This is a genomic window from Streptomyces sp. NPDC059534 (assembly GCF_042743475.1).
GTDB lineage: Bacteria > Actinomycetota > Actinomycetes > Streptomycetales > Streptomycetaceae > Streptomyces.
This window is the reverse complement of the sequence record NZ_JBHWAQ010000001.1, coordinates 201,685-406,376: the sequence shown is the minus strand read 5'-3', so window position 1 is coordinate 406,376 and position 204,692 is coordinate 201,685. Positions and strand designations below refer to the sequence as shown.

The window sequence follows — 204,692 nt, the reverse complement described above, 5'->3', positions numbered from 1 at the left end:
GGTGCGGGGCGCGGGCGGGGGGGGGGGGGGGGGGCGGGGGGGGGGGGGGGGCCCCGGGGGGGGCCCGCGCGCCCCCCCCCCCACGCCTCGGCCCGCCCGTCCGCCCGGGCAGCCCTGCGGCCCGCTCGCGCACACGCCCCTGCGGCTCGCTCTGCCTCCGCCTATCGGCCGCCCCGCCTCCCGCGGGGCAGCTCTTCGGCATCCGTCGAGTGAGCGCTCACTTTCAAGGCCCTGATTCCCACCGAATGTTCGGCAGAACGGCATCCAGCTCTTGTCCAACAAGATTGTGAGCGTTAACAATCAGGGTACTCCCCTGGCCGCTCATGACGAGAGAGACGCATCGTGACCCCTCACGCCCCTTCCGGCCCCGCGGCCCGACACCACCCCGAGGCATGCACCATCGGAGTCGACTTCGGCACCCTCTCCGGGCGCGCCGTCGTCGTCAGGGTCCGGGACGGCGCCGAACTCGGTTCGTCGGTCCACGAGTACCGCCACGCCGTCATCGAGGACCGCCTTCCCTCCACCGAGGCCCCCTTGCCCCCCGACTGGGCGCTTCAGCACCCCGAGGACTGGCGCGACGTCCTGCGCACCGCCGTCCCGGCGGCGCTCGCCGACGCCGGAGTCGACGCGGCCCACGTCATCGGCATCGCCACCGACTTCACCGCCTGCACGGTCCTGCCGACCACCCCGGACGGCACCCCGCTCGCCCTGACGCCCGGGTGGGCCGACCGCCCGCACGCCTGGCCCAAACTCTGGAAGCACCACGCCGCCCAGGAGCAGGCCGACCGCATCAACGCCCTCGCGCACGCCCGCGGTGAGAAGTGGATCGCACGGTACGGCGGCAAGATCTCCTCCGAGTGGCAGTACGCCAAGGCCCTGCAGGTCCTCGAAGAAGACCCCGCCGTCTACGCCGCCTGCGCCCGCTGGATCGAGGCGGCCGACTGGATCGTCTGGCAGCTGACCGGCACCGAGTCCCGCAACACCTGCACCGCCGGCTACAAGGGAATCCACCAGGACGGTGCCTACCCCTCGCCGGAGTTCCTCGCCGGGCTCCACCCCGACTTCGCCGACTTCCCGGCCACGCGCCTGGAGCACCCGCTGTCACCCCTGGGTTCACGTGCCGGCGGACTGAGTGGTCAGGCCGCGCGTTGGACGGGGCTCCCCGAAGGCATCGCCGTCGCGGCGGGCAACGTCGATGCCCACGTGGCCGCCCCCGCGGCGGGCGCCGTGGAGAACGGCCGGATGCTCGCCATCATGGGCACGTCCACCTGTCACGTACTCAACGGCGCCACCCTCGCCGAGGTCCCCGGCATCTGCGGGGTCGTCGACGGCGGCATCGTCGAAGGTGCCTACGGCTACGAGGCCGGTCAGAGCGCGGTCGGCGACATCTTCGCCTGGTGGCTCCGGCAGGGCGTACCGGAGCACTACCGCGCCGAGGCCGACGCGTCGGGCGAGGACCTGCACCAGCTCCTGACCCGCAAGGCCGCCGGCCAGGCGGTCGGCGCGCACGGCCTGGTCGCCCTGGACTGGATGAACGGCAACCGTTCCCCCCTGGTCGACCACCACCTCTCGGGAGTCGTCGCCGGTCTCACCCTCGACACCCGGCCCGAGGACGTCTACCGGGCCCTGCTCGAATCCACCGCCTACGGCACCCGGGTGATCGTCGAGACGTTCGAGGACGGCGGGATTCCCGTGGCGGAGTTCATCGTCACCGGCGGTCTGCGCAAGAACGCGCTGCTCATGCAGATCTACGCCGACGTGCTCCGCCGTCCCGTCTCCGTCGGCACCTCCGAGCAAGGGCCGGCGCTCGGCTCGGCCATCCACGCCGCCGTGGCGGCGGGCGTCTACCCCGACGTCCGCTCCGCCGCGTCCGTCATGGGCAGCGTCCGGCGCCACGCCTATGTGCCCGACGCGGCACGCGCGGACGCCTACGACGCGCTGTTCGGCGAGTACCGCGCCCTGCACGAGTACTTCGGCACCGGCGCGGACCTCCTCCTGCACCGCCTGCGGCGCATCCGCAACACCGCACGCCTCGCCACCACCGGCTGACCGGTCGCCTCGCCACCACCGGCTGACCGGTCGCCTCGCCACCCCCGACTGGTCGGGCGCCTCGCCACCACCGATCGGCCGGGGGTGCCTCCCCGCCCCCGGCCGCCATCGGCCCGACTTCTCCCACCCGCACCTCCGAGGAGCACACCCGACATGACGCTCACCCAGCCCGACCGCGAGATCTGGTTCCTCACCGGCAGCCAGGGCCTTTACGGCGACGAGACCCTGGCCCAGGTCGCCGACCAGTCCCGCACCATCTGCGACACCCTCGCCGGCCAGCCCCAGATGACCGTGCGCCTGGTGTGGAAGCCGGTCCTCACCGATGCGGCCGCCATCCGCGCGCTCATGTTGGAGGCCAACGCCGACGACCGCTGCGTCGGCCTGATCGCCTGGATGCACACCTTCTCCCCGGCCAAGATGTGGATCGCCGGCCTCGACGCCCTGCGCAAGCCCCTGCTCCACCTGCACACCCAGGCCAACCGTCAACTGCCCTGGTCCACCATCGACATGGACTTCATGAACCTGAACCAGGCCGCCCACGGCGACCGCGAGTTCGGCTTCGTCCAGACCCGCCTCGGCGTCCCGCGCAAGACCGTGGCCGGCCATGTCTCCAACCCCGAGGTCGTCGACCGCATCGCCGGCTGGGCCCGCGCCGCCGTCGGTCGCGCCGAACTGACCACCCTCAAACTCGCCCGGTTCGGCGACAACATGCGCGACGTCGCCGTCACCGAGGGCGACAAGGTCGAGGCGCAGCTGCGGTTCGGGGTCTCGGTCAACACGTACGGCGTCAACGACCTCGTCGCCGTGGTCGACGCCGCCCCCGAGGACGCCGTCTCCGCCCTCGTCAAGGAGTACGAGGACCTCTACGCCCTCGCGCCCGAGCTGCGGCCCGGCGGCGAGCGCCACGACTCCCTGCGCTACGCCGCCCGCGTCGAAGCCGGTCTCCGGACCTTCCTCACGGAAGGCGGGTTCCGCGCCTTCACCACCAACTTCGAGGACCTCGGCGGCCTGCGCCAGCTGCCCGGGCTCGCCGTGCAGCGCCTGATGGCGGACGGTTACGGCTTCGGCGGCGAAGGCGACTGGAAGACCTCCACCCTGCTGCGCACGCTGAAGGCGATGGACCACGGCCTGCCCGGCGGCACCTCCTTCATGGAGGACTACACCTACGACCTCACGCCGGGTCAGGAACTCATCCTCGGCGCCCACATGCTCGAGGTCTGCCCCTCGATCACGACGGCCACGCCCAGCTGCGAGATCCACCCGCTCGGCATCGGCGGGCGCGAGGACCCGGTCCGCCTCGTCTTCGACGCCGACCCCGGTCCGGCCGTCGTCGTCGGTCTCGCCGACATGGGCGACCGGTTCCGCCTGGTCGCGAACCACATCGACGTCGTCGCCCCGCCCGAGCCGCTGCCGAAGCTCCCCGTCGCCCGGGCCGTCTGGCGCCCGCGTCCGGACCTGCGTACCTCCACCGAGGCATGGCTGACGGCCGGAGCCCCGCACCACACCGTCCTGACCACCGCCCTCGGCGGCGAGGAGCTCGAAGACCTCGCCGAGATGCTGCGGACCGAGCTCGTCGTCATCGACGAGGACACCACCGTACGGCGGTTCACGCGCGAGCTGCGCTGGAACCAGGCGTACCACCGCCTGGCCCAGAGCCTGTGAGCGCTTCCGCCACCACCCCATCCACCCCCGTGAGGACGGAGCCCTCCGTGAGCACCGCCGTTTCCAAGGAACTGCGCCGGGAGGTGCTGGAGGCCAACCTCCGCATCCCCCGGGCCGGTCTGGCCACCCTCACCTGGGGCAACGTGAGCGGCGTGGACCGGGACGCCGGCGTCTTCGTCATCAAGCCCTCGGGTGTGGCCTACGACGCGCTGAGCGAGGAGGACCTGGTCGTCGTCTCCTTGGCCGACGGAAGCGTCGTGGAAGGCCACCTTCGGCCGTCCACCGACACGGAGACGCACCGGAGCCTCTATCTGGCCTTCCCCTCCATCGGAGGCGTGACCCACACGCACTCCACCCACGCCGTCGCCTTCGCCCAGGCCCGGCGTCCGATACCGGTGCTCGGCACGACCCACGCGGACACCTTCAACGGTCCCGTCCCGGTCACCGCGGCCCTCACCTCCGAGCAGTGCGCCACGCACTACGAGTACAACACCGGTCAGGTCATCGTGGACCTGCTCGACCGTGACGACACGCGGGCCCGGGAAGTCCCCGGAGCCCTGGTCGCCCACCACGGCCCGTTCACCTGGGGCGCCACCGCCACCGCGTCCCTGGAGCACGCCATCATCTGCGAGGCGGTGGCCGAGATGGCGCTCCATACCATCGCCCTGGGCACGGTCGAACCCCCGCAGCACGTACTGGACCGCCACTTCACCCGCAAGCACGGCCCCGGCGCCTACTACGGCAACCCTCCCTCCGCCTGACAGCACCGGGGGGAGCCAGGATGATCCTGGCTCCCCTCTTTGGCGTGGTGCGGTGGGTCAGACGCGGGTCCAGCGCTGGTTGGTGCCGTTCCAGCAGGAGTACAGCTGGATCAGCGTGCCGTTGACGGTGCCGTTGGCGGCGGCGTCGAGGCAGAGGCCGGACTGGACGCCGACGATGGTTCCGTCGGTGTTCAGGCGCCACTTCTGGTTGTCGCCGCCCCAGCAGCTGTAGATCTGCACCTTCGAGCCGTTGGCGGTGCCGGCGGCGTCGAGGCATTTGTTGCCGTAGACCTTCAGCTCACCGGAGGCGGTGAGGGTCCACTGCTGATTGGTGCCGCCGCTGCAGTCCCACAGCTGGACCTGGGTACCGTCGGCGGTGGCGGAGCTCGGCACGTCCACGCAGCGGCCGGAGGCGACGCCCTTGATCGGTCCGGAGCCAGGGGTGGGGGTCGGCGTGGGGTTGGGGTTCGAGGATCCGGCGTTGAGGGCGTTCAGGACGGAGGTGTAGGCAGGCTTCTTGCTGCCGTCGCCGTTGAACAGCAGCGGCGTGTGCTCGGCTCGCCAGGAGTCGGTGTCGCGCACACCCCAGACGGTGATGCCGAGGCAGCGCGGGACGGCCAGGCAGTCGTTGGTCACGTTGGCGTAGGTCGTGCCCGAGGCGCCCTGGATGTCGAGTTCGGTGATGGCGACGTCGACGCCGAGGGCGGCGAAACTCTGCAGGGTGGTACGGAAGTTGCTGTTGTACGGGCTGTCGCTGTTGAAGTGCGACTGGAAGCCGACGCAGTCGATCGGCACACCGCGCTGCTTGAAGTCCTTGACCATGGCGTACATGGCCTGGGTCTTGGCCCAGGTCCAGTTCTCCACGTTGTAGTCGTTGTAGCAGAGCTTGGCGGCCGGGTCGGCGGCGCGCGCGGTGCGGAAGGCGACCTCGATCCAGTCGTTGCCGCTGCGCTGGAGGTTGGAGTCGCGCCGGGCTCCAGAAGTGCCGTCGACGAATGCCTCGTTCACGACGTCCCACTGGGTGATCTTGCCCTTGTAGTGGGTCATCACGCCGGTGATGTGGTTGTTCATCGCCTGGCGGAGCGCGCTGCCGCTGAGGCTCTGCATCCAGCCGGGCTGCTGGGAGTGCCAGGCCAGGGTGTGGCCGCGGACCTGCTTGCCGTTCTGCACCGCCCAGTTGTAGACGCGGTCGCCGGCGGTGAAGTTGAACTGCCCCTGTTGGGGTTCGGTGGCGTCGATCTTCATCTCGTTCTCGGCGGTCACCGAGTTGAACTCGCGGGCCGCGATGGACGTGTACGTCGCGTCGCCGAGCCTGCCCGAGGCGATGGCGGTGCCGAAGTAGCGGCCGCTCTGCGCCGCCGCGGCGCCGAGCGTGCTCTCGGCGGCCTGCGAGGCCGGCGCCGCCAGCAGGGTGGCGGACCCGAGGACGCCGACGAGGAGCGCCGCGATCAGGCCGTCTCTTTTCCGGCTGACTGTGGGCGGGGTAATGGTGTGGGAATGCACGGCTGGACCTCCGATAAGGGAAATCGCGGGTGGGGGAGAGCGCGCGTCGGAAGGAATCCGCGGTGGCGATGTCCGCGTCCGGGGAATGGGACTGCGGAAAGCGGCGGTGACGCCTCGGTAATCAGTCTGGAAATACGGCATGGCCCTGTCAATGGTTTCGAAGATGTTTCGGAAGCATCAGCCGTTCGTCAGGACCGTCACGGCAATTCACCGGAGTGACGAAAAAGCGGTCCCTGCCGAAAGTGTTTCGACAGGGATCGCTTCTCGGTGAGCACGTGCTTGGTCAGTTCGGATAGGTGATGTCGAACCACGGGAAATGGGCCTGGTTCGTGGAGGGATGGCCGTGGGAAGTGGCGTACAGGCCGAGCTGGACGCTGGTGAACAGCGGCGTCAGGAAGGTGGCCTCGGCGGTCGCCAGGTCCTGCCAGGGGCCCTCGGGCGCCGCGTGGACGAAGGTGTGGCGGAAGCCCCGGATACGGACCCCGAGGCGAACGGGGCCGGGGGAGAGGGGGACCCGGACGAGGACGTCGGACCCCTGGCGAAGGACGAGCCCCTCCGCAGTGCGCAGAAGGAGGAGGTGGGCGTTGTCGTCGACGACCACGGCCAGGCCGGCCTCCTCGTCCGGTCCGGCCGGGGCGAAGCGCAGCTCGGTGGACACGTCGCAGTCGGGCTGTTCTTGGGGGCGGACCAGGAGGGAGGGGACCGTGAAGTCGCCGAGGCGTTCGGGACGGAGTCTGAGCCGGAGCCCGTCGCCGGTGGTCCAGAACGGCGCGCGGGGCGTGCGCAGGATGCTCCAGTCGGGGGCGAGGGTGGCGAAATCTTCGTGCACGGGCCGGGGATGACCGGTGTGGGCGACGGGGGAGAAGGCCGGCCAGCCGTCGTGCCAGGTGACCCGGCTGAGGAACGTCTCACGGCCGAGGGCGGAGCCCGGGCGGACGCCCAGGAGGACGGCCCGCCAGTCGCCGAACGGCGTCTGTACGAGGTCGGCGTGTCCGGTGCAGGTCACCGGGCCCTTCGGGGCCGGAGGCAGTACCGGGTTGTGAGGGGCGCTCTCGTAGGGGCCCGTCACCCTGTCGGCGCGGGCGGCCACCACGCTGTGGTCCACATCGGTGCCGCCCTCCGCGGTGAGCAGGAGGTAGGTACCGTCGATCCTGTAGAGGTGAGGGGCTTCCGCCCATCGGGCGGCCGGGTGGCTTCCCGACCACAGGACGTACTCGGGTCCCGTGAGCCGCCGTTCGAGGGGAAGGTATTCGCGCATCCAGATCTCGGTGAGGCCGGCGGACTCGTCCCGTACGCGGGAGGCGGTGAACCAGGCCCGGCCGTCGCCGTCCGGCCCGTCGTCGAAGAACAGCGACGGATCGAAGCCCTCGCCCTCCAGCCAGTACGGTTCCGACCACGGCCCGGCGGGGTCGGTCGCCGTGACGACGAAATGGCCGGGGCCGTCCATCAGGGTGCAGACGAGGTGGAAGAGCCCGTCATGGTGCCGGATCGTCGGCGCGAACAGGCCGCGTGAGGGCTCGCACCCGTCGAGGTCGAGCTGGGACGGCCGGTCGAGGGCGGAGCCGAGACGCCGCCAGCTCACGAGATCGCGGCTGTGGAACACGGGAAGCCCCGGGAACCACTCGAAGCTGGACGTCACCAGGTAGTAGTCCGAGCCCACGCGGCAGACGGACGGGTCGGGCCGGAACCCGGACAGCACGGGATCACCGAACGACGTGGTCACGGCACCGCGACGATCTCGACCGGAACGGACAGGACACGGTCGGCCGCCGGGTGCCGTACGGGGCCGTGGAGGACGAAGGACCCCTGGAGCGGAAGATCGCCGCTCGACCGTCCGACGGCCACACCGACCTCTCCGGGCTCGACTCTCCTGCGCAGATCGATTCCGGTGAAGGAGGTTCGGTCGGCGTGGACAGAGAAGGTGATCCGGGCGGCCTCACCCGGCCCCAGCTCGACCCTGCCGAATCCGGCGAGCCAGCGCCGCGGCCGGACGACGGACGCCTCGGGGTCCGAGAGGTACAGCTGGACCACCTCGGTCCCGGCCACCTCGCCGACGTTGCGCACGGTGACCGCGACCGACACGGCTCCGTCCGTCGGGGCGACGGGATCCACCGCGAGATCCGCGTAGGCGAAGCTGGTCCAGCTCAGCCCGTGTCCGAACGGGAACAGCGGAGTCGGGTCCACCGAGCTCCAGTCGGTGCGACCGCCCAACGTGGAGTGCAGATAGGTGCCGGGCTGTCCGCCGACCTGGCGGGGGAGGGAGACCGGCAGCCGCCCGGACGGCTCCGCGGCCCCGCTGATGATCCGTGCCAGCGCCGTCCCGCCCTCCTCGCCGGGGAAGAATGCCTGGACGACGGCCGCCGCGCGCTCGGCGAGCGCGCCGAGCGCGTAGGGCCGGCCGGAGACGAGGACCAGGACCGTCGGCACCCCGGAGTCGAGGACGGCGGAGGCGAGAGCGGCCTGGTCGCCGGGCAGGTCGAGGGTCTCGGCGTCGCAGCCCTCTCCCGAGGTGCCCCGGCCGAACATGCCGGCCCGGTCGCCGAGTACCAGCACGTTCACCTCCGGATCATCCGCGGTGACCGTGAACCCGGCGGCGGTGAGCGTCTCGCGGAGCGTCGGGATCTCCACCCCGGGGTCGCCCGGCAGCGCGACATGGTTGGGGAAGGAGTAGCAGCCGAGGAAGGAGTGGGGGTCGTCGACGTACGGCCCGGTGACAGCGACCCGGCACGGCCGCAGCGGCAGGATGCCGTCGTTGGCGAGCAGCACGGTGGACCGTTCGGCCAGAATCCTGGCCAGCGCCCGGTTCTCCGGCGGGTCGAGGTCGATCGGCTCGGGCTTGACGGGTTCCCATTCGGGGTCGAGGAGGCCGAGTTCGGCCTTCTGCAGAAGGACCCGCTCCGCGGCCCGGTCGACGAGCTCCTCGGGCACGTCCCCCGACCGTACGAGCGCGGTCAGCGGCTCGCCGTAGCAGCGGGCCGTGGGCAGCTCGACGTCGATTCCGGCGGTCAGCGCCAGCGCGCCGGCCGCGCCGCGCGATCCGGAGACGCCGTGCCGGGACTCCAGGAAGGAGACGGAGTAGTAGTCGGCGACGACGACACCGCCGAAGCCGAGCTCGTCCCTGAGCAGCCCGGTCAGCAGCCGCTCGTCGGCGGCGACCGGGACGCCGTCCACGTCGGTGTAGCTGTTCATCACAGACCGGGCGCCTCCCTCGCGCAGGGCCCGTACGAAGGGCTCGACCAGCACGTCGGCGAACTCGCGCGGCCCCACGGCGACGGGGGCCATGTTCCGGCCGCCGCGCGAGGCCGAGTACCCGGCGAAGTGCTTGAGCGTCGCCACGACGCCGGCGCCCTCCAGACCCTGTACGTAGGCGGTCCCGATCGCCCCGACGAGATAGGGGTCCTCGCCGATGCACTCCTCGGTCCTGCCCCACCGGTAGTCGCGGACGACGTCGAGCACCGGAGCGAGCCCCTGGTGGACGCCGACCCGCCGCATCCCCTCGCCGATGGCGGCGGCAATGTGCCGTACGAGCCCGGGGTCGAAGGACGCGCCCCAGGCGAGCGGCCCGGGGAAGACCGTGGCCCCGAGCGTCATGAACCCGGTCAGGCACTCCTCGTGAGCGAGGGCCGGGATGCCGAACCGGCCGGCTTCGATCACCTGCCGCTGGAGTGAGGCGAGCCGTTCCATTCCGGTTTCCGCGGTGATCGGCGCGGTTCCGTACACCCGGGTGAGCTGGCCGAGCCCATGTCCGATGATGTCGTCGAGGCCCGGAGCCGGCTCGCCGGAATCGTCCTCCATCGGCGCCACGGGCGCTCCGGGATCGGAGGGCAGGGCCCAGAAGCCGGCCAGTTGCCCCGTCTTCTCCTCCAGCGTCATCCGACTCAGCAGATCGGCCACTCGTACGGAAGCGGGCAGGAGGGGGTCACGCCAAGGCTCGGTCACGGGGTTCTCCTAAAGACGGGGCGGGGCGGTGGAGACGCGGACCTTGAGTTCGGTCGAGAGCTCCACCCGGGGACTGACCAGGGGTTGGTCCTCCAGAAGCTGGAACAGCGTGCGGGCGGCGACGCGGCCCATCTCCTCCAGCGGCTGGCGCACCGTCGTCAGCGGGGGTGACAACCAGTCGCACATCGGCAGGTCGTCGAAACCGACCACGCTGAGGTCCTGAGGGATGCTCAGTCCGGCCTGCCGGGCGGCCTCGTAGACACCCATCGCCTGCTGGTCGCTGCCCGCGAAGACGGCGGTCGGCGGCTCGGGCAGGGCGAGCAGCTCCTGAGCGCACCGGAATCCGCCCTCGTGCTGGAAGTCGCCGAACCGGATCAGGTCGCGGTCGACCTCGATCCCGGCCCGCTCCAGGGCTGCCCGGTAGCCGTCGATGCGGGCCTGGCTGCAGAGCATCTCCTTGCGCCCGCCGATCGCGGCGATCCGGCGGTGCCCCAACTCCAGCAGGTGTTCGGTGGCTGCGAGGCCGCCGCCCCAGTTGGTCGCGCCGATGCTCGGTACGCCGTTGTCCGGCAGGTCGATCGGGTCGATGACGACCAGCGCCACCCCGCCCCGCGCGACCTGGGCGCGCTGCGCCTGGGTGACCGAGGCGGTGACGAGGATGACGCCGTCGCTGTGGTGCTGGACCGGCAGCGCGGACCAGCTTGACGGCGTGGCCTCGCCCGGTGGGACGAGCGACACGACGGTGCCGACGCTCCGCTGGGCGCACTCGGCCTCGACGCCGCGCAGGATCTCCACCGCCCAGGCGCTGTCCAGACCGCCGATGATCAGGTCGACGAGGCCCGATCTGCGGGCCCTGTTCTGCCGGCCGGGCTGGAGGTAGTTGTGGGCCCGCAGCAGGCCCTCGATCCGTTCGCGGGTCGCGGGCGCGACGTCGGAACGGCCGTTGATCACCTTGGAGACGGTGGCCTGGGAGACCCCCGCCTCCGCGGCGATGACCGCCAGAGTCGCACGCTGCTCGCTCAACTGCTCTCCTCCTCGACGCCGTGGGACGACGATTGATATCGCAAACTTTCGAAGAGTTTCTGGGCGGCGTGACGGCTTGTCAAGCCCAGGTTGCCGGCAGATTTCCCAGATAAATCGGTGAGAAGTCTTGACCGTGCCGCCCGGCGTTCCTAGTTTGTGGCACCACGGAAATCGAGAGTATTTCGAAAAAGTTTCGAGCACGGAACCGGCAAGAACCCGGCAGCGGCTCGGCATCGAACCCGGCATCCCCCCTCACGGAGGTCCCATGGCCAGCACCGTCCCGAGCCGACGCAGCTTCCTGGCGCTCGCGGGCTTGACCACCCTCTCCGTCGCCCTGACCGCGGCCTGCGGGGCCGACGAGTCGGGCGGCAACCTGTCGGCCGACGGCAAGGTGACGTTCGAGTGGTGGAACATCGCCACGACGGAACCGGGCAAGTCCCTCTTCCCGCAGATCTCCACAGCGTTCACGACCGCCCACCCGAACATCGCGATCAACACGACCTCGTTGGAGAACGAGGCGTTCAAGTCCAAGCTGACCGCGACCACTTCCTCGGGCAAGCTGCCCGACGTCTACCAGACCTGGGGCGGCGGCGTGCTCCAGCAGCAGGTCGACGCGGGGCTCGTCGAGGACCTCACCGACCTCCTGGACTGGTCGTCCCAGCTCACCCCGGTCTCGCTCCAGGCATACCAGATCGGGGGGCGCACCTACGGAGTCCCGTACGACATCGGCATGGTCGGCTTCTGGTACAACAAGAAGCTCTTCGCCAAGGCCGGGATCACCACTCCGCCGGCCACCTGGGCAGAGTTCCTCGCCGACGTGAAGAAGCTCAAGGCCGCGGGCATCACCCCGATCGCCCTCGCCGGCAAGGAGAAGTGGCCGGGCCACTACTACTGGGCCTACCTTGCGATGCGCGTCGCCGGCCTCCCCGCCCTGCAGAAGGCCGCGACCTCCAAGGACTTCACCGATCCCGGCTTCGTCAAGGCGGGCGTCCACCTCAAGGAGCTCGTGGACCTCCAGCCGTTCCAGCCGGGCTTCCTCGGCGCCGGCTACGCCACCCCGGGCGGCCAGGCCGCGTCCGTGGGCAACGGCAAGGCCGCCATGGAGCTGATGGGACAGTGGGGACCGTCGGTGCAGAAGGACGCGGGCGCCGACCTCGGAGCGGACCTGGGCTTCTTCCCCTTCCCGACGGTCGACGGCGGTGTGGGGCAGGCGACCGAGGTGTTCGGTGGCGGCGGCGGCTTCGCGCTGCGCAAGGGCGCTCCGAAGGAGGCGCTGGACTTCCTGAAGTTCTGCGTCCTGGAGAACGAGTCCAAGCTGTTGGCCTCCAACGGCTACCTGCCGGTGGTCAAGGGTGCGGAGAGCCGGCTCACCGACGCCAACAGGAAGGTGGTGGCCGAGAGCCTGGTCAAGGCCACGGGCTTCCAGCTCTTCCTCGACCAGGCGTACCCGCCGGCGGTCGGTCAGGAGGTCAACGACAGCGTCGCCGACCTCATAGCGGGCAAGAAGACGCCCGAGCAGGTCACCGCGTCGATCACCGAGGCTGCGAAGAGTGCCTAGCTCCGTGTCCACCCTGACAAAGGAACGGACGGTGGAGTCCGTGGCGGCGCCCCCGCCGCCCCCGGCCCGTTCACGCCTGAGCCGGTGGGGTGCCTGGGCGTCGGTCGCCTGGTTCCTCGTCCCGGCCCTGCTCCTCTTCCTCGTCTTCGTCCTCACCCCGATCGTCGTCGCCGTCTGGACCGGCTTCTTCAAATGGGGCGGGATCGGACCCATGGCCGACTTCGTCGGCTTCGCGAACTACACCAAGCTCTTCGACGACCAGGTCTTCATCGGCGACCTGTGGCGCGGGCTGTACCTGATCCTCATGTCGGTCCTGGTGCAGCTGCCCTTCGCCCTGTTCACCGCGGTCCTGCTCAACCAGAAGCTCCGCGGCCGGGCCGTCTACCGGATGCTGTTCTTCGCGCCGTACATCCTCTCCGAGGTGGTCACGGCGGTCCTCTTCACGATGATCTTCCTGCCCGGCGCCGGCATGGCCGACCATCTCGCCGGCTTCCTGGGTCTTGAGGGGCTCCAGGGCAAGTGGCTCGCCGATCCCTCGACGGTCATGCCGACCCTGTTCGTCGTCATGATCTGGAAGTACTTCGGCTTCCACATGATGCTGTTCCTCGCCGGGCTGCAGAGCATCCCGTCCGAAATCCTGGAAGCCGCCTCCATCGACGGCGCCGGCGCCTGGCAGCGCTTCCGGTACATCACGCTGCCGCTGCTCGGCCCGACGATCCGGATCAGCGTCTTCCTGTCGATCATCGGGTCCATCCAGCTCTTCGACCTCGTCTGGGTCATGACCGCGGGTGGGCCCAACCACTCCTCGGAGACGATGGCGATCGCGATGTTCCAGTTCGGCTTCAAGCGGTACCAGGTCGGCTACGCCAGCGCGATCAGCGTGGTGCTGTTCATGATCAGCCTCGTCTTCTCGCTGTTCTACCAGCGATACGTGCTCCGCCGCGATCTGAGCGGGGCCGTCACTTCGGGAGGTGGCCGATGAACGCCCGTCGGACGGTACGCGGCCTTTCGCTGCACGCCGTGGTCTGGCTGATCGCCGCGTTCGTCGCCGTACCGCTGCTCTACGCGGTGATCTCCGGCTTCAAGAGCACCGCGGAACTGACGAACAACCCGTTCGGGCTTCCGCAGCAGTGGAAGATCGGCAACTACATCGGCATTCTCGGCGACGGCATGTTCTGGCGGCAGATCGCCAACAGCGCGGGCATCGCGATCGGTACGACGGTCTGCACGGTAGTGGCCTCCGCGATGGCGGCTTTCGTCCTGGCCAGATATGCCTTCCGTGGAAGGGAGTTGTTCTATACGCTCTTCACGATCGGGCTGATGTTCCCGTTCGCCGTGGCCGTTCTGCCGCTCTTCCTCATGCTGCGCACCTTCGGCCTGCTCGACAATCCGCTCGGAGTCATCCTCCCGCAGGCAGCTTTCGGGCTCCCCCTGACGATCGTGATCCTGCGCGGTTTCTTCCGGACCATCCCGGCGGAGATCGAGGAGGCCGCCACCATGGACGGCTGCTCGAAGTTCCGTTTCTTCTGGCAGATTCTGTTGCCGATGGCGCGTCCGGCGCTCGGTACGGTCTCGGTGCTCGCGGTCGTCGCGAGCTGGAACAACTTCTTCCTGCCGCTACTGGTGTTCAGCGATCCGAAATGGCAGACGATCCCGGTCGGCGTCCAGCAGTTCCAGGGTCAGTACTCGACCGACTTCGCGCTCGTCCTGGCCTACATCGTGCTCGCCATGGTCCCCGCCCTCGCCTTCTACGCCGTCGCCGAGCGCCAGCTGATCGGCGGCCTCACTGCCGGCGCGACCAAGGGCTGAGCCGTACCGCGCGTGCAAAGGACCGGCCCGTACCGCGCGACCACCCTCCCCGAGGAGACTCTGTGAAACGTCTGACCGCGCTGACAGTCATCGTATTGTTAGCGCTCACATCCCAGGTGGCCGCCGCCGACCCCGCGCCGCCCGCAGCCGCCCCCGCATTGTCGGCAGCGGGCCTCGCCCGCCCAGCCATCGACTTCCGGGCCGCACTCCAGCCCATCGACGGATTCGGCTTCTCCATGGCCTTCCAGCGGGCCGACCTGCTGCACGGCGCGCGTGGCCTCAGCCCTGAGAAGCGGCGCGAGGTGCTCGACCTGCTGCTCAGCAAGGACAAGGGCGCGGGCTTGTCGATCCTGCGCCTGGGCGTCGGATCGTCGACCGACCGGGTCTACGACCACATGCCGACGATCTTGCCCACCGATCCGGGCGGCCCGGACGCCACGCCGACGTACGTCTGGGACGGCTGGGACGGCGGCCAGGTCTGGCTCGCCAAGGAGGCCAAGGCGTACGGCGTCGAACGGTTCTACGCCGACGCCTGGAGCGCGCCGGCCTTCATGAAGACCAACGGCAACGAGAACAACGGCGGCGAGCTCCTGCCCGAGTGGCGCCATGCCTACGCGAACTACCTCGTCCAGTACGCGAAGTTCTACGAGCGCGAAGGCATCGACATCACCGACCTCGGGTTCACCAACGAACCCGACTGGACGGCGACGTACGCCTCGATGCGCTTCACCCCGCAGCAGGCCGTCGACTTCCTCAAGGTGCTCGGGCCGACCGTCCGCGCGTCCGGGCTGAAGACCGGGGTGGTCTGCTGCGACGCCGCCGGCTGGGATCGACAGGTCGCCTACACCGAGGCCATCGAGGCGGACCCGGCGGCCGACAAGGCCGTGCGGACCGTCACCGGCCACCGCTACAGCGGTGCGACCACGGTCACGCAGCCGACCGACAAGCACGTCTGGATGTCCGAATGGTCACCGGACGGCACCACCTGGAACGAGAACTGGGACGACGGCAGCGGCTACGACGGCCTCACTGTCGCCGCCGACATCCAGAACACCCTGACCGTCGGCAACGCCAACGCCTACGTCTACTGGACCGGCGCGTCCCTCGGCGCGACCCGGGGCCTCATCCAGCTCGCCAACCCTGGCGACGACTACCGGGTGTCCAAGCGGTACTGGGCCCTGGCCGCCTTCAGCCGGTTCATCCGCCCCGGCGCCGTCCGCGTGCCGGTCACGGACGCCGACCCTGCCCTGCGCGTCACGGCCTTCCGCAACCCGGACGGCAGCCGCGTGATCGAGATCCTCAACACCGCGACCACCGAGAAGTCCGCCGAGTTCACCCTTCGCGGCGGACACGACCGGCACCCCGACGGCTACGTCACCGACGAGACCCGCTCGATCGCCCCGGCAGACGTCGCCTCCACGCACGGCACGACCCTCACGGCCAGGCTCGCCCCGCGCGCGCTCACCACGATCGTTCTCGACTGACCCGTCGTTCTCGACCGACTCGCCCATCACCCGAGGAGCCACCCATGCCCCGGTCCATGTCCCGGCATCTGATCGCCCTCTCCGCGGCCGTCTGCCTCGCCGCCGGCCTCGCCGCCACCCCCGCGACCGCCGAGCCCCGCCCCAAGACGCTCGCCGAACTGGCGAAGAAGCACCATAAGTACTTCGGCTCGGCCACTGACAACCCCGAGTTCACCGATGCCGCCTACCTGAAGCTCCTCGGCAGCGAGTTCGGTCAGACCACCCCCGGCAACGCCATGAAGTGGTACGCCACCGAGCCCAAGCCCGGCGTCTTCGACTTCACCGCCGGCGACGAGGTCATGGCCTTCGCCAAGGACCACCACCAGAAGGTCCGCGGCCACACGCTCGTCTGGCACAGCCAGCTCCCCGCCTGGCTCACCGACCGCACCTGGACCGCCGACGAGCTGCGCGCCGTCCTCAAGAACCACATCCAGACGGTGGCACGGCACTACAAGGGCCAGGTCATCCACTGGGACGTCGTCAATGAGGCATTCAACGAGGACGGCACCTACCGCGAGTCGATCTTCTACAAGACGCTCGGCCCCGGCTACATCGCCGACGCCCTGCGCTGGGCGCACGAGGCCGACCCGCGCGCCAAGTTGTACCTCAACGACTACAACGTCGACGGCATCAACGCCAAGAGCGACGCCTACTACAAGCTGATCAAGCAGCTGAAGGCCGACGGCGTCCCGGTGGAGGGCTTCGGCCTCCAGGGCCACCTGGCGCTCCAGTACGGCTTCCCCGCCGGCGTCCAGGAGAACATCCAGCGCTTCGCCGACCTCGACGTCCAGGTCGCGATCACCGAGCTCGACATCCGGATGGAGCTCCCGGCGACACCGGAGAAGCTCGCCACCCAGGCCACCTGGTACGCCGACTACGTCAAGGCATGCCTGGCGGTGGAGAAGTGCGTCGGCGTCACCATCTGGGACTACACGGACAAGTACTCGTGGATCCCCGGTGTCTTCCCCGACGAGGGAGCGGCGCTGCCCTACGACGAGAACCTGGAGCCCAAGCCCGCCTACCACGCGATCAGGAAGGTGCTGGGCGGATGATCAGGACGGCGATCGTCGGTACGGGCGGGATCGCGGGCATCTGCCACGTACCCGCCCTCCGGGCGCAGGCGCACCGGGCCGAGATCGTGGCCGCCGTCGACGTGGATGCCGTGCGTGCCGAGGCATTCGCGGCCGAGCACGGCATCCACGCCGTCTACACCGACCTCGACACGATGCTCCGGGAGGAGCGGCCGGACCTCGTACACCTGTGCACACCGCCGCACCTGCACGCCGAACAGGCCGTGGCCTGCCTGGAGTCGGGGGCGTGGGTGTGGTGCGAGAAGCCGGTGGCCCTGTCGCTGGCCGAGCTCGACCGGATCAACGCAGCCGAGGGCACCGCCGCCGCGGGCGCGGTCTTCCAGCACAGATACGGCTCCGGCGCCCGCTACCTGCGCGACAGCATCGCCGCCGGGACCCTGGGCCGTCCGCTGGTCGCGCAGTGCGTCACGGCCTGGTATCGCGACGACGCCTACTACGACGTGCCGTGGCGCGGCACCTGGCGGAGCGAGGGCGGCGGCCCGACGCTCGGCCACGGCATCCACCAGATGGACCTGATGCTCGCGGTGCTCGGCCCCTGGGCCGAGGTACGCGCGATGGCCGGCCGCCTCGAACGCGAGGTCCAGACCGAGGACGTGTCCACGGCCCTGGTCCGGTTCGAGAACGGAGCCATCGCGACGGTCGTCAACAGCGTCCTCTCGCCGCGCGAGGAGAGCTACCTGCGGTTCGACCTCACCGACGCCACGGTCGAGCTGCGGCACCTGTACGGCTACTCCAACGCGGACTGGACGTTCACCGGCAGGACGCCCGCCACGAAGTGGGACCCGCCGGACGACCTGCCCAGCTCGCACACCGCCCAGCTCGCGGAGTTCCTGGACGGTTACGCGGCCGGGCTCCGGCCCGACCTCGGCAGGCCCACCATGGAACTCGTCACCGCCCTCTACAAGGCCGCGATCACCGGCCGGCCGGTCCTGCGCGGGGAGATCGACGCGGCCGACCCCTTCTACGCCTCGCTCCACGGAGGACGACCGGAGGTGTTCCGATGACGTTCGAACTCCTGGAACAAGAGGACGCGCTGACCGTCCGGGCGCGCGGCACCGATCTCTTCCAGTACGTGCACCGGCCGGTCATGGACCCCTTCGAGGCACCGAAGCCGTACCTGCATCCGTTGCGCACGCTCGCCGGCCAGGTGGTCACCGGATACCGCCCGCACGACCACCGCTGGCACAAGGGCGTCCAGTTCACGGGGTCATGGGTGTCGGGCCAGAACTTCTGGGGCGGCGGCACCTACCTGCGCGGGCAGGGCTATGTGGACCTGCCGAACCTCGGCACGATGCGCAGCCTCGCCGTATCCGCCGAGACGGATCACGACCGCGCCGTCATCACCGAGCACCTCGCCTGGCACACGATGGCCGGCGGGCACTGGATCGACGAACGTCGCACGCTGACCGCGTGCGACGTCGAGGCCGACTCCTGGACCCTCGAGGTCACCACCGCGCTGACCAACGTCCACGGCACCGACCTGGTGTTCGGCAGTCCCGGCACACAGGGCAGGGAACTCGCCGGGTACTCCGGCCTGTTCTGGCGCGGCCCGCGCGAGTTCGCCGGCGGCGACGTGATCGGCCCCGGCATGGGCGAGCAGGGCGAATGGCTCGCCTTCATCGGCACCCACGACGAGGTCGACCGCTCCTCCACACTGCTGTTCCAGGACGACCCGGACACCCCTTGCCAGTGGTTCGTCCGCAGCGAGCCCATCCCCGCCGTCAACCCGTCCCTGGCGTTCGACAAGGAATTGCCGCTGGCCCCGGGCGACACCCTGTCGCGCCGTTACCGGATCGTCGTGGCCGACGGCGCGTGGGACCTCGCCCGCCTGACCCGGCACGTCGAGGAACACCCGTGGTGACATCGCTTCCGGGCGGTGTGGGAATCTCCGGGCTGACCGTGTACGACTGGGAGGCCGCCGACGGACTGTGCGGCGGCACCCCTCACATGCACCTCGTCTGCTCCGAGGCGTACGTCGTCATCGGCGGCGAGGGCAGCGTCCAGACCCTTACCAGCTCAGGTTTCGCCGACACTCCGCTGCGCGCCGGCGACGTCGTCGGGTTCACCCCGGGAACGATCCACCGTCTCGTCAACGCGGGTGACCTGCGGCTCGTCGTCCTGATGCAGAACAGCGGCCTCCCCGAGGCCGGCGACGCCGTCTTCACCTTCCCCGCTCCCGTACTGGCCGACCCCGACGCCTACCAGGCGGCGGCGGCCCTGACCGGCGACCACGGAGCGGCGGCGCGCCGCCGCGACCTGGCACTGGAGGGATTCCTGACCCTGCGCCGCGAAGGAGGGATGCGGGAGTTCCACATCGCCGCCCACCGCCTGAAACGCCGGCTTCTGGGCGACTGGGAGCTCCACTGGCGTGACGGCGCCCTGGCGGCGGCAGAGGAGACCGGCCGCCAGCTGGAGCGGCTGAAGGCCGGAGACCTCTCCCACCTCGGCCAGGGCGCGGTGTCGCGGCTCGAACGCCCGCAGGACCCGCTCTTCGGCATGTGCGGCCGCCTCCACCCGTACACCGGTCCCGCTCACCCCCACCACCCTCCCCTGAAGGAGCAACACCGATGAGATATCGCCGTCCACCGCTCGTCCTGAGTCTCGTCCTCGCGGTCCTGTCGTCCCTGCTGCTCGGGGCCACGCTCGTCACCGCCCCGCCCGCCGCCGCGGCCACCGTCGACACCAACGCCTGGTACGTGCTGGTCAACCGCAACAGCGGCAAGGCCCTGGACGTCTACAACCTGGCGACCAGTGACGGCGCCCGTATCACCCAGTGGGCCAGGAACGACCAGAACCAGCAGCAGTGGCAGTTCGTCGCCTCCGGCGACGGCTACTACCGCGTCAAGTCCCGCCACTCCGGCAAGGTCCTGGACGTCCAGAACAGCTCCACCGCCAACGGCGCCGCGATCACCCAGTGGAGCGACGCGAACGGCACCAACCAGCAGTGGCGCCTGGCCGACAGCTCGGACGGTCACATCCGCCTCGTCGCCCGTCACAGTGGAAAGGCCCTCGAAGTCCAGGGCGCCTCCACCGCCGACGGCGCGAACATCGTCCAGTACGACGACTGGGGCGGCGCCAACCAGCAGTGGCAGTTCGTCAAGGTCGCCGGCGGCACCCCCGGCACCTGTGGCCTTCCGTCGACCTACCGCTGGTCGTCCACGGGCGCGCTCGCGCAGCCCAAGACGGGCTGGGCCGCGCTCAAGGACTTCACTGTCGCCCCGTACAACGGCAAGCACATCGTGTACGCGACCACGCACGGCGCCGCGGGCACGGGCCAGGGCTGGGGCTCGATGAACTTCACCCCGTTCACCGACTTCCCGCAGATGGCCTCGGCCGGGCAGAACGCGATGTCGAACTCCGTCGTCGCGCCCACGCTCTTCTACTTCGCGCCGAAGAACATCTGGGTGCTCGCCTACCAGTGGGGCAGGACGGCCTTCTCGTACCGGACGTCGACCGACCCGACCAACCCGAACGGCTGGTCGGCGGAGCAGGAGCTCTTCTCGGGGACCATCGCCAACTCCGGAACGGGACCGATCGACCAGACGCTGATCGGTGACGGGACGAACATGTACCTGTTCTTCGCCGGTGACAACGGCAAGATCTACCGGGCGAGCATGCCGATCGGGAACTTCCCCAGCAGCTTCGGCACGACCTCGACGATCATCATGAGCGACACGACGAACAACCTCTTCGAGGCCCCGCAGGTCTACAAGCTCCAGGGCGAGGAGCGCTACCTCATGATCGTCGAGGCGGTCGGTTCGCAGGGCCGGTACTTCCGCTCCTTCACGGCGACCAGCCTGAACGGCTCGTGGACGCCTCAGGCCGCGACCGAGAGCAACCCCTTCGCGGGCAAGGCCAACAGCGGCGCCACCTGGACCAACGACATCAGCCACGGCGAACTGATCCGCGCGACCGCCGACCAGACCTTCACGGTCGACCCCTGCAACCTGCGCTTCCTGTACCAGGGACGCGACCCGAACTCCGGCGGTGACTATGGCCAGTGGCCCTACCGACCGGGCCTGCTGACGCTGCAGCGCTGACGATGTGAACCGCCCCGGCTCCCATGAGGAGCCGGGGCGGTGCGCTTCGTCGTCCGCCGAGTCCGCCGAGTCCGCCGTGCGTCGGCACACGGGTGCGGGTCAGGCGAGACCGAGCAGGGAGCGGCCTGCCGGCACGCCGGCGATGACGAGTTCCCGCCGCTCGCCGAAGTTGGCCTGGACGAGGGCGCCGACGGTCCACGTGTCCGGTCCGTAGCCGACGGTGCGGGAGGAGGTCCCCGAACCGCCCTTGAAGCCGTAGCAGTTCGTGCCGGTGCCGCCGCCGACCGAGCCCTCCTCCAGCGGTCCGGAGGTGGCCGCCTCGATGGCGGCGACGGCGTGTTCGAGGTGGACGTGGTGGCCGTTGATGTCGTTGAGGTAGCCGTCTCGTCAACCTGAACGGTTCCGGCCGCTACGTGCGCATGTACGGCACGGCGAGAGGCACCGGCTTCGGTTACTCGCTGTGGTCCATGGAGGTCTACGACTTCTGATCGCACCACCGAGGTTCGCCACTCCCGTGCACACGGCGGACCCGGTCGGCGCAGTCGGGTGAGCGTCGCTCGCGCGGCCGCGCCCCAGGCGGGCAGCTGCCCACACTTCACCCGGCACCGGGATAGCCGCCGCCAGTGGAGTTCTCACCCGGGACCGCGGGACGGCGTCGGGCCGGGAAAAGCCGATGCCCGTCCGGGCGGCCGCCCTTGTGGGCGGCTGCCCGGACGGGCTCTGTGGCTAGCGGACGTCGTAGGCGCGGGTGATGGTCTGGGTGACCCCGTTGCCGTTGGCGTCGGTGAAGGCGGTCTTCGTCATGACCTGCTTGCCGGTGGCACCGGTGTGGTCGAGGACGGCCGTCCACTCGCCGCCCACCTGCTGGGTCGGCGCCTGGGTCCAGGTGGCGCCGCCGTCGTAGGAGTAGGACAGCGAGGCCGCGGTGATCGCGCCCGGGGTGTATCCGGCGTGGCCCTCGACCGAGAGGCCGATCCTGATGCCGCTCTGCGCGGGCAGGGTGTTCAGGCCGTCGACCGGCAGGTCGTACGCCGGAGAGAGGATGGGCAGACCGCGCGAGTAGACCTCCGGCTCCCGGTGGGAGCGGAAGCTCCACGTGGTGGTGGCCGAGGTGGAGCGCAGCCAGTTCCGGTCCCCGGTGAGGATCTTGTCCAGCTTCTGGGTGAGCTCGTACGCGGAGTCCTCGTCCGGCACCTCGAAGACGCCGTACGGGTCGACGCGGCTGCCGATCCGCTCACCGTTTCGCTTCAGCACCAGGTTGCCGAGGTCGCCGAACGATCCGCCGAAGGTCCAGTGGTCGCCGGAACCGTCGATCCAGAGCGCGTTCTGGAAGCCCATCAGGTCGCCCTGCCGCTCGGCGGCCAGAATCGGCTTGCCGTCCGCGTCGCGAGGGGCACCCGGCCGCATGGGGCCGCCGTACCACTCCTCGGCACCGCGCTGCCCGTCCCGGTAGGTGCGCTCCTGGTCGCCCATGAACGCGGCGAACGGGAAACTGGTCATCGCGCCGTGGTACCAGGCGTCGTTGCCGGTCGTGTAGTAGGCGGTGCGGATACCGGGCACCTTGACGTTCCTGAACGCGGCGACCGTGAGGAGGCCGCTGTCGCCGCCGGAGGGGCGGACGTGCAGTGCGTCGAGGTAGTCGGCCTCCTTGCCCAGGGCCTTCCAGGTCTCCCTCACCTGCGCCAGCCTGGCGTCCTTGGGCCGGTAGACCTGGTCGGAGTGCAGCGGACCTCGGGTCGGGTACGACAGGTTGTAGACGTACGGCGAGCCGTCCTCGGAACCGATCGCGCGCCAGGTGGAGCGGAACTCGAAGGTGCCGTCGCTCGCACGTCCGTCGACGTCCGCGTAGAGCTGGTGGATGCTGTTCGGGATCACGAGCGATCCGCCTGCCTGCCACGTGTCGTCCCACGTGCGGGCGTAGCTGAGCGTGGTGCTGTCCGGCGTCGAGGGACGCTCGGTCCGCAGGCTCAGCCGGTGGGCCTCGCGGGCGTCGAGGACGACCGTGGTGTCACCGGTGATCCGGAACTGCGGCCGCGCGAGGTAGCTGACCGACTCGGGGGCGTTGCTCGCGTCGTAGGACGCCACGAAGCTGCTCAGGGCGTAGTCGCCGGGGCGCAGGCTGAACGTCTGTTCGGTCGCACCCGCGTTGAAGCGTCGCTCGCCCTTGTCGATGTCGAGATTGACGAGTTCCAGGGAGGAAGGGCCGGTCGCGGGCTTGCCGTTGCGGTCGATGACCTTGATCCGGAGCGTGACCGTCTCGGGCTGGACGTGGAGGGTGAAGGGTACGGAGACGTGCGTACCGCCGCCGGTGGCCAGGATCCGGCCGGTGACCGCACCGTACTGGGAGTCCTTCAGGCGGGCGGTCGGGTCGATCCGCAGCGGCACCTGGACGGTGGCCCCCGCGGGGATCCTCACCCTGGTGTCCTCCAGCTTGGCGACGCCGGAGTGGACGTCGCTGCCGTCGTTGCCGTGCACCCCGCTGACCCTCAGGTCCAGGGTGAGGTCGCCGCCGCTGGTGTTGGTGAAGGGCACCTGCACGGTGGCGCGGTCGGAGGCGTCCTGCGGCCAGTTGTAGCTGCCGGCCTGGACGGCGGGCGCGGAGAGCACCTTCTGGTCGACCGCGCCCAGCACGTCGAGCACTCCGGCGCCGGTCTGGTCGGCGCCGGCGACGTTCCCGCCGGTGCGGGCCGAGGACACCAGAGCGGCCTTGAGCTGCTGCGCGGTCCAGTCCGGGTGGGCCTGGCGCAGGATGGCCGCGGCACCCGCGACATGCGGGGTGGCCATGGACGTGCCGGACATCGAACGGTAGGCGTAGACACCCCGGCCGCCCGCGCTTGCCGCCGAGATGCCGACGCCGGGCGCGGCCATCTCGGGCTTGAGGGCGTGCGTGACGGCCACAGGACCGCGGCTGGAGAACCACGCCGTGGTGTCGTCGCGGTCGACGGCGCCCACGGTCAGCACGCTCGGCACACAGCCGGGCGAGGAGACCGTCTCGGTGCCCGATCCGGCGTTGCCCGCCGCGACGACGAACAGCGTGCGGCTGCTCTGCGACAGCTGCTTCGTGGCCTGGGCCACCGGGTCCGTGCAGTCACGGATCGATGCGTTGCCCAAGCTCATGGAGACGACGTCGACCTGCTGGTCGACGGCCCACTGCATGCCCGCGATGACCCAGGAGTCCTGACCGTAACCCGCGTCGTTGAGGACCTTGCCGATGAGCAGGGAGGCGCCGGGGGCGACGCCCTTCATGCGGCCCTCGCTCGCCGCTCCCGACCCGCCGACCGTGGAGGCGGTGTGCGTGCCGTGGCCCACCAGGTCGTCGGTGCTCTTGGAGTCCGTGAAGTTCTTCGACGCGGTGACCCGGCCAGCCAGGTCGGGGTGTTCGCCGTCCACGCCCGTGTCGAGGACGGCGACCTTGGTGCCCTTGCCGTCGTAGCCGGCCGCCCACGCCTCGGGCGCGCGCACCTGGGCGGTGGACCGGTCCAGCGTGGCCTCGACCTTGCCGTCCAGCCACAGCTTCTTCAGCGTGGCGGCGGAACGCGAGCGGGGGTCGGTGACGTCCTGCCAGAAGGCGGCGGCGGTGTCCTTGTCGGCCTTGAGCGCGACACCGTCCACCGCCGGGAGCGGCAGACCGCGCTCGGCCCCGCGAGGGGCCGCCGGCGCGCCGTCGAGGACGTTCACACCGGGTCCGTACGTGGCGATGAGCGGCAGCGCGTCGGCGTGCGCGTCGTCGTATCCCTGGCGGATGAGCCCGGTGACGTTGAACAGCTGCTCGTCGACCTTGCCCTCGGCGATCGCCTGGGCGGCGTCCTCCGGGTAGACGTAGAGGTCCTTGCCCGTCTGGTAGGTCTGGACCGTCGGCTGCGTGCCGTCCTCGCGGGGCAGGACGGCCGCGGAACTGCGACCCGACGGGTCCGTCGTCACCATGACCCTGTCACCGGTGAGGAGCGTCACCGACACCTGCTTGCCACCCACCGGGGCGGCTCCGCTGCCGACGAGGGGCCTCTTGCCCGAGGCTCCGTCAGGCGGCGTGTCCGCCGCGACGGAGGGCGCGACCGCGGTGACGGACAGGACGGCGGCGGTTGCCGCGCCCAGGGCTGTACGCGTTATGGAGCGCATGAATCTCCCACTGGAAACCGTGAACATGTCGGGCTGCTGGTGCAGCCTGGCAGACCCGCGGATCATCGAGGAGTGCCGGGCGTGACGGGTTCCCCGCATGACGGTTTCCCGACACGCGATCGCATCCGGCAACGCTTCAAAGAGGCGCTCGGCCCGCTTCGGGCCCCGTGGAAGCGAACGCCGGGCGGGCCGAACCGGCCGGGACGCGGCCGGCTCGCGCACACGTGACACCCCGTCGGCCCACGCCGACGCCGCTGCCGAAGCCCACGCGGACTCCGTCTGTTGCTGTGGAGGTCAGAGCCAGCCCGCACGCGCGGCGTGCCACCCGAGTTGCAGACGCGAATCCGCACCGGCAAGGTCCATCAGACGCCGGGTGCGCCGCTCCACGGTACGGATCGAGAGACCGAGCTGCGACGCCACCCGACGGTCGGAGATCCCCGCCAGCAGCAAGGCGAGGACCTCCAGCTCCCCCTCGGTCGGCCGGTCGTCGGCCGCCGGCTCCGCGCGCACCCCCGTGGCGGTGTCGAGCAGCGGCCGGGCCTGGGCCCATTCCTTCTCGAAGAGCTGGACCAGAGCCGTCAGCAGGCCGCTGCCGTGCACCACGATGGCGCTCGGCTCGTCGCCGGGGTTCATGTCCAGCGGCACCATGGCGCGTTCCCGGTCCGACACCATCATCTTCAACGGCAAGGACTCGACCAGCCGGATCTCGAGGCCCGCCGCGATGCCCGCCCGCACGTCCCTCCCCACGCCGGGACCGTCGAGATAGTCCTTGGACGCCACGACCCGGAAGTCGACCCCGCGGTCCAGTGCCGAACTCTCCGCCATGTCGGCGTCCTCGCGGTCCACCGCACTGGGCTCCCCGACCAGGAACACGAGCAACTCACGCTGAGCGCCGCGCTGCAGCTGGTGGAACCGGTGCGCGACCTGCTCCACGCCGACGACCACCTCCACGACACTGCCCGCAGGGTGCGCGGCGGTACTGCGGTACTGCTCGGTCAGCATCGAGAACGCGGTCTCGGCCCGATGCAGTGCGTTGCGCTGCTCGACGAGGAGCGGCGCCAGGGCCACGGACGGTGGCGTGAGCCGGTAGCGGTCGCTCGGCCGGCCGGCGGCTCCGCGGCCGGCGGACTCGGGCCCTCCGCCCCCCGCCTCGGCGGCGACCGCCACCAGACCACGTGCTGTCAGGTCGATCAGGATGCGGCTGACCTCGGACTCCTCGAGGCCGGTCTGGCGCACGAGGTCGCCCGCCGAGCCTGTCGGGCGGGCCAGCAGAGCGGTATAGACGGCCTCTTCGGCCACACCCAGCCCCAGCGCCTGCAGCATCCAGGTCCCTTCTCGGGCGGCCCCCGCGTCCGTCCTTCGCGCAGCTCGTCCGTACCGAGCGGATTCGACTGCGCCGCACCCTATCCCACCGCCCCGACACCACCGCGTGCACAGCCGCCGGCCCCGCCCGCGCGCCACCGCGCGTCCGCGCCCGATCGAAGAAAGGTCGCCCGGCGGCGAATCCTTCGGGTGTCCTCCCATCTCTTATGCGTGTACCGGTCGGACGGGCCGGTGGAACCGAAGGAGACACTCATGATGGTCGCTGCGCTGGTCGTGGTCGGAGCCCTGCTCGTGGGGGCGTGCAGTTGGCACCTGATGCGGCGGTACCGGAGCCGAAGCTGACCGGCGGGGGCGTGGGCGGAACCTCGGGGGTACGAGAAGCAGATGAACCGACGTCATAGCTGGCCCGACGAGGGGCTGATCAGGGCGGCTCAGGACGGCGACGTCATGTCGCTGACCACCGTCGTCCTGGAGTCGCAGCCCCATGTGCGCAAGTTCGCCCTGTCGCTGTGCGCCTCGCCGCAGGATGCGGAGGACGCGGCGCAGGAGGCGCTGATCGTCCTCTACCGGAAGATCGGGAGCCTGCGCGCCACCGGCGCGCTCGCCTCCTGGATGTTCCGGATCGTCCGCAACGAATGCCTCCGGCAGGTCCGCCTGCTCGTCTCGCGGCGCGGCGAGGTGTCGGCTCAGGCGGAGGGGCCCTCGGAGCCGTCCGCCGAAGAGTCGGTCCTGCACCGGCTGGAGGTGGAACGGATCGCGGCGGCGGTCGGCGCGCTACCCCGCGACCAGCGGCAGGTCCTGATCATGCGGGACATCCAGGGCCTGCCCGGCAGGACCGTGGCCCATGCGCTCGGACTGAGCGACACCGCGATGAAGTCGCGGCTGCACCGGGCCCGCACATCGCTGCGCCGCTCGCTGGCGGCGACCGAGCCCGCTCCCGGACGGGCGGGCGACCGAGTAGGCGATCAAGCCGTCGACCACGCAGGGTGAGGAGACTCGCGACCGTGAACACCGTGAACAGTGTGAAGACCACGAAGCCCGTGGAGTCCGTGAAGTCCTTGAAGCCCGTGGACTTCGTGGAGCCGGTGGGGGTGGTTGTGCCCGTCGCGCCCGTCGTGCCGGTCGCGTCCGTCGAGTCCGTCCGGGGGGTACGCGCCCCGGGCGCCGCGCGGCCCGCGGAGCCCGGGAGGGACTTCGCCAGCAAGTCCGTTCCGCGCCACCTGGTGCGTGGTGTCATCGGGTTCGGGCTGGTCGTCGGCTCGATCGCCCTGGTGCCCGTCGTCGGTCCGGCCGCGTTGCTGGCGGCACCGTTGTCCCTGGTGGCCTTTCGGGGCTGTCCCACCTGCTGGATGGTGGGTCTGGCGCAGACCGTCTCCCGCGGGCGGCTGGAGCGTCAGTGCGTGGACGGCGTCTGCACCCTCACCGCGGCGCACCCGGCGGTGAAGGGGGCTGCGGCGGCGCCGGTCGACGGCGACGCGCCTGCTGCCTCCGGGTGACCGGGCGGGGGCCCGGCGCCCGGGTGTGAGCACGTGGGCGCCGGGCGCGGGGCTTTCTATCTCCAACCTGCGTTGTTCCTAGAATGGCGGGGTGGAAGACATCGATGTGATCGCGGTGCTGCAGGATCCCGTGCGGCGCCGTCTGTACGAGTACGTGGCCGCGCAGGGCCGCGAGGTCGGCCGCAACGAGGCCGCCGAGGCGGCCGGGGTCGCGCGCACGCTCGCGGCGCACCATCTGGACCGGCTGACCGAGGCCGGTCTGCTGGAGAGCGGCAGCCGCCGCCTGACCGGCCGGTCGGGGCCCGGGGCGGGCCGTCCCGCCAAGGTGTACACGCGGGCCCGGGTCGAGCGGTCCGTGTCGCTGCCGGCCCGCGACTACCGCACCGCCGCCGAACTGCTCGCCGAAGCCGCCGAGCAGGCCGGCCTCGATGCAGGGCTCTGCGCGGCCGCGCGCCGCCGGGGCGAGGCCCTGCGCGGCTCGGCGGAGCCGTGCGGCGGTCTGGAGGAGGCCGTGGAGATGCTGGCCGCCCGTGGGTACGAACCGCGTCTGGAGGTCGCCGAGGGTGCCGGCGGCGCCGAGGGTGGCAGTGCTGCCGGGGCCGTCGAACACGGCGACGCCGTCGAAGGTGTCGAGGGCGTCGAAGGGGCGGCCGCCGGTTCGGTCGCGCGCGTCGTCCGTATGCGCAACTGCCCCTTCCATGCCGTCGCCGAACGCTTCCCGCCGCTCGTCTGCGGCATGAATCTCGCGCTCCTGGAGGGGCTGCTCGGCACGGACGGCCCCGTCCGTGCCCGGATGGACGCCCGGCCGGGGGAGTGCTGCGTGGTGGTGGAGGATTCTAAAAACAACGAAGATTGACATAGAAAACGGGGTCGTGCTGGGATGAGGCCATGACCGCACCCGAGCACGCCTTCCACCTTGCCCAGCTCAACGTCGCCACGCTCCGGTATCCCCTCGACGACCCGCGCGTGGCGCCGTTCGTCGAGATGCTCGACCCGGTCAACGCCGCCGCCGACGGCGCGCCCGGCTTCGTCTGGCGCCTCGTGGAGGACGGCGAGGCCGACGCCACCGGCCTTCGCCCGGCCGGAGAGGACGTCATCGTCAACCTGTCGGTGTGGCAGACGCAGGAGGCCCTGTGGGACTTCGCCTACCGCAGCGGGCACCTGGAGGTGATGCGACGGCGCCGCGACTGGTTCGCCCGGCATGTCGAGGCACACCTGGTGCTCTGGTGGGTCCCGGCCGGCCACGTTCCGACCGTCGGTGAAGCCATGGAGCGCCTGACGGACCTGCGCGCGCACGGGCCGTCGCCGCGCGCGTTCACCTTCGCCTCCGCGTACACGGCAACGGAGGCAGCCGAGGCGGTCGAGACAGCTGAGGCCGCAGAGGCAGCTGAGGCCGCTGGGCCCCTCGGGGCCGTGCCGCCGGCGCGGGCCGAGGACTCGGCCGCGGTCTGACGTGGACCACGCCGCGGTCTGACGAGGACTCCGCCGCGGTCTGACATGGAATCCGCCACCGTCTCAAGCGGTACTTCCCCCGAAGCCCGGTGTCCGGAGCGCGCGTCCAGGACAACGGGCTTCGGCCGCTCCCGGTCAGATGGCCCGTACGGCGCCGAAGTCGGCCGGCACGGTCAGCGTGGCGCCTGTAACGGCGCGGACGTCGTCGACCGTGACGCCCGGGGCGAGTTCGGCGAGGACGAAGCCGTCCGGGGTGATGTCGACGACCGCGAGGTCGGTGATGACACGGTCCACGACGGAGCGGCCGGTGAGGGGGAGGTCGCAGACGTCCACGAGCTTGGGGGTGCCGTCCTTGGCGGTGTGGTCCATGAGGACGATGACCCGGTCGGCGCCGTGGACGAGGTCCATGGCGCCGCCCATGCCCTTCACCATCTTGCCGGGGATCATCCAGTTGGCGAGGTCGCCGGCGGCGGAGACCTGCATGGCGCCGAGGACGGCGGCGTCGATGTGCCCGCCGCGGATCATGCCGAAGGACAGGGCGGAATCGAAGAAGGAGGCGCCCGGCAGTGTGGTGACGGTCTCCTTGCCGGCGTTGATGAGGTCGGCGTCGAGTTCGTCCTCGGTCGGGTAGGGCCCTACGCCGAGGATGCCGTTCTCGGACTGCAGGACGACCTCGATGCCGGGCGGCAGGTGGTTGGGGATGAGGGTGGGGAGGCCGATGCCGAGGTTGACGTAACTGCCGTCGGTCAGTTCCCGGGCGGCCCGGGCGGCCATCTGGTCGCGGGTGAGCGCCATCTCAGGCACCTTCCTGTCGAACGGTCCGGCGCTCGATGCGCCGCTCGGCCGCGGGGTCGCCGGGGGACACCCGGACCACGCGCTGGACGAAGATGCCGGGCAGGTGGACCTCGCCGGGGTCGAGCTCGCCCGGCTCGACGAGGTGGTCCACCTCGGCGATGGTGATCCGGCCGGCCATCGCGGCCAGCGGGTTGAAGTTGCGGGCGGACGAGCGGAAGACGAGGTTTCCGTGCCGGTCGCCGATGGTCGCGCGGATCAGGGCGAAGTCGGTGGTGATGCCGTGTTCGAGCAGATGCGGGCGCCCGCCGAAGTCCCGTGTCTCCTTGGCCGGGGAGGCGACGGCGACCGAGCCGTCGGCCGCGTACTTCCAGGGCAGTCCGCCCTCGCCGACCTGGGTCCCGGTTCCGGCTGGGGTGTAGAAGGCGGGGATGCCGGTTCCGCCGGCCCGCAGCCGCTCGGCCAGGGTTCCCTGCGGCACGAGTTCGACCTCGAGCTCGCCGCTCAGGTACTGGCGGGCGAACTCCTTGTTCTCGCCCACGTACGAGCTCGTCATGCGCGAGATCCGGCCGGCGGCGAGCAGGAGGCCGAGGCCCCAGTCGTCGACGCCGCAGTTGTTGGAGACGATGCGGAGGTCGTTCACCTCGCGCTGCCACAGGGCGTCGATCAGGGTGCCCGGTATCCCGCACAGCCCGAAGCCGCCCACCGCGAGCGAGGCGCCGTCGGAGATGTCGGCCACCGCCTCCGCCGCGTTCGCGACTGTCTTGTCCAGACCCACTACGGTCCCTTTCCCTCGGGTACCCGGGCCGACCGTGCTGGTCAGAGCCGGTGCCGGTACAACCGACTGGCTGCGAGCGTAGGGAGACGCCGACGGGAGCGGCCATGTCTGTCATCCACATACCGACCGCGGTGGGGGTGGTGGTGATCGCCCCCACCGGGGCCGATGGTGGCGGAGGGGATTCAGGCTCGCGCCCTTGCGGCGCTGCCGGCACGCCCTATGGCAACAGGAACCATTCATGAGCCCGGCTTTGTATCGGTTACCCACATGGGACGGTCCCGGGGCGCTCCCTAGTGTTTCCGGCCATGACGAACACATTTCCCACCCCGGCTCCCCTGCCGCCGCCCACCGCGGCGGTCGACCTGAGCGGGCGTACGGCTCTGGTGACCGGCGGCGGCAGCGGCATCGGCCGGGCCTGCGTGCTGGCCCTGGCGCAGGCGGGGGCCGTCGTCCACGTGGTCGACCGCGACGCGGCGGCCGCCAAGGCCGTCGCGGAGATCGTCGGCGGGGAGGCGCACGTGGCCGACCTCGCGGACGCGGGAGTCGTCGACCTCCTCCCGGCCGAGATCGACATCCTGGTCAACAACGCCGGCCTGCAGCACGTGGCCCCGCTCACCGAGTTCCCGCCGGAGCGCTTCGAGCTGATCCAGAAGGTGATGGTCACCGCGCCGTTCCTGCTGATGCGCCGGGTCCTGCCGCACATGTACGACGGCGGCTGGGGGCGGATCGTCAACGTCTCCAGCGTCCACGGACTGCGGGCCAGTGCGTACAAGTCCGCCTACGTCGCCGCCAAGCACGCCCTGGAGGGGCTGAGCAAGGTCGCCGCGATCGAAGGCGCTCCGTACGGCGTGACCAGCAACTGTGTGAACCCCGGCTACGTCCGCACCCCGCTCGTCGAGGGCCAGGTGCGGGACCAGGCCGCGGCCCACGGCATCAGCGAGGGCGACGTCCTCACCAACGTCATGCTGGCCCGCTCGCCCGTCAAGCGCCTCCTGGAGTCCGAGGAGGTGGCCGCCGCCGTCCTGTGGCTCTGCGGCCCCCACTCCGGCTACCTCACCGGGGCGTCCCTGCCGCTCGACGGCGGCTGGACCGCGGGCTGACCCGCGACCCCTTCACGTACGACCCGTACCATCCCGTCCCGTCCCCCCTTGTGAAAACCCGGTGAACCCATGTCCGACACCACCACGCCGAGAAGCGGCATCGCCCGCATCGTCGGAGCGAGCCTGATCGGCACCACCGTCGAGTGGTACGACTTCTTCCTGTACGGCTCGGCCGCCGCCCTGGTGTTCAACACGCTGTTCTTCCCGACGGCCGACCCGCTCGTCGGCACGCTGATCGCCTTCATCACGTACGCCATCGGGTTCGCCGCCCGGCCGCTCGGCGGCATCGTCTTCGGTCACTTCGGCGACAAGATCGGCCGCAAGAAGCTGCTGGTGCTCAGCCTCCTCATGATGGGCGGCGCCACCTTCGCCATGGGTCTGCTGCCCACCTACGACAGCATCGGCATCGGCGCGCCGATCCTGCTGACGGTGCTGCGCCTGGTCCAGGGCTTCGCGCTCGGCGGTGAGTGGGGCGGCGCCGTCCTGATCGTCTCCGAGCACGGCGGGGACAAGCACCGCGGCTTCTGGGCCTCGTGGCCGCAGGCCGGCGCCCCGGGCGGCAACCTGCTCGCCACCGGCGTCCTCGCCCTGCTGGCCGCGGTGCAGTCGGAGTCGGCCTTCCAGTCCTGGGGCTGGCGCGTGCCGTTCCTGCTGTCGGGCGTCCTGGTCGCCATCGGCCTGTGGATCCGTGTCTCCGTCTCCGAGTCCCCGGTGTTCCTCGCCGCCCAGGCCAAGGCGGAGGCCGAGGCCGCGGCCTCCCCGGGCGTGAAGGAGAAGGCCCCCGTCGTCGAGGTGTTCCGGCACAGCTGGCGCGAGGTCCTGTCGGCCATCGGCACCCGGTTCGGCGAGAACATCTCGTACTACGTGCTCACCTCCTTCCTCCTCGTGTACGTCACCGTGCACCTCGGGCTCGCCAAGAGCACCGCGCTCAACGCGGTCCTCATCGGCTCCGCCGTCCACTTCGTCACGATCCCCCTGTGGGGCGCGCTGTCCGACCGCATCGGCCGCCGACCGGTCACTCTGATCGGCTCCGTCGGCATGGCCGTCTGGGCGTTCGTCTTCTTCGGCCTCGTCGACTCCGCGTCGTTCCCCGTGATCGCCCTGGCCGTCACCGCCGGTCTCCTCCTGCACGGCGCCATGTACGGGCCGCAGGCCGCCTTCATCTCCGAGATGTTCGACACCAAGGTCCGCTACTCCGGCGCCTCCATGGGCTCCCAGCTCGCCTCGATCGTCGCCGGGGCGCTCGCCCCGATCATCGCCATCGAACTCCTCAAGGAGTACGGCTCCTCCACCCCCGTCAGCCTCTACCTCTGCGCGGCCGCCGTCGTCACCACCCTCACCGTCGCCGTCACCCGCGAGACCCGAGGCCGCGACCTCGCCCGCTCCCGGGACGACGAGACGGCCCCCGCCCCGGCCGTCCCCGCGGGCGAACGGGTCTAGGGCCCGTCCGAAAGCGGCGGCGGGGGCGGGCGGGGGGCGAAGTGCTCCCCGGCCCGGCCCCGCCCGCCGCGCTCGTGAGCCGCCCGGTCCGCCGCCATCATGGGGTGAACGCGAGCAGCCGGGCCCTCCGCAGCACCCCACCCCCGCACACGGCCCGCGAGGAGGCCCCATGACCGCCGACCGTCCAGCCGAGGCCCGGACGCCGGAGCCCGGCGACGGCCGGATGCCGGCACCTGTCGACGACCGGACGAGGGAGCCCGGCGGGGCTTGGACGACTGGTCCTGGTGAGGCTCGGGCGACCGGTTCCGGCGGGGCTCGGGTGACCGGTTCCGGCGGGGCTCGGGTGACCGGTCCTGGTGACGCTCGGGTGACCGGTCCTGGTAGGGCGAGGGCTTCGGGGCGTGGTGGGGTCCCGGCGTCGGGGCGCGGCGAGGCCGGGGCGGCGACGGGCGGCGAGTCAGACACGCCGGAGCCGGACGAGTCCCGCCCCTCCCCGCCCGCCGAGGCGGCCGCCCGTCGGCTGCTGGACCTCCTCGCAGCCGGCGCGCCCGCCGAGCAGCTGGCCGCGGAGCCGGCCCGGTCGCGGGCCGGTGGGGCCGCGGCGGCGGACGCGGCATGGATCGAGGAGACGACCGAGGTCGCCCTGTCGGTGCGGCGGGTGCTCGACCAGTACCGCCGCCGCGAGGCCGAACTGGTGGCGCTGTTCGACACCGCGGGAGACCTGGCGGGCCTGCGGGACCTCGACGCCGTGCTCCGGGCGATCGTCCGGCGGGCCCGAACGCTCCTGGGTACCGACATCGCGTATCTGACGCTCAACGATCCGCTCGCCCACGACACGTTCATGCGCGTCACCGACGGATCCGTCTCCGCGGCCTTCCAGCAGCTCCGGCTGGCCATGGGGGAGGGCCTGGGCGGTCTGGTGGCCCAGACGGCCCGGCCGTACGCCAGTACCGACTACCGCACCGACCAGCGCTTCCACCACACCGGCACCATCGACGACGGCGTGGCGGAGGAAGGACTGCGCGGCATCCTCGGAGTCCCGCTGCGGGTGGGCCAGGAGATCATCGGGGTGCTGTTCGCGGCGGACCGGGCGCCGCGCGAGTTCACGCCCGAGGCGATCGCCCTGCTCGGCTCGCTCGCCGACCACGCCGCCGTCGCGATCGACAGCGCCCGCCTCCTGGAGGAGACGCGCAGCACCCTCACCCGGCTCGAAGCGGCCAACGCGACCGCCCGCGCCCACAGCCAGGCGCTGCACCGGGCCTCCGACGCCCACGACCGACTCACCAAACTGGTGCTGCGCGGCGCGGGCATCGACGACGTGGCGGCGGAGATCGCGGCGCTGCTGGGCGGCGGAGTGGCCGTCCACGACACCGACGGCAGCGAACTGGCCCGGTCCGGCACCGGACCGGTCACCGCCTCCGCCGAAAGCCTCGCGGCCTCGCACACCGACGGCCGCGCCGTGTACGCGGACGCCGTCTGGACCTGTGCCGTACTCGCCGGGAACGAGGCCCTGGGCAGCATCGTGCTGACCGGACGGGCCGACCTCCCCGAGGCCGACCGGAGCCTGTTCGAGCGTGCCGCCCTGGTGACCGCGATGCTGCTCATGATGCGCCGGTCCGTCGCCGAGACCGAGGACCGGGTGCGCGGCGAACTCCTCGACGACCTCCTCGTGGACCCCGTCGCGTCGGCACGCTGGGACGGCGGGAGTCTGACCCTGCGGGCCCGGCGGCTCGGGGTCGACCTGGCCCGGCCGCACGCCGTCGCCGTACTCGACTGCGAACCGGCCCTGCGCCTCCGGCTCGCCGCCGAGACCGCCCGCAGGGCCCGCGGGCTCGGCGGGCTCGCGGGGACCCGGCACGGGCACGTCGTCCTGCTGGCGCCGGGCGACGTGCCCGGGGCCCTCGCCCGTACCCTCGCGGCGGACCTCGCCCGCACCCTCGGCGCACCCGTCACCGTCGGCGCCGCAGGCCCCGGGCACGGACCGGAGCACCTGGCCGCCCTCCACGCCGAGGCCCTGCGGTGCCTGACGGCCCTCCACGCCCTCGACCGCACCGGCGAGGGCGCCGACATCGCCGAACTGGGATTCATCGGCGTCCTCCTGGGCGACCGTGCCGACGTCGGCACGTACGTCGAGCGGGTCCTCGGCCCCGTCCTGGCCTACGACGCCGAGCGCGGCACCGAACTCGTCCGCACCCTGCGCGCCTACTACGACCACGGCGCCGCCCTCTCCCGCGCCAAGGACGCCCTCCACGTCCACGTCAACACGGTCGTGCAGCGCCTCGACCGGGTCGCCCAACTCCTCGGCCCCGACTGGAACACCCCGTCCAGGGCCCTGGAGACGCACCTGGCGCTCCGCCTCCACCAGCTCGCCCGGGGCACGGACGGCGGCTGACCGGTCCGGCCCGACGCCGGCCGGGGTGCCCGGTCGGTCGGATCCCGGTCACTCGCCGGGCATTTCCCGGCCGGTACGTGGGCTACGCTGCGCCCGCCGAACACCGACCGGAGCGAGGGACGGCCCCGATGCGAGAGAGCGTGGAGCAGCGGCACCGCCGGATCCTGCGCGTGGTCCGGGACCGCGAGAGCGTGCGGATCGGCGAACTCGCCGCGGAGCTGGGGGTGTCCGTGGAGACCGCCCGGCGCGACGTCGCCGCGCTGGCCGACGTCGGGCGCGTACGGCGCCTCCACGGCAGCGTCACCTGGCCGACCGCGCCGCTCAACGCCCGCGACGCCCGGCTCGCCCGCCGGAGCGCGCCGCGGGCGCCGAGCGGCCTCGTCCTCGGCATGGTCGTTCCGGTGTCCGACTACTACTTCCGCGCCGTCATCCAGGGAGCCCGGCAGGCCGCGGCCGACGCCGGTGCCCGGTTGCTCGTGGCCATCACCGACTACTCCGCGGACCGCGACCTCCAGCACATCGCCACCCTGCTCGACGCCGGCGTCGACGGCCTGCTGCTCGCGCCCAGCTGGACCGTCGGCGGCCCGACCGAGGAAGAGGCCGCCCGCTTCGCCGAGCCCGCGGTCCCCGCCGTACTCGTCGAGCGGCGCATCCCCGTCGGCGTGCCCGGCGCCCATCTCGACCGGGTCGTCTCCGACCACGCGGGCGGCGCGGCCCTCGCCGTCCGCCACCTCGCCGAACTGGGGCACCGGCGGGTCGCCCTGCTGGCCCGGCACACCCACACACGCCCCGCGGTGCGCGCCGGCTACCTGTCCGCCGTCCGCGCCCTCGGCCTCCCCGACGACGACCTCTCGCCCCCGCCGACCGGCCCGTACGGGCACCCCGACGACGTCGGACGCGAGCGCCTGCTCGCCCTCGTCGCGTCCGGCGAGGTACGGGCCGGGCTCGTGCACACCGACATCGACGCCGTGAACCTCCTCCAGTGGCTCACGGCCCACGGGGTACGCGTACCCGAGGACTTCGCCCTCGTCTGCCACAACGACGAGATGGCCGCCCTCGCCGACGTACCCCTCACCTCCGTCAGCCCCGCCACCTTCGCGGTCGGCGAGGCCGCCGTCCGCCTGCTCGTCCGACGCCTGGAAGACCCCTACGCGGCCCACTCCGCCGTCGCCTGGCTTCCCCGCCTGGTGATCCGCGACTCCTGCGGCGCGGGGCACCCGACCGCCTGAGGGCTGCCGCGCCGCCCAGGCCGGACTCACGGCCTGATCCACCCCGACCGGCAAGCCCCCAGCCCCTGCCGGGCTACGGCTCGGCCCTGCCCCTTCAGTGACCGAAAACTGCCCGATTCACCCTGGTGTCTTGACGGGGGGAAAGCGCTTGCGGAGGCTGCCGTTCAGGCATCGCCACCCGACTCTCCCTCCGTAAAGGCTGGTTCCTCATGGCGTCTTTCCTTCGTCGGCGTACCTTCCTGCAGGCAACCGGAGGGACCGCGCTGACGCTCGGACTCGCAGGGGTCTCCGCGACCGCGGCCGCCGCGGAGACCGTGGACGCGCAGGAGTTCGCCGCCCTGCGGGCCACCTGGCGTGACCTCGTGCTCGGGACCGGGTTCAGCCCCACCGCCGAACCGTTCAGGACGCTTCTGGCCGACCTCGGTGCGAGCGCGCGGGGGCATCTCTCCGCGATGGCGCCCGCCGATGGCTCGCTCTGGCCGGATGCCGTGTGGCGGGACCCCGAGCCGGACACGGATGCCGAGTCGTACGGCTTCTCGGCGATGATGAACGAGAGTTACAACCGGCTCGGCACGCTCGCGCAGGCGTGGGCGCAGCCCGGTACCGGGCTGACGGGGGACCCGGCCGTGCTGGAGGCGGTGCTCACCGGCCTGGACCATGTGTACGCCCAGGTCTACAACGAGGGCACGAACCGGTACGGCAACTGGTGGAACTGGCAGATCGGGGGTGCGCAGGCGCTGATGGACACCTGCGTGGTGGTCCATGAGCATCTGACGGACGAGCAGATCGCCGCGTACTGCCGTGCGGTCGACCACTTCGTCCCCGACGCGGTCTTCGACTCGTACACCGGCACCTCCACCGGAGCCAACCGCGTCGACCTGTGCCGCAGTGTGATCCTGCGCTCCGTCGTCGGCGAGAACCCGGACCGGCTCGCCCGCGCGGTCGCCGCGCTCAACCCCGTCTTCCCGTACGTGACCGGGGGTGACGGGTTCTACGCCGACGGGTCCTTCATCCAGCACCGCAACGTGCCGTACATCGGCGGCTACGGCTCGGTCCTCCACGACGGCGTGGGACGCCTCATGGCGCTGCTGCGCGGTTCGCGGTGGCCGGTCGACTCGCCGGACGCGCAGCTGTTCCTGGACACCGTGGAGGGCGCGATCGCGCCGTTCGTCCACAACGGGCTGATCATGGACAACGTGTCCTCGCGGGGCATCAGCAGGGCCGGGACGTCCGATCACACCAGGGCGCACGCGCTGATGGCCACGATCGTGCTCATCGGCCAGGGCGCGAGCCCGGAGGAGAACGCCCGCTGGCGCGCGATGGTCAAGGGCTGGATGCGCCGAGACACCTACTTCCCGCCGCTGAAGAACCCGAAGCTGAGCCTGGTGCGGGCCGCGCTGCTCCAGTCCGTGCTCGACGACACCTCGGTCGCACCGGCGGCCGAACCGGTGCGGCACGGGTTGTTCCACCACATGGACCGGGTGACCCACCGCCGTCGCGGCTGGTGCGCGTCGGTGTCGATGGCCTCGCGGCGGATCGCCCACTACGAGTACGGAAACGGGGAGCACGCGCGCGGGTACCACACCGGCGCCGGCTGGCTCTCCTGGTGGGGCGACGACTACGGCCTCGACCAGTACGCGGACGCCTACTGGCCGACGGTCGACCCGTACCGCCTGCCCGGCATCACGGCCTCCCGCAAGCCGCTGGCGGACGGCGAGGGCGGCAACTGGGGCCAGCCCATGCCGGACGCGGCCTGGGTGGGCGGGACCACCGACGGCGAGTTCGGCACGACCGGGCAGCACCTCGTGGGCCTGTCCTCGACGATGAACGCCAGGAAGTCGTGGTTCTGGCTGGACGACTCGGTGGTCTGCCTGGGCGCCGGCATCACCTCCGCCGACGGCTACGCGGTGGAGACCACCGTGGACAACCGGGCCCTGGGGACGACGGGCGCTCCGGCGCTCACCGTCGACGGCCGGGTACAGCCGGACGGGCAGGGCTGGCGGGGGACCTTCGAGGAGGCCGGCTGGGCGCACATCGCGGGCCACGCCGGCTACGTCTTCCCCCGGCGGCTGAAGCTCAGCGCCGTACGCGAGGAACGCACCGGCGCCTGGCGGGACATCAACACCGGCGGCCCAACCACCCCGCTCACCCGCAGGTATCTCACCCTCTGCACCGACCACGGCATCGATCCGGCCGACGCCGGCTACGCGTACGTCCTGATGCCCGGTGCGAGCGCCAGGAGCACCGCACAGCGGGCCGCGGACAAGGGATGGCTCCGCATCCTGGCCAACACAGGCTCCCAGCAGGGCGTCCGTGTCGCGCGGCTCGGTCTGACCGCGGTCAACTTCTGGACCGCCGGCACGGCGGGCCCGCTGTCCTCGGACGGGCCCGCGTCCGTCCTCGTCCGCGAACACCGCGACGGCACGGCGACCGTCGTCGTCTCCGACCCGGCCCGGCAGGCGACCTCCCTGGAGATCACCTGGAACAAGCGGGTCGCGGCCGTCCTCTCCAAGCCCGCCACCGTCACGGCGACGACCGCGGGCGCCGCGCTGAAGCTGACGTTCGGCGATCTCACCGGGCTGGCCGGCGCTCCCCAGAAGATCCGGGTCAGGCTCGGCTGACCGGGAGGGACCCACGCGAGGCGGTACGCCGTCGACCGGGCCGGTCAGCCGATCGGCCTGGTCGGTCGGCAGCGTCGGTCGGTCAGCCGATCGGTCCGTCAGGCGATCGGGCCAGCCAGCCGGCCAGCCAGCCAGCCGGCCAGCCAGCCAGCCGGCCAGCCAGCCAGCCGGCCTGGCCGGTCAGTTGACGTAGGGGCTGCGGCGTTCGACGAGGACGGTGTCGCGCCAGCGTCCGTGGTGGCGGCCGATGCGCTCGCGGGTGCCGATGACGCGGAAGCCGGCGCGCGCGTGGACGGCGAGGCTGACGGTGTTCTCGGGGAAGATCCCGGACTGGACGGTCCAGATCCCGGCCGCGTCGGTGGATTCGAGGAGGGCCCGGAGCAGGGCGGCGGCGACACCCCGCCCGCGCGCGTCGGGACGTACGTACACCGAGTGCTCGACGACACCGGCGTACGCGGGTCGGCCGGACACCTGGGTGACGGCGACCCAGCCGAGGACCCGGCCGGTCTCGTCGACGGCGGCGAAGCGGTGGTCGTGCAGCCGGGCCGCGTCGAACTCCGCCCAGGTCGGGGTGGCGGTCTCGAAGGTGGCGTCGCCCTCGTCGATGCCGGCCCGGTAGATCGCGAGGACCTCGTCGGCGTGGTCGGCCGTGAGCGGGACCACGGCCGGGGCGGCGGTCACGCGACGGTCTCCGCGAACAGGTCCACGCGCGCCTCGTCGAGGACGAAGCCGTTGTCGAGGCGTACGCGGACCGTCACGCGGACCGCTTGCTCCTGGTAGGCGGTCCAGTCCGCCTCCAGGGAGCCGACCTGCTCTTCGAGCTGCTTCCTGCTCGCGGGGGGCATCTGGGGGCCGAAGTCGGCGAGGAGCGACGAGAGCCGGAGGTACTCGCGGACCTCGTGGCTCTGCTCCTTGACGTGCTCGTCGACCCGCTCGACCGTGCCCTCGGTGCCCGAGGCGAGGGACAGGAAGCCGGCGACGGCGTCGGCGGTCGGCGGGAAGTCCCCGTTCGGGGCGGGCGGACCCGCCGGGACGAGCGAACCGGTCAGCCTGAGGTCGGCCGCCAGGCTCACGCGCCGGCCTTCACGAAGCGCCATGGTGCTCAACTCTCTTCCGGTGTGTGGTGGGCGAGGACCTGCCCGAGCAGGCGGGTCAGGGTCCGGCGGTCCTCGGCGGACAGCGGGGTGAGCAGGTCGTCCTGCACCTGGTCGAGCACCCGGTCCATACGGCGCAGTTGCCGGCCGCCGGCCGGGGTCAGCGTCACCCTGTTGCGCCGCCCGTGGTCCGGGTCCGGCGAACGGTCGACACGGCCCTGCTCGACCAGCTCGTTGACCGCCGCGACGACATCGCTCCGGTCGATGCGGCACCGGCGGCCCAGCTGCGCCTGGCTCGCCGGCCCGTACTCGTGGAGCGCGGCCAGGATGCGGTAGTGGTACGCGCGGGCCCCCGAGGCGGTGAAGCCGTCGGACTCCAGCCGCCGGACATGCACGGCCAGTTGGCCGATCAGCCAGCTCGGCCTGGCCGTCAGCCGCTCGGGGGTCTCGTCCACGACGGCCACTCTACCAATGTTGGTGTGACCAACATTTGCTCGACGGGGCCGACACGCACGGGGTCGACACGCACGGGGGTTGGTCACGGCCCGGACAAGGAGCCGAGAGCGGAGGCGGTCGCCGCCCGGGTATGCCTCCGCGTCCGCGGACGACCGCGGTCAGGAGTCGAGCCGGCGCTCCCAGCGGATCTCGCCGTCGTGCCACCGGTCGGTGGGGGCGAGCCCCGCGGCGCGGGCCACGGCCGCCGAGGCGTGGTGGTCCGGGTGGATGTGGGCGACCAGCGTGTCCACCGGCCCCTCGGTGAGCCGGTCGGCGAGGGCCCGTACGGCCTCGCGGGCGATGCCCCGGCCCTGCCAGGGGACGCCGACGACCCAGGCGATCTCGGCGATCCGGTCGACGACCGTCGCCTGCACCGTGCCGACCAGGCGGTCCTCGTCCCGCAGCCGGATCACCCAGTTCAGCCACACCTCGGCCGGGCGCGGGGACCCGGCGGTCATCCGCCGGTAGCGGGAGCGGAGTCGCTCCAGGTCGTCGGGCTCCCCGCCGATGTACTCGTGCAGCCGGGGATCGGCGAGCACCACCGCCATCTCCTCGGCGTGCTCCACCCGCAGCGGCAGCAACTCCAGCCGGGCGGTCGGCGCGACGGCGGGCCCGGCGGTGCGCCAGTCGGTGCTGACCATGGATCGGACTCCCCGTACGGAAACGCGTGAGAAGCCTCACCGTACGCGAAGGCCACCCGCCGGCCGACGGCGGCCCCGGGTCCGGGGGAGCGGCCGGAACGGCGCCCCGGTCCGTCATGAACCGTCTGGCCGGCTTGCGGTCCGTCCGAACGGTCGGGCCGGAGTGAAACCGTCCTGGCGCTTGTACCGTCCTCTCACCTGGGAGTCGATCGAGAGCGCACGGGGAGTGGGCATTTCCATGGGGCAGAACACGTACAGGACGCACATAGCCGTGGTGGCCTCGGCGGTCGGGATCAGCCTGGCGGTGTGGGCCGCTGCCGCGCTGACGAACGGCGAGGCCGCCGCGAAGACGGACGGCGCGCCGGGGCAACGCCCGTCGGCCGAGCAGGTGGAGAAGCCCGCCAGGGTCCCCGCGCAGCGGGTGCCGGAGGGGATCGCCCACGCCGCGGAGGCGGGCGGCAGGGCCGTGAACATCACCATCGACGACGGGCCCGACCCGCGCTGGACTCCCCAGATGCTCGACATCCTGAAGCAGAACGGCGTCAAGGCCGTCTTCTGCATGATCGGGCCTCAGGCCAGGCAGCACCCCGACCTCGTCAAGCGGGTCGTCGCCGAGGGCCACCGGCTGTGCGACCACACCACCACCCACGACACCACGATGGACAAGAAGTCCGTCGCGTACCAGAAGCAGCAGATCCTGGACGCGAAGAAGATGATCGAGGACGCGGCCGGGGGAGCCAAGGTGGAGTACTACCGGGCGCCCGGCGGAGCGTTCACGCCGGACAGCCGCCGGATCGCCGCCGCGGCCGGGATGCGCCCGCTCGGCTGGAACGTCGACACGAAGGACTTCGAGCAGCCCGGTAGCGCCTCCATCGTCAACACCGTCAAGAACGAGCTGTCCAACGGGCCGACGATCCTCTTCCACGACGGGGGCGGTGACCGCGCCCAGACCGTCGAGGCCCTCCGGCAGGTGCTGCCGTGGCTCAAGGAGCAGGGACACCCCTTCAGCTTCCCGGTGCGCACGGCCCCCTGACGCTCCGGAGGGCGCCCCCCCCGAGGTGCCGTGGAGGGGTCGGTGTCATGGGGTGGCGCCGACCCCTCGCGTGTTACCCGCCGGTACGGAATGATGGCGGGCATCATCCGTACGGCCGGGGGCTGAGGTAGCTGTGACGTCTTTCGAGCAGGTGACCAGGGTGCACGCGTTCCGGGACGACGCCCTGGGGGAGCACGACGCCGTCGGTCTCGCCGCGGCGATCCGGCGCGGTGAGGTCGGCGCGGCCGAGGCCGCCCGGGACGCGGTGGAGCGGGTGCGGGCCGTCGAGGAGCGGCTCCACGCGGTGCAGACGCACGTCGCCGACCCGGCGCCCGCCGTCGGAGCGGACGGCCCCTTCGCCGGTGTCCCGACCTTCGTCAAGGACAACACCGACTACCGGGGACTGCCGACCGGCCACGGCAGCGCCGCCTTCACGCCCCGCGCCGCCCGGCGGCACGCGCCGTTCACCCGGCAGTTCCTCGCCAGCGGCGTCACGGTCCTCGGCAAGACCCGGCTGCCCGAGTTCGGTTTCAGCCCGACCACGGAGTACGAGGACGCCGAACCGGTGCGCAACCCGTGGAACAGCGGCCATTCCGCCGGAGGTTCCTCCGGCGGCAGCGCGGCCCTCGTCGCCGCCGGGGCGGTGCCGATCGCCCACGCCAACGACGGCGGTGGCTCGATCCGGATCCCGGCCGCCTGCTGCGGACTCGTCGGCCTCAAGCCGACCCGCGGCCGGGTCGTGGCGAACGCGCAGAGCCGTCAACTGCCCCTCGACATCGTCTCCGACGGTGTCGTCAGCCGTTCCGTGCGGGACACCGCCGCCTTCCTCGCCGCCGCGGAGACGTACCGGCGCAACCCCAAGCTGCCGCCGGTCGGCCTGGTCGAGGGACCGTCGGGGCGGCGGCTGCGCGTCGGATTCCTCCTCGACTCGCCGAACGGCGTCCGCGCGGACGACGCCACGCGGGCGGCCGTCACCGGCACCGCGGCGACGCTCGAACGGCTCGGCCACACCGTCGCGCCGGTCGAGCCGGTCATCGACCCCCGCTTCACCGACGACTTCCTCACCTACTGGGGACTCCTCTCGTTCCTCATCGGGACCACCGGTCGCACCCTCGGCCGGGACTTCGACCGCCGCCGCATGGACGGCCTCAGCCGGGGACTCCACGAGGCGTACGTGCGGAACTGGCGCCAGACCCCGGCCGTGCTGCGCCGCCTGAAGCGCACCAAGGAGGCGTACGCGGCGGCCTTCCGCGGCTTCGACCTCCTCCTCTCCCCGGTCCTGGCGCACACGGCACCGCCGATCGGCCACCTCAGCCCGGACGTGCCCTACCCCGAGCTCGTCGAACGCATCCTCCGGTACGTCGCGTTCACCCCGCTCGACAACATCGTCGGGACGCCCTCCCTCTCGGTGCCCGCCCCCGACACGACGCAGGCCGGGCTCCCCATCGGCGTCATGTTCTCCGGCCGCCCCGGCAGCGAACGCACCCTCCTGGACGTCGCCTTCACCCTGGAGGCGGACCGGCCCTTCCGACGCATCCAGGACGCCTGACGCCCACGACACACCCGCGACCCGGCCGGGCCCCGAAGGCGAGCAGCATCGTGCGTCGCCGCGGTGCGATCGCGAGCCCGCGGCCCCGCCGGCCCGCACCTCCGGCAGGTGAGAGGACCGTTAACTGCCCTGACGGGCGACCAAGGTTGGCCCGTCGGGGAAAAGTTGTCCCCTTCGCGGAATGGGTTCATCCTGAATGAGTGGGCCCTACTCGACGCCCGGTCCGCCAAGCCGCACATGACGGTCGCGCACATCTCCGGGACTGCGGTGGGCCTGCCTCATCGTCCGCCCCGGGGTCTCCTCCCCGGCGTGGGACGCCCCGGCGGCAAGGGCCAGGATCCCGCCCCTGTGGGGCAGGGAAAGACCTCATTCGCTCCGCCTGTTCCAACTGATCAGTGAGGCAGAAGGGTCCTCTCATGGCCTACACCATAGGCAGTATCGGCGGTGTGTTCCGCGACCAGATGTACGCAATCCTGGCCGGCGGCGATATGACGGTACCGCCGGCCAAGGACGCTTTCGTCACCTGGTGCATGCCCGGGCTTCCGTACCAGCCGGCGGACTTCGCCTTTGCTGCGCAGGGGATCGGGACCGGCGCGAACGCGAACGAAGACAAGATGCTGCTGCAGCAGGCGTTCAACTTTGCCTCGTTGGTCGACTTCATTCCCGACGTGAAGTCCGCCTACTCCAGCGAGCGGCAGGACGGAGTCTGGCGAAACGCCAGCGGTGCCCGGTTGAGTGAGATCTACGGGCAGATCCTGAGGTTCTCCAAAGTGGTGCATTACGACCTGACCGACGCGCAGAAGGCCAAGCTGGAGAAGTTCCGCGGATTGCTCCGGACAACCCGCACCGTGAAGAATCTCGTCACCGACGAGGAAAAGGAGGTCACCGAGGACAGTCAGCTGCTCAAGGCGTACAAGTCCTACATGCAGCTCTATTACGTCGCTGCACTGAACTACAACGCCAAGCGTATCGCCGCGCAGGCGGCGACAGGTGAACCCGGCAAGCTGGCCGTTGCCGAATGGAGCAACAACGCAGAGATCTATAGGCTCCTTGCGAGCTCGGCCATGGATGATTGGACGTCCGCCGGCTATCGCAATGAGGTCGACGAGATAAACGCATACATCAATCAGACGACAGAAAAGTCGATGCTGCTCTGGAAGCAGAACCTTGAGCGGTATTACAACGAGGCGATCGTCAATGCTCTCGGGCCGGGGCAGCGATTTCCCTACACAACGGTGGTGCCCGGCAATTTTGCGACATCGCCGGGTTGGACCAACTACAACATGTATCACCAGATGGTGGACTCGTCGACGACTTCATCGCAGACGAACTGGTCAGCAGGTGCCGGGCTCGGATGGGGCCTGTGGAGCGCCAGCGGCGGTGTGACGAGTGCGTCGTCCAACTACTCGCAGAACTTCCAGGTCAACGACTTCTTCATCTCGTTCTCCATGACCCAGGTCCAGATCGTACGGCCCTGGTTCTATCCAGAATTTCTGGAGAACCGCGGCTGGACACTGCGGAAGGGAGAGGGCTGGAACTTCGACGAGATGCCCTCCGACGGCGCCAGGCCCCCCAGTGGTCGGTTCATCGGGTATCCGCTGCAGGCGCTTTTCGTCAAGGACGTGACGATCCGTTCTTCCCAGTTCTCGCAGGCGTTCAGCGCCTACGCGAGTTCCGTAGGGGCCAATGCAAGTGTGGGCTGGGGGCCGTTCGTCCTCAAGGGCAGCTACAGCCACAGCGAATCGGGAAATCATTTCCATTCGGAAAGTGATGGTGCGGGCATCACGGTCCCGGGCATGCAGATCATCGGGTTCGTCAACCATCTGCTCGGCAAGACGCCGAATCTCCTGGATGGAATCGACGAGGACGACCTGGTGTGAGTTCAGTTGATGCGCCACATCGGCCGGCACCCTAAGGATTGCGATCATGGGAAATGGGTCCCTGGACGCTGCCACTGTGCTGGGTATCGCGTCCAAACTGCAGACGATGCTTGTCGATCCTGAGCACATCGTCAGCGTCCCGGTGACGCCGTACGCCTACCAAGCCAGGAATCTGCACTTCACCCCTCCACGCGACGCGGTTCAGGAGAACACGCTGGCCGAGTTCTCCGAGCTCATGAACCGGATCCCCACCACCCCGATATGGCAGCCCTCCGCAACCGTGCACCTTTGGGACGTCTACGGGGAGATGCTCGGCGCTGACCTGGCGAGCAGCAGCCTCACGACGGACGAGCAGCTGGACTACCAGAAAGCCTTGGACTACCTCTATGACACGGCGCCTGACGGCAGCGGCACCGCCTCGCAGGCACTCCGTGCGTACCAGTCGGCTCGCCAGACGTGGCTGCAGGCCAGCATCGACTACAAGCAAGCCCAGCAGACCGCGAAAATGTCGACGGACCCGGCCGTCAGGGAGCACTGGCAGCAGGTGGACGAGCCGCGGCTGCGCCAGTCCCGCGATGACGCGCTGACCGCATGGACGGGCACGGGTCACAAGATCCAGGTCGAAGACGGGCTGCGCACCGTCACCGAGTTGGGAGCGAAGATGCCCTCCGCCGTCTGGCGACGGCACCGAGAGACCTTCAACCCCAAACTTCCGGACCAGTTCTCCACGGCGCCGAACGGGAGCCGCTTCGCCCCGACCTTCTATGCACCCGGGGAAGTCCTGGACGTGGCCTGGCCACGCGTGGAGCTGTCCCGGGAGATGATGGTGGCCCTGGCCTCCCAGGCGTCACCGGCCCTGTCGGCAGCTCTGGGCGGCGCCATCGACGACGACATCCACTCCGTCGCCTTCGACTACTGCCCCGTCTCGATCGCCCGGCCGTGGTTCGACCCTGTGATGGACATGTTCGGTTCACGGGCCTGGAGGTTCTCCCCGGGCACGCAGCCACTCAGCGATGGTGCCGACCGGCCCCAAGGCCGGTGTCCTGCCTACGTGGAATCCGTTGCATTTGTGCGAAGCATCGAAACCACGCGCTTGAGCGGCGTGGAGATCTCCTCCGGAGAGGCATTCCTGGAAGGCGATCCCGAGCATGCCTATGCGTCCATCGACCTCGACACCGGTACCCGGGACGGCGGCGTGCCCGACATGTCATGGGACTTTCTGTCCGCCGGCCTCCCGCAGCTGAGATCACTGAACGATGCCTCGTTCTACCTGATGGACTCCACGGGGTTCGAAGCACTGGGGCCGGCACGCCTTTGCAGAGAGTCCGAGCCGCCCCACCACCCGTTCGGGGACGGCTACCTCCGAGCAGCCGAAGGCTACAGCCTTGCCGGCACCATCATGGCCTTCCGCACGACCGAGGGTAATGTCGCCAAGGTTCAGGTACTCGAGTCCGGCAGCTACGGAAAGATCAGATGGGCCACCTACAGCGTGAGCCGGGACTCCAGTGTTTCGGACGAAGAGGACATCTACATCGCCGCATTCACCTGCCGACGCATACCGAAGTGTCCGAACCCTGATCCCGCGCTCCAGTGGTGATCCCTGCTCCGGCGGAGAGTCGGTGCGTGCCTGAATGCGGGAGGATGTGCGACATGCCTGGCGAAGGCTCGCCCAAGGAAACGCACGACATGGTCGTGCTGGGAACGAATTCCCCTGTGTACCTCAGTCACATGGCGAAGTTCATGGCGCCGCTCGATTACCAGATAATTCTTCAGGCCATGCTCGTCGGCACGGAGTATGAGGCCAGCCGTCACAAATTCGGCACCTCGGCCCTGTTCACGCTGCGTCCCGAACCGCTCTCCCTCGCCGATCTGCAGGGTCAGGCGTCCGTGACCTCGGAAACCTTGCCCGCCCATCTGTACTTCGGGCGGGTCGGAAGAGACGGTGATGTGCTGGGCGACACTGCCGTGAATCTCCGGAAGACCTTGTACTTCCAGCACCTCGATCCCCTCGCAAGCCGCCTGCCAGAGTTGCGATACATCCTCTTCGGTGGACCTGCGGAACATTTCCTGGCGCACCAGATCGCCGAACCTCCCGACTTCGATCAGATCCTTGTCGTCCAGCCGATGGGTGACGAGGTGTCACCACCTGCCCCGCCTCCCGGAACTCTTCTCAGTTTCCCGGGACGCGAGAACCGACTCGACAGCAGGCTGGCCCCGGGAGAGCAAGTCAAGGGCAGCATCGTGGGCAAGGACGGATCCGCTCCACACGATGAGACCTATCTCCAAGTAGTGGCCGAGGTCTATCTCGAGACCGAGGATCTAGCCAAGGCCATGTAGGCGCGCGTGTGCAGCATGCCGCGTGGGCGGCATGCTGTGGATTCCGCCGGCCATGCACACCCGTTCACGCGGGCATGCACACCCGTTCACGCCTCCGCCTCGAAGTGCTCTTGGAGCCTTCGCTGTACGTCGTGGAGTACTCCACTGGGTACCTTGAGGCTCGACAGGCGGGACGCCGCCGGCCGCGCGTACTCCACGTCATTCGCCACCGCGGCGAACAGGTATCCGCTGAGAAGGTCCACGGTCGACGGGGTATCGGCACCGGTGGCGCCTTTGACCAGATAGCGGTCCAGGGGGCTGTCGTCGTCGGCGATCACGTTGGCGACCAGCGAGGGGTGCCATTCCTCGGCATTGGTCAACGACCAGTGCGTGTCGAACAGCACGGTGACGGGCTCGCCCGTGGGGACATCCACGGTGTAGCGGCCTTCTTCGTCCGTGTATGCCTTCCCGACGAGACTCCGGTCCTGGAATACGCTGACCTTGATCATCGCGATCGGCTTCTTATCGGTGACTGATCGCACGTGCCCGTACATGAGATGTCCTCACGACTGTGCCGTCTGCATCTGCTGTGCGATGCCGATGGGTGATCGCCCAGCGCTGGAGGCCGTGGCCCGGATGAGGGGTGTCGGCCTGATTTTCCGGCTGCCTCGGGGCTGGTCGCCGCGACGAGTTCCTTCCGCGGGAGCGCCTGCCGCCTGCCCGGGTGGCGACCTGCCGCAAGGGCTCCATTTCCAGTATCCCGTGGCTGGGACGGGCCGCAACGTGTTCCGGGGCCACGACCACGGCACGTACCGGTGCTTTCTCCGGGCCCAGGGCATCGAACCGGAAGTCTCCCTCGGCCTCGCCGCCTGCCTCGTCACCCACGGACACCTCCGGCGCCTTTGTCAGGAGCTCTGAGCAGCCGGATCCGGGGTCTTGTGGTCCGGTGCGCGGCCGAGGGCGCGGATGGCGGGTACGGCGAGCATCGCGGTGATGCAGATGATGCCCATGGCGGAGGAGAAGAGGAGGACGCGGTCGGCGCCGAAGGTGTCGGCCGCCGGGCCGGCGAGGACGCGGCCCAGGGGGATCACCATGATGGAGCCGGCGATGTCGTAGGCGGACACGCGGCTGAGGACGGCGAGCGGGATGTGGGACTGGACGCTGGTCGCCCACATGACGCCCCAGAAGGCGAAGCCGCAGCCGGCGACGACGCCGGTGAGCGCCGTGACGGTGAAGGACCAGCCGAGCGCGGGGGCCAGGGGGTTGAGGGTGAAGAAGAACATGGCGCAGGCGCCCGCGACGAGCGGGCGGCGGGGCCGGACCCGCATGCCGAGCAGTCCGCCGACGATCGTGCCGGCGCCGTCGGCCGAGGCGATCCAGCCGTATCCGTTCGCCCCGTGCTGCTCGGTGAGCAGCGCCGCGCCGAGGGGCAGCGACGGGCCGAAGACGAACAGGCCGTAGACGGCCCAGACGACGATGACGCCCCAGAGCCAGGAACGGGACCGGAACTCGTGCCAGCCCGTGGCGAGCCTCCGCAGCAGCGGGTCGTCGCTGTCGTCGCCGGCGTCCGCACCTCCGCTCAGGTCGCGCAGTGACATCAGGCCGAGCGCGCTGAGCGCGTAGGCCGCCGCGATGACCAGGAAGGAGCCGGCCGTGCTCCAGTAGGCCGCGAGGAGGCCCGCGAGGCCGGGGCCGAGGAGGGTGCAGATCGCCTCGGCGATCCGCAGCAGGGCGTTGGCCCGCTGGATGTCCTCGGCGACCTGGGGGACGAGGGCCGCCAGGCCCGGCTGGAACATGGCGGTCGCGGCGCCGCTGACCGCCATCAGCGCCATGACGTGCCAGAGCCGTACCTCGCCGCCGGTCAGCAGGGCGGCGAGCGTGAGCATGGCCGCCATCCGCACCGCGTCGGCGCCGACCATCATCACCCGGGGGGTGAACTTGTCGGCCAGGGCCCCGCCGAACAGGATGAGCAGCACGATCGGGGTCATCCACGCGGCCAGCGCGTATCCGACGCCGCCGGCCCCGTATCCCGCGGCGAGGACGCTCGTCGTGATCGAGACCATCAGCATGCCGTCGGCGAGGAGCGAGGTGCTGCGGGCGGTGAAGAAGAGCCGGAAGCGCGAGGAGCGCCAAGGGCTGGGCAGGGCGTCCGCCTTCGGCAGGACGGTCACGTCATCCATCGTCATGTCACATTCGCCGGTCGCGGCCGGACCCTTCCATGAGTATCTGTCGCCGCGGCCACGCGCCGGCGGGCTCGGTGTCCGCAGGCGGGTCCTGGACCAGCACGTACCGGCGGGGGGCCAGTACTCCGGGACGGCCGGGCAGGGTGTCCATCAGCGCCGCGTGGGCCAGCGCGGGGGTGAGCGGGGCGCCGCCGGAGGCGACGAACGCCGTGAGGACCGGTCCGTCGCGAGTCTCGGGCGGACCCTCCCCGGGCGGCGGGTCGAGCACGACGTGTACGGGCACGCCGCCGAGGGCCCCGCTCAGGGCGTCCGCCACAGCGGTCGGCGAGACCCAGGAACCGTCCACCAGGCTCCAGTCGGTGCCCCGTTCGACGGGCCGGACGCCGGTTGCCCCGGTCAGCCGGTCGAGCGGCACGTCCTGCTCGGCGGCCGCCTCCAGGAGGCGTACGAGACCGGTCAGGAAGCCCTCCGCCTCGTCGCGGGTGAACAGCGCGGGGTCCGCCCACAGCGAGAGGTGGAGGAGGGGGTCCGCCTGGTGGACGAAGGCGAGGAGGCGGGTCGGCAGCACCTGGTCCGGGCCCCAGCTCAGCTCCAGCTCCGGCCCGCCCTCGGCGGCCGGGGCCGCCGGAGGGGTCACGAGGCTCGCGGGGAGCGTGCTCACGTCGTTGAAGACGACGTCGCGGGCGAACCGGCTGCCGCGCTCGAAGGTGGTCCGCCCGATCATGTCCCACAGGGCGACCGCGTCGAACCGGCTGTGCCGGTACGCGTTGAGGGCCGCCCCCCACGCCTTGGCGAGGAGCGCGTCGAAGGACGCGACCCGCACGTCGAGGCAGAGCAACGCGTCCTGCGACACGGTGTTCACGGAGCGGGCGAGCCGGGGCAGGAACCGGTTGGAGGTCGGTACGGCGGTGACGCAGGCCGTCTGCGCGGTGCGGTGGGCGACGAGCGCGCACCAGGCGGTCAGCAGCACGGTGGCCGGCAGGCCGCCGGTGCGCTCCGCCACCCGGGCCAGGGCCCGGGCGCCGCGCCGCGACCGGAGCGTCAGGCAGGGCGTCCGTACCTCGGCGCCCTCGGCGCCCGGTTCCGCGAACATGGCCTGGGGTCCGGTGCGGATGATCCGCTCCCAGTGGTCGAGCGCGGCCCGGGACTTGCGGAGTCCGGCCGGCGTCGCCTCCTCGGCGGCCAGGTCGAGCGGTGTGAGGGCCGTGACGTCCGGGAGCCGTTCGCCCGCGAGCAGGGCGAGCCACTCCTCCCGGAGGACCGCGAGGGCGCTGACGTCGGTCACGGCGTGGCTCGCCGCGAGGGCGACGAAGACCGGAGCGCCGGCCGCGGCGACGAGGGACACCCGGAGGGGGAAGTCCCGGTCGAGCCGGAAGCGTGCGCCGCGGGCGGCGCGGGCCAACGACTCGGCGTAGTCGGCGGGTTCGCCGGGAAGGGCATCGTGATCGAGCACCGTGAGCGTGAACTCGCCTTCGCCCGCGACGACTTGCTCACGGGGGACGGTTCCGTCCGCGGTGTCGGGGAACGTGGTGCGCAGGGCCTCGTGCCTGACCACCAGGGCGCCCAGCGCGTCGATCGCGGACTCCGTGCGGGTCCCCGCCGGTACGGGCCACACGTCGTGGATGTTGATCTGCGCGGGCTCGTCGCGCAGGACGCACCGGATCATGTTGGCCTGCCCCATCGTGACGGGGCCGCGGCGTGCCTCTCCGCCCGCGTACGCGACGGTGACCGCGCGGGTGCTCGTCGGGCTCATGCGATGCCTTTCGCGGTCGTCGTGGCGCGGGTCAGGGGTTCCCAGGCGTCGATCAGGAGGGCGAACTCCTCCATGTCCGTGCGGGCCTCGTCGAGGAGGCGGCCGGAGCGGGCGGCGAGGACGTCCGCGGCGTCGGCGAAGCGGCCGCCCAACTTGCGGTAGGAGCGGTCGAGGACGTCGAGCCGTTCGGCGTTCTCCGCCGCGTCCAGCCGGGTGCTCTCCCGGACGAATCCGGCGACGGCTGCGGCGCGGACGTGGCCCCGGTCGTCGAGCAGCGCCGCGCCGGCCTCCTTCATGCGGGCGTACACGGCGTTGAAGTACGCGGTCGACAGCAGGAACTTCGCGAACCGCAGCTGGTAGGCGAGGAAGCCGCGGTCGGAACGCCGTTCACCGGTGTGGTAGTTGACGATATGTCGGTTGTGGAGCACGCCGGGCAGCCCGGCGTCGTGGACCAGGTGGATGAGGAAGTAGTCGCTGCCGATGGTGTCGGTGGCGGGCGGGAGCGGCACGCGGCCGTAGACCTCGCGGTCGAATCCGATGTTGCACATGTCCACGCGCATCGGGCTGACGCCGGTCAGCGTGGAGTTGTCGGCGGTGAACTCCGCGGTGCCGGCGCCGCGGAAGGACTCCTCGATCAGGTTCCGGCGCCAGATCTCCGGATAGTCGTCGGGGACCGAGAGACCGATGACGTCGCGGTAGACGGCGGGGTCGAGGCGGCGGATCTCCCCGACGTCCACGGACATCTCGCCGACGAAGGAGCCGCCGACCATGGCCACCGGCCGGTCCGCGCAGGCGGGGTCGAGCCTGCTCCGGGTCACCAGCCCCGCCACGTCGGCGGCCCGCCGCCCGAGGGAGGCGAGTTCGTGGTGGAGCGGGAAGACGGGTCTGCCGTCCAGCGACTGGTAGCGGCTGTCGGAGTCCCGCCGGTGCACCGACGCGCACCCCAGGGCCTCCGCGATCAGGAACGCGCGGTTGGTGCAGGCCCCGTAGGACACGCGGGACGGCAGCATCAGGTCGAGCATCCGTTCCGGTGCGGCGGCGCCGGACCGGGCGATCACGTCCTGGAGGAAGGCGCGTTGCGCGTCCTCGTCGAGGTGGTGGACGACCACGCCGGGTGCCGGGGGCAGCGCCCGTACCGCCTCGCGGTGTCCGGCGAGCACCGGCGCGTCCGAGGAGTCCAGGATCAGGAGCCGTACCTCGGCGCCGAAGTGCCGTGCGCCGTAGGCGGCTTCCTCGGCGACCGCCGCGATGGTGTCCGCGCAGGCGCGGTGGGTGGGGAGGGTCAGACAGACACGGCGCATGCCGGTTCCCCACTCTGCGGGGCGGACGCGGCGGGCGGGGTGGGTGCGGCGGCGGGGTCGGTGGCCGTGGACGGGGACGGGGCGGTGGCCGTCGACGGGACGGTGGCCGCGGATCGGGCGGTGGCCGCGGGCCGGGTGGTGGCCGCGGTGGCCCCGCCCGCGTGGTCGCCGCCCGTGTCGGCGGCCTCCGCGGCCGTCTCCTTCCACGACGTGAGACCGAGGAGCCGGCTGCCCAGGCCGGTCAGCTCGGCCGTGGGGTACCGCTTGGACTCGTGGAGGACCGGGTCGCCGACGAGGGTGCGGTTCCAGCGCGGGGTGCGCAGGTGGCGCCAGGATTCGACGCGGGACTTCCGCAGCCGCTCGTGCTCTTCGAGCGCCGGCATCATCGACAGGTACTGGACCGCCCGCACGCCGTCCCGGGAGACGTTGCGCGCCACGCCGTGGGCGAGCAGGCCGTTCCAGATCAGCAGGTCGCCGGGGTGCAGATCGGGCCGTACGACGGGGAACTCGGTCCGGTCCACGTCGGGCCGGAGGGGGTCGCGGTCGGCCGGGCGGCCGAGCTTCCACTCCTCGAACCGCCGGAACAGCTCCGGGTCGCACTGGAAGCCGCCCGTCTCGGGCGTGGTGTCGTTGAGCGCGATGATGCCCTGGACCCGCTGCGGGGGGACGCCCAGCGTGGTGTCGATGTCCCAGTGCAGCTCGATGTCGAAGCCGCGGTCGCGGGTCTCGATCAGGGCGCGGTCGCGGTTGCGGACGTTGGGCGGGTTGAGGTTGAGGCGGTCCAGGGTCACCCACAGCTCCTCGCAGTCCCAGACGTCGACGAAGGCGTCGTACACGCGCTGGGCCTGCCGGCTGTCCCAGAGGAGCTGGTGGTGGTACGCCTCCACGAAGCCGTACACGTGGAGCTGCCGGTCCAGGTCGGAGCGGAACGGCCGGTCCTCGTACCAGCTGTCCGGGCGGTCGGGGTCGAGGCCCTGGAAGTCCCAGGTGAAGTCGAGCAGCCGTCGCGCCGCGGCCGCGGGCACCGCCTCCCGGACGACGACGTAGCCGTACGTCTGCCAGTGGGCGAAGTCCTCCTCGGAGAGGACCCGCAGGGGGCGCGACTTCTTCAGCTCCCGCAGGGTGGTCTGCGCCAGGTAGGACTCGCCGTCGGCGCTGAAGTACGGGCGGTCCGAGGCCGCCCGGTGGAGGTACGGGCGGCGCGGGCGGCGGTCTGCGGCGGGTGTCGTCATGTGGTCCCTCCGAGGCGGGAGTCGGGGTCGGCGGAGCCATGCCGCTCAGCAGAATTGGCGTAGACCATTGGTTCTGTCAAGTGGGGTGTCGACATGCGGAGTCGTGTCGTTTTCGTGTGGAGAAGGCTCCTCGGTCGAGGGTCGCGGACCGGCCTCCGATGGGCCGACTTTGGTCTAGACAAGTCGCGCGCGGCTGGCCTAGTGTCCCGATGGGCGGCCCGTCACCTGATGGAATGTCAGCCGCCCTGGTCCTCGCGAGCCACGGGTCAACGTCGTCCCCGCGCACGGCCGTTCGCGCCGCCGCCGCAGGGCTCCCGGTGTGCGCGCCACCGTCCGTCCGGCCGCGGCTCGCTCCGGCTGTCCGGCTCCGGCCGTCCGGGACCCTTCCGAAGACCTCGACTGTTCGTCCACGCCCAGAGGGAGCGGTTCATGAGCACACCCGGCACCACGGCCTTGCCCGACGGCGGCCTGAGGAACCCCGGTGCGGGCCTGATCACGCTGGACCCGGTCCACACCGCCCTGCTGCACGGCCTGGACGGGCTGCTGACCGGTCTGGCCGCCCGGCTCTCCGCCCCCGAGGTGACGGGCCCGCCGCTGCTCTCCGTGGAGAGCCTCGCGCGACTGGACTTCTTCCGGAACTTCCCCCATCTCGGTGTCTCCGCCGGGCGGTTCACCCCCGAGGCGCTCGACGGCCTCGCGGCCGGCGAGGAGCCGGGCGGCCTGCCGCTCCGGCCGACCGGCTACCTGCTGCCGTCCGCCACCTGCTACGGACTGCTGCTCTCCCTGGAGGGCCGGGACGTCGGCGAGGTCGGACTGCGGCTCTCCGCCGCCGGCCGCTGCTTCCGCAACGAGACCCACTACGACGGGCTGCGCCGCCTGTGGGGCTTCCACATGCGCGAGGTCCTCTACCTCGGCACCAAGCAGGGAGCGGTCGAACACCTGGAAAGCGGCGCCGCGTTCGTCCAGGAGCTGGCCGGGCGCCTGGGCCTCGTCCTGACCCGGGCCACCGCCGACGACCCGTTCTACGACAAGGGCGGTTCCCGGGCCCGGCTGATGGCGCTCGACCCGGTCAAGCACGAGTTCAGCGCCCCCGACGGCACGGCCATCGCCTCCGTCAACCGGCACCGCAACTTCTTCGGCGAACGCCTGGACATCCGCGCGGGCTCCCACGGCCCCGCCTACAGCGCCTGCGTCGCCTTCGGGGTCGAACGCTGGGTCCACGCGATGATCCTCGCCCACGGCACCCCCGAGCGGGCCCTCGAACGGGTCCGCGACGCCGCCCGGACCTGACCCCGCACCCCTCCGCGCCACCCCCGCCCCGATACCGAGGAACAGGAGCGACCCCGCCCCATGGAACGCATCACCGACTGGCTCCACGAGAAGAACCCCGGCCTCGACGGCGCGATCGACGCCGACGAGGACCTCATCGAGGCCCGGCTCATCGACTCCATGGACTTCCTGGAGTTCATCGACCTCCTCGAGGACATGTCCGGCAGCTCCATCGACCTCCAGGACGTCACCATCGACGACTTCCGCACCCTGAACCGCGTCCGGGCACGCTTCCTGGACACCGCCGGACCGGCCGCCGCCCCGGTCACGGCGGCCGGCTGACCCCCGGCCGCCCGCCGGGAGGGGGCTCGGAGACGAGACACCGCCTACCGTGCACGAGCCCGTCAGACGTCGCGGCGGTGGACCGCCAGCAGGGCCACCGCCACCGCGCCCAGCGACCAGGCGGCGTACACCGTCCACGCCCCGCCCGCGGTCCACGGGTGGTCCACCGGGACCGGTGACGTGCCGATCCGTGTGAGCTTCTGCCACGCGCCCTGCGGAAGGGCGTGCAGGAGGGTCGCGCCCCAGCGGTCGCTCTCGTCCAGGAGGGCCGGCAGCAGGAGCAGCGCGCCCGTGACGGTGACGATCGTCGTCGCCGTGTGCCGCAGGAGAGCCCCGATGCCGAAGCCGGCGAGCGCGCACACCGGTGCGAGGAGCGCGGACGCGGCGACGGCGCGCAGCACGCCGTCGTCGCCGATCGCCATGCCGACACCGCGACCGTCGAGCACGGCCTGCGTGGCGGCGAACGAGACCCCCGCGACCAGGGCTCCGTACACCACCATCACCGCGGCGAGCACGCACGCCTTGGCCGCGACGACGGCCCCGCGGGCCGGTACGGCGGCGAACGTCGTACGGATCTGGCCCGATCCGTACTCGCCGACGAACATCAGCGCGCCGAGGGCGCCGGTGGCGAGCGTGAACACCATGGCCCCGCCGAGCGTGAACGCGTCCCGCATGGCCCAGATCGGCACGAACAGCTCCTTGATGCCGTCCGGGTAGCCCGGGTAGTTGCGGTAGTCGGCGACGGTCGCGTTGAGGTTGACGGCGAGGGCGGCGAACGCCCCGACCGCGAACGCCCACGGCGTGGACCGCAGCGACCACAGCTTCATCCACTCGGCGGCCAGGAGGTCACGGAAGCGGGTGTTCATCGGCGGTACTCCACACTGTCGGCGGTGAGCTCCATGAACGCCTCTTCGAGGGAAGGGGCGTGGGTCGTCAGTTCGGCGAGCGCGACACCGTGCCGGAACGCCAGGCCGCCGATCCGGCCCGCGTCCGCCCCGGTCACCGCGAGGGACGCGCCCGCCTGACGTACGGTCACGCCCTCGGCGGCCAGCGCGGCGGCGAGACCGGGGGCCGCGGCCGGGTCGGCCGTCCGGACCGTCACGCTCCGCCGGGTGCCGCGCGCGGCGAACTCCGCCAGGCTCTCGGCGGCGATCAGCGTCCCGCGGCCGATGACGACGAGGTCGTCGGCGGTGTGCTGCATCTCGCTCATCAGATGGCTGGAGACGAAGACCGTGCGCCCCTCGTCGGCGAGCCGCCGGAAGAGACCGCGCGCCCACAGCACACCCTCCGGGTCCAGGCCGTTGACCGGCTCGTCGAAGAGCAGCACCGGCGGGTCGCCGAGCAGCGCCGCGGCGATCCCGAGGCGCTGCTTCATGCCGAGCGAGTAGCCGCCGATCCGGCGGCGGGCGGCGTCGGCGAGGCCGACTTCCGCGAGGACCTCGCCGACCCGCCCGCGCGGGATGCCGTCGGTACGGGCGAGCGCGGCCAGATGGGCCTCGGCGGTACGGCCGCCGTGCACGTCGTGCGCGTCCAGCAGCGCCCCGACGTGCCGCAGCCCCCGGGGCAGGTCCCGGAACCGCCGCCCACCCACCGTCGCGCTGCCCGACGTCGGCTCGTCGAGGCCCAGGATCAGCCGCAGTGTCGTGGACTTCCCGGCCCCGTTGGGCCCGAGGAACCCCGTCACGCGACCGGGCCGCACGGTGAATCCGAGCCGGTCGACGGCGGGCCGTCGCCGGGCGTCGGGCGCGCGGCCGGGCGCGCGGCCGGGGCCGGGGCCCATGCCCGCGCCGGGGACATGACCGTCCTCCGGACCGCCTGCCGGCCCGCCCCCGGGACCCATTGCCGGTCCGGCCCCCGGACCGCCTGCCCTGTAGGCAGGACGACCCCCGCGGCGGGCCAGGCCGAGAGAGCGGACCCGGTCGAAGGGGCGGGCCCGGCCCGGACGGCCGTAGTACTTGGTGAGTTCGTGGACTTCGATCATGGGGCCACGGTGCCGGGACGGCGCCCGCCGGCACATCGGCTCCCCGGCCACAAGCGGGCCGGGGTGGTGGCCCGGGGGCGTACGCCCGGGGGCCGATGTCCGGCCGGACGGTCACGCCTACGATCGGGATCATGCCCGTCACCCCGACCGAACGCCCGCCCGGCGGGAGGGTCGCGGCGGTCCTCGCCTGGTGCGCGGCCGTCGCCGGCCCGTTCGCCCTCCTCCTCGCCCTGCGCACCGGGCCCTACCGCTCCACCGAACTCCGGCTCTTCCTCTCCGTCGTGGCCGTGGGACTGACCCTGCCCCTGGTGCGCCGCAGCCCGCTCGCGGCGCTCGGGCTGCTGCTCGCCGGAGTGTTCGCGGCGGCGACCACCCGCCCGGAGGCCGTGCTCCTGTACCTTCCGGTGCTCGCCGCCGACGCCGTCGTCGGCCGGATCGCCGCCCTGCGTCCGCTGCGGGTCCTGCTGCCCGCCGCGCTCGGCGCGCTCGCCGTGCAGATCGCGGCCGCCACCTATGTCACCTCCGGACAGGACGTCTTCGTCAGCACGACCGTGGCGCTCGCGCTCGCCCTGCTCACCACCGGGCTCCTCGGCAGGTCCGTACGCGAGCGGCGCGGCCACGCGGAGCAGCTGCGGGCCGCGACGGCGGCCGAGGCGGTCGCCGCCGAACGGCTCCGGATCGCCCGTGAGCTCCACGACGTGATCGCGCACAGCATCGGCGTCATCGCCATCCAGGCGGGCGTCGGCAGCCGGGTCATCGAGACCCAGCCCGCCGAGGCCCGCAAGGCGCTCGCCGGCATCGAGACCATCAGCCGGGAGACCCTCTCCGGTCTGCGCCGCACCCTGGGCGCGCTGCGGGCACCGGCGAAGGACTCCGCGGCGCAGGACCCGGTGTCCCGTGATCCCGCGCCGGGCCTGGGCGACCTGGACCGGCTCGCCGCGTCCACGGCCGACGCGGGCGTACGGGTGGAGGTACGGCACATCGGCGACCCGGACCGGCCGCTGCCGCCGGAGGTCGACCTGGCCGCGTACCGGATCGTGCAGGAGTCGCTCACCAACGTCGTCCGGCACGCCGCCGCGCCCGTCTGCCGGGTGACCGTGGAGCGGGGAGCGGACGCCCTGTTCGTCGAGATCGCCGACGACGGCCCGGTGAAGCCCTCGGGCCCCGCCTCGGACGGCACGGACACGACAGACCACACAGCCACCGCAGACCGTGCAGACCGCGCAGTCACCGAAGGCCGCGCAGTCACGGCAGACCGCGCAGACGCCACAGGCCGCACAGCCGCCACCGACCACAGGGACGGCACCGTCGGCGGTTACGGCATCGTCGGCATGCGGGAGCGGGCGGCGCTCCTCGGCGGCCGCTTCTCCGCCGGGCCGCGCCCCGGGGGCGGCTTTCACGTGACCGCGTCGCTGCCGCTGCCCGCCACCCGCTCGGAAGGACCCCGTACGTCATGAGCCCGCAGATCCGCGTCCTCCTCGTCGACGACCAGCCGCTGGTGAGGGCCGGTCTGCGCGTCCTGATGGCGGACAGCCCCGATCTCGTGGTCGTCGGCGAGGCGGGCACGGGCGCCGAGGCGGTCGGGCTGGCGGGGGAACTCCGGCCGGACGTCGTCGTGATGGACGTCCGGATGCCCGGCATGGACGGCATCGAGGCCACCCGGCGCGTCACGGCGGGCCCCGGCGCGCCCCGTGTCCTCGTCCTGACGACCTTCGACGACGACGAGTACGTGTACGGGGCGCTCCGCGCCGGGGCCGCCGGCTTCCTGGTCAAGGACATGGCCGTGGACGACATCCTCGCCGCGATCCGGGTGGTGGCCGCCGGGGACGCCCTGATCGCGCCGGGTGTCACCCGCCGTCTCATCGAGGAGTTCGCGGCGCGCCCGGAGCCCGGTCGGACGCCCCGCCCCGTACGCGATCCGGCGCCCCTCTCCCAGGTCACCGCGCGGGAGCGGGAGGTCCTCACCCTCGTCGGGCAGGGCCTGTCCAACGGAGAGATCGCGGAGCGCCTCCACATCAGCGCGGCCACCGCGAAGGCGCATGTGGCCCGGCTCTTCGCCAAGCTGGACGCCCGTGACCGGGTCCACCTGGTCATCCTCGCGTACGACGCCGGACTGGTGCCCTGACGCCGACGGTTCGTCCCCGGATCCGCCCGACTCTCCGTCCCCGGCGTCGTGTCGGGGGTCTTGCGTCGCGCTGCGGGGCTCTCTAGTCTCCGCCAATGGTTAGGAATATTTCCTATCTATTGGCCAGAGAGAGAAAGGGAGTTGTCATGCGGAGACGAAGCGCCTCGCTTCTCGGACTCGCGGGTCTGCTGGCGTTGCCCCTGACGGTCGTGAACCAGGCACAGGCCGCCGACGGTGTGGTGTCCACCGGAAAGTCCGTGACGGCCTCGTCCGTCGAGACGTCGGCGTTCGGGGCCGGGCTGGCCGTGGACGGCAACGGGGCCACCCGCTGGGCGAGCGTGGAAGGGGTCGACCCGCAGTGGATCAGGATCGACCTCGGGGCGAACCACACGATCTCGCGGGTGAAGCTCAACTGGGAGGACGCGTACGGCAGGACGTACCGCATCCAGACCTCGGCCGACGGCACGACGTGGACCGACGTCTACTCGACCAGCGCCGGTGACGGGGCGACCGACGACCTGACGGTCTCCGGCAGCGGACGGTACGTGCGGATGTACGGGACCGGGCGCGGGACCCCGTACGGCTACTCCCTCTGGGAGTTCGAGGTCTACGGCGCGTCGAGCGGCGGCGGGGGAGGCGGGGGCGGGACGGCGGTGCCCTTCGGCAGCCACCTCAAGCCCTACACCGCCGGCACGCTGAAGCCCTCGGGCTCGCAGGCCGCGCTCGACCAGAAGGTCGTCGACTACTACAACCGCTGGAAGTCCGCCTTCGTCCGGCAGAACTGCGGCAACGGCTGGTACCAGATCATCTCGCCGGACGCCGACCACCCGTACGTCGCCGAGGCCCAGGGCTACGGCATGGTCGTGACCGCGACCATGGCCGGCGCCGACCCGGACGCGAAGAAGATCTTCGACGGTCTGGTCAAGTGGAAGATCGACCACCCGTCCTCGGTCAACCCGAACCTGCTCGCCGCCGAACAGGACGTCGCCTGCAAGAGCGTCAACGGCGGGGACGGCGCCACCGACGGTGACATGGACGTGGCCTACGGCCTGCTCCTCGCCGACAAGCAGTGGGGCAGCGGCGGCACGTACAACTACAAGGACCTCGCGCTCAAGCACATCGCCGCGATCAAGAAGGACGAACTCAACCCGACGACGAAGCTCCTGAAGCTCGGGGACTGGAGCAGCTCCGGCGACCAGTACTACTACATCACCCGCACCTCGGACTGGATGGTCGATCACTTCCGCGCCTTCCGCGCGGCCTCGGGCGACACCACCTGGGACGCCGTGCGCACCGCGCACCAGACCCAGATCTCCCGCCTCCAGTCCACCTACGCCTCCGGCACCGGACTCCTGCCGGACTTCGTCGTCGACACCAACACCACGCCCCGGCCCGCCCCGGGCCAGGTCCTGGAGGACCCCAACGACGGCGCCTTCTGGTGGAACGCCTGCCGCACCCCGTGGCGCATCGCCGACGACGCGGTGACCAGCGGGGACGCCACGTCCCTCGCGGCCGCGCGGAAGCTCAACGGCTGGATCAAGTCGAAGACCGGCGGCGACCCCAACAAGATCGCCATCGGCTACAAGCTCAACGGCACCCAGATCTCCTCGGGCAGCGAGGCCGCCTTCTTCGCCCCGTTCGCGGTGGCGGCGACGACCGACCCCGGGAGCCAGGCGTGGCTCGACGCCCTCTGGAACAAGATGCTGGGCACGCCGATCGACACCAGCAGCTACTTCTCAGCCAGCATCCAGCTCCAGGTCATGATCACCGTCTCCGGCAACCACTGGGTCCCGTAGCCCCGAGGGGACGGACAGGCCCCTGAGGTAGCCGGACAGGGCGGCCTCGGTGTCCGGGAGCGGGAACCGGGCGCCGAGCTGCCCGTCCGGCCGGACGACGAAGCCGGTCGCGCCGTCGGGGAGATAGAGCCGTGCGAACTCCCCGGCGGCGTCCCGGTACAGGGGCGTCGGCGGGCCCTGACCCGCCGAGGGCGGCAGGGCGGGCAGGCCGTCCGGGGCCTCCCGGGCCAGCACCGCGAGCGGCGGCAGGTCACCGGCGGCCCTCGCCGCGTCGGCCGCCCGGGCCAGTGCGGCGGCATCGGCGCCGTACAGGAGCACCACGTGCCCGGGCCGGCCGCGCAGCACGTCGAGCAGGCGCAGCGGGTACACGGCGATCGGCGTCGTCAGGCCCGCGCAGTCCGGGGCCCGGTCGCCGGGCTGGGGCGCCTCGTCCGGACCGTACGAGGCGCCGGAGAGCGGACCGCCGCGGTACCCGACCAGCAGCTGGGCCTCGCGCAGCAGCCGCGTCCGCTGGTCGTCGGGACCGGTCTCCATGCCCTGGGTGGCGTGCCGGACGGTCCGCCCGACGACCTCCTCGCCGACCGGGCGGCGCTCGGCGTCGTAACTGGTCAGCAGGGCGGGCCCGGCCTCGCCCCGGAGCACCAGGGCGAGCTTCCAGGCCAGGTTGCAGGCGTCCTGCACGCCGGTGTTCATGCCCTGGGCGCCGACCGGCGGATGGATGTGGGCGGCGTCGCCCGCGACGAACACCCGCCCCTCGCCGTAGCGGTCGACGATGCGGTGGCTGATGCGGAAGACCGACGACCAGCGCAGCGCGGAGAGCCGCGTGGGCCGGGGCGCCAGGCGGTCGACGACGGCCTGGAGGTCGGCGAGTCCGGGCCCGCGGCCGCCGTCCAGCCCGTGGGCGACACCGTCCGCGGCGCGATCCGGCGACGCCGGGGCGGACGGTGCCTTCATCGACATCCGGTAGCGCCCGGCGCCCGGCAGCGGGATGCACACCAGCAGGTCGTCGGCGGACCCGTCGCCGTGCCCGTCGGCCGACGGGCGGCTGGAGCGCACGCCGTACGCGTGGGGCAGGTCCCAGTCCGCCTCGACGTCGCCGAGCATGTACGTCTCCGGGAACGCGGACCCCTCGTAGGAGAGGCCCAGCGTCTTGCGGACCACGCTGTGGGCGCCGTCGCAGCCGATCAGATAGCGGACCCGCAGCTCCTCCTCGGCGCCGGACGCGGTGCGCAGCCGGGCGGTGACCCCGTCCGGGTCCTGGGTGAACGACAGCAGCTCGGTGCCGCGTTCGACGGACGTGCCGAGACCGGCGACGTACTGCTCCAGGAGACGCTCGGTCTCGTACTGGGGCAGCGCGGCGAACCCGTACGGCACTTCGGGCGGCAGCGACAGCTCGATCCGCGCCTGCTCCCGGCCGTCCACGTAGATCAGCTGGCCGCGCAGCGGAATCGCGGCCTCCAGGACGTCGCGGATCAGTCCCATCCGGTCCCAGAGTTCCAGGGTGCGTGGCTGGATCCCGACGGCCTTGGCGTACGGCAGCCGCTCCGGCAGCCGGTCGACGATCCGGCAGCGCACCCCCCGGCGGCCCAGCTCCGCGGCCGCGCTGAGGCCGACCGGGCCCGCGCCCGCGATGAGCACCTCGGGGGCGGTAGGGCTGTCCTTGGGGGAGAGGGCCATGGGTGCCTCCCGGTGATGCCCGGCCTCCGGTCAGATCCCGTACGTACGTCCATGGTCGCCCGGCGGCGGCCGCTCGGCGAGCCGTGCCCCGTCCGCGCCGGTGCGCCGCGCCCGCCCGCACCGGTGCGCCGGGCCCCGCGGGCACGGAACCGGGCGGGGCCGTCCGGCGTCCGTCTCCGGCATGAGCGAGAACCCTTCACACGGGTCCCGGGGCGGGGACGGTCACAGGGACGAGGAGTACGGGGACGAGGGGCAGAGGAACGAGGAGCGGGGAGTCAGGGAGCACAGGGACGAGGGGCAGGGGGACGAGGAGCGCGACGACGGCCGGGCGGAGAGCGCCGTCGGCTGCCTGCTCGCGATCGCCGGGGTCGCGGTCGTGGGGACGTTCGCGCTGACCCGGGCCGCGTACACCATCGACGGCGGCTTCGAGGCGCACGCCCGGGACTGGGGGGTGATCCTCGTCGAACTGCCGCTGGTCCTCTTCGCCGGGCTGGTCGTCCCGCCGCTGACCTGGGTGGTGGCCGGCCGCCGGCTCCGGCCGTGGGCGGCGGCGCTCGTCTGCGTGGCGGTCGTCGGGCTGGGGCTCTGGGGGCTCGCGGCCTGCTGGCATCCGCCGCAGGGGCCGGATCCCGGTTACGGGCCCGGCATCTGACGGACTCTCGGCCGCTGTGCAGCCGCGAGGGGTACCGTGCCGGGGCACGGCAGCCGCCCGTGCCGGGCGCGGGCCCGGAGCGTCCCGCGGGAGAAGGAGCGAGGAACCCCCATGGAGCAGGACAAGCACACCCCGGAGACGGTCGTCTCCTACCCGGTCGGCCATGTCGTGGGCGGGCGCGACGAGGTGCGGGACGACGAGTGGGGCGACGTCGAGTCGGTCGTCCGGCTCGACGCGGAGGTCTACGGCCCCGAGGCGCTGGCCGGCCTCGACGCCTTCTCGCACCTGGAGGTCGTCTACCACTTCGACCGCGTGCGGCCCGATGCCGTCCAGACCGGCGCCCGTCACCCGCGCGGCAACACGGAGTGGCCGCTCGTCGGGATCTTCGCCCAGCGCGGCAAGAACCGGCCCAACCGCATCGGCGTCTCGCGCTGCCGCCTGCTCCGCACGGACGGTCTCGACCTCCACGTGCGGGGACTCGACGCGGTCGACGGCACCCCGGTGCTCGACATCAAGCCGTACATGGCCGAGTTCGGCCCCCAGGGCCCGACCGAGCAGCCCGCGTGGGCCGACGAGATCATGCGCCGCTACTACTGAGCCGGCGCGCCCGGACCGGGAACGGCGGTGGGCCACGGGGCCAGGGCCCGGTGGTGAACGGGTAGACGGAACTCGAACTAGGGTTTCCCCGTGCGTGTACTGCTGGTGGAAGACGACGAGCCGGTCGCGGAGTCCCTGCGACGCGGCCTGCTGCGCTACGGGTTCGAGGTGGAGTGGGTCACCACGGGGGCGGCGGGGCTCGCCGTCACCACCCCGTACGACCTCGTGCTGCTCGATCTCGGACTGCCCGACACCGACGGGCTCGACGTCTGCCGGGCGCTGCGGCGGCGCGGGGACGTGCCCATCATCGTGATCAGCGCGCGCAGCGACGAGACCGACCGGGTGGTCGGCCTGGAGATCGGCGCCGACGACTACGTCTCCAAGCCCTTCGGTGTGCGCGAGGTCATCGCCCGGATCCGGGCCGTGATGCGTCGGGTCCGGCCCGCGGAACAGCCCGCGGGACCGCAGCGGTACGGCGCCCGGCTGACCGTGGACCGCAAGGCGGCGCGGGTTCACCTGGACGGCGCCGAGGTCGCGCTCACGCCCAAGGAGTACGACCTGCTCGCCTTCCTCACCGAGGAACCCGGCGCGCTGATGTCCCGCGAGCAGATCATGGAAGCCGTCTGGGACGCCAACTGGTTCGGGCCGACCAAGACCCTCGACGTGCACGTGGCCGCGCTGCGCCGCAAGCTCGCTGGCGCGGTCGTCGTCGAGGCGGTCCGGGGCGTGGGGTTCCGTCTGGTCGTGGCGCCCGACGCGCCGGCCGGTGCCGAGTCGGCCGGTGGCGAGTCGGTCCGTGCCGAGTCGGCCGGTGACGGGCCGGCCCGTGACGGGACGCGCGAGGCCGGCCGCACGTGATCAAGCGGCTGATCGTCAGCTACGTGGCCCTGGTCGCGGTGGCGCTCGCCGCCTTCACCGTGCCGGTCGCCTTCACGCTCACCGCCCAGCTCCGCGGCGACACCGAGGAGTCCGTGCGCCGCGAGGCCACCACGATGGCGCTGCTCCTCGGCGACGGCGACGCGCCGGCCCGGCAGGCACTGGCCCGGATGGCGGGGGCGTACGCCGACGAGACGCCGGGCACGGTGGAGGTGGTGGCGGCCGACGGCAGGAGCGCGATGCCGCCCCTGCCCGTGTCCGCGGACCCGGACGACCCGGCGTTCGACGCCGCCCTGACGCACGGGCGGACCACCGTCGACTGGGGCTCGCGGCGCGTCTGGGGACCGGAACTGGCGGTGACCGTGCCGGTGTACGCGCGCGGCGCCGGTGTGGAGGAGCGGATCGTCGGCGCGGTGCGCGTCCGGTACGAGACCGCCGACCTGACCGACCGGCTGTGGCGGATCTGGGGGTTCCGGGCGATCCTCGCGGTCGGCGTGCTCGCCGTCGCGGCCGGACTCGGCGCGATCGTCGCCAGGCTGCTGACCAAACCGCTGCGCCAGCTCAACGAGATGGCGAGCAGGTTCGGCGACGGGGACCTCACGGCCAGGTCGCCCGTCACCGGCCCGCAGGAGACGCGCACCCTGGCCCGCACCCTGAACCAGGGCGCCGAACGGCTCGACACGCTCGTCGCCTCGCAGCGCATCTTCGTGGCCGACGCCTCGCACCAGCTGCGCACCCCGCTGACCGCGCTCCGGCTCTCCCTCGACAACATCGCGGACGGCGTGGAGGACGAGTTCGTCCGCGAGGACGTCGACCAGGCGACCGCCGAGGTCGTCCGGATGAGCCGCCTGGTCAACGGCCTGCTGGTGCTCGCCAGGGCCGAGGCGAAGGTGTCCGCGCCCGAGCCGCTGGCCCTGCGCGAACTGGTCGAGGAGCGGCTGAACGTGTGGCGCCCGGCCGCCGACGAACGCGGGGTGACCCTCGTCCTCACCGGGGACTCCGACGGCCCGCCGCGGGTGCTCGCCGGGCCGGGCAACCTCGACCAGGTCCTCGACAACGTGCTCTCCAACGCCCTGGAGGTCTCCCCGGACCGGGGGACGATCACCGTGCGCGTCGAGGCGGGCGGCCCGGAGGAGACGGTCCTGGAGATCCTCGACCAGGGCCCCGGCATGTCCGCCGCCGAGCAGGCCCGCGCCTTCGACCGGTTCTGGCGCGGCCAGGGACTGACCGGCCGTACGGGATCGGGCCTGGGCCTCGCCATCGTCAAGCAGCTGGTGACGGACGACGGCGGCCGGGTGGCGCTGCGGGACGCGCCCGGCGGCGGACTGTGCGTGCGGATCGGGCTGCGGACCGTCGCCGACGGGCCCCGGTGGATCAGCCCTCGGCCGGGAGCACCGAGGAGTGGTGGTTGACGATCAGCCAGGTGCCGTCCCGCTTCTCGTACTCGTACGTGTAGCGGGCGTCGACGGCCTTGGTGACACCGGTCTTCGGGTCGGTGAGGTGGAAGCGGTAGACACCGGCGTCGAGAGCGGAGTTGCCGTCCAGGACGTGGATCACCGAGCGGACCTTCTCGCCGCGCGGCTTCTTCTGCAGGAAGTGCTCGAAGTAGTCGGCTATCTCGGCGTGGTTCGTCCGGATGCGCGGGGACGCGGTCGGCAGCAGGACGGCGTCCTCGGCGTACAGGTCGGCGACCTTCTCCGGGTCGCCGGTCCGCAGCGCCGCGTTCCAGCGGTCGAAGAGGCCGGCGATCTCCCGCTCGGTGACCTTGCCCTGCCGGACGTCGCGCTCCCTCGCGCGGTCCTTCCCGTCGGCCTGGGCCACGCCCATCCCGGCGGCGAGGGTGCCGAGCGCGGTCACGGCGACCCCGGCGGCGACGACGGCACGGATACGGGGCCTACGGTTCATATGGAGCTCCTGCGGAGAGTGAACGTCCCCCGGACGCGGGTGCGTTCGGGTGATCCCACTCTCGTGGCCCATGTTCCAGCCCACGTACAGCGGACGGCCAGGGCCGGGACAAGGCTCGTACAAGACCGGTCCGGGCGGCCGGCCCCGACCGTGTCGGGTCCGCCGCCCGGGTGCCTGCCCGGCGCCGGATCAGGCGAGGACCACCGGCCGGCCCGTGAGTTCGACGCCCGCCGCGCGCAGTTCGTCGAGTGCGAGGCCGGTGGTGTCGGCGGCGACACCGGCCGTGTAGTCGAGGAGGACACGGACGTCGAAGCCCGCCCGGACCCCGTCGAGGGCGGTCGCCTTCACACAGTGGTCGGTCGCGATGCCGACGACGTCGACACCGGCGACGTCGCGCTCGCGCAGCCAGTCGCCCAGCGGCGTCCCGCTCTCGGTTGCCCCCTCGAACCCGCTCTTCGACGCGGAGTGCGCGCCCTTGAAGAAGACCTCGTGCACGTCGCCGGAGGTGACGACGGGCTCGAAGTCCGGGTGGAAGTCGGCGCCTTCGGTGCCGGCGACGCAGTGCACCGGGAAGGAGGTGTCGAAGTCGGGGTCGTCGGAGAAGTGGCCGCCCGGGTCGATGTGGTGGTCGCGGGTGGCGACGACGTGCGCGTACTGCCCGTCGGAGCTGCGGATCAGGCCGGCGATGGCGACGGCGCGGTCGGCGCCGCCTTTCACGGGGACGTCGCCGCCCTCGCAGAAGTCCTTCTGTACATCGACGACGATCAGGGCACGGCGCACGGAAGCGGCCTTTCCTCTGGGGGTGGAGGTCTCACCCCCATCGTCCCGGCCGCGCACTCCGGCGGACGCGGCACGCGCCCGCCGTTCACCCGATCGGGATCATGGCAGCGGGCAGCGGGCGGCGGCGCGTCCGCGACCGGCCTGTCCCCCGGGGTGTCAGGGCCGCACGATGCCGCGGACGACGCCGAGGTCCAGCAGGTCCTGGGGGCGCAGGCGGAGCTGGTCCGCCGTGGTGTCGGCCTCCTCGGGCGCCCGCTTCAGGATGGACGCCGCCAGCTCGGGGGCGATCACCGAGAAGTAGCTGTCCGGGGTGGCCCAGAGGTTGTCCGGCGCGGCGAGGGCGAGTGCCCCGCCCGAGCCTCCCTCGCCGATGAGCAGGGAGGTGAGGGGCGTGCGCGCCGACGCGACGGCGGCGAACAGGTCGGCGATCGCGGGGCCCGCGCCGGCGTGCTCGGCCGCCGGGTCGTTGGCCGCGCCCGGGGTGTCGACGAGGGTGAGGACCGGGATGCCCAGACGGTCGGCGAGGCGGACCAGTCGCGCGGCCGTACGGAATCCGGCCGGACGGGTCGCGGTGCCGCACTGCGCGGCATAGGCGACGGTGCGGCCGTCGGGAAGGCGCCCGAAGCCGCAGCGCATCCCGGGGTCGACACCGCCGCAGCGATCGCCGGAGATCTCCTCGCGGAGCGTGAAGTGGGCGTCGAGGTACGCGGGGGCCCGCGGCCGGTCGGGATGCCGGGCGTCCGCCACCGCCTCCCGGCCGCTCGCGGCGGGCGCGGCGCCGGGCACGCCGAGCGCGTGCGGCGGCTCGACCGGGCCCTCGGCGGGCCGGGTGAGCAGACCGAGCCAGCGTCCGAGGACGGCCCGGAGCTCTGCGGGCGGCACGATCGCGTCGACATGGCCGTGGGCGAGCTGGGCCTCGGCGGTGTACGCGGCCGGGTCGGCGTCCGGCGGGCGTACCCGGGAACCGGCGAAGCCCACCTGGGCCCCGGGCAGCGCGAGGACGACATCGGACCCGGCGCCCAGCGTCGCCCAGCCGCCGCCCGTCGTCGGGTCCCGCAGGACCGCGATCTGCGGCAGCCCGGCGGCCCGGGTCAGTGCCGACTCCCTTGCCAGGTACTGGAGTTGGAGCAGGGCGCGCATGCCCTCGTGCATCCGGCTGCCGCCGGTGGCCGGCAGCACGACCACGGGCAGCCGGCGCGCGCGGGCCAGTTCGTGGGCGGCGGCGGCGCGCGCCCCCGTCCGTTCGCCGAGGGAGCCGCCGAGGAACCGGAACTCGAAGGAGATCAGGACCACCCGCACCCCGCACACCGTGCCCGTGCCGCAGACCACCGACTCGCTCTCGCCGGTGCGTTCGGCGGCGCGGGCGTGGGCGGCGGCGTAGCCGGGCCAGTCGATCGGCCCGTCACCGGCCAGGGGCTCCTCCGCGTAAGGGAGTTCGGTGAAGTCGTCCGCCACGAGGGCGATCGCCTCGCGTGCCGTCCTCGGGTCGCTCATGGGGCCTCGCCGCTCGTCGCCGGAGTGTGCGTACGGGTGGGGTCGGGGCCGCGCGGAGGCACGGCCCGGTCGTGCGTTCCCACCGTACCGCCCGGTCCGACGCCACCAGGATCGCCCCGGCTCGACGCGTTCGACTGCGGACCGGCCGGCCCTCCCGGCCTGCTCGGGCCGCTCCCGGGCCCCGGACCGCGTCGTGCCCACCCGGCCCGTCCGGACCGGGTCCAGCCCGGACCGCCCGGCCCTCCCGGCCTGCTCGGGCCGGGACCGTGTCGAGCCCGCCCGGTCCGCCTCCGGTCCACCCGGACCGGAGGCGGGTCGCTCAGGCCGTCCCGGCCGGTGCCGGTGCCTCGGCGGTGGTCCCCGGCGTCGCCCGCCTCCGGCGCCGGAAGAGCCGGCGCTCGCGCGGGGGACGGTCCGGGAGCCAGCCGAAGGCGAGCGAGCTGCCGACGAGGCCCAGCATCATCCCCACGAGGAACCCGCCCAGGTTGGAGGTGACCCAGCTCCCGAGGGACGCCAGGACTCCGACGACCGAGTAGAACAGCCGCTGGCGGGGGTTGAGGACGACGAGCAGTCCGCAGATCGCCATGAGGACGGGCAGGACGTAGCCGACGAGGCTGTCGGCGCCCGCCGTGAGGATCACGGTGATGCTCGCGCGCTGGGTCAGCAGGATCTCCGCCCCGCCCAGGGCGAGCGTGAGACCGGCGCCGAAGGGGCGGCGGTACCGCCAGCGCCGGAAGGCCCGCCAGGGGTGCCGGGGACGGCCGGGCGCCACCCTCAGCAGCCCTTCGAGCTGAAGCTCATGTGCAGGTCGGGCAGGGTGAACCGGACGGCGGTGGTGGCGTAGTTGGTCTGCCGGAGGTCCTTGATGGTGACGGTGTCGGCCTGCTGGCCGAAGGACCCGAGGGGACCCTTGACCGGCGGCTTCTCGAAGGTGCTGGCGTCGCCGCCGATCTCGATCTCGTCGAAGTCGGCGAGCTTGCCGGTGATGTCGGTGGAGTCGGTGGTGAGCCCCGACGCCTTGACGGGGGTGCCCTTGCCGCCCGCCGTGATGTGCAGGTAGGTGCCGCCGAGCTCGACGCTCTGGCAGAGGTTGGTGAGCTTCGCCTCGCGGATCGCGGTGACGATGACCAGCACCTGTCCGCCGGTGTCACCGGCGTTGGGGCTGCCCTCGGCCATGTTGTCCAGGGCTCCGAACTGCCCGAAGCCGGTGCCCTCCATGGAGTCGGCGGTGACCGTGAACGGCATGCCGGAGATGGCGAACTGGGCGGCGAGCGCGCCCTGGGCGGTGAGGACGACGAGGCCGGCGGCGAGGGCCAGGGCGGGGCCGCCCATGAGGGCCGCGCGGCGGTAGCGGACCCGGCCGCGTCTGCCGGGACCGTCCTCGGTCGCGGCGGGGTCCGTGTGCTGGTCGGGGGTGCCTTCGGACAGGGCCATGCGGTGCTCCTGACATGAGTGAGGAAACAGACCTGCGCGGCGACGTCCTGGCGCGGACAGTTCCCCAACCCGCCTGGGTCTTCCTCGCGTGGTGCGGAGGCAGACGTGCCGCAGGGAACCGTTCGGACCGTAAGGCTTGCTGTTACTCGGGGTCAACTCCCGTGCATGAACGGCCTGTTGGGCGCTCGTCGATCGATCATTCGGAGGTGAAGGGAGCCACCACGACATGCACCAGGGTGTCGAGCAGAAGGGGAAGATCGGTGAACCGCCCCTCGTCGACGGCCCGGTGGAGCGCGGCGTGCACGGCACCCACCACGATGTCCACCAGCTCGCCGCGCGCCACCCACGCCGGCCCCGGCGGGGCGTCGGTGAAGAACCGGCGAAAACTGGCCAGAAGTTCGGCGCGGGCCTGCCGCCCCGCGGGCCCCAGGGACTCGATCTCGACCACCATCGTGGCGAACGCCGGGGTCTGGGTGAGCAGGGTCAGCAGCACCCGTAGTCCGGCGCGCACCGCGGCCGGCCAGTCCGCCGCCCCGCCCGCCTCGTCGTACGCCTGCTGCATGGCCCGCACCACCTGCTGCGTGCCGCCCCGGTAGGCGGCGAGGACGGCGTCCTCCTTGCCGGAGAACAGCTCGTAGAAGACGGGGCGGGTCACTCCGGCGGCCCGGCAGATGTCGCTGATGCGCGCGCCCGCGTAGCCGTTCGCCGCGACCGTCCTGGCCACCCCGTCGAGCAGCCGCTCCCGCTGCCGGGAGGCGACCTGTTCGGGCGTCAGCCGACGCGGTCCGGGGCGCAGCGAGCGCTCCGGTTCGCGCCCGGAGCGGGCACCCGGCAGGACGAGTTCCTCCTCGGTTCCGCGAGCACTCGTCATCGGCCACATCCTCCCGGGGTTGTTGACGTCACATACTCGACAGGATTACAACCCTCATGGGTTTTCCTCTCGGTGTGCCGAGCGTTCCCGGCCCACTGTTCCTCGAATGCAACCGAGTTCTCTCGGGTGCTGCCGGTGGAGCCGCTCCCCGTGGGACGGGACGCGTCACCACCGTGCACCGCACCGAGTATCACGCTCCCGCACCTTTCGCGACACCACCGCCGGACATCCGTGGCGCCGGATGCCCCGGCGGCCGCCGCGACCCGTTCCCGGGCAATCCCCGGCGCGCCCGGTACCACCCCACACACCGGACCGTGCCGCCCGGACAACCCCGCGTACCCACGCGCACCGCCGAGCACAGCCGAGTTCCGCACCCCCACCTCCGTACGGAAGGAAGCACCCTCATGCGCAAGCGCGCTCTCCTCGTGTCCCTCGGACTCGCCGTCACCGCCACGCTCGCCGCGACCGCCCAGGCCGGCGCCTCGGCCACCGCGGGCAACGTCCTCACCACCGGCGGCGCGGGCGGCACCGCCGTCGCCGTCGGCGACGTCCTCTCCGCCTCGCTCTCCGCCGGGACCAAGGCCCGGATCGCCACCACCGCCGGCGGCAGCACCGGCATCACCTGCAACACCTCGGCGTTCACCGCCTCGGTCACCGGCAACCCCGCCGCACCCGGCACCGCGACCGAGTCCGTCACGGCGCACACGCTCAGCAGCTGCACCACCAACATCATCGGGGCGACCGGCGTCCAGAGCATCACGGTCAACAACCTGCCGTTCGTCGCCGCCGTCGCCTCCGGCGGGGCGCTGACCGTCACCGCGGGCACCGCGGGACCGATCCAGACCACCCTGAAGATCAACACCATCCTCGGCCTGACGACCTGCGTCTACCGGGCCACCAGCCTCACCGCCACGCCCTCCAACACCGACAACTCGCTCACCTTCACCGACCAGCTGTTCAGCAAGACCAGCGGTCCGGGCACCTGTCCGGGCAGCGGCTACTTCTCCGCGAAGTACGGCCCCGTCCTGGACACCAGCCAGGCCGGCAGCCCCGCCGTCTTCGTGAACTGACCCCGGCGCACCCGGCCCCGTGCCCCCTTCCCCGTACGAGGAAGGGGGCACGGCTCAGGCCAGGATGCCGCTCCCGTGCGGGGCGTAGAGGTCCAGGAGACGGACCCGTGTCACATGGAGGCGGTGGGCCAGGATCGAACCCACCCAGAAAGTGACCGAGGCGCCGAACTCCCTGTCCGAGCGGCACATCGACCGCACGGCCGGAGCGTCGAACTCGTACGCCCTGACCGGCGTCATCGCCTCGGCGCCCGACTGGCAGAGATAGGGGGGAAAGAGCCAGGAGAGGCCGACCAGCTCGCCGTGGCGCAGGGTCTCGATCACGGGTGATCCGCGGCCCGGGACCTTCGCGTCGAGGGTCACGGCGCCCGTCTTCACGATCCAGAACCGGTCCGCGTGCTGTTGCTCCTCGAAGAGGCGGTGGCCGGAATCGAAGTACACGTCCTCGGCGAAGGCCATCAAGCGCTCCCGGTGCTCCGGCGGCAACGTGCTGACCTTGGGTGCGGCACTGCTCATGGCGGACCCTCCTCGCGCACTCGGCTCCCACCCCCCCAGTGTCCGCCAGGGCGTGGGTGACCGCCCACCGTCCGGGGGCTCACGCTCGCGTACCGCGGCTCACGCTGTGTGCACCCCCTCCGGCGTGCGCGGGCCCGGCCGAGGGCGGAGCATGAGACCTGAGAAGGAGCGGCAGCTCGGGGGGCGTGACCCAGGAGGGTGCCATGCCCGTCCCGGACGGTGGTGACGCGCTCGTCGTGCTGCGCGGAGTCGACAAACACTTCGGCTCCCTGCACGTCCTCCAGGCCATCGACCTCACGATCCACCGCGGCGAGGTCGTCGTCGTCATCGGGCCCTCCGGCTCGGGGAAGTCGACGCTCTGCCGGGCGATCAACCGGCTGGAGACCATCGACGCGGGCGAGATCGTCATCGACGGGCGACCGCTGCCCGCCGAGGGGAGGGAGCTCGCGGCCCTGCGGGCCGATGTCGGCATGGTGTTCCAGTGTCGTTCAACCTCTTCGCCCACAAGACCGTGCTCGACAACGTCACCCTGGGCCAGACCAAGGTCCGCAAGAAGGACCGGAAGACCGCCGAACGGCGGGCCCGCGAGCTGCTCGACCGGGTCGGGGTCGCCACCCAGGCGGAGAAGTACCCGGCGCAGCTCTCCGGGGGCCAGCAGCAGCGCGTGGCGATCGCCCGCGCCCTCGCCATGGATCCGAAGGTGATGCTCTTCGACGAGCCGACCTCGGCGCTCGACCCCGAGATGATCAACGAGGTCCTGGAGGTCATGCAGCAGCTGGCCCGGGACGGCATGACGATGGTGGTCGTCACCCACGAGATGGGTTTCGCCCGCTCCGCCGCCAACCGGGTCGTCTTCATGGCCGACGGGAAGATCGTCGAGGAGACGACCCCGGACGAGTTCTTCAGCAACCCGCGCAGCGACCGCGCCAAGGACTTCCTGTCCAAGATCCTCCACCACTGAGCCCGCGGAAGCCGCCCGACCAGCAGCCCCAGGGGTGATCCACATGAACGCGCTCAGGACCAGCAGGGCCACCGTCGCCGTCGCCGCGGCCGTCGTCCTCTCCTTCACCTCCGCCGGATTCGCGCACGGCGCCGCAGGGAACGTGCCACGCGACGACAGCGGCGACAAGATCACCGTCGGCATCAAGTACGACCAGCCCGGCATCGGCCTGAAGACCCCCGACGGCACCTACACCGGCTTCGACGTCGACGTGGCGACGTACATCGCCAAGCAGCTCGGCCACGACCCCTCCGACATCGTGTGGAAGGAGGCCAAGAGCGCCGACCGCGAGACCCTGCTCCAGCGCGGGGACGTGGACTTCATCGCGGCCTCGTACTCGATCAACGACAAGCGGGCCGAGAAGGTCGACTTCGCCGGCCCCTACCTCCTCGCCCACCAGGACGTCCTGATCCGGGCCGACGACGACTCGATCAAGCAGCCCTCCGACCTCAACAACAAGAAGCTCTGCTCGGTCACCGGCTCGACCTCCGCGCAGAACGTCAAGGACAAGATCGCCCCCGACGCCCAGCTCCAGGAGTACGGCGGCTACTCCGAGTGCCTGACCGGCCTGGAGAACGGTGTCATCGACGCCGTCACGACCGACGACTCGATCCTCGCCGGCTACGCCGCGCAGCCCGAGTTCAAGGGCAAGTTCAAGCTCGGCGGCTTCAAGATGAGCAACGAGAACTACGGCATCGGCGTCCAGAAGGGCAGCGACCTCAAGGGCCAGATCAACACGGCCCTGGAGAAGATGGTCGCCGACGGCTCCTGGGAGGCGGCGGTCAAGAAGAACTTCGGGCCCGCCGGCTACCAGAACGAACCGGCCCCGAAGATCGGCGTGATCGTCAAGTGAGCAGGCCGCCGTGTTCGACTTCCTCGAAGGCTACGACCTGCTGGGAGCCTTCTGGACGACGGTCCAGCTGACCGTCTACTCCGCGATCGGCTCCCTCGTCTGGGGGACGCTGCTGGCCGCCATGCGCGTCAGCCCCGTCCCCCTCATGCGGGGCTTCGGCACCGTCTACATCAACATCGTCCGCAACATCCCGCTCACCGTCATCATCGTCTTCACCTCGCTCGGCCTCTTCCAGACCCTGGGCGTCAGCCTCGGCGCCGACCGGTTCACCGTCATCAACTTCCGGCTCGCCGTCCTCGGCCTCACCGCCTACACCAGCGCCTTCGTCTGCGAGGCGCTCCGCTCCGGGATCAACACCGTCCCCCTCGGCCAGGTCGAGGCGGCCCGCGCCATCGGACTCGGCTTCCCGCAGGTGATGCGGATCATCGTGCTCCCGCAGGCGTTCCGCTCCGTCGTCGGCCCCCTCGCCAACGTGCTCATCGCCCTCACCAAGAACACCACCGTGGCCGCCGCCATCGGCGTCGCCGAGGCCGCCCTGCTGATGCGCGAGATGATCGAGAACGAAGCCCAGCTCATCCTCATCTCCGCGATCTTCGCCGCCGGCTTCCTCTGCCTGACCCTGCCCACCGGCCTCTTCCTCGGCTGGGTGGCCAAGAAGGTGGCGGTGAAGCGGTGAAGACCCGGCCCACCGTGCTCTACGACGTCCCCGGGCCGCGCGCCCGGCGGCGCAACCTCCTGTGGACCCTGCTGTTCCTGGTCGCGCTCGCCGCCGTCGTCTGGTGGGTGGTGGCGAGCCTCGCCGACAAGAACCAGCTCGCGTGGTCCAAGTGGGCGCCGTTCTTCACCGACGCCCGCGTCTGGGAGACCTACCTCCTGCCCGCCCTGAAGAACACCGTGATCGCCGCCGCGCTCGCCATGGTGATCGCACTGCCCATGGGCGCCCTCCTCGGAATCTCCCGCCTCTCCGACCACCGCTCCGTCCGCGGCGCGGCCGGCACCGTCGTCGAGTTCTTCCGGGCCATCCCCGTCCTGATCCTCATGCTCTTCGCCAACGCGGCGTACTCCGAGTTCACCGACATCAGCCCGGACGTCCGCCCCCTGTACGCGGTCGTCACCGGCCTCGTCCTCTACAACGCCTCCGTGCTCGCCGAGGTCGTCCGCGCCGGCATCCTCGCCCTCCCCGCCGGCCAGACCGACGCCGCCAAGGCCATCGGCATGCGCAAGGGCCAGACCATGGCGTACGTCCTCCTCCCGCAGTCCGTCACCGCCATGCTCCCCGCCCTCGTCAGCCAGCTCGTGGTCATCGTCAAGGACACCGCCCTCGGCGGCGCCATGCTCGGCTTCTCCGAACTCCTCGCCTCCGTGCGCCCGATGAGCGCCAACTACGGCGCCAACACCATCGCCTGCTTCACCGTCGTCGCCGTCATCTTCGTCGCCCTCAACTTCGCGCTCACCACCTTCGCCTCCTGGCTGGAAGGGCGCCTGCGCCGCGGCCGGAAGTCCACCGGAGCGGTCGTCGCGGCCGGGGCGGTCGAGGAACTGGCGACACCCGGCGAGCACCGGGACGCCCCCTGAGGGCGCCCCCGCCGATCAGGCCCGACCCGCGCCCCGTGCTCCGCCGCCCGGGTGAAGGCACCCATCCGGGCGGCCCGACGTGCCGAAGTACCCTCCATGAACGCCACCAGGACCGAGCGGGCTCCGGAGTACGCCCCCACCCGCACCGACCGACTCCTCGCCGCGCTCGGCGGCCTGATCTCCGCGTACGTCTCCCTGGCGGTCGCGGAGCTCGTCGCCACCTGGGTACGCCCCGAGGCGGGACCCGTCCCGGCCGTCGGCGGAGCGGTCGTCGACCGGACACCGGCCGGCCTCAAGGAGTGGGCGATCCGGGCCTTCGGCGAGAACGACAAAGCCGTCCTCCAGCTCGGCATCCTGCTCCTCCTGGGGCTCCTCGCCCTCGGGATCGGGCTGCTCGCCCTGAGCCACCGGCGGCTCGGCTCGGTGGCCGTCGGCGCCTTCGGCCTCCTCGGGGCCCTCGCCGCCGTCACCCGCCCCGACTCCGACTCCGCCGTCGACGCCGTCCCCTCGCTCGTCGGCGGGCTCGCCGGCGCGGTCCTGCTGTACGCGCTGACCGGCCGCCTGCTCACCCCGAGGCCCGGCACCGACCGGGCCGACCGGCGCGGCTTCCTGATCGTCGCCGCCTCCGCCGGACTCGCCGCGACCGGCGCCGCCGCGCTCGGCCGGGCCGCCGGCGCCCCGGGCGCGGAACGCGCGGCCGCCTCCCGCGCGGCCCTGCGCCTGCCCCGGCCGGCGTCGCCCGCACCGGCCGTGCCCGCCGGAGCCCAGCTCCGCGTCCCGGGCATCAGCCCCTTCGTCACCCCCAACCGCGACTTCTACCGCGTCGACACCGCGCTCGTCGTCCCCAAGGTCGACGCCGACCGCTGGCGGCTGCGCATCCACGGCAGCGGCGTCCGCGCGGAACGCACCTACAGCCTGCGGGAGCTGACGGCCCGCCGGACCGTGGAGCGGGACATCACCCTGGCCTGCGTCTCCAACGAGGTCGGCGGCCCCTACGTCGGCAACGCCCGCTGGCTCGGCGTCCCCCTCGCCGACCTGCTCCGCGAGGCCGGCGTCCGCCCGCCCTCCGAGGGCGGCCCCGCCGACCAGCTGGTCGCCCGCTCCGTCGACGGCATGACCATCGGCACCCCCGTCGAAGCGGTCATGGACGGCCGCGACGCCCTCCTCGCCTTCGGCATGAACGGCGAACCCCTCCCCTTCGCCCACGGCTTCCCCGTCCGCATGGTCGTCCCCGGCCTCTACGGCTACGTCTCCGCCTGCAAGTGGATCGAGTCCATCGAACTCACCACCTTCGACGCCTACGACGCCTACTGGGTCCCGCGCGGCTGGGCCGCCCAGGCCCCGATCAAGACCCAGTCCCGCATCGACACCCCCCGGCCCCTCGCCCGCCCCGCCGCCGGCACCGTCATGGTCGCCGGTGTCGCCTGGGCCCAGCACCGGGGCATCCGCCGCGTCGAGGTACGCGTCGACGACGGCCCCTGGCAGGACGCCCGGCTCGCCGCCGAGGACAGCGCCGACACCTGGCGCCAGTGGGTGTACCCCTGGACCGCCACCCCCGGCCGCTACACCCTCACCGTCCGCGCCACCGACGGCACCGGCACCACCCAGCCCGAGGAGCGCACCGACACCATGCCCGACGGGGCGCAGGGGTGGCCCTCGGTCGTCGTGACGGTCGAAGGTGGATAACGAACCGACGCCGCATCCCCGTTCGGCGGATTCATGAGGGACACTGCTCCCGTGCGTGGACATCTGCCGGACGAGAACCCCGGTTTCGTGGGGCGCCGCACGGAACTGGAGCGAATATCCGCCGCGTTGGCGGAACATCGCCTCGTCACCGTGACCGGCGTCGGGGGAGTCGGGAAGACCCGGCTCGCGCTGCGCGCGGCGCACCGCGCCGCCGACCGGTACCCCGACGGCGCGTGGTGGACCGATCTGACCCCGCTCGACGGCGACCGCCTCCTGATCGCCCTCGTCGCCGACTCCGTCGACCTCTCCGACCACACGCCGGGCATGGCCAGCACCGGGCTCTGCCGACGCCTGGCGGACGACCGGCTGCTGCTCGCCCTCGACTCCTGCGAGCACCTGGCCGAACCCTGCGCGCGGCTCGTCACCGAACTGCTCGCCGCCGCCCCCGGGCTCACCGTCCTCGCCACCAGCCGCCGCCCCCTCGGCGTCGAGGGAGAGCACGTCATCGCCCTCGACCCGCTGCCGCCGGCCGGGCAGGACGCCCTGGAACTGCTCCGCCGGGCCGCGGGCGAGGACTTCCCCGCCGCGGGACCGGCCGGCGAGATCTGCGTACGCCTCGAAGGCATCCCGCTCGCGCTGGAACTGGCCGCCGCGCAGATCCGCCTCCAGGGCGCCGACGCCGTCCGGGACCAGCTCGGCAGCCGCTTCGACGCCCCGCCGGGAACCCGCTTCGACCTGCTCGCCCACACGGAGCGGGTCTGGCCCAGCCGCCACCAGACCCTGCGCTCCGCCATCGGCTGGAGCCACGAACTGAGCGCGCCCCTGGAACGCCTCCTGTGGGCCCGGCTCTCCGTCTTCCGCGGCCCCTTCGACCTCGCGTCGGCGACCGGCGTGTGCGTCGGCGGGCCGCTGAACCGCGCGACCCTGCCGGAGGCCCTCGCCGGCCTCGTCCGGGCCTCCGTCGTCCGGCCCGCCGACGCCGCCGGCCGGCACCGGATGCTCGACACGATCCGCGAGTACGGCGCGACCTGGCTCGACCGCACCGGCGAGACGGGAAGGGTCGCCGACCGGCACGCCGCCCACTTCCGCGGCCTGGCCCGCCGGGCGGAGAGCGAGTGGCACGGCGCCCGCCAGCTGCGCTGGTACCGGACCGTCGACGCGCACCACACCGACCTGCGCACGGCCCTCGACCGGCTGCTGCGCACCGACCCCGACGGAGCCCTCGACCTCGTCGGCTCCGTCGCCTTCGCCTGGTCCTGCCGCGGCCGCCTCCGCGAGGCCCGCGACGGCCTCGAACAGGCCCTGCTGCTCAGCGACGCCCGCGGCCGCGTCCGGGCCCGCGCCCTGTGGGCCCTCGGCGTCACCCTCGTCCTCCAGGGGGAGTTCGGCCCCGCCCAGGACGTCAGCGAACGGTGCGCCCGCGAAGCGCGGCACGCGGAGTACTCCGGGCCCGCGGACCCGGAGTACGACGGGGCGCGGGACCCCGGCGGCGGCCGGGACCGGCCCGGTGAGCTCACCCTCGACGCCGCCGCCCTCGCCGGGCTCCTCGCCCTGACCACCGGCCGCCCCATGGCCGCGCACGTCGTCGTGGGCCACGTCCTCGACGCCGCGCGGGGCGGCCCCGCCGACTCCGCCGCCCGGCTCCGCTGCCACCTCGTGCGGGTGTTCGCCCTCACCGGCCTCGGCCGGCTCGGCGAGGCCCGCGAGCGGGCGCTCGACCTGCGCGCCCGGTGCCAGGAACTGGACGAGCACTGGACCCGCACCGCCCTGGAGTACCAGCTGGCCCTCACCGGCCTCCTGGAGGGCGACCCGGCCGCCGCCTCCGGGCACGCCCGCGCCATGCTCGAAGGGACCCGGAGCCTCGGCGCGATCCTCGGCGTCGCCCTCGGACTCGACGTCCTCGCCACCGCCCTCGCGGCGGCCGGCGACGGCGAACGCGCCGCCGACGTCTCCGGCACCGGCGAGGCGTACTGGCGCTCCACCGGCCAGCCCCGGCGCGGCCTGCCGGGGCTGCGGGCCCTGCACGAGAAGTACACGGACACCGTCCGCGCGTCGATCGGCGACCCCGTCTACGAGGAGATCTTCGGACGCGCCCTCACCGGCCTCCCGCAGGACGGCCTGGACCGGGCGCTGCGCGGCCCCCGGCAGGGATGACGGCCCCGCCCGCGCCGAGGTGCCGGGCCCCCGGGCGCGGCGCACCATGAGGGCATGGACGGATCCCTGAGTGGTCTGAGCGACATCAGCACACCAGGACGCGTGGCCGGCCCCGGCGAGGGCATCAGCGCGCAGGAGCTGGCCCTCGCCGCCCGCAACCACGGACTCCCGCTGGAGGCGCTGCGGTACGACGTCACCCCGCCCGGCCTCCACTACGTCCTCGTGCACTACGACATCCCCGCCACCGAGGCGGACGGCTGGCGGCTCACCGTCGGCGGCCGGGTCCTGCGGCCGCTGACCCTGGACCTGGACGCGCTCCGCGCCCGGCCCGCCGTCACCCGCCGGGTGACCCTGGAGTGCGCGGGGAACGGCCGGGCCCGGCTGAACCCCCGACCGGTCAGCCAGCCCTGGCTGGTCGAGGCCGTCGGGACCGCCGACTGGACCGGCGTCCCCCTCGCGGCCCTCCTCGCGGAGGCCGGGATCGCCGAGGACGCCGTCGAGGCGGTGTTCACGGGCGCCGACCACGGAGTGGAGCGGGGCGTCGAACAGGACTACCGGCGGAGCCTGCCCCTGACGACCGCCGCCGACCCCGCCCGGGACGTCCTCGTCGTGTACGCGATGAACGGCGCGCCCCTGCCCCCGCAGCACGGCAGCCCGCTCCGGCTCGTCGTCCCCGGCTGGTACGGCATGGCCCAGGTGAAGTGGCTGCACGACATCACGCTCACCGACACCCCGTACACCGGCTTCCAGCAGAGCGTGGCCTACCGCGTACGGCAGGCGGCCGAGGACCCGGGGGAGCCGGTCACCCTCATCGCGCCCCGGGCCCTGATGGTGCCGCCCGGATTCCCCGACTTCATGTCCCGGACGCGCGTCGTCCGCCCCGGACCCGTCCCGCTCACCGGCCGCGCCTGGTCGGGCCACGGCCCGGTCGCCCGCGTCGAGATCAGCGAGGACGGCGGGGCGGCCTGGACCGCGGCCGAGCTGGCCCCCGACCCCGCCCACCCCTGGGCCTGGACCGCCTGGCACGCCACCTGGACGGCGACACCGGGACTGCGCCATCTGACCGTGCGCGCCACCGACGCGGAGGGCAACGTCCAGCCCCTGACCGAACCCTGGAACCGCGGCGGCTTCGCCAACAACCTCGTCCAGCGGATCGAGGTCCTCTGCGCCCCCGAAGCGACCACGCCCCCGGACTCGGCGTAGCCATCCCGCCGCCGTGCCCGTCGTAGCCGGTGCCGCAGTCGCCACCGCCCCACGGCGCTTCCCCGGGCGCCCGCGACCGGGAGTCCGGCAGGTCAGCAGGTACGGGGCAGGGCGACGGGCCGCGGCCCGGGTGCGTAAAGTCGACTTCCGCAGATCCGACCCTGACGAGGAGACCTCCGTGACCGACCCGGCGTCCACCGCCCTCCAGCAGCAGATCGCCCGGGACCTCCAGGTGGCCGAGTTCTTCGACCCCCGGGCCGAGGCCGAGCGCCGGGTGGCCTTCCTCACCGAGCGGCTCACCTCCACCGGTCTGCGCTCCCTCGTGCTCGGCATCAGCGGCGGCGTCGACTCCACGACGGCCGGCCGGCTCTGCCAGCTCGCCGTGGAGCGGGCCCGGGCCGCCGGCCACGACGCCACCTTCTACGCGATGCGCCTGCCGTACGGCGTCCAGGCCGACGAGAAGGACGCGCAGACCGCCCTCGGCTTCATCCGCGCCGACCAGGTCCTCACCGTGGACGTCAAGGCGGCCAGCGACGCGGCCCTGGAGGCGTGCCTCGCCGGCGGCGTGACCTTCCGCGACGCCCACCACCAGGACTTCGTGCAGGGCAACATCAAGGCCCGCCAGCGGATGATCGCCCAGTACGCGGTCGCCGGCGCCCACGACGGGCTCGTCGTCGGCACCGACCACGCCGCCGAGGCCGTCTCCGGCTTCTTCACCAAGTTCGGCGACGGCGCCGCCGACGTCGTCCCGCTCACCGGCCTGACCAAGCGGCGGGTCCGCGCCGTCGCCGCGGAGCTCGGCGCCCCGGGCGAGCTGGTCTGGAAGACCCCCACGGCCGACCTGGAGACCCTCGACCCGGGCAAGCCCGACGAAGACGCGCTCGGCGTCACTTACGACGACATCGACGACTTCCTGGAGGGCAAGCCGGTCGCCGAGGCCGCCTTCGCCTCGATCGCCCGCCGCTACGAGCTCACCGAGCACAAGCGTCAGCTGCCGATCGCCCCCTAACGGCCCGCCGGACGTGCGCGGCGCCCTCCCGCCGTCTCGAATGGGAGGGTGACCGCGCCGCCCGACGACTGCCTCGCCCGCAACGAGTGGATCTGCGGGGAGTACCTCTCCACCCGGAGCGGGATCCTCGCCGACGCGGTCGTCCAGCACCTCCAGCTGACCGGGGCCTCCGTCGCCCTGGGCCTCCTGCTCGCCCTGCCCCTCGCCCTCGTGGCGCGCCGCCGGCGATGGGCGGCGGGACCCGTCCTGGGGGTCACCACCGTCCTGTACACGATCCCCGCGCTCGCGATGTTCTCGCTGCTCCTGCCCGTGTACGGGCTGTCCGCGGCACTCGTCGTCGCCGGACTCGTCCTGTACTCCCTCACCGTGCTCGTGCGGAACATCCTCGCCGGGCTCCGCGCCGTGCCCGAGGAGACCCGGCAGGCCGCGCGCGGCCTGGGATACGGCCCGGTCCGCCTGCTCCTCGCCGTCGAACTGCCCCTCGCCGCGCCCGCCGCGATGGCCGGACTGCGGATGGCCACCGTCTCCGCGGTCTCCCTCGTCACGATCGGCGCGATCGTCGGCCACGGCGGCCTGGGGAACCTCATCTACGCCGGAATGAACACCTACTTCAAGTCGCAGGTCCTCACCGCGTCCGCGCTGTGCGTCGTCATCGCCGTCGCCGCCGACCTGCTGCTCCTGGGCGCCCAGCGACTGCTCACCCCCTGGACCCGCGGGCAGGGCGCGTGACGACCCTCGCCGACGCCTGGTCCTGGCTGACCACCGCCTCCCACTGGTCCGGTGAGGACGGGGTGGCGCACCGGCTCGCCGAGCACCTCTTCCTCACCGCCGTCTGCCTCGTCCTCAGCTGCCTGATCGCCCTGCCCGTAGCCCTCGTCCTCGGCCACCGCGGCAAGGGCGGCGCGCTCGCCGTGAACCTGGCCAACGCCGGCCGGGCCGTCCCCACCTTCGCCGTCCTCGTCCTGCTCCTGCTGAGCCCGCTCGGCCCGTACGGCCCGTGGCCGACGGTGATCGCCCTCGTCCTGTTCGCCGTGCCGCCCGTGCTGACCAACGCGTACGTGGGGATGCGCGGCGTCGACGCCGATGTCGTACGGGCCGCCCGCGGCATGGGCATGACCGGCGGTCAGACGCTCTTCGGCGTCGAACTGCCCCTCGCGCTGCCGCTGATCCTCACCGGGGTGCGGATCGCCGCCGTCCAGCTCGTCGCCACGGCCACCGTGGCGGCGCTGGCCGGCGGCGGCGGGCTCGGCCGCGTCATCACCGCCGGGTTCAACCTCGCCTCGACCCCGCAGGTCGTCGCCGGAGCCTGCCTGGTCGCGGTGCTCGCGCTCGCCGTCGAGGGCGTCTTCGAGGGCGTGCGGCACCTCGCCCCCACCGGGGCGCGGGGGAGCGGCACATGAGGCCGCTCCGGCGGTCCGCCGTCGCGGCCTGTCTCCTGTCACTCGCCGCGGGCGGCTGCGCCGAGGGCCCCTCACTGGAGGACCGCGACGCGCTCACCGCCCCGCCCGGCGACAGCCGGGACCTGGTCGTCGGCTCGGCCGGGTTCACCGAGAGCGACCTGCTGGCCGAGATGTACGCCCTGCTGCTCCAGTCCGCCGGATACCGCACCAAGCTCCTGACGGTCACCAACCGGGAGCTGTACGAACCGGCCCTGGAGAGCGGCCGGATCGACGTCGTGCCGGAGTACGCGGCCACGTTCGCCGACTGGCTGAACGCCAAGGAGAACGGGCCGGACGCGCCGGCCGCCGGCTCCCCCGACCCGGTGGCCACCATGAGCGCCCTGCGGGCCCTCGCCGGACCGCGCGGGCTGACCGTCCTCGACCCGGGGCGCGCAGCCGACCAGAACGCCTTCGCCGTCACCGCCGCCTACGCCGCCGAACACCGCCTCAGTACCCTCAGCGACCTCGGCGCCGCCCGGCTCCCCGTCCGGCTCGCCGCCGGGGACGAATGCGTCCGGCGGCGGTACTGCGCACCCGGCCTGAAGGAGGTGTACGGCATCGACGTGACCGCCGTCGACCCCAAGGGCGTCGGGACCACGCAGTCGAAACAGGCGGTGCAGAGCGGACGGAACCAGCTGGTGCTGACCACGACCACCGACGCCACCCTCGACGACTTCGGGCTCGTCCTGCTCGCCGACGACAAGCAACTGCAGAACGCCGACCACGTGGTGCCCGTGGTCAACCGGGCCCGCGCCGGAGGCCCGGGCGTCACGGGGGCCCTCGACCGTCTCAACACCGTGCTCACCACGGCCGATCTGGCCCACCTCAACGAACAGGTGGACAGCTGGCGGCGGCTTCCGGAGGACGTGGCGCGGAACTACCTCGTCGGCAAGGCCCTCCTCCCGCGCTGACACCCGGCGCCCCCGACTGACACCCCGCGCCCCCGGACGCCGCCCGCGCCCCCGGACCCCGCCCGCGTCGCGGGGACGCCCCGCCCGCGCGACACCCCGCCGTGTGATCCACTGTCCTCGCGGGGGCGTACGAACAGGAGCAGGAACAGCGTGACCACCTACCGGCAGCCGGGACTCGTCCTCACCGACCACCGCTTCCCCGTCCCCCTCGACCACTCCCGCCCCGACGGCGAACGCATCGAGGTCTTCGGCCGCGAGGTCGTAGCGAGCGGGAAGGCCGGCCAGGACCGGGAGCGGCTGCCCTGGCTGCTCTATCTGGAGGGCGGACCCGGCTTCGGCGCCCGCCGCTTCATCGGTCCGCAGGCATGGCTCGGCCGGGCGGTCGAGGAGTTCCGGGTCCTCCTCCTCGACCAGCGCGGCACCGGCCGCTCCACCCCCGCCAACCGCCAGACCCTGCCCCTGCGCGGCACGCCGGCCGAGCAGGCCGCCTACCTCGCCCACTTCCGCGCGGACTCCATCGTCAAGGACTGCGAGAGCATCCGCCGCCGGCTCACCGGCGGAGCGCCCTGGACCGTCCTCGGCCAGAGCTTCGGCGGCTTCTGCGCCACCCACTACCTCTCCACCGCCCCCGAGGGCCTGGAGCGGGTCCTCGTCACCGGCGGTCTGCCCTCCCTGGACGCCACCGCCGACGAGGTCTACCGCGCCGCCTACCCCCGGGTCCGGCGCAAGAACGAGGCCCACTTCACCCGCTACCCGCAGGACGCCGAGCGGGCCCGCGCGATCATCGCCCACCTCCTCGACCGCGAGGTCGCCCTGCCCGGCGGCGGCCTCCTCACCGCCGAGGCGTTCCAGTCCCTCGGCATCCTTCTCGGCTCCGGCGACGGCACCCACCAGCTCCATCTGCTCCTGGAGGGCGCCTTCGTCCCCACCCCGGGCGGCCCCGAGCTCGCCGACGCCTTCCTGGAACAGGTGCAGGCACACCTCTCGTACGCGGGACACCCGCTCTACGCCGTGCTCCACGAGGCCATCTACGCCCAGGGCCGGGGACCCACCGACTGGGCCGCCGAGCGCGTCCGCGCCGAGTACCCTGAGTTCGACGCCCGCACCGCGCTCGCCACGGGCGCGCCGCCGCTCTTCACCGGCGAGACCGTCCACCCCTGGCACTTCACCACCGATCCCGCGCTGCGTCCGCTGCGCGAGACCGCCGAGCGGCTCGCCGCGCGCGACGACTGGGCGCCGCTCTACGAGGCCGAGCGCCTCGCCGCCAACGAGGTCCCGGTCGCGGCCGCCGTCTACCACGACGACATGTACGTGGACACCGCCCACTCCCTGGAGACGGCCCGGTCCGTGCGGGGCCTGCGGACCTGGGTGACCGACGAGTTCGAGCACGACGGAGTCCGGGCCGGCGGACCGCGCGTCCTCGACCGGCTTCTCGCGCTGGCCCGCGGCGAGGTCTGACCGACGGGGGCCGGGGCGGCCCCCGCGGCGGCCCCCGGCGCACGGCCGCGCGCCCGGTGCGCGGCCTTGCGCGGCCGTGCGCAAAAGTCCAAGCATCGGCAGCCGTTGCACATGGTGCGAGGGCACGGACTGCCGGTAGAACTCGGACCGGCCCCCGCGAGGGGACCCGTGAGGAGAGGACCCGGACCATGAGCACCCACGTCAGCGCGGAGATCGCCGGCCAGCCGGAGTGCTGGCGGCGCGCCGCCGAGACCGCCGACCGGCACGCCGCCCTGCTGCCGGGTCGCGGCGAGCGCGTCGCCGTCGTCGGCTGCGGTACCTCGTACTTCATCGCCCGCGCCTACGCCGCTCTGCGCGAGTCCCTGGGGGAGGGGGAGACCGACGCCTTCCCCGCCTCCGACCGGACCCCGCTGGGCCGCGGCTACGACCGGATCGTCGCGCTCACCCGCTCCGGCACCACCACGGAGGTCGTGCACCTGCTCGCGGCGGCCGCCGGCCGGATCCCGTCCCTCGTGCTCACCGGGGTGCCCGACAGCCCCGCCGGACGGCTCGCCGACCGGGTCGTCGACCTCGGCTTCGCCGACGAACGCTCCGTCGTCCAGACCCGGTTCGCCACCACCGCCCTCCAACTCCTGCGCGCGGGCCTCGGGGTGGACCTCGGACCGGCGATCGCGGACGCCGAACTCGTCCTGTACGAGCGGCTGCCCACCGCCTGGGAGCGGCGCGGCCAGTTCACCTTCCTCGGCACCGGCTGGACCGTCGGACTCGCCGACGAGGCCGCCCTCAAGCTGCGCGAGGTGGCCCGCGCCTGGACGGAGTCGTACGCGGCGATGGAGTACCGGCACGGCCCGATCAGCATCAGCGATCGGTCCAGCCTCGTCTGCTGCCTGGGTCCCGCCCCCTCCGGGCTGCGGGACGAAGTGGAGTCCACGGGCGCCCTGTTCGCCGCCGACGCCATCGACCCGGTCGCCGCGCTGGTCCGCGTCCAGCGGCTCGCCGTGGCCTTGGCGGACCGGCGCGGCCTCAACCCCGACCGCCCGCGGCACGTCTCGCGGTCGGTGATCCTCTCCGGGGCGATCCGCCCGACGGCCGCGGACGCGGCCCGTATCCTGCGCTCATGACCGAAACGGATGCCACGGACCTCGCCGAGATGCCCGGCGACTGGCAGCGCGCCCTCGCCGTCGTCGCCCACCCCGACGACCTGGAGTACGGCTGCGCGGCGGCCGTCGCCGGCTGGACGGACGCCGGGAAGGAGGTCGTGTACGTCCTCGCCACCCGCGGCGAGGCGGGCATCGACTCGCTCGCCCCGGACGTCTGCGGCCCGCTGCGCGAGCGGGAGCAGCGGGACAGCGCCGCCGTCGTCGGCGTGGACACGGTCGAGTTCCTCGACCACCACGACGGGGTGATCGAGTACGGGCTCGGGCTGCGCCGCGACATCGCGGCCGCGATCCGCCGCCACCGCCCGGAGCTGGTCGTCACCCTCAACCACCGCGACACCTGGGGCGGCGGCCCCGGTGCCCCCTGGAACACCCCCGACCACCTGGCCGTCGGCCGTGCCACGCTCGACGCGGCCGCCGACGCCGGGAACCGCTGGATCTTCCCCGACCTCGCCGACCAGGGCCTGGAGCCCTGGAACGGCGTGCGCTGGGTGGCGGTGGCGGCCTCCGCCACGCCGACGCACGCGGTCGACGCGGCCCCGGGCCTGGACCGCGCCATCCGCTCGCTGCTCTGCCACCGCGCCTACATCGAAGCGCTGACCGACCAGGATCCGGAGGAGTACGTCCGGTCGTTCCTCACCGGCGCGACCGGACGCGCCTCGGACCGCTTCGGCGGGCGCCCCGCGGTGGCCTTCGAACTGTTCGCACGCTGATCCGGGAGGGCCGTCAGCCCATCGGCGCGGGCTTCAGGACCGCGAAGGTCGCGCCGAAGGGGTCGGCCAGCCAGGCGATCCGGCCGACGTCGGGGACGTCGGCCGCGGGCATCACGACCGAGCCGCCGTTGCCCTGGGTCGAGCGGGCGACGGCGTCGGCGTCCTCGACCGCGAAGTACGGCACCCAGCGCGGCGTGTCCCCCTGGAGCTCCGCGGCGCCGCCGAAGGAGGCGTCCTGCTGGTCGCCCTCGGCGGTGGAGATCACCCGGTACGTCATGCCGGGGGCCTCCATCTCCGCCCACCGCCAGCCGAACAGGGTCCGGTAGAAGCCGAGCACGGACTCCGGTTCGGCGACGTGGAGTTCGGCCCAGACCAGGGTGTTGGTGGCCGAGGTCCGCTCCAGGCCCTTGACGGCGCTCGGCTGCCAGACGGCGAACTCGGCGCCGCCCGGGTCGGTGAGGCAGGCCATCCGGCCCGCCTCCATGACGTCGAAGGCAGGGGCGCGGACGGTGCCGCCGGCGGTCTCGGCGGCCTTCTGGGTGGCGTCGGCGTCCGGGGTCTGGAAGTACACCGTCCAGGCGCTGTGGGCGCCCTCCTCGGTGAGCGGCCCGAGGGCGCCGATCGTCAGCCCGTCCTGCTGGAAGAAGCCGTAGCCGCCGGCGTCCGGCCCCGCCGACCGGAACTCCCAGCCGAAGACGGCGCCGTAGAAGGCGGCGGCCGCCTCGGTGTCGGGGCTGCCGAGGTCGAGCCAGTTGGGGGATCCCTTGGTGAACTGCGTACCGAGCATGGGAGGTGTTCCGTCCTTCCGTCGTCCGTGACTGCCGGAGCCGGGCCGCAGGTCCATCCGGCTTCCGGCCACCATGGCCGATCCTCATCCCTGGGGCGGGTCGGCGCAGCCTCAGCCGCGCGGGTTCATCCGGTCGGCCGACCGGCCACCGCGGCCTCCAGGTCGCCGAGCAGCAGCTCGCCGTTGATCGCGGCGCCCGCCCGGTATCCCCGGCTCACCGCGTTGACCACCTGCTCCTGCGGGCCGGTGACGTTTCCCGCCGCCCACACGCCGGGCACGCTGGTCCGGCCGGTCTCGTCGACCGCGACGAACTCCCCGAACGGAGTCGCGCGCAGCTCCGCCCCCAGCTGCCTCAGCACCCCGTCCCGGGCCGCGAGGCGGGTCGCCCCGACGAAGACCACGGAGCGCGACACGAACCGCCCGTCGGCGAGCCGCACCCCGGTCAGCGCGTCGTCCTCGACGGCGAGCCCCGCCACCTCCCCGGTGACCACCCGCACGCCCGCCGCGTCCAGCAGGGCCGCGTCCCGGGCGGAGAGCTCGCCGGCGGTGTGCAGGAAGAGCGTCACGTCCTTCGACCAGTGCGAGACCATCAGCGCCTGGTGCGCGGGCATCACCGGGTGCGCGATGACACCGAAGGGCCGGTCGCGGACCTCCCAGCCGTGGCAGTACGGGCAGTGCAGGACGTCCCGGCCCCACCGCTCGGCCACCCCGTCGATCTCCGGCAGCTCGTCGACGAGCCCGGTCGTCACGACGAGCCGCCGCGCGCCGACCGCGGTGCCGTCCGCCAGGGAGACGGTGAACCCGTCCCGCCCGTCCGGCGCCGCGCCCGTCACCCGGCCGGCCCGCCACTCCACGCCGTAGGCGGCGATCTCCCGGCGTCCGGCCGCCAGATAGTCGGCCGGGCTCGTCCCGTCGCGGGACAGCACGCCCTGCATGTGGGCCGTCGGGGCGTTCCGGGGCTCGCCCGCGTCCACGACCAGGGTGCGCCGCCGTGAGCGGCCCAGGACCAGTGCGGCGCTGAGACCCGCCGCGCCGCCGCCGACCACCACGGCGTCGTACCGCTCGTCCGCGCCGCCCTCGTCCCTGCCCTCGCCGTCGCCCGCGTCCCTGCCGTTGCCCTGGTCCCGGTCCATGTCCGTGCTCCTCGTGTCGGTGCTCATGACGCGAGCGTCGCTCCGCGGCCGTGATTCCGGCAAGGAATCTTGCCGTTTCGGCAATCCGTTCCTGTCACACTGGACGCATGAGTGAAGACGACCGCATCGACGCCGTGCTGAACGAGGTGGGCCCCCGGCTCCGCCGGGTCCGCCGCGACCGGGGGGTGACCCTCGCCGAGCTGTCCGCCGCCACGGGCATCTCCGTGAGCACCCTGTCCCGGCTGGAGTCCGGGCAGCGCAGGCCCAGCCTGGAACTGCTGCTGCCGCTGGCCCGCGCCCATCAGGTCCCGCTCGACGAGCTGGTCGGCGCCCCGCCGGTGGGCGACCCCCGGGTCAAGGCGAAGCCGATCGTGCGCCACGGACGGACGATGTTCCCGCTGACCCGGCAGCCCGGCGGCCTCCAGGCGTACAAGGTGATCCAGGAGAAGCCGCACGAGACGCCGGAGCCGCGGGTGCACGAGGGGTACGAGTGGCTGTACGTGCTCTCCGGGAAGCTCCGGCTCGTCCTCGGCGACCACGACGTCGTCCTCGCCGCCGGCGAGGCGGCCGAGTTCGACACCCGCGTCCCGCACTGGTTCGGGCCCACGGCCGACGGGCCGGTGGAGTACCTCAGCCTCTTCGGGCCGCAGGGGGAGCGCATGCATGTGAGGGCGCGACCCAAGAAGTCCGGCTGAGTCGTTCCCCCCGCGTCAAGCGACCGCTTAGTATGCAACCGACCGCTCGGTACGGAGGAGGCTTCCGGATGCAGGCATGGCGTGTGTACGAGAACGGGGAACCGGGCGCGGTGATGCGCCGCGAGGAGGTGGAACCGCCCACGCCCGGAGCGGGCCAGGTGCTCCTCAAGGTCCGCGCCGCGAACGTCAACTTCCCCGACGCGCTGCTCTGCCGGGGTCACTACCAGGTGCGGCCCCCGCTGCCCTTCACCCCCGGCGTGGAGGTCTGCGCCGAGACGGAGGACGGCCGCCGGGTCGTCACCACCGCGGCCCTCCCGCACGGCGGCTTCGCCGAGTACGTCCTCGCCGACGCCGCCGGGCTCCTCCCGGCCCCCGAGGCACTCGACGACGCCGAGGCCGCCGCACTGCACATCGGCTACCAGACCGGCTGGTTCGGCCTGCACCGCCGTGCCGCCCTGCGGGAGGGCGAGACGCTCCTCGTCCACGCGGCGGCCGGAGGCGTCGGCAGCGCCGCCGTCCAGCTCGGCAAGGCCGCGGGCGCCACCGTCATCGGGGTCGTCGGCGGACCGGAGAAGGCGGCCGTCGCCCGCGCGCTCGGCTGCGACGTGGTCGTCGACCGGCGCTCCGAGGACGTCGTCGCCGCCGTCAAGGCGGCGACCGGCGGCCGCGGCGCCGACGTGATCTACGACCCGGTCGGCGGCGAGGCGTACCAGCAGTCCGCCAAGTGCGTGGCCTTCGAGGGGCGGATCGTGGTCGTCGGCTTCGCCAGCGGCACCGTCCCCGCCCCGGCCCTCAACCACGCCCTAGTGAAGAACTACTCGGTCCTCGGCCTCCACTGGGGCCTGTACGCGGCGAAGGACCCGGCCTCGATCGGCCGCTGCCACGAGACCCTCACGGCCTACGCGGCCAAGGGCCTGATCAAGCCGCTCATCGGCGAACGCGTCCCCTTCGCCGGCGCGGCCGACGCCGTGCAGCGGGTCGCCGACGGCACCACCACCGGCCGCCTGGTCGTCCTCCCGGAAGGGGACCGCGCATGACCGACGCCGAGGAACTCCGCTCCCTCACCCGGCGGTTGCTGGCGGACCATCCGCCCGCCGGTACCGCGCGCGCCGACTTCCTGCGCGCCCGCTTCGACGCCGGACTCGCCTGGGTGCACTACCCGGTGGGCCTCGGCGGGCTCGACGCGCCCCGCGCGCTGCAGTCGGTCGTCGACGCCGAACTCGCCGCCGCCGGCGCCCCGGACAACGACCCGCGCCGGATCGGCATCGGCCTCGGCATGGCCGCGCCCACCCTGCTCGCGCACGGCTCCGACGACGTCAAGCGCCGCTTCCTGCGGCCGCTGTGGGTCGGCGATGAGGTGTGGTGCCAGCTCTTCAGCGAGCCCGGCGCCGGCTCCGACCTCGCCGCGCTCGGCACCCGGGCCGTCCGGGACGGCGACAGCTGGGTGATCGACGGACAGAAGGTGTGGACGTCCAGCGCCCACGTCGCCCGCTGGGCCATCCTCATCGCCCGCACCGATCCGGACGCGCCCAAGCACCGGGGCATCACCTACTTCGTGTGCGACATGACAGACCCCGGCGTCGAGGTCAGGCCGCTGCGCCAGATCACCGGCGAGGCCGAGTTCAACGAGGTCTTCCTGACCGGCGTCCGCATCCCCGACACCCACCGGCTCGGCGCGGTCGGCGACGGCTGGCGGGTCGCGCAGACCACCCTCATGAACGAACGGGTCTCCATCGGCGGCGCCCGCATCCCGCGCGAGGGCGGCATGATCGGGAAGCTCGCCGCCACCTGGCGCGACCGTCCCGAACTGCGCACCCACGACCTGCACCGGCGGCTCCTCGACCTCTGGGTCGACGCCGAGGTGGCCCGGCTCACGGGCGAGCGGCTCCGCCAGCAGCTCGTGGCGGGCCAGCCCGGCCCGGAGGGCAGCGCGATGAAGCTCGGCTTCGCCCGGCTCAACCAGGCCATCAGCGGACTCGAAGTGGAACTCCTCGGCGACGAGGGCCTGTTGTACGGGGACTGGACCATGCGCCGCCCCGAACTCGTCGACTTCACCGGTCGTGACGCCGGCTACCGCTATCTGCGGTCCAAGGGCAACTCGATCGAGGGCGGCACGACCGAGGTCCTCCTCAACATCGTCGCCGAACGGGTCCTCGGCCTGCCCCCGGAGCCCCGCAACGACAAGGACGTCGCCTGGAAGGACCTCGCCCGATGACGCAGCCGCTGGATCTCCTGTACTCGGACACCGAGGACGACCTGCGGGCGGCCGTCCGCGCCCTGCTCACCGACCGGGCCGGTCACCGGACCGTCCTCGGTCTGGCCGAGACGGACGACCCCTACGTCCCCGGGCTCTGGAAGTCCCTCGCGTCCGACATCGGCGCCGCCGGACTCCTGGTCCCCGAGAAGCTCGGCGGCCAGGGCGCGAGCCACCGCGAGGCCGCCGTGGTCCTGGAGGAGCTGGGCCGTGCGGTGACCCCGGTGCCGTACCTCACGAGCGCGGTGGTGGCCACCGAGACCCTGCTGACGCTCGCCGGGGCCCGCACCGGCACGGGCGCCGACGAGGCCGCGGCCCTGGACGCCGAGCCGCTCGCCGGGGAGGGCGGCCCCGCGGCCGAACTCCTCGCCCGGGTCGCGAGCGGCCGTACGGTCGCGGTGCTCGCCGTGCCGCTCTCCACCGGGCCGGGCGCGGAACCGCCGCTCGCCTCCCCGGTGGCCGGGGTCGCCGACGCGGTCGCCGCCGACGTCCTGCTCGTCCCGCGCGCCGACGGCCTGTACGCCGTACCGGCCGGGGAGGCGACGATCGAGCCGCGGACGCCGCTCGACCTGACCCGCCCGCTGGCCGGGGTCACCACGCCGGAGGGGAGCGGCACCCGGCTCGCCGGACCCGGCGCGGCCCGGGCGGCGGTCCGGCGGGGGCTGCTCGCGGGCGCCGGGCTGCTGGCGTCCGAGCAGCTCGGCCTCGCCGAGTGGTGCCTGGAGGAGACCGTCCGCCACACGCGGGAGCGCCACCAGTTCAACCGTCCCGTCGGTTCCTTCCAGGCCCTCAAGCACCGCATGGCCCAGCTCTGGCTGGACCTCGTCGGCGCCCGGGCGGCGGCCCGCGCCGCGGCCGACGCCCTGGCCACCGGCAGCCCGGACGCCCCGCTGGTCGTGGCCGTCGCCCAGGTCTACTGCTCCAAGGTCGCGGTCCGCGCCGCCGAGGAGTGCGTCCAGCTGCACGGCGGGCTCGGGATGACCTGGGAGCACCCCGCGCACCTGGCGCTGAAGCGGGCCAAGTCCGACCAGATCGCGCTCGGTTCGGCGGGGCGTCACCAGGACGCGATCGCCGCGCTGGTGGACCTCCCGGCGCCCGCGTAACGGAGCCAGGGCCTCCGAGTAAGGGGCCCCCGTGTCCACACCCCTTTACATACTGTTTAATTGCGAGCTGTTCGCAATAACAGTTGATCTTCAAGAGGGGTGTGGACACGATGGCCGCCCGATCCGTTCGCCGAGCGACCGCCGCGACAGTGACGGGGGCGCTCGCCCTCGCCACCGCGGCCTGCTCGAACCCCGGCTCCACCGCCGGCGGCTCCGGCGGACCCAAGGACTCCGCGGTCGTCGGCATCGCGTACGAACCCGAGACCCTCAGCCCCCTCCTCGGCTACGGCAAGGACGGCAACTCCAAGATCTTCGACGGGCTGCTCGCCTTCGACGGCGACATGAGGCTGGAGCCCGCCCTCGCCCGCGCCCTGCCGAAGGTCAGCGCCGACGGACTCACCTACACGTACACGCTCCGCGACGGCGTCACCTTCAGCGACGGCGTCCCCTTCACGGCGAAGGACGTCGTCTTCACCTACCGCACCATCCTCGACCCGAAGACGAACAACGCCTCCCGCACCGAACTCGACGCCCTCCGCGGCGTCCGGGCCGTCGGCGACGACACCGTCGTCTTCACCCTCAAGTACCCCTACGCGCCCTTCGCCGAGCGCACCGTCCAGGCCATCGCCCCCCGGCACGCCGCCGCCGGAAAGGACGTCAACACCGGCGCCTTCACCACGAAGCCCATCGGCACCGGACCGTACGTCCTCACCGGCTGGTCCAAGGGCGAGAAGCTCACCTTCAAGGCCAACCCCACCTACTGGGACGGCGCACCCGCGGTCAAGCGGCTCACCATGGCGATCGTCAAGGACGACGACGTCCGCGCCACCCGGCTGCGCGCCGGCGACCTCGACGGCGCCGTCCTGCCCCCCAACCTCGCCGCCGGCTTCCACGGCGACCCGGCGAGGAAGACGTACACCGCGAAGACCTACGACTACCGCACGGTCACCCTCCCCACCCACCACCCGGTCACCGGCGACACCGCCGTCCGCCGCGCCCTCGACGTCGCCGTCGACCGCGGGGCCATGGTCGACAAGATCCTCGAAGGCGCCGGAAAGCCCGCCTACGGACCGGTGCCCACCGACAGCCCCTGGTTCGCGAAGGGCACCGAACGCCGCCACGACCTCGACGGCGCCCGGACGATCCTCGACGAGGCCGGCTGGACGCCCGGCCCCGACGGCGTCCGCGTCAGGAACGGCGTCCGCGCCGCCTTCCCGCTCTGGTACCTCTCCGGCGACAAGCTCCGCCAGGACCACGCCCTCGCCTACGCCTCCGACGCCAAGAAGGCCGGCATCGACATCACCACCCAGGCCGGCACCTGGGAGGTCATCGAGCCCCGGATGAAGACCGACGCCGTCCTCGCCGGCGGCGGCTCACCCGGCGACCCCGACTTCGACCAGTACCTGCTGCTGAAGTCCTCCCTCGCCGGCGACGGCTTCAACAACATGGCCCGGTACGACAACAAGAGCGTCGACCGCGCCCTGGAGGACGGCCGCCGGACGAACGACGTCACCCAGCGCCGTGCCGCGTACGACACCGTCCAGCGCGAACTGGTGAAGAACCCCGGCTACACCTTCCTCACCCACATCGACCACCTCTACGTCGTGAACGACGCCTGGGACGGCCTCGGCACCCAGACCGAGCCGCACGACCACGGCCTCGCCTCCGGCCCCTGGTGGAACGTCGAGGCGTGGAAGCCCAAGGGCGCGGGCAAGTGAGCCGCCGCCTCCCCTGGGGGGCCATGGCACGGATGACGGGACGGCGGGCCCTGGCCGCCGTCCCCGTCCTCCTCGCCGTCACCCTCGCGGTGTTCGCCGTCGCCGCGGCCTCCCCCTTCGACCCCGTCAAGGCGTACGCCGGCACCGCCGGACTCACCGCCTCGCAGGAGAACCTCGACCAGCTCCGCGCCAACCTCGGCGTCGACCGGCCCCTCCTCACCCGCTGGTGGGAGTGGCTCACCGCCGCCGTCACCGGCGACCTCGGCGACTCCTCGGTCATGCGCCGGCCCGTCGCCGACGTCATCGGCGAACGCCTCGGCTGGTCCGTCCTCCTCGCCGTCACCGCCTTCCTGATCGCCATCGCCCTCGGCACGCTCCTCGGCGTCCTCGCCGGCCGCCGCCGCGGCGGCCTCCTCGACCGGGCCGTCAGCTCCGCCGCGTACACCCTGGAAGCCGCCCCCGCCTTCTGGCTCGGCCTGCTCGCCATCTGGTTCTTCGCCCTGAAGCTCGGCGTCCTGCCCCCCGGCGGGCTCACCGACACCGCGAGCGACACCGTCACCGCCGACCAGGTCGCCCGCCACCTCGTGCTGCCCGCGCTCGTCCTCGGCGCCTCCCAGCTGCCCTGGTTCCTCCTCTACGTCCGCCAGGGCGTCGGCGACGCCCTCGACGAGGACCCCGTACGCGGCGCCCGCGCCCGCGGCCTGCGCGAACGCACCGTCCTCACCGGCCACGCCCTGCGCTCCGGAATGCTGCCCATGCTCACCCTCGTCGGCTCCCGCGTCCCCGAACTCATCACCGGCGCCCTGCTGGTGGAGACCGTCTTCAGCTGGCCCGGCATCGCCGCCGCCACCGTCACCGCGGCCACCTCCGTCGACTTCCCGCTGCTCGCCGCGCTCACCGTCCTCGCCACCGCCGCCGTCCTCCTCGGCAACCTCCTCTCCGACCTGCTGTACGGACTCGCCGACCCGAGGGTGGGCTTCGATGGCTGACCCGCGCACCCACCGCCTGCGGCTCTGGAGCTCCGGCCTCGTCGTCGGAACCGTCCTCCTCGCCGTCCTCGTCGTGCCCCCGCTCGTCCAGCTCGACGAACAGGCCGTCGACCTCTCCCGCAAGCTCCTCCCGCCCTCCTGGGAGCACCCCTTCGGCACCGACGACCTCGGGCGCGACCTCCTCCTGCGCTGCGTCTACGGCCTGCGGATCTCGCTCCTCGTCGGACTCGTCGCCGCCCTGGTCGCCACCGTCGTCGGCACCGCCGTCGGTGCGGCGGCCGGAGCGCTCGGCGGCTGGACCGACCGCTGCCTGATGCGGCTCGTCGACACCTTCTCCGCCGTGCCGCACCTGCTGCTCGGGATCTTCGTCGTCGCCCTCTTCCGGCCCGGCGTGTGGCCCGTCATCGCCTCCGTCGCCGTCACCCACTGGCTGTCCACCGCCCGGATCGTCCGCTCCGAGGTCCTCTCGCTGCGCACCCGCCCGTTCGTGGACGCCGCCGTCTCCGGCGGTGCCACCCGGTGGCGCGTCGCCGTCCGCCACCTGCTGCCCGCCGTGCTGCCGCAGGCCGGGCTCGCCGCCGTCCTGATGATCCCGCACGCCATGTGGCACGAGTCCGCGCTCTCCTTCCTCGGCCTCGGTCTGCCCAGTCACCAGGCCAGCCTCGGCAACCTCGTGCAGAACGCCCGCTCGTCGCTGCTCGCCGGGTACTGGTGGCCCACCCTCTACCCCGGCCTCCTCCTCATCGTGCCGACCCTCGCCCTCGCCGGACTCGCCGGCGCCTGGCGGGACCGGCTCAACCCGCGCCGCCGATCGGAGCTGATGCTGTGAACGCCGCGAACGGCAAGGTCCTGCGCGCCCTGGAGGCCGTCACCGCCGAGCGGGCCGAGGGCGCCCTCCTCAGTGTCCGCGGGCTCACCGTCCGGTTCCGGCTGCGCGGCGGACGGACCGTCGCGGCCGTGAGCGACGCCGACCTCGACCTCGCGGCGGGGGAGTGCCTGGCGCTCGTCGGCGAGAGCGGCTGCGGCAAGTCGGTCCTCGCGTCCGCCCTCCTCGGACTGCTGCCCGGCAACGCGGTGGCCTCGGGGACCGCCCTGCTCGCCGGCGGCACCCCGGAAGCGGCCGACCTGCTCGCCGCCGACGAGAAGACCCTCGCCCGCACCGTACGCGGCCGGCGCGTCGGCCTCGTGCCGCAGAGCCCCGCGGCCCACCTCACCCCCGTCCGCACCGTGCGGTCCCAGCTGGAGGAGACCGTACGGGCGCTCACCGCCGTCCCCCGCCGCGCCCGGCGGGAGGCGGCCGAGGCCGCCGCCGCGCGGGCCGCCTTCCCCCAGGGGCACCTCGACCGGTACCCGCACGAACTCTCCGGCGGCCTGGCCCAGCGCGCCGCCACCGCCCTGGCCCTCATCGGCGACGCCCGCCTGCTCCTCGCCGACGAACCGACCACCGGCCTCGACCGCGACCTCGTCGACCGCACCGCCGACGAACTGCGCCGCCACGTCGACGACGGCCGCGCCCTGCTCCTCATCACCCACGACCTCGCCGCCGCCGCGCGCGTCGCCGACCGCGTCGCCGTCATGTACGCCGGCCGGATCGTCGAAGTCGCCCCCGCCCACCGCTTCTTCGGCCCCACCGGACCCCGCCACCCGTACGCCCGCGGCCTCCTCGACGCCCTGCCCGAGCGCGCGTTCACCCCCATCCCCGGCATGCCGCCGGAACTCTCCGCCCTGCCCGAGGGCTGCGCCTTCGCCCCGCGCTGTGCCCGCGCGACCGCCCGCTGCGCCACCCGCCCCGACCTCCGGGCCGGGGTGGCCTGCCACCACCCGGAGCACGCCCGTGCTTGAACTCGACACCGTCACCGCCGGATACGACCGGGGCGCACCCGTCTTCCGCGGCGCCTCCCTCACCGTCGCCCCCGGCGAGTCCGTCGGCCTCCTGGGCCCCAGCGGCTGCGGCAAGTCCACCCTCGCCCGCGTCGCCGCCCTCCTCCACCGCCCCGACGCCGGCCGGCTCGTCCTCGACGGCACCGAGGTCCACCGGTGGCGCCACCGTGCCCCACGCGCCCTGCGGACCGCCGTCGGCGTCGTCTTCCAGCAGCCGCGCACCGCCGCCGACCCCCGCCTGCCCCTCGCGGACCTGATCGCCGAGCCGCTGCGCGCCACCGGCCGCCGCACCGAGGCCCCCGGGCGTCTCGCCGCGCTCGCCCCGGCCGTCGGCCTCACCCCCGACCTGCTCGCTCGCCGGCCGCACGAGGTCAGCGACGGCCAGCTCCAACGTGCCTGCCTCGCCCGCGCGTTGACCCTCCGCCCCCGCTGGCTGATCTGTGACGAGATGACCGCCATGCTCGACGCCTCCACCACGGCCGCCCTCGTCGCCGCCGTCGAGACCTACCGCGCGGAGACCGGCGCCGGCCTCCTCGCCGTGGGCCACGACCGCGCGCTGCTGCACCGCTGGTGCGACCGTACGGTGGAGTGGAAGGACTGCCTGCCCGCAGAGGAGAGCCCGTGAGCACACCGTGGACGCCCGCCGCCGGGGACGACCCCCTCGACGGACTGCGCGCCGCCCTCACCGGCGCCCTCTGCGGCTACGAACCCGACGGCGGCTACGAGGACCACTGCTGGATCCTCCACCCCGTCCACGACGGTCCGGTACGGCTCCGCTGGGACGAGGTGCTCGCCCGGACGGGCCGACGGCTGGCCGACTGGCCCGGCACCCTCTCGTACCTGGTCTTCGAGGACGTGGCGGGGACGGACGAACTCGACGGGCCCGACCCGGCGGAGCTGGACCGCGCCTGCCTGGCCCGGCTCGTCGACCACCTCACGAGGAACGGCCCGCAGGGGCCGGACACCCCGTGCGGGGCGGCCCAGGCCCCCGTGGCGACGCTGCCCGGCACCTCGCTCGACGCCCGGCGCGGCCGGCTCGGCGACGCGCTCGCCCACCACGACACCATGCCCGACCTCCGGTTTCCCGCCACCTGGTGGGCCGCCGACGGCAGCTGGCTCGTCCTCACCGACTGGGACCTCAGCGCCACCGAGGTCTTCGGGGACGCGGCGCTCATCGCGGGACTCCTCGCCGATCCGGAGCTGGACGCGGTGCGCCGGCCGACCATCGCCGAGACCCTCTGCGGCTGACCCCGGCCGAATCTCACCCGTATGGCCGCCCCGCCATTCGCCCGGACGGACCGCCCATTCCGCCACACTGTCCGCCGAACGCCGCAATTCCGGTGCGGCGACGGAGGGACGTGAAGGCGATGGCCGTTTCCATTTCTGTCGTGGTGCTGCTGCTGGTGCTGGCCGCCATCTTCCTGCGCAGCGGAGGGCTGAAGTTCACGCACGCGCTCGTCTGCGCCCTGCTCGGCTTCTTCCTGGCCGGCACCAGCATGGCGCCCACCATCCACAACGGCGTCGCCGCCACCGCCAACGTGGTCTCCAGCCTCAGGCCGTGATCATTGCATGATCGTGAACTGCCCATGAAACACAGGGCAGTTCCATGTACATCTCACACACTCGGGCCTAGCGTCGGCCGCCGGCGCGACACACGTCAGGAACCCGAGGAGCCGCATTGACCACGCATCCGCCCAGAAGACGAGCACGCGCGCTCGCGCTGATCGCCGCGCTGAGCGCGACCCTCCTCGCCGGCGCGGCCCCCGTCGCCCAGGCCGAGGAGATACCCCTCGCCCTCGGCCACCGCCTCGTCGACCACTACGACGGCGCCCCCGCGACCGCACGGCCCGTGCCCGGCAAGGCCCCCGCCCAGCACCCGTACCTCGCCCCCAACGGGCGCAGCGGCATGCACGCCGACGGAGCCGGCAGCGGCACCCATCCGTACTCCGGGCCCCTGGGCCGCGCCCCGGAGGTCGACAGCGAGAGGATCGCCCCCGTCGGCGGCGAATGCGCCACCGTCACCTTCGACGCGGGCGGCCGCCTCGTCACCGTGTGCGGCACCTTCAACGGCTTCCTCCTGAAGCTGCTCGACCCGCGCACCCTGGACACCCTCGCCGAGTACAGACTGCCCCAGCGGTCCTCCACGGTCGAGGCCATCACCCGCCTCGACTTCGAGAAGATCTTCAAGGACACCTCGGGCGGCGCCTACTTCTACCTCGACGACCGGGACCGGGTCGTCCTCGCCGACTCCCGCCAGCACGTCCTGCGCATCGCCCACCGCCAGAAGGCGGACGGCGCCTGGGAGTTCTCCGTCGAGAACGACTGGGACCTCACCTCCCTCGTCCCGCACGACTGCGTCTCCTGGACCAACCTCTTCCCCAGCGGCGTCTGCGACCCCGTCACCTCCGTCATGCCCGACTGGGACGGCCGCATCTGGTGGGTCACCCGGCTCGGCCGCGTCGGGACCGTCGACCCCGCGACGGGCGCCCTGCGCGCGGTCCGGCTCGACGGGGAGGAGATCCAGAACTCCTTCTCCGTCGCCGAGGACGGCGTCTCCATCGTCACCGACCACGCCCTGTACGGCTTCCGAGCCGACGCCGACGGCACCCCGCGCGTCCGGTGGCGCGAGACGTACGACCGGGGGACCGGAACCAAGCCGGGCTCGGTGAACCAGGGTTCGGGCACCACACCCGACCTCTTCGGCGCGCACGACGAGTACGTCGCCATCACCGACAACGCCGACGACCGCATGAACGTCCTCGTCTACCGGCGGGGCGCCGACGTGCCCGCCGCCGAGCGGCTCGTCTGCAAGGTGCCGGTGTTCCGCTCCGGGGCCTCGACGACCGACAACTCCCTGATCAGCTGGGGCAACAGCCTCGTCGTCGAGAACAACTACGGCTACGAGAATCCCAGCACGCTCGCCCTCGGCCGCAGCGTCGTCGGCGGCGCCGCCCGCATCGACGTCCGCGCCGACGGCAGCGGCTGCGACACCGTCTGGGAGAGCGACGTCCGCTCGCCCTCCACCGTCCCCAAGCTCTCCACCGCCAACGGGCTGCTGTACTTCTACGAGAAGGAGCCCAACGCCTTCGGCATCGACGCCTGGTACCTGACCGCCGTCGACTTCCGCACCGGACGGCGCGCCTTCAAGCGCTTCACCGGAACCGGCCTGGCCTACGACAACAACTGGGCGCCGATCACCATCGGTCCCGACGGCACCGCGTACGTCGGCGTGTTCAACGGCATCGTCGCCGTCCGCGACACCGCCTGACCCGCACGGAACCGCCCCGGACCCCGCGGGGACCGGGGCGGTCATCCGCACCGCTCAGACCATCTCGGGCATCTCGCCGACCGTGGTCTTCATGTCGATGACCGCGAACGCGGCGCCCTGCGGGTCCAGGATCGCCGCGAACCGGCCGAACGGACTGTCCATCGGGCCGAACACCTTCCGCCCGTTGAGCCGTTCGGCCGCCTCGACGGCCTTGTCGCAGTTGTCGACGGCGAAGTACAGCTGGATGTAGGAGGGGATCTCCGGCGGGAAGTCCTCCGCCGTCATCTTCATCCGGCCGAGCACGGGCTGCTCGCCGCCCAGGTCGAAGACCCGGTAGTCCATGTGCTCGTCCTGCATCTTCTTCGAGTTGTACCCGAAGACGGAGGTGAAGAAGGCGTCGGACTTCGCGGGCTCCCGGGTGAAGACCTCCGCCCAGGCGAACGAGCCGGTCTCACCCTCCAGCTCGAACCCCACGTGGTCGCCCGCCTGCCAGACGCCGAAGGTGACGCCCGCCGGGTCCTGGGCGATGCACATCGACCCGAACGTGCCGACCTGCATCGGCTCCATCAGGACCGTGCCGCCCGCCGCCCGGATCTTCTCCGCCGTGGCGGCGGCGTCCGGGGAGGCGAAGTACAGACACCAGGCCGACTGCGGCTCCCCGTCCTGTCCCGGCATCGGCGGGACGACGGCCGCGACCGCCTTGCCGTTCTTGTACGCCTGCGTGTAATTGCCGAATTCCGAGGAGGACTCGCCGAAGGTCCAGCCGAGGACGTCGCCGTAGAACGTCTTGGCGCCCTCGACGTCGGTGAACATCGCGTCGGTCCAGACCGGCGTGCCTTCAGGTCGTGCGGCCATGACGGTGACTCTCGCTTCCGATGGTGGACGTGCTTCCTGTGAGCCACGCTAACCAGGGCCGCCGCACCTCGCTCGGTGACGCGCGGACCGGCCGCGGCCGGACGACGGACGCGGGCCCGCGCGCCGGGGCCGCCGCCGGGCCCCGCGCGTCAGTGCGGCAGCCGGCCCATCGCGTACCGGTGGAACGGGCCGTCCGGCACCGGGAGGCCGGGCCGCCACATCCTCAGCACCTGCGCTGAGGGCAGGAACAGTGCCTCCGGCAGACGGTCGGGCGCCGTCCACTCCCAGCGCTCGATCCCTTCGGGCTCGGCCACCGCCGGGACGCCGCCGAAGCGGCGCACGACCGTGGCCACGGTCATCCGGGTCAGCTCCGCGGAGGTGACCGAGTCCAGGATCAGCCCGAGGACCTCCACATCGGCGGCGTCCGCCACCAGCGTCGTCTCCTCGGCCAGCTCCCGCACCGCGGCGGCCTCCACGGACTCGCCCGGCTCGACCTTGCCACCGGGCAGCTCCCACACCCCGGAGCGGTGCAGCCCGAGGAGGAACCGGCCGCTCCCGTCGAGCACGACGACCCCCGCGCCGAGCGATGCCTGGGCGGAGGGCGGCTGGACGTTGCGGCGGGCGGTGGACGCGTGGTCTTCGGTCGTCATGGCCCCCTGTGTACCAGGCGCCTCGGACACCCCGGAGCGCCCCGGGCCGCCCGGGAGCCTCAGGACGCGGCGGCCTCGGGAGCGGACGGGACCACCGCCACCGGGCAGTGGGCGTGGTGCAGCACGGCGTGGGCGACGGAGCCGATGAGCAGGGAGCCGATGTGGTGGCGGTGGTGGCGGCCGACGACCAGCAGACCGGCGTCCCGGGAGCCCTCGACCAGCCGGCCCGCGGCGTCGCCCGGCGCCACGACCGGGACGAGGTCGACCTTGGGCCAGCGCTCGGCGAAGGGGCGCAGGCGTTCCTCCTGCTCCTGACCGGCCTCCCGCAGGAGCTCCGTGCCGTCGTCCGCCGGCGGCAGGGGCGGCGGCACCTGGAGGGCCGGGGACGGGGCCGCGAGAAGGGCGCCGGGCTGCGGAGGGATCCGCAGGGCGGTGACGACCTCCAGGGGGACGCCCCGGTGGTGCGCCGCCTCGAAGGCGAAGGCCACGACGTCGTCCGGGGTCTCCTCCGGGTGGAGGCCGAGCAGGACCCGGCCCGCGGCCGCCCCGCCTTCCAGGGCCGTGGTGCGGGCCTCGTGGGGCACGACGACGAGCGGGCAGGGCGCGGTCATGGCGAGAGTACGGCTGGTCGAGCCGAGGAGGAGGCTCGCGAAGCCGCCGCGGCCCCGGGAGCCGGAGACCAGGAGCCGGCCGCCGCGCGCGGCCGCCGGCAGGGCGTCGGTCACGGACCCGTCCAGGGACGCGTACCGCACCGGGACGTTGTGCCCCCGCTCCTCGACGACCGTCCGCACGGCGTTCAGGACCGTGTCCGGGAGCTCCGCGTCCGTCCCCAGGGAGGCGATGCGGGCGGCGCCCAGCTGGAGGGCGTCGGACCGCACATGGGCCACGACCAGGGGAGCGCCCAGGCTCTCCGCGGCGCTCAGGGCCCACTCCAGGGCGCGGAGGCTGTGCTCGGACCCGTCCACACCGACGACGACCGGCGGCTCGGAGGCGGTGTTCGTGCTGCTCGTGTCACTCATGAGGGCATGCCTCCCTCAGCCGCACACACGCCACGCCGGTCCGGACCTCCTCGGTCCGGACCGGCGTGGCGTGGGCGGAGTGGGTCAGGCGCCCTGGCGGCGGGCCCGCTCCTCGTTGCGCTCCTTGATGCGGACGGTCTCCTTGCGGACCTCCGACTGGGTGGCGCGCTCCTTCTGCAGCCACTCGGGCTGCTCCTGCTTGAGCGCGTCGATCTGCTCGGTGGTGAGCGGCTCGGTGATCCCGCCGCGGGCGAGACCGGCGATGGAGATCCCGAGCTTGTTGGCGACGACCGGGCGGGGGTGCGGACCGTTCGTGCGCAGCTCCTGGAGCCAGGCCGGCGGGTCGGCCTGGAGCTCGCTCAGCTCGGCGCGCGAGACGACACCCTCCTGGAAGTCGGCGGGGGTGGCTTCGAGGTACACACCCAGCTTCTTCGCCGCGGTCGCGGGCTTCATCGTCTGGGTGTTCTGGTGCGACGTCATGGTGTCAAGGGTATCGAGCATGCGGGCGACCTCCGACCACGTCCGCTACCGGTAGCCTTGCGGGGTGACAGGCTCGGACGTTTCCCCCGCGGATCCCCACTCGGATTCCTCCTCCTTCCGGCTTGCGTACGTGCCGGGAGTGACCCCCTCGAAGTGGGTGAAGATCTGGCACGAGCGCCTGCCCGACGTGCCGCTGGCGCTGCTCGCCGCGACCCCGACCGAGGCGTTCGGCGCGCTCCGTGAGGGCGCCGCCGACGCGGGGCTCGTCCGGCTGCCCGTCGACGGGGACGACCTCAGCGCGATTCCCCTCTACACGGAGACGACGGTGGTCGTCGTCCCCAAGGACCACGCTTTCGCGGCGGCCGAGGAGATCGCGGTGGAGGACCTCGCCGACGAGCTCGTCCTGCACCCCCTGGACGACACCCTGGGCTGGGAGCGGCCCCCGGGCCGTCCGGCGAACGAGCGCCCGGCGACGACCGCCGACGCGATCGAGCTCGTCGCGGCGGGCGTCGGCGTGCTCGCCGTCCCGCAGTCGCTCGCCCGGCTCCACCACCGCAAGGACCTCACGTACCGGACGCTCCACGACGTCCCGCAGTCGCGGGTGGCGCTGTCGTGGCCGGCCGCCGACGAGGCGCCCGACCTGGTGGAGGAGTTCATCGGGATCGTGCGCGGCCGGACCGTGAACAGCACCCGCGGCCGGCGTGCCGAGGCGCTTAAGGGCCAGAAGGAGCCCAAGGATCGCAAGCCGGCCAGGTCCGGGAAGCCGGGCGGCGGCTCCCGTACCGGCGGCAAGCCCGCCGCGGCCCGCAAGGGCGGCAGCGGGGGCGCCGGCGGCTCGGGCCGCGGGCGGAGCGGGAAGCCGCGCCGCGGCGGCCGCGGCTGAGCCTCCCGTGTCCGCACGGCGGACGCGTTCCACCCGGCCGCGCCGCCCCTCGGCATACTGACCCCTCCTTGATCACCGAGATCGTCCCGATCATCCAGGAGGAGCTTTGGCCGCCAGTTTCAGGACCGTCGTCGAGGTGGCACCGGACCACCTCGACCAGGCCCGGTCCATCGACCGGGTGTTCCAGGAGGCGATCGCGCCGGCGACCGTCAACTTCGACTTCGAGGCGATCCGGGAGGCCGCGGCGGCCGTCCCGGACAGCACCGTCGTGAAGATGGTCCGGGGCTGGGGGCTCCAGGAGTACGCCCCCGTCCTGGTCATGGTCCTCTCCCTGAAGGAGGCCGTCCGCCAGGCGCTGCCGCCGGAATGCGCGGAGGCCGGCTTCTGGGCGACCGTCGAGCGCGAGCTCGTCGGGGCCTTCACCGGTCTCGCCGCCCAGGAGGGGCAGCCCGGCCTCTCCGTCTACGAGGAGTCCGGTGAGCGCACCCGGTTCTACCGGGATCTGTTCTTCGCCCTCCAGGACGAGGAGACCGGGGAGTACATGTACGCCCTGGCCTTCTGCGTGGACGTGACCGTCGAGCTGCCGAAGGCACGGGCCCTCGCGCTGGACCTGACGGACGTCGTCCCCTTCGCGGTGCGGCTCAACGCGATCGTGGTCCGCCAGGCCCTGGCCGTCTCCGTCTGACCCGTACCGGCTCCGCACCGGCCCGCCGTCCCGGGCCGGATCCCCCGCGGCCTGGAACGACCTGCCTCACCCCCTTCCACGTGCTCAGCCGCTCCGGCGCCACCGTCCGCCCCGCGCCGCCGCGACGAGCTCCGGCACCGTCGCGAGCTTGACCCTGGGGCGGCCCGCGTCCCGGCCCCTGGCCCGTTCGGCCCGGTCGATGGTCGCGAGGCCCCGCGCGTCGACGAGACCGCGGCTGCGGTTCCCGGCCAGGCGGCGGAAGTCCCGCGCGGTGCCCGACGGCGTGGGCAGCGCACCGGCGACCGCGTCCGCGAGCAGGGTCCCGACCGTCTCCCCGGCGCACGCCCGGTTGGCACCGATGCCACCGGACGGACCGCGCTTGATCCAGCCGACGACATAGCTCCCGGGCAGTCCTGCCACCCGCCCGCCCTCGTGCGGCACCGTGCCGGTGGCCGCGTCGAACGGCAGCCCCGCCAGCGGGACGCCGCGGTATCCGATGGCCCGCACGAGCAGTCCCGCCGCGATCTCGGTCCCGGCCGGCGACCCGGCGTCCGTCACCCTGACCGCCCGCACCGCGCCGCTGCCGAGGGCCTCGGCCGGGGCGGAGTGGAAGCGGAGCACGATCCGGCGCCGGTCGCCCGCGGGGGACCGCGCCCAGTCGACCGCCTCGCGGGCCACGTCGCGCAGCAGGGCCGCCTTCTCCCCGGGCGCGGCCGCGTCGACGGCCGCGCCGGTGCGCGGGTCCCGGTCGTCGACGACCAGGTCCACGCCGGGCAGGTGCTTCAGGGCGAGCAGTTCGGAGGCCGTGTACGCGGCGTCCCCGGGGCCCCGGCGGCCGAGCAGCACCACCTCGCGGACCGGGGTCCGCGAGAGGGCGGCGAGGGCGTGGTCGGCGATGTCGGTGCCGGCCAGGGCGGCGGGGTCCGTGACGAGGACGCGGGCGACGTCGAGGGCGACGTTGCCGTTGCCCACCACCACGACCCGCTCGGCGGTGAGCGGGACGGCGTCGGCGGGGGTCTCCGGGTGGGCGTTGTACCAGGACACGACGGAGGTCGCGGAGACGCTGCCGGGCAGGTCCTCGCCGGGGATGCCGAGCCGCCGGTCGGCGGGTGCGCCGACCGCGTAGATCACCGCGTCGTGGTGCGCGGCGAGCTCCTCGGCCGTGACGTCCTCGCCGACCGTGAGACCGAGCCGCATACGGACCCGGGGGTGGGCGTGGAAGCGGGCGAAGGTCTCGCCGGCCCCCTTGGTCGCGGGGTGGTCCGGTGCCACGCCGTACCGGACGAGACCGCCGGCCACCGGGAGCCGGTCGATCAGCGTCACCTCGGCGTTGGTGTGCAGGAGCAGGTCCTCGGCCGCGTACATGCCGGCCGGCCCGGTGCCGACGACCGCGATCCGCAGCGGCGCGAAGTCGGCGGGCAGCGAGCGGGCGAAGGACGGGGCGCCCCAGCTGTGGAAGGTGGGGGAGGCGACGGCCGGCGGGGGTGTGCGGCCCTCGTAGTACTCCGCGTTGAGGGCCTCGTACTCCCGCAGCCGCCCGGTGAGCAGGTCCGCCGGGAAGATCGCGTCGACCGGGCAGGCGTCGGCGCAGGCGCCGCAGTCGATGCAGGACTCGGGGTCGATGTACAGCATCTCGGTGCTCCCGAAGTCCGGTTCCCCGGGGGCGGGATGGATGCAGTTGACCGGGCAGACGGCGACGCAGGTCGCGTCGTTGCAGCAGGTCTGGGTGATCGCGTAGGTCATGTCGTCGGCTCTGCTCTGCTCGGCTCGGAGGGGTCAGACGAGGTGGGCGCGCTGGTAGAAGAAGAGCGCGGGCCGGGTCAGCATCCCGACGTCGGCCAGGAACTCCATCAGTCCGGAGCAACTGGCGCGCAGCTGTGCCTTGTAGTGCTCGTTGGCGGCCGCCTCGCGGCGGGCCCGCTCCGGGTCGAGTCCGGCCCGCACGTACACCTCGGGGTTCACCAGGCTGGTGATGATGTAGTACGCGGCGATGGCGACCACGAGGGACTGGAAGTGACGGCGGGCCCTGCCCGCGTGGGCGAGGTGGCGGCGCGTCTCGTCCCGGGCGAACTTCATGTGCCGGGATTCCTCGACGACATGGATGTTGTTGATGGTGCGGACGAAGGGGACGACCCGCTCGTCGCGCATCCAGTCGCGCTGCATGACGTCGAGGACCTCCTCGGCGACCAGGATGCCGGCGTAGGCGGCTTCGCCGAAGCCGACGGTCTTCATGAAGCGGCCGAGCTCCATGACGGCCCGCTTGGGGCGGTACGCGGGGGCGCCGAGCTTCTGGGAGCCCCGGGCGAACATGATCGAGTGCCGGCACTCGTCGGCGATCTCGGTGAGGGCCCATTGGAACCGGGGGTCGGTGTGGTCCATGAGGTAGATGTCGCGCAGCATCATCTGCTGGAGGATCATCTCGAACCAGATGCCGGTGCTGGCGACCGAGGCGGACTCCTGCCGGGTCAGCTCCTTGCGCTGCTCCTCGGTCATCTCGTTCCAGTAGGCGGTGCCGTAGAGGGAGTTCCACTCGGGGCTCTGGCCGTGGAAGTCCTTGTCGAGGGGCGTGTCCCAGTCCACCTCGACGGCGGGGTCGTAACTCAGCTTCGCGGCCGACCGGAGCAGCCGCTCGGCGACGTCCGATTCGGTGACGTGCTGGCTGTCCGGGCGAACGGTGCTGCCTGCCATGGTGCGGCTCCTTGGATCGCGCGATCGGCACGGAAGCTTGTTAGACGCGGTGTCTAGCAAGCTTGTTAGACGGAACGTATAGCAAGGGGGCCGTGCGGGCCTACCCCTCGGTAGGGACTTTCTTCCCACCGGGCTTCCGTGAGCCGCACCGGGCTTCCCTGGGCCGCTCCGGGCTTCCTCCTCCGGGCACGCGAACGGGGCCGGAGCCATGGCGGCTCCGGCCCCGTCCTGGGGTCGCGCGGTCCTAGAAGGTCAGGTTCCAGGCGTCGATCCGGCCCGTGTCCTGGCTCGCGTTGTCGTTCACACGGAGCTTCCAGACACCGTTCGCGACCTCCGCCGAAGCGTTGACCGTGTACGTCTGGGCGATGTTGTCGGTGCCGCTGCCCGTCCGGTTGTGCAGCGTGTAGACGGTGCCGTCCGGGGCCACCAGGTCGACCTTGAGGTCACCGATGTAGGTGTGCTTGATGTCCACGCCCACCTTCAGGGTCGCCGGGGCGTTGCCCGTCACCCCGCTGACCGTGATCGGGCTCTCGACGGTGGCGTTGTCGGCGACCGTGACGTCGGTCAGGTTCTCGAAGTACGCGCCGGGCGGCGGGGTGGAGCCCCCGACGGCCTTCAGCGCGTCCACCGCGCCCTCGCCGAAGAAGCCGTTCTTCGTCGCGGTACCCGTGCACCGGGCGTCCGAGGGGCAGGCCCGGTCGGTGGCCTGGACGCCGAGCTGGTCCCGGATCTGCGCCGGGGTGAACGTCGGGTTCGCGCTCGCGATCAGCGCGGCGACGCCGGTCACGTGCGGGGACGCCATCGAGGTGCCGCTCATGTTGCCGTACTTGCCGCCCGGCAGCGTCGAGTACACCTGGGTGGAGCCGTCACCGCCCGGCGCGGCGATGTCGATGACGCCGTTGCCGAAGTTCGAGTACGACGCCTTCGCGCCGCCGCTGGCCTGCGCGGCGACGGTCACGACGCCCGGCAGCTCCGTCGGGATGTCGATGCAGGCGTTGGTGATCGTGCGGGTGACCGGAGTCGAGTCGTTGGGGCTCTCGGAGTCGGTCGTCTTGTTCGCCAGGTCGTAATTGGAGTTGCCGGCGGCGGCCACCTGGAGCGAGCCCTTGCCCTCGGCGTACGCCTGCGCCCGGCGGACACCCTCGATGATGGCGGCCTGGTCGACGTTGTCCGGGCAGTTGAACTGCCACGGGTCCGTGTAGTAGCTGTTGTTGGTGACCTTGAAGCCGTGGTCACCGGCCCACACGAAGCCGCAGATCGTGTTCTCCGCGAAGAACAGGCTGCTGGTCGGCTCCGCGATGCGGACCGAGGAGATCTTCACGCCCGGCGCGACGCCGATGACGCCCTTGCCGTTCTTGGCGGCCGCGATCGTTCCCGCGACGTGCGTGCCGTGGCTGCCGACGTCACGCCAGGCACCGGCGCGGGTGTCCGCCTTGCCATAGGCACAGGAGGCCGAGTCGGCGGCGTTGAAGTTGGGCGAGATGTCCTGGTGCTGGTCGTCCACGCCGGTGTCCAGGACGCCGACCTTCACCGTCGCCGAACCGGTGGTGACCGCCCACGCCTGGTCGGCCTTGATCTGGGTCATGTCCCAGCGGTTCGACTCCGTGAGCGTCGTCGCGGACTGCGCCGGGTTGGCCGGGAGGGCCGGGTTGTACGCGTCGGCCGGAACGTCCGACGTACGGGTCGCGCCGACCTGCTGGACGCCGCCGACCGTGCGCATCGACGCGGCGAACGACGCGGACGTCGAGTGCGCCACGATCACGCCGATCGCGTCGTAGGTGGCGAAGACCGAGCCGCCGTTGCTCGTCACCGCAGCGCTCACCGCCGAGGTGCCACCGGGAGCGGTGATCACCAGGTACGCGCGGGTGCCCGCGGCCCAGGCCGCCGGCGCCGCCGCGACGGTGGTGGTCGTGGTGGTCTGCGTCGCCCCCGCCGAACGGGCCGCGACGGGCGCGGTGTCCGACGGTGCTGCCTGGGCGAATCCGGCGGGAGCGGCGAGCGCCACGGTCGTACCGAGCGCCGCGACGGCGATGGCCGAGGCCCTCAACCGGCTGGATATGTGGGAAAACAATGCGTCCTCCGATGACCCGGTGGCGCGGGTGGCGCCCGCCGGGCCCTGTGATGTGTGGGGTGGACGCAAGATCCCAGACTCGACCGGCGGAAGGAAGCATTCTGTCCGAAAAGCCAGTTCGTGTGACGCACTGTTGATCTGACCGTGCCGGGAAGGCGGCCCTATCCGCTCACTTGTCCCTTTCGTTCCCGGGGCGTGCGGAGGCGACCGCACCGCGCGACGGTACGGGGCGGGTGGGGCCCGCCCCGTACGGTGTGCGCTACTTCAGGTAGGGGCCGGATGCGCCGATCTTGCCCGGGCCGTTGAGGACGTACACGCGCAGGTTGCCCTTGCCGGGCGCGACGACCGTGAGGGTGCCGTTGGCGACCGTGCGCACGTCGCCGGTGACGGCGTCGGTGTAGGTGCCGTTCGGGACGCCGGAGAAGGTGGCGCCGCCGGAGACGGTGACCAGGGCGAAGCTGTCCGTGGCACCGCTGGTGTAGCGCCGCTTGTAGGCCATTCCGCCCGAGATGCCCTCGGTGGAGTACTGGCCCATCTGGAGCGCGGGGATGGCGCGGCGGATCTGGTTGAGCCGCTGCACGTGCTGCACCAGGGGCTGCTGGAGCGTGGTGGCGACGGCGCCGGAGGCCGACGAGACCTGGGAGAAGTCGGAGGCCGTGACGGAGCCGGCGAGGTGCTGGCCGTAGTAGGCGCGGCCGGTGGTGGCGAGTGGGCAGGTGGGCCCGCAGTCGATCTTCTGCCCCTTCTGGAACTCGATCTCGGAGCCGTAGTACAGCGTCGGGATGCCGCGGAACGTCCACATCAGGGACATGTTCTCCGCCCAGGCGTCGGTGCCGCCCGTGTAGCGCTCGCTCGACTTGTTCGGGCCGTAGTCGTGGCTGTCGACGTAGACGACGTTGTAGGTGGCGTCGTTGTAACTGTCGTCCGAGTCCTTGCCGTTGTAGAAGGCGTTGGACGCGTCACCGAAGTTCATGTGCATGCGCATGTCGATGACGTTCATGCCGGAGAACCGGCTGTGGTCGGGGGTGTGGTAGCTGTTCCCGTTCAGGAACGCGTTGGTGGAGGTGGGCTGGTTGCCGGTGCCCTGCTGCTGCTCGTAGTCGTACATCTCCAGGGCGGCCTTGGTGTCGTCGGCGTCGTACTCCTTGCGCTCCTTCCAGGTGTAGAACTGCGCGGAGTGGTTCACCGAGCCGCGGTTCCACTTGTCGTTGACGAAGGCTGCGACCTCGCCGAAGACGAAGAAGTTCGCGGCCGCCTCGGCTCCGTGACGCCGCGTCACCCGCTCCTGGATGGCCGGCAGGAAACGCCGGTTCCAGGTGGTGCGCGGGATGTGCACGGCCGTGTCGACGCGGAAGCCGTCGACGCCCATGTCGATGTACTTGTCGTACGCGCCGATCAGGTAGCTCTGGACGGTCGCGTTCTCGGTGTTGAAGTCGGCCAGGTCCTCGTGCAGCCAGCAGGAACGGGAGTCCTCGCCCTCCCAGTTGCCTATCCAGCACTGGTGGAACAGCGCCTTCGGGAACATGCCGGAGGTCGGGCTCGGCCACTGGCAGTTGTAGACCGTGTAGCCCTCGGCGCTCTTGCCGCCGGTCGGCTTGCCCCAGTTGAGGCAGGTGTTGCCGGTCGGCTCGGCCGTCGACCACAGGTCGCCGTTGTAGTACGACTTGCCGCTCTTCGCGTCGATCGTCAGCCCGTCGTACTCGAATCCGGGCTGCTTCTCGTCGTAGTACCAGCTCCACTGGCTGTCCCGCACGCCGTACACGGTGGGCGTGAACAGGCCCTTGGCGCCCCAGCGGGAGGAGTGGTTGTAGACGACGTCCTGGTAGATCTTCATGCCCTTGGCGTGGGCGGCGTCGATGAGGTCCTGGTAGGACGCGCCGGCCGACTCCAGGCGCGGGTCGACCTTGTAGAAGTCGTAGCCGTGGTAGCCGTGGTAGTCGTAGTCGGAGCGGTTGAGGACCACCGGGGTGACCCATATCGCCGAGAAGCCGAGCCCCTTGACGTAGTCCAGCTTCTGGATGAGGCCCTTGAAGTCGCCCCGGAACATGGGGTCGTCGTTGGCCGCGTTGCCCGACTTGACGTGCTGGCTGCCGCCGCGGTTGTTCGACGGGTCGCCGTCGTTGAAGCGCGCGGTCAGGACGAAGTAGATCGGGTCCTTGCGCGGGTCGGTGCCCAGCGGCTTCCCGGTGGCGGGGGTCGCCGGCTTGTCACCGGTGGTGGCGGTCGCGGCCGCCGAGGCGGCGGAGACGTTCCCGGCCGCGTCCACGGCCTTCACCGTGTAGCTGTAGGCGGTCCGTTCGGCCAGACCCGTGTCGGAGTACACCGTGGAGCCGACGTCGGTCACGACCGTGCCGCCGCTGCCGCCCGTCCGCGTGACCTGGTACTTCGTCACGCCCCGGTCGTCGGTGGACGGGTCCCAGGTGAGGAGGACCGAGATGCCGTCGGCGGCGGCCGTGACGCGCCCCGGGGCGGTCGGCGCCTGGGTGTCGGGCGTCGCGGCGGCGCACGGGTCGGTCGCGTTCGCCGTCACCACGTTGTTCCGTACGGTGCTGACGCCCGTTCCGATGGCGTAGTCCGCGCCGCCGTTGTTGTCCCAGGTGCCGTTGCCGTTGTTGAACGCGGCCTTGAAGGACGTCGCCGTCCCCAGGTCGATCTCCCGCTTCCACCAGCCGGTGCACGCGGCCTGCATGCCGACGCCGGGGACGGCCGTCCAGGAGCCGCCGGCGGGCTGGTAGTGGATGTTGGCGGTGGACCAGCCGAGCGCCTCGGTGGAGTAGTACACCGTGGCCTTGGCGGACGGGGTGGGCGTCGCGCCCGCGCAGGGGTCGGAGTGGGCGACGACCCCGTCCTTGACGGTGATGGCGCCGGTGCCCAGCGCGTAGTTCTTGCCGCCGTTGTTGTCCCAGGTGCCGGTGCCGTTGTTGAACGTGGCCTGCAGTCCGGTGGCCGCGCCGAGGGTGACGGTCTTCTTCACCCAGTCCGTACAGGCGGCCTCCATGGCCACGCCGGGGACGGAGGTCCAGGAGCCGCCGTCGGGGGCGTAATGCAGGTTGTAGGCAGCCCAGTTCTTCGTCTTGGTCCAGTAGAAGACCGTCGCGGTGTTCTCGGCGACGGCCGCGGCCGGGGCGGTGCGGGGTGACGGGTCGTCGGGGGGTGCGGCGAGCAGGCCGAACAGGCCGGCGGCCACGGCCAGGGCGGCCACCGGGCGGCCGGGCAGCCGCGTGGGGGTGCGGGTCATCTGATTCTCCAGGCAGGGGCGCGCTCCGTACGGGCCGGTTCGGGGGGTGGGGATCGGCACCGTTGGAAACGCTGTCGGAAAGTTTCAGAAACGTTTTGCGTCGGCGGGAAGTTACCGCTGCCGGGAACCGCAGGTAAAGACTTCTGTCGGAAGTGGCGTCTACGCTCGGGGCGGTTCGCACGCGCGATCGACGTCGAAGGGTTCCCGATGAAGCTGCCCGGCCCGCTGCACGTGCTCAACGAAGGGCTGGCGTTCCTGCTGGAACTCGCGGCCCTGGCCGTACTGGCGTGGTGGGGGTGGGAGGGCGCGGAGAACGTGGCGCTCCGGCTGCTGCTCGCGGTCGCCGCGCCCGCCGTCGCGGCCTTCGCCTGGGGGCTCTTCGCCGCCCCCAAGGCCCGGATCCGGTTGCCGCTGGCGGGAGTTCTGGCCGTGAAGGCCCTGGTCTTCGGCGGGGCGGCGCTCGCGCTGCACGCCCTCGACCGGCCCGCGTGGGCCGCCTCCTTCGCCGCCGTCGCGCTCGCCAACACCGCCCTCGCGGCGGTGGACCGGCAGGCCGCGATGAGGCGCGGGGTCTGAGCGGGGCGGGTCTGGGCGGGGTGCGTCGCGGTCGACTCCGCGATCGTGCGGGCCCGTCAACGCGCCGCCGGGGCCCGTCAGAAGCCGGAGGCGGTGGCCTGGCCTCCCGTGGCCTTGGGGCTGCCGGCGCGTTCGAGGCCGGCGCGCGGGGCCTCCACGAGATTGGCGACGCCGGTCGGCTTGGCGGCGGGCCCCGGTCCGTACAGGCTTCGGCCTTCTACGCGAGGGGCGTACTCGCTGCGGGCCAGTGCCGGCGGTCGGGAATCAACCTGCGCAGGATCCACAAGCCGACGCGCAGCTTCCGGTCGCCGGGGGAGCGGATTTCCGAGATGAGCGCTGCGGTGCTCCTGGCGATCGACCGCGACGCTTCCTCGGTCGAATCCGGGTCCAGGAGTCTGTCGCAGTTGAACCAGGCCAAGCTCCGCGAGACTCGGATCCCGTAATTGGTCAACAGTTCGTCACTACGGGTGAACAGTCTGTCCAAAGAGCTGAGCCCGCCGATGTACCGGGACGAAAGGTCGTCCTGGATCCCGTCGATACAGGACGCCAGCACGTCGTTCATGCGGTGGAAGTCCGCGATGTGGCTGCGGTCGTCCGTGGATGTCGCCATGCGCCGCAACGCCTCCGGCAAGTCGTATGACATGTGCGCCATCATGGAGAAGATGACGTCTTCCAGGAGGTAGGAGCGTCGGACACTCGAAGCAGCGAAGACATCTCGCCATGGTTGAGGGATGGAGTCCGGCAGATCGCCGGGCCGAACTTCGTCCGCGGAGCCGCCGGGTCGTCCTGCCAGCCATGCGTCGATGCTGTCCATCGCGCTGAAGTAGGCCGATGCGAGCGTCTCGCACAGCTCGGCGACCCACGGCGGGTCGTTGAACGCGGGGGTGCCTGTATCCAAGCCTGTGGCGAGCGTCGTCGTGAGGCGGTAGTAGGTGTAGGCGAACGCGGCCCGGCGATCGTGGGCGGTGTCGTACTGCCTGACCCGGTCGGCAATCAACTCGGCGACGTGGGTGACCTTTTCGGCGGGGAGCGTGAACTCGGCGGTCATCGGGAGTGTGTTCCTGCCGCCCGCTAAGCCGGCGCGCTGATGCGGCGGGTGTCCTCGGTCGCCGTGCCCCAGTCGCACACCAATTCCGCGAAGATGCTCTGGCGGTCGGCTGCGACCTGATAGTTCCCGGTCCAATGGGCTCCGAGCAACGGCATGCTGTAGGTCGCGGCCATCCCTTCCTCGCGAATTTCCGCAGTGTAGGTGAAGGTCCGCGTGAGCAGGCCCGGCACAGGGCCGAGCCTCTCGTTGCCGTGAATGGTGACTCCGGTTCCGTCGCTGTGCAGTACGTACTGCTCTTCCAAGAGGTACAGGGTCACACCGAACTTGGAGATCCTGACCACGTTGTCGGCCTGACCGAACTCGCCCTCGTTCGGCTTCGCCACGATGTCCGAGTCCTGCCGTGGCGCACCGGTGAGCCGCTCGATGATGTGCATGGAGGTCACCAGCAGCTTGTTCGTCAGCCCGATGCGGCTGCGCATGAGGCGACGCCAGGAGGTGACGCGGAAGGTGGCTTTCCCCTGCCAGACGCCGGTCCCGATGTCGAAGTAGTAGACGTGATTGGGCGCGTTCGTGCGGTGTCGAGGGATGCCCTCGGGCTCCATTGTCACGTTGTGTAGTATATCATCACTCCCTGTGAGTGGCGGTTCTGGACGGCTCAGCCACTCATGTCGACCTCAAGGAGAAACCCGCCGCCTCCAGGCCGCGCAGGTGAAAGCCGATGCGGCGGGAGACATCGGGTGGCCGGTGTCGGTCGACTCCACCATGGCTGACCAGCAAGATCCACCTCGCCTGCGACGGAGCCGGCCGCCCGCCGACCTTAGGTCGGAAGGTCTGCAAGCACCGCAACGTCGTGGAGTGGTGCTTCGACCGCTTGAAGCAGGGGCATGGCATCCCCCCGTACGACAAGACCGCCCAGTCGTGCCAAGCAGCCGTCACCCTCGCGTCGCTCCTGATGTGGGCCTGACACTTTGACGACAGCTCCGAGGGGTGTGCCCCGCACCCCGGTCGCCCGGGGTGCGGGGGCGCCTCAGACGAGGCTCGTCAGGAGCTCCGCGAAGACCTGTGGCCGGCTGAAGTAGCCGACGTGCGAGGCCGCGAGGGTGTGCACGTCGAAGGGGTGGTGCGGGGTCAACGCGTCCGCCGCGCGGATCATGTGGTCCTGGACCGCCAGGGGAAGGCTTCGGTCGGCGGAGAGCCGGACGTAGGTGTGCGGCACCCGCCCCCACGTGTCGGCCCGGACCAACGCGCCCGGCTCCATCGCAGAGTAGGTCTCGTCCGGGTCCAGGGAGTCGAGCAGCAGCCGGAACTGGTGGTCGGTCGAGTCGGCCATGATGGCGGCCTTCAACGCGGCGAACACGTCCGGATCGGCGTGGGCGGCCCGCCAGTTCAGCCGGACCACGCCCGGATCGCGCACGCCCGGCACGGCGATCCGGGCCACTGCGGCGTCCAGCAGGTTGTCGTCGACCACGTCCCACGCCTCGTCGAGCATGCCCGGATCGCTGAGGCAGAGCGCCGAGAGGTAGACCACCCGGTCGAGCAGCTCCGGTGCGGCGTTGGCGACGGCGCTGATCGTCAGACCGCCGAGGCTGTTGCCGACCAGGACGATCTGCCCCGACGTCGCGAGCCGCCGCAGGGTGTCCACCACGTGGCGCACGTTGTCCTTCAACGTGACACCGCGCAGCGCGGAGGGCGCGGCGGCGAGTGCCGTGACGTCCTGGGGTTGCCGGTAGTAGGCGGCAGGGGTATCGGCGAGGTCGCCGTGACCGGGCAGGTCGACGGCGAGCGAACGGTAGCCGAGCAAGGCCAGCTCGTTCTGCAACGGGCCCCAGGCCCGGGCGTTGCTGGAGCCGCCATGAACCAATACGAATGTGGGGCGCGAGTCTGCGCGCATGGTGAAGATCCTCGTCATCCAGAGGTGAACGGTGAACGGGGGACCCGGTGTCGGCGACGGCCGACACCACGGTCAGCGCGTCGACCGGGTGCGCAGAGCCTGCCAGTTGTGGATGACGGAACACATGTGGCCGACCGTAACAGTCGCCTCCGCGCCGCGCACGGCTGTTTCACGTCTCGACAGCCCTCCGGGCGCGGCGAGGTGGCCGGGGTGGTCGACCGCCGGCCTTCGACAAGCAGGTCTACAAGCACCGCGACGTGGCCTCGCTCCTGATGTGGGCGTGACGCTTTGACGACAGTTCCCAGGCGGCGCGGCTCCGGGCGGGGCGGTGTTCCGGTGGGGGCTACGGGCGCGGCCAGGGGCGCCCCTCCAGGCGCTCGATGTCCCGGTTGAAGCGCTCGAGGAAGGCGGCGAAGAGGGTCACGTCCTCGGGCGACCAGTGCTCCATGACCCGCTCCAGGCCGTCGATGTTCGAGGCCCGGTCCGCCTCCAGGCGGCGCTCGCCGTCCTCGGTGATGCGGAACTTGCGGGCGATGCCGCCCTCCGGGTCGGGGATGCGTTCGACGACCCCCGCGCGCAGCATGGCGGCGGTCTGGCGGTTGAGGGTGGAGGCGTCGAGGCCGAAGGCTTCGGTGAGCTGCCCGATGGACATCGGCCCGTGCATCTGGATGCGGCTCAGCAGTACGTACGCGCTGCGGTCGAGCTGCCCGCCGCCGGCGCGGGAGCGGGGCGCGTACAGGAGGGCGTGCCGGCCGAGCAGCATGGCCTCGAACTCGACCAGATGGGTGGGCTTGTCCACGGGCTTGTCCATGGGGCCCATTCTCTCTCGCGGCGAGCGAATGTGCAGCATGCATATCTTGTGTATTTGGCAAGTGATGTGCATGATGCATAAGACTGCGCATGGCGATCCATGACGCACCGTGCAAGACCGAGGGAGAACTCGTGGACGGCTCCAAGCCCGACGCCCGACCCGGAGGCGTCGTCGGCGTCCTCGCGCTCGCGGGCATCGTGGCCGCACTCATGCAGACCCTGGTGGTGCCGCTCATCGGCGACCTCCCCAAGCTGCTCGACACCAGCGCGTCCAACGCGTCCTGGGTGATCACCGCCACGCTGCTCGCGGGCGCCGTCGCCACGCCCGTCGCCGGGCGGCTCGGCGACACCCTGGGCAAGCGCCGGGTCCTGCTCGCCTCGGTCGTCCCGCTCGTCGCCGGCTCCGTGGTCTGCGCGCTGGCCTCCTCCGTCGTCCCGATGATCGTCGGACGCGGACTCCAGGGCCTCGGCATGGGTGTCGTCCCCCTCGGCATCAGCCTGCTGCGGGACATCCTGCCGCCCGAGAAGCTCGGCGGCTCGATCGCCCTGATGAGCGCCTCCATGGGCGTCGGCGGCGCCCTCGGCCTGCCCTTCTCCGCCGCCGTCGCCGAGAACGCCAGCTGGCGTGTCCTCTTCTGGGTCGCCGCCGGACTGAGCCTCCTCGTCGGCTTCCTCATCTGGCGCGTCGCCCCCACCGGCCGGCGCGCCGCGGCCCCGGGCCGCTTCGACGTGGCCGGCGCGCTCGGTCTCGGCGTCGGTCTCGTCGCCCTGCTGCTCGCCGTCTCCAAGGGCGCGACCTGGGGCTGGGGCAGCGGCACCACCCTCGGCCTGTTCGCCGTCGCGGTCGTCGTCCTGCTGGCCTGGGGTGCCTGGGAGCTGCGGATCCCCGACCCGCTGGTCGACCTGCGGGTCACCGCCCGTCCGGTCGTCCTGATGACCAACATGGCCTCGGTCCTGGTCGGCTTCGCCATGTACGCGCAGTCCCTCGTCGTGCCCCAGCTGTTCCAGCTGCCCGAGGCCACCGGCTACGGGCTCGGCCAGTCGATGATGGCGATGGGCCTGTGGATGGCCCCGGCGGGCCTGATGATGATGGTCCTGGCGCCGCTCGGCGCGAAGCTCTCGGCCGCCCGCGGGCCCAAGGTCACGCTCTCCGTGGGCGCCCTGGTCATCGCCGCCGGGTACGGCTCCTCGCTCGCGCTGATGGGCACCACCTGGGGCCTGCTCGTCGTGACGCTCATCTGCAACACGGGCGTCGGCCTGGCCTACGGCGCGATGCCCGCGCTCATCATGGGCGCCGTCCCGCAGGAGGAGACCGCGTCGGCCAACAGCTTCAACACGCTGATGCGCTCCATCGGCACCTCCGTCTCCGCCGCCGTCATCGGCGTCGTGCTCGCCCAGATGACCACCACCCTCGGCGGCCACGTGCTGCCCTCCGAGGACGGCTTCCGCATCGCCATGCTCATCGGCTGCGGAGTGGGCCTCGCGGCCGCCCTCGTCGCCGCCCTGATCCCGGCCGGAGCCGCGACCGCCGGCGCGGACGACCCGGCGGGAACGGAACCCGGCGCCACGCCGCGCGCCGCCACCGGGGTTCAGGCCGCGGCCTGAACCCCGGTACCGGGTGGCGCCGCCCCGCACGTGGGGACGGAGCGCGGCGGCGCCCCCGGGTCCGGCGACACGGCCCCCGGAGGCGCGCGCCGGACCCCCGAGGGCCCCGACGGCCGAGCAGAGGCGGCCGCCGGGGCCCTCGCCCGTCGGGCCCGTACCCAGGGCAGGCCGGGCGCCAAGGTCGGCCGGCAGTCAGGGTCGGCCGGCAGGCCGGCCTCAGGGTCGCCAAGGTCGCCAAGGTCGGCATGCGGGCAGGCCGGACGGTCTTCAGCCCCCCGCAGGTCCGCGTGCCCGCGCCCCTTCGCCTCCGCCCGACGCGAATCCCGCCCGCTTGTACGTACGCATGAGCAGCGCCGTCTCCGTCGACGTCACGCCCTCCAGGCGGGCGAAGACCCGGGTGGCGAACTCCTGGAAGTCGCGTGTGTCGCGGTGGCTCGAGTAGCCGAGGAGGCTGGTTCCGCCGCTGGTGACGACGAGGTGGCGGAGGGCGGGCTCGCGGGCGAGCAGGCGGATCGCCTGGGCGAGCTCGCGGTGCGGAACGCCGAGCCGGAACCGTGCCTCCACCGGGTAGCCGAGTACCGCGGGATCGGCGTGCAGCCGCAGATGCAGGACGTGCGAGTCCATCAGGCGGGCGAGACGCCGCCGGGCGGTGGTCTCGCCGACGCTCAGCTCGCGGGCGAGGCGGGTCGTCGACATCCGGGCGTCCCGCCGCAGGAGCTCGACGAGCCGCCGGTCCAGCTCGTCCACGACCGGCGGTTCCGGCAGGGTCGTGCCCTCGACGGCGTGCCGGCGCACGTCCGTGGGCTCGTCGTCGTAGGGCGCCCAGTCGCTGGCCGTGAGCAGCAGCCGGAGGACCACCGCGGAGTGGATGTCCACGACGCCGTCGAGCCGGCCGATCGCCGTGTCCACGAGCGTCAGCAGCGCGTCGTGGCCCGGCGCGTGGAGCTCGACGAACACGTCGAGCGCCCCGGTGGCGACCTCCACGGACCGTGTCTCCTCCAGGGCGGCCAGGGTCAGGGCCACCTCGTGGACGCGGCCCGGTGCACACCGGACGGCGACCTCGGCCGTCACGCCCTCGTACTGGTACTCCGGGACGAGCGCGGCGACGAACGCCACCCGCCCGTCGGCGGTCATCCGTTCCAGGCGGCGCGCGACGGTCCGCTCGTGTGCCCCGACCGCCGCCGCGACCTCCGCGAACGGGGCGCGCGGGTCCCGGTGCAGCACCTTGAGGATCGCGTGGTCCAGTGCGTCCAGGCCCGGGCCGGCGCCGTGCCGGAGCTCCCGCGGGGCAGTCATCCCGTTCTCCCTCTCGTACGCCGCGCCCCCGCACGCGCGCCCCTTGGCAGAGGCCGTGCCTGATGGCGCCTCGCGCGGTCGCGCTGTGCCGGAATCCGCCGCGGAATCCGCTCTCCTGCCGCAATCGGCCGTCTTCAGGGCCAACTCTTGCCCGAAGTGCCGCTCGCTCGCCACATTGTGGTGCATCTTCCGCCCCCGTACCCCCACCCGCAGGGCGGCCCCCTCCCCATCGAGCCCACGCGGCCCTCCCGAAGAGGTAGTACGTATGACGGACTCCGGTACCCGCACCGCCCCCGTACGAAGAGGCGCCGTACGCGCCACCCCCGCCGGAGCGGTCATCGCCTCGGTCGCGCTCGTCGAGCTGTCCAGCGGGATGACCCAGGGCTTCCTGTCGCCGCTGCTCAAGGGTCTGACGGAGACGCTGAAGGTCACGGCGGCGGACCTGAACTGGATCAGCATCGCGAACCTGCTCGCAAGCGTCGCGTTCACACCGGTGCTGGCCCGCATGGGCGACCTGTACGGCCACCGCCGCATCCTGCGCTGGAACCTGGCCGTCGTCATCGCCGGCTCGGTCCTGGTCGGCCTCAGCCGCTCCTTCCCGGTGCTCCTCGCCGGGCAGATCCTGCAAGGGGCCATCGCCGGCTTCTTCCCGCTCCTCGTCGGCATCCTCCGCAACCGCCCCGACGGCGGCGACGCCGAGAGCCGCCGCGGCATCAGCCACATGGTCGCCGCGCTGATCGGCGGCCTGACCCTGGGGCTGCTGTCCAGCGGCTTCATCGCCGCCTCCGTCGACAGCCCCACCGCCGCCCTCTGGGTACCCGCGATCGGCGCGACCGTCGCGCTCGCCGTCACCTGGCCCCTGCTCCCCGAGTCCGACGACCGCCCCGGCGGCTCGGTCGACTGGGCCGGCGCGCTGCTGCTCTCGACCGGGCTCGTCGCCCTGATGCTCGCCCTCGGGCTCGGCGGCACGCCGGGCTGGGAGTGGACCTCCGCCCGCACCCTCGCCACTCTGATCGGCGGCGCGCTCGTGACCGCGCTGTGGGTGCGCGTGGAGCTCCGTACCGCCGAGCCCATGATCGACGTCCGGATGTTCCGTCACCGCCCGGTGGTCGTCGTCTCCCTCGTCACCCTCACGTTCAGCTTCTGCATGTTCGGCCTCCAGGTCGCCCACTCCGTCTTCCTCGGCACCAGCCCCGCCGAGACCGGCTACGGCTTCGGCTACGGCCCGGTCGCCATCGGCCTCGGACTGCTCCCCAACCTCCTCGCCATGGCCGCCGGCGCGCTCGCGGCCCCCGCCGTCGCCGCCCGCCTCACCGACCGGCTCACCCTGGTCACCGGCTCTCTCCTGATGGCCGCCGGGTACGGCACCGCGCTCGCCACCCACGCCTCCGCGCCGCTCTTCCTCCTCGGCACGGCCCTGGCCGGGCTCGGGAACGGCTTCCTCCAGCACTCCACGCGCACGCTCGCCGTGGAGTCCGTGCCCCACGACCGCACCTCAGTCGGCTCCGGCATCAACGAGCTCCTCATCAGCGTCGGCGGCTCGCTCGGCGCCGCCGCGATCCTGACCGTCTTCGCCGGGCACACCCCGGCCGGCGGCACCCTGCCCGACCTCGGCGCCTACACGACCTCCTGGGTCCTGTGCCTGGTGATCTCCCTCGCCGGCGCCGCGGCCTCCCTCCTCCACCGCTCCCCGTCCGAGGGCCTCCGATGACGACGACCACCACGACCCTCGCCGCCGCCCGCGCCCACGGCCGCGCCACCCTGGCCCGCCACCAGGACACGGTCATCGGGCTCAGCCACGCCCTGCACGCCGACCCCGAGCTCGCCTACGAGGAGCACCGGGCCGCCCGCCGCATCACCGACCTCGTCGAGCGCGCCGGTTTCGACGTGACGCGCGAGGCGTACGGGCTGCCCACCGCGTTCCGCGCCACCGCCGGCAGCGGCGACCTGGTCGTCGCGATCTGCGCCGAGTACGACGCGCTCCCGGGGATCGGCCACGCCTGCGGCCACAACGTCAACGGTTCGGCGTCCGTGGCCGCGGCCCTCGCCCTCGCCCCGCTCGCCGACGACCTCGGCCTCACCGTCGCGCTGCTCGGCACCCCCGCCGAGGAGTCGGGCGGCGGAAAGGTCGACATGCTCCGCGCCGGAGCCTTCGACGACGTGGCCGCCGCCATGATGGTGCACGCCGCGCCGCAGGACGCCGTCGGTCTCACCACCCTCGCCATCAGCAGCCTCTCGGTCGCCTACACCGGGGTCCCCGCGCACGCCGCCGCGATGCCGCACCGGGGAGTCAACGCCGCCGACGCGATGATGATCGCCCAGGTCGCCGTCGCCGCCCACCGCCAGCAGATGGTCCCCGGCGCCGTCGTCTCCGGTGTCGTGACCTCGGCCGGGGACGCCGCCAACGTCATCCCGGACCGCGCCACCGCCACCTACGACGTCCGCGCCGGTACCAGCGAGGAGCTCGCCGAGCTCCGGGCCCGGGTACGGGCCTGCTTCGAGGCGGGCGCCCTGGCCACCGGCGCCGAACTCCTCCTGGAGACCGTCGGCAACGACTACGCCGACCTCCGGCAGGACCTCGCCATGGGCCGCAGCTACCGGGCCGCCGCCGAGGCCCTCGGCCGCACCGTCCTGGCCAGTGACCCGGGCCTGCGCGGCGGTTCCACCGACATGGGCAACGTCTCGCACCTCGTCCCGACGATCCACCCCTCCATCGGGTACGACTGCGGCGACACGATCATGCACCACCCCGACTTCACCCGGTACGGCACGACCTCCGCCGCCGACCGGGCCGTCCTCGACGGCGGACTCGCCATGGCGTGGACCGCGATCGACCTCGCCACCGACCCGGACCAGCGGGCCCGTCTCCTGGAGCGCCGCGCGGCCCGCACCCCCGGCGACTGACCGCCGGCGGCAGCCGTGGACCCCACCGTGCCGGACGGCTGCCGGCAGCCGTCCGGCACGGGTACGGGGAGGGGACCTGAGCCTTCCCTCCCCGTACGGGTCACTCCGGGCCGTCCTCCGCGGCCTCCAAGGCGAACAGGGCCCCGTCGGGATCCCGCACCACCACCCGGCGCCCGTCGGCGTCCTCGGGGCCGCGCACCCCGCCCCACAGACCGCCCGGCACGACCACGCCGCCGTGGGCCAGGACCGCGGCCGTGGCAGCCTCCGGATCGGGCACCCGGAAACGCACCAGCCACCGCGGACGCAGCTGAGGCCGGGGGGAGGCGGATTCGACCGGGCCGCTGTTCAGCCGGGCGACGGCGACGCCGTCCCGCCGCAGCACCACCTTGTCCTGCTCGTACGACACCTCCAGGCGGCCCGCGGCCCCCTCCGTCCAGCGGAGCACCTCGCCGTAGAACACCGCCGCCTCGAACGCGTCCCGGGTGTGCAGCTCCAGCCAGGCAGGTGCCGCGTGCTCGCCGACGCGCCAGCGCGTCTCGACACGGCCCTCCCACACCCCGAACGCCGCGCCCTCGCGGTCGGTGGCCAGCGCCGCGCGCCCGTCGGGCGGGTAGGCGACGGGACCCACGCCGACGGTGCCGCCGCGCTCCCGGATCCGCGCCACCGTCGCGTCGGCGTCCGCCACCGAGAAGAACGCCGTCCACGCCACCGGGACGGCCAGCTCGGCCGCCACCGGCGCGATCCCGGCCACCGGCACCCCGCCCCGCTCGCCCACGGCGTACTCGTGCCCCTGGCCTCCCCGCAGGAACTTCCAGCCCAGCACCGCCCCGTAGAAACGCTCAGCCGCTTCGAGATCACGCGCGCTCAGGCTCAGCCAGCACGGCGCGCCCACCGCTTCCCCGGTCGTCGTCGGCCCCGACACCGGCACCACCTCCTCGTCGTCCTGCATCCAGCCTGCGCCCCTTCCCGGTCCTTCCGCCCGGCATGCGCGCGCTCACCCGGATGCCGACGTCCCTCACCCGTCCGGGTGTGCGGACCGGGGGACGGGCGGAGCCGTCCGGGGGATTCCGTGCGCGGCACCCCACGGACGGCTCCGGCTCAGCGGGCGCCGCTCGGGACCGGGGCGGCCGCGCGGGCGGCGTAGGCGCGGACGTCCGCGTCGGCGTCGCCGGCCGCGCCGGCGAGCGCGGTACGGGCAGCCGGGTCGCCCCGGTGGGCGAGGAGGGCGAGGACGGCGGCCTTGCGGACGTCCGCGTTCGGGTCGGCGAGGGCGCCGGCGAGGCCGGGGACGGCGAGGGCGGCCGGGGCGGCCCGCAGGGCCGTCGCCGCGCCGGCCCGCACCTGCCAGGCGGGGTCCGCGAGCGCCGCCTCCGCCGCCGCGGCGAGCCCGGGCGGGCAGCCCGTGTCGGCCAGCGCGGCCAGCGCGGCGCCCCGCACCAGGGGATCGGCGTCGCCGAGGAGCGGGCCGAGGGGTTCCGGCGCCGGGTCCCGCACGGCCGCGAGGCCACGGGCCACCGCGACGCGGACCTCGCGCGCCGGGTCGCCCGCTGCCACCGCGAGCTCCGGGACGGCGTCCACCGCGACCAGGGCCCGGACGGCCCGCACCCGTACGTCGACGGCGTCGTCGTCGAGCGCGGCGGCGTACAGCGGGGCGTCGCCGAGCCGCAGCGCCCGCAGCACGTCCAGGGCGGCGGCCCGCACGGCCGCGTCGGGCACGCCGAGCGCCTCCCGCAGCCCGGCCCCGAGCACCGGCTCGGCGGGCAGGACCTCGACCAGCTCGCGCAGGGCGGCCGCGGCCGCCGCCCGGACCCGCGGCGAGCCGTCCCGCAGCCGTGCGGCCAGCGCCGGCCCCGTCCCGGCCGGCGCGGTCTCGCCGAGGGCGGTGACGGCGGCGGCCCGCACCGCCGGATCGGGGTCGGCCAGGTACGGCCCGAGCGCCTCCAGGTCGGGGGAGTCCTCGACGAGCGACAGGAGCCGGAGGAGCCGGGGGTGCGGGGCCTCGGCCGAGGGCACCTCGGTCGTGGGCGCGTCCGCCGCGGGCAGATGCGCGGCCGGCGTGTCCGGAGCGGGCAGACGCGCGGCCGGTGTGTCCGGAGCGGGGAGATCCGTGGCGGGCGTGTCAGGGCCGCCCGCCGCCGAGCGGGCCGCCGGGGCGGCGTCGCGGGGCCCGGCCGTGGCGACGGGCACGAGCGCCACCTCCCCGATGTGCCGCTCGGGGCCGCCGGGCGGCGCGAACTCCGGCACCGGCACGACGTACGGCTCGACCGGCCGGGCGGTGAACTCCATCGCCCCGGACGGGGACTTGCGCAGGTCGAGGTGGTGCAGCCAGTCGGTGTCGTCCCGCTCCGGATGGTCGAGCCGCTGGTGGTAGAGACCCCACCGCGACTCGGTCCTGGCCAGCGAGGCCCGCGCCGCCATCTCGGCGCAGTCGCGGATGAACGACACCTCCGCGCACCGCATGAGCTCGTGCGGGGTCCGCGCTCCCATTCCGGCGATCTCCTCCGACATCCGGGTGAACGCCTCGACGGCCAGGGAGAGCCGGGCGCCCGTCTTCGGCGGTGACACGTAGTCGTTGACGAACCTGCGCAGCTTGAACTCGACCTGCGGCTGCGGCGGACCGTCGGGCCGGCGCAGCGGCCGGTAGACGAGCTCGTGGGCCTCCGCGAGCTGCGCCCGGTCCAACTCCCCTTCGTACGCCCGGTACCGGGACGCGTCCTCGCCCGCGAGGTCGCCGAAGACGAACGCGCCGATCATGTAGTTGTGCGGTACGGAGGCCAGGTCGCCGGCCGCGTACAGCCTCGGCACCGTGGTGCGGGCGTGGGCGTCCACCCGTACCCCCGAGGCGGAGTGGCCGCCGCACAGGCCGATCTCGGAGATGTGCATCTCGATGTCGTGGGTGCGGTAGTCGTGTCCGCGGTTCTCGTGGAAGGTGCCGCGGGTGGGCCGCTCGGTGGTGTGGAGGATCGACTCGACCGCGCCGATGGTCTCCTCGGGGAGGTGGCTCAGCTTGAGGTAGACCGGGCCGCGGTCCGAGGCGAGTTCCTCGGCGAACTCGGCCATCATCTGCCCCGACCAGTAGTCCGACTCCACGAACCGCTCGCCGTGCCGGTTCACCTGGTAGCCGCCGAACGGGTTGGCCACGTAGGCGCAGGCCGGTCCGTTGTAGTCCTTGATCAGCGGGTTGATCTGGAAGCACTCGATCCCGGTGAGCGCCGCCCCGGCGTGGTACGCCATGGCGTATCCGTCGCCGGCGTTCGTCGGGTTCTCGTACGTGCCGTACAGATAGCCCGAGGCGGGCAGGCCGAGCCGCCCGCAGGCGCCGGTGGCCAGGACGACCGCGCCGGCCCGGACGACCACGAACTCCCCGGTGCGGGTGTGGAACCCGGCCACGCCGACGGCCCGGCCGTCCTCCGGGTGGGTGAGGACGCGGACCGGCATGACACGGTTCTCGATCCGGATCCGCTCCCGCATCTCCCGCCGCCGCAGCTGCCGGTAGAGGACCTTCTTGACGTCCTTGCCCTCCGGCATGGGCAGCACGTACGAGCCGGAGCGGTGCACCTGGCGGACCGCGTACTCGCCGTGTTCGTCCTTCTCGAACTTCACCCCGTACGACTCCAGGCGCTGGACCATCGCGAAGCCGCGGGTGGCCGTCTGCCGGACGGTCGACTGGTCCACGAGGCCGTCGTTGGCGCGGGTGATCTCGGCGACGTAGTCGTCGGGTTCGGCCCGGCCCGGCACGACCGCGTTGTTGACGCCGTCCATCCCCATGGCCAGGGCTCCGGAGTGCCGGACGTGCGCCTTCTCCAGGAGCAGGACGTTCGCCCCGCGCTCGGCGGCGGTCAGCGCGGCCATGGTGCCGGCGGTGCCGCCGCCGACGACGAGCACGTCACAGGACAGTTCGGTCGCGTCGGCGAGGTCGGGGACGGTCAGGGGGGTGTCCACGGGGTGCCTTTCGAAGCGGCGGTCGGAGGCCGATGGCCGGGGTGAGGGGGCGGAGAGCGGAGGGCGGGCAGAGGGGGGGAGAGTGGAGGCCGGAGGTCGGAGAGCGGTGGTCTCAGAGGGAGTCGAGGACGCGACGGCGCAGGGCCGTCGTCGCGGGATCGTCGCGGGCGTCCCGCGCCCGCGGGTGCGGCACGTCGAGCACCTCGCCGGTCGCGAAGAGGACGACCCGGTCGCCGAGATGGACGGCCTCGTCGACGTCGTGGGTGACGAAGACGACCGTGGCGCCGGTGCCCCGCAGGATCTCCACGAGGAGGTCCTGCATCCCGGCGCGGGTGTGCGCGTCGAGCGCGCCGAACGGTTCGTCCATCAGGACCGCCCGAGGGCGGCCGGCCAGGGCGCGGGCCAGCTGCACCCGCTGCCGCTGCCCGCCGGACAGCTGGTGCGGCAGCTTCGGGGCGTGCTCGGCGAGCCCGACCCGCTCCAGCCACTCCAGCGCCGAGCGGCGCCGCTCGGCCCGGGGGACCCGGCGGATCGCGAGCGGCAGCTCGACGTTGGCGCGGACCGACCGCCACGGCAGCAGCGCGTCGTGCTGGAAGACGAGCGCCCGGTCGGCGCCGGGCCGGCGGATCGCCTCCCCGTCCTGGGTGACCCGGCCCTCCAGCGGCGGCAGCAGCCCGGCGAGCGTGCGCAGCAGTGTGGTCTTCCCGCAGCCGGACGGGCCGACCACGGTCACGAGTTCACCGGGCGCGATCCGCAGTCCCGCGGGGCCCGCCACGGGCGCCGCGCCGGGACGGCCCAGCCGTACGTCGTGCAGGGCGAGTTCGGCACCCGCCGACGCGGACCGGGCCCGAGCGGCCGGACCGGCCGAGGCGGGCGTCGTGGGTGGCGCGGCGGGCCCGGACGGCGTCGCGGACGTGGCGGCTGAGGCGGACGGGCTCACGGTGCTCATCGGACCGGCTCCTTCTCGGGCGGGGCGACGGGGGTGACGGGGGAGAGGGGGCCGGCCGGGGCGAGCGGGGCGGAGGCGGCGGACGCCGTCACGGACCCGGCGGACACGGGAACGGAGGCGGCGGACGCGGACGCGGCCGCCGCGCGGGCGGGGCCCGCCGGAAGCCGGTCGGCCGGACGCGGCAGCCAGGAGGTGACCCGGCGGCCGAGCGTCTCCACGGCCGTGGAGGTCAGCCAGCCCAGCGCGCCGATCGTGGCCATGCCGACGAACACCCCGGGGTAGTCGACGACCGTGTAGTCCTGCCAGGTGCGGTACCCCACCCCGTACTCGCCGGAGATCATCTCCGCCGAGATCACACAGATCCACGAGACGCCGATGCCCACCGAGAGACCGCCGAAGATCCCCGGCAGAGCGCCCGGCAGCACCACCGAGAACAGCACCCGGGCCCGGCCGCCGCCCATCGTGAGCACGGCCTCCTCCCACCCGGGGCTCAGCGCCCGCACCGCGTGCCGGGTCGACACGAGGACGGGGAAGAGGGCGGCGGCGCAGGTGATGAAGACGATGCCCTGTTCGTTGGTGGGCAGCAGCAGGATCGCCACCGGCACCAGGGCGATGGCCGGCACCGGCCGCACCACCTCCACCAGCGGGCCCAGGATGTCGGCGGCCCACCGGGACCGGGCGACGGCCGTGCCGGCCGCCACCCCCAGGACCGCGGCGAGGAGGAAGCCGACCGCGATACGGCGCAGGCTGTGGCCCAGGTCCTGCCAGTACGTCTCCGTGCCGACCCGGTCGGCGAAGGCGGAGGCCACCTCGACGACCGTCGGGAACTGCTCGAACCGCAGCCACAGAGTGACGTCCAGCGAGGTCAGCAGCTGCCACAGGCCCAGCGCCGCGGCGAGGGAGGCCACCCGGACCAGCCGGCGGCCCAGGGCCCCGGCGGCGCGGGCACCGCCGGGGTTCCGGCCGCTCACGAGGCGAGCCTCACGGCGTCCGCGTATGCGACGATCCGGGCGCCGGCGTGCCCGGAGACGTACCGCTCCGCCGCCGCCCGGGTCACGAAGGCGCGCCACGCGCCGCCGTCCGCGACCCACACCGCCCGGTCCGCGAACCAGAGCGTCCCGGTCACCGCGTCCGGCACGTACGCGGCCCGTACGTCGGCCCCCTTGACGGCCTTCAGGAGCGCGCCGGGGCTGTCGAAGGACCGGGTCGTGCTCTGCCCCCGCAGCCACAGCTCGGAGGTGGCCGCCGCCGCCCGGGGGTACTCCGGTCCCGGTACGGCCCGTCGCAGCGGCGCCGTGTCGACGAAGGCGTCGACGTCGACGTCCTTCACCAGACCGGCCTCCTTCAGCACCGGCACGTCCTCCTTGAGCGCGGCGATCAGCTCCGGGCGGAGCGCCGGGTCGAAGGTGGCGATGCCCTGGGCGCCGTTGTAGAGGTAGACCACCTCGGCGGGCAGCCCCGTCTCCTTCGCCACCGACTCGGCGGCGGCCACCGGCCGGGCGCGCAGCTCGTCCGTGGCCCGCCGCTGCGCCCGCAGGAAGGCGTCGAGGACGTCGGGCCGCCGCTGCGCGAACTCCTCGCGGACGGTGACCCCGTGGAAGGTCGGAAGGTTCAGCTCGGCCCCGTCGTACAGCGCCGTCGCCCGGCCCTGGAAGGCGAGCAGACCCGGCCAGGCGACGAACTGGGACAGCGCGTCGACGCTGCCCCCGGCCAGGGCCGAAGCACCCACGCTCGGCTGCTGGTTGAGCTTGGCGATGTCCTTCGCCGGGTCGAGCCCGGCCCGCCGCAGGGCCCGGACCAGGGTGCCGTCGGCCGCCGAGCCGACACTGGTGGACACCTTGCGGCCCTTCAGGTCCGCGAGCGACCGCAGTGACGAACCGGGGGCGGTGACGACGGTGTTGAGGCCGCCCCGCAGGTTGTAGCCGGTGACCGCGACGAGCCGCGTGGGCTCCTTGAGCTGCTTGCCGCGCGCCGCGTTGATCAGCAGCGGGAAGTCGCCCATCGAACCGATGTCGATCTTCCCGGCGGTCATCTGCGCGGTGATCGGGGCGCCGGTCGCGTAGTCCTGCCAGACCACCCGGTAGGTGCGGCCGTCCTTCCTCCCGGTGGCCGCGAGCTCCTGCTCGAAGTAGCCGAGCGAGCGCAGCAGGGTGCCGGCGGTGACGGTGTTGATGGTCTTCGACTGGTAGCCGACGGTCACGGTCACCGTCGTCCCGCCGGACCCGTCGTCGGAGCCGGCCGCACCGCCGCAGGCGGTGGCCAGGGGCAGCAGCAGGGCGAGCGGGAGCAGCAGGGGAAGTCCGGTGCCGGCCGTGCGGGTTCGGGAGGGGGAGGCGCCGGACACGGAGGTCCCGGGCCTGGACGTGCTGGGCAGCGGGGTTCTGGACATGGGAGGTCGGCCTTTCGCCTTCACCGGAGCAGGTAGGGCATGTTGACGGTCACGGCGCCGGTGGGACAGCGGGCCGCGCAGGGGCCGCAGTACCAGCACTCGTCCACATGCATGTACGCCTTGCCGTCGTCCTCGCGGATCGCGAGCGAGTCGAGCGGACACATGTCGACGCAGAGCGTGCAGCCGTCGATGCACTTCGACTCGTCGATGGTCACGGGCACGTCGGCACGCTGGGGGACCAGAGGCATGGCTGTCTCCAGGAAGGGGTTCGGGGGAAGGTCGACGGGGTCAGACGGAGCGGTGCAGCAGGCCGCTCATGGTGATGCGGTCGCCGCGGAACCGGATGAACTCCAGGTCCACCGGGCGCCCGTCGGGCAGATGGGTCAGCCGCTCCAGCATCAGGACCGCGGCCCCGCGGGGGGCCTGGAGCACGGCGGCCGAGTGCGCGTCGGCGTTGACGGCCTCCAGCGTGATCTCGGCGTGCCCGAGCGGCCCGCCGGTCAGCTGCTCCAGGAGCCGGAACACGTCCGTGTTCTCCAGATCGCAGCCGAGGAGTTCGCCGCCGATGTCCATCGGCAGATACGACAGGTCGAGGGAGAGCGGCAGCCCGTTGAGCCGCCGCAGCCGCTCGACGCAGAGCACGTCGGTGTGCTCCGGCAGACCCAGCCGGTGGGCCACCGGGCCGGACGCGGCCACCGGCCCGACGGTACGGACCTCGTTGGTGACCCGCCCGTGTTCGTGCAGGGTCTCCGCGAGGCCCTGGAGGCGGTCCAGGCCGTGCGGGTACTTCTCGCAGACCACCACCGTGCCGACCCCGGCCCGCCGGTCGACCAGCTGCTCGCCGCGCAGCAGGTCCAGGGCCTGCCGCACGGTGTTGCGGCTGGCCCGGTAGTCGGCGGCGATGGCGTCCTCCAGCGGGAGGACCCCGTCCGGGAACCCGCCCGCCAGGATCTGGTGGCGCAGCAGGTCGGCGAGCTGCCGCGCCCGGTCGGCCCGCAGCCGCCGGCGGCGGGCGGCGGCGACGGGGCGGGCGGCGGAGGCGGGTTCGGCGGACATGGGACGGAACGTAGCGGCGGACCGGCCCGGGTGGTGTTGCGGCAGTATTGCGCCACCTGACACCCCGTACGTACGTCTCTGACCTGCGGCGACGACGGGCGGGCGGCGAGATCCGCCACCGTGGCGCCCAGCACGTGGACGTCCGTCCGCCCACCATGTGGGAGAACCTCAGACGGTCCGCGCGTGGACCTGGCTCCGGAGCGCGACGGACAGCTGATGGTGGAGGGCGCCGAGCACCGGCTCGTCCGGGGCGAACAACCCCGCGGCGAGCTTCCAGTAGCGGCCGATCACCGGACCGTCGTGCAGCGCGAGCAGGCCGACGAGCCGACGGCGGAACGCCGGGGCGTCCGGCACCCCGCACGCGTGCGCGTACGCCGAGACGAAACAGTCCAGCGCCCCGCCGTCCTGCGGCGCCCGCCCCGCCCGCAGCTCCGCGGCCGCCAGCGCGTACGCCTCCGCCAGACCCTCGTACAGCACGGCCGGCCGGTACTCCCCGTCCGGCAGCGGCGGCGCCGGACGGTGCTCCGCCGAGGCGAGACGCGGGTCGGTGACGAGCGCGTGCAGCCGGGCGAACGCCAGCACCTGTGCGGGGCTCGGATCCTCCGGAGGCCGCGGCACCACCGAGTCGACGACCAGGGACACCACCCGGCCCGGCAGCCGCGCCGGCAGGATGCGGCGCCAGAACCCGGCCAGGGCCGCCGTGTCCGGCGGCAGGGCCACCGCGCCGAGCAGCCGCAGCCGGTCGGCCCGCTCCCCGGCGGAGCAGTCCCGGACCAGGCCCAGCGAGACCGCGCGCCAGCGCAGCGCCGCCAGGCGGGAGCCCAGCTCCCGCAACTGCCCCGCGACCACCTCCTCCAGGACGTCGTCGCGGACCTCGGCCCCGGCCCCGTCGCCGGGCCCCACGCGCGCGTGCGCCCCGGACAGCAGCCGCTCGATCTCCGGCAGCGGCACGTCGAGGGCGCGCAGGGAGCGGATCAGCCGGAGCCGGTCGAGCGCCTCGGCCCCGTACCTGCGGTGCCCGCCGGAGCTGCGCCCCGCCTCGGGCAGCAGACCTCGGTCGGAGTAGAAGCGCACGGTCTTCACCGTGGCACCCGCGTGCCGGGCGAGCTCACCGATGCTCCACTGGCCGTCGGACAACACGAACGTGAACCTCCGTCAGGGGAATCCGGACCGACTGCGGACACCCCATTCTGCCGCCCGGTCCCGGCGGGGCGTCGGCCGGAGGCGCGGCGTGAACCTCTGCCCGGGGGAGTTCCGAGCGTGCTTGAACCTCCCCCTGGGGGAGTTCCTAGCGTGACGGGCGGGACATCCCCGAGGAGTCACGAGGAGACGATCATGACCGTGTTCGTGCTGGCGTCCGGCCCCTTCACCGCCGGCTGGGTGTGGGAGGAGACCGCCGCCCGGCTCCGGGCGGCCGGAGCGGAGCCGTACCCCGTGACCCTGACCGGCATGGGGGACCGGCGGGGCGAGGGCGGGACCGGGACCGGGACCGGCCTGGAGACCCACATCGAGGACCTGCTGGCGGTGATCGACGGCATCGACGCCCCCGACGTGGTGCTCGTCGGCCACGGGTACGCCCTGCACCCGGTGTTCGGCGCCGCCGACCGGCGCCCGGGACGGGTCGCCCGGATCGTCGCCGTGGACACCGGCCTCCCCGAGGACGGCCGGCCCGCCCTCGCGTCCGTACCCGACCCCGAGGTCAGGGAACGCCTGGCGCACGGGACGGACGGCGCCCCCTCCGGCGGCCACGACCCGGTGCCGCCGCCGTCGCCCGGGACCTGGGGGCGCTGGGGCAGCACCGAAGGGATCCCCGCCGACGCGCTGGAACGCCTGACGCGGCTCGCCGCACCCCAGCCGCCCGCCACCCTCACCGAGCCGCTCCGGCTGACCGGCGCGGCCGCGGCGCCGCCCGTCACCGGCGTGCTGTGCACGGCGAACGGGTCGAGCATCGCCCTGGTGGAGATGCTGGTGGAGTCGGGTCCGCCCCGGTACCGGGCGCTCGCCGACGCCCGGGTGCGCTTCCTCGAACTCGCCACCGGCCACTGGCCGATGCTCTCCGCCCCCGCCGAACTGGCCGAGGCACTGCTCGGCGCGGCGGCCGGCGAGGGCCACCGGGTGACCGCGCCCGACCACGCCCACGCACAGCCGTCGCACCTCGCGCCCTTCCTCATGGACCTCCCCGAGGCGCCGCGCGAGCGGCGCGGACGGATCGACCTCCACCTCCCGGCCGGAGCCGACCACGTCCCGGAAGGCGCCGGCCGACTCGTGCTCGGCGCCGACCACGACCAGGACGGCGCCGATCGCCTCCCCGCCGCCGACGGTCCGGGCGCGGCCCACCGCCCCCGGCCGGCCGTGGTCTTCGTCCACGGCGGTCCCGTCGCCCCCGACCAGCGCCCCACGCCGCGCGACACCCCGTTCTACCTGGGGTACGGCCGCTACGCGGCGAGCCGGGACGTCGTCGGCGTGACCCTGGACCACCGGCTGCACAGCCTCGCCGACTACCCGCTCGCCGCCGACGACCTCGCCGAGGCCGTCGCGCTCGTCCGCGCCGACCCCCGGGTCGACGGCGAACGGATCGCGCTCTGGTTCTTCTCCACCGGCGGTCTCCTCGCGGCGGACTGGCTTGCCGCGCCCCCGCCGTGGCTGCGCTGTGTGGCGGCGACCTACCCCGCCCTCGCGCCGCCCCCCGGCTGGGAGGGGGCGGGAGCCCGCTTCCGTCCCGTCGACGCCGTCGGCACGGCGGACGGGCCGCCGGTCGTCCTGACCCGGGCGGGGCTCGAACACCCCGCCTTCGAGGCGACGGTCCAGGAGTTCCTGGACGCCGCCGCCGGGAACGGAACGGACGTCGAGGTCGTCGACGTGCCCCACGGCCACCACGGCTTCGAACTGGTCGACCCCACCGACGAGTCCCGGGCTGCCGTGGCCCGCGCCATGACCGCCGTCCTCGGCCACCTCCGGGACTGAACCGGGGTCAGTCGTCCAACGCGTCGAACCGCAGCCCCGAGGAGGACTCGCCGCGCCCCGGGCGGGCGCGGCGCGAGGTCCAGAGCACGCCCCGCCCGTCGGGGGTCCGCGCGTACTGGTGGGCCCGGGTGAGGGTGACGCCCTCGCGCGGCACCTCCTCGGAGAACAGGTCGTACGCGTTGGGCAGGCCCGGCGAGAGCAGCCGGCCCAGCGGGAGCAGCGGTTCGCCGTCGGGCCCGGTCGTATGGCCGAGCCGCAGCACGTACGCGCCGGGGCGCGGCTCCCGGGGAAGGAGCGGGAACCAGTGCTCCGGGACCTCGCTCATCAGCCGGTAGACGGCGGTCCCGCCCGCCACCGCCGGAGCGGGGCGCGCCACCGGGGCCGTACGGGCGCGGTCCAGGGTGCCGCCCACCGGCGTCGGCACCCGGCGCTCCACGGCCCATGCCTGGTTGGCGCCCTCGTCACGGGCGAGCAGCACCTCCTCGACGGGCTCGCCCTCCAGGCCGCCGACGGTCACCGGCGGCACGAAGAGGCCGAGGTGCCGGCCGCCGTCCTCGGTGCTGAGGCGGTGCACCGACCAGTGGGCGTCCCCCGTCCCCGCACCGGGCACGGGCAGCAGCGTGGGACCGCCGAGCTCCGAACTGAACGTGTCGCCGACGACCACCGAGGTGAGCGTGGTGACGCTGCCGACGGGCACGTCGAGCGGCACCAGGTACCAGTCGTTGCCGTACACCGTGGCGAACTCGGCGACCAGCATGCGGGCCAGGTCCGACGGGGCCGCCTCGACGCCCCCGAGGTCCACCCGCGCGTCCTCGAACTCCCAGTACCGGCGGGCCGGCATCCCCGGGAAGCGCACCGGCGCCGGGAACGTGGTGGAGAGCAGGGACTCCCGGGCGGCCGGTGACTCGAGGCCGGTGTCCCCGCCGGCCGTGAAGTCCGTCCAGTCCAGCGCGCCGCCCTGGTAGGCGGGGGCGGTGAGCGTCGTCTCCGTACCGCCCTGGGACAGGCCGACCGAGAACCGGTGCTCCAGCCGCCGCGCGTCCCACGCGGGATCCCCCTCGGCCGCCGTGAGATGCCGCTCGTCGTACCAGTCGAGCCAGGACCGGAACACGGCGTACGCGGCCGGGGGCAGCCCCCAGCCCGGCTCCTCCGGCGTCGGCGCGGACGCGTGCAGGTGGAACGCGAGGGCGTGGCCGTCCGGCACCCGGCCCTGCAGCACCGACAGGAAGCGAACGGTGGCCGCGTCGACGCCGCCCTCCTCGCCCGTGAGGCCGAGCGGGAAGTCGTCCAGGAGCATCCCGACGGCCTCGGCGACGGCGTCGGCCGGGAGCCCGGCGGAGCGCAGCAGCCGCAGCAGGTGCTGGCCCGCCTCGGCACCCGACCGCAGATCGGCGGAGGTGGCGCGCGCCCCGCCGGGCTCGGCCTCCACCAGCGCCTCGAGCGGCGTGGTGCCGTCGTAGTCCGTGCCGGCGCCCGCCGGGCGGCCCGGCCGGTACCGGCTGATCCGGTCGGCATGGCCACGCACGCGCACCCATACGGGAGTTCCGGCGTCGTCGCCGAGGAACTCGCCCAGCTGCCACTGCCGGGCCAGCATCCAGGCCGGGTCGTGGACCTGGCCCTCCAGGGACGGCCGCAGGTCGCCGGTGCGGGCACGGGGTTCGAGCCGGGTCCAGGTGGTGATCGAGGTCATGGCGCCTACCTCCGCAGGCCACGGGTGAAGTCGGTGGCGACCGCGTCCTCGTACCGGGTGTTCATGGCGAGGAGCGCGGCCGGGGCGAGCTGGCCGATGTCGGCCACGGCGGTCGGACTGTCGGGGTGCAGGGCCTCGTAGTCCACGGCGCGCACCCGCGCCAGGTCGAGGGCCGCTTCGACGGTCGCGCCGAGCAGGTCCGGGGTCCAGGTGGGGGACGCGTCCGGCGGGACGGCGAGCAGCACCGTCTGCGGCGGCGCCGCGTCCGGCGCGTCGATGTGCACGGCGACACCGGTCGTCTGCCGCTCGCGCGGCACGACCTCCGTCCACTCGTCCACGATCAGGCCCCGCAGCCGCCCGGACAGCAGCTCCGTCGGGGCGTCACCGCCGGCCGGCGCGTGCAGCACCAGGGAGAGACGCGGGCCCGGCTCCTGCCCGGCCGCCGGGGGCAGCGCGGCCCAGCGCTCGGCGCGCGCCGGGTCCGCGGACGCGGTGTACGGGGTCTGGGCGACCACCGCCGTGAGCGCGTCACCGCACTCCAGCGCCTCCGCGTACCCGAGGGTCGTGACCAGCCGCTCGACCCCGCGCCGTACCCGGCCGAGCCGGGTCAGCCAGCCGGCCGGTGCGTGTGGGTCCCCGCCGAGCAGCGTGTCGGCGTGGGCCAGGGACGCGGTGAGCGGCCCGGGCGGCGGCGCGGCGAAACCGGGCAGCACCACGAGCTCGCTGCCGAGCAGCGCTCCGAGCACCTCCCGCGCCCACGCCCCCACCGGCAGCGTGCCCTGGGCGCGGGCCGTGTCGGCACCGGCCGACAGGCCGAGCCTGCGCGTCAGTTCGGGGACCACCGCCATGGCGAGCCCCGTCAGGAGCGCGGCGTGCGCGGCGAGTACCTCCGGCGTCGCACCGGGGCGCGGCGGCAGCGGCGGGGCCGCCGCCGGGACTCCCACGAGGTTGGCCGTGAGCAGGCCCCGGTGCAGCCGTTCGACCCGGCCGGCCGCGGCCGTGTCGGCCGGGGTGGACAGCTCGGCGACGGCTCGCCGTACGACGTCACGGACGGCGACGGCCCGCGGTTCCAGTGCCGGATCGTCCGGCCCGGCGTCGCTCCCCTCGGGAGCCGCTTCCGGCGGAGCGAGGTCCGTAGGCCGCAACGGCCTTGCCGTGCGCAGCAGTTCACGCGCGGCCCGGATGGTCTCCAGGAACAGCCCGAGCCCCTCGTCGCCGGCGGGGACCGCGGCCGGCCGGGGCGCGGCCGCCTCCCGCGCGGCGAGTACGCCGTCGGCGTGCAGCAACAGGTGCCGCTCCAGGTCCGAGCCGGGCAGCGCCTCCGGGTCCAGCCCCAGGGCCAGCCAGTCCAGCGGCGACAGCGGAATCCCGGTGAGCGGCACCGTGCGGCTGCTGCCGTCGGCGAGCCGGACGGTGTACGCGACGCTCTCGGGCGCCGGCAGCAGCGCGGTCAGCCACGCGGCAAGGGCCGGCTCGGCGAGCGCACGGGTCTGGGTGAGGACATCACTCGCCCAACCACCGTCGCCGGAACCGGAACCCGTGCCGGAGCCCGTGCCCGTGCCCGTGCCCGTGCCGGAGCCCGAGTCGGTCCCGGAGCCCGGACCACCGGGTCCGTCGTCCGGGAGGTCCCCGCTGCCGGGAGGCGCGCCGGGGCCGTCGTCGGAGCCGTCGTCGGCCGGCGGCGGGACGACGATGGGCGGGGTGTCGCCGGCTCCGCCGCCGCCGGAACCCGGGGCCGCGAGCGCGCGGGCCGCCGGCGAGGCGGTGGGCGAGGCGGCCGGCGAGACGGTCGGCAACGGCTCGGGCAGGAGGACGATCACCCGGTGGGTGATCGCGTCGCCGGCGCGCGGGGTGCGCAGGGACTCCAGCTCGGGCGGCGGGGCCTCGCCGTTGCCCATGGCGTCGACGGTGGCGCCGGCGCGCAGCGGGTTGCCCTGGGCGGCCTGGTGGACACCCTCGACGAGGAGGGCGTCGGCGACCGAGTCCACGGCGTCGGCGAGATCGGCCAGGACGGCTTCGAGAGCGGCGAGTTCCTCCGCCGCGGTGGACGGCACGCCGACGTCGCGGACCAGGTCGAGCCGGCCGGCCGCGCGGCGCCGGTGCAGCCGCAGGCCGTCGACGACGTCGTGGGCGGCGACGGTCTCGCTGACCGTGCCGTCGTGGTCGACGTGGGTGGCGGTCGTCGGGGCGAGCGCGCGGAAGCGGTCCGTCCAGGACGTGAGGGTCCGGATCGGATGGTCCTTGAGGGCCCGCTCGAAGCGGTAGCCGAGGAGGGCGCCCAGGGGTTGCCCCTGTCGGACGCCGTCGAGGAGCCAGGACGCCGTGCGGGCGCGCGCGGAGTGGAGGTCGATCGCGGTCGGCGCGTCGGGCAGGTCGCCATGGGCCCGCTGGGCGGCGCGGAGCACGGCGGCCGTGGTGGCCTGCGCGAGCGAGGGCGCGTGGATCGGGGACGCCGTGTCGGCGGCCTCGAACAGCTTCCACGGCGTGACGGTGCCGGGGGCCGCCAGCGGGTCCGTCACCTCGCCCTCCGGGCGCCGCTCCGGCGGCACGGTCCTCGGCTGCGCGGAGCGGGGCGTCACGTCGAGGAGCCAGCCGTAGCCGCCGAGATGGCAGCCGTACGGGTACGGGGAACCCGGCCGCCGCAGCCAGGCGAGCCGCCGCGTCGCGAGCGAGGTGATCCACGCGTCCAGGCGGTGCGAGGTCGTGTCGAGGTTCTGCGCCAGCAGCCGTTCCAGCTCCTCGGCCGGGAGCGGGGCGAGCGCCTTGAACGCGGCCAGCGTCTCGTGCAGGGGCTGGAGCTCGGACCGGTTACGGGCCTCCGGGCTCCACACGTACGCGTCCGCGGTGGCGGGCCCGGGGGTGCCGGGCGGCAGGTTCCGCCGGGCGCGCTTCCATACGGTCGCCGTCCTGACGGCCTCGTCGACGTCGACCAGCTCGGGTTCGTTCCGCTCGGCCCGGCCGGTGCCGAGCGCGTAGTCGACGGCCCGGGCGTACTCGGCGAGCAGCGCGTGCCGGGCGAGCCGGTAGAGGAGCGGTGTCGACAGGGCCTGGGCCGCCTGGTCCCCGCCGGCCGCGCCGAGGTCGTGCCACCAGCGCGCCCACGGCAGGCCGGCGCGCTCCGCGGCGCCCGGGACCCGCGCCCACGCGGGCGGGTTCAGCGGGTCGGCGAGGGCGGCCAGGTACGCGGCGGGGGTGCCGCCGGGCGTGCCCGCCGGGGCGTCGGTCCACGGGTGGTCGAGCGGCCACGCCCTGTCGGCGTACACGACACGCCCGGGGCCGAACTCCCAGCCGGGCAGCCCGAGGCGGGCGGTGAGGTCGCGCACGTGACCGGAGAGGCCCGTGCGCCACTCGTCGTTCAGGCTGAGCGGGCCGTACCGCCACAGCGCGGCCACGTAGTCGGCGCCGACGGCGCTGCGGGCGTGCAGCCTGCGGGCGGTCGGGGCCATGCCGAGGATCTCGGCGACGGTGCCCTGCGAGGCCGCGCCGCGCGTGATCCGCGGCACGGCGTTCGGGTCCGCGGCCGAGGGCGCCCAGATCCGGTCGCGCAGGGTCCGCAGGAAGCGGGGGACGGCCGGGTCGAGCCGCGTGGCGGCCGTTCCGGTGCCCTCCAGGTCCGTCCAGCGGTCCAGTGGCAGCACGGGGAGGATCCCGTACGGCTGGCTCCCGATCCGCAGGGCGGGCAGCGGCCCGCCGGGCCGCAGGTACCGGCGGGCGTGGTCGCGGGCCCCGAGCACCTGGCCCTCGGAGAAGCGGTCCTCGGCGAACTGGCGCAGGTAGTAGCCCCAGGTGGCCTCCCACAGGGCGGTGGCCATGTCCCGGGCGGCGGCCTGGTCGCGGCGGCGCGCGTCCCGGGCGCGGGCCAGCGGCGCGGGACCGCCGGTCGCGCCGACGAGCGGCAGCCCGAACGCCTTGGCGAGGACGGTCGCGTTGGCGTCGGCGTCGGTCGGCACGCTGTCGAGGTGCCGGACCCGGTACGCCTCGCGGTTGGCGGGGTCGCGGCGGCTGTAGCGGGAGGTGGCGGTCGCCGTGTTGTTGGACGGCGCGCCCGGCGGCACGTACCCGAGGCCGCGGGTGTAGTACTGCGCCTCGATGAGCGCGGTCAGTTCGGCCGTGGCGACCGTCGGCTTGTCCTCCAGGACGCCGTACGCGAAGAGCCGGGCGTAGCCCACGCCGCGCGGCAGCCGCACCGCCATGCCGATCGCCTCGGCCGCCGCGAAGTCCACCAGCCACCGGGTGGCGCCGTCGGCCGGCGGGGCCGCCGGGTCGAGCTCCTCCAGGTCGGCCGTCGGAGCGGGCCCCACCGGCAGCGGACCGCCCGTCGGGCCGCCGACCTTCGCCGTGACCCGCGTGACGGCGGGCGCGGCCGGGTCCTTGGGGTGGCCGACGACGTACCAGCGGCTCGGCAGGGCGCGCGCGACCGGCCGCCTCGTCCAGCTCGCCGGCCGCTGCTCGCCGGGCGCGGGGAACACGGGCCGGGCGTCCGCCCCGCCCGTGCCCGGCTGCTCCATCGGGTTGACCGGGGTCATGACGCGGGCGACCCACGCGGCCCGCTCGTGGCCGAACCGGTCGGCGAGCTCGCCCCAGGCGGCCGCCTCGGCCGGCCCGTCGCCGCGCGCGTCCCAGACGCCGAGCCAGTAGCGGCGCCCGTACAGCTCCTCGTCGGCCGTCAGCAGGGTCTCGTGGGTGTCGACGTGGATCTCGTCCGGGTAGATCCGGACGAGCAGCTCGGTGGCGGTGAACCGGGTCTCCAGCCGGACGGGCAGCAGCACCACGGGCAGCGCGGTGGGAAGGGTCCAGGCAGGGGGCGGTGGCGTGGTCATCGGCGTCCGTCCAGGTGGCGTGCGGAGGAGTGCGGCCGGGCCGCGGGGTACGAAGGGGGGCCGACCGCCCCGGCGGAGGGCGGTGGCCGTCGTGTCACGGCGTCGCCCCCTGCGGCGGGTACGCCACCGGGGCCTCGTACGCCTCCGGTGGGATCGCCGGCAGGGCCGACAGGTTGTCGGCGGGGTCGGCGTTGGGCGCGGTGCGCAGGTAGCGGCCCCCGTCGCCGTCGGGCGCGGCGACGACCGGGACCCGGTTGCCGGGGGTCCGCTCCACGTACAGGGCCCGGCGGCCGTCGAGCGCGGCCAGGGCCTCGGCGCGGGACATGCGCCACCAGCGGCCGTCCGGCAGGCGGCCGGCGATCTCGCGGACGAAGACGCGGTCGCTGCCGGGGACCCGCTTGCGGACGTGGGTGATCCGCAGGCCGGGGCCGTGCAGTGGCAGCAGGGCCGACGCGTGGTGGGCCACGCGGACCGGCCGCTGGAGCGTGATGTGCGCCAACGCCGCCGCGTTGCGGCCCCAGGAGAGCGTCGGCGCCCCGGGGCCGGGGTGCAGCGGGCGGGGGTCGGTGCCGAAGGCGGGCCGTGTGCCGACGTGCGTCAGCGCGGCCAGCTCCTCCGCGCCGCGGACGGTCCTCGCCCAGTCGACGTCACGCCAGGTGAACGGCCCCGGCCCGTACACGGCGTCCCTGGGCGGCTCGTCGAGACCGAAGGAGGGCGCCGTGGCGTGCTCCTCGAAGACGAAGAACCAGCCGGGATCGGTCTCCGAGCCCAGCGCGTCGGCGACGGTGAGCGGGAAGCCGACGAACAGCACGTCGGCTCCGATCTCCCCGGTGAACACCGGCTCCAGGCGCTGCTCGCCCAGGCGGCGCGGCCCGCCGGGCACCGCGGGCGGCAGTGCGCGCCGGGCGTGCAGCCCGAGGGAGGGGAAGCGCCGTACGACCTCGCCCCGCACGAGCAGCACGACGGCGTCGTCGCCGCCCGGGGGCTTGCGCACGGTCGCGCCGAGGGCGCTGTGGCGGCCCCAGTCGCGCATCGGCGGCACGTCCGGCTGTTCCCGCCCCGGTTCCACGGTGCCGCGCGCGTCCCAGAAGTGACGGAAGGCGGTGGCCCCGCGGTCCGTGGGGTACTCGCGCCACAGGAGTTCGCGGCCCAGTTCGTGGTTGGCGCCGGCCAGGAAGGACTCGATGAACCGTCCGTTGGCGCGCAGCAGGCTGACCGTGTCCGCCGGGACGTTCTGCACCCCCGGCAGCAGGTGGTCGGCGCCCAGCTCGGTGAGGAGCTCCGCCATCGGCTGGGCGAAGGACGGTGGGGCGAGCAGCGGCCCGAGCGGGTCGGGCAGCCCCGAACCCGCCAGGTCCGCGCCGTCGATGCGGGCCGCGACACGCGCGGTGACGGCCGTCTCCGGCTCCGTCGCCTCCCGTACCGCAGCGGCCAACTGCCGCAATGGGACCTCGGGTTCGACCTCGCGCAGGGCGCGGTCCTGCGCCGCGAGCAGGGCGTTCTGATGGATCTTCGCGGCGTCCCGGAAGTCGGAGGTGATCTTGCGGCGGCGGGCGGCGACGGTGCCGGGCAGGTCGGCGAGGGCCACTCCCGCGCCCTGGTTGACCCAGCCGTACCAGGCGCCCGCGTCGGCCGTGATCGGCGCGGACCAGGAGCGTGGCGCCCCGGTGCCGCCGTCGACGTCCCAGCCTATGCGGTAGGAGGCCGAGTTGGCGGTCGGACCGTCCTCCAGGACCAGGACGACGAGGTCCGGCTTCTCCGAGCCGCTGAAGTCGGCGACCGTGATCGCGGCGCCCGCCGCCTTCGGGACGGTGCCGGGCACCTGGACGACCGGTCCCCATGTCCCGATCCGTCCACGGGCGTTGATGTCCCAGCCCACCCGGTAGGACGTGGTGGCCCCGGCCGCGGTCTGCTCCGTCAGCATCACGATCAGCTCGGGGCGCAGGTCGTGGTCGAGGTCGGCGACGGCCACGCCGAGCCCGCTGACGGCGGGTGCGGCCTCGTCCGGCCGTCCCGGCCACGGCACTTCGACGGAGTCGGACCAGCCGCCGCGCGCCACGCCGTTCTCGGGCGAGATGTTCCAGCCGATCCGCAGGAACAGCCGCTTGTTGCCCTTGAGGCCGCCGAGGTAGACGACGATCATCTCCTGGTTGCCGTCCCCGTCGAGGTCGGCGAGGGTCGCGCTGCCCGCCTGCACGTACGCGGCCTCGGTCAGCCCGCCGGAGGCCGTGGCCGGCGTCGACATCGGGGTCGGCATGGCCACCGGCCCCTTCCACTCGGCCGGGTTGCCGTCGGCGTCCAGGTCCCGGGCGATCATGTAGCGGCCGAAGTTCCCGACGTGGCCGTTGTTGTCGAACTCCTCGATCCAGAAGACCAGCGCGTCGGGGCTGCCCGAGCCGTTGAGGTCGGCCGTGGCGATGCCGAAGCCCTGCGTGTGCTCGGCGGACATCCGCTCCCCGATACCGGGCTTCAGCTGCCAGCCGCCGCGCACCGACCCGTCGAAGTCCGTGGCCCGGCCGACGCGCAGGTACGGGGTGTTGATCCCGGGCGGCGCGTCGACGTGACCGACGAGCAGATGCGAGAGGAAGCCCAGCCGCGGACGCCAGCGGATGTGGGCGGGCGGCTGCGCCGCGGGGTTCCCCTTGCCGCCGAACTCGGGCCGCCCGAGCGGGTACCAGACGTTGTCCCCGGCGCGGTCGACCACGATCAGCTGCCCGTCGGCGACGACGTGGACCAGGGAGCCGTACGTGGCGCCCTGGACGCCCTGGTTCGGTCCGGACGGCACGCGCCCGCCGCCGGGCACGGCATCGGCCGGAGGGAACACGAACACCGTCGACTCGGAGTGGGAGAGCACGACCTTGCCGTCGTGGCCGAGGCCGAGGGTCCGGGACACCGGGGGCAGTCCGGTCACGGGCAGCCACAGGAGGTTGCCGAGGAGGTGGTGGCTCAGGTACAGGGAGCCGTTGGCCCCGACCCCGTAGTAGCGGCCGTCGTGGGCCCGCAGCGGAATGCCCCGGTCGGGAGTGAACCCGCCCTGGGGCACCGGCTGTATACCCGTGAGGTCCTGGTGGACCCAGTCGGTGCCGTTGTGGGTGAACCGGATGAGGTTGCCGACGCGGTTGACGAGCATGAGCTCCCAGAGACCCTGGTACGCCACCCCGGTGATCCAGAAACCGCCCGGCATGCCGAGCTTCCTCCAGCCCCACGACGCGTCACGTCCCTGGAGCTCCCACAGGTTGCCCCAGTCGTCCACGACGTACGCGGCCTGGTGGAGGTAGTTCGTCGAGCCGAGGCCGTCCGGGCGCTGAAGGCGGACGGCCGTGGCGAGCCGCCCCTCGCCGGCCACCAGCGGGCGGGTGTAGCCGGAGGAGCTCTCGTACGGGATGCCGTGGTGCAGCCACACCCACTGCTCGCCGTCCCAGCGCAGCTGGTACAGATTGCCGTTCGCGCCGATCACGAAGACGTGCAGGTCGCGCACGGCCGAGGGCGGCGAGGCGCAGGTGGTGCCGGGCGGGAAGCCGTGGTCGACCCAGCCGGGCACGTTCTGCTGGGTGACCCGGGACATGAGCCGGCCGTCGTCGGTGACGACGAACACCCGGTTCGGCAGTGCCGCGCCGACCCAGCGGACGGCGGGCACCGCGGGCGCCACGTCCTCCCTCGGCTCGGTCGGGTCCCGCTCCCACCAGCGGGTGGTGAGCCGGTCGGCCTTCAGCCCCTCGAAGGTCTCGTGGCCGGAGAGGTTGTCGACGCCGGTCAGCCCCGCGGGCGTCGGCAGCGGCGGCACCGCCGCCTCGGTGCGGCGGGCGAGGGAAGCGGCGAGACCGGCGGCTGCCGTGTCGCCGGCCGCCGGGGCCGCCCCGGACGCGGCGGCCCGGCGCGCGACCGGCCCGCCCGGCCGCAGCAGCCTCCGGAACGCCGGGTCCATCGCCGCGCGCGCCTCCTTGTTGCGGCCCAGCTCACCGGCGGCCGTGCCGTCGCCGTACGCGACGGCGTCCCGTACGGCCGAGGTCATCTGGAGCATCCGGGCGGCGAGCCGGTCGTCGCCCGCCGGCACGGTTCCGGAGGCCGCTCCGGGCAGCCGCCGGTGCAGGCTCTCGGCGACCGTTCGGGCCAGTTGGCCCTGCCGCAGCAGCTCGTTGGCACGGCGCAGCTCCGCGGCCTGGTCCCACGCGGCCGCCACCAGGTCCTCCTGGTTCCGGCGCACCACCTCGGCGCCCAGCGCGGCGGCCGCCCGGTGCCGCGGGTCGAGGTTCAGCTCGCGCAGCCAGGTGGGACCGGCCTGCGGCGAGGGCAGTCCGGCGGTGCCCGCCTGCGCGGAGCCGTAGACCGGCGGGACGAGCGCCGTGTTCAGTGGGCCCGGGTCCAGCGCGGCCTTGTACGCGGTCCGGAAGGCGGCGGCCGTCTCCGGGTGCCACGGGAGCGGATCGGTGCCCGCGGTCCGCAGCGCCCCCTCCAGGTCGAGGACCCGCCCCGGGTGACCGGCCGGCGGCGCGGGCAGACCCCCGCCGGCCGCCCCGACGTCCACCGGCCGGGTGCCGACGTCACCGGGCAGCGCGCGCGGGGTGAGGGCCCGGACGAGGGACTCGAAGTCGCCGTCGAGTCCGGTGGCGAACCCCCAGTGGTGGTACACCGGCAGCAGCCACTCCGTCACCTCGGGCTGTTCGCCCACGGCGGGCCAGGCGGGCCGCAAGGAGCCCTCCGGCACCGGAAGACCGAGCCCGGCGAGCCGTCCCGCGTCGAAGGCGGGCACCACGGCCGCGACATAGCGGGTGCGCGGGCGCAGCCTGCGCGGACACAGCAGCCGCGACAGCGTCCGGTCCGGCTCCTCGGCCAGGATCCGGTCGACCTCGGCCTCGCCCGCGCCCTCGTCGGTGGCGACCTGGGCGTGCGCCCAGGCCCACGACTCCGCGAGGTCGGGCAGCTCGGACCGGCGGCACCGCAGCCGGGGCAGCGCGCCGTCGGACGGCAGCACCTCGGCGTGGTCCGCCTCGACCACGACCAGGACGAGCCAGGGGCGGAGCCGCCCGACCTCGGTGGCACCCGCCGGGGTGAACAGCCACGGCAGGTCCGGCCGGTCGAACTCGACGGCGGGGAACAGGTGTGGCTCCGCGTCCGCCGCCTCCGCGGCCGGGAACACGCGCAGCACCTGCCCGGCGTCGATCCCCGTCACGTCCCCGGGCCCGAGCAGCCGGGCTGGTACGGCGACGGAGTCGCGCCCGGTCAGCCGCGGCCGCAGCGTGACGGTGGTCCGGGACTCCATGGGCCCGGACGTCGGGTCGGTGGCGCCACCGGCGGCGGCGAGGCCCTCACGGACCCAGGACAGGAAGGTCAGGCCGCTCAACGCGTCCCTCCGGTGGTGGTGTCGACGGACGGAGTACGGGGGGTGGCGCGGAAGGCGGTACGGCCTCCCGGGGCCGCGGGGCCGGAAGCGGGCAGGCCGGAGCCGCCCGGCGCGGGGAGCGCGGGGGTGTTCCGGGTCAACGCGCTCCCCCCGGCACCGTCGTGGGCGTGAGGCGCAGGCCCGCCGCGGCCAGGTCGCGGCGGTGCTCGGCGGCCTCCGTCCAGGTGGTGCCGCGCGCGGCGGCCGAGCGCCGCCGGCCCGTCTCCCCGGGCTCTTCGGAGACGGTCCAGCGGGTGTCCCGGACGCCGAGGTCGCGGGGGGCGGCGGCGAAGCGCTGCCGGCCCTTGCGGCGGGTCGCCGCGCGGGCGGCGGGCGCGGCCGCGATGCGCGTCCCGGCCGCCCCGAAGCCCGGCGCGGCGGTACTCCCGGCGGGGGAGGCGCTGCGGTGGACGCCGTCCTGGACGACTTCCTCGTAGCCCACCGGGGAGGCGAACACCCCGGCCCGCTCGCGTGCGCGGGCGAGCGCGCCCTCGGCGCCGGCACCCGCCGTGAGCAGGTCGAAGGAGGGCGCGGCGAGCTTCTCCTCGTCCGTCAGGTCGAGGAACTGCGCGGGCGCGAAGTACTCCCGGGTCGGCGTCAGGCGCACGGTCACCGGCGCCGTCGCCGGGTCGGCGTCGTCGACGGTCAGCTCGGGCTCCAGATCGAGCCTGCGCGGACCGTCCACGGGCGAGGTGCCGTAACGGGTCAGGGTGACGCCCAGCGGCGCCACCCGCTGGGTGAAGGACAGGCCGCCCAGCGGATGGACGACGAGCCGGCCCTCGGCGTCGGGGATCTCCCGGAGGGTGACGACCGTCCGGCCGGCCCCGGTGAGCTGCGCCGTCCAGTTGCGCGGGTCGGCGAGGGCCTCCTCCACCTTGGCCGCGACGTCCACGGCGGCGGGCAGCGCGGCGGGCGCCGGACGCCCGCCGAAGGTCCGGTCGAAGCTGATCTCGCCGCTGAAGAAGAGGAGTTCGAAGCGGGCCCGGCCGCGCACGTGCCAGGGCGCGGGACCGGAGAGCGCGATCTCGACCGCGACGCCCATCAGTGTCCGGCTGCCCCGCTTCAGCGACACGTGCCCGGCGATGTCCACCTCGAAGCCGAACGGCTCGAAACGCACCAGGGCGTCGAAGGCGAGCAGCCCCTCGACGCTGAAGCCGAGCGCCGCCGCGTACAGCTCCAGACGGGCGCCGAACTGCACCGTGTTGGAGGTGAGCGCGAAGTACGCCTCCAGCCGGACACGGGGGTTGTCACCCTGGAGCAGCGACAGGTTGAGCCGCCGCAGTTCGGGGAAGCCCTCGGGCCGCTGGAACCGGGGGTGGAAGCCGCCGGCGGACAGCGCGAACGACGGTCGGCCCTTCCAGCGGGCCCGCATCGCCATGTCGCCGGTCAGCGCGAACGCGGCGATCCGCGAGTCGTACAGCGTGGCGTCCACGGACGCCTCGCCGCGCTCGAAGTCGATGACGCCGAGCACGTCCATGTTGATCACGACGAGGGCGGTCTCCTCGGTCGGCAGCGCCATCCGCAGCCGTCCCAGGAGCACGAGTCGCACCGGCGTGGGCAGTTCGAGCAGCAGGGCCAGGTCGAGGGTGAGCAGCGTGGGTGTGCCCCAGCCGATCCGGGCCATCGGACCGACCACGTGCCGCCCGGGGGTGGGCGGGAACACGGCGCCGAGCGTGGCGACGATCTCGGGCGCGCGGGCCAGCGGGTCGCGCGGGAACAGCACCGAGTCCAGGGCCTTGCTGCGGACGCCCGCGCGCAGGGTGTCCACCGACACGGAGCGGTTGACGCCGATCAGACCGCCGACGCCGGACAGGGTGAACCCGAAGCCCAGCTGGATCGGCGTGAACTCCGCCGACACCAGGATGAGCAGCGAGAAGCCCTCCGTGCCGTCCGGCATCCGGGTGGTGAGCAGGCCGACGGCCTTGAGGGCGATGCTCTCCAGCTGGAGCGCGAGCACACCCGCGTACTCGCCCTTGTCCCGGTCGAAGAACAGGTAGCCGCCGCCGGTGACCGGCCCGGCGGAGACGTCCAGGGCCGCGCCCTTCGGAGGGGAGAACGCGGCGCCGAGACCGACCGGACCGAGGTTGCCGTCGGAGGTGGTGAGACCGGCCTCCAGACCGATGCGCTCCACCGTGGCCCGAACGGGCCCCAGGTCGAGCCGGGCGGTCGCGGAGACGCTCGCGCGCAGCTCGCCCTCGGTCGCGTCCGCCCCCAACGCCAGGTGGATCGCCTGGAGTTCGATCGGCCCCAGGCGGGCGTTGACCGGCAGGGTCGCGTCGAGTCCGGCGGACCCGGTGAAGCTCAGGCCCTTGCGGCGCGACCACTGGAGGCCGAGCGCGAACTCGGTCCGCAGCCCCTCGGCGGGGAGCACCTTCGCGAGGAACCCGTCGCCGTCGCCGCCCGCGACCACCACGGCCGCCTTGTCGGCGGCGATGCCGATCTCGAAGTCGTCCCGGCCCTCGGCACCCTCCGGCACGTCCTCGAGCGCGGCCTTGAGCCAGGCCCGGAACCGGCTCACCTCCAGGCGGGTGCCGGAGGCGCTGCCGAGGAGCAGCGCGGGCGCGTCCTGCTCGCCGGACTTGCTGATCTCCAGGCCGAGTTCGACACGGCCGGCGGTGTCGGTGGTGAAGGACACCCCACTGGGGCCGATGGCGACGGCGGGCCCCGCGCCGGACAGGTCGGCGGCGATCGCCCAGCCGTGGCCGAGCAGTTGACGCACGGTGGCCTGCCCGCGCGGGACGACGACCACCCCGAGGTCCCCCGAGACGGGGGAGGAGATCGCGAGGGTGGCGCCGATCTCGCCGCCGACCCCGGGCGCGACGGCGACCGGGACGCCGAAGGTGAGCATGCGGCGGCCCAGCGCGAGGGACGCCTCGTCGAGTCCGGTGCCGCCGGTCTCGCCCAGGCCGACGAGGACCCGGACGCCCAGCTCGTGCAGGAGCCCGCCGAGCCGGGGCAGCAGCTTCGCCGCCAGCGCGTCCGCCGTGGCCTCGTCGACCAGACCGCCCGGCAGGTAGTCGGCGCGCAGCGCCGCCACGGGGTCGGTGACCAGCTCGATCAGCCGCTCCGGACGCAGCCGGGCGCGCGCGACCGAGGTCCGGACCGGCTCTCCGGCCTCGTTGACGACCGGGGTCTGTTCCCCCGCCTCCTCGGGCAGCGCGAGCACCCCGAGCAGGACCAGGACGTGGTACAGGACCGCGTGGTGGCGCAGCAGCCAGTCGGTGACCAGGAAGTGGACGACGTCCTCGGCGAAGGCGGCCGCGTCGAACCCCGCGAGGGACGGCGGCACGTCCCGTACGAGCTCCACGGCGTCGCCGATCACGTCGAGCAGCCGTCCCAGGCCGTCGAGGTCCTCCGGCGGGTGCTCGACCAGGTCCTGGAGGCCGCCGACGGCGCTCGCGGCGGTCGTCAGCCAGGCGCCGACCTCGGCAGCGCCCTGCTCGCCGGCGGCGGCGGGGTTCCAGCCGGTCCTGGCCAGCAGCCGGGCGAGGTGCAGCGGGTTGGCGACGGCCTCGGTGACCGGCTGGATCAGCCGCAGGATCTCGGTGACGAGGGCGCTCTGACCGTCGACGGGCCCCGGGGGCGTGTCGGGGCCCTCGGGTTCGCCCTCGGTGGGCAGTTCGGTCATGTCGGCAGTCCTTGGGTGTCGAGCACGAAGTCACGGGCGGTGCGCAGGGTGCGCTGCTCGGCGGGCAGGTCGGCGAGCGGAAGGGCGAAGTGGCGCAGGTTGCTCCCGCCGAACCAGTCCGGCCATTCGTCGACGACCCGCAGGGTGTGACCGGGGTCCGAGTAGCCGGGATGGCTGTCGTGGTTCGCGGGGTGCGGCTGCCAGCCGGTGACCGAGGTGTCGGGGCAGGGGTTGCCGGCGAGGATCGCGGCGGCCAGGGCCACCTCGTGGTCCTGGGTCCAGGTGGCCGTGTTCGGGCCGAAGGTGAGCCCCGAGGCGGCCGCGGCCGTGGACACCACGTTCTGCAGCCGTACGGACGCGGTGGAGGCGGGGTTGCCGCGCAGCAGGTACGCCGGTCCATAGACGTGCCAGCGGTGGATCAGGGCGGCGGTCTTCTCGGAGCGGAAGACGTCCCCGATGGTGGTGCCCGCCTGCAGCGGCACGGGGTTGGGCGCGGTGGGGTGGTTCCAGGGTGTGGCGCGCAGGTCGCGCAGCCGCATCCGGGCCATGTCCCACATGGAGCGGCGGAAGCCGTCCACGGTGCGGCCGGCCATCACGAAGCGGTAGAACCAGTGCCACAGCCGGAAGTACTCGTGGTCGGCGTACTGGCCGTACTTCTGGGTGACGCCGGGCCCCGGCGCGGGGAAGCCTTCGAGGGGGGCGGTGCTGCCGTCCTGCCGGGTCATCACGCCCCGCGCGGCGTACTTGCGCTCGGCGGGGACCCAGGGCGACGGGGTGCCGCCCTGGCCGTTGCCGGTCCAGACCCGGTCCGGCTGCACGCCGAAGAACCCGAGGACCTTCTGGAAGGACGCCTCGTCCCGGCTGCGCAGATAGGCGAAGTAGGCCCACAGCTCGCCGTCCTTCACCCCCCAGAAGGGGCGGTCGGGCCGGCCGGGCTCGGTGAGGGGGTGCCAGACGCGGGTGCCGGCGGTCCAGTGGCACAGGCCCAGCGAGGCGAACGCGTGGTCGTAGCAGTTGACGGCGTCGAAGTATCCGAGCGCCTCCACCTCGGCGACGGCCCGGACCACCTTGAAGGTGGCCAGGGTGTCGGCGTCGAGGTCGCGCAGCCGGGTCCCGACGAGCGCCTCGGGGGTGATCTCGGCCTCGGGCGCCCAGGACTGCCGCCGTGACGGCTCGGCGACCGGGCCGGCCATCATGCGGAACGGGTCGGTCGCGACGGCCTTGGGGTCCGGATAGGGGGCGCGCTGTCCGATGGGTGTCCTGCGCTCGACCTCCCAGCCGTCGGCGGGGCGGCCGGCGGGCCGCGTCCAGTAGTCGGAGAAGTCCCTGGCGTACATCCGGGGCGAGGTCTTGGTGTTGTTGGCCGGCGCCTCCCAGCGCCAGAGGTTGTCGGCGAGCCGGGCCGGGAGGCCGCCGGAGGCGGGGATGACCGGGATGACGTCGGGGTCCGCCGAGGCGTCGAGCCGCCAGCCCTCGACGACCACCGGGCAGCGCCGGCCGTACGCCTTCCAGCGCGCGATGGCCTGACGGGTGGCGGTGTCGACGACGCCGCTGACCGGTCCGGTGAACCGCTCCGCCGCGGGGACGGCGACGCTCTCCAGGGCGGAGGCCCAGCGGTGGTCGCGCAGCGCCATGACGGCGTCACCCGCCGGATGGGCGGCGGCGCCGGTGCCGTCGGCGCCACGGGCGACCGTCCAGGTGGTGCCGGACACGGCGGACACGGTGACGTTCTCGTCGCCGACCCGGGCCTTGAAGGGCAGCGCCGGCAGGGTGCCGGTGGCGGGCGCGGTCAGGGTCAGCGTGGTGCCGTCGACGGTGAGGGGCTGGGCGAGGCGGACGACGGTCGTCGCGACCCGGGCGACCTGGCCCATCTTGGCGTAGGACTGCAGTTCCCGTACGGCCCAGCGCACATCGCGTCCGAAGACGCCGTCGCGGGTGGTGATCACGGCGAAGCCGAGTTCCAGGAGGTCGCGTTGGAGGTCGCTGACGTGCTTCACTCCGGCGGTGCCGCCGTTGGTGGAGGCGTCCGTGTCGCCCTCGCGCAGCGCCTTGCCGCCGTACAGGTCGGGCAGTGCCGTCGGCGGGGGACCGGTGGTCTGGCCGACGTCCAGCGGGACCGTGAGCCGGGTCAGCGGGGCGCCGTTGACGTTGCCCGGCAGGTGCCACCAGAGCGTCTGTGTCACCGACTTGGCGTCCTGGCCGTCCCAGGCGAACTGGATCTCGCCGATGTTGTTGCGGCCGACGATCTCCCGGCCGCTGCCGGTGACGGCCATGTAGTCCAGGTGGTTGTCGGCGGCCTGGACGTACTGGGCGAGGGCGGCGCGGCGGTCGCCGGTCGCCGGGAAGGAGACCGGCGCGGGCCCGCCGGGGCGTGGCGCGGTGCCGTCCGGGTCGTCGTGCCGGTAGTAGCTGAGCTCGTACTCCCACTCGGGCGCCGGGCTGTGCACGGTGGAGCCTTCGACGAGTTCGAGCATCGCCGGGCTCTCGTGGAGGTAGGCCAGGCCGGTGGGCAGGCCCAGGGCGTCGCGGGTGCGTACGGGCAGGAAGGCGCCGGCCGTGTTGGCCCAGCCGGCGCGGCGGGTGTGCGGCAGCTCGATGACGTCGAGGTTGAATCCGGCGTGGTGCAGCAGCATCGTGCCCGTCGCCTCGTTCTTGAGCGAGCTGGACGTCAACTGGGCGAGCACGGCCCGGACCTGGCCGGGCGTCGAGCCGAAGGGCGTCGACGCGCGGTAGGCCATGCGGGCGGCGAAGCCGTAGTGGACGTCGCCGCCGAGGGAGACGACCCGCCGCCGCCGGACGCCGTCGGCGCCGGGCGCCGCGTGGCCGAGGAGGCGGGCGACGAACTTCTCGAAGGCGCGCGGGTCGTGGCCCCACGCCTCGTAGTCCTGGTCGAGCTGGCCCGGATACCCCTGGAGCCGTCGCACGGCCGGCTGGGCGAACTCCTCGATGAGCGGGTCGCCGAGGACGGGGCACGGCGACAGCAGCACCGTCACCTTCTCCAGGCCCTGGTCCTCGGGGGCCTCCACCATCGCGGCGAAGGAGGCGTCGGAGTACAGCAGCGACGGCGGGTCGGTGTAGCCGCCGCGGAAGACCCGCTGGGTGCGGGTGTCCAGGGCCACCAGCTGATGGGCCGGCCAGGTGATCGCGTAGTGCCAGACGAGGGAGCCGTCCGCGCGGACGATCCGCCCGGCCGAGTCCGCCCCCGTGGGTGTTCCGGTCCGGCGGGCGATGACCGCGGCGGGGCCCGCGGCCGTGTGGTCGGGGGCGGCGAGCGCCGTGAGCAGCTCGCGGCCCGCCTCGCCGCGCGGCCCGTCGGCGAACTGCTCGGGCGTGTTCCCCCAGCCCTGGCAGACCGCGTACGAGGCCATCGCGTTGCCGAGGAGCTGGCGTCCGTGCACGAGGCCGCAGACCTCGTGCACCCACTTCTTCGAGATGTACCAGTCGTCCGTGACCTCGTGGTCGTCGAACATCATGTAGGTGGCGGTGTTGGCGAGCGCCCTGCGGACCATGCCCAGGGTGTTCCGGAAGCCGTCCACGTGGTCGCACTCGGCCACGTACTCCATCAGCCGCTCGTGTGCCTTCTTGTACTCCGGCTTGTCCCGCAGGCCGAAGAACTCGGTGTGGTCCGGGTCGCCCAGGGCGGCGGACTCCCTCGGGAACAGCTCGGCGAAGAACCGCACCGGTGACACCGCCGGCCACAGCGTCGGCGACCAGACCAGGAGGTACATGGCGAGGAACTCCGAGAACCGCAGCAGGTGACTGCGTGCCTTGGTGCTCGTCATCATGAAGTCGTCGAGGATCATGTCCTGCCGCCAGCCGGGCCGGAAGGACCACTTCTGGTGGGCGGGATGGACCGTCGGGAACGTCTCTTCCCGGCCGAGCAGCGTCCGGCCGTACACGGTGCACAGGTGGAGCAGCCCGTCGGCCACGTCGTCCGCGTAGATCTGGTCACCGGTCAGGATCAGCTGCTGGGGCCGCCGCCGCTCCGAGCCCGCGTCGGCCTTCAGGACCTCGTCGAGGATCGACAGGGCGTCCGTGCCGCCGGCGTGCGGCTTGCGGCAGGAGGCGTGGAAGAGCCGGAGGTCGCCGGGACGGTCCGGCGGTGTGACGAAGCTGGGCAGCGTGGGGGCGCCCGAAGTCCCCTGGTACAGCAGGGCCTTGCGGGCCTCCGCCTCGTCCGCGGCGATCACGCCGGGGGTGAAGAGGCCGGGCGCCCCGGCGGCCACCGGTGTCGCGGGCGAGGACAGGTCCTCGCCGAACCGCAGCGCGTACCGGTGGATCGTCCCGGACCTGAGTGTCCCCCCGGAGGGGGTCGCGGCGGTCACCGCGACGAGGTGCAGGTGCTGTCCGATCCGCGCGGTGACCCGGGTGCCGGTGAGGGCGGGCGTCGCGGGGAGCGCGCCCGAGGCCCCCTCGTACACGTCGAGCGTGACCTTGCGTGGAGACTTCAGCGCCAGCCACACGGTGACGGTGCTGCGGTCGACCCGCCGGACGATCGGTCCGGCGAGGACCAGTGGCAGTGCCGCGACGTCCAGCGCGGGAAGAGCGGACACACCGGTCCCCGCGCTTGTTCCAGATGCCCCCACATGTCCCCCTGTCGGTGCGATGGCGAGCGCGATCGTACCTTCACAGGAAATACATCCGACAGGCATATGACGGGAGTGTCGTGAAGAACTTTCTTTCGACAACAACCGTGCTCAGGTCTGTACTTGACTGACCGTCACTCGCTCTCCGCTCGTCGGCGCCGGCGGGGCACGGAGTCCAGGAGGAGCCGGGTGTACGGGTGTTCGGGAGCGCCCAGGACCCGGTCCACCGGACCCGACTCCACGACCGCGCCCGACTTGAGGACCAGCACCTCGTCCGCGACGTGGCGGACCACCGCGAGGTCGTGCGTGACGAAGAGGTAGCCGATGCCGGACTCCTCCCGGATCACGCGCAGGAGTTCGAGGATCTGGGCCTGGATCGACACGTCGAGCGCCGCGACCGCCTCGTCCAGGACCAGCACCCTCGGCTCGACCGCGAGGGCGCGCGCGATCGCCACCCGCTGGCGCTGGCCGCCCGACAGTCCGCGCGGCAGCGCCCCGGCCTCCCGCGTGCCCAGGCCGACCTGGTCGAGGAGTTGGGCGACCCGGGTCCGGCGCGCGGCCGCGTCGAGCGGGGTGTGCAGCCGCAGCACCTCGTCGAGGCAGCCGGAGACCGTCACCCGGGGGTCGAGCGAGAGGTACGGGTCCTGGAAGACCATCTGGATCTCCCGGGCGCGGGCCAGGCGTTCGGCCCGGCCACGGGGGCGCGTCGAACGGTCCCGGCCGTCGAGCCGGACCGTGCCGCCGTCCGGGCTCTCCAGGCCGACCAGCATCCGGACCGTCGTCGTCTTGCCGCTGCCGGACTCCCCGACGAGGGCGAGCGAGGAGCCGGGGGCCAGAGCGAACGACACGCCGTCCACCGCCGTGTGGCCGCCGTACCGCTTGCGCAGTCCTTCGACGACCAGCCCCTCCTTGGTCGAGACGGTCACGGCGTGATCCCTTCGTCGGCGCGGTGGCAGGCGGCGAACCCGTCGCCGTGCACCGCGAGTTCGGGCTTCTCCTGCGTGCAGCGCGGTACGGCGTGGGCGCAGCGCGGCGCGAAGGCGCACCCCGGCGGCGCCTCGGCGAGGGAGACGGGGCGGCCCGGGATGGGCCGGGGAGCCGGCGCGCCCGGCGCGATGCCGGGGGTGCAGGCGAGCAGGCCCGCCGTGTACGGGTGGCGCGGCCGGTCGAACAGCTCGTCGGTGCCGCGGTGTTCCACGATCCGGCCGGCGTACATCACGTACACGCGGTCGCAGACGGACGCGGCCAGTTCGAGGTCGTGGGTGACGAAGAGCATGCCGGTGCCGCGCTCCGCCCGCAGCCGGGCGAGGATCGAGATGATCTCGGCCTGGGTGGTGACGTCGAGGGCCGTGGTCGGCTCGTCGGCGACGAGCAGGTCCGGCTCGCTCGCCAGGGCCGCGGCGATGACGACCCGCTGGAGCATGCCGCCGGAGAACTGGTGCGGATGGCGGCGCAGGGCGCCGCGCGGGTCGCGGATGCCGACCGCGTGGAGGAGTTCCTCGGCGCGGGCGGTGGCCCGCGCGGCCGGGGTTCCGGCGGCCCGCAGGCCCTCGGTGAGGAAGTCGCCGACGCGGCGCAGCGGGTTGACGGAGGCGCGCGGGTCCTGGAAGACCATCGACACCCGGCGGGCCCGCAGCGTGGTGAGCTCGGCGCGGTTCATGGTGAGGACGTCCCGCCCGGAGACCCGGACCTCGCCGGTGGTCCGGGCGCCCGCGGGCAGCAGTCCGAGGACGCTGCGGCAGGCCACGGACTTGCCGGAGCCGGACTCGCCGACGAGGCCGACGGTCTCGCCGGGCCGTACCGTCAGGCTCACCCGGTCGAGGATCGGCCGGGCGGCCCGGTCGCCGGGCAGGCGGACGTCCAGCCCGTCGAGCTCCAGCACCGGTGCCGCATCCGTCTGTGCGCGCATGCCTCTCACCGTTCCCGCTTCGCGATCCGGTCGGCGAGTCCCTCGCCGACGATGCCGAACGCCACGACGGCGAGCACGATGCACACCGAGGGCGCGAGGGCCGGCAGCATCGCCCCCTGAAGGACGGCCGCCTGCCCCTCGTTGATCATGGAGCCCCAGTCGGCGGCCGGCGGCTGCACGCCGAAGCCGAGGAAGGACAGCGCCGCCAGGTCCATCAGCGCGTACCCGAAGTTCATCGCGGACTGGGCGAAGACCGTCGGCGCGATGTTGGGCAGCAGATGGCGCACGCACACGGTCCAGCCGGACCAGCCCTGCACCCGGTACGCCTCGATGTACGGCCGGGCCTTCTCCTGCCGTGCGATGCCGCGCACGAGACGTCCCACGTACGGGGTGTAGGCGACGGCCATGGCGATCACGGGCGCCGTCAGCCCCGAGCCGACGACCGACACGAGCAGGATGGCGAGCATCAGCCCGGGGATCGCGAAGACGAGGTCCATGGACCGGGACAGGAGCGTGTCCACCCAGCCGCCCCGCCAGGCCGCCACCACTCCGAGGAGGGTGCCGAGCAGGGTGGAGACGCCGACGACGAGCAGCGGCCCGAGCAGCCCGGTGCGGGCGCCGTGGAGCATCCGGGACAGGATGTCGCGCCCCGACTGGTCGGTGCCGAGCAGGTGGTCGCCCGTGGTGCCGACGAGGCTCGCCGACAGGTCGAGCGCCTCCGGGTCGTACGGGGCGATGACGGGCGCGAGCAGGGCGACCAGGACGAGCGCGACGAGCACGGCGACCGAGACCGCGAAGAGCGGACCCTGGCCGAACAGGCGCAGCGCGCGGAACCCCGGCCTGCGGTACGGCACCGCGGAGGTGGTGGTGGTCATGAGGAGCCTTCCCCGAGGGAGAGACGGGGGTCGATGAGCGGGGCGAGCAGGTCGACCAGGAGGTTGACCAGGACGAAGGCCGCCACGCTCAGGAGCGTGATCGCTTGGACGACGGCGAAGTCCTTGGACGTGACCGACTGCACGAGCAGCGAGCCGAGCCCGGGGACGTCGAACGCCGTCTCGACGATCGAGGTGCTGATCAGGAGTCCGGCGAGCATGGTGCCGCCGACGGTGACGACGGGGCCGAGCGCGTTGCGCAGCACGTGCCGGCGGACCACGGCCGGGCCGGCGACGCCCCGGGCCCGCGCCACCTCGACATGGTCGCGGCCGAGTTCGTCGAGCATCGCGGAGCGGGTCACCCGGGCGAGGAGCCCCGCGAAGGACAGTGCCAGGGCGAAGGCCGGCAGGGTCAGCTGGTAGAGCCGGCCCGACAGGTCCTCCGCCGCGCCGCCGCCGGGTCCGGGGAACCAGCCGAGCTGGACGGAGAACAGCGACACGAGCGCGATGGCCGTCACGAACGAGGGCGTGGCGGTGGCGACACCGGTGCCGATGAGGACCACCCGGTCGGGGAGTCCCGGGCGCAGCGCGCCGAGGATGCCGGCCGTCACTCCCAGCACGGCGACCAGGACGGCGGCGTAGCCGACGAGCAGGGCGGTGCCGGTGAGCCGGGAGCCGATGAGCGTCGACACGTCCTGGTGGTACTGCGCCGAGCGGCCGAAGTCGCCGCTCAGCACCCCGCCGAGCCATTTCGCGTACTGGGTGACGAGCGGGTCGTCGAGGTGGTGCTCGGCCCGCAGGGCCGCCACGGCCTCGGGGGTCGCGGGGCGGCCGTGCAGGAGGAACGACACCGGGTCGCCGGGGGCCAGGTGGATGGAGCCGAAGACCACGAGCGAGGTCACGAACAGCACCGCCACCAGGCCGAGGAGCCGTCCGACGAGGTAGCGCGTCATCGCTTCGTGGCCCCGATCGTCGCGGCCCACGGGTAGTAGAGCTGGGCGATGCCGGCCGGGGCGCCGGTGACCCGCTTGCCGAGGAAGACCGAGTGAGGGGCCTCGTACACGGGGATGATGGGCAGCTCGTCGAGGGCGATCCTCTGGAGCTTCGCGGTGAGCTCGGCGCGCTTGCCCGCGTCGGGCTCGGAGTTGGCCCGGTCGAAGGCGACGTCGAACTCGGCGTTCGACCAGTTGCCGTAGTTCCCGAAGTCGCCGGTGCGCAGGTACTGGTAGAACTCCAGCGGATCCGGCGTGTTGTCGTAGCCGATGGTGATGACCAGGTCGAGGCCGGTGCGGGCGTTCGGGTCGACGAAGAGGGAGCTGTACGCGTCGGGGGAGACCGGCTTCAGTTCGACTTCGAGGCCGATCTGGCGGCCGGCGGCCTGGACGGCGTTGGAGACGACGCTGATCTCGGGCGCGAGGCTGCTGGTGGCGATGGTGATCTTCCGGCCGGTCGCCCCGGCCTCCTGGACGAGCTTCTTCGCGGCCGCGATGTCGTACGCGGGCTCGGGCAGCGTGTCGTAGAGCGCGGCGGTCTTCTCGGGAGCCAGGGCCCAGGCGCCGCGCGCGGCGGGGGCCTTGGCCGGGACGCCGACGCCGCCGGCCGCGGCCTTGATGATGTTCTTCCGGTCGAGGGCCATCGACAGGGCCTTGCGGACCTTCAGGTCGCCGAGCGTGCCGTGGTAGTCGAGGACCGCGAGGTTCGTGGCGCCGGTGTTGGGGCCGAAGAGGAGCGTGCCCTTGCCGCCGGAGCGCAGCTGGTTGAAGGAGGACGACGGGACCATGTAGCCGCCGTCGGCCGTGCCGGAGAGGAAGGCGTTGGAGCGGGCGGCCGCGTCCTCGATGAAGGTGAACTTCACCTGCTCGGACTTCGGCGTGAGCTTCGTGTCCCAGTAGGCGGGGTGCTTCTTGAGGGTGATGTTGTCGCCTTGGGCCCAGGTGTCGAGGGCGTACGGACCGGTGCAGTTCAGCTTGCCCTTGGGCGTGCCGTAGTCCTTGCCGCCCTCGGCGAGCGAGGCGGCGCTCACGACGGTGCCGGGGGAGGCGGCCATCAGCTCGTGGAAGAGGACGTCGGGCTTGCCGAGGCGGACCGTCACCTCCAGCGGCCCGGTCTTCTCGATCGCGTCGACGTTCTTGAAGGAGGAGCCCCAGGGGGAGCCGGTCTTCGGGTCCATCTGGCGCTTGAGGGAGGCGACCACGTCGTCGGCGGTCATGGTGGTGCCGTCGTGGAACTTCACCCCGGGACGCAGCGTGTAGACCAGGGTGCGCGGGTCGGGCTGCGCCCACTTCACGGCGAGGCCGGGCTCGATCTTCAGGTCGGGCGTGACCCGCAGCAGCTGCTCGCAGACGTTGGCCAGCACCGTGTTCGGCGGGTAGTCGTACGCGAGGGCGTAGTCGAGCGTGTACGGCTCGGCGTACAGCGACCAGGTGAAGGAGTCCAGCGGACCCTGCGCGGGCGGCGACAGCGGGGTCACCTTGAAGGACGCGCCGCCGCCGGCGGCCGGCGGCTTGGTGGCGCCGGAGCAGGCGGCCGTGGTGGCCGCGAGCGCGGCGGTACAGGCGAGAAGCGCGATGGCTCTGGGCATGCGCATGGAGACCCACCCCTTTACGGGTGTAGTGACGGGCTCGGGGGGATGGAGCGAGTATTCGTGCGGGAACGTTCCCGCACAAGACCTTCGGGCGACTTTGCGGGAACGGTTTTGCAGAGGTCACGAGGGTGGCACCATCACCCCATGACCGAAGCTTCACGGCATGAAGGGCAGCCCTCGCCGCCCATCCCGCGTGTGCGTCTCGTCGACGTGGCCCGCGAGGCGGGCCTGTCCAAGACGACCGTCTCGGCGGCGCTGAACGGCACCGGGAGACTCTCCCCCGAGGTACGGGAGAAGGCTCGCGAGACCGCCCGCAGAATGGGCTACCGGCCCAACGCCACCGCGCGCCATCTGCGCGCGGGACGGGCCCGGCTGATCGGTTACATGGTGGGAGGACTCCCCGACGCGCTCTGGACCTATCTGGAGTCGCCCTACTTCGCCCGGCTGACCGGTGCCACCGCGGCGACCTCACTGCTCCGCGGGTACGCCGTGGTGCTGCTTCCGGCCGGCACCCTGCAGGGCGAGTGGTCCGACCTGCCGCTCGACGCGGTCGTCGTCGCCGACCCGGTCGCCGGGGACTCCGTCATCGAGGACCTCCTCGCGGCCGGAATCCCTGTCTTCAGCGACCGCTCCGTGGAGGGGCGGCCCGGGGCCTCCTGGGTGGACGTCGATGCCGAAGGGGCCGTGCGCGAAGCCCTGGACCACCTGCGGGAGCAGGGGGCCCGGCGGCCCGTGCTCGTGGTGCCGGACATCGCCACCCGCTTCCACGTGGAGGTCGAGGCGGCGCACCGGGCCTGGTGCGCCGCCCACGGCCTGCCGGAGCTGGCCGTGCGCGTCGCGGAGACCGGGAACGGGCCGGTGGTCCGGGCCATCGAGACCGCCCTCGGCACACCGGAGGGGGCCGAGCGGCCGGACGCCCTGCTCGTGGTCGCGGAGGCGAGTCCGCCGCTCGTTTTGGAGGCGGCACGCCGTCACGGCTACGAAGTCCCGGACGACCTGCTGGTCGTCCTGGTCAGCGAGGACGCCACGGCCCCCTACACCGATCCACCGGTGACCACCCTGAGCCTGCGGCCCGAGGCGGTCGCGGAGGCCGGGGTCGAGCACCTCGTCGCGGTCCTGGAGCACGGCCGCAGGGAGCCCGCCGGGACGCTCGTACCGACGCGTCTCGACGTCCGGGCCTCCTCCGTCCGGTCCGGGCGGGGCGGGTAGCGGCATCTCAGCGGGCGTACACGAGCTCGCCGCCCACGTACGTCCGCTCCACCCGGGCCTCGGCGATCTCCTCCGGCGGGCCGGTGAGGATGTCGCGGTCCAGGACCACGAGGTCGGCGAGGTGGCCGGGGCGCAGGCTGCCCGTGTCGTCGAGGCCGTTCACATGCGCGGTGCCCGCGGTGTAGGCGGCCAGCGCGGTGGTGAGGTCGAGGCGCTGCTCGGCGTAGAAGACCCGGTCGTCGGCGGACTCCGGGTAGCGGCGGTTGACGGCGACGTGGATGCCCTCGATCGGGTCCGGGCTGCTGACCGGCCAGTCGCTGCCCGCGGCGAGGGTGGCGCCGGCGCGCACCAGATCGCCGAACGGGTACTGCCAGGCGGCGCGTTCGGGGCCCAGGAACGGGATGGTCAGCTCGTCCATCTGCGGCTCGTGGGCGGCCCAGAGCGGCTGGATGTTGGCGATCGCGCCGAGCGTGGCGAAGCGGGGCAGGTCCTCCGGGTGGACGACCTGGAGGTGGGCGAGGTGGTGGCGGTTGCCGCGGTGTCCGTTGGCGGTGACCGCGGCCTCCAGGGCGTCCAGGGCCTCGCGGACGCCGCGGTCGCCCAGGGCGTGGAAGTGGACCTGGAAGTCGAGGGCGTCGAGCTCGGTCACGTACCCGCGCAGCGCCACGGGGTCCACGAAGCTCAGTCCGCTGTTGCCGGTGGCGCAGCCGCAGCCGTCCAGGTACGGGGAGATCATCGCGGCGGTGAAGTTCTCCGCGATGCCGTCCTGCATGATCTTGATCGAACCGGCCCGGAACCGGCCCGCGTTCAACTTCTCGCGCCGGGCGACCAGTTCGGGGATCTGCTCGGCGCCCCGCTCGCGGTCCCACCACAGCGCGCCGGTCACCCGGGCGGTCAGCGTGCCGTCGTGGGCGGCGGCCATGTACGCCTCGGACGGGTCCGCCATGCCGCCGAACGAGCCGAGCAGCGCGTCCTGCCAGGCCGTGATGCCGAGCGAGTGCAGCAGCTTCTGGGCCCGCAGCAGGCCGGCGAGCCGGTCCTCGGGCGTGGTCTGTGGCACCAGCCGGGCGACCAGGCCGATCGCGCCTTCCTGGAGCGTGCCGCTGGGAGTGCCGTCCGCCTCCCGCTCGATCCGGCCGTCGGCCGGGTCGGGGGTGTCGGCGGTGAGGCCGGCGAGTTCCAGCGCCCGCGAGTTGGCCCAGGCGCCGTGGTGGTCCCGGTTCGACAGCAGGACCGGCCGGTCCGGGACGACGGAGTCGAGCAGCCGGCGGGTGGGCAGTCCGCCGTCGAAGCTCTCCATCGACCAGCCGCCGCCGGTGATCCAGGCGTGCTCCGGGTGGGCGTCCGCGTACTGGCGGATCCGCTCCAGGTACTCCGCGACGCCGACCGTGCCGGTCAGATCGCACTCGGCCAGCTCCTTGCCGCCGGAGACGGCGTGGATGTGGGCGTCCTGGAAGCCCGGCAGCAGCAGCTTGCCCGTCAGGTCGACGACCTCCGTTCCGGGGCCGACGAGATCGCGCACCTCGTCGTGGCCGACGGCCGCGATCCGGTCGCCGACGACGGCGAGCGAGGTGGCCCGGGTGCGGGCCGGGTCCGCCGTGAAGACGGGACCGCGGGTGAAGACCAGATCGGCCGTGGCCATAGGAGCTCCAGAACATGCGATGACGTGTGGTGGGGTCATGGAAGCGGCCGGGTCGTTTACACGTCAATGGTGTTGACGTAAGGTTCCGGCCATGTCCGAACGCGTCGTACCCGAAGACAGTCGGCAGCGTCGCCGCCCCACCAAGCAGGGCGCCGTCCTCTCTGAAGGGCTCATCGTCGAGACCGCGTTGCGCCTGATCGCGCAGCACGGCGCGGACGCCCTCTCGGTACGGCGGCTGGGCGCCGCGCTCGGCGCCGACCCCACCGCGCTCTACCGCTACTTCCGCAACACCGACGCCCTGCTGCTCGCCGTCGCCGACGAGATGATCGGCCGCGCGCAGGAGGGCTGGACGCCGACCGGGGACTGGCGGACCGACCTCCGGGCGATGGGGCTGCGCATCCACGCCTGCTACCAGTCCAACCCGCGCGCGGCGGCCCTCGCGGCGCACCGCACCACCGGGCGCCCCCACGAGAAGCGGGCCGTCGAGCGGATCCTCGGCATCCTCCGGTCCGCCGGCTTCCCCGACGCCCTCGCCGTGCGGATCTACCACGCCTTCGTCGACCAGGCCCTCGCCTTCGCCGCCCAGGACGCCGCCGCGCTCGCGCTCCCGGCGGCGGCCCAGGAGAAGGAGGCGGAGGTCTGGAACGCGGTCTACGGCAAGCTCTCGGCGGACACCCATCCCCACATCGCCGCGACCTTCCCCCTCCTCGCCGCGGACATGCGCGAGAGCGGCTACCCCTTCGCGCTGGAACTCATGCTCGGCGCGGTGGCCGCTCTCCGGCCGGAGCGGCGGAATTCCTGACCGAGCCGGTTCGAGGCCCTGAACCTGGGCTTCGATGGTGCAGAGGCATCCTGACCGTCCCTTCTATGGGAAGAGTCACCTGACGGTTAAGAGTTCCCGTCGCCCGCCTTTGTGATCTTGGTTCCCATGTGGCTGTTTTCTTCCTCGATAACTTCACCGGTGCGCCACAGCTGTGGCGCGTCTGTGACGTGAGAGACCGAGGAATGATGACGATTCACATACCCGCGCCACAGCGGCGCCCACGGCTCCGGTCGGGGGGAGGTGTCCGTTTCCTGGCGGGCGGCCTGGCCCTGGCCCTGGCCGTCACCGCGGTGGACGGCGCCGGCGCCGTGGCGGCGCAGCCACCGCACCGGGCGCCGGCCGCCGAGCCCGCGAAGCAGGCGGCGACGCAGGCCGTCGACGTTCCTTCGGCCCGTGTGGCGGCCCGGCTGTCGGGCAAGCGGGTGGAGGCGCTGTCGGAGCGTACGGAAACCTCCACGACCTGGGTGAACAAGGACGGCTCGCTCACCACCGAACTGTCCGCCGGACCGGTCCGCTTCAAGGACCGGACGACCGGTGACTGGCGCGACGTCGATGTGGACCTGGCCGCCCGGGCGGACGGTTCGGTCGAGGCCAAGGCGCACCCGCAGGGCCTGAGGCTCGCCGGCCGGACCGGCGCGCGGGCGGCCTCCCCGCGTGCGGCGCGGGCCACCGCGGCCACGGACCTGGTCACGCTCGGCGAGGGCGACGAACAGATCACCCTCCAGTGGCGGGGCGGGCTGCCCGCGCCGGAACTGGACGGCACCCGCGCGACCTACGCGAACGCGGTGCCCGGCGCCGACGTGGTGGTGGAGGCGACCCGTACCGGCTTCGAGCAGTTCGTCGAGGTCAAGCGGCGGCCGGCCGAAGGCTTCTCCTACACCCTGCCCCTGAGGACCAAGGGCCTGAAGGTGCGCCGGCAGCCGGACGGCAGCGTGCTGTTCACCGACAAGAGGTCCAGGAAGTCGGCGGTCATGCCGGCGCCGGTGATGTGGGACGCGACGGTCGACCCGGTCTCCGGCGAGCACACGCGCCAGGTCCCGGTCGCCATGAAGGTCGTCGCTGCCAAGGGCGGCGTGGACCTCGTCATCACTCCGGACGCCCGGTTCCTGGCCGATCCGGCCACGAAGTACCCGGTGACGGTCGACCCCTCGACCTCGGCGCTGTCGAACGTCTTCGACACCTACGTACAGCAGGGCACGTCGGTCGACTGGTCCACGGATGTCGAACTCGACCTCGGCAACCCGGGTACGAAGAACGCCGACGGCACCTTCCGGACCGCGCGTTCCTTCCTCTCCTGGAACACCGCGCCGATCTCCGACGCGCTGGTGACGGACGCGAAGCTGTCCCTGTGGAACTTCCACTCCGGCAACTACACCGGCTCGTCCTGCCCGAACCAGCCGTGGAAGGTGTGGTCCGCCGGAGCCGCCTCGACCTCGTCGCGGTGGACGGCCCAGCCCTCCTGGTTCGCCGAGAAGGCCACCTCCTCCGAGACCCGCGGCAACGCCTCCTGCACCGCGCAGCCGGACGGCTGGATCAACGCCGACGTCACGACGCTGGTCCAGGAGTGGGCGTCGGCCAAGGCGGCCAAGTCCCACATGGGTCTGCGTGCCGCCGACGAGAGCGTCACGGCGCAGTGGAAGCGGGTCAACTCCGCCAACGCGGCCGCCAACCCGCCGAAGCTGGTCGTGACCTACAACTACCGGCCGCGCACCGGCACGAAGCAGGAGGCGGGCCCGCCGTTCTTCTCCTACGGCGGCGCGTACACGGTCGACACCACGACCCCGACGCTGCGGGACACCTTCGTCGACCCCAACGGCGACAAGATCCAGGGCGCCTACCAGATCTTCGACTCCGCCACCGACACACAGGTCGGCGCCGTACTGCGGTCGGCGTTCGTGCCGACCGGGCAGCCCGCCCCGGTGGTCGTGCCGGCCGGTGTGCTGACGAACGGCGGGACGTACAAGTTCCGCAGCAGCCCGTACGACGGCACGCACTACAACCTCGGCTGGTCGGAGTGGAAGACCTTCACGGTCGACACCACCCCGCCGGTCGCCCCGACGGGCATCACCTCGTCGGACTACCCGTCGAGCGCCTGGGTCAAGGGCGCGGGTCAGGCCGGCGCCTTCACCGTCACCCCGACCGGCACCGACCACCACTGGCTCGAATGGTCGCTCGACGGCGTCACCTGGACCAAGGCCGACACCGGCGGCTCCACCGCCGCGGCGGCGCTCTCCGTCACCCCGCCGAAGGACGGCACCCACACCCTCCAGGTGCGGCAGGTCGACAAGGCCGACAACAGGTCCGAGGCCATCGGCTACACCTTCCACGCCGGCCCCGGCGGCTTCGTCCAGCCCGCCGACGGTGAGCGCACCGCGCGGCGCCTGCCCCTGGTGGCCGAGGCCGACGGCGGCAAGTTCGACGCGGTGTCCTTCTCCTGGCGGCGCTCCGAGGCGGACCCCTGGGCGCAGATCCCCGCCGGCCAGGTCACCTCGGGCGGCACCGCCCTGACCGCTTGGCCCGTGCCCATGACGGGCGGCAGGAACAGCGCCCTGGTGTGGAACGCCACCGACACCGTCGACCCGGACGGCACCGTCCAGATCAAGGCGGACTTCACCGGCCCGAACGCCGCGACGGGCAGCACGCTGCCGCTGACCGTGGTCGTCGACCGCAACGCCTCCGGCGCCGCCACCCAGGAGATCGGCCCGGGTTCGGTGAACCTGCTGACCGGTGACTACACGCTCTCCGACACCGACACGTCCGCGTTCGGGATGTCCGTCTCGCGCACCGCCTCCTCGCGTACGCCGGACAAGGGCGCCAAGCAGGAGGGCCAGGCGTCGATCTTCGGCAAGGAGTGGGTCGCCGGTACCGCGGCCCAGCTGACGGAGTCGGACTACTCCCACCTCCGCAGGATCTCCGACACCGCCGTCGCCGTCGTCGGCATCGAGGGCGAGGAGACCCACTTCACCGCCAACGCGGCCAAGACCGCGTGGATCGCGGAGCCGGGCGCGGAGAGCCTGACCCTCACCGGCGACGTCACCGGTACGTTCACGCTGACGGACTCCGAGGGCGCGGTGACCCGGTTCACCAAGCCCGACGCCGACGCCGCGACCTGGCAGGTCTCCAGCACCCTGTTCGACGGGCTCACCCACTCCACCACCACGGTCGTCTCCGAGACCGTGACCGTGGACGGCAGGAAGCTCGCCCGCCCGAGCCGGGTGATCGCCCCGACCTCGGCCTCGTCCGCCGCCACCTGCGCGGCGACGCCGGCCACCCCGGGCTGCAGGGCGCTGGAGTTCGTCTACGCCACCGGCACCACCGCCACTTCCGCCGCCTTCGGCGACATCACCGGCCAGGTGAAGGAGGTCCGCCTGTGGTCCACCGACCCGGGGGCCGCCGCGTCGACCGCCAAGACGGTGCAGACGTACCTCTATGACGAGGCGCGCCGACTGCGCCAGGCGTGGAACCCGCTGATCAGCCCCGCGCTGAAGACCGAGTACGCCTACGACGGCGCCGGCCGCGTCACCCGGCTGACCACGCCCGGCCGGCTCCCGTGGACGTTCGTCTACGGCACCGCGGGTACCGCGGCCACCGCCGGTGACGGCATGCTCCTCAAGGCGTCCCGCCCGGGCCTGAAGCAGGGCACGGCCGACGTCGAGGAGGGCACCGCGACGACCTCCGTCGTCTACGACGTGCCGCTGACCGGCACCGCCGCCCCGTACAAGCTGGGGGCGGCGGAGGTGAAGGCATGGGGCCAGCTCGACGCTCCGACGGACGCGACGGCGGTCTTCCCGGCCGACGCCGTCCCCGCGTCGAACTCCGGCAGCGCGCTGGCCGCGACCGACTACCAGCGGTCCACCGTCAGTTATCTCGGCGTGTCGGGTCGCACCGTCGACACGGCCGCCCCGGGCGGCCACATCAACGCCACCGAGTACGACCGCTTCGGCAACACCGTCCGCGAGCTGTCGGCCGCCAACCGGGCCATCGCCCTCGGCCTGACCGGCGACGACCGGGCGGCCCAGGCCGACCTCGGCATCGCGCAGCTCACCACCGCGGAGCGCGCCGACCTGCTGGCCGCCAAGTCCGTGTACAACGACACCGGCGCCCGCAGGCTGGAGGCGTTCGGCCCGCTGCGCCGGATCGACCTCACCGCCGATCTGAAGTCCGGCACCACCACCCTGGTCCCGGCGGGCACCTCGGTGACGGCACGGGAACGGCGCGTCAACGAGTACGACGCCGGGCGCCCGACCGACGGCACCGCCAAGGTCAGGGACCGGATCACCAAGGTCACGCTCGGCGCCCAGGTACGGGAGCACCCCACCGTCCTCGGGGAGGCCCGAGCCACCCAGACGGTCTACGACTGGGTCAGGGGACTGCCCGTCCGGACCGTCAAGGACCCGGACGGCCTCGCGATCACGAGGACCACCGAGTACGACGCCCAGGGCCGCCCCACCAAGGAGCTGCTGCCCGGGGCCACCGGCACGGACGCCGGCACGCGCGTCACCGCGTACTGGTCCGCCACGGGCACCGGAGCCTGCCAGGGCCGCCCGGAGTGGGCCGACCTGGTCTGCTCCACGGGCCCGGCCGGTGACACCACCGGCGGCGGCACGAACCCGGCGCAACTGCCGTCGACCACCACCGAGTACGACTGGTGGGGCAACACCGCCCAGCTCACGGAGACCGCCAACGGCGTCACCCGCACCACCACGACCACGTACGACGCGGCCGGCCGGCCCACGAGGACGGCCGTCACCGGCGGCATCGGCCAGGCGGTTCCCGAGTCGGCCACCGAGTACGACGCGAGCACCGGCCAGGCCCTGCGGACCGTCTCGCCGACGGGCGGCACGATCACCAAGGCGATCGACCGGCTCGGCCGCCTGATCTCCTACACGGACGCCGACGGCGGTGTCACCACGACCGAGTACGACCTGCTGGACCGGCCGGTCAAGGTCGCCGACAACGCGCCGTCGACCGTCACGTACACCTACGACACCGGCGTCGAGCCCCGCGGCCTCGCCACGAGGACCACCGACTCGGTCGCCGGCGTCTTCCAGACCGGCTACGACGCCGACGGCACCGTCAGCGGCGAACGGCTCCCCGGCGGATACACCCTCAACGTACGCAAGGACACCACCGGTGCCCCGGTGAACCGGACGTACACCCGGGACAGCGACGGAACCATCGTCGCCTCCGACACGGTCACCCGGTCCGTGCACCGCCAGGTCAGCACGCACGCCGGCTCCTCCGGCCAGACCTACCGCTACGACGCCGCCGGGCGGCTCACCACCGTCGAGGACACCGCGGACACCGTCTGCACGCGCCGCGCCTACACCTTCGACGCACGCAGCAACCGCACCTCCCTCACCACCACCGCGGCCGCCCCCGGCCTGAACTGCACCACCACAGGAGGCAGCACCACCGGCAGCACCTACGACAGCGGCGACCGGCTCGTCGACAGCGGTTACGCCTACGACGCCTTCGGGCGCGCCACCGCCCTGCCCGGCAGCACCGTCGGCTACTACGCCAACGACCTCGCCCACCAGCAGACTTCGGGCGGCAAGCGGCAGACCTGGCAGCTCGACGCGGCGCTGCGCTTCCGCTCCTGGAAGGTCGAGACGGGCGGCGACAGCGCCTGGACGCAGACCGCCTCCAGGCTCAACCACTACGCCGGCGACGGCGACAACCCCAGCTGGATCGTCGAGGACGCCGCCGGCGCCCTGACCCGCAACGTCACCTCCGCGTCCGGAGACCTGGCGGCCACCACCGGCAGGACCGGCGACACGGTCCTCCAGCTCACCACGATCCACGGCGACATCGCCCTCCAGCTTCCGCTGGACACCACCAAGGCGCCCGTCGCCCTCGACTCCGACGAGTACGGCAACACCCGTGCCGGCCGGCCGGCGACCCGCTACGCCTGGCTGGGCGCCAAGCTGCGCTCCGACGAGACGCCCGGCGGCCTCACCCTGATGGGCGCCCGGCTCTACGACCCCACCGTCGGCCGCTTCCACTCGATCGACCCGGTCTACGGGGGCAACTCCAACGCGTACGAGTACTGCGACGCGGATCCGGTCAACTGCCTGGACCTGGACGGCCGCGACGGCGGTCTGCAGGAGGACGCCGGCCTGGAGGGTCCGGAGACCCTGAGCAAGAAGGAGAAGGACGCATACTTCAAGAAGAACGCCGGCAAGAAGTACGACGCCGGAGACTTCAAGAGGGCGATGCAGAAGATCAAGAAGAACCAGAAGTACAACGGTTCGCGGAACAAGCAGAAGCGGCAGAGCCACTACAAGGCCAACCGCATGGTCGGCCTCGCCTTCCTCGCGTCCCTCGGGTGGGCCAAGCGCTTCAGCTTCCGCTGGGGCTGGCGCATCGCGCTCGTCGCCCACCCGTTCTAGTCATGCCCTGGAGGAGCGATGGCTCGTAGGAGCCGCAACCACAAGCTGAGCATCAGAGCCGCGAAGAAGGAGATGTGGACCACGCATCACTTCAGTCTCGGCATTCCGGCCGGCAGCGGCCAGGGCGTCGCGGACCTGCTGCGCACCGCCGCGGACCACATCGAGAAGCTCGGCGACAGCTGGGACGTGTCGGCGATCGAGGTGGGCCGGCTGGACACCGAGGACCCGATCGCGACCTGCCACATCACCGTGTTCGCGGACCCGGTGAAGCGGAGCGGCGCATGAGCACCGACGAGACGAGGCTGCTGCGCGTCGTGGTCCACGGAGACGAGGACGACGACAGCCCCGTCTCCGTCCTGCGCGCGGCCGCCGACCGGCTCTCCGAACGGCCGGATCGCCGCGTCGTCGACATGACGGTCGAGTACGACCTCACGAACCTCCGGTGGAAGGGATACCTGTACTTCACCGAGGAGTGAGCAAGGGGGAGGGCCGGGCGGCGATCGACTGCCCGGCCCTCCCTTTCAGGTACCCGCGGTCCTGGGGAACGGGACCGTGTCCCCTGCTCGGACGGCGAACGTCAGTGGTTGTAGATGAAGTCGTTCGCGAAGGCCCAGCGCTGGTTGTCGCCGCTGTTGCAGCTCCATAGCTGGGCTCCGGTGCCCCACGTACCGGCCTGCCAGCCGTTGATCTCCAGGCAGCCGGTGTAGGCGCTCTTGAGTTCGGCCGTGGCCTTGCCGTTGACGTTGCGCCAGTGGTCGAACCACCAGAGCTGGTTGCGGCCGCCGTTGCACGGCCACTGGCCGACCGCCGTGCCGTCGGAGGTGGTCGGCGGGAGACCCGGCAGCTCCAGGCAGAGGCCGGAGGAACGGTTGACGATCTGGAAGAAGCCGCCGCCCTTGCTGTTGAACACCCAGGTCTGGTTGTCGCCGCCGTTGCAGCCCCACACCGTGGCCTGCGCGCCCCACGTGCCGGTCCACCCGGGCATCTCCAGGCACGAGCCGCCGGCCACGTTGGTGACCGTCGTGTAGTCGGCCGCCGGGGCCGCGCCGGCCGGCGCGCTCGTCACGGCCAGACTGCCCGCCAGCAGTCCGATGGCGCACATCGTGCGCACGATGAATCGCTTCACTGAAGTCCCCCTGGAATCAGAGCACATACGAACGCGTGATCTCGGTGGTGCCATCGCAGCGTATGCGAACACGTGTGCGGAATGGGGGAGTCCAGGGGCCGTGTTCCGGAAGGTTCCGCCGGACGCGGACTCCGTGTGCCCGCACCTGCGGGAACACCCTCCCGGCGTGGCCGGCCGGGCGCCCGTCGTCAGCCGGTCGCCACCCGCGAGAAGCGCCCCACGGCCGCGAGGTCGGCACTGATCAGCGCGGCCGTCTCCCGGAGCGGCGGCAGGATCGCGGCCAGGCTCGCCTCCGGTGTCGCCCGGCTCGCGTGCAGGGCCACGTTGACGGCGGCGACCGTCCGGCCCGCGCCGTCGGTGACGGCCACCGCGAGGGAGCGCAGCCCCTCCTCCAGCTCCTGTTCCACCCACCCGTAGCCCCGCGCCGCGGTCGCGGCGACGGCCTCGTCGAGCCCCTCGGGGCTCGTCACCGTGCGCGGGGTCAGCGCCTCGGGCGTGATCCGGCCGAGGCGTTCGGCGCGCGCCGCGGCGGGCAGGGCTCCGAGCAGGACACGGCCCATGGAGGTCGCGTACGCCGGGAGCCGGGTGCCCACGGTGATGTCGATGTGCATGATGCGGGTACTGGCGACCCGGGCGACGTACCGGATGTCGTCCCCGTCGAGCACCGCGACGGACGCGGACTCGTGGACGCGCGGCACGAGGGCGACGAGATGCGGGGTCGCGATCTCCGGCAGGCTGAGGCCGGAGAGCCGCGCGTAGCCGAGCTCCAGGACGCGGGGGAGGACCAGGAAGCCGTCGGGCGTCTCCCGCACGTACCCGAGATGCCGCAGGGTGATCAGCGACCGGCGGGCGGTCGCGCGGGGGAGCCCGGTGAGCCGGGCGAGTGCGGAGAGGCGGACGGGACCGCGTACGGAGCCGAAGGCGCGCAGGACGTCGAGACCCCGGGCGAGCGACTGCAGGAAGCCCGACCCGAGTTCCTCCTTGAGCGCGCCGCCGGAGCCGGGCGCCGGCCCCGCGGCCGGCGGAGCGGCGGGCGGCGCGGCCAGGGCCGCCTCCATCGCGGCGACGGCCAGGCGGAGTGGCGGCAGCGCCTGTTCGGTCAGGGAGCCGGCGCTGTGCCGGCTGGTGTGGCTGACGACGCCGACCGCGCAGACGACCGCGCCGTCGGGTCCCCGGACGGGCAGGGCGACGGAGAGCAGCCCCGGTTCGATGAGCTGGTCGTCCACGGCCACCCCGCTCTCGCGGGCCTCCCGCACCCGGTGGAGGAACCCGGCCTCGACCGCGGCGGGGTCGTGGTCGGCCGGACGGGGCGGCACGGACGGGAAGCCGGTGTCCAGCGGGTCCTCCGCGTGCCGGACCCGCCACCGCTCGTGGTCGTCCTCGTTCCATTCGGCGGCGAACAGGGCGCCGTGCGCGCACCGTTCGGCCGGCAGCAGGTCCCCGGCCCGGAAGGAGATCGCCATCGCGCGGCGGCGGGTGGCCTGGGCGAGGAAGCGGACCCCGTCGCCGTCCGGGACGGCCACGGACACCGACTCGTCCAGGGCGTCCGCGAGGGCGACGGCGTGCGGTCCGAGGAGGTCGGGCACTCCGCAGGAGGCGAGATAGGCGTTGCCGAGCGAGGCGGCCCCCGGGGCGAGGAGCAGGTCGCGGCCCTCGGCCCTGAGAACGCCGAGGCGGACGAGCGTCGTGGCGACCCGGTCGACCGTGGAGCGGGCGAGCCCCGTCGTCCGGGCGAGGTCGCCGGGACGGTGGCGGACGTCCGGCCCGGCGGCCATCACGCGGAGCACGGACAGCCCGCGCTCCAGCGGTCCGACCAGTTCGTCGGGTGCGCCCGTGGCCTCGGTGGGCTGCGGCATCGTCCGGACTCCTCGGGGCGGTGGCGGGCTGATCGGGGCGCGGGGAGGGCGCGGGGAAACCGTACCCGTGCCGTCGCCGCGGCCGCCGGGGCCGTTGGCCCGGGGGCGTCCGGCCCGATCGGCACGTCGCGCTCCAGGGCCGCGGGGCCGTGACCCGCCACCGGCCGAGGCTTATGTCAACATCATTGACCTTGTTCCCCGCGGCGGAGTCTCATGGGCGGCACTTCGGAGACTCCCCGCGCCCGGGTTTCTCCGCGACCCGAAGGAACCCGCATGGATCACCTCGCCTCGCTCCGCGACGTCGCGCACACCCCGTTCTGGCTCGACGACCCGGACCGGCCGCAGCCCGCCCCCGCCCTCGTCGGCGGCACCACCTGCGACCTGCTCGTGGTGGGCGGTGGTTACACCGGCCTCTGGACGGCCCTGCGCGCCAAGGAGCGCGACCCCTCCGCCGACGTCGTGCTCGTCGAGGCGGACGAGGTCGGCGGCGCCGCCTCCGGCCGCAACGGCGGCTTCTGCGAGTCCAGCCTCACCCACGGTCTGGCGAACGGCCTCCAGCGCTGGCCCGAGGAGATCGGCCTCCTGGAGCGCCTCGGCCGCGAGAACCTCCAGGGCATCGAGGACGCCGTCGAGCGCTACGGCATCGACTGCGACTGGGAGCGCACCGGCTCCCTCGCCGTCGCCACCGAGCCCTACCAGCTCGACGGCCTCGCGGAGGAGGCCGAGGCCGCCGCCCGGTACGGCGGCACGTCCCTCCTCCTCGACGCCGAGGCCGTCCGCGCCGAGATCGACTCGCCGACCTTCCTCGGCGGCGTGTGGAACCGCGACGACGTCGCCATGGTCAACCCGGCCCGCCTCGCCTGGGGCCTCAAGCGAGCCTGTCTGGACCTCGGCGTCCGCGTCCACGAACACACCCCCGCCACCTCGCTCGACGAGCACGGCGCCGTGATCGCCGTCGGCACCCCCTACGGCCGGATCACCGCCCGGCGCGTCGTCCTCGCCACCAACGCCTACCCCTCCCTGCTCCGGCGCCACCGCCCGTACACCGTCCCCGTGTACGACTACGCGCTGATGACCGAGCCGCTCACCGAGGCCCGGCTCGCCTCCGTCGGCTGGTCCCGCCGGCAGGGCTTCGCGGACTGCTCCAACCAGTTCCACTACGTCCGGCTCTCCGCCGACAACCGCATCCTGTGGGGCGGCTACGACGCCGTCCACCACGGCGGCCCGGTCCGCGCCGAACACGACCGCAGGCCCGAGTCGTACGCGACGCTCGCCCGGCACTTCTTCACCACGTTCCCGCAGCTCGAAGGAGTCCGGTTCAGTCACGCCTGGGGTGGGGCCATCGACACCAGCACCCGCTTCTGCGTCTTCTTCGACACCAGCCACCACGGCAAGGTCGCCTACGCCGCCGGCTTCACCGGCCTCGGCGTCGGCGCCACCCGCTTCGCCGCCGACGTCATGCTCGACCTCCTCGCCGGCGAGTACACCGAACGCACCGCCCTGGAACTCGTCCGCCGCAAGCCCCTCCCCTTCCCGCCCGAGCCCGTCCGCTCGATCGGCATCGGCATCACCCAGTGGTCCCTGGCCCGCGCCGACCTGAACGAAGGCCGCCGCAACCTCTGGCTGCGCACCCTCGACCGCTTCGGCCTCGGCTTCGACAGCTGACCGGGGCCGCGGCGTGCCGACGCCCTCCGTACCCGATCCGCCCCCCCCGGGACGGTGTGACAGTTCGTCAGGCCGCCCGTGGCGCGAGGCGCTGCGCCGGGCCCTCGTGAACCGGCCACCTCGCCCCGAGGCCGTGCCGGCCGGATCCGCCCGGCAGACCCCCCTGATCGGCGGGCGGCACCGGCGGCGGGGTGCGCCTGCCCGCTCCGCACCGGGCGTTAGCGGAACGTCAGCGGGACGTGAGCGGCGCCCGGCAGAGTGGGGCGGGTCGCCAGGCCGGGGAAGGGACGACCATCCTCCCGACGCACCCGGCGACACGTTCCGGAGGGACGGACCGGAAGGAACGGGATCGGCGCCGCCGCCATGGCGGCCGCTGTTCCGGCAGGCGCCGTCGTGGGGGCGGCACCGGCCGGAACATGCGCATTCCTCCGAGGGGACGGCGTCCGAAAACCGGCCCTGACCGGCCAGGACCCAGGGCGGGCCGTGGGGGCCCGCCCCCGGGGACCGGCCGGTCAGGGCCGCCGCGACGTCCTGGCGACAGGGCACGGAACGACTCACCCTTCTCCAGGAGGCATCATGCGACGGCGTACGTTCCTCAGGGGCTCGCTGCTCGGCGCGGCGGCCGCGGCGGTCCCGCTCGACACCCTGCTCGCCACCGGCGCGGCGGCCGCCGAACCCGCACCCGTCACCTCGCTGAGCGCGCTGCAGAGCGCGATCGACCGGGCCGTCCCCGGCGACCGGATCGTCGTCGCCGACGGCACGTACACCGTCCCCTCGGGCGGAGCCATCGACGTCTCGGGCCGCAGCGGCATCACGATCGTCTCGCAGAGCCGGGGCGGCGCCGTGCTGCGCGGCGAGCGCAGCTTCGTCCTCGACGGCGCCAGCGCCGTCACCGTCAGCGGCTTCTCGCTCCGGCAGAGCGGCACCCTCACGATCCCGGCCGGCAGCACCGGCATCCGGCTGACCCGCAACGACATCCAGTTCGCCGACGTGGACGGCCTCGACTGGGTGCTGGTGGAGGGCGACGACGCCAAGATCGACCGGAACCGCTTCCACGACCGGACCACCCAGGGCATCTTCCTCGTCGTCGACGGCCCCGGCACGACCGAGATCGCCCAGCGGCTCCATGTCTACAAGAACCACTTCGCCCGCCACGGCTACACCGGCGCCAACGGCGGCGAGGCGATCCGGCTCGGCGTCAGCAGCCGTGCCCTCTCCAGCGCTCAGGCGATCGTGGAGTACAACCTGTTCGAGCACTGCGACGGCGACCCCGAGGCCGTCTCGGTGAAGTCCTCCGACAACACCATCCGGTACAACACGCTCCGGGACAGCCAGGGCGGCATCGTGCTCCGCCACGGCAACCGCACCACCGTCGAGGGCAACCACCTCCTCGGCGGCAAGGAAGGCATCCGCCTCTACGGCAACGACCACCTCGTGGTGAACAACCACCTCGCCGGCCTGACGGGCCGCGCCCTCGTCGTCGGCAGCGGCACCACCCGCGACCACACCGCCGGAGAGACCACCGAACAGCGCCGCGGCAACGACGCCTGCGACCGCGCCGTCATCGTGCACAACACCCTCCGGGGCAACAAGAGCACGCTCTCCGGTGAGACCCGCGCGTACGAGCCGCGCGACGTGGTCGTCGCCGACAACCTCCTCGTCGGGGACAGCGGCAGCCTGGTCGCCATGGGGGCGACCACCGGCTTCACCTGGCAGGGCAACATCCTCTGGGGCGCCGCCGCCGACGGCACGATCCCCGCCGACGGTCGCACCCGCGTCGACCCCCGCCTCCGGCAGGACTCCGACGGCGTCTTCCGCCTCGCCGCGGACAGCCCCGCCATCGGCGCCGCCACCCTGGCCACCGTCTCCGTCCCCGAGGACATCGACGGCCACGCCCGCGGCACCGTCCGCGACATCGGCGCGGACGAGTACGCGACCACCGCGCCGCTCCGCCGCCCCCTCACCCCGACGGACGTCGGCCCGAACGCCTCCTGACCCGCCCAAGGGACGCCCCGGCCGGCGCAACGCGGGCCGGGGCATCCGGCGGACCGTCCCCCCGTCTCTGGTCTGGACCTATCGGGTGGTGGGCGTCAAGCTCTCGGTATGGACTTGGAGTTGAGGCACCTCAAGACGATCCGGGCCATCGCGGACGCGGGGAGCCTCACGCGCGCCGCCACCACCCTGGGCCTCGCGCAGCCCGCGCTCAGCGCCCAGCTCAAGCGGATCGAACGGGCCCTGGGCGGCGCGCTGTTCGTACGGAGCAGGGACGGGGTACGCGCCACGGCCCTCGGGGACCTGGTCGTGGAGCGCGCCCGGGTGGTGCTGCCCGCCGTCTGCGAACTCCAGGAGGAGGCCGTGCGGTTCGCGCGGGAGGGCACGGAGGGCTACCGGCTCGGCGGCACCCACGGCCCGCTGCTCGGCGGCCTGGTCGACCGCATCGCCCGCACCGACCCGGGAGCGCAGGTCACGACCCACACCTCGTGGTCCGAGCGCGAGATCGCCCGCGGGGTGGCCGCCGGACGGCTCGACTTCGCCCTGGTCGGCGTCTGCGGCGAGAGCGGCCCGCCCGAAGCGGGCCGGCTGGCCTGGACGGAGGTCGCCCGCGACCCGGTCTACGTCATGCTGTCCGCCGGCCACCCGCTGGCCCCCCGCACCGAGATCCACCTCGCCGAACTCGCGGCGGAGGCATGGACCGACGTGCCGGGCGACGGCTGCTTCGGCGACTGCTTCGCGACCGCGTGCGTGCGCGCGGGCTTCACCCCGGCCTGCGTGTACGAGACGGACACCGCCTCCTGCGTCCACCTGGTGCAGGTCGGCCGGGCCGTCGGCCTCTGCCGGGCGACCTTCCCCGCGACGCCCGGCATCGTGACCCGCCCCCTCGCCGGCGCCCCGCTGCTCTGGCGGCACCTCCTCGGCTGGCACCCCGAGGCCCGCGCCGCCGCCCGCGCCCCCGCCGTCCTCGGCCACGTCCGCGCCGCCCACACCGAGGCCCTGTCCCGGAGCGCGGGCCGGACCCCGGCGCCGGCACCGCCGTAGAGGAGCCGGCGGGACGCCGGAGAGCGGCCGGGGCGGGGCGCGGTGCGGACCGCGGCCGGCCATAACGCGAGGGCAGGGGCCGACTGACCGCTGCCGTCCGCCCGTCGGCGCTCCTAGGTTCTCAGCAGATCCCCCACCGAGAACCGAGGAGACACCCATGCTCCGACGACACGCCCGCGCGGCGTGTACCGCGCTGGCCGCCGCCGGGATGGTGCTGGCCGGCCTCCAGGCCGGTACGGCGACCGCCGCCCCGCAGGCGCACGACCCGGCCGGGACCCCGGCCGTCGGCACCGCCGCCCAGGCCCTCGACGTGGCCGCCGCCCCACCCGAACTCCTCCGGGCCATGGGCCGCGACCTGGGCCTCACCCGCGCGCAGGCCCTGAACAGGCTCGCCAACGAGGCGGAGGCCGGCGCCACCGCCGCGCGGCTCCGCCAGGACCTGGGCGGGGCGTTCGCCGGAGCCTGGGTGGACGGCGCCGAGGCCGGCACCCTCACCGTGGCCACCACCCGGGCCGCCGACACGGCAGCGATACGGGCCACGGGCGCCACCGCCCGCCTCGTGCCGCACAGCCTGACCGCCCTGGAACGCGCCAAGGAGACCCTGGACCGGGCCGCCACCGCCGAAGCGCCCGTCCGCTACGTCGACCTGCGCGCCAACGTCCTGGTCGTCGAGGAGGCCAGGGCGGGAGCCGGGGCGCGGCTCGTCCGGGACACCGGGGTGCCGCGCGAGCTGGTGCGGGTCGTCCGCACCACCGAGGCGCCGCGCCCGCTGTACGACATCCGGGGCGGGGACGCGTACTACATGGGCGGCGGCGGACGCTGCTCGGTGGGCTTCGCCGTCACCCGCGGCACCACCCAGGGCTTCGCCACCGCCGGTCACTGCGGCCGTGCCGGCACGACCACCAGCGGCTACAACCAGGTCGCGATGGGCAGCTTCCAGGGCTCGATCTTCCCCGGCAACGACATGGCCTGGGTCGCGGCCACCTCCGGCTGGACGGCCACCCCGTACGTCAAGGGCTCCGGCGGGAACGTCCAGGTGACCGGCTCGGTGCTCCAGCCCGTCGGCTCCTCCGTGTGCCGCTCCGGCTCCACCACCGGCTGGCACTGCGGGACCGTGCAGCAGCACAACACCAGCGTCACCTACGCCGAGGGCACCATCACCGGCGTGACCCGGACGACCGTCTGCGCCGAACCCGGCGACTCCGGCGGCTCGTACATCTCCGGCAGCCAGGCCCAGGGCGTCACCTCGGGCGGGTCCGGCACCTGCTCCAGCGGCGGCACCACCTTCTTCCAGCCGCTGAACCCGCTGCTGCAGACCTACGGCCTGACGCTGAGGACCACGGGGAGCGACCCGGGCCCCGGCCCCGGCCCCGGTGAGCCCCAGCCGGGCGGCACCTGGGCGGCGGGCAAGGTCTACGCGGCCGGAGACGTCGTCACCTACGGCGGCGGGAGCTACCGCTGCCTCCAGGGCCACCAGGCCCAGGCCGGCTGGGAGCCGCCGAACGTCCCGGCGCTGTGGCAGCGCGTGTGACGCCGCACCGTCCCTGACCGGGGGTGCCGCCGGCCCGAGGGGGGTCGGCGGCACCCCCTTCCGCCTCAGCCGCGGCCCGCGCGCCCTCAGGACTCCGCGAGGCCGCCCCGCGCGATCACCTCCGCGTACCAGCGGGCGCTGTCCTTGAGGGTCCGGCGCTGGGTGGCGAAGTCCACGTGCACGATGCCGAACCGCTTGCTGTAGCCGTACGCCCACTCGAAGTTGTCCAGCAGCGACCAGAGGAAGTAGCCCCGCACGTCGGCGCCGTCCGCGAGCGCGCGGTGCACGGCGGCCAGATGCGCGTGGAGGTAGGCCACCCGCTCGGGGTCCTTCACCTGGCCCGAGGGATCGGCGTAGTCGTCGTACGCCGCGCCGTTCTCCGTGATCACCAGCGGTACGCCGGGCAGCTCGTCCCGCAGCCGGACGAGGAGTTCGTGCAGCCCGTCCGCGTCCACCGGCCAGTCCATCGCGGTGCGCGGACCGGGGGCCGGCTCGAACCGGACGTGCCGCTCGGCGCCGCCCCACGGGGCGGGCGACGCGGACGCGCCGGCCGCGACGACGGAGGGGGAGTAGTAGTTGATGCCGAGCGAGTCGATCGGCGCGGCCGCCGTCTCCAGGTCGCCGTCCCGCACGAAGGACCAGTCGGTGACCGACGCGGTGTCGCGGACCAGGTCCTCCGGGAGCCGGCCGTGGAAGACCGGGTCGAGGAAGATCCGGTTGCCGACGGCGTCGATGCGGCGTGCGGCGTCCACGTCCTCGGGAGCCTGCGAAAGGGCCCGTACGGCATGGAGGTTGAGGGTCAGCGACACCTCCGCGGACCCGGGCAGCGCGCCGCGCAGGGTGCGTGCCGCCAGCCCGTGGGCCAGGTTGAGGTGGTGGGCGGCGCGCAGCGCGGCGACGTCGCTGGTGCGGCCCGGGGCGTGCTCGCCGCTGCCGTAGCCGAGGAAGGCGGCGCACCACGGCTCGTTGAGGGTCGTCCAGGTCGCCACCCGGTCGCCGAGGGCCTCCGCCATCAGGCCGGCGTACTCGGCGAAGCGGTACGAGGTCTCCCGGTGCGGCCAGCCGCCCGCGTCCTCCAGCTCCTGCGGCAGGTCCCAGTGGTAGAGCGTCGCCACGGGGCGGATACCGGCCTCCAGGAGGGAGTCGGCGAGCCGCCGGTAGAAGTCGAGTCCCTTGCGCACGGCCGGTCCGCGGCCGGTCGGCTGGACGCGGGGCCAGGCGATCGAGAAGCGGTAGTCGGTCACCCCCAGCCGCCGCATCAGGGCGATGTCCTCGTCGACCCGGTGGTAGTGGTCGGCGGCGATGTCGCCGGTGTCGCCGTTGCGGACCTTGCCCGGGGTGCGGCTGAAGGTGTCCCAGATGGAGGGCGTGCGGCCGTCCTCGGCCGCCGCGCCCTCGATCTGGTAGGCCGCGGTGGCGGTGCCCCAGCGGAATCCCTCGGGGAAGCGGAGCGCGGTCGCGGTGTCGGTGTGGGTGTCGAGTGCGGTCATGGGACGGGAACTCCCTGGAGTGAGACGTCTTGGGGGAGGAGGAAGGGGAAGGGCGCCGGTCAGCCCTTGACCGCGCCCTGCATGATGCCGCCGACGATCTGGCGGCCGAGCAGGCCGAAGACCAGCAGCACCGGCAGGGTGCCGAGCAGGGTGCCGGCCATGATCACGGACTGGTCGTGGACGTAGCCGCCGCCGAGCTGGCGCAGGGCGACCTGGACGGTGGGCTCGGAGGAGCTCAGGGCGACGATCGGCCAGAAGAAGTCGTTCCATGCCGCCATGAAGGTCAGCAGGCCGAGCACCGCCATGCCGGGGCGGGCGATCGGCACGACGATCGACCAGAAGATCCTGGCGGTGGACGCGCCGTCGACCCGCGCGGCCTCGATCAGCTCGTCCGGCAGCGACTGCACGAGGAACTGCCGCATGAAGAACACCCCGAACGCGGACACCAGACCCGGCAGGATCACCGCCTGGAGCTGGTTCACCCACCCCAGATCGGCGATCAGCATGAAGAGCGGGATGACGCCCAGCTGCGGCGGGATCATCATCGTGCCCACGGTGACCGCGAGCAGCGCGCCCCGCCCCCGGAAGCGGAGCTTGGCGAAGGCGAAACCGGCGAGGGTGCAGCACAGCACGGTGCCGAGGGTGATCGAACCGGAGACGAGGAGCGAGTTCAGCAGCGCCTTGCCGATGTCCGCCTCCTCGAGGACCGCCTCGAAGTTCCGCATCAGGTTCGGGCCCGGCAGCAGGGCCGGCGGGATCCGGGCCAGGTCGGCGTTGGAGCGGCTCGCGGCGACGATCGTCCAGTAGAACGGGAAGGCGGACACCAGCACGGCGACGATCAGGATCGCGTACGCGACCGGACCGGCGTGCAGGGTGCGCCCGGCCCGCGAGGCGCCGCGGCGCGGCCGGCCGGCGCGCCCCGGGACCCGGCGGGCGGGCGGCGCGGCGGCGGGGGCCGGCGGTGCCGGGGTCGTCGAGGGGGCGATCGGCGCGGTCATCGGCCGGCCTCCTTGCGGGAACGGTGGCGCGCGATCAGGGCGTTGGCCCCGACGAGCACCACGATGAGCAGGAACATCACCCAGGCGATGGCGGCGGCGCGGCCGAGGTGGAAGAAGCCCCAGCCCTGCTCGTACATGTAGAGCCCGAGCGTCTGGTACTGGTGCGAGATGCCGCCCGACATCTGGCCTTCGAGCAGCAGCGGCTCCCCGAACAGCTGGGTCGCGCCGATCGTGGAGACGATGACGGTGAAGACGATCGTGGGCCGCAGTCCGGGCAGGGTGACGTGGAAGAACTGCCGCCACCGCGAGGCCCCGTCCATCGCGGCGGCCTCGTACAGCTCGTGCGGGATGGACTGCATGCCGGCCAGGTAGATCAGCGCGTTGTAGCCGGTCCAGCGCCAGACGACGATGCTCGACACCGCGATCTGCGAGGCCACCGTGTCGTTCTGCCAGTCGACAGGGCTGATGCCGACCGCCCCGAGGACGTAGTTGATCAGGCCGAAGTCGCTGCCGAAGAGCTGGGCGAAGACGAGCGTGGCGGCGGCGACCGAGGTCGCGTACGGCAGCAGGATCGCCGTGCGCAGGAAGGTGCGGCCGCGCAGCCGGTAGTTCAGGAGGTGGGCGAGACCGAGCGCCATGACCAGCTGCGGCACGGTGGAGAGCACGCCGATGGTGAAGGTGTTGCGCAGGGCGAGCCAGAAGTAGTCGTCGCCGAGGAGGGCGGTGTAGTTGCCGAGGCCGCGCCACTGCATGTCACCGGGGGTCTGGAGCTCCACCCGGTACAGCGAGACGAACGCCGTGTAGAGCAGGGGGAAGAGCCCGAAGGCGGCGAACAGGGTGAAGAACGGGGCCAGGTAGGCGTACGGCGAGAACGTCTGCCAGGCCCGCCGGGCGGCGCCGCGCCGCCGGGGCGCGGTGATCGGCCCGGGCGGGGCCGGTGCCTGGGGTGCGGTGAGGGTCACGGTGCGGCCCTTCGGGGAGGGTTCGGGGCGGTCGAGGTGGGGGTGGGGGCCGGCCAGCGGTGCGGGTCGGCCGGCCGTCCGGGTCAGCCGATGGTGTTCTCGACGCCCTTCTTCGCGTTCGACCACGCCTTCTCCGGCGAGGTGCCCTTGCGCTCGACCTCGCTCAGGGCGTTGGTGATCTGCTGGGCGATGTTCTGGTCGTGCACGCCGAGGACCTGGACGGGAGCCGCCTTCGCCGCCTCGCCGAAGATCTTGCCGGTCGGGGCGTCGGAGAAGAACGGGTCCTTCGCGCCGGCGACCTTCTCGATCGCGCCGGTGGCGGAGGGGAAGTTGCCCTGCTTCTCGAAGAGGCGGGTCTGCTGTTCGGGCGCGGTGAGCCACTTGATCAGCTCGTACGCCTCCTTCTTGTGCGCGGCGGCCTTCGGCACGGCCAGGTAGGAGCCGCCCCAGTTGCCCGCGCCGCCGGGGAGCGGAGCGACGTCCCACTTGCCCTTGCCGGCCTCACCGGCCTGGCCCTTGATGTAGCCGAGCATCCAGGCGGGGCAGGGGATGGTGGCGAAAGAGCCGGCGGTGAACGCCTGGTTCCACTGCGGGGACCACTGGTCGAGTTTGGCGCTCAGGCCGCCCTGGGCCGCCTGGACGGAGTGGTCCCAGGCGGTGCGGAGGGCGGGGTTGTCCTCCCAGATCAGCTTGCCGGAGGCGTCGTAGTACCGCTCCTTCTCCTGGCCGATCATGATCGAGTAGAGGCTGCCGACGCTGTCGAGCCAGGCGCTCCGGCCGGGTGCCTTCGCCTTGTACTGCTTGCCGAGGTCGAGGTAGCCGTCCCAGGTGGCCCACTTCTTGGCGAGTTCGTCGCGGTCGGTGGGCAGTCCGGCCTGCTTGAAGAGGTCCGTCCGGTAGCACATCGCCTCGGGGCCGACGTCGGTGCCGAGGCCGAGGACCTCGCCGCCCTTGCCGGTGGCGGCGGCCCACTTGGCCGGGGCGAACTGGTCCTTGAGCGAGTCCGCGCCGTAGGTGCGGAGGTCCGCGAAGCGGTCGGCCTGCTGCTGGGTGACGGAGGCGATCCGGCCCACCTCGATGCCCTGGACGTCGGCGAGCCCGCCGCCGCCGGCGAGCCGGGTCTGGAGGGACTTCCAGTAGTCGGCCTCGTCCTCGGTGTCGGTCTGCTTGACGGTGACGCCGGGGTGGAGCTTCTCGTACTCGGCGTACAGCCCGGCCTCCTTGTATCCGAAGGAGCCGAACAGGTCCACGGTGATCGTGACCTTGCCGCCCGCTCCGTCCGAGGACGTGTCGTCCGTCGAACCTCCGCAGGCGGTGAGCAGTGCCCCGGTGAGCGCGACCGCCCCCAGGCGGACGGCGGTTCTCTTGGCGGCTCGGGCGATGGGCATGGGAAGCCTCCCTTGGCTTCGGAACGAGCGAGAGCGTCTGAGAGCGCTCTCAAGCCTGCGGAGGGAGCGTGCCTGTGGAGCGGCTCATCCGTCAAGGCTCGAAGGCGTAACGGACGAGAAGAGCCGTCAACTCCGGTCTGTGTTCAATCTCTTGACACACTCGTTTCAAGGGTTTTACGTTTCCGGCCATCTGAGAGCGCTCTCAGCAACGCACCGCGACCCCGCGACGACATGAGGTGCCGTACATGCCAGCCCCCCGCACACGGCCGGCCGCAGCGCTGGTCCTGGTCTCCGCCCTCGCAGCCCTGGGACTCGGCCCCGCCGCCGCCCCGGCCGCCGCCGCCACCATCCCCACCGGCGCCGGCAGCTACTCCGACACCCGGCCCGCCGGAACCTCCGGCCCCACCACCAACACCGGCGCACCGGTCACCCCCAAGGTCACCCCGGCGGCCCAGGGCAAGCCGGTCCCCACCAACGACTGGTGGTCCTCCCTGGCCTTCCAGCGCTACGGCGACAACCCGTACTCCACCCCCATGTACGGCCACCCGCTCACCTACCAGGCCGTCGCCGGCGGCCTGGAGATCGGCTACCCCACCAGCCCCGCCGTCGTCGGCGACGGGCGCCAGTACGAGTTCGCGCACAAACGCGACCTCACCCTCGGCCTCACCGGCCTCAACTCGCCCGACACCAAGGCCGACGCCTGGTCCGACTGGACCGTCACCCCCTACTGGTCCGACGGCTCCCGCACCCTGCGCACCACCATCGGCCACGGCATGCCCTTCGTGTACGCCAAGGGCACCGGCGGCGACGCGCGGATCACCACCGCCGAGGCGCCCGCCGTCTTCGCCGACCAGGGCAACGTCCTCGGCATCACCGTCGCGGGCCACCACTACGCCCTCTTCGCGCCCAGCGGCACCGACTGGAACGTCTCCGGCACGACCGTCACCGCCGGGCTCGGCGGCAAGGACTACTTCTCCGTCGCCGTCCTGCCCTCCACCGACGCCCTGGCGACCTACCGGAAGTACGCCTACAGCTTCGTCACCGGATCCACGGTGAACTGGAGCTACGACGCGGGCACCGTCCGCGCCACCTACAGCCTCACCACCGAGGCCAAGGAGGGCACCGAACGCGGCACCCTCCAGGCCCTCTACCGCCACCAGTGGCTCCACACCACCGACCCGCTCACCCCGTACACCTACGTCTCGCCCCGCGGCACCATGAAGGTCCGCGAGGCCGCCTCCTTCACCACCTCCCAGCGCGCCGCCGCCACCCTGCCCGCCCTCCCCGGCGGCACCGGCGCGGACACCGCCCGGCTGCGCGGCTACCTGAACGAGGTCGCGAACTCCTCCGACCCCTTCTCCGGAGCCGTCGACACCTACTGGACCGGCAAGGCCCTCGGCAAGCTCGCCCAGCTCGTCCCGCTCGCCGACCAGATCGGCGAGGGCGCGATCCGCGACAAGCTCCTCGGCCTGATGAAGGGCCGCCTCCAGGACTGGTTCACGGCCGGCGGCGCCAACGAGTTCTCGTACGACACGGCCTGGAAGACCCTCACCGGCTACCCCGCCTCCTACGGCAGCGACACCGAACTCAACGACCACCACTTCCACTACGGCTACTACGTGTACGCCGCCGCGATCGTCGCCCAGTACGACCCCGCCTGGGCCGCCGACTCCGCCTGGGGCGCCATGGTCAAGACCCTGGTCCGCGACACCGCCAACCCCAGCCGCACCGACGGCGCCTTCCCCTTCCTGCGCGGCTTCGACGTCTACGCCGGACACAGCTGGGCCAGCGGCCACCAGGGCTTCGCCGCGGGCAACAACCAGGAGTCCTCCTCGGAGTCCACCAACCTCAGCGCCGCGCTCGTCCTCTGGGGCTCGGCCACCGGCGACACCGGCCTGCGCGACCTCGGCACCTACCTGCTCACCACCGAGGGCGAAGCCATCGCCCAGTACTGGTTCGACGCCGACCAGCAGGTCTTCCCCGCCGCCTTCCAGCACGACACGGTCGGCATGGTGTGGGGCAGCGGCGCCGCCTACTCCACCTGGTGGACCGCCAACCCCGAGGAGATCCACGGCATCAACGTCCTCCCCGTGACCGGCGGCTCCCTCCACCTCGGCGCCCACAAGGACGCCGTCCGGCGCAACATCGCCGAGATGGAACGCGAGAACGGCGGCCCCGCCGTCGAATGGCGCGACATCCTCTGGGAGTTCCAGTCCTTCGCCGACCCCGCCGCCGCCAAGGCCAAGTGGGACGCCGGGAACGCCGGGTACACCCCCGAGGCGGGCGAGTCCAAGGCCCACACCTACCACTGGCTCACGGCCCTCGACACCCTCGGCGCGCCCGACGCCTCCGTCACCGGCTCCCTCCCCACCTCCGCCGTCTTCCTGAAGGGCACCACCCGCACCTACGTCGCCCACAACCACGGCGCCACCGCCCGCACGGTCACCTTCTCCGACGGCAGGACCCTCACCGTGCCGGCCCGCTCCACCGCCATGGGCACCGGCACGGGCGGCACCGACCCCGACCCCGACCCCGACCCGGAACCCTCCACCGGCGACACCTTCCAGCTCCGCACCGGCGGAACCCTCACCACGGCGACCGGCGCCACCGCCGGCAGCGACACCCTCGCCTCGGCCGGCGGCGCCAACCACGACGGCACCCCGAACCGCCCCCTCGTCTACGAGGTCAAGGGCGTCAACGGCACCCTCAAGACCGGCGGCGCCACCGCCTTCCGCCTCCAGGTGGACGCCGGCACGGCCGTCGGTCTCGGCCAGCAGGCCCGGATCAGCTACGACCTCACCGGCGACGGCACCTTCGACAGGACGGAGACGTACCACTACTTCGCCACCGACCCGGTGACCGGCTGGGAGGAGTACGCCCAGTCCCGCGGCCTCGCGTCCGCCACCGGCACGCTCGGCGACCTGCGCGGCGGCACGGTCCGCCTGGAGGTCTGGAGCGCCATCGGCAACGCCGACGCACGGCTCCAGACGGGGACCGACCGCTCCGTGCTCGTCATCCCCTACGACTGACCCGCACCTCCCGCGAGACGGCGGCGGCCCCGGGGGACACCCCCCGGGGCCGCCGCCTCGCGTGCCGTCCCGCGCCCGTCAGGCGGAGTCGCGGCGGACCAGCGACGTCGGGGTGACGACGGACCCCGGGATCTCCGGACCGGTCCCGTCGAGCAGCCGCATCAGCAGCTTCACCATCAGCCGGCCCATGCCCTCGATGTCCTGGTGCACCGTGGTGAGGGCTGGCTCGGTCCGGTGGACCACCGACTCCATGTCGTCGAAGCCGACCACCGCCACGTCCTGCGGCACCCGCACGCCCCGCTCCCGCAGGGTCCGCAGCGCCCCCGACGCCATCAGGTCGTTCGCGACGAACACCCCGTCCACGTCCGGCCGCCGGTCGAGCAGCTCCGCCATCGCGCGGGCCCCGCTCTCCTCGGTGAAGTCACCCCGGCAGAGCAGTTCCGGATCGGCGTCGATGAGGACGTCGCGGTAACCGTGGATCCGGTCGAGCGCGGACGTCTGGTCGGGCGGCCCCGAGATGTGGGCGACGGTCCGGCGGCCGAGGCCCACCAGGTGCCGCACCGCCTCGCGGGCGCCACCGCGGTTGTCGCAGTCGACGAACGGGACGGTGGGCGCGATGCCCGGGGCCGGCCGCCCGCCGAACACCACCGGGATCCGGGCCCGGTCGATCACCGCCGGCAGCGCGTCGTCGCTGTGCAGGGAGAACGCCAGGGCGCCGTCGACGTGCCCGCCGCCGAGGTAGCGCGCGATCCGGTCGTGATCCCCCGGCCCCTCCACCCACAGCAGCACCAACTGCGCGTCGTGCGCCGTCAGCTCGCGGCTGATGCCCCGTACCTGCTGCTCGAAGAACGGGTCCGAGAAGATCCGGAACTCGGGCTCCGCGATGATCACCGCCACCGCGCCGTTGCGCCGGGTCACCAGCGTGCGCGCCGCGTGGTTGGGCACGTAGCCGAGCTCCTCGACCGCCCGGCGCACCTTCTCGACCAGCGGAGTGCGCACGCCCGCGCCCCCGTTGACGACCCGCGAGGCCGTGGCGCGGGACACGCCGGCGCGCGCGGCGACGGCTTCCAGCGTGGGGCGGGACCCCGTGGTCTGGTCGGGCACGGCGGGCGCTCCTCGGCTGCGGCGGCGGATGGGCGGCGGTCCGCGGCCCGGGACGTCGTCCCGGGGACCTCGGTCCCGCGCCCACCAGGATATCCGCCGCCCGCCGCGACTGAGAGCGCTCCCAGGAGGCGGGCCCCACGCGGCACCGCCCCGCACGCGGAAAGAGCGTGCGGGGCGGTGCCGCGAAAGGGCCGGGCGGAGTCAGCCGGCGAGGGGCGCCGCGACCCGGGCCGGGGTCTCCTCGGCTGCCCGAGGGGCGAGGGCCTTCTGCGCCAGGACGCCGAAGACCACCGCGAACACCGCCCACATCACGAGTTGGACGGCCAGCGACGCGACCCTGAACTCCCAGAGCAGCGCGGCCGGGAAGCCCGGCTTGACCGCGTCGTCGTTCGCCGGCAGCACCGCGAACGCGACGGCCGTCACGGCGATGAATCCGGCACCTGCGGCCAGCGTCGCGTTCCAGTTGCCGAGGCGCGGCGCGAGCCGCCGCCCGGCGATGACCGCGGCGAGCCCGAGGAGCACGCTGAGCAGGATCATCAGGAAGAACAGCGTCGTGCGCTTCCCGATCGTGTCCGGATTGCCGACGGCCGGAGGGGTCGCCGGATACTTCAGGAACGGCACCAGATAGACGGTCGTGAACGCGGCCGCCGAGACGAGGGCCGCCGTCGCCCGCGGGCTGAACCGGCCGACCCGGCCCAGCGCGAAGGAGAACGCCAGCGCGGCGATGCCGCCCAGGGCCACCCCGTACACCAGGACACCGGTGGCCAGACCGAAGGTCGACTGGACGGAGCGGCTGAAGCCCTCCTCTTCCTCGGCGGCGTCCTCGGTGGCCGCCGTGCCGCCGTGACCGGCGTGCGCCCCGGACAGGGCCGGGGCCTCGTGGGCGGCCTGGGCCTCCTCGACGGCGATGGCGCCGTCCACGGGAGGCTCACCCACCACATAGGCCACGGTGAAGGCGAGGAGACCGGCTATCAGGCCCGCGAGCATGCCGCGGACCAGCAGGGTTCTGACAGTGGAGGCGTGCATGTCCGTCGCCCCTCAGTGGCAGGGGAAGCCGAGCAGGTGACGTCCGTCGTGCACCCACTCGTGCACGTCGGAGCCCGCGAACAGCGAGGTGGCACCCTGCTCCGCGCCGACGAAGTACAGGGCGATCAGGGCGAGAAGGCCCACGAAGAAGGCCCAGGGAAGGACGGCCCGGACGGGCAGCGGAGCCGGTACGGCCACGGAAGGGGCGGAAACGGCAGCGGAGACGACAGCCTCGGCCATGATGAAACCTCCTGCGGGAACTCGCGTCCCAAACGGTGGTGCAGGACGACGGTCCACGGGTCTGACTCCCCGCGACGCCACCCTCAGGGGGCGCGCGGCATACAGTGGCGCGACCGTGCCGGGTTCTCACCGGACTTCCGTCTCGCCGTCGTCACGCTGTTCAGATGTCGCCTGACCGTACCGCGTGCCGGTGCCGCCGCCAAGAGCGTGAGTCCTGGATCACTCTGCGTACGCACCTGGAGAGAAGGAACATGATGACCCTTCGGCTGACGCTGATCTCCCCGGCGACGAGCGAGGCCCTGCGCGAGGTCCGCTTCGACGACGACGGCCCGCTCGACCCGGCGGGCATCGCCCGCGCGGAGTCCCTCGCCGCCGCCGTCATCGCGTCCTCGCCCGCCTGGACCTCGCCTTCGGCGCGCTGCCGGGGCACGGCACGGGCGCTCGGTCTCCGGGCCGAGCCCCTGGACGAACTCGCCGCGTGCGACATGGGGCGGTGGCGCGGACGGACCCTCGCCGCGGTCGCCGCCGACGAGGAGGAGGCGGTCGCCGCGTGGCTGTCCGATCCGGCCGCGGCGCCCCACGGCGGCGAGTCCCTGCGCGACCTGCGCGGGCGGGTCGGCGCCTGGCTCGACACCCTCGGGTCCGCCTCCGGCCCCCGCACGGCGGTCGTCGAGCCGGACGTCGTCCGTGCCGCCGCCCTCCACGCCCTCGGGGCACCGGACGGAACCTCCTGGCGCCTCGACGTCCGCCCGCTGACCGCCCTGCACCTCACCGGCCGCGCCGGCCGGTGGAACGTGCGCATGGGCGAGCCGCTCGGGCCGGCGTAGAGGGTCTGCGGTCGATCGGGTCGGGCCGGCGACGCCCGGCACCGCTCGGCCGTGGATCACACGGGGCGGTGCCACTCCCGGATCAGGAGGTAGCCGAGGTAGGTGCCGCCGACGGCCATCGTGTACAGCCCGACGGGCAGGTCGTCGAAGAGGGGCAACTGCTGCGCGGTCAGGTCGGCGAGGACGAGCAGCAGGGCGCCGAGGAGGCTGGACATGACCAGGTGGGGGCCGCCGCTGCGGGTGACGCGCTTGGCGATCTGGGGCGCCGTCAGGGAGATGAAGGCGATGGGCCCGGCGACGCTGACCGCACCGGCGGAGAGCACGATCGACAGGGCGACCGCCGCGGTGGTGGTACGGGCCGGGCGGGTGCCCAGACCGGTGGCCGTGTCGTCGCCCATCTCGCCGATGCTCAGCGGCCGGGCGAGCAGGGCCGCGAAGGGCGCGGCGGCGAGGAGCACGATCCAGATGACCGTCGCGTCGTCCCAGGAGCGGGCGGAGAGACTGCCGTTGATGTAGGAGGTGAGCGCGCTGGCCTTGTCCCGCTCGACGGCGTAGACCACGTACTGGGTCAGGGCCGTCGCCATCGCGGCGACGCCGATGCCGGCCACCACCAGCCGCCCGGGGCTGCGGAAGCCGGTCCCGGTGGCGAAGTAGACGAGGGCCATGGCGATCAGCGCGCCGAGCAGGGCGCCGACGGCGACCGGCATGGCGTCGGGCAGGAAGAGCGCGGCGGCCGCCGCGCCCGCCCCGGCGCCGGCCCCGAGTCCGATCACGTCCGGACTGCCCAGCGGATTGCGGGTGACGGACTGGAACAGGGCCCCGGACAGACCGAAGGCCGCGCCGGTGGCGATGGCCACCACGAGGCGCGGACCGCGGAGCCGGTTGAGGACGAACGCGTTCTTGCCGGTGGCCTCGCCCATGACGGCCGACGGGAGGTCGGCGAGGTCGATGCCGAGCCGGCCCATCGACAGCGTCGCGGCGGCGGCGCCGACCAGCAGCAGCAGGGTGACCCCGGCGGCGATCAGCGAGGAGCGGCGCACGGGTACGGCGAGCCAGGGGCCGATCCGTACGACGCTGCGGCGCGCGGGCCGGGCCGGACGGCGCGCCGGCGGCACGGTCCCGGAGTCGGCTCCGGCGCCGGTGGTGGTCGGGGTGGCGGTCGGGTCGGCGGTCTTCATGCCGCTCCCCTCATACGGCGGACGGCGAAGAGCAGGGCGGGGGCTCCCACGAACGCGGTGACGACGCCGACCATCAGCTCCTGCGGGCGCAGGAGGACCCGTCCGACGACGTCCGCGAAGAGCAGGAGAGTGGGCCCGGCGAGCGAGGTGAAGAGGATCTGCAGCCGGAAGTCGGCACCTACCAGCACCCGGACCAGGTGCGGGACGGCGAGTCCGACGAAGGCGATGGGGCCGACGGCCGCCGTGGCGGCGCCGGCCAGCAGGGTCGCGGCGAGCAGCCCGGCGCCCTTGACGCGCGCGGGGCTGATGCCGAGGGAGGCGGCCTTGTCGTCGCCCATCGCCATGGCGTTGAGCCCGGGCGCCAGCACCAGCGCGAGGACGAAGCCCGCCGCGGCGAACGGCAGGACCGCCCACACCGCGTCGAACCCGCGGCCGCCGAGCGCCCCGACCACCCAGTAGCGGTAGGTGTCGAAGACCTGCGGCCTGGAGAGCGCGACGGCCTGGATGAACGCGGAGAGGACGGCGGTGAGCACCGCGCCCGCCAGCACGAGGCGGACCGGTCCGCCGCCACCGCCGGCGGTGCCGATGAGGTGGACGACGACGCCGGTCGCGAGCGCGCCGGCCAGCGCCCACCAGATGGTCTCCCGCTGCCCGGAGGCGCCGAGGAAGGCGGTGGCGGCGACGATGCTGGCGGACGCGCCCGCGTTGATGCCGAGCAGTCCGGGCTCGGCCAGCGGATTGCGCGTGATGCCCTGCATCAGGGTGCCGGCGACGGCGAGGCAGAGACCCGCGAGCACACCGAGGACGGTGCGCGGGTAGCGGCTCTCGATGACGGTACGGGTGTACTCGTCGCCGCCGCCGGTGAGGACCCGCAGGACATCGCCGGCGGAGGTGGGCTTGCTGCCGAACATGACGCTGGCGAGCAGCGCGAGGGCGAGCAGCACCAGACAGAGGACGGCGGCCATGACATGCCGGGCAGGGCCCCGCCGTACGACGGCGGGGCCCTGGCCGATCCGGGAGAGAGTGGTCACGCTGGGACCGCTGTTACTTCCCGGCCTTGGCGACGGCCTTGTCGATCATCGGCAGGTAGCGCTCGATGCTGTACGGCACCGTCAGCGGGTTGATCATCGAGGAGGCGGTGACGAAGGGGGTGTCGTGGCTGTAGATCAGCGCATCCTTCTTCACGGCGGGGATGGCCGCGTACAGCGGCTGGGCCTCGACGGCCTCGCGGGACTTCTCGTCCATGTAGAAGGTGAAGGCGATGTCGCTCTTCGCCAGCTTGTTGGCGTTCTCCAGGCCGATCAGGGCGGAGTCGGTGCCCTCGGTCTCCGGGAAGGTGTTCACGATCGGGTCGACCTTGAGGCCCAGCTTGGAGACCATGGCGACGCGCTGCTCCTCGGGCTTGAAGATGCCGAGGGTGCCGGGGCCGGTGTTGTAGATGTACGAGAACGTGACGTTCTTGTAGTTGGGGCGCGAGGCGGCCGCGTCGGAGAGCTGCTTGTCGATCTTCGACTCCAGCTCCTTGGCCTTCTCCGGCTGACCGAGCGCCTTGGCGATGATCTCGATCTGCTGGTCCCAGTTCGTGCTCCACGCCTTCTCGGGGTAGGCGACGGTGGGCGCGATGTCCTTGAGGATGTCGTACTGCTTCTGCGTCAGGCCGGACCACGGGGCGAGGATGACGTCGGGCTCGAGCTCGGTGATGGCCTCGATGTCGAGTTCCTCGCCGCCCTTGAACTGCTTGGGCAGCGTGGCGCCGGACTTCGTCACGGCCTCGTGGATCCAGGGGAGGTAGCCGGACTTGTCGCTGCCCCAGGGGTACTCCTCGATGCCCACCGGGACGTTGCCGAGGGCGATGGCCGTCTCGGCCGAGCCCTGCCCGAGGGTCACCACGCGCTTGGGCTTCTCCTTGATGACCGCGTCACCGAGGGCGCTCTTGATGGTGACGGGGAAGGCGCCCGCCGGAGCCTTGGCCGCCGTGCCCGCCGCGTCGTCTTTCTTCTCGTCCGAACCGCACCCGGTCACCATGAGGCCGAGCGAGACCGCGGCGGCACCCGCCGCGAGGACGCGACGGCGAAGAGGGGTGAACACAGAAGGCATGGTGGATCCTTGTCTCCGGGCAGAGGTGTGCTGAGGCGCGCCGCCGCAGGCCCCCGGGCAGGGAACATGCCGGGCAGCGACCATCGCGAGGCGTTGTTAGGTGAGCCTAACCTATCTCTTGTGGGTGTGGATCACCAGGGGCCCGCCCGGCCGCCCGGCCGGTGCCCCGCGCCGTTTCCCCGGCTGCCCGTCAGGCCGGCGCGTCCCCCCAGGCCGTCGACAGTCCGTCCAGCCACGCGGGCGGCAGTTCGGCGGCGTCCCACTCCTCGTGCAGTGCCGAGGGCGCGGCGGCGAGCCGTTCCAGGACGGCGACGCAGGTGGGGGAGTGGACCAGGGAGTAGCGGCCGTGGATCGCGATCGGACTGCCGGGCCCGTACTCCGCGAACAGCCGCTCCAGACGGGCGCGGTGCGTGGCCGCGAACTCGGCCAGCCGACCCGCGTACCGCGAGCGCTGACGGGAGCTCATGGTGGCGAGCACGGCCACCAGCACCTGGTCGGTGACCTCGGGGTCGAGCTCGGAGACCTCCGTGAACTCCAGGTGGAGCGCGGTCACCGCGACCTTGGTGCGCGTGACCTCCGTCCGCCCCACCGGCGGACGCTCGTCCGGGGAGTCGGCCGTCGGATCGGAGGCGACGGCGCGGCGCAGGGCGCGCTCGGCGATGTCGCCGAGCGCGTCGGTGACGGTCCGGGTGCCGTCGAGCCACCCGGACGCGTACGGCTCGCCCTTCTCCTCCGGTGCGCTCCACGCGGTCCCGTCGACCTCCTCGTACGCGAGGGCCACGGCGCCGGCCTCGACGAAGCCGATGAGCTCCTCCGCGTCACCGGACCACACTCCCGCCCGGGCGAGCAGCTGGAGGAGCGTCCGCTTCGCGTTGAGCACGCTGACCGCGTCCAGCTGCTGCCGTCCTTCTTCGGCGGTGGTCATGGGGTCCTCCTCGGCATAGGGACAGCGCGGTGCGGAGTACGCGGAACGCTCTGTTCGAGCCTACGCAACGCCCGCCCCCCGGCGCCCCCACCGGGGCCGATGCCGTGGCGGAACTCCGGCACCGGGCCCCCGGGGGTGTGTCAGCCGACGAACTCCCCGTCGCGGGCGACCACGACGCCGCCGTGCACGACCATGTCCCGGCGGGGCATGTCGACGACGACCTGGGGCAGGCACTCGCCCCGCACGAGGACGAAGTCTGCCGGGGCGCCGGGCGCGAAGTCGGCGTGCGCGAGGCGCATCACGTCCGCGCCGCCGTGGGCCGCGACGCCGTAACAGTCCGTCAGCTCGTCGTCGAGCCGGACGTCCGTCACCCAGCCGAGCAGGTGCGCGCGGTGCATCATGTCCGCGTTGCCGAACGGGCTCCACGAGTCGCGCACGCCGTCGGACCCGAGTCCGACCCGTACCCCGTGCTCGCGCAGGCGGGCGATCGGCAGGACGAGGGAGTCGGAGGGCGCGACCGTGGTGAGGGCGATGTCCTGGTCGCCCAAGTCGGCGGCGACGGAGCCGAGTTCGCTGTCACTGAGCCCCGGCAGGCAGAAGACGTGGCTGACGGTGACCCGGCCGGCGAGGGAGAGGGCGCGGGTGCGGTCGATGATGCCGCGCATGGCGCGGAGGCCCTTCTCGCCCCGGTCGTGCAGGTGGATGTCGACGCCGACGCCGTGCCGGTCCGCGATGCCGAAGACGGTGTCGAGCTGCTCGTCGAGGGCCTGGTCGAAGCCGATCGGGTCGATGCCGCCGATCATGTCGACGAGGCCCGCGCGCGCCGCCCTCTCCAGCAGCGCCGCCGTGCCAGGGGTGCGGATGACGCCGTGCTGCGGGAAGGCCACGATCTGGACGTCCAGTGCGTGCCGCAGCCGCTCGCGCGCCTCGGCCAGCCCCTCGACGCCCGCGAGGCCGTAGGCGGGTGCCACGTCGGCCTGGGCGCGCATCGCCCGGGTGCCGCGGGCGACCGCGTGGGACATCAGTCCGTAGGCGCGCTCCGCGACCGGCCGGCGCTGGCTGCGGAAGAGCTCCACGTCCTGGGCGACGTAGTCGGCGATGGCGCCCGCCGGCCGTCGTGACACCCAGGAGCCGCCCCAGGTCGTCTTGTCGGGGTGGATGTGGGCGTCGACCAGGGACGGCAGCGCGATGCGGCCGCCGCCGTCCACGACCTTCGCGCCGTGCGGCGCCGGACCGGCCGAGATCCGGCCGTCGACGACCACCAGGTCCGTGGCGCGCGCCGCGCCGAGCACCCGCACGTCGCGGAAGACCACGGCCCTGGCGCGGCGGCCCGCGCCGGCGGCCGCCGGGGACTCGGCGTGGCCTCCGGCGGATTCGGCGGCGTACGTGCCACCGGCCGTGGCGCCCATCGTCGCGCCCGTGCCCGCCAGGGCGGCGGCCCCGGCCAGCATCGTGCGGCGGGAGAGCGCGCCGGTGGGGGAGGAGGACGACTGCATGGGAACTCCTTGGAAGGGGCGGACGGACCAGGCCGACGGTCCCCGTTTTGTATACCAAGGCTGAAGCGATGAACAAGAGGGTGAGGTGCGACCCGGGAAATCACGGTCGATTGGGGAGGCTGCTCCCGGCGGGGGATGCCTTTCGCGGGCTCTTGGTATACAAATAGCGTCAGGCGTCGCCGAAGAGGGAGCGCAGGGCGACGGCCCTGCTGTCCCGTACGTGCAGCAGCGTGCTCGCCGCCGCGGCCTCCGGGTCGCCGGCGGCGATCTGCCGGTACATCTCGGCGTGCTGGGCCCGCATGTGCGCCGGCTCCTCACGCAGACCGAACAACAGCCGCAGCTGCCAGCTCAGCTGCTCCATCGTGCGGCCGAGCAGCGGGTTGCCCGACAGGGCGACGACACCCTCGTGGAACGCGGTGTGGGCGGCCACCTCGCGCGTCCCCTCGTCCGCCGCGGCCGCCGACTCGGCCTGGCGGAGAGTGGAGCGCAGCGCGGCGAGCCCCTCGGCCGCGCCCGCCGACACGGCCCGCGCCGCGAGCCGCGACGCCTGGACCGCCAGCGGCTCCCACACCTCGTACAGGTGCTCCACGTCGGCCCGTTCGAGGCGCCGCACCCGGACCCCGCTGTGCGGGAGCAGTTCCAGGAGCCCTTCGGAGACGAGGGCGCGCAGCGCCTCGCGCACCGGTACGCGGGACATGCCCAGCTCCTCGGCGACCTCGCGCTCGACGAGCCGGGCACCCTGGGCGTACCGCCGGTCGACGATCCGCTGGAGGACGGCCTCGCGCGCCCGGGCACCGAGCGGTACCGGCGCGGGCGCGTGCGGGGCGGCCGGGTCCGCGGCCGCCGGATCCGGGGCGGGTGCCTTCGAGGCGGACTTCCCCGCGACGGGCTTCCCCGCTACGGGCTTCCCGGCGGCGGTCCGCGGTGGTCCGCCGTCCTCGGCCGCCGTGCCGGTCCTGCGTCTGTCCGCCACCGTTCCCGTCCTCTTCCGTCCGTCGTCGGGCGTGCCCGGGCCGAGGATACGTCGGGCCCCGCCACGTGTGTCCCCGGGCCGGCTCCGCCCCACCTGTGGTACTGCATTGAGGTGACATCACGTCATTTGCCCCTGATGCCATGAAAGGTGCCCTTCGTGTCGCAGGAAGAGCGGAAAACCGACGGCCACCCCGGCCGTGCCCGGACGGACCGGGTCGTGTTCGGCGTCACCGCCGTCCTCACGGTCGCCTTCGTCGTCTGGGGGGCCACGGCCACGGACAGCCTGGAGTCCGCCTCCAGCAGGCTCCTCGACGGCCTGATCCGCAACGGCGGCTGGGCGTTCATGCTGGTCGCGTCCGGGTTCGTGGTGTTCGCCCTGTGGCTGGCCATCAGCCGGTACGGCCGGGTCACCCTCGGCCAGGAGGGCGAGGCACCGGAGTTCAGGACCGTGTCATGGATCGCCATGATGTTCAGCGCCGGCATGGGCATCGGCCTGATGTTCTACGGGGTGAGCGAGCCCCTCGCCCACTACGGCAGCCCGCCGCCCGGCACCCGTCCCGCCGACTCGGCCGAGCGGATGGAGACCGCGATGGCCACCACGCTGTTCCACTGGACGCTCCACCCGTGGGCGATCTACGCCGTGGTCGGCCTCGCCATCGCCTACTCCACGTTCCGGTGCCGCCGCCGGCAGACCATCAGCGCCGTCTTCGTCCCGCTGATCGGCGAGCGCCGGGCGTACGGAGGACCCGGCCGGGTCATCGACATCCTGGCCATCTTCGCGACCCTCTTCGGCTCCGCCGCCTCGCTCGGCCTCGGCGCGCTCCAGATCGGCAGCGGCTTCGAGGAGCTCGGCTGGATGGAGAAGACCGGCACCGGGCTGCTCGTCGCCATCATCGCCGTCCTCACCGTGGCCTTCGTGTGCTCCGCGATCTCCGGCGTGGAGAAGGGCATCCAGTGGCTCTCCAACATCAACATGGTGCTCGCGGGCGTGCTCGCGCTCTTCGTCTTCGTGGCCGGCCCGACCATCATCGTGCTCGACCTGCTGCCCACCTCCCTCGCCGCCTACTTCGGCGACCTGCCGCAGCTCGCCGGCCGTACCGAGGCGACCAGTGGCGCGGACATCCACGACTGGCTGGGCAGCTGGACCGTCTTCTACTGGGCGTGGTGGATCTCCTGGACGCCGTTCGTCGGCATGTTCATCGCCCGCATCAGCCGGGGCCGGACCATCCGCCAGTTCGTCGGCGGGGTCATCCTGGTCCCCAGCACGGTCAGCCTCGTGTGGTTCGCCGTCTTCGGCGGTACGGCGATGAAGCTCCGAGAGCAGGGCGCGCTCGCGGGGGAGGCCACCCCCGAGGGGCAGCTCTTCGGTGTGCTCCAGGAGTTCCCGGCCGCCGGCGCCATGAGCCTGCTCGTGATGGTCCTCGTCGGGATCTTCTTCGTGTCCGGCGCGGACGCCGCCTCCATCGTCATGGGAACGCTCTCCCAGCGCGGTGCCTTCGAACCCACCCGGCTCGTGGTCGTCTTCTGGGGCGTCGTCACCGGCGCGGTCGCCGCCGTCATGCTCCTCGTCGGCAACGGCCAGGGCGACGCGCTGGCGGGTCTGCAGAACCTGACCATCCTGGTCGCGGCGCCGTTCGTGCTCGTGATGATCGGCATGTGCGTGGCACTCATGCGGGACCTGCGCGAGGACCCCCTGATCGTCCGCGGAGAAGTGGGGCGCGAGGCCGTCGAGGTCGCGGTGATCGCGGGCCACGAGAAGTACGATGGCGACTTCGAGCTGACGATCGGCCCGGGCTCGCCGGACACGGACCGCTCCTGACGGCGCCGGCCTCGGCCCCGTGGGTGTACGCCGGGCCCCATTCCCCGTGGGTGTACGCCGGTCTCAGTCCCCGTGGGTGTAGCGGGAACGCACCCACAGGGGCAGGGCGAACCAGCAGACCAGGTACCAGGCCAGGACGCCGGTGACGAGCCACGGCACGTACGAGTCGTTCGTGGCCACCCGCAGCACCAGCAGGAGGGCCGACGTCAGCGTCGCGAGGAGCAGCAGGAGCCCGGTGAAGACCAGCCGGGAGGCCCAGACGACCGCCTGGGGTTTGAGCCGCCGCCCGGCCACGATCCGGTGGAAGGCGACGGGGCCGATGAGCGCGCCCGTCGCCACGGAGCCGAGGACCACCGTGACGACGTAGATGGTCCGGTCCGTCGTCCCCAGCCCCTGGAAATGCGGAGTGAAGACCACGGTGAGGAGGAAGCCGAGGAGGATCTGGACACCGGTCTGCGCCACCCGGATCTCCTGCATGATCTCCTGCCAGCGCCGGTCCGCCCGCTCCGTCTCCGTCTCGTCGCGTCCGTCCGCCCGCCGCGCACCGCGCCCCGGGTCCTCCGCCATGGACATCTCCTTCCCCGGGCCGGGGATCAGGCGCGGCCTGCGGCCTTCTGGCTCCGGCGGGACAGCGAGTCGACGACCACGGCGGCCAGCAGCACGGAACCCGTGATCATGAACTGGACCGCGTTGCTGACACCCATGATGTTCATGCCGGACTGGATCGACCCGATCACCAGCGCGCCCAGCAGCGCGGACCAGACCGAGCCGCGCCCGCCGAACAGACTCGTGCCGCCGATGACGGCGGCGGCGATGACGTTCATCAGCAGGTTGCCGCCGCCGGAGGTCTGGCTCGCCGACTGGATCTGGCCGGCGAGGAAGAGGCCGCCCACCGCCGCCATGGTCCCGGCGATCGAGAAGACGGTGATCCGGACGAACGGGACGCTGATGCCGGCCCGTCGGGCGCCCTCGATGTTTCCGCCCACCGCGAAGATCCGCCGGCCGTACGTGGTGCGCCGGAGCACGAAGTCCAGGAGCACCAGCAGGATCAGGAAGATCAGGAGCGCCAGTGGCAGCCCCTGGTACTGGTTGAGGATGTACGCGGTGGCGAACGCGAGGGCGGCGATCACGGCCGTCCGCAGCGCGATCTCGGCCACCGGCCGGGACGGCACCCGGGCGGAGCGGCGCCGCCGGGCGTCCAGGAGCGAGGCGGCCAGGAACAGCCCCACTCCGGCGGCCGCCGCCGCATAGGCGGCGGCGGGGCTGTGGTAGATCGTCGAGTAGAGCCGGGAGACGATGCTCTCGCTGGGGATGTTGACCGTGCCGCTGGTGCCGAGGACCTGGAGCATCAGGCCGTTCCAGGCGAGGTTGCCCGCCAGCGTGACGACGAAGGCAGGGACGCCGACCTTCGCGAAGAAGAACCCCTGGATGAGGCCGACGGCCGCGCCGCCCGCCAGGGCGATCAGCAGCGCCAGCCACTCGTTCATGCCGTTCAGCACGTTGAGCACGGCGAAGATCGCGGCGCACAGACCGCTGACCGAGCCGACGGAGAGGTCGATCTCGCCGAGCAGCAGCACGAACACGATGCCGACGGCGATCATGCCGGTGCCGACGATCTGCTGACTGAGGTCGGAGAGGTTCTGGGCCGACAGGAACGTGCTGTTCAGGCTGCCGAACACGGTCCAGATGATGATCACGGCCAGGACCACGGGCAGCGAGCCCAGCTCACCGCTGCGCAGCTTGCGCCGGAACTCCCCGAGGTACCCCTTGATCCCCTCCTCGCGGACCAGGAGCCGGCTGTCGACGGCCGGCATGGCTCCGTTGGCCGCTTCCTGGGTGGCGCCGTCCGGGTCCGGTGCGCGGTGGTCGCGGCTCATCGCTCCTCCTCGCGCTTACGGGCCTGGCGGCGGGTCACGGCGCTGTCGGAGGCCCCGGTGATGGCGGAGATGATCTCCTCGGTGGTCGTGGAGCGTTTGTCGAAGAAGCCGTTGTTCCGGCCGAGGCGCATGACGGCGATCCGGTCCGCGACCGCCATCACGTCCACCATGTTGTGGCTGATCAGGATCGTTCCGAGACCGCGGTCGCGGAGCCGTTCCACCAGGTCGAGGACCTCGGCCGTCTGCTCCACGCCCAGGGCCGCGGTCGGCTCGTCGAGGATGACGACCTTCGGGTCGCCGATCAGCGAGCGGGCGATCGCCACCGTCTGCCGCTGCCCGCCGGAGAGCGAGGCGACGGGGATGCGGACGCTGGGGATGCGGATGGACAGCGTGTTCAGGAGCTCGTGCGCCCGCTGGTCCATGCGGACCTCGTCGAGGACGCCGAAGCGGCGCAGCTCGCGGCCGAGGAACAGGTTGGCCACCACGTCGAGGTTGTCGCACAGGGCCAGGTCCTGGTAGACGGTGGCGATGCCGAGGTTCTGGGCGTCGTGGGGCCGGTTGATGGAGACCGGGCGGCCCTCCCAGGCGATGACGCCCTCGTCGGGCGGGTTCACCCCGGCGATCGCCTTGACGGCGGTGGACTTGCCGGCGCCGTTGTCGCCGACGAGCGCCACGACCTCGCCGGGGTGCACCTCCAGATCGAACCCTTTCAGCGCCTGGACCGCGCCGAACCGCTTGGAGATCCCCTGCAGTGTGAGCACGGGTGACTCCGGCAAAGGAACCGCCTCCTCCGCTCGCCTGTCGGACCGGCGCCCGGGCGCTCGTCCCTACTGCAGACCGGCCGCCTTGCAGGCCGCCGCATAGGTCGGGGTGCAGATCTCGTCGACCGTGTACAGGCCGTCCTTGACGACGGTGTCCTTGATGTTGGTCTTGTCGACCACGACGGGGGTCAGCAGGTTCGCCGGGACCTTGTT

General features: G+C 73.1%; 159 protein-coding genes and 3 pseudogenes (1 of these 162 running past the window's edge). 81 read left to right on the top strand and 81 right to left on the bottom strand.

Annotation, left to right across the window (positions count from 1 at the left end):
- The first annotated feature begins 342 nt into the window (after positions 1–342).
- The 3 genes from araB (at position 343) to araD (ending at position 4,472) form a co-directional block, all read left to right on the top strand.
- Positions 343–2,049 (top strand): ribulokinase, encoded by a 1,707-nt coding sequence (gene araB / locus ACFVZH_RS01620; RefSeq protein ID WP_384891456.1) that lies wholly within the window; start codon positions 343–345, stop codon positions 2,047–2,049.
- Between the two features lie 153 nt (positions 2,050–2,202).
- Positions 2,203–3,711 (top strand): L-arabinose isomerase, encoded by a 1,509-nt coding sequence (gene araA / locus ACFVZH_RS01615; RefSeq protein ID WP_384891453.1) that lies wholly within the window; start codon positions 2,203–2,205, stop codon positions 3,709–3,711.
- Between the two features lie 47 nt (positions 3,712–3,758).
- Entirely contained in the window at positions 3,759–4,472 is a 714-nt protein-coding gene (gene araD / locus ACFVZH_RS01610; protein WP_384891450.1) for an L-ribulose-5-phosphate 4-epimerase AraD, read from the top strand.
- Positions 4,473–4,529: 57 nt separating this feature from the next.
- Here araD and ACFVZH_RS01605 read toward each other — a convergent pair whose 3' ends face one another.
- The 4 genes from ACFVZH_RS01605 to ACFVZH_RS01590 form a co-directional block, all read right to left on the bottom strand.
- Complete coding sequence (locus tag ACFVZH_RS01605) at positions 4,530–5,975, bottom strand: endo-1,4-beta-xylanase (RefSeq protein ID WP_384891447.1); 1,446 nt, start codon at positions 5,973–5,975, stop codon at positions 4,530–4,532.
- 283 nt (positions 5,976–6,258) lie between these two features.
- Positions 6,259–7,698 (bottom strand): family 43 glycosylhydrolase, encoded by a 1,440-nt coding sequence (locus ACFVZH_RS01600; protein ID WP_384891444.1) that lies wholly within the window; start codon positions 7,696–7,698, stop codon positions 6,259–6,261.
- Entirely contained in the window at positions 7,695–9,914 is a 2,220-nt protein-coding gene (locus ACFVZH_RS01595) for a glycoside hydrolase family 3 N-terminal domain-containing protein (protein ID WP_384891441.1), read from the bottom strand. The genes ACFVZH_RS01600 and ACFVZH_RS01595 overlap by 4 nt, the downstream gene beginning before the upstream one ends.
- A 9-nt stretch (positions 9,915–9,923) precedes the next feature.
- The gene (locus ACFVZH_RS01590) at positions 9,924–10,937 is read right to left on the bottom strand and encodes a LacI family DNA-binding transcriptional regulator (RefSeq protein WP_384891439.1); all 1,014 of its coding nucleotides are present in this window, start codon (positions 10,935–10,937) and stop codon (positions 9,924–9,926) included.
- Positions 10,938–11,202: 265 nt separating this feature from the next.
- On the opposite strand from ACFVZH_RS01590, the gene ACFVZH_RS01585 reads away from it, so the two are divergent.
- The 9 genes from ACFVZH_RS01585 (at position 11,203) to ACFVZH_RS01545 (ending at position 20,958) form a co-directional block, all read left to right on the top strand.
- Positions 11,203–12,495, top strand: a complete 1,293-nt coding sequence (locus tag ACFVZH_RS01585; RefSeq protein ID WP_384891436.1) for an extracellular solute-binding protein — start codon at positions 11,203–11,205, stop codon at positions 12,493–12,495.
- 4 nt (positions 12,496–12,499) lie between these two features.
- Positions 12,500–13,477 carry a carbohydrate ABC transporter permease gene (locus ACFVZH_RS01580; RefSeq protein ID WP_384891433.1) on the top strand — a complete coding sequence of 326 codons (978 nt, stop codon included), beginning with the start codon at positions 12,500–12,502 and terminating at the stop codon, positions 13,475–13,477.
- Complete coding sequence (locus ACFVZH_RS01575) at positions 13,474–14,304, top strand: carbohydrate ABC transporter permease (protein WP_384891430.1); 831 nt, start codon at positions 13,474–13,476, stop codon at positions 14,302–14,304. Before ACFVZH_RS01580 ends, ACFVZH_RS01575 begins: the two co-directional genes overlap by 4 nt.
- 95 nt (positions 14,305–14,399) lie before the next feature.
- Positions 14,400–15,788, top strand: a complete 1,389-nt coding sequence (locus tag ACFVZH_RS01570; RefSeq protein ID WP_384891427.1) for a glycoside hydrolase — start codon at positions 14,400–14,402, stop codon at positions 15,786–15,788.
- 44 nt (positions 15,789–15,832) lie between these two features.
- A complete protein-coding gene (locus ACFVZH_RS01565) occupies positions 15,833–16,879 on the top strand; it encodes an endo-1,4-beta-xylanase (RefSeq protein WP_384891424.1) in 1,047 nt (348 codons plus the stop codon).
- Positions 16,876–17,922, top strand: coding sequence for a Gfo/Idh/MocA family protein (locus ACFVZH_RS01560; RefSeq protein ID WP_384891421.1), 1,047 nt, complete (start codon positions 16,876–16,878; stop codon positions 17,920–17,922). Before ACFVZH_RS01565 ends, ACFVZH_RS01560 begins: the two co-directional genes overlap by 4 nt.
- Complete coding sequence (locus ACFVZH_RS01555; protein WP_384891419.1) at positions 17,919–18,779, top strand: PmoA family protein; 861 nt, start codon at positions 17,919–17,921, stop codon at positions 18,777–18,779. Before ACFVZH_RS01560 ends, ACFVZH_RS01555 begins: the two co-directional genes overlap by 4 nt.
- A complete protein-coding gene (locus ACFVZH_RS01550) occupies positions 18,773–19,489 on the top strand; it encodes a cupin domain-containing protein (RefSeq protein ID WP_384891417.1) in 717 nt (238 codons plus the stop codon). Before ACFVZH_RS01555 ends, ACFVZH_RS01550 begins: the two co-directional genes overlap by 7 nt.
- Positions 19,486–20,958 carry a non-reducing end alpha-L-arabinofuranosidase family hydrolase gene (locus tag ACFVZH_RS01545; protein WP_384891414.1) on the top strand — a complete coding sequence of 491 codons (1,473 nt, stop codon included), beginning with the start codon at positions 19,486–19,488 and terminating at the stop codon, positions 20,956–20,958. Before ACFVZH_RS01550 ends, ACFVZH_RS01545 begins: the two co-directional genes overlap by 4 nt.
- Before the next feature lie 99 nt (positions 20,959–21,057).
- Here ACFVZH_RS01545 and ACFVZH_RS01540 read toward each other — a convergent pair.
- The 3 genes and pseudogenes from ACFVZH_RS01540 to ACFVZH_RS01530 all read right to left on the bottom strand — a co-directional run.
- A pseudogene (locus ACFVZH_RS01540) lies at positions 21,058–21,330 on the bottom strand (P1 family peptidase); the annotation flags it as partial.
- Between the two features lie 354 nt (positions 21,331–21,684).
- The gene (locus ACFVZH_RS01535; protein ID WP_384891411.1) at positions 21,685–25,074 is read right to left on the bottom strand and encodes a S8 family serine peptidase; all 3,390 of its coding nucleotides are present in this window, start codon (positions 25,072–25,074) and stop codon (positions 21,685–21,687) included.
- Between the two features lie 294 nt (positions 25,075–25,368).
- Positions 25,369–26,397 carry a helix-turn-helix domain-containing protein gene (locus ACFVZH_RS01530; RefSeq protein WP_384891408.1) on the bottom strand — a complete coding sequence of 343 codons (1,029 nt, stop codon included), beginning with the start codon at positions 26,395–26,397 and terminating at the stop codon, positions 25,369–25,371.
- Between the two features lie 384 nt (positions 26,398–26,781).
- On the opposite strand from ACFVZH_RS01530, the gene ACFVZH_RS01525 reads away from it, so the two are divergent.
- From ACFVZH_RS01525 to ACFVZH_RS01510, 4 genes are all read left to right on the top strand, one after another.
- Positions 26,782–27,387, top strand: a complete 606-nt coding sequence (locus tag ACFVZH_RS01525) for an RNA polymerase sigma factor (protein ID WP_384891405.1) — start codon at positions 26,782–26,784, stop codon at positions 27,385–27,387.
- Between the two features lie 14 nt (positions 27,388–27,401).
- The gene (locus ACFVZH_RS01520; protein WP_384891402.1) at positions 27,402–27,893 is read left to right on the top strand and encodes a hypothetical protein; all 492 of its coding nucleotides are present in this window, start codon (positions 27,402–27,404) and stop codon (positions 27,891–27,893) included.
- Positions 27,894–27,984: 91 nt separating this feature from the next.
- Complete coding sequence (locus ACFVZH_RS01515; protein ID WP_384891399.1) at positions 27,985–28,749, top strand: helix-turn-helix transcriptional regulator; 765 nt, start codon at positions 27,985–27,987, stop codon at positions 28,747–28,749.
- Positions 28,750–28,781: 32 nt separating this feature from the next.
- Positions 28,782–29,345 carry a DUF3291 domain-containing protein gene (locus ACFVZH_RS01510; RefSeq protein ID WP_384891396.1) on the top strand — a complete coding sequence of 188 codons (564 nt, stop codon included), beginning with the start codon at positions 28,782–28,784 and terminating at the stop codon, positions 29,343–29,345.
- Positions 29,346–29,480: 135 nt separating this feature from the next.
- Here ACFVZH_RS01510 and ACFVZH_RS01505 read toward each other — a convergent pair whose 3' ends face one another.
- Positions 29,481–30,140, bottom strand: a complete 660-nt coding sequence (locus tag ACFVZH_RS01505; RefSeq protein WP_384891393.1) for a CoA transferase subunit B — start codon at positions 30,138–30,140, stop codon at positions 29,481–29,483.
- 1 nt (position 30,141) lies between these two features.
- Entirely contained in the window at positions 30,142–30,915 is a 774-nt protein-coding gene (locus tag ACFVZH_RS01500) for a CoA transferase subunit A (protein WP_384891390.1), read from the bottom strand.
- A 305-nt stretch (positions 30,916–31,220) separates the two neighbouring features.
- Between ACFVZH_RS01500 and ACFVZH_RS01495 the strand changes: the two genes are divergently transcribed.
- The 5 genes from ACFVZH_RS01495 to ACFVZH_RS01475 all read left to right on the top strand — a co-directional run bounded on the left by ACFVZH_RS01495 (position 31,221) and on the right by ACFVZH_RS01475 (position 39,697).
- Complete coding sequence (locus tag ACFVZH_RS01495) at positions 31,221–32,015, top strand: 3-hydroxybutyrate dehydrogenase (protein ID WP_384891387.1); 795 nt, start codon at positions 31,221–31,223, stop codon at positions 32,013–32,015.
- Between the two features lie 69 nt (positions 32,016–32,084).
- On the top strand, positions 32,085–33,455 hold the full coding sequence (locus tag ACFVZH_RS01490) for an MFS transporter (protein WP_384891384.1): 1,371 nt from the start codon (positions 32,085–32,087) through the stop codon (positions 33,453–33,455).
- Positions 33,456–33,975: 520 nt separating this feature from the next.
- On the top strand, positions 33,976–35,847 hold the full coding sequence (locus ACFVZH_RS01485) for a helix-turn-helix domain-containing protein (RefSeq protein ID WP_384891724.1): 1,872 nt from the start codon (positions 33,976–33,978) through the stop codon (positions 35,845–35,847).
- Between the two features lie 128 nt (positions 35,848–35,975).
- Positions 35,976–37,076 carry a substrate-binding domain-containing protein gene (locus tag ACFVZH_RS01480; protein WP_384891382.1) on the top strand — a complete coding sequence of 367 codons (1,101 nt, stop codon included), beginning with the start codon at positions 35,976–35,978 and terminating at the stop codon, positions 37,074–37,076.
- Between the two features lie 209 nt (positions 37,077–37,285).
- Positions 37,286–39,697, top strand: coding sequence for a polysaccharide lyase 8 family protein (locus tag ACFVZH_RS01475; RefSeq protein WP_384891379.1), 2,412 nt, complete (start codon positions 37,286–37,288; stop codon positions 39,695–39,697).
- A 180-nt stretch (positions 39,698–39,877) separates the two neighbouring features.
- On the opposite strand, the gene ACFVZH_RS01470 is transcribed toward ACFVZH_RS01475, so the two are convergent.
- The 4 genes from ACFVZH_RS01470 to ACFVZH_RS01455 form a co-directional block, all read right to left on the bottom strand.
- Complete coding sequence (locus ACFVZH_RS01470) at positions 39,878–40,378, bottom strand: GNAT family N-acetyltransferase (RefSeq protein ID WP_384891376.1); 501 nt, start codon at positions 40,376–40,378, stop codon at positions 39,878–39,880.
- Positions 40,375–40,794 (bottom strand): hypothetical protein, encoded by a 420-nt coding sequence (locus tag ACFVZH_RS01465; protein WP_384891373.1) that lies wholly within the window; start codon positions 40,792–40,794, stop codon positions 40,375–40,377. Before ACFVZH_RS01465 ends, ACFVZH_RS01470 begins: the two co-directional genes overlap by 4 nt.
- Before the next feature lie 5 nt (positions 40,795–40,799).
- On the bottom strand, positions 40,800–41,246 hold the full coding sequence (locus tag ACFVZH_RS01460) for a MarR family winged helix-turn-helix transcriptional regulator (protein ID WP_384891370.1): 447 nt from the start codon (positions 41,244–41,246) through the stop codon (positions 40,800–40,802).
- A gap of 159 nt (positions 41,247–41,405) precedes the next feature.
- Entirely contained in the window at positions 41,406–41,927 is a 522-nt protein-coding gene (locus tag ACFVZH_RS01455; RefSeq protein ID WP_384891367.1) for a GNAT family N-acetyltransferase, read from the bottom strand.
- Positions 41,928–42,165: 238 nt separating this feature from the next.
- Between ACFVZH_RS01455 and ACFVZH_RS01450 the strand changes: the two genes are divergently transcribed.
- From ACFVZH_RS01450 to ACFVZH_RS01430, 5 genes are all read left to right on the top strand, one after another.
- Entirely contained in the window at positions 42,166–42,960 is a 795-nt protein-coding gene (locus tag ACFVZH_RS01450; RefSeq protein ID WP_384891364.1) for a polysaccharide deacetylase family protein, read from the top strand.
- A 133-nt stretch (positions 42,961–43,093) separates the two neighbouring features.
- Positions 43,094–44,509 carry an amidase gene (locus tag ACFVZH_RS01445; RefSeq protein ID WP_384891361.1) on the top strand — a complete coding sequence of 472 codons (1,416 nt, stop codon included), beginning with the start codon at positions 43,094–43,096 and terminating at the stop codon, positions 44,507–44,509.
- A 416-nt stretch (positions 44,510–44,925) separates the two neighbouring features.
- Positions 44,926–46,389 carry a hypothetical protein gene (locus tag ACFVZH_RS01440; RefSeq protein WP_384891358.1) on the top strand — a complete coding sequence of 488 codons (1,464 nt, stop codon included), beginning with the start codon at positions 44,926–44,928 and terminating at the stop codon, positions 46,387–46,389.
- 76 nt (positions 46,390–46,465) lie between these two features.
- On the top strand, positions 46,466–47,986 hold the full coding sequence (locus tag ACFVZH_RS01435; RefSeq protein WP_384891355.1) for a hypothetical protein: 1,521 nt from the start codon (positions 46,466–46,468) through the stop codon (positions 47,984–47,986).
- A gap of 53 nt (positions 47,987–48,039) precedes the next feature.
- Entirely contained in the window at positions 48,040–48,726 is a 687-nt protein-coding gene (locus ACFVZH_RS01430; RefSeq protein ID WP_384891352.1) for a hypothetical protein, read from the top strand.
- 86 nt (positions 48,727–48,812) lie between these two features.
- On the opposite strand, the gene ACFVZH_RS01425 is transcribed toward ACFVZH_RS01430, so the two are convergent.
- From ACFVZH_RS01425 to ACFVZH_RS01405, 5 genes and pseudogenes are all read right to left on the bottom strand, one after another.
- Positions 48,813–49,259, bottom strand: a complete 447-nt coding sequence (locus tag ACFVZH_RS01425) for a carboxypeptidase regulatory-like domain-containing protein (protein ID WP_384891349.1) — start codon at positions 49,257–49,259, stop codon at positions 48,813–48,815.
- 351 nt (positions 49,260–49,610) lie between these two features.
- Positions 49,611–50,891 carry an MFS transporter gene (locus ACFVZH_RS01420; RefSeq protein ID WP_384891346.1) on the bottom strand — a complete coding sequence of 427 codons (1,281 nt, stop codon included), beginning with the start codon at positions 50,889–50,891 and terminating at the stop codon, positions 49,611–49,613.
- Between the two features lies 1 nt (position 50,892).
- The gene (locus ACFVZH_RS01415; RefSeq protein ID WP_384891343.1) at positions 50,893–52,641 is read right to left on the bottom strand and encodes a condensation domain-containing protein; all 1,749 of its coding nucleotides are present in this window, start codon (positions 52,639–52,641) and stop codon (positions 50,893–50,895) included.
- A complete protein-coding gene (locus ACFVZH_RS01410; protein ID WP_384891340.1) occupies positions 52,638–53,942 on the bottom strand; it encodes a DUF6271 family protein in 1,305 nt (434 codons plus the stop codon). The genes ACFVZH_RS01415 and ACFVZH_RS01410 overlap by 4 nt, the downstream gene beginning before the upstream one ends.
- A gap of 140 nt (positions 53,943–54,082) precedes the next feature.
- Positions 54,083–55,174, bottom strand: a pseudogene (locus ACFVZH_RS01405) (phytanoyl-CoA dioxygenase family protein); the annotation flags it as partial.
- Between the two features lie 429 nt (positions 55,175–55,603).
- Between ACFVZH_RS01405 and ACFVZH_RS01400 the strand changes: the two are divergent.
- Together ACFVZH_RS01400 and ACFVZH_RS01395 are read left to right on the top strand one after the other, a co-directional pair.
- Positions 55,604–56,464, top strand: a complete 861-nt coding sequence (locus ACFVZH_RS01400; RefSeq protein WP_384891338.1) for a hypothetical protein — start codon at positions 55,604–55,606, stop codon at positions 56,462–56,464.
- Between the two features lie 60 nt (positions 56,465–56,524).
- Complete coding sequence (locus ACFVZH_RS01395) at positions 56,525–56,785, top strand: acyl carrier protein (protein WP_384891335.1); 261 nt, start codon at positions 56,525–56,527, stop codon at positions 56,783–56,785.
- A gap of 62 nt (positions 56,786–56,847) precedes the next feature.
- On the opposite strand, the gene ACFVZH_RS01390 is transcribed toward ACFVZH_RS01395, so the two are convergent.
- Together ACFVZH_RS01390 and ACFVZH_RS01385 are read right to left on the bottom strand one after the other, a co-directional pair.
- A complete protein-coding gene (locus tag ACFVZH_RS01390) occupies positions 56,848–57,651 on the bottom strand; it encodes an ABC transporter permease (protein WP_384891332.1) in 804 nt (267 codons plus the stop codon).
- A complete protein-coding gene (locus ACFVZH_RS01385) occupies positions 57,648–58,565 on the bottom strand; it encodes an ATP-binding cassette domain-containing protein (RefSeq protein ID WP_384891721.1) in 918 nt (305 codons plus the stop codon). Before ACFVZH_RS01385 ends, ACFVZH_RS01390 begins: the two co-directional genes overlap by 4 nt.
- A 332-nt stretch (positions 58,566–58,897) precedes the next feature.
- On the opposite strand from ACFVZH_RS01385, the gene ACFVZH_RS01380 reads away from it, so the two are divergent.
- The 3 genes from ACFVZH_RS01380 (at position 58,898) to ACFVZH_RS01370 (ending at position 62,687) form a co-directional block, all read left to right on the top strand.
- Positions 58,898–60,223 carry a sensor histidine kinase gene (locus tag ACFVZH_RS01380; protein WP_384891329.1) on the top strand — a complete coding sequence of 442 codons (1,326 nt, stop codon included), beginning with the start codon at positions 58,898–58,900 and terminating at the stop codon, positions 60,221–60,223.
- On the top strand, positions 60,220–60,891 hold the full coding sequence (locus tag ACFVZH_RS01375; RefSeq protein ID WP_384891326.1) for a response regulator: 672 nt from the start codon (positions 60,220–60,222) through the stop codon (positions 60,889–60,891). The genes ACFVZH_RS01380 and ACFVZH_RS01375 overlap by 4 nt, the downstream gene beginning before the upstream one ends.
- 146 nt (positions 60,892–61,037) lie before the next feature.
- Positions 61,038–62,687 carry a glycosyl hydrolase family 8 gene (locus ACFVZH_RS01370; RefSeq protein ID WP_384891323.1) on the top strand — a complete coding sequence of 550 codons (1,650 nt, stop codon included), beginning with the start codon at positions 61,038–61,040 and terminating at the stop codon, positions 62,685–62,687.
- On the opposite strand, the gene ACFVZH_RS01365 is transcribed toward ACFVZH_RS01370, so the two are convergent.
- Complete coding sequence (locus tag ACFVZH_RS01365) at positions 62,628–64,364, bottom strand: FAD-dependent monooxygenase (RefSeq protein WP_384891321.1); 1,737 nt, start codon at positions 64,362–64,364, stop codon at positions 62,628–62,630. The genes ACFVZH_RS01370 and ACFVZH_RS01365 overlap by 60 nt on opposite strands.
- Before the next feature lie 181 nt (positions 64,365–64,545).
- On the opposite strand from ACFVZH_RS01365, the gene ACFVZH_RS01360 reads away from it, so the two are divergent.
- The 4 genes from ACFVZH_RS01360 (at position 64,546) to ACFVZH_RS01345 (ending at position 67,901) form a co-directional block, all read left to right on the top strand.
- Entirely contained in the window at positions 64,546–65,016 is a 471-nt protein-coding gene (locus tag ACFVZH_RS01360) for a hypothetical protein (protein ID WP_384891318.1), read from the top strand.
- A gap of 111 nt (positions 65,017–65,127) precedes the next feature.
- Positions 65,128–65,613, top strand: coding sequence for an SAM-dependent methyltransferase (locus ACFVZH_RS01355; protein ID WP_384891315.1), 486 nt, complete (start codon positions 65,128–65,130; stop codon positions 65,611–65,613).
- Between the two features lie 90 nt (positions 65,614–65,703).
- The gene (locus ACFVZH_RS01350; RefSeq protein WP_384891312.1) at positions 65,704–66,471 is read left to right on the top strand and encodes a response regulator transcription factor; all 768 of its coding nucleotides are present in this window, start codon (positions 65,704–65,706) and stop codon (positions 66,469–66,471) included.
- A complete protein-coding gene (locus ACFVZH_RS01345; RefSeq protein WP_384891310.1) occupies positions 66,468–67,901 on the top strand; it encodes a sensor histidine kinase in 1,434 nt (477 codons plus the stop codon). The genes ACFVZH_RS01350 and ACFVZH_RS01345 overlap by 4 nt, the downstream gene beginning before the upstream one ends.
- Here ACFVZH_RS01345 and ACFVZH_RS01340 read toward each other — a convergent pair.
- The 6 genes from ACFVZH_RS01340 to ACFVZH_RS01315 all read right to left on the bottom strand — a co-directional run bounded on the left by ACFVZH_RS01340 (position 67,864) and on the right by ACFVZH_RS01315 (position 72,973).
- On the bottom strand, positions 67,864–68,394 hold the full coding sequence (locus ACFVZH_RS01340) for an SgcJ/EcaC family oxidoreductase (RefSeq protein ID WP_384891307.1): 531 nt from the start codon (positions 68,392–68,394) through the stop codon (positions 67,864–67,866). The two genes, ACFVZH_RS01345 and ACFVZH_RS01340, sit on opposite strands and share 38 nt — an antisense overlap.
- 189 nt (positions 68,395–68,583) lie before the next feature.
- Positions 68,584–69,174 carry an isochorismatase family protein gene (locus tag ACFVZH_RS01335; RefSeq protein ID WP_384891304.1) on the bottom strand — a complete coding sequence of 197 codons (591 nt, stop codon included), beginning with the start codon at positions 69,172–69,174 and terminating at the stop codon, positions 68,584–68,586.
- A 156-nt stretch (positions 69,175–69,330) separates the two neighbouring features.
- On the bottom strand, positions 69,331–70,668 hold the full coding sequence (locus ACFVZH_RS01330) for a carboxyl transferase domain-containing protein (protein ID WP_384891301.1): 1,338 nt from the start codon (positions 70,666–70,668) through the stop codon (positions 69,331–69,333).
- 319 nt (positions 70,669–70,987) lie between these two features.
- On the bottom strand, positions 70,988–71,440 hold the full coding sequence (locus tag ACFVZH_RS01325; protein ID WP_384891298.1) for a DUF6114 domain-containing protein: 453 nt from the start codon (positions 71,438–71,440) through the stop codon (positions 70,988–70,990).
- A 2-nt stretch (positions 71,441–71,442) separates the two neighbouring features.
- Positions 71,443–72,102 (bottom strand): DUF6230 family protein, encoded by a 660-nt coding sequence (locus tag ACFVZH_RS01320; RefSeq protein ID WP_384891296.1) that lies wholly within the window; start codon positions 72,100–72,102, stop codon positions 71,443–71,445.
- Positions 72,103–72,298: 196 nt separating this feature from the next.
- The gene (locus ACFVZH_RS01315; protein WP_384891293.1) at positions 72,299–72,973 is read right to left on the bottom strand and encodes a TetR/AcrR family transcriptional regulator; all 675 of its coding nucleotides are present in this window, start codon (positions 72,971–72,973) and stop codon (positions 72,299–72,301) included.
- Positions 72,974–73,377: 404 nt separating this feature from the next.
- Between ACFVZH_RS01315 and ACFVZH_RS01310 the strand changes: the two genes are divergently transcribed.
- The gene (locus tag ACFVZH_RS01310) at positions 73,378–74,043 is read left to right on the top strand and encodes a Tat pathway signal sequence domain protein (protein WP_384891290.1); all 666 of its coding nucleotides are present in this window, start codon (positions 73,378–73,380) and stop codon (positions 74,041–74,043) included.
- Between the two features lie 54 nt (positions 74,044–74,097).
- Here ACFVZH_RS01310 and ACFVZH_RS01305 read toward each other — a convergent pair whose 3' ends face one another.
- Positions 74,098–74,556: a cyclic nucleotide-binding domain-containing protein gene (locus tag ACFVZH_RS01305; RefSeq protein ID WP_384891287.1), complete on the bottom strand. Its 459-nt coding sequence runs from the start codon at positions 74,554–74,556 to the stop codon at positions 74,098–74,100.
- Positions 74,557–74,759: 203 nt separating this feature from the next.
- On the opposite strand from ACFVZH_RS01305, the pseudogene ACFVZH_RS01300 reads away from it, so the two are divergent.
- From ACFVZH_RS01300 to ACFVZH_RS01235, 14 genes and pseudogenes are all read left to right on the top strand, one after another.
- A pseudogene (locus tag ACFVZH_RS01300) lies at positions 74,760–75,517 on the top strand (amino acid ABC transporter ATP-binding protein).
- A 43-nt stretch (positions 75,518–75,560) separates the two neighbouring features.
- Complete coding sequence (locus tag ACFVZH_RS01295) at positions 75,561–76,409, top strand: glutamate ABC transporter substrate-binding protein (RefSeq protein ID WP_384891284.1); 849 nt, start codon at positions 75,561–75,563, stop codon at positions 76,407–76,409.
- A gap of 10 nt (positions 76,410–76,419) precedes the next feature.
- The gene (locus tag ACFVZH_RS01290) at positions 76,420–77,085 is read left to right on the top strand and encodes an amino acid ABC transporter permease (protein ID WP_384891281.1); all 666 of its coding nucleotides are present in this window, start codon (positions 76,420–76,422) and stop codon (positions 77,083–77,085) included.
- Positions 77,082–77,984, top strand: coding sequence for an amino acid ABC transporter permease (locus ACFVZH_RS01285; protein ID WP_384891279.1), 903 nt, complete (start codon positions 77,082–77,084; stop codon positions 77,982–77,984). The genes ACFVZH_RS01290 and ACFVZH_RS01285 overlap by 4 nt, the downstream gene beginning before the upstream one ends.
- A 96-nt stretch (positions 77,985–78,080) precedes the next feature.
- A complete protein-coding gene (locus ACFVZH_RS01280) occupies positions 78,081–79,670 on the top strand; it encodes a molybdopterin-dependent oxidoreductase (RefSeq protein WP_384891276.1) in 1,590 nt (529 codons plus the stop codon).
- A 33-nt stretch (positions 79,671–79,703) separates the two neighbouring features.
- The gene (locus tag ACFVZH_RS01275) at positions 79,704–81,824 is read left to right on the top strand and encodes an ATP-binding protein (protein ID WP_384891274.1); all 2,121 of its coding nucleotides are present in this window, start codon (positions 79,704–79,706) and stop codon (positions 81,822–81,824) included.
- A 54-nt stretch (positions 81,825–81,878) separates the two neighbouring features.
- Positions 81,879–83,027 carry a sulfite oxidase gene (locus ACFVZH_RS01270; protein ID WP_384891272.1) on the top strand — a complete coding sequence of 383 codons (1,149 nt, stop codon included), beginning with the start codon at positions 81,879–81,881 and terminating at the stop codon, positions 83,025–83,027.
- Positions 83,028–83,205: 178 nt separating this feature from the next.
- A complete protein-coding gene (gene nadE / locus ACFVZH_RS01265; RefSeq protein WP_384891269.1) occupies positions 83,206–84,036 on the top strand; it encodes an ammonia-dependent NAD(+) synthetase in 831 nt (276 codons plus the stop codon).
- Positions 84,037–84,084: 48 nt separating this feature from the next.
- Positions 84,085–84,765 carry an ABC transporter permease gene (locus tag ACFVZH_RS01260; protein ID WP_384891266.1) on the top strand — a complete coding sequence of 227 codons (681 nt, stop codon included), beginning with the start codon at positions 84,085–84,087 and terminating at the stop codon, positions 84,763–84,765.
- Positions 84,762–85,436, top strand: a complete 675-nt coding sequence (locus tag ACFVZH_RS01255) for an ABC transporter permease (protein ID WP_384891263.1) — start codon at positions 84,762–84,764, stop codon at positions 85,434–85,436. Before ACFVZH_RS01260 ends, ACFVZH_RS01255 begins: the two co-directional genes overlap by 4 nt.
- Complete coding sequence (locus ACFVZH_RS01250; protein ID WP_384891260.1) at positions 85,433–86,386, top strand: ABC transporter substrate-binding protein; 954 nt, start codon at positions 85,433–85,435, stop codon at positions 86,384–86,386. The genes ACFVZH_RS01255 and ACFVZH_RS01250 overlap by 4 nt, the downstream gene beginning before the upstream one ends.
- Before the next feature lie 150 nt (positions 86,387–86,536).
- On the top strand, positions 86,537–87,844 hold the full coding sequence (locus ACFVZH_RS01245; RefSeq protein WP_384891258.1) for an alpha/beta fold hydrolase: 1,308 nt from the start codon (positions 86,537–86,539) through the stop codon (positions 87,842–87,844).
- Between the two features lie 188 nt (positions 87,845–88,032).
- A complete protein-coding gene (locus tag ACFVZH_RS01240) occupies positions 88,033–88,965 on the top strand; it encodes an SIS domain-containing protein (protein WP_384891255.1) in 933 nt (310 codons plus the stop codon).
- On the top strand, positions 88,962–89,714 hold the full coding sequence (locus tag ACFVZH_RS01235) for a PIG-L deacetylase family protein (RefSeq protein WP_384891252.1): 753 nt from the start codon (positions 88,962–88,964) through the stop codon (positions 89,712–89,714). Before ACFVZH_RS01240 ends, ACFVZH_RS01235 begins: the two co-directional genes overlap by 4 nt.
- A gap of 13 nt (positions 89,715–89,727) precedes the next feature.
- On the opposite strand, the gene ACFVZH_RS01230 is transcribed toward ACFVZH_RS01235, so the two are convergent.
- Together ACFVZH_RS01230 and ACFVZH_RS01225 are read right to left on the bottom strand one after the other, a co-directional pair.
- The gene (locus tag ACFVZH_RS01230; protein WP_384891250.1) at positions 89,728–90,501 is read right to left on the bottom strand and encodes a VOC family protein; all 774 of its coding nucleotides are present in this window, start codon (positions 90,499–90,501) and stop codon (positions 89,728–89,730) included.
- 125 nt (positions 90,502–90,626) lie between these two features.
- The gene (locus tag ACFVZH_RS01225; protein WP_384891247.1) at positions 90,627–91,661 is read right to left on the bottom strand and encodes an NAD(P)/FAD-dependent oxidoreductase; all 1,035 of its coding nucleotides are present in this window, start codon (positions 91,659–91,661) and stop codon (positions 90,627–90,629) included.
- A gap of 80 nt (positions 91,662–91,741) precedes the next feature.
- On the opposite strand from ACFVZH_RS01225, the gene ACFVZH_RS01220 reads away from it, so the two are divergent.
- The 12 genes from ACFVZH_RS01220 (at position 91,742) to ACFVZH_RS01165 (ending at position 103,542) form a co-directional block, all read left to right on the top strand.
- On the top strand, positions 91,742–92,329 hold the full coding sequence (locus tag ACFVZH_RS01220) for a helix-turn-helix domain-containing protein (protein ID WP_384891244.1): 588 nt from the start codon (positions 91,742–91,744) through the stop codon (positions 92,327–92,329).
- Between the two features lie 68 nt (positions 92,330–92,397).
- Positions 92,398–93,366 carry an NADPH:quinone oxidoreductase family protein gene (locus tag ACFVZH_RS01215; RefSeq protein WP_384891241.1) on the top strand — a complete coding sequence of 323 codons (969 nt, stop codon included), beginning with the start codon at positions 92,398–92,400 and terminating at the stop codon, positions 93,364–93,366.
- Complete coding sequence (locus ACFVZH_RS01210; protein WP_384891238.1) at positions 93,363–94,544, top strand: acyl-CoA dehydrogenase family protein; 1,182 nt, start codon at positions 93,363–93,365, stop codon at positions 94,542–94,544. The genes ACFVZH_RS01215 and ACFVZH_RS01210 overlap by 4 nt, the downstream gene beginning before the upstream one ends.
- Positions 94,541–95,686 carry an acyl-CoA dehydrogenase family protein gene (locus tag ACFVZH_RS01205; RefSeq protein ID WP_384891235.1) on the top strand — a complete coding sequence of 382 codons (1,146 nt, stop codon included), beginning with the start codon at positions 94,541–94,543 and terminating at the stop codon, positions 95,684–95,686. The genes ACFVZH_RS01210 and ACFVZH_RS01205 overlap by 4 nt, the downstream gene beginning before the upstream one ends.
- Before the next feature lie 110 nt (positions 95,687–95,796).
- Positions 95,797–97,404 (top strand): ABC transporter substrate-binding protein, encoded by a 1,608-nt coding sequence (locus tag ACFVZH_RS01200; protein WP_384891232.1) that lies wholly within the window; start codon positions 95,797–95,799, stop codon positions 97,402–97,404.
- Positions 97,401–98,393, top strand: a complete 993-nt coding sequence (locus tag ACFVZH_RS01195; protein WP_384891229.1) for an ABC transporter permease — start codon at positions 97,401–97,403, stop codon at positions 98,391–98,393. The genes ACFVZH_RS01200 and ACFVZH_RS01195 overlap by 4 nt, the downstream gene beginning before the upstream one ends.
- Positions 98,386–99,222 carry an ABC transporter permease gene (locus tag ACFVZH_RS01190; protein WP_384891227.1) on the top strand — a complete coding sequence of 279 codons (837 nt, stop codon included), beginning with the start codon at positions 98,386–98,388 and terminating at the stop codon, positions 99,220–99,222. Before ACFVZH_RS01195 ends, ACFVZH_RS01190 begins: the two co-directional genes overlap by 8 nt.
- A gap of 29 nt (positions 99,223–99,251) precedes the next feature.
- Positions 99,252–100,235 carry an ABC transporter ATP-binding protein gene (locus ACFVZH_RS01185; RefSeq protein WP_384891718.1) on the top strand — a complete coding sequence of 328 codons (984 nt, stop codon included), beginning with the start codon at positions 99,252–99,254 and terminating at the stop codon, positions 100,233–100,235.
- Positions 100,228–100,899 (top strand): ABC transporter ATP-binding protein, encoded by a 672-nt coding sequence (locus ACFVZH_RS01180; protein WP_384891224.1) that lies wholly within the window; start codon positions 100,228–100,230, stop codon positions 100,897–100,899. The genes ACFVZH_RS01185 and ACFVZH_RS01180 overlap by 8 nt, the downstream gene beginning before the upstream one ends.
- Entirely contained in the window at positions 100,896–101,522 is a 627-nt protein-coding gene (locus ACFVZH_RS01175; RefSeq protein WP_384891222.1) for a hypothetical protein, read from the top strand. The genes ACFVZH_RS01180 and ACFVZH_RS01175 overlap by 4 nt, the downstream gene beginning before the upstream one ends.
- Before the next feature lie 119 nt (positions 101,523–101,641).
- On the top strand, positions 101,642–101,836 hold the full coding sequence (locus ACFVZH_RS01170) for a hypothetical protein (RefSeq protein ID WP_384891219.1): 195 nt from the start codon (positions 101,642–101,644) through the stop codon (positions 101,834–101,836).
- Between the two features lie 116 nt (positions 101,837–101,952).
- The gene (locus ACFVZH_RS01165) at positions 101,953–103,542 is read left to right on the top strand and encodes a hypothetical protein (RefSeq protein WP_384891216.1); all 1,590 of its coding nucleotides are present in this window, start codon (positions 101,953–101,955) and stop codon (positions 103,540–103,542) included.
- A 54-nt stretch (positions 103,543–103,596) separates the two neighbouring features.
- Here ACFVZH_RS01165 and ACFVZH_RS01160 read toward each other — a convergent pair whose 3' ends face one another.
- The 4 genes from ACFVZH_RS01160 to ACFVZH_RS01145 all read right to left on the bottom strand — a co-directional run bounded on the left by ACFVZH_RS01160 (position 103,597) and on the right by ACFVZH_RS01145 (position 106,546).
- Positions 103,597–104,397, bottom strand: a complete 801-nt coding sequence (locus ACFVZH_RS01160) for a VOC family protein (RefSeq protein ID WP_384891213.1) — start codon at positions 104,395–104,397, stop codon at positions 103,597–103,599.
- Positions 104,398–104,546: 149 nt separating this feature from the next.
- Positions 104,547–105,047: an NUDIX hydrolase gene (locus ACFVZH_RS01155; protein ID WP_384891211.1), complete on the bottom strand. Its 501-nt coding sequence runs from the start codon at positions 105,045–105,047 to the stop codon at positions 104,547–104,549.
- A 59-nt stretch (positions 105,048–105,106) separates the two neighbouring features.
- Complete coding sequence (locus ACFVZH_RS01150; RefSeq protein ID WP_384891208.1) at positions 105,107–106,066, bottom strand: universal stress protein; 960 nt, start codon at positions 106,064–106,066, stop codon at positions 105,107–105,109.
- Between the two features lie 84 nt (positions 106,067–106,150).
- Positions 106,151–106,546: a DUF5997 family protein gene (locus tag ACFVZH_RS01145; RefSeq protein ID WP_384891205.1), complete on the bottom strand. Its 396-nt coding sequence runs from the start codon at positions 106,544–106,546 to the stop codon at positions 106,151–106,153.
- 64 nt (positions 106,547–106,610) lie between these two features.
- Here ACFVZH_RS01145 and ACFVZH_RS01140 point away from each other — a divergent pair, with 64 nt between their 5' ends.
- Together ACFVZH_RS01140 and ACFVZH_RS01135 are read left to right on the top strand one after the other, a co-directional pair.
- Entirely contained in the window at positions 106,611–107,429 is an 819-nt protein-coding gene (locus ACFVZH_RS01140; protein ID WP_384891202.1) for a LysR family substrate-binding domain-containing protein, read from the top strand.
- Between the two features lie 106 nt (positions 107,430–107,535).
- Entirely contained in the window at positions 107,536–108,114 is a 579-nt protein-coding gene (locus ACFVZH_RS01135) for a Type-2Aa cytolytic delta-endotoxin (RefSeq protein ID WP_384891200.1), read from the top strand.
- Between the two features lie 84 nt (positions 108,115–108,198).
- Here the strand turns inward: ACFVZH_RS01135 and ACFVZH_RS01130 are convergent, their stop codons facing one another.
- From ACFVZH_RS01130 to ACFVZH_RS01115, 4 genes are all read right to left on the bottom strand, one after another.
- Positions 108,199–109,857 carry an FAD-dependent oxidoreductase gene (locus ACFVZH_RS01130; RefSeq protein WP_384891197.1) on the bottom strand — a complete coding sequence of 553 codons (1,659 nt, stop codon included), beginning with the start codon at positions 109,855–109,857 and terminating at the stop codon, positions 108,199–108,201.
- A 33-nt stretch (positions 109,858–109,890) separates the two neighbouring features.
- Positions 109,891–110,802 carry a diiron oxygenase gene (locus tag ACFVZH_RS01125; RefSeq protein WP_384891194.1) on the bottom strand — a complete coding sequence of 304 codons (912 nt, stop codon included), beginning with the start codon at positions 110,800–110,802 and terminating at the stop codon, positions 109,891–109,893.
- 244 nt (positions 110,803–111,046) lie between these two features.
- On the bottom strand, positions 111,047–112,834 hold the full coding sequence (locus ACFVZH_RS01120) for a S8 family serine peptidase (RefSeq protein WP_384891715.1): 1,788 nt from the start codon (positions 112,832–112,834) through the stop codon (positions 111,047–111,049).
- A 298-nt stretch (positions 112,835–113,132) separates the two neighbouring features.
- The gene (locus tag ACFVZH_RS01115) at positions 113,133–116,111 is read right to left on the bottom strand and encodes a carbohydrate binding domain-containing protein (RefSeq protein WP_384891191.1); all 2,979 of its coding nucleotides are present in this window, start codon (positions 116,109–116,111) and stop codon (positions 113,133–113,135) included.
- A 207-nt stretch (positions 116,112–116,318) separates the two neighbouring features.
- Here ACFVZH_RS01115 and ACFVZH_RS01110 point away from each other — a divergent pair, with 207 nt between their 5' ends.
- The gene (locus ACFVZH_RS01110) at positions 116,319–116,687 is read left to right on the top strand and encodes a YrdB family protein (RefSeq protein ID WP_384891188.1); all 369 of its coding nucleotides are present in this window, start codon (positions 116,319–116,321) and stop codon (positions 116,685–116,687) included.
- A gap of 217 nt (positions 116,688–116,904) precedes the next feature.
- On the opposite strand, the gene ACFVZH_RS01105 is transcribed toward ACFVZH_RS01110, so the two are convergent.
- The 4 genes from ACFVZH_RS01105 to ACFVZH_RS01090 all read right to left on the bottom strand — a co-directional run bounded on the left by ACFVZH_RS01105 (position 116,905) and on the right by ACFVZH_RS01090 (position 120,437).
- Complete coding sequence (locus ACFVZH_RS01105) at positions 116,905–117,735, bottom strand: DUF5995 family protein (RefSeq protein WP_384891186.1); 831 nt, start codon at positions 117,733–117,735, stop codon at positions 116,905–116,907.
- Positions 117,736–117,758: 23 nt separating this feature from the next.
- Entirely contained in the window at positions 117,759–118,343 is a 585-nt protein-coding gene (locus ACFVZH_RS01100; protein ID WP_384891183.1) for a hypothetical protein, read from the bottom strand.
- 419 nt (positions 118,344–118,762) lie between these two features.
- The gene (locus ACFVZH_RS01095; RefSeq protein ID WP_384891180.1) at positions 118,763–119,626 is read right to left on the bottom strand and encodes an alpha/beta hydrolase; all 864 of its coding nucleotides are present in this window, start codon (positions 119,624–119,626) and stop codon (positions 118,763–118,765) included.
- A 343-nt stretch (positions 119,627–119,969) separates the two neighbouring features.
- Positions 119,970–120,437 (bottom strand): MarR family winged helix-turn-helix transcriptional regulator, encoded by a 468-nt coding sequence (locus tag ACFVZH_RS01090; RefSeq protein WP_384891177.1) that lies wholly within the window; start codon positions 120,435–120,437, stop codon positions 119,970–119,972.
- A gap of 89 nt (positions 120,438–120,526) precedes the next feature.
- Between ACFVZH_RS01090 and ACFVZH_RS01085 the strand changes: the two genes are divergently transcribed.
- Entirely contained in the window at positions 120,527–122,041 is a 1,515-nt protein-coding gene (locus tag ACFVZH_RS01085; RefSeq protein ID WP_384891174.1) for an MFS transporter, read from the top strand.
- A gap of 267 nt (positions 122,042–122,308) precedes the next feature.
- Here ACFVZH_RS01085 and ACFVZH_RS01080 read toward each other — a convergent pair whose 3' ends face one another.
- Complete coding sequence (locus tag ACFVZH_RS01080) at positions 122,309–123,337, bottom strand: Lrp/AsnC family transcriptional regulator (RefSeq protein ID WP_384891172.1); 1,029 nt, start codon at positions 123,335–123,337, stop codon at positions 122,309–122,311.
- Between the two features lie 265 nt (positions 123,338–123,602).
- Here ACFVZH_RS01080 and ACFVZH_RS01075 point away from each other — a divergent pair, with 265 nt between their 5' ends.
- Both ACFVZH_RS01075 and ACFVZH_RS01070 read left to right on the top strand, forming a co-directional pair.
- A complete protein-coding gene (locus ACFVZH_RS01075) occupies positions 123,603–125,048 on the top strand; it encodes an MFS transporter (RefSeq protein ID WP_384891168.1) in 1,446 nt (481 codons plus the stop codon).
- Positions 125,045–126,241, top strand: coding sequence for an amidohydrolase (locus tag ACFVZH_RS01070; protein WP_384891166.1), 1,197 nt, complete (start codon positions 125,045–125,047; stop codon positions 126,239–126,241). Before ACFVZH_RS01075 ends, ACFVZH_RS01070 begins: the two co-directional genes overlap by 4 nt.
- Positions 126,242–126,341: 100 nt before the next feature.
- Here ACFVZH_RS01070 and ACFVZH_RS01065 read toward each other — a convergent pair whose 3' ends face one another.
- The 8 genes from ACFVZH_RS01065 to ACFVZH_RS01030 form a co-directional block, all read right to left on the bottom strand.
- Positions 126,342–127,190 carry a VOC family protein gene (locus ACFVZH_RS01065; protein WP_384891163.1) on the bottom strand — a complete coding sequence of 283 codons (849 nt, stop codon included), beginning with the start codon at positions 127,188–127,190 and terminating at the stop codon, positions 126,342–126,344.
- 149 nt (positions 127,191–127,339) lie between these two features.
- Positions 127,340–130,183: a fumarate reductase/succinate dehydrogenase flavoprotein subunit gene (locus ACFVZH_RS01060; RefSeq protein WP_384891160.1), complete on the bottom strand. Its 2,844-nt coding sequence runs from the start codon at positions 130,181–130,183 to the stop codon at positions 127,340–127,342.
- Positions 130,184–130,295: 112 nt separating this feature from the next.
- Positions 130,296–131,132, bottom strand: a complete 837-nt coding sequence (locus ACFVZH_RS01055; protein WP_384891156.1) for an ABC transporter ATP-binding protein — start codon at positions 131,130–131,132, stop codon at positions 130,296–130,298.
- Positions 131,129–132,103, bottom strand: a complete 975-nt coding sequence (locus tag ACFVZH_RS01050; protein WP_384891153.1) for an ABC transporter permease — start codon at positions 132,101–132,103, stop codon at positions 131,129–131,131. Before ACFVZH_RS01050 ends, ACFVZH_RS01055 begins: the two co-directional genes overlap by 4 nt.
- Entirely contained in the window at positions 132,100–133,521 is a 1,422-nt protein-coding gene (locus ACFVZH_RS01045; RefSeq protein ID WP_384891149.1) for an ABC transporter substrate-binding protein, read from the bottom strand. Before ACFVZH_RS01045 ends, ACFVZH_RS01050 begins: the two co-directional genes overlap by 4 nt.
- Positions 133,522–133,541: 20 nt before the next feature.
- Positions 133,542–133,769: a ferredoxin family protein gene (locus ACFVZH_RS01040; RefSeq protein WP_017236562.1), complete on the bottom strand. Its 228-nt coding sequence runs from the start codon at positions 133,767–133,769 to the stop codon at positions 133,542–133,544.
- A 40-nt stretch (positions 133,770–133,809) separates the two neighbouring features.
- Positions 133,810–134,577 carry a GntR family transcriptional regulator gene (locus ACFVZH_RS01035; protein ID WP_384891146.1) on the bottom strand — a complete coding sequence of 256 codons (768 nt, stop codon included), beginning with the start codon at positions 134,575–134,577 and terminating at the stop codon, positions 133,810–133,812.
- A 168-nt stretch (positions 134,578–134,745) separates the two neighbouring features.
- Positions 134,746–135,717 carry a MerR family transcriptional regulator gene (locus tag ACFVZH_RS01030; protein WP_384891143.1) on the bottom strand — a complete coding sequence of 324 codons (972 nt, stop codon included), beginning with the start codon at positions 135,715–135,717 and terminating at the stop codon, positions 134,746–134,748.
- Positions 135,718–135,912: 195 nt separating this feature from the next.
- Here ACFVZH_RS01030 and ACFVZH_RS01025 point away from each other — a divergent pair, with 195 nt between their 5' ends.
- Complete coding sequence (locus tag ACFVZH_RS01025; protein WP_384891140.1) at positions 135,913–137,541, top strand: alpha/beta hydrolase; 1,629 nt, start codon at positions 135,913–135,915, stop codon at positions 137,539–137,541.
- A 7-nt stretch (positions 137,542–137,548) separates the two neighbouring features.
- Here the strand turns inward: ACFVZH_RS01025 and ACFVZH_RS01020 are convergent, their stop codons facing one another.
- The 10 genes from ACFVZH_RS01020 to ACFVZH_RS00975 all read right to left on the bottom strand — a co-directional run bounded on the left by ACFVZH_RS01020 (position 137,549) and on the right by ACFVZH_RS00975 (position 163,013).
- Positions 137,549–139,231 carry a hypothetical protein gene (locus ACFVZH_RS01020; RefSeq protein WP_384891137.1) on the bottom strand — a complete coding sequence of 561 codons (1,683 nt, stop codon included), beginning with the start codon at positions 139,229–139,231 and terminating at the stop codon, positions 137,549–137,551.
- Positions 139,232–139,236: 5 nt separating this feature from the next.
- On the bottom strand, positions 139,237–144,051 hold the full coding sequence (locus tag ACFVZH_RS01015; protein WP_384891134.1) for a hypothetical protein: 4,815 nt from the start codon (positions 144,049–144,051) through the stop codon (positions 139,237–139,239).
- 94 nt (positions 144,052–144,145) lie between these two features.
- On the bottom strand, positions 144,146–149,392 hold the full coding sequence (locus ACFVZH_RS01010) for a hypothetical protein (protein ID WP_384891131.1): 5,247 nt from the start codon (positions 149,390–149,392) through the stop codon (positions 144,146–144,148).
- 136 nt (positions 149,393–149,528) lie between these two features.
- The gene (locus ACFVZH_RS01005) at positions 149,529–153,059 is read right to left on the bottom strand and encodes a DUF6603 domain-containing protein (protein WP_384891128.1); all 3,531 of its coding nucleotides are present in this window, start codon (positions 153,057–153,059) and stop codon (positions 149,529–149,531) included.
- On the bottom strand, positions 153,056–157,612 hold the full coding sequence (locus ACFVZH_RS01000; RefSeq protein WP_384891125.1) for a peptidoglycan-binding protein: 4,557 nt from the start codon (positions 157,610–157,612) through the stop codon (positions 153,056–153,058). Before ACFVZH_RS01000 ends, ACFVZH_RS01005 begins: the two co-directional genes overlap by 4 nt.
- A gap of 167 nt (positions 157,613–157,779) precedes the next feature.
- A complete protein-coding gene (locus ACFVZH_RS00995; RefSeq protein WP_384891122.1) occupies positions 157,780–158,571 on the bottom strand; it encodes an ABC transporter ATP-binding protein in 792 nt (263 codons plus the stop codon).
- Positions 158,568–159,554, bottom strand: a complete 987-nt coding sequence (locus ACFVZH_RS00990; RefSeq protein ID WP_384891119.1) for an ABC transporter ATP-binding protein — start codon at positions 159,552–159,554, stop codon at positions 158,568–158,570. Before ACFVZH_RS00990 ends, ACFVZH_RS00995 begins: the two co-directional genes overlap by 4 nt.
- A gap of 5 nt (positions 159,555–159,559) precedes the next feature.
- Positions 159,560–160,429, bottom strand: a complete 870-nt coding sequence (locus tag ACFVZH_RS00985; protein ID WP_384891116.1) for an ABC transporter permease — start codon at positions 160,427–160,429, stop codon at positions 159,560–159,562.
- The gene (locus ACFVZH_RS00980; RefSeq protein WP_384891112.1) at positions 160,426–161,379 is read right to left on the bottom strand and encodes an ABC transporter permease; all 954 of its coding nucleotides are present in this window, start codon (positions 161,377–161,379) and stop codon (positions 160,426–160,428) included. The genes ACFVZH_RS00985 and ACFVZH_RS00980 overlap by 4 nt, the downstream gene beginning before the upstream one ends.
- Positions 161,376–163,013 (bottom strand): ABC transporter substrate-binding protein, encoded by a 1,638-nt coding sequence (locus ACFVZH_RS00975; protein WP_384891109.1) that lies wholly within the window; start codon positions 163,011–163,013, stop codon positions 161,376–161,378. Before ACFVZH_RS00975 ends, ACFVZH_RS00980 begins: the two co-directional genes overlap by 4 nt.
- Before the next feature lie 141 nt (positions 163,014–163,154).
- On the opposite strand from ACFVZH_RS00975, the gene ACFVZH_RS00970 reads away from it, so the two are divergent.
- Positions 163,155–164,219, top strand: coding sequence for a LacI family DNA-binding transcriptional regulator (locus ACFVZH_RS00970; protein ID WP_384891106.1), 1,065 nt, complete (start codon positions 163,155–163,157; stop codon positions 164,217–164,219).
- 7 nt (positions 164,220–164,226) lie between these two features.
- Here ACFVZH_RS00970 and ACFVZH_RS00965 read toward each other — a convergent pair whose 3' ends face one another.
- On the bottom strand, positions 164,227–165,861 hold the full coding sequence (locus tag ACFVZH_RS00965; RefSeq protein ID WP_384891102.1) for an amidohydrolase: 1,635 nt from the start codon (positions 165,859–165,861) through the stop codon (positions 164,227–164,229).
- Between the two features lie 91 nt (positions 165,862–165,952).
- Between ACFVZH_RS00965 and ACFVZH_RS00960 the strand changes: the two genes are divergently transcribed.
- From ACFVZH_RS00960 to ACFVZH_RS00945, 4 genes are all read left to right on the top strand, one after another.
- Complete coding sequence (locus tag ACFVZH_RS00960) at positions 165,953–166,663, top strand: TetR/AcrR family transcriptional regulator (protein ID WP_384891100.1); 711 nt, start codon at positions 165,953–165,955, stop codon at positions 166,661–166,663.
- Between the two features lie 206 nt (positions 166,664–166,869).
- Entirely contained in the window at positions 166,870–173,076 is a 6,207-nt protein-coding gene (locus ACFVZH_RS00955) for a DNRLRE domain-containing protein (RefSeq protein WP_384891097.1), read from the top strand.
- An 18-nt stretch (positions 173,077–173,094) separates the two neighbouring features.
- Positions 173,095–173,361: a hypothetical protein gene (locus tag ACFVZH_RS00950; protein ID WP_384891094.1), complete on the top strand. Its 267-nt coding sequence runs from the start codon at positions 173,095–173,097 to the stop codon at positions 173,359–173,361.
- Complete coding sequence (locus ACFVZH_RS00945) at positions 173,358–173,552, top strand: hypothetical protein (RefSeq protein ID WP_384891091.1); 195 nt, start codon at positions 173,358–173,360, stop codon at positions 173,550–173,552. The genes ACFVZH_RS00950 and ACFVZH_RS00945 overlap by 4 nt, the downstream gene beginning before the upstream one ends.
- A 101-nt stretch (positions 173,553–173,653) precedes the next feature.
- On the opposite strand, the gene ACFVZH_RS00940 is transcribed toward ACFVZH_RS00945, so the two are convergent.
- Together ACFVZH_RS00940 and ACFVZH_RS00935 are read right to left on the bottom strand one after the other, a co-directional pair.
- Positions 173,654–174,202 (bottom strand): RICIN domain-containing protein, encoded by a 549-nt coding sequence (locus tag ACFVZH_RS00940; protein ID WP_384891088.1) that lies wholly within the window; start codon positions 174,200–174,202, stop codon positions 173,654–173,656.
- A 188-nt stretch (positions 174,203–174,390) separates the two neighbouring features.
- Entirely contained in the window at positions 174,391–176,058 is a 1,668-nt protein-coding gene (locus ACFVZH_RS00935; protein ID WP_384891085.1) for an IclR family transcriptional regulator C-terminal domain-containing protein, read from the bottom strand.
- A gap of 273 nt (positions 176,059–176,331) precedes the next feature.
- Between ACFVZH_RS00935 and ACFVZH_RS00930 the strand changes: the two genes are divergently transcribed.
- The 4 genes from ACFVZH_RS00930 (at position 176,332) to ACFVZH_RS00915 (ending at position 182,290) form a co-directional block, all read left to right on the top strand.
- Positions 176,332–177,723 carry an NAD(P)/FAD-dependent oxidoreductase gene (locus ACFVZH_RS00930; protein ID WP_384891082.1) on the top strand — a complete coding sequence of 464 codons (1,392 nt, stop codon included), beginning with the start codon at positions 176,332–176,334 and terminating at the stop codon, positions 177,721–177,723.
- Positions 177,724–178,299: 576 nt separating this feature from the next.
- Complete coding sequence (locus ACFVZH_RS00925) at positions 178,300–179,718, top strand: polysaccharide lyase 6 family protein (protein ID WP_384891079.1); 1,419 nt, start codon at positions 178,300–178,302, stop codon at positions 179,716–179,718.
- Positions 179,719–179,826: 108 nt separating this feature from the next.
- On the top strand, positions 179,827–180,759 hold the full coding sequence (locus ACFVZH_RS00920; protein ID WP_384891076.1) for a LysR substrate-binding domain-containing protein: 933 nt from the start codon (positions 179,827–179,829) through the stop codon (positions 180,757–180,759).
- Between the two features lie 157 nt (positions 180,760–180,916).
- Positions 180,917–182,290, top strand: a complete 1,374-nt coding sequence (locus ACFVZH_RS00915; RefSeq protein WP_384891073.1) for a carbohydrate-binding protein — start codon at positions 180,917–180,919, stop codon at positions 182,288–182,290.
- An 86-nt stretch (positions 182,291–182,376) separates the two neighbouring features.
- Here ACFVZH_RS00915 and ACFVZH_RS00910 read toward each other — a convergent pair whose 3' ends face one another.
- The 4 genes from ACFVZH_RS00910 to ACFVZH_RS00895 all read right to left on the bottom strand — a co-directional run bounded on the left by ACFVZH_RS00910 (position 182,377) and on the right by ACFVZH_RS00895 (position 187,128).
- Positions 182,377–183,780 (bottom strand): GH1 family beta-glucosidase, encoded by a 1,404-nt coding sequence (locus ACFVZH_RS00910; RefSeq protein ID WP_384891070.1) that lies wholly within the window; start codon positions 183,778–183,780, stop codon positions 182,377–182,379.
- 59 nt (positions 183,781–183,839) lie between these two features.
- Positions 183,840–184,778, bottom strand: a complete 939-nt coding sequence (locus tag ACFVZH_RS00905) for a carbohydrate ABC transporter permease (protein WP_384891066.1) — start codon at positions 184,776–184,778, stop codon at positions 183,840–183,842.
- Positions 184,775–185,740, bottom strand: a complete 966-nt coding sequence (locus tag ACFVZH_RS00900; RefSeq protein WP_384891063.1) for a carbohydrate ABC transporter permease — start codon at positions 185,738–185,740, stop codon at positions 184,775–184,777. The genes ACFVZH_RS00905 and ACFVZH_RS00900 overlap by 4 nt, the downstream gene beginning before the upstream one ends.
- An 83-nt stretch (positions 185,741–185,823) precedes the next feature.
- Positions 185,824–187,128 carry an ABC transporter substrate-binding protein gene (locus ACFVZH_RS00895; RefSeq protein WP_384891059.1) on the bottom strand — a complete coding sequence of 435 codons (1,305 nt, stop codon included), beginning with the start codon at positions 187,126–187,128 and terminating at the stop codon, positions 185,824–185,826.
- A gap of 245 nt (positions 187,129–187,373) precedes the next feature.
- On the opposite strand from ACFVZH_RS00895, the gene ACFVZH_RS00890 reads away from it, so the two are divergent.
- Positions 187,374–190,157: a glycosyl hydrolase gene (locus ACFVZH_RS00890; protein ID WP_384891055.1), complete on the top strand. Its 2,784-nt coding sequence runs from the start codon at positions 187,374–187,376 to the stop codon at positions 190,155–190,157.
- A gap of 78 nt (positions 190,158–190,235) precedes the next feature.
- Here the strand turns inward: ACFVZH_RS00890 and ACFVZH_RS00885 are convergent, their stop codons facing one another.
- From ACFVZH_RS00885 to ACFVZH_RS00875, 3 genes are all read right to left on the bottom strand, one after another.
- Entirely contained in the window at positions 190,236–191,261 is a 1,026-nt protein-coding gene (locus ACFVZH_RS00885) for a LacI family DNA-binding transcriptional regulator (RefSeq protein ID WP_384891053.1), read from the bottom strand.
- A gap of 201 nt (positions 191,262–191,462) precedes the next feature.
- Positions 191,463–192,287, bottom strand: coding sequence for a CbtA family protein (locus ACFVZH_RS00880; protein ID WP_384891050.1), 825 nt, complete (start codon positions 192,285–192,287; stop codon positions 191,463–191,465).
- Between the two features lie 12 nt (positions 192,288–192,299).
- Positions 192,300–192,527, bottom strand: a complete 228-nt coding sequence (locus ACFVZH_RS00875; protein WP_017236531.1) for a CbtB-domain containing protein — start codon at positions 192,525–192,527, stop codon at positions 192,300–192,302.
- Positions 192,528–192,781: 254 nt separating this feature from the next.
- On the opposite strand from ACFVZH_RS00875, the gene ACFVZH_RS00870 reads away from it, so the two are divergent.
- Positions 192,782–193,354 carry a histidine phosphatase family protein gene (locus tag ACFVZH_RS00870; RefSeq protein ID WP_384891712.1) on the top strand — a complete coding sequence of 191 codons (573 nt, stop codon included), beginning with the start codon at positions 192,782–192,784 and terminating at the stop codon, positions 193,352–193,354.
- A gap of 56 nt (positions 193,355–193,410) precedes the next feature.
- Here the strand turns inward: ACFVZH_RS00870 and ACFVZH_RS00865 are convergent, their stop codons facing one another.
- The 6 genes from ACFVZH_RS00865 to ACFVZH_RS00840 form a co-directional block, all read right to left on the bottom strand.
- Positions 193,411–194,532: a FecCD family ABC transporter permease gene (locus tag ACFVZH_RS00865; protein ID WP_384891046.1), complete on the bottom strand. Its 1,122-nt coding sequence runs from the start codon at positions 194,530–194,532 to the stop codon at positions 193,411–193,413.
- On the bottom strand, positions 194,529–195,563 hold the full coding sequence (locus ACFVZH_RS00860) for a FecCD family ABC transporter permease (protein ID WP_384891043.1): 1,035 nt from the start codon (positions 195,561–195,563) through the stop codon (positions 194,529–194,531). Before ACFVZH_RS00860 ends, ACFVZH_RS00865 begins: the two co-directional genes overlap by 4 nt.
- 13 nt (positions 195,564–195,576) lie before the next feature.
- Complete coding sequence (locus ACFVZH_RS00855) at positions 195,577–196,629, bottom strand: iron-siderophore ABC transporter substrate-binding protein (protein WP_384891040.1); 1,053 nt, start codon at positions 196,627–196,629, stop codon at positions 195,577–195,579.
- A gap of 190 nt (positions 196,630–196,819) precedes the next feature.
- Positions 196,820–197,554 (bottom strand): hypothetical protein, encoded by a 735-nt coding sequence (locus ACFVZH_RS00850; RefSeq protein ID WP_384891037.1) that lies wholly within the window; start codon positions 197,552–197,554, stop codon positions 196,820–196,822.
- Positions 197,555–197,694: 140 nt separating this feature from the next.
- The gene (locus ACFVZH_RS00845) at positions 197,695–199,050 is read right to left on the bottom strand and encodes an amidohydrolase (protein WP_384891033.1); all 1,356 of its coding nucleotides are present in this window, start codon (positions 199,048–199,050) and stop codon (positions 197,695–197,697) included.
- A 169-nt stretch (positions 199,051–199,219) separates the two neighbouring features.
- Entirely contained in the window at positions 199,220–200,023 is an 804-nt protein-coding gene (locus ACFVZH_RS00840; protein WP_384891029.1) for a GntR family transcriptional regulator, read from the bottom strand.
- A gap of 147 nt (positions 200,024–200,170) precedes the next feature.
- Here ACFVZH_RS00840 and ACFVZH_RS00835 point away from each other — a divergent pair, with 147 nt between their 5' ends.
- Positions 200,171–201,841 (top strand): BCCT family transporter, encoded by a 1,671-nt coding sequence (locus ACFVZH_RS00835; RefSeq protein ID WP_384891026.1) that lies wholly within the window; start codon positions 200,171–200,173, stop codon positions 201,839–201,841.
- 63 nt (positions 201,842–201,904) lie between these two features.
- Here the strand turns inward: ACFVZH_RS00835 and ACFVZH_RS00830 are convergent, their stop codons facing one another.
- The 4 genes in view from ACFVZH_RS00830 to ACFVZH_RS00815 are tightly spaced (at most 51 nt apart) and all read right to left on the bottom strand, a layout consistent with a single transcriptional unit that may run on beyond the window.
- Complete coding sequence (locus tag ACFVZH_RS00830) at positions 201,905–202,408, bottom strand: DUF6328 family protein (RefSeq protein ID WP_384891023.1); 504 nt, start codon at positions 202,406–202,408, stop codon at positions 201,905–201,907.
- A 26-nt stretch (positions 202,409–202,434) separates the two neighbouring features.
- Positions 202,435–203,718 (bottom strand): sugar ABC transporter permease, encoded by a 1,284-nt coding sequence (locus tag ACFVZH_RS00825; protein WP_384891019.1) that lies wholly within the window; start codon positions 203,716–203,718, stop codon positions 202,435–202,437.
- Positions 203,715–204,494, bottom strand: a complete 780-nt coding sequence (locus ACFVZH_RS00820) for an ATP-binding cassette domain-containing protein (protein ID WP_384891016.1) — start codon at positions 204,492–204,494, stop codon at positions 203,715–203,717. Before ACFVZH_RS00820 ends, ACFVZH_RS00825 begins: the two co-directional genes overlap by 4 nt.
- A gap of 51 nt (positions 204,495–204,545) precedes the next feature.
- Positions 204,546–204,692, bottom strand: the 3' end of a protein-coding gene (locus tag ACFVZH_RS00815) for a sugar ABC transporter substrate-binding protein (protein ID WP_384891013.1). The gene runs 945 nt beyond the window's last position; 147 of the gene's 1,092 nt are visible here — the last part of the coding sequence; its start codon lies off the right edge, out of view; it ends in the stop codon at positions 204,546–204,548.

Bases quoted from the DNA above. Each gene is read 5' to 3' on its own strand.
- araA (WP_384891453.1), top strand. From the start codon at position 2,203: ATGACGCTCACCCAGCCCGACCGCGAGATCTGGTTCCTCACCGGCAGC.
- ACFVZH_RS01585 (WP_384891436.1), top strand. From the start codon at position 11,203: ATGGCCAGCACCGTCCCGAGCCGACGCAGCTTCCTGGCGCTCGCGGGC.
- ACFVZH_RS01575 (WP_384891430.1), top strand. From the start codon at position 13,474: ATGAACGCCCGTCGGACGGTACGCGGCCTTTCGCTGCACGCCGTGGTC.
- ACFVZH_RS01565 (WP_384891424.1), top strand. From the start codon at position 15,833: ATGCCCCGGTCCATGTCCCGGCATCTGATCGCCCTCTCCGCGGCCGTC.
- ACFVZH_RS01560 (WP_384891421.1), top strand. From the start codon at position 16,876: ATGATCAGGACGGCGATCGTCGGTACGGGCGGGATCGCGGGCATCTGC.
- ACFVZH_RS01555 (WP_384891419.1), top strand. From the start codon at position 17,919: ATGACGTTCGAACTCCTGGAACAAGAGGACGCGCTGACCGTCCGGGCG.
- ACFVZH_RS01545 (WP_384891414.1), top strand. From the start codon at position 19,486: ATGAGATATCGCCGTCCACCGCTCGTCCTGAGTCTCGTCCTCGCGGTC.
- ACFVZH_RS01535 (WP_384891411.1), bottom strand. From the start codon at position 25,074: ATGCGCTCCATAACGCGTACAGCCCTGGGCGCGGCAACCGCCGCCGTC.
- ACFVZH_RS01530 (WP_384891408.1), bottom strand. From the start codon at position 26,397: ATGCTGCAGGCGCTGGGGCTGGGTGTGGCCGAAGAGGCCGTCTATACC.
- ACFVZH_RS01525 (WP_384891405.1), top strand. From the start codon at position 26,782: ATGAACCGACGTCATAGCTGGCCCGACGAGGGGCTGATCAGGGCGGCT.
- ACFVZH_RS01510 (WP_384891396.1), top strand. From the start codon at position 28,782: ATGACCGCACCCGAGCACGCCTTCCACCTTGCCCAGCTCAACGTCGCC.
- ACFVZH_RS01505 (WP_384891393.1), bottom strand. From the start codon at position 30,140: ATGGCGCTCACCCGCGACCAGATGGCCGCCCGGGCCGCCCGGGAACTG.
- ACFVZH_RS01495 (WP_384891387.1), top strand. From the start codon at position 31,221: ATGACGAACACATTTCCCACCCCGGCTCCCCTGCCGCCGCCCACCGCG.
- ACFVZH_RS01490 (WP_384891384.1), top strand. From the start codon at position 32,085: ATGTCCGACACCACCACGCCGAGAAGCGGCATCGCCCGCATCGTCGGA.
- ACFVZH_RS01480 (WP_384891382.1), top strand. From the start codon at position 35,976: ATGCGAGAGAGCGTGGAGCAGCGGCACCGCCGGATCCTGCGCGTGGTC.
- ACFVZH_RS01475 (WP_384891379.1), top strand. From the start codon at position 37,286: ATGGCGTCTTTCCTTCGTCGGCGTACCTTCCTGCAGGCAACCGGAGGG.
- ACFVZH_RS01465 (WP_384891373.1), bottom strand. From the start codon at position 40,794: ATGGCGCTTCGTGAAGGCCGGCGCGTGAGCCTGGCGGCCGACCTCAGG.
- ACFVZH_RS01455 (WP_384891367.1), bottom strand. From the start codon at position 41,927: ATGGTCAGCACCGACTGGCGCACCGCCGGGCCCGCCGTCGCGCCGACC.
- ACFVZH_RS01450 (WP_384891364.1), top strand. From the start codon at position 42,166: ATGGGGCAGAACACGTACAGGACGCACATAGCCGTGGTGGCCTCGGCG.
- ACFVZH_RS01440 (WP_384891358.1), top strand. From the start codon at position 44,926: ATGGCCTACACCATAGGCAGTATCGGCGGTGTGTTCCGCGACCAGATG.
- ACFVZH_RS01430 (WP_384891352.1), top strand. From the start codon at position 48,040: ATGCCTGGCGAAGGCTCGCCCAAGGAAACGCACGACATGGTCGTGCTG.
- ACFVZH_RS01425 (WP_384891349.1), bottom strand. From the start codon at position 49,259: ATGTACGGGCACGTGCGATCAGTCACCGATAAGAAGCCGATCGCGATG.
- ACFVZH_RS01420 (WP_384891346.1), bottom strand. From the start codon at position 50,891: ATGACGATGGATGACGTGACCGTCCTGCCGAAGGCGGACGCCCTGCCC.
- ACFVZH_RS01415 (WP_384891343.1), bottom strand. From the start codon at position 52,641: ATGAGCCCGACGAGCACCCGCGCGGTCACCGTCGCGTACGCGGGCGGA.
- ACFVZH_RS01410 (WP_384891340.1), bottom strand. From the start codon at position 53,942: ATGCGCCGTGTCTGTCTGACCCTCCCCACCCACCGCGCCTGCGCGGAC.
- ACFVZH_RS01400 (WP_384891338.1), top strand. From the start codon at position 55,604: ATGAGCACACCCGGCACCACGGCCTTGCCCGACGGCGGCCTGAGGAAC.
- ACFVZH_RS01395 (WP_384891335.1), top strand. From the start codon at position 56,525: ATGGAACGCATCACCGACTGGCTCCACGAGAAGAACCCCGGCCTCGAC.
- ACFVZH_RS01390 (WP_384891332.1), bottom strand. From the start codon at position 57,651: ATGAACACCCGCTTCCGTGACCTCCTGGCCGCCGAGTGGATGAAGCTG.
- ACFVZH_RS01385 (WP_384891721.1), bottom strand. From the start codon at position 58,565: ATGGGCCCCGGCCCCGGCCGCGCGCCCGGCCGCGCGCCCGACGCCCGG.
- ACFVZH_RS01380 (WP_384891329.1), top strand. From the start codon at position 58,898: ATGCCCGTCACCCCGACCGAACGCCCGCCCGGCGGGAGGGTCGCGGCG.
- ACFVZH_RS01375 (WP_384891326.1), top strand. From the start codon at position 60,220: ATGAGCCCGCAGATCCGCGTCCTCCTCGTCGACGACCAGCCGCTGGTG.
- ACFVZH_RS01370 (WP_384891323.1), top strand. From the start codon at position 61,038: ATGCGGAGACGAAGCGCCTCGCTTCTCGGACTCGCGGGTCTGCTGGCG.
- ACFVZH_RS01365 (WP_384891321.1), bottom strand. From the start codon at position 64,364: ATGGCCCTCTCCCCCAAGGACAGCCCTACCGCCCCCGAGGTGCTCATC.
- ACFVZH_RS01360 (WP_384891318.1), top strand. From the start codon at position 64,546: ATGAGCGAGAACCCTTCACACGGGTCCCGGGGCGGGGACGGTCACAGG.
- ACFVZH_RS01355 (WP_384891315.1), top strand. From the start codon at position 65,128: ATGGAGCAGGACAAGCACACCCCGGAGACGGTCGTCTCCTACCCGGTC.
- ACFVZH_RS01340 (WP_384891307.1), bottom strand. From the start codon at position 68,394: ATGAACCGTAGGCCCCGTATCCGTGCCGTCGTCGCCGCCGGGGTCGCC.
- ACFVZH_RS01330 (WP_384891301.1), bottom strand. From the start codon at position 70,668: ATGAGCGACCCGAGGACGGCACGCGAGGCGATCGCCCTCGTGGCGGAC.
- ACFVZH_RS01320 (WP_384891296.1), bottom strand. From the start codon at position 72,102: ATGGCCCTGTCCGAAGGCACCCCCGACCAGCACACGGACCCCGCCGCG.
- ACFVZH_RS01315 (WP_384891293.1), bottom strand. From the start codon at position 72,973: ATGACGAGTGCTCGCGGAACCGAGGAGGAACTCGTCCTGCCGGGTGCC.
- ACFVZH_RS01310 (WP_384891290.1), top strand. From the start codon at position 73,378: ATGCGCAAGCGCGCTCTCCTCGTGTCCCTCGGACTCGCCGTCACCGCC.
- ACFVZH_RS01305 (WP_384891287.1), bottom strand. From the start codon at position 74,556: ATGAGCAGTGCCGCACCCAAGGTCAGCACGTTGCCGCCGGAGCACCGG.
- ACFVZH_RS01295 (WP_384891284.1), top strand. From the start codon at position 75,561: ATGAACGCGCTCAGGACCAGCAGGGCCACCGTCGCCGTCGCCGCGGCC.
- ACFVZH_RS01280 (WP_384891276.1), top strand. From the start codon at position 78,081: ATGAACGCCACCAGGACCGAGCGGGCTCCGGAGTACGCCCCCACCCGC.
- ACFVZH_RS01275 (WP_384891274.1), top strand. From the start codon at position 79,704: ATGAGGGACACTGCTCCCGTGCGTGGACATCTGCCGGACGAGAACCCC.
- ACFVZH_RS01270 (WP_384891272.1), top strand. From the start codon at position 81,879: ATGGACGGATCCCTGAGTGGTCTGAGCGACATCAGCACACCAGGACGC.
- ACFVZH_RS01250 (WP_384891260.1), top strand. From the start codon at position 85,433: ATGAGGCCGCTCCGGCGGTCCGCCGTCGCGGCCTGTCTCCTGTCACTC.
- ACFVZH_RS01240 (WP_384891255.1), top strand. From the start codon at position 88,033: ATGAGCACCCACGTCAGCGCGGAGATCGCCGGCCAGCCGGAGTGCTGG.
- ACFVZH_RS01235 (WP_384891252.1), top strand. From the start codon at position 88,962: ATGACCGAAACGGATGCCACGGACCTCGCCGAGATGCCCGGCGACTGG.
- ACFVZH_RS01230 (WP_384891250.1), bottom strand. From the start codon at position 90,501: ATGCTCGGTACGCAGTTCACCAAGGGATCCCCCAACTGGCTCGACCTC.
- ACFVZH_RS01225 (WP_384891247.1), bottom strand. From the start codon at position 91,661: ATGAGCACCGACACGAGGAGCACGGACATGGACCGGGACCAGGGCAAC.
- ACFVZH_RS01220 (WP_384891244.1), top strand. From the start codon at position 91,742: ATGAGTGAAGACGACCGCATCGACGCCGTGCTGAACGAGGTGGGCCCC.
- ACFVZH_RS01215 (WP_384891241.1), top strand. From the start codon at position 92,398: ATGCAGGCATGGCGTGTGTACGAGAACGGGGAACCGGGCGCGGTGATG.
- ACFVZH_RS01210 (WP_384891238.1), top strand. From the start codon at position 93,363: ATGACCGACGCCGAGGAACTCCGCTCCCTCACCCGGCGGTTGCTGGCG.
- ACFVZH_RS01205 (WP_384891235.1), top strand. From the start codon at position 94,541: ATGACGCAGCCGCTGGATCTCCTGTACTCGGACACCGAGGACGACCTG.
- ACFVZH_RS01200 (WP_384891232.1), top strand. From the start codon at position 95,797: ATGGCCGCCCGATCCGTTCGCCGAGCGACCGCCGCGACAGTGACGGGG.
- ACFVZH_RS01190 (WP_384891227.1), top strand. From the start codon at position 98,386: ATGGCTGACCCGCGCACCCACCGCCTGCGGCTCTGGAGCTCCGGCCTC.
- ACFVZH_RS01170 (WP_384891219.1), top strand. From the start codon at position 101,642: ATGGCCGTTTCCATTTCTGTCGTGGTGCTGCTGCTGGTGCTGGCCGCC.
- ACFVZH_RS01160 (WP_384891213.1), bottom strand. From the start codon at position 104,397: ATGGCCGCACGACCTGAAGGCACGCCGGTCTGGACCGACGCGATGTTC.
- ACFVZH_RS01155 (WP_384891211.1), bottom strand. From the start codon at position 105,047: ATGACGACCGAAGACCACGCGTCCACCGCCCGCCGCAACGTCCAGCCG.
- ACFVZH_RS01150 (WP_384891208.1), bottom strand. From the start codon at position 106,066: ATGAGTGACACGAGCAGCACGAACACCGCCTCCGAGCCGCCGGTCGTC.
- ACFVZH_RS01145 (WP_384891205.1), bottom strand. From the start codon at position 106,546: ATGACGTCGCACCAGAACACCCAGACGATGAAGCCCGCGACCGCGGCG.
- ACFVZH_RS01130 (WP_384891197.1), bottom strand. From the start codon at position 109,857: ATGACCTACGCGATCACCCAGACCTGCTGCAACGACGCGACCTGCGTC.
- ACFVZH_RS01125 (WP_384891194.1), bottom strand. From the start codon at position 110,802: ATGGCAGGCAGCACCGTTCGCCCGGACAGCCAGCACGTCACCGAATCG.
- ACFVZH_RS01115 (WP_384891191.1), bottom strand. From the start codon at position 116,111: ATGACCCGCACCCCCACGCGGCTGCCCGGCCGCCCGGTGGCCGCCCTG.
- ACFVZH_RS01110 (WP_384891188.1), top strand. From the start codon at position 116,319: ATGAAGCTGCCCGGCCCGCTGCACGTGCTCAACGAAGGGCTGGCGTTC.
- ACFVZH_RS01105 (WP_384891186.1), bottom strand. From the start codon at position 117,735: ATGACCGCCGAGTTCACGCTCCCCGCCGAAAAGGTCACCCACGTCGCC.
- ACFVZH_RS01095 (WP_384891180.1), bottom strand. From the start codon at position 119,626: ATGCGCGCAGACTCGCGCCCCACATTCGTATTGGTTCATGGCGGCTCC.
- ACFVZH_RS01090 (WP_384891177.1), bottom strand. From the start codon at position 120,437: ATGGACAAGCCCGTGGACAAGCCCACCCATCTGGTCGAGTTCGAGGCC.
- ACFVZH_RS01085 (WP_384891174.1), top strand. From the start codon at position 120,527: ATGGCGATCCATGACGCACCGTGCAAGACCGAGGGAGAACTCGTGGAC.
- ACFVZH_RS01080 (WP_384891172.1), bottom strand. From the start codon at position 123,337: ATGACTGCCCCGCGGGAGCTCCGGCACGGCGCCGGCCCGGGCCTGGAC.
- ACFVZH_RS01075 (WP_384891168.1), top strand. From the start codon at position 123,603: ATGACGGACTCCGGTACCCGCACCGCCCCCGTACGAAGAGGCGCCGTA.
- ACFVZH_RS01070 (WP_384891166.1), top strand. From the start codon at position 125,045: ATGACGACGACCACCACGACCCTCGCCGCCGCCCGCGCCCACGGCCGC.
- ACFVZH_RS01065 (WP_384891163.1), bottom strand. From the start codon at position 127,190: ATGCAGGACGACGAGGAGGTGGTGCCGGTGTCGGGGCCGACGACGACC.
- ACFVZH_RS01055 (WP_384891156.1), bottom strand. From the start codon at position 131,132: ATGAGCACCGTGAGCCCGTCCGCCTCAGCCGCCACGTCCGCGACGCCG.
- ACFVZH_RS01045 (WP_384891149.1), bottom strand. From the start codon at position 133,521: ATGTCCAGAACCCCGCTGCCCAGCACGTCCAGGCCCGGGACCTCCGTG.
- ACFVZH_RS01040 (WP_017236562.1), bottom strand. From the start codon at position 133,769: ATGCCTCTGGTCCCCCAGCGTGCCGACGTGCCCGTGACCATCGACGAG.
- ACFVZH_RS01035 (WP_384891146.1), bottom strand. From the start codon at position 134,577: ATGTCCGCCGAACCCGCCTCCGCCGCCCGCCCCGTCGCCGCCGCCCGC.
- ACFVZH_RS01025 (WP_384891140.1), top strand. From the start codon at position 135,913: ATGACCGTGTTCGTGCTGGCGTCCGGCCCCTTCACCGCCGGCTGGGTG.
- ACFVZH_RS01020 (WP_384891137.1), bottom strand. From the start codon at position 139,231: ATGACCTCGATCACCACCTGGACCCGGCTCGAACCCCGTGCCCGCACC.
- ACFVZH_RS01015 (WP_384891134.1), bottom strand. From the start codon at position 144,051: ATGACCACGCCACCGCCCCCTGCCTGGACCCTTCCCACCGCGCTGCCC.
- ACFVZH_RS01005 (WP_384891128.1), bottom strand. From the start codon at position 153,059: ATGACCGAACTGCCCACCGAGGGCGAACCCGAGGGCCCCGACACGCCC.
- ACFVZH_RS00990 (WP_384891119.1), bottom strand. From the start codon at position 159,554: ATGCGCGCACAGACGGATGCGGCACCGGTGCTGGAGCTCGACGGGCTG.
- ACFVZH_RS00985 (WP_384891116.1), bottom strand. From the start codon at position 160,429: ATGACCACCACCACCTCCGCGGTGCCGTACCGCAGGCCGGGGTTCCGC.
- ACFVZH_RS00980 (WP_384891112.1), bottom strand. From the start codon at position 161,379: ATGACGCGCTACCTCGTCGGACGGCTCCTCGGCCTGGTGGCGGTGCTG.
- ACFVZH_RS00975 (WP_384891109.1), bottom strand. From the start codon at position 163,013: ATGCGCATGCCCAGAGCCATCGCGCTTCTCGCCTGTACCGCCGCGCTC.
- ACFVZH_RS00970 (WP_384891106.1), top strand. From the start codon at position 163,155: ATGACCGAAGCTTCACGGCATGAAGGGCAGCCCTCGCCGCCCATCCCG.
- ACFVZH_RS00965 (WP_384891102.1), bottom strand. From the start codon at position 165,861: ATGGCCACGGCCGATCTGGTCTTCACCCGCGGTCCCGTCTTCACGGCG.
- ACFVZH_RS00960 (WP_384891100.1), top strand. From the start codon at position 165,953: ATGTCCGAACGCGTCGTACCCGAAGACAGTCGGCAGCGTCGCCGCCCC.
- ACFVZH_RS00955 (WP_384891097.1), top strand. From the start codon at position 166,870: ATGACGATTCACATACCCGCGCCACAGCGGCGCCCACGGCTCCGGTCG.
- ACFVZH_RS00950 (WP_384891094.1), top strand. From the start codon at position 173,095: ATGGCTCGTAGGAGCCGCAACCACAAGCTGAGCATCAGAGCCGCGAAG.
- ACFVZH_RS00945 (WP_384891091.1), top strand. From the start codon at position 173,358: ATGAGCACCGACGAGACGAGGCTGCTGCGCGTCGTGGTCCACGGAGAC.
- ACFVZH_RS00935 (WP_384891085.1), bottom strand. From the start codon at position 176,058: ATGCCGCAGCCCACCGAGGCCACGGGCGCACCCGACGAACTGGTCGGA.
- ACFVZH_RS00930 (WP_384891082.1), top strand. From the start codon at position 176,332: ATGGATCACCTCGCCTCGCTCCGCGACGTCGCGCACACCCCGTTCTGG.
- ACFVZH_RS00925 (WP_384891079.1), top strand. From the start codon at position 178,300: ATGCGACGGCGTACGTTCCTCAGGGGCTCGCTGCTCGGCGCGGCGGCC.
- ACFVZH_RS00920 (WP_384891076.1), top strand. From the start codon at position 179,827: ATGGACTTGGAGTTGAGGCACCTCAAGACGATCCGGGCCATCGCGGAC.
- ACFVZH_RS00915 (WP_384891073.1), top strand. From the start codon at position 180,917: ATGCTCCGACGACACGCCCGCGCGGCGTGTACCGCGCTGGCCGCCGCC.
- ACFVZH_RS00910 (WP_384891070.1), bottom strand. From the start codon at position 183,780: ATGACCGCACTCGACACCCACACCGACACCGCGACCGCGCTCCGCTTC.
- ACFVZH_RS00905 (WP_384891066.1), bottom strand. From the start codon at position 184,778: ATGACCGCGCCGATCGCCCCCTCGACGACCCCGGCACCGCCGGCCCCC.
- ACFVZH_RS00895 (WP_384891059.1), bottom strand. From the start codon at position 187,128: ATGCCCATCGCCCGAGCCGCCAAGAGAACCGCCGTCCGCCTGGGGGCG.
- ACFVZH_RS00890 (WP_384891055.1), top strand. From the start codon at position 187,374: ATGCCAGCCCCCCGCACACGGCCGGCCGCAGCGCTGGTCCTGGTCTCC.
- ACFVZH_RS00880 (WP_384891050.1), bottom strand. From the start codon at position 192,287: ATGCACGCCTCCACTGTCAGAACCCTGCTGGTCCGCGGCATGCTCGCG.
- ACFVZH_RS00875 (WP_017236531.1), bottom strand. From the start codon at position 192,527: ATGGCCGAGGCTGTCGTCTCCGCTGCCGTTTCCGCCCCTTCCGTGGCC.
- ACFVZH_RS00870 (WP_384891712.1), top strand. From the start codon at position 192,782: ATGACCCTTCGGCTGACGCTGATCTCCCCGGCGACGAGCGAGGCCCTG.
- ACFVZH_RS00865 (WP_384891046.1), bottom strand. From the start codon at position 194,532: ATGAAGACCGCCGACCCGACCGCCACCCCGACCACCACCGGCGCCGGA.
- ACFVZH_RS00855 (WP_384891040.1), bottom strand. From the start codon at position 196,629: ATGCCTTCTGTGTTCACCCCTCTTCGCCGTCGCGTCCTCGCGGCGGGT.
- ACFVZH_RS00850 (WP_384891037.1), bottom strand. From the start codon at position 197,554: ATGACCACCGCCGAAGAAGGACGGCAGCAGCTGGACGCGGTCAGCGTG.
- ACFVZH_RS00845 (WP_384891033.1), bottom strand. From the start codon at position 199,050: ATGCAGTCGTCCTCCTCCCCCACCGGCGCGCTCTCCCGCCGCACGATG.
- ACFVZH_RS00830 (WP_384891023.1), bottom strand. From the start codon at position 202,408: ATGGCGGAGGACCCGGGGCGCGGTGCGCGGCGGGCGGACGGACGCGAC.
- ACFVZH_RS00825 (WP_384891019.1), bottom strand. From the start codon at position 203,718: ATGAGCCGCGACCACCGCGCACCGGACCCGGACGGCGCCACCCAGGAA.